Annotated in this window: 187 protein-coding genes, 3 tRNA genes and 3 rRNA genes (1 of these 193 cut by a window edge); 117 read left to right on the top strand and 76 right to left on the bottom strand. The window is 42.8% G+C overall.

All coding sequences use genetic code 11. The features are described from left to right. Positions 1-302 precede the first annotated feature (302 nt). From atpB to M0221_RS11720, 11 genes are all read left to right on the top strand, one after another. Positions 303-1,169, top strand: a complete 867-nt coding sequence (atpB, locus tag M0221_RS11770; RefSeq protein WP_011514638.1) for a F0F1 ATP synthase subunit A — start codon at positions 303-305, stop codon at positions 1,167-1,169. Positions 1,170-1,202: 33 nt separating this feature from the next. Next, positions 1,203-1,451: a F0F1 ATP synthase subunit C gene (atpE, locus tag M0221_RS11765; protein ID WP_010197960.1), complete on the top strand. Its 249-nt coding sequence runs from the start codon at positions 1,203-1,205 to the stop codon at positions 1,449-1,451. A 117-nt stretch (positions 1,452-1,568) separates the two neighbouring features. Next, on the top strand, positions 1,569-2,039 hold the full coding sequence (locus tag M0221_RS11760) for a F0F1 ATP synthase subunit B (protein WP_011514637.1): 471 nt from the start codon (positions 1,569-1,571) through the stop codon (positions 2,037-2,039). Between the two features lie 13 nt (positions 2,040-2,052). Beyond that, positions 2,053-2,676, top strand: coding sequence for a F0F1 ATP synthase subunit delta (locus tag M0221_RS11755; protein WP_020444434.1), 624 nt, complete (start codon positions 2,053-2,055; stop codon positions 2,674-2,676). 91 nt (positions 2,677-2,767) lie between these two features. Beyond that, the gene (gene atpA / locus M0221_RS11750; RefSeq protein WP_011514635.1) at positions 2,768-4,312 is read left to right on the top strand and encodes a F0F1 ATP synthase subunit alpha; all 1,545 of its coding nucleotides are present in this window, start codon (positions 2,768-2,770) and stop codon (positions 4,310-4,312) included. A 261-nt stretch (positions 4,313-4,573) separates the two neighbouring features. After that, on the top strand, positions 4,574-5,455 hold the full coding sequence (gene atpG / locus M0221_RS11745) for a F0F1 ATP synthase subunit gamma (protein ID WP_011514634.1): 882 nt from the start codon (positions 4,574-4,576) through the stop codon (positions 5,453-5,455). Between the two features lie 50 nt (positions 5,456-5,505). Next, a complete protein-coding gene (gene atpD, locus M0221_RS11740) occupies positions 5,506-6,939 on the top strand; it encodes a F0F1 ATP synthase subunit beta (RefSeq protein ID WP_011514633.1) in 1,434 nt (477 codons plus the stop codon). A gap of 104 nt (positions 6,940-7,043) precedes the next feature. Then, a complete protein-coding gene (locus tag M0221_RS11735; protein ID WP_149493092.1) occupies positions 7,044-7,460 on the top strand; it encodes a F0F1 ATP synthase subunit epsilon in 417 nt (138 codons plus the stop codon). A 530-nt stretch (positions 7,461-7,990) separates the two neighbouring features. After that, positions 7,991-8,707: a response regulator gene (locus M0221_RS11730; protein WP_011514631.1), complete on the top strand. Its 717-nt coding sequence runs from the start codon at positions 7,991-7,993 to the stop codon at positions 8,705-8,707. Between the two features lie 252 nt (positions 8,708-8,959). Next, a complete protein-coding gene (locus M0221_RS11725; protein WP_133104948.1) occupies positions 8,960-10,645 on the top strand; it encodes an ATP-binding protein in 1,686 nt (561 codons plus the stop codon). A gap of 177 nt (positions 10,646-10,822) precedes the next feature. Further along, positions 10,823-10,999 (top strand): hypothetical protein, encoded by a 177-nt coding sequence (locus tag M0221_RS11720; protein WP_181210644.1) that lies wholly within the window; start codon positions 10,823-10,825, stop codon positions 10,997-10,999. Positions 11,000-11,176: 177 nt separating this feature from the next. On the opposite strand, the gene M0221_RS11715 is transcribed toward M0221_RS11720, so the two are convergent. Then, positions 11,177-12,646: an ATP-binding protein gene (locus tag M0221_RS11715; protein WP_483283895.1), complete on the bottom strand. Its 1,470-nt coding sequence runs from the start codon at positions 12,644-12,646 to the stop codon at positions 11,177-11,179. 296 nt (positions 12,647-12,942) lie between these two features. On the opposite strand from M0221_RS11715, the gene rpsP reads away from it, so the two are divergent. From rpsP to rplS, 4 genes are all read left to right on the top strand, one after another. Continuing rightward, a complete protein-coding gene (gene rpsP, locus M0221_RS11710) occupies positions 12,943-13,212 on the top strand; it encodes a 30S ribosomal protein S16 (RefSeq protein ID WP_011281274.1) in 270 nt (89 codons plus the stop codon). Positions 13,213-13,391: 179 nt separating this feature from the next. After that, positions 13,392-13,925, top strand: coding sequence for a ribosome maturation factor RimM (rimM, locus tag M0221_RS11705; protein ID WP_483283894.1), 534 nt, complete (start codon positions 13,392-13,394; stop codon positions 13,923-13,925). Between the two features lie 102 nt (positions 13,926-14,027). Further along, a complete protein-coding gene (gene trmD, locus M0221_RS11700; protein WP_483283893.1) occupies positions 14,028-14,792 on the top strand; it encodes a tRNA (guanosine(37)-N1)-methyltransferase TrmD in 765 nt (254 codons plus the stop codon). Between the two features lie 181 nt (positions 14,793-14,973). Further along, entirely contained in the window at positions 14,974-15,402 is a 429-nt protein-coding gene (rplS, locus tag M0221_RS11695) for a 50S ribosomal protein L19 (RefSeq protein WP_011514626.1), read from the top strand. Positions 15,403-15,613: 211 nt separating this feature from the next. Here rplS and M0221_RS11690 read toward each other — a convergent pair whose 3' ends face one another. After that, the gene (locus M0221_RS11690) at positions 15,614-16,171 is read right to left on the bottom strand and encodes a DUF4442 domain-containing protein (RefSeq protein WP_201531892.1); all 558 of its coding nucleotides are present in this window, start codon (positions 16,169-16,171) and stop codon (positions 15,614-15,616) included. 452 nt (positions 16,172-16,623) lie between these two features. Here M0221_RS11690 and M0221_RS11685 point away from each other — a divergent pair, with 452 nt between their 5' ends. Together M0221_RS11685 and uvrC are read left to right on the top strand one after the other, a co-directional pair. Continuing rightward, positions 16,624-18,144, top strand: a complete 1,521-nt coding sequence (locus tag M0221_RS11685; RefSeq protein ID WP_483283892.1) for a DUF3360 family protein — start codon at positions 16,624-16,626, stop codon at positions 18,142-18,144. 148 nt (positions 18,145-18,292) lie between these two features. Next, entirely contained in the window at positions 18,293-20,137 is a 1,845-nt protein-coding gene (gene uvrC, locus M0221_RS11680) for an excinuclease ABC subunit UvrC (RefSeq protein WP_483284788.1), read from the top strand. Positions 20,138-20,609: 472 nt separating this feature from the next. Here the strand turns inward: uvrC and M0221_RS11675 are convergent, their stop codons facing one another. The 3 genes from M0221_RS11675 to lgt all read right to left on the bottom strand — a co-directional run bounded on the left by M0221_RS11675 (position 20,610) and on the right by lgt (position 23,059). After that, the gene (locus M0221_RS11675) at positions 20,610-21,176 is read right to left on the bottom strand and encodes a dihydrofolate reductase (protein WP_483283891.1); all 567 of its coding nucleotides are present in this window, start codon (positions 21,174-21,176) and stop codon (positions 20,610-20,612) included. Between the two features lie 55 nt (positions 21,177-21,231). Continuing rightward, the gene (locus M0221_RS11670) at positions 21,232-22,104 is read right to left on the bottom strand and encodes a thymidylate synthase (RefSeq protein WP_483283890.1); all 873 of its coding nucleotides are present in this window, start codon (positions 22,102-22,104) and stop codon (positions 21,232-21,234) included. Between the two features lie 70 nt (positions 22,105-22,174). After that, positions 22,175-23,059 (bottom strand): prolipoprotein diacylglyceryl transferase, encoded by an 885-nt coding sequence (lgt, locus tag M0221_RS11665; protein ID WP_011514620.1) that lies wholly within the window; start codon positions 23,057-23,059, stop codon positions 22,175-22,177. Between the two features lie 157 nt (positions 23,060-23,216). On the opposite strand from lgt, the gene M0221_RS11660 reads away from it, so the two are divergent. Beyond that, complete coding sequence (locus M0221_RS11660) at positions 23,217-24,890, top strand: DUF4139 domain-containing protein (RefSeq protein ID WP_483283889.1); 1,674 nt, start codon at positions 23,217-23,219, stop codon at positions 24,888-24,890. Positions 24,891-25,087: 197 nt separating this feature from the next. Then, positions 25,088-25,912: an NRDE family protein gene (locus M0221_RS11655; RefSeq protein ID WP_483283888.1), complete on the top strand. Its 825-nt coding sequence runs from the start codon at positions 25,088-25,090 to the stop codon at positions 25,910-25,912. Between the two features lie 99 nt (positions 25,913-26,011). Here M0221_RS11655 and M0221_RS11650 read toward each other — a convergent pair whose 3' ends face one another. Further along, positions 26,012-26,533, bottom strand: a complete 522-nt coding sequence (locus tag M0221_RS11650) for an RNA pyrophosphohydrolase (protein ID WP_011514617.1) — start codon at positions 26,531-26,533, stop codon at positions 26,012-26,014. Positions 26,534-27,022: 489 nt separating this feature from the next. Here M0221_RS11650 and M0221_RS11645 point away from each other — a divergent pair, with 489 nt between their 5' ends. Both M0221_RS11645 and M0221_RS11640 read left to right on the top strand, forming a co-directional pair. Continuing rightward, positions 27,023-27,436, top strand: coding sequence for an OsmC family protein (locus M0221_RS11645; protein WP_133104916.1), 414 nt, complete (start codon positions 27,023-27,025; stop codon positions 27,434-27,436). 14 nt (positions 27,437-27,450) lie between these two features. Further along, complete coding sequence (locus M0221_RS11640) at positions 27,451-27,876, top strand: MAPEG family protein (RefSeq protein ID WP_483283887.1); 426 nt, start codon at positions 27,451-27,453, stop codon at positions 27,874-27,876. A 49-nt stretch (positions 27,877-27,925) separates the two neighbouring features. On the opposite strand, the gene M0221_RS11635 is transcribed toward M0221_RS11640, so the two are convergent. The 6 genes from M0221_RS11635 to hisIE form a co-directional block, all read right to left on the bottom strand. Beyond that, positions 27,926-28,948 carry a tRNA dihydrouridine synthase gene (locus tag M0221_RS11635; protein WP_483283886.1) on the bottom strand — a complete coding sequence of 341 codons (1,023 nt, stop codon included), beginning with the start codon at positions 28,946-28,948 and terminating at the stop codon, positions 27,926-27,928. A gap of 104 nt (positions 28,949-29,052) precedes the next feature. After that, entirely contained in the window at positions 29,053-30,552 is a 1,500-nt protein-coding gene (locus M0221_RS11630) for a UvrD-helicase domain-containing protein (protein WP_483283885.1), read from the bottom strand. A 217-nt stretch (positions 30,553-30,769) separates the two neighbouring features. Next, on the bottom strand, positions 30,770-31,654 hold the full coding sequence (gene tatC, locus M0221_RS11625; protein WP_483283884.1) for a twin-arginine translocase subunit TatC: 885 nt from the start codon (positions 31,652-31,654) through the stop codon (positions 30,770-30,772). Beyond that, complete coding sequence (gene tatB, locus M0221_RS11620; protein ID WP_201531901.1) at positions 31,654-32,349, bottom strand: Sec-independent protein translocase protein TatB; 696 nt, start codon at positions 32,347-32,349, stop codon at positions 31,654-31,656. Before tatB ends, tatC begins: the two co-directional genes overlap by 1 nt. A gap of 26 nt (positions 32,350-32,375) precedes the next feature. After that, positions 32,376-32,618 (bottom strand): Sec-independent protein translocase subunit TatA, encoded by a 243-nt coding sequence (gene tatA / locus M0221_RS11615; RefSeq protein WP_011514610.1) that lies wholly within the window; start codon positions 32,616-32,618, stop codon positions 32,376-32,378. 189 nt (positions 32,619-32,807) lie between these two features. Continuing rightward, positions 32,808-33,653 (bottom strand): bifunctional phosphoribosyl-AMP cyclohydrolase/phosphoribosyl-ATP diphosphatase HisIE, encoded by an 846-nt coding sequence (hisIE, locus tag M0221_RS11610; protein WP_483283883.1) that lies wholly within the window; start codon positions 33,651-33,653, stop codon positions 32,808-32,810. A gap of 523 nt (positions 33,654-34,176) precedes the next feature. Between hisIE and rpmI the strand changes: the two genes are divergently transcribed. The 5 genes from rpmI (at position 34,177) to M0221_RS11585 (ending at position 39,334) form a co-directional block, all read left to right on the top strand. Next, positions 34,177-34,374, top strand: a complete 198-nt coding sequence (rpmI, locus tag M0221_RS11605) for a 50S ribosomal protein L35 (protein ID WP_011514608.1) — start codon at positions 34,177-34,179, stop codon at positions 34,372-34,374. A 150-nt stretch (positions 34,375-34,524) separates the two neighbouring features. Further along, positions 34,525-34,881, top strand: a complete 357-nt coding sequence (gene rplT / locus M0221_RS11600; protein ID WP_011281252.1) for a 50S ribosomal protein L20 — start codon at positions 34,525-34,527, stop codon at positions 34,879-34,881. 339 nt (positions 34,882-35,220) lie between these two features. Continuing rightward, positions 35,221-36,276 carry a phenylalanine--tRNA ligase subunit alpha gene (pheS, locus tag M0221_RS11595; protein ID WP_483283882.1) on the top strand — a complete coding sequence of 352 codons (1,056 nt, stop codon included), beginning with the start codon at positions 35,221-35,223 and terminating at the stop codon, positions 36,274-36,276. Between the two features lie 104 nt (positions 36,277-36,380). Beyond that, on the top strand, positions 36,381-38,786 hold the full coding sequence (gene pheT / locus M0221_RS11590) for a phenylalanine--tRNA ligase subunit beta (protein WP_483283881.1): 2,406 nt from the start codon (positions 36,381-36,383) through the stop codon (positions 38,784-38,786). Between the two features lie 248 nt (positions 38,787-39,034). Continuing rightward, positions 39,035-39,334 (top strand): integration host factor subunit alpha, encoded by a 300-nt coding sequence (locus M0221_RS11585; RefSeq protein ID WP_011514605.1) that lies wholly within the window; start codon positions 39,035-39,037, stop codon positions 39,332-39,334. Between the two features lie 178 nt (positions 39,335-39,512). On the opposite strand, the gene M0221_RS11580 is transcribed toward M0221_RS11585, so the two are convergent. Next, the gene (locus M0221_RS11580) at positions 39,513-39,869 is read right to left on the bottom strand and encodes a hypothetical protein (RefSeq protein WP_020444409.1); all 357 of its coding nucleotides are present in this window, start codon (positions 39,867-39,869) and stop codon (positions 39,513-39,515) included. 541 nt (positions 39,870-40,410) lie between these two features. Between M0221_RS11580 and ypfJ the strand changes: the two genes are divergently transcribed. Next, positions 40,411-41,295 carry a KPN_02809 family neutral zinc metallopeptidase gene (gene ypfJ, locus M0221_RS11575; RefSeq protein WP_011514603.1) on the top strand — a complete coding sequence of 295 codons (885 nt, stop codon included), beginning with the start codon at positions 40,411-40,413 and terminating at the stop codon, positions 41,293-41,295. 168 nt (positions 41,296-41,463) lie between these two features. Here ypfJ and M0221_RS11570 read toward each other — a convergent pair whose 3' ends face one another. From M0221_RS11570 to trxA, 3 genes are all read right to left on the bottom strand, one after another. Continuing rightward, entirely contained in the window at positions 41,464-41,703 is a 240-nt protein-coding gene (locus tag M0221_RS11570; RefSeq protein WP_011514602.1) for a hypothetical protein, read from the bottom strand. 341 nt (positions 41,704-42,044) lie between these two features. Beyond that, the gene (gene rho / locus M0221_RS11565) at positions 42,045-43,313 is read right to left on the bottom strand and encodes a transcription termination factor Rho (protein WP_020444407.1); all 1,269 of its coding nucleotides are present in this window, start codon (positions 43,311-43,313) and stop codon (positions 42,045-42,047) included. Between the two features lie 529 nt (positions 43,314-43,842). Further along, positions 43,843-44,169 (bottom strand): thioredoxin, encoded by a 327-nt coding sequence (gene trxA / locus M0221_RS11560; protein ID WP_020444406.1) that lies wholly within the window; start codon positions 44,167-44,169, stop codon positions 43,843-43,845. Positions 44,170-44,522: 353 nt separating this feature from the next. Between trxA and M0221_RS11555 the strand changes: the two genes are divergently transcribed. After that, positions 44,523-45,236, top strand: coding sequence for an RluA family pseudouridine synthase (locus M0221_RS11555; RefSeq protein WP_020444405.1), 714 nt, complete (start codon positions 44,523-44,525; stop codon positions 45,234-45,236). A gap of 135 nt (positions 45,237-45,371) precedes the next feature. Next, complete coding sequence (locus M0221_RS11550; RefSeq protein ID WP_483283880.1) at positions 45,372-46,994, top strand: flavin-containing monooxygenase; 1,623 nt, start codon at positions 45,372-45,374, stop codon at positions 46,992-46,994. A 19-nt stretch (positions 46,995-47,013) separates the two neighbouring features. Here M0221_RS11550 and M0221_RS11545 read toward each other — a convergent pair whose 3' ends face one another. The 3 genes from M0221_RS11545 to M0221_RS11535 form a co-directional block, all read right to left on the bottom strand. Continuing rightward, positions 47,014-47,952: a D-2-hydroxyacid dehydrogenase gene (locus M0221_RS11545; protein WP_483283879.1), complete on the bottom strand. Its 939-nt coding sequence runs from the start codon at positions 47,950-47,952 to the stop codon at positions 47,014-47,016. 185 nt (positions 47,953-48,137) lie between these two features. Beyond that, on the bottom strand, positions 48,138-49,106 hold the full coding sequence (locus M0221_RS11540; RefSeq protein WP_483283878.1) for a response regulator: 969 nt from the start codon (positions 49,104-49,106) through the stop codon (positions 48,138-48,140). An 84-nt stretch (positions 49,107-49,190) separates the two neighbouring features. Next, the gene (locus tag M0221_RS11535) at positions 49,191-51,503 is read right to left on the bottom strand and encodes a sensor histidine kinase (protein WP_201531909.1); all 2,313 of its coding nucleotides are present in this window, start codon (positions 51,501-51,503) and stop codon (positions 49,191-49,193) included. Between the two features lie 708 nt (positions 51,504-52,211). Between M0221_RS11535 and rapA the strand changes: the two genes are divergently transcribed. Beyond that, positions 52,212-55,100 (top strand): RNA polymerase-associated protein RapA, encoded by a 2,889-nt coding sequence (gene rapA / locus M0221_RS11530; RefSeq protein WP_483283877.1) that lies wholly within the window; start codon positions 52,212-52,214, stop codon positions 55,098-55,100. Positions 55,101-55,344: 244 nt separating this feature from the next. Beyond that, positions 55,345-56,247 (top strand): acyl-CoA thioesterase, encoded by a 903-nt coding sequence (locus M0221_RS11525; RefSeq protein WP_020444398.1) that lies wholly within the window; start codon positions 55,345-55,347, stop codon positions 56,245-56,247. Between the two features lie 113 nt (positions 56,248-56,360). Here M0221_RS11525 and mutY read toward each other — a convergent pair whose 3' ends face one another. From mutY to M0221_RS11505, 4 genes are all read right to left on the bottom strand, one after another. Continuing rightward, positions 56,361-57,608 (bottom strand): A/G-specific adenine glycosylase, encoded by a 1,248-nt coding sequence (gene mutY, locus M0221_RS11520; RefSeq protein ID WP_483283876.1) that lies wholly within the window; start codon positions 57,606-57,608, stop codon positions 56,361-56,363. A gap of 243 nt (positions 57,609-57,851) precedes the next feature. Then, a complete protein-coding gene (gene ylqF, locus M0221_RS11515; protein ID WP_181210664.1) occupies positions 57,852-58,808 on the bottom strand; it encodes a ribosome biogenesis GTPase YlqF in 957 nt (318 codons plus the stop codon). A 156-nt stretch (positions 58,809-58,964) separates the two neighbouring features. Next, positions 58,965-62,027 carry a DUF2339 domain-containing protein gene (locus tag M0221_RS11510; RefSeq protein ID WP_483283875.1) on the bottom strand — a complete coding sequence of 1,021 codons (3,063 nt, stop codon included), beginning with the start codon at positions 62,025-62,027 and terminating at the stop codon, positions 58,965-58,967. 215 nt (positions 62,028-62,242) lie between these two features. Next, positions 62,243-62,980, bottom strand: coding sequence for a dienelactone hydrolase family protein (locus tag M0221_RS11505; RefSeq protein ID WP_483283874.1), 738 nt, complete (start codon positions 62,978-62,980; stop codon positions 62,243-62,245). A gap of 160 nt (positions 62,981-63,140) precedes the next feature. Between M0221_RS11505 and M0221_RS11500 the strand changes: the two genes are divergently transcribed. Continuing rightward, complete coding sequence (locus M0221_RS11500; RefSeq protein WP_483283873.1) at positions 63,141-63,704, top strand: YcgN family cysteine cluster protein; 564 nt, start codon at positions 63,141-63,143, stop codon at positions 63,702-63,704. Positions 63,705-63,756: 52 nt separating this feature from the next. On the opposite strand, the gene M0221_RS11495 is transcribed toward M0221_RS11500, so the two are convergent. Next, entirely contained in the window at positions 63,757-65,100 is a 1,344-nt protein-coding gene (locus M0221_RS11495; RefSeq protein ID WP_483283872.1) for an Lnb N-terminal periplasmic domain-containing protein, read from the bottom strand. Between the two features lie 276 nt (positions 65,101-65,376). On the opposite strand from M0221_RS11495, the gene M0221_RS11490 reads away from it, so the two are divergent. From M0221_RS11490 to M0221_RS11470, 5 genes are all read left to right on the top strand, one after another. Continuing rightward, complete coding sequence (locus M0221_RS11490) at positions 65,377-66,276, top strand: HlyC/CorC family transporter (RefSeq protein WP_011514586.1); 900 nt, start codon at positions 65,377-65,379, stop codon at positions 66,274-66,276. Positions 66,277-66,583: 307 nt separating this feature from the next. After that, entirely contained in the window at positions 66,584-68,158 is a 1,575-nt protein-coding gene (gene lnt, locus M0221_RS11485) for an apolipoprotein N-acyltransferase (protein ID WP_483283871.1), read from the top strand. A 135-nt stretch (positions 68,159-68,293) separates the two neighbouring features. Continuing rightward, entirely contained in the window at positions 68,294-68,719 is a 426-nt protein-coding gene (locus tag M0221_RS11480; RefSeq protein WP_483283870.1) for a hypothetical protein, read from the top strand. 278 nt (positions 68,720-68,997) lie between these two features. Continuing rightward, the gene (locus tag M0221_RS11475; protein WP_483283869.1) at positions 68,998-70,560 is read left to right on the top strand and encodes a peptide MFS transporter; all 1,563 of its coding nucleotides are present in this window, start codon (positions 68,998-69,000) and stop codon (positions 70,558-70,560) included. A 361-nt stretch (positions 70,561-70,921) separates the two neighbouring features. Beyond that, entirely contained in the window at positions 70,922-72,739 is a 1,818-nt protein-coding gene (locus M0221_RS11470) for an aminopeptidase P family protein (protein ID WP_483283868.1), read from the top strand. 76 nt (positions 72,740-72,815) lie between these two features. Here M0221_RS11470 and M0221_RS11465 read toward each other — a convergent pair whose 3' ends face one another. The 3 genes from M0221_RS11465 to M0221_RS11455 form a co-directional block, all read right to left on the bottom strand. Beyond that, entirely contained in the window at positions 72,816-73,688 is an 873-nt protein-coding gene (locus M0221_RS11465) for a hypothetical protein (protein WP_483283867.1), read from the bottom strand. A 126-nt stretch (positions 73,689-73,814) separates the two neighbouring features. Next, positions 73,815-75,146, bottom strand: coding sequence for a beta-ketoacyl-ACP synthase II (fabF, locus tag M0221_RS11460; protein WP_483284787.1), 1,332 nt, complete (start codon positions 75,144-75,146; stop codon positions 73,815-73,817). Positions 75,147-75,314: 168 nt separating this feature from the next. Beyond that, positions 75,315-76,688, bottom strand: a complete 1,374-nt coding sequence (locus M0221_RS11455) for an anhydro-N-acetylmuramic acid kinase (protein WP_483283866.1) — start codon at positions 76,686-76,688, stop codon at positions 75,315-75,317. 119 nt (positions 76,689-76,807) lie between these two features. Here M0221_RS11455 and tyrS point away from each other — a divergent pair, with 119 nt between their 5' ends. Beyond that, positions 76,808-78,019, top strand: a complete 1,212-nt coding sequence (gene tyrS, locus M0221_RS11450) for a tyrosine--tRNA ligase (protein ID WP_483283865.1) — start codon at positions 76,808-76,810, stop codon at positions 78,017-78,019. A gap of 132 nt (positions 78,020-78,151) precedes the next feature. Continuing rightward, complete coding sequence (locus tag M0221_RS11445; RefSeq protein WP_263241357.1) at positions 78,152-78,379, top strand: DUF1653 domain-containing protein; 228 nt, start codon at positions 78,152-78,154, stop codon at positions 78,377-78,379. A 78-nt stretch (positions 78,380-78,457) separates the two neighbouring features. Here the strand turns inward: M0221_RS11445 and M0221_RS11440 are convergent, their stop codons facing one another. Further along, on the bottom strand, positions 78,458-79,294 hold the full coding sequence (locus tag M0221_RS11440; protein ID WP_263241358.1) for an alpha/beta fold hydrolase: 837 nt from the start codon (positions 79,292-79,294) through the stop codon (positions 78,458-78,460). Positions 79,295-79,478: 184 nt separating this feature from the next. Continuing rightward, the gene (locus M0221_RS11435; RefSeq protein WP_483283864.1) at positions 79,479-80,435 is read right to left on the bottom strand and encodes an alpha/beta fold hydrolase; all 957 of its coding nucleotides are present in this window, start codon (positions 80,433-80,435) and stop codon (positions 79,479-79,481) included. Positions 80,436-80,670: 235 nt separating this feature from the next. Between M0221_RS11435 and M0221_RS11430 the strand changes: the two genes are divergently transcribed. Further along, complete coding sequence (locus M0221_RS11430; protein WP_483283863.1) at positions 80,671-81,327, top strand: hypothetical protein; 657 nt, start codon at positions 80,671-80,673, stop codon at positions 81,325-81,327. Between the two features lie 24 nt (positions 81,328-81,351). Here the strand turns inward: M0221_RS11430 and M0221_RS11425 are convergent, their stop codons facing one another. Together M0221_RS11425 and upp are read right to left on the bottom strand one after the other, a co-directional pair. After that, positions 81,352-82,104, bottom strand: coding sequence for an SDR family NAD(P)-dependent oxidoreductase (locus M0221_RS11425; protein WP_020444378.1), 753 nt, complete (start codon positions 82,102-82,104; stop codon positions 81,352-81,354). Positions 82,105-82,184: 80 nt separating this feature from the next. After that, entirely contained in the window at positions 82,185-82,832 is a 648-nt protein-coding gene (upp, locus tag M0221_RS11420) for a uracil phosphoribosyltransferase (RefSeq protein WP_011281223.1), read from the bottom strand. Positions 82,833-83,224: 392 nt separating this feature from the next. Between upp and M0221_RS11415 the strand changes: the two genes are divergently transcribed. The 12 genes from M0221_RS11415 (at position 83,225) to M0221_RS11360 (ending at position 95,283) form a co-directional block, all read left to right on the top strand. After that, entirely contained in the window at positions 83,225-83,791 is a 567-nt protein-coding gene (locus tag M0221_RS11415; RefSeq protein ID WP_409033831.1) for a DNA glycosylase, read from the top strand. 754 nt (positions 83,792-84,545) lie between these two features. After that, positions 84,546-86,084: ribosomal RNA gene (locus M0221_RS11410) — 16S ribosomal RNA — on the top strand. 85 nt (positions 86,085-86,169) lie between these two features. Beyond that, a tRNA-Ile gene (locus M0221_RS11405) sits at positions 86,170-86,246 on the top strand. 6 nt (positions 86,247-86,252) lie between these two features. Next, positions 86,253-86,328 (top strand) — tRNA-Ala (locus M0221_RS11400). Positions 86,329-86,694: 366 nt separating this feature from the next. Then, positions 86,695-89,556 (top strand): 23S ribosomal RNA (locus tag M0221_RS11395). Positions 89,557-89,736: 180 nt separating this feature from the next. Continuing rightward, a 5S ribosomal RNA gene (gene rrf / locus M0221_RS11390) occupies positions 89,737-89,850 on the top strand. The 16S, 23S and 5S rRNA genes sit together here with 2 tRNA genes alongside, the layout of an rRNA operon. A 321-nt stretch (positions 89,851-90,171) precedes the next feature. Beyond that, on the top strand, positions 90,172-91,230 hold the full coding sequence (locus M0221_RS11385; protein WP_011514571.1) for a TRAP transporter substrate-binding protein: 1,059 nt from the start codon (positions 90,172-90,174) through the stop codon (positions 91,228-91,230). A 16-nt stretch (positions 91,231-91,246) separates the two neighbouring features. After that, the gene (locus M0221_RS11380) at positions 91,247-91,774 is read left to right on the top strand and encodes a TRAP transporter small permease (RefSeq protein WP_011514570.1); all 528 of its coding nucleotides are present in this window, start codon (positions 91,247-91,249) and stop codon (positions 91,772-91,774) included. Further along, entirely contained in the window at positions 91,771-93,060 is a 1,290-nt protein-coding gene (locus M0221_RS11375; protein ID WP_011514569.1) for a TRAP transporter large permease, read from the top strand. Before M0221_RS11380 ends, M0221_RS11375 begins: the two co-directional genes overlap by 4 nt. A gap of 144 nt (positions 93,061-93,204) precedes the next feature. Further along, positions 93,205-93,423: a dodecin family protein gene (locus tag M0221_RS11370; protein WP_041753268.1), complete on the top strand. Its 219-nt coding sequence runs from the start codon at positions 93,205-93,207 to the stop codon at positions 93,421-93,423. A 165-nt stretch (positions 93,424-93,588) separates the two neighbouring features. Beyond that, positions 93,589-94,641, top strand: coding sequence for a 5'-nucleotidase (locus M0221_RS11365; RefSeq protein ID WP_011514567.1), 1,053 nt, complete (start codon positions 93,589-93,591; stop codon positions 94,639-94,641). 36 nt (positions 94,642-94,677) lie between these two features. Continuing rightward, positions 94,678-95,283 (top strand): rhomboid family intramembrane serine protease, encoded by a 606-nt coding sequence (locus tag M0221_RS11360; protein ID WP_011514566.1) that lies wholly within the window; start codon positions 94,678-94,680, stop codon positions 95,281-95,283. Between the two features lie 90 nt (positions 95,284-95,373). Here M0221_RS11360 and M0221_RS11355 read toward each other — a convergent pair whose 3' ends face one another. The 3 genes from M0221_RS11355 to M0221_RS11345 all read right to left on the bottom strand — a co-directional run bounded on the left by M0221_RS11355 (position 95,374) and on the right by M0221_RS11345 (position 98,346). Next, on the bottom strand, positions 95,374-95,919 hold the full coding sequence (locus tag M0221_RS11355; RefSeq protein ID WP_011514565.1) for a hypothetical protein: 546 nt from the start codon (positions 95,917-95,919) through the stop codon (positions 95,374-95,376). Between the two features lie 293 nt (positions 95,920-96,212). Then, on the bottom strand, positions 96,213-98,081 hold the full coding sequence (locus M0221_RS11350; protein WP_011514564.1) for a sodium:solute symporter family protein: 1,869 nt from the start codon (positions 98,079-98,081) through the stop codon (positions 96,213-96,215). A gap of 4 nt (positions 98,082-98,085) precedes the next feature. After that, positions 98,086-98,346 carry a DUF4212 domain-containing protein gene (locus M0221_RS11345; RefSeq protein ID WP_011514563.1) on the bottom strand — a complete coding sequence of 87 codons (261 nt, stop codon included), beginning with the start codon at positions 98,344-98,346 and terminating at the stop codon, positions 98,086-98,088. A gap of 1,074 nt (positions 98,347-99,420) precedes the next feature. Here M0221_RS11345 and M0221_RS11340 point away from each other — a divergent pair. Then, positions 99,421-100,917 (top strand): alanine/glycine:cation symporter family protein, encoded by a 1,497-nt coding sequence (locus M0221_RS11340; RefSeq protein WP_011514562.1) that lies wholly within the window; start codon positions 99,421-99,423, stop codon positions 100,915-100,917. A gap of 119 nt (positions 100,918-101,036) precedes the next feature. Here M0221_RS11340 and M0221_RS11335 read toward each other — a convergent pair whose 3' ends face one another. Further along, positions 101,037-102,674 (bottom strand): electron transfer flavoprotein-ubiquinone oxidoreductase, encoded by a 1,638-nt coding sequence (locus M0221_RS11335; protein ID WP_483284786.1) that lies wholly within the window; start codon positions 102,672-102,674, stop codon positions 101,037-101,039. Between the two features lie 639 nt (positions 102,675-103,313). On the opposite strand from M0221_RS11335, the gene M0221_RS11330 reads away from it, so the two are divergent. From M0221_RS11330 to M0221_RS11315, 4 genes are all read left to right on the top strand, one after another. Beyond that, on the top strand, positions 103,314-104,069 hold the full coding sequence (locus M0221_RS11330; protein WP_011514560.1) for a DUF1285 domain-containing protein: 756 nt from the start codon (positions 103,314-103,316) through the stop codon (positions 104,067-104,069). 315 nt (positions 104,070-104,384) lie between these two features. Beyond that, entirely contained in the window at positions 104,385-105,386 is a 1,002-nt protein-coding gene (gene murI / locus M0221_RS11325; protein WP_011514559.1) for a glutamate racemase, read from the top strand. A 209-nt stretch (positions 105,387-105,595) separates the two neighbouring features. Next, positions 105,596-106,624 carry a DUF4062 domain-containing protein gene (locus tag M0221_RS11320; RefSeq protein ID WP_483283862.1) on the top strand — a complete coding sequence of 343 codons (1,029 nt, stop codon included), beginning with the start codon at positions 105,596-105,598 and terminating at the stop codon, positions 106,622-106,624. A 205-nt stretch (positions 106,625-106,829) separates the two neighbouring features. Further along, positions 106,830-107,129, top strand: a complete 300-nt coding sequence (locus M0221_RS11315) for a hypothetical protein (protein ID WP_483283861.1) — start codon at positions 106,830-106,832, stop codon at positions 107,127-107,129. A 129-nt stretch (positions 107,130-107,258) separates the two neighbouring features. Here M0221_RS11315 and M0221_RS11310 read toward each other — a convergent pair whose 3' ends face one another. The 4 genes from M0221_RS11310 to msrA form a co-directional block, all read right to left on the bottom strand. Then, the gene (locus M0221_RS11310) at positions 107,259-108,731 is read right to left on the bottom strand and encodes a lytic murein transglycosylase (protein ID WP_483283860.1); all 1,473 of its coding nucleotides are present in this window, start codon (positions 108,729-108,731) and stop codon (positions 107,259-107,261) included. Between the two features lie 268 nt (positions 108,732-108,999). Further along, positions 109,000-109,713, bottom strand: coding sequence for a DUF1499 domain-containing protein (locus M0221_RS11305; protein ID WP_483283859.1), 714 nt, complete (start codon positions 109,711-109,713; stop codon positions 109,000-109,002). A gap of 12 nt (positions 109,714-109,725) precedes the next feature. Further along, positions 109,726-110,385, bottom strand: coding sequence for a thiopurine S-methyltransferase (gene tmpT / locus M0221_RS11300; protein ID WP_483283858.1), 660 nt, complete (start codon positions 110,383-110,385; stop codon positions 109,726-109,728). 214 nt (positions 110,386-110,599) lie between these two features. Continuing rightward, positions 110,600-111,121 (bottom strand): peptide-methionine (S)-S-oxide reductase MsrA, encoded by a 522-nt coding sequence (gene msrA / locus M0221_RS11295; RefSeq protein WP_201531992.1) that lies wholly within the window; start codon positions 111,119-111,121, stop codon positions 110,600-110,602. A gap of 232 nt (positions 111,122-111,353) precedes the next feature. Between msrA and cmoA the strand changes: the two genes are divergently transcribed. Continuing rightward, the gene (gene cmoA / locus M0221_RS11290) at positions 111,354-112,142 is read left to right on the top strand and encodes a carboxy-S-adenosyl-L-methionine synthase CmoA (protein WP_483283857.1); all 789 of its coding nucleotides are present in this window, start codon (positions 111,354-111,356) and stop codon (positions 112,140-112,142) included. 50 nt (positions 112,143-112,192) lie between these two features. Then, positions 112,193-113,278 (top strand): tRNA 5-methoxyuridine(34)/uridine 5-oxyacetic acid(34) synthase CmoB, encoded by a 1,086-nt coding sequence (cmoB, locus tag M0221_RS11285; RefSeq protein WP_483283856.1) that lies wholly within the window; start codon positions 112,193-112,195, stop codon positions 113,276-113,278. A 29-nt stretch (positions 113,279-113,307) separates the two neighbouring features. Here the strand turns inward: cmoB and M0221_RS11280 are convergent, their stop codons facing one another. Further along, positions 113,308-113,526, bottom strand: a complete 219-nt coding sequence (locus M0221_RS11280; protein WP_020444359.1) for a DUF2788 domain-containing protein — start codon at positions 113,524-113,526, stop codon at positions 113,308-113,310. Positions 113,527-113,941: 415 nt separating this feature from the next. Between M0221_RS11280 and argS the strand changes: the two genes are divergently transcribed. The 3 genes from argS (at position 113,942) to M0221_RS11265 (ending at position 117,870) form a co-directional block, all read left to right on the top strand. After that, on the top strand, positions 113,942-115,771 hold the full coding sequence (gene argS, locus M0221_RS11275; protein ID WP_011514549.1) for an arginine--tRNA ligase: 1,830 nt from the start codon (positions 113,942-113,944) through the stop codon (positions 115,769-115,771). A gap of 66 nt (positions 115,772-115,837) precedes the next feature. After that, positions 115,838-116,629 carry an SPOR domain-containing protein gene (locus M0221_RS11270; RefSeq protein ID WP_483283855.1) on the top strand — a complete coding sequence of 264 codons (792 nt, stop codon included), beginning with the start codon at positions 115,838-115,840 and terminating at the stop codon, positions 116,627-116,629. 146 nt (positions 116,630-116,775) lie between these two features. Then, positions 116,776-117,870: a PTS sugar transporter subunit IIC gene (locus M0221_RS11265; protein ID WP_263241387.1), complete on the top strand. Its 1,095-nt coding sequence runs from the start codon at positions 116,776-116,778 to the stop codon at positions 117,868-117,870. 128 nt (positions 117,871-117,998) lie between these two features. On the opposite strand, the gene M0221_RS11260 is transcribed toward M0221_RS11265, so the two are convergent. The 5 genes from M0221_RS11260 to rdgB all read right to left on the bottom strand — a co-directional run bounded on the left by M0221_RS11260 (position 117,999) and on the right by rdgB (position 124,396). Continuing rightward, positions 117,999-118,982 (bottom strand): c-type cytochrome, encoded by a 984-nt coding sequence (locus M0221_RS11260; RefSeq protein ID WP_020444355.1) that lies wholly within the window; start codon positions 118,980-118,982, stop codon positions 117,999-118,001. Between the two features lie 451 nt (positions 118,983-119,433). Continuing rightward, the gene (clpX, locus tag M0221_RS11255; RefSeq protein ID WP_020444354.1) at positions 119,434-120,708 is read right to left on the bottom strand and encodes an ATP-dependent protease ATP-binding subunit ClpX; all 1,275 of its coding nucleotides are present in this window, start codon (positions 120,706-120,708) and stop codon (positions 119,434-119,436) included. A gap of 133 nt (positions 120,709-120,841) precedes the next feature. Continuing rightward, the gene (gene clpP, locus M0221_RS11250) at positions 120,842-121,489 is read right to left on the bottom strand and encodes an ATP-dependent Clp endopeptidase proteolytic subunit ClpP (RefSeq protein ID WP_187289150.1); all 648 of its coding nucleotides are present in this window, start codon (positions 121,487-121,489) and stop codon (positions 120,842-120,844) included. Positions 121,490-121,944: 455 nt separating this feature from the next. Continuing rightward, positions 121,945-123,288: a trigger factor gene (gene tig, locus M0221_RS11245; RefSeq protein ID WP_011514543.1), complete on the bottom strand. Its 1,344-nt coding sequence runs from the start codon at positions 123,286-123,288 to the stop codon at positions 121,945-121,947. A gap of 445 nt (positions 123,289-123,733) precedes the next feature. Beyond that, a complete protein-coding gene (rdgB, locus tag M0221_RS11240; protein ID WP_483283854.1) occupies positions 123,734-124,396 on the bottom strand; it encodes an RdgB/HAM1 family non-canonical purine NTP pyrophosphatase in 663 nt (220 codons plus the stop codon). A 457-nt stretch (positions 124,397-124,853) separates the two neighbouring features. Here rdgB and M0221_RS11235 point away from each other — a divergent pair, with 457 nt between their 5' ends. Then, positions 124,854-125,483 carry a superoxide dismutase gene (locus M0221_RS11235; RefSeq protein ID WP_133104851.1) on the top strand — a complete coding sequence of 210 codons (630 nt, stop codon included), beginning with the start codon at positions 124,854-124,856 and terminating at the stop codon, positions 125,481-125,483. A 108-nt stretch (positions 125,484-125,591) separates the two neighbouring features. On the opposite strand, the gene M0221_RS11230 is transcribed toward M0221_RS11235, so the two are convergent. The 4 genes from M0221_RS11230 to M0221_RS11215 form a co-directional block, all read right to left on the bottom strand. Continuing rightward, a complete protein-coding gene (locus M0221_RS11230) occupies positions 125,592-126,182 on the bottom strand; it encodes a hypothetical protein (RefSeq protein WP_483283853.1) in 591 nt (196 codons plus the stop codon). Between the two features lie 111 nt (positions 126,183-126,293). After that, positions 126,294-126,668, bottom strand: coding sequence for a hypothetical protein (locus M0221_RS11225; RefSeq protein ID WP_483283852.1), 375 nt, complete (start codon positions 126,666-126,668; stop codon positions 126,294-126,296). Positions 126,669-126,748: 80 nt separating this feature from the next. Continuing rightward, on the bottom strand, positions 126,749-127,567 hold the full coding sequence (locus M0221_RS11220) for a DUF72 domain-containing protein (protein WP_483283851.1): 819 nt from the start codon (positions 127,565-127,567) through the stop codon (positions 126,749-126,751). A 72-nt stretch (positions 127,568-127,639) separates the two neighbouring features. Next, positions 127,640-128,647, bottom strand: a complete 1,008-nt coding sequence (locus M0221_RS11215) for a polyprenyl synthetase family protein (RefSeq protein ID WP_041753261.1) — start codon at positions 128,645-128,647, stop codon at positions 127,640-127,642. 716 nt (positions 128,648-129,363) lie between these two features. Between M0221_RS11215 and fadB the strand changes: the two genes are divergently transcribed. From fadB to M0221_RS11195, 4 genes are all read left to right on the top strand, one after another. Further along, positions 129,364-131,523: a fatty acid oxidation complex subunit alpha FadB gene (gene fadB, locus M0221_RS11210; protein ID WP_483283850.1), complete on the top strand. Its 2,160-nt coding sequence runs from the start codon at positions 129,364-129,366 to the stop codon at positions 131,521-131,523. 230 nt (positions 131,524-131,753) lie between these two features. Continuing rightward, a complete protein-coding gene (fadA, locus tag M0221_RS11205; protein WP_439293079.1) occupies positions 131,754-132,926 on the top strand; it encodes an acetyl-CoA C-acyltransferase FadA in 1,173 nt (390 codons plus the stop codon). A 264-nt stretch (positions 132,927-133,190) separates the two neighbouring features. Next, positions 133,191-133,766, top strand: a complete 576-nt coding sequence (locus tag M0221_RS11200) for an isochorismatase family protein (RefSeq protein ID WP_011514535.1) — start codon at positions 133,191-133,193, stop codon at positions 133,764-133,766. A 215-nt stretch (positions 133,767-133,981) separates the two neighbouring features. Next, positions 133,982-134,611 (top strand): HD domain-containing protein, encoded by a 630-nt coding sequence (locus M0221_RS11195; RefSeq protein WP_483283849.1) that lies wholly within the window; start codon positions 133,982-133,984, stop codon positions 134,609-134,611. Between the two features lie 116 nt (positions 134,612-134,727). On the opposite strand, the gene phoU is transcribed toward M0221_RS11195, so the two are convergent. The 6 genes from phoU to asd form a co-directional block, all read right to left on the bottom strand. Beyond that, positions 134,728-135,459 (bottom strand): phosphate signaling complex protein PhoU, encoded by a 732-nt coding sequence (gene phoU, locus M0221_RS11190; protein WP_011514533.1) that lies wholly within the window; start codon positions 135,457-135,459, stop codon positions 134,728-134,730. Positions 135,460-135,544: 85 nt separating this feature from the next. Further along, entirely contained in the window at positions 135,545-136,480 is a 936-nt protein-coding gene (gene pstB / locus M0221_RS11185) for a phosphate ABC transporter ATP-binding protein PstB (protein ID WP_020444347.1), read from the bottom strand. 99 nt (positions 136,481-136,579) lie between these two features. After that, the gene (gene pstA / locus M0221_RS11180; RefSeq protein WP_339664130.1) at positions 136,580-137,494 is read right to left on the bottom strand and encodes a phosphate ABC transporter permease PstA; all 915 of its coding nucleotides are present in this window, start codon (positions 137,492-137,494) and stop codon (positions 136,580-136,582) included. 83 nt (positions 137,495-137,577) lie between these two features. Continuing rightward, positions 137,578-138,528, bottom strand: a complete 951-nt coding sequence (gene pstC / locus M0221_RS11175) for a phosphate ABC transporter permease subunit PstC (RefSeq protein WP_011514530.1) — start codon at positions 138,526-138,528, stop codon at positions 137,578-137,580. Positions 138,529-138,700: 172 nt separating this feature from the next. Then, positions 138,701-139,855 (bottom strand): phosphate ABC transporter substrate-binding protein PstS, encoded by a 1,155-nt coding sequence (gene pstS, locus M0221_RS11170; RefSeq protein ID WP_483283848.1) that lies wholly within the window; start codon positions 139,853-139,855, stop codon positions 138,701-138,703. A 299-nt stretch (positions 139,856-140,154) separates the two neighbouring features. Further along, positions 140,155-140,988 carry an archaetidylserine decarboxylase gene (asd, locus tag M0221_RS11165; protein WP_483283847.1) on the bottom strand — a complete coding sequence of 278 codons (834 nt, stop codon included), beginning with the start codon at positions 140,986-140,988 and terminating at the stop codon, positions 140,155-140,157. 186 nt (positions 140,989-141,174) lie between these two features. Between asd and dtd the strand changes: the two genes are divergently transcribed. From dtd to phoR, 3 genes are all read left to right on the top strand, one after another. Then, positions 141,175-141,630 carry a D-aminoacyl-tRNA deacylase gene (dtd, locus tag M0221_RS11160; protein WP_483283846.1) on the top strand — a complete coding sequence of 152 codons (456 nt, stop codon included), beginning with the start codon at positions 141,175-141,177 and terminating at the stop codon, positions 141,628-141,630. 158 nt (positions 141,631-141,788) lie between these two features. After that, positions 141,789-142,493 carry a phosphate regulon transcriptional regulator PhoB gene (gene phoB, locus M0221_RS11155; RefSeq protein ID WP_011514526.1) on the top strand — a complete coding sequence of 235 codons (705 nt, stop codon included), beginning with the start codon at positions 141,789-141,791 and terminating at the stop codon, positions 142,491-142,493. Between the two features lie 89 nt (positions 142,494-142,582). After that, positions 142,583-143,665 carry a phosphate regulon sensor histidine kinase PhoR gene (gene phoR / locus M0221_RS11150; protein WP_483283845.1) on the top strand — a complete coding sequence of 361 codons (1,083 nt, stop codon included), beginning with the start codon at positions 142,583-142,585 and terminating at the stop codon, positions 143,663-143,665. Between the two features lie 13 nt (positions 143,666-143,678). Here phoR and M0221_RS11145 read toward each other — a convergent pair whose 3' ends face one another. Beyond that, a complete protein-coding gene (locus M0221_RS11145) occupies positions 143,679-144,269 on the bottom strand; it encodes a M23 family metallopeptidase (RefSeq protein WP_483284785.1) in 591 nt (196 codons plus the stop codon). Between the two features lie 342 nt (positions 144,270-144,611). Between M0221_RS11145 and M0221_RS11140 the strand changes: the two genes are divergently transcribed. Continuing rightward, complete coding sequence (locus tag M0221_RS11140) at positions 144,612-145,340, top strand: 3'-5' exonuclease (RefSeq protein WP_483283844.1); 729 nt, start codon at positions 144,612-144,614, stop codon at positions 145,338-145,340. A 10-nt stretch (positions 145,341-145,350) separates the two neighbouring features. On the opposite strand, the gene M0221_RS11135 is transcribed toward M0221_RS11140, so the two are convergent. Then, positions 145,351-146,244, bottom strand: a complete 894-nt coding sequence (locus M0221_RS11135; RefSeq protein ID WP_483283843.1) for an alpha/beta hydrolase family protein — start codon at positions 146,242-146,244, stop codon at positions 145,351-145,353. Between the two features lie 343 nt (positions 146,245-146,587). On the opposite strand from M0221_RS11135, the gene M0221_RS11130 reads away from it, so the two are divergent. Next, positions 146,588-147,265 carry an LOG family protein gene (locus M0221_RS11130; protein ID WP_133104836.1) on the top strand — a complete coding sequence of 226 codons (678 nt, stop codon included), beginning with the start codon at positions 146,588-146,590 and terminating at the stop codon, positions 147,263-147,265. Positions 147,266-147,359: 94 nt separating this feature from the next. Here M0221_RS11130 and M0221_RS11125 read toward each other — a convergent pair whose 3' ends face one another. Further along, on the bottom strand, positions 147,360-148,952 hold the full coding sequence (locus tag M0221_RS11125; protein WP_483283842.1) for an FAD-dependent oxidoreductase: 1,593 nt from the start codon (positions 148,950-148,952) through the stop codon (positions 147,360-147,362). A 610-nt stretch (positions 148,953-149,562) separates the two neighbouring features. Here M0221_RS11125 and M0221_RS11120 point away from each other — a divergent pair. Further along, the gene (locus M0221_RS11120) at positions 149,563-149,997 is read left to right on the top strand and encodes a COG4315 family predicted lipoprotein (protein WP_020444339.1); all 435 of its coding nucleotides are present in this window, start codon (positions 149,563-149,565) and stop codon (positions 149,995-149,997) included. Positions 149,998-150,118: 121 nt separating this feature from the next. Here M0221_RS11120 and M0221_RS11115 read toward each other — a convergent pair whose 3' ends face one another. Continuing rightward, positions 150,119-150,742: a YceI family protein gene (locus M0221_RS11115; protein ID WP_483283841.1), complete on the bottom strand. Its 624-nt coding sequence runs from the start codon at positions 150,740-150,742 to the stop codon at positions 150,119-150,121. A gap of 438 nt (positions 150,743-151,180) precedes the next feature. On the opposite strand from M0221_RS11115, the gene M0221_RS11110 reads away from it, so the two are divergent. Further along, positions 151,181-151,462 (top strand): type B 50S ribosomal protein L31, encoded by a 282-nt coding sequence (locus M0221_RS11110; protein ID WP_011281173.1) that lies wholly within the window; start codon positions 151,181-151,183, stop codon positions 151,460-151,462. A gap of 118 nt (positions 151,463-151,580) precedes the next feature. Here the strand turns inward: M0221_RS11110 and M0221_RS11105 are convergent, their stop codons facing one another. The 4 genes from M0221_RS11105 to M0221_RS11090 all read right to left on the bottom strand — a co-directional run bounded on the left by M0221_RS11105 (position 151,581) and on the right by M0221_RS11090 (position 156,140). Next, a complete protein-coding gene (locus tag M0221_RS11105) occupies positions 151,581-152,423 on the bottom strand; it encodes an SGNH/GDSL hydrolase family protein (RefSeq protein WP_483283840.1) in 843 nt (280 codons plus the stop codon). Further along, positions 152,417-153,814: a nicotinate phosphoribosyltransferase gene (locus M0221_RS11100; protein WP_483283839.1), complete on the bottom strand. Its 1,398-nt coding sequence runs from the start codon at positions 153,812-153,814 to the stop codon at positions 152,417-152,419. The genes M0221_RS11105 and M0221_RS11100 overlap by 7 nt, the downstream gene beginning before the upstream one ends. Before the next feature lie 110 nt (positions 153,815-153,924). Next, positions 153,925-154,974: a bifunctional nicotinamide-nucleotide adenylyltransferase/Nudix hydroxylase gene (locus M0221_RS11095; protein WP_483283838.1), complete on the bottom strand. Its 1,050-nt coding sequence runs from the start codon at positions 154,972-154,974 to the stop codon at positions 153,925-153,927. A 206-nt stretch (positions 154,975-155,180) separates the two neighbouring features. After that, complete coding sequence (locus M0221_RS11090) at positions 155,181-156,140, bottom strand: alpha/beta fold hydrolase (RefSeq protein WP_483283837.1); 960 nt, start codon at positions 156,138-156,140, stop codon at positions 155,181-155,183. Between the two features lie 366 nt (positions 156,141-156,506). Between M0221_RS11090 and nfuA the strand changes: the two genes are divergently transcribed. Together nfuA and M0221_RS11080 are read left to right on the top strand one after the other, a co-directional pair. After that, a complete protein-coding gene (nfuA, locus tag M0221_RS11085) occupies positions 156,507-157,190 on the top strand; it encodes a Fe-S biogenesis protein NfuA (RefSeq protein ID WP_483284784.1) in 684 nt (227 codons plus the stop codon). Positions 157,191-157,415: 225 nt separating this feature from the next. Continuing rightward, positions 157,416-158,720 carry an O-acetylhomoserine aminocarboxypropyltransferase/cysteine synthase family protein gene (locus tag M0221_RS11080; RefSeq protein ID WP_133104829.1) on the top strand — a complete coding sequence of 435 codons (1,305 nt, stop codon included), beginning with the start codon at positions 157,416-157,418 and terminating at the stop codon, positions 158,718-158,720. Positions 158,721-158,835: 115 nt separating this feature from the next. Here M0221_RS11080 and M0221_RS11075 read toward each other — a convergent pair whose 3' ends face one another. Further along, positions 158,836-159,855, bottom strand: coding sequence for an adenosine kinase (locus tag M0221_RS11075; RefSeq protein WP_483283836.1), 1,020 nt, complete (start codon positions 159,853-159,855; stop codon positions 158,836-158,838). A gap of 58 nt (positions 159,856-159,913) precedes the next feature. Then, on the bottom strand, positions 159,914-160,873 hold the full coding sequence (gene rsmI / locus M0221_RS11070) for a 16S rRNA (cytidine(1402)-2'-O)-methyltransferase (RefSeq protein ID WP_483283835.1): 960 nt from the start codon (positions 160,871-160,873) through the stop codon (positions 159,914-159,916). A gap of 166 nt (positions 160,874-161,039) precedes the next feature. Here rsmI and M0221_RS11065 point away from each other — a divergent pair, with 166 nt between their 5' ends. The 8 genes from M0221_RS11065 to hisC all read left to right on the top strand — a co-directional run bounded on the left by M0221_RS11065 (position 161,040) and on the right by hisC (position 169,233). Next, a complete protein-coding gene (locus M0221_RS11065) occupies positions 161,040-161,558 on the top strand; it encodes a YraN family protein (RefSeq protein WP_201531961.1) in 519 nt (172 codons plus the stop codon). 226 nt (positions 161,559-161,784) lie between these two features. Next, positions 161,785-162,630, top strand: a complete 846-nt coding sequence (locus M0221_RS11060) for a BON domain-containing protein (RefSeq protein WP_483283834.1) — start codon at positions 161,785-161,787, stop codon at positions 162,628-162,630. Between the two features lie 245 nt (positions 162,631-162,875). Beyond that, complete coding sequence (locus tag M0221_RS11055; RefSeq protein ID WP_020444327.1) at positions 162,876-163,826, top strand: alpha/beta hydrolase; 951 nt, start codon at positions 162,876-162,878, stop codon at positions 163,824-163,826. 161 nt (positions 163,827-163,987) lie between these two features. After that, positions 163,988-164,239 carry a BolA family protein gene (locus M0221_RS11050; protein WP_011514505.1) on the top strand — a complete coding sequence of 84 codons (252 nt, stop codon included), beginning with the start codon at positions 163,988-163,990 and terminating at the stop codon, positions 164,237-164,239. A gap of 117 nt (positions 164,240-164,356) precedes the next feature. After that, positions 164,357-165,625, top strand: coding sequence for a UDP-N-acetylglucosamine 1-carboxyvinyltransferase (gene murA / locus M0221_RS11045; RefSeq protein WP_020444326.1), 1,269 nt, complete (start codon positions 164,357-164,359; stop codon positions 165,623-165,625). 138 nt (positions 165,626-165,763) lie between these two features. Next, a complete protein-coding gene (hisG, locus tag M0221_RS11040) occupies positions 165,764-166,459 on the top strand; it encodes an ATP phosphoribosyltransferase (RefSeq protein WP_201531960.1) in 696 nt (231 codons plus the stop codon). A 239-nt stretch (positions 166,460-166,698) separates the two neighbouring features. Beyond that, entirely contained in the window at positions 166,699-167,997 is a 1,299-nt protein-coding gene (hisD, locus tag M0221_RS11035) for a histidinol dehydrogenase (protein ID WP_483283833.1), read from the top strand. A gap of 102 nt (positions 167,998-168,099) precedes the next feature. Beyond that, positions 168,100-169,233, top strand: coding sequence for a histidinol-phosphate transaminase (hisC, locus tag M0221_RS11030; protein ID WP_483283832.1), 1,134 nt, complete (start codon positions 168,100-168,102; stop codon positions 169,231-169,233). Positions 169,234-169,347: 114 nt separating this feature from the next. On the opposite strand, the gene M0221_RS11025 is transcribed toward hisC, so the two are convergent. Further along, the gene (locus tag M0221_RS11025; protein ID WP_483283831.1) at positions 169,348-171,036 is read right to left on the bottom strand and encodes an anthranilate synthase component I family protein; all 1,689 of its coding nucleotides are present in this window, start codon (positions 171,034-171,036) and stop codon (positions 169,348-169,350) included. Between the two features lie 3 nt (positions 171,037-171,039). After that, the gene (locus M0221_RS11020) at positions 171,040-172,275 is read right to left on the bottom strand and encodes a beta-ketoacyl-ACP synthase II (RefSeq protein WP_263241430.1); all 1,236 of its coding nucleotides are present in this window, start codon (positions 172,273-172,275) and stop codon (positions 171,040-171,042) included. A 634-nt stretch (positions 172,276-172,909) separates the two neighbouring features. On the opposite strand from M0221_RS11020, the gene M0221_RS11015 reads away from it, so the two are divergent. The 15 genes from M0221_RS11015 to M0221_RS10945 all read left to right on the top strand — a co-directional run bounded on the left by M0221_RS11015 (position 172,910) and on the right by M0221_RS10945 (position 193,780). Then, complete coding sequence (locus tag M0221_RS11015; protein WP_263241431.1) at positions 172,910-174,175, top strand: EcsC family protein; 1,266 nt, start codon at positions 172,910-172,912, stop codon at positions 174,173-174,175. 440 nt (positions 174,176-174,615) lie between these two features. After that, the gene (gene rpsL / locus M0221_RS11010) at positions 174,616-174,990 is read left to right on the top strand and encodes a 30S ribosomal protein S12 (RefSeq protein WP_011281154.1); all 375 of its coding nucleotides are present in this window, start codon (positions 174,616-174,618) and stop codon (positions 174,988-174,990) included. Positions 174,991-175,198: 208 nt separating this feature from the next. Further along, positions 175,199-175,672, top strand: coding sequence for a 30S ribosomal protein S7 (gene rpsG / locus M0221_RS11005; RefSeq protein WP_011514497.1), 474 nt, complete (start codon positions 175,199-175,201; stop codon positions 175,670-175,672). A 388-nt stretch (positions 175,673-176,060) separates the two neighbouring features. After that, entirely contained in the window at positions 176,061-178,187 is a 2,127-nt protein-coding gene (fusA, locus tag M0221_RS11000; RefSeq protein ID WP_011514496.1) for an elongation factor G, read from the top strand. 220 nt (positions 178,188-178,407) lie between these two features. Further along, positions 178,408-179,598, top strand: coding sequence for an elongation factor Tu (gene tuf, locus M0221_RS10995; RefSeq protein WP_011512793.1), 1,191 nt, complete (start codon positions 178,408-178,410; stop codon positions 179,596-179,598). A 323-nt stretch (positions 179,599-179,921) separates the two neighbouring features. Continuing rightward, positions 179,922-179,997 (top strand) — tRNA-Trp (locus M0221_RS10990). Between the two features lie 51 nt (positions 179,998-180,048). Next, positions 180,049-180,537, top strand: coding sequence for a preprotein translocase subunit SecE (gene secE / locus M0221_RS10985; RefSeq protein ID WP_020444319.1), 489 nt, complete (start codon positions 180,049-180,051; stop codon positions 180,535-180,537). A gap of 71 nt (positions 180,538-180,608) precedes the next feature. Continuing rightward, complete coding sequence (gene nusG, locus M0221_RS10980; RefSeq protein ID WP_011514494.1) at positions 180,609-181,139, top strand: transcription termination/antitermination protein NusG; 531 nt, start codon at positions 180,609-180,611, stop codon at positions 181,137-181,139. Positions 181,140-181,230: 91 nt separating this feature from the next. Continuing rightward, the gene (rplK, locus tag M0221_RS10975; protein ID WP_010201717.1) at positions 181,231-181,662 is read left to right on the top strand and encodes a 50S ribosomal protein L11; all 432 of its coding nucleotides are present in this window, start codon (positions 181,231-181,233) and stop codon (positions 181,660-181,662) included. Then, positions 181,663-182,364 carry a 50S ribosomal protein L1 gene (gene rplA, locus M0221_RS10970; RefSeq protein WP_011514493.1) on the top strand — a complete coding sequence of 234 codons (702 nt, stop codon included), beginning with the start codon at positions 181,663-181,665 and terminating at the stop codon, positions 182,362-182,364. A 403-nt stretch (positions 182,365-182,767) separates the two neighbouring features. Beyond that, positions 182,768-183,295 carry a 50S ribosomal protein L10 gene (gene rplJ, locus M0221_RS10965; protein ID WP_011514492.1) on the top strand — a complete coding sequence of 176 codons (528 nt, stop codon included), beginning with the start codon at positions 182,768-182,770 and terminating at the stop codon, positions 183,293-183,295. 126 nt (positions 183,296-183,421) lie between these two features. Beyond that, positions 183,422-183,793, top strand: a complete 372-nt coding sequence (gene rplL, locus M0221_RS10960) for a 50S ribosomal protein L7/L12 (RefSeq protein ID WP_011514491.1) — start codon at positions 183,422-183,424, stop codon at positions 183,791-183,793. A gap of 752 nt (positions 183,794-184,545) precedes the next feature. After that, on the top strand, positions 184,546-188,664 hold the full coding sequence (gene rpoB / locus M0221_RS10955) for a DNA-directed RNA polymerase subunit beta (RefSeq protein ID WP_011514490.1): 4,119 nt from the start codon (positions 184,546-184,548) through the stop codon (positions 188,662-188,664). 151 nt (positions 188,665-188,815) lie between these two features. Beyond that, positions 188,816-193,036, top strand: a complete 4,221-nt coding sequence (gene rpoC, locus M0221_RS10950) for a DNA-directed RNA polymerase subunit beta' (RefSeq protein ID WP_041753252.1) — start codon at positions 188,816-188,818, stop codon at positions 193,034-193,036. A 219-nt stretch (positions 193,037-193,255) separates the two neighbouring features. Beyond that, positions 193,256-193,780, top strand: a complete 525-nt coding sequence (locus M0221_RS10945) for a DUF6586 family protein (protein WP_263241437.1) — start codon at positions 193,256-193,258, stop codon at positions 193,778-193,780. Between the two features lie 179 nt (positions 193,781-193,959). On the opposite strand, the gene M0221_RS10940 is transcribed toward M0221_RS10945, so the two are convergent. Then, complete coding sequence (locus M0221_RS10940) at positions 193,960-196,653, bottom strand: penicillin-binding protein 1A (RefSeq protein ID WP_483283830.1); 2,694 nt, start codon at positions 196,651-196,653, stop codon at positions 193,960-193,962. 195 nt (positions 196,654-196,848) lie between these two features. On the opposite strand from M0221_RS10940, the gene pilM reads away from it, so the two are divergent. The 11 genes from pilM to M0221_RS10885 all read left to right on the top strand — a co-directional run bounded on the left by pilM (position 196,849) and on the right by M0221_RS10885 (position 213,708). Beyond that, positions 196,849-197,904, top strand: a complete 1,056-nt coding sequence (gene pilM, locus M0221_RS10935) for a type IV pilus assembly protein PilM (RefSeq protein WP_483283829.1) — start codon at positions 196,849-196,851, stop codon at positions 197,902-197,904. Further along, positions 197,904-198,569, top strand: coding sequence for a PilN domain-containing protein (locus M0221_RS10930; RefSeq protein WP_133104811.1), 666 nt, complete (start codon positions 197,904-197,906; stop codon positions 198,567-198,569). Before pilM ends, M0221_RS10930 begins: the two co-directional genes overlap by 1 nt. Continuing rightward, positions 198,566-199,297 (top strand): type IV pilus inner membrane component PilO, encoded by a 732-nt coding sequence (locus tag M0221_RS10925; protein WP_483283828.1) that lies wholly within the window; start codon positions 198,566-198,568, stop codon positions 199,295-199,297. The genes M0221_RS10930 and M0221_RS10925 overlap by 4 nt, the downstream gene beginning before the upstream one ends. Beyond that, complete coding sequence (locus M0221_RS10920; protein WP_483283827.1) at positions 199,297-199,836, top strand: pilus assembly protein PilP; 540 nt, start codon at positions 199,297-199,299, stop codon at positions 199,834-199,836. The genes M0221_RS10925 and M0221_RS10920 overlap by 1 nt, the downstream gene beginning before the upstream one ends. Before the next feature lie 27 nt (positions 199,837-199,863). Then, entirely contained in the window at positions 199,864-202,242 is a 2,379-nt protein-coding gene (locus tag M0221_RS10915; RefSeq protein ID WP_483283826.1) for a type IV pilus secretin PilQ, read from the top strand. A gap of 164 nt (positions 202,243-202,406) precedes the next feature. Then, on the top strand, positions 202,407-202,967 hold the full coding sequence (gene aroK / locus M0221_RS10910) for a shikimate kinase AroK (protein WP_011514481.1): 561 nt from the start codon (positions 202,407-202,409) through the stop codon (positions 202,965-202,967). A gap of 81 nt (positions 202,968-203,048) precedes the next feature. Then, entirely contained in the window at positions 203,049-204,158 is a 1,110-nt protein-coding gene (gene aroB, locus M0221_RS10905; RefSeq protein ID WP_483283825.1) for a 3-dehydroquinate synthase, read from the top strand. Between the two features lie 173 nt (positions 204,159-204,331). After that, positions 204,332-205,468 (top strand): hypothetical protein, encoded by a 1,137-nt coding sequence (locus M0221_RS10900; protein WP_483283824.1) that lies wholly within the window; start codon positions 204,332-204,334, stop codon positions 205,466-205,468. Between the two features lie 790 nt (positions 205,469-206,258). Next, the gene (gene gltB, locus M0221_RS10895) at positions 206,259-210,722 is read left to right on the top strand and encodes a glutamate synthase large subunit (protein WP_483283823.1); all 4,464 of its coding nucleotides are present in this window, start codon (positions 206,259-206,261) and stop codon (positions 210,720-210,722) included. 197 nt (positions 210,723-210,919) lie between these two features. After that, positions 210,920-212,341 (top strand): glutamate synthase subunit beta, encoded by a 1,422-nt coding sequence (locus tag M0221_RS10890; RefSeq protein ID WP_011514477.1) that lies wholly within the window; start codon positions 210,920-210,922, stop codon positions 212,339-212,341. A gap of 155 nt (positions 212,342-212,496) precedes the next feature. Next, entirely contained in the window at positions 212,497-213,708 is a 1,212-nt protein-coding gene (locus M0221_RS10885; protein WP_483283822.1) for an FUSC family protein, read from the top strand. Between the two features lie 91 nt (positions 213,709-213,799). Here M0221_RS10885 and M0221_RS10880 read toward each other — a convergent pair whose 3' ends face one another. Continuing rightward, complete coding sequence (locus M0221_RS10880; RefSeq protein WP_483283821.1) at positions 213,800-214,924, bottom strand: ABC transporter substrate-binding protein; 1,125 nt, start codon at positions 214,922-214,924, stop codon at positions 213,800-213,802. 265 nt (positions 214,925-215,189) lie between these two features. Here M0221_RS10880 and M0221_RS10875 point away from each other — a divergent pair, with 265 nt between their 5' ends. Further along, positions 215,190-215,981: a 3-oxoacyl-ACP reductase gene (locus M0221_RS10875; protein WP_483283820.1), complete on the top strand. Its 792-nt coding sequence runs from the start codon at positions 215,190-215,192 to the stop codon at positions 215,979-215,981. Between the two features lie 51 nt (positions 215,982-216,032). Beyond that, positions 216,033-216,296: a hypothetical protein gene (locus M0221_RS10870; protein WP_263241456.1), complete on the top strand. Its 264-nt coding sequence runs from the start codon at positions 216,033-216,035 to the stop codon at positions 216,294-216,296. Between the two features lie 98 nt (positions 216,297-216,394). Here M0221_RS10870 and M0221_RS10865 read toward each other — a convergent pair whose 3' ends face one another. The 3 genes from M0221_RS10865 to parC form a co-directional block, all read right to left on the bottom strand. Further along, positions 216,395-217,192, bottom strand: coding sequence for a Cof-type HAD-IIB family hydrolase (locus M0221_RS10865; RefSeq protein ID WP_483283819.1), 798 nt, complete (start codon positions 217,190-217,192; stop codon positions 216,395-216,397). A gap of 147 nt (positions 217,193-217,339) precedes the next feature. Beyond that, positions 217,340-217,987, bottom strand: a complete 648-nt coding sequence (locus M0221_RS10860) for an SMI1/KNR4 family protein (protein ID WP_483283818.1) — start codon at positions 217,985-217,987, stop codon at positions 217,340-217,342. A 48-nt stretch (positions 217,988-218,035) separates the two neighbouring features. Next, positions 218,036-220,354, bottom strand: coding sequence for a DNA topoisomerase IV subunit A (parC, locus tag M0221_RS10855; RefSeq protein WP_483283817.1), 2,319 nt, complete (start codon positions 220,352-220,354; stop codon positions 218,036-218,038). A 705-nt stretch (positions 220,355-221,059) separates the two neighbouring features. On the opposite strand from parC, the gene M0221_RS10850 reads away from it, so the two are divergent. From M0221_RS10850 to M0221_RS10830, 5 genes are all read left to right on the top strand, one after another. Then, positions 221,060-222,787, top strand: coding sequence for an AMP-binding protein (locus tag M0221_RS10850; protein ID WP_483283816.1), 1,728 nt, complete (start codon positions 221,060-221,062; stop codon positions 222,785-222,787). A gap of 557 nt (positions 222,788-223,344) precedes the next feature. Continuing rightward, positions 223,345-225,129 (top strand): AMP-binding protein, encoded by a 1,785-nt coding sequence (locus M0221_RS10845; RefSeq protein WP_483283815.1) that lies wholly within the window; start codon positions 223,345-223,347, stop codon positions 225,127-225,129. A 236-nt stretch (positions 225,130-225,365) separates the two neighbouring features. Further along, positions 225,366-226,082, top strand: a complete 717-nt coding sequence (rph, locus tag M0221_RS10840) for a ribonuclease PH (protein ID WP_011514467.1) — start codon at positions 225,366-225,368, stop codon at positions 226,080-226,082. Positions 226,083-226,157: 75 nt separating this feature from the next. Then, positions 226,158-226,649: a hypothetical protein gene (locus tag M0221_RS10835; RefSeq protein WP_483283814.1), complete on the top strand. Its 492-nt coding sequence runs from the start codon at positions 226,158-226,160 to the stop codon at positions 226,647-226,649. A gap of 236 nt (positions 226,650-226,885) precedes the next feature. Further along, positions 226,886-227,710, top strand: coding sequence for a hypothetical protein (locus M0221_RS10830; RefSeq protein ID WP_483283813.1), 825 nt, complete (start codon positions 226,886-226,888; stop codon positions 227,708-227,710). Positions 227,711-227,814: 104 nt separating this feature from the next. Here the strand turns inward: M0221_RS10830 and hemJ are convergent, their stop codons facing one another. The 4 genes from hemJ to aciT form a co-directional block, all read right to left on the bottom strand. Next, positions 227,815-228,249: a protoporphyrinogen oxidase HemJ gene (hemJ, locus tag M0221_RS10825; RefSeq protein WP_483283812.1), complete on the bottom strand. Its 435-nt coding sequence runs from the start codon at positions 228,247-228,249 to the stop codon at positions 227,815-227,817. Between the two features lie 76 nt (positions 228,250-228,325). Then, the gene (gene bioB, locus M0221_RS10820; protein WP_483283811.1) at positions 228,326-229,453 is read right to left on the bottom strand and encodes a biotin synthase BioB; all 1,128 of its coding nucleotides are present in this window, start codon (positions 229,451-229,453) and stop codon (positions 228,326-228,328) included. Positions 229,454-229,662: 209 nt separating this feature from the next. Next, on the bottom strand, positions 229,663-230,169 hold the full coding sequence (locus tag M0221_RS10815; RefSeq protein ID WP_011514462.1) for a hypothetical protein: 507 nt from the start codon (positions 230,167-230,169) through the stop codon (positions 229,663-229,665). Between the two features lie 170 nt (positions 230,170-230,339). After that, positions 230,340-230,686, bottom strand: partial view of an AciT family ciprofloxacin tolerance protein gene (gene aciT / locus M0221_RS10810; RefSeq protein WP_020444294.1) — the 3' portion only. It continues 43 nt past the right edge of the window; the window shows 347 of its 390 coding nt (coding positions 44-390); its start codon lies beyond the right edge, outside the window; the stop codon is at positions 230,340-230,342.

The raw sequence follows: 230,686 nt of genomic DNA, 5'->3' as shown, positions 1-230,686 counted from the left end.
AGCGTTGACTGTCAAAACACAGTGATAATAAGTAAATATATACATAAGAATTTTGCGTACACATGTAAAGGGCTATTACTGAACTATCATAAGCCCTTTTTTGATAGCTAAAATTTATCTTACGCTATCAAATCAGCATGAGTCATAGAACTATGGGTTGGATGTTATTGGTTACATGAGCGTGTTAGCATGAGTCATTTGCTTGCTTTGTTGTAAGGCAGATAAACATACTAAAATCTCATCAGATGACAACCATATTTTTGGTAGTTGATTAAATCGTTGATTAATAAGAAGCTGACATTATGGCAGGCGAGCAAACAACAACAGAATATATCTCTCACCACTTAACGAACTGGACGTACGGCTATCTGCCGGGCGAAGGTTGGAAAGTTGCCTATAATGCTGAAGAAGCTAGTGCAATGGGCTTTAAAGCTATCCACCTTGATTCTATGCTTTGGTCAATTGGTCTAGGCATTGTTTTCTGCGCCATCTTTTGGATGGTCGCTAGGAAAGTCACTTCAGGCGTGCCGGGTAAAACTCAGGCTGCGGTTGAGATGATCGTTGAGTTCGTTGATAACAACGTTCGTGATTCGTATAGTGGTACCTCAAAGCTGATTGCGCCTCTGGCGTTGACTATCTTTGTATGGATATTCTTAATGAACTTGATGGATTTACTACCCGTCGACTTTATCCCTATGATTGCTGGCCAAATCGGCGCACTGATGGGACATGATCCACATCATGTGTACTTTAAGATTGTTCCAACCACGGATCCTAATATCACGCTTGGCATGTCTTTTTCTGTCTTTATATTGATTCTATTTTATAGTATCAAAGAAAAAGGTTTGGGCGGCTTTGTTGGCGAGCTAACACTGCATCCGTTTAGTGCCAAAAACCCTATCGTACAAATTATTTTAATACCCATCAACTTTATCTTAGAGTTTGTTACTTTGATAGCGAAACCTATCTCTTTAGGTTTACGACTATTCGGTAACATGTATGCTGGTGAGTTGATTTTCATACTGATTGCCTTAATGCCGTTTTGGATTCAATGGGCGTTATCAGTACCGTGGGCTATTTTCCACATCTTAATTATTACACTTCAAGCGTTCGTATTTATGATGCTGACGATAGTTTATATGTCACTTGCATCATCAACTGAACATTAATTAGACATTCAATAGGTAAATGAGGATACATCCATGGATCCAGTATTAGGTGGTTACACAGTTATCGCAGTAGCACTACTTATCGGTTTAGGTGCACTAGGTACAGGTATTGGTTTTGCTATTCTAGGTGGTAAATTCCTAGAAGGCGTTGCACGTCAGCCAGAACTTGGTTCACAGTTGCAAACTCGTATGTTCATCGTAGCAGGTCTTCTTGATGCTATTCCGATGATCGGTGTTGGTATTGCTATGCTATTGTTGTTCGCTAACCCTCTAGCAGGTTAATCAGAAAGCTCAGTTGTAAATGTTTGGTAGTCAAAGTTTGTATCTTAACCATAGCCAAAGTTTGGCTATCAAATATGATCAATGAAACTGATTTTTCATTAACAAAGAGGTGATCACGTGAATATCAATTCTACCCTCATCGGTCAAGCCATTGCTTTTGCAATCTTTGTGATGTTCTGCATGAAATTCGTGTGGCCACCACTTATCGGCGCAATTAATGACCGTCAGCGTAAAATTGCTGAAGGCTTAAATGCCGCAGAAAAAGCAAAAGCAGATTTGGCGACCGCGGAGCGAGATGTACAGCAGGAGCTTGATCTTGCAAAGACTAAAGCTGCTGCTCTGATCGAGCAAGCAAATAAAAGCGCCAATCAACTTGTTGAAGATGCAAAATCGCAAGCCCAAGTGGAAGGCGAGCGCATTCGTCAACAAGCGCAAGCCTCTATCGACCAAGAAATCAATCAAGCACGTGAATCATTACGTGCCCAAGTTGCTGAATTGGCGGTACTTGGTGCAGAAAAGATTTTGCAAGACAAAGTCGATGTGCAAAAACATGCCAGCATGTTAGACCAACTGGCGGCGAAGCTGTAATTGTGAGGATATAATGGCTGACTTATCAACCTTAGCACGACCGTACGCTAAAGCCGCGTTTGACTATGCCAATGAAAACGGGGCAGTAAATGAGTGGGAAGACTTCTTATTTGTTGCCGCCACCGTTGTCAATGACAAGTCGTTCAGTACTTGGCTAGACAATCCAGCTGTTTCTGCTGAGCATAAGTCAGCTGCTTTGGTCGATCTTTATGATACGCAAGTAGCTAGCGCTAATGATTCTGCTTTTAAGCAGTTGTTAGATGCAAATAAAGGGGTTCGCCCTGACAGCAACGCCAGCTATCCAAAAGTATCAGTAGCATTTAGTAACTTCGTTAAACAGTTATCAGAACAAGAGCGTCTGGCGCTGCTTCCTGAAGTTTATGAGCATTATCGCCGTCACAAGGCAGTAAGCTTAAAGCAGCTTGACGCTTATGTGACCTCTGCTTATCCATTAACCGATGATCAGCGTGATATGCTACAAGCACGTCTTGCTGCTTCGCTAAATGCTAGCGTAGTGATTCATGAATCGGTGGATGCCAGTCTTTTGGCAGGCGTTACGATCAAAGTCGGTGACAAAGTCATCGATGATTCGATGCGCGGCAAGTTACAACAGTTAAAAACACAGCTAACGGCCTAATGCCAATCATTAACGTAGCTTAAGTAAGCATGCGTGATATAAGAGCATTTACGTCAGTGGCGGGTTATCATAAATTAAAGGAAACAAGGCAATGCAACAATTGAATCCAGCGGAAATCAGTAACCTGATTAAGCAGCGCATTCAAGACCTTGATGCGGGTGCAACTGCAAAGAATGAAGGCACGATTGTCAAAGTATCTGACGGTATCGTGCAGATTCATGGTCTTGAAGATGCCATGTACGGCGAAATGATTGAGTTTGAAGGTGAAGTCTACGGAATGGCGCTCAACTTAGAGCGTGATTCTGTTGGCGCAGTAGTACTGGGTGACTTCCTAAAACTACAAGAAGGTCAAAAAGCCTATTGTACTGGTCGTATCCTTGAAGTTCCGGTAGGTCCTGAGTTGCTAGGCCGTGTTGTTGATGCTTTAGGTAACCCTATTGATGGCAAAGGTCCTATTAATGCCAAAATGACTGACAAAGTTGAGAAGATCGCCCCAGGCGTTATCGATCGTCAGTCAGTTGATCAGCCAGTAATGACAGGTTATAAGTCTGTTGATACCATGATTCCAATCGGTCGTGGTCAGCGTGAGCTTATCATTGGTGATCGTCAGACGGGTAAAACCGCGATGGCTATCGATGCGATCATTGCACAGAAATCATCTGGTATTAAATGTGTCTATGTTGCAATCGGTCAGAAACGTTCTACCATTGCCAACGTCGTACGTAAGCTTGAGCAAACTGGTGCCCTTGAATATACTACTGTTGTAGTAGCGTCAGCATCAGAGCCAGCAGCACTACAATATATCGCACCGTACTCAGGTTGTACGATGGGTGAATACTTCCGTGACCGCGGTGAAGATGCACTGATTGTATTTGATGACTTATCAAAGCAAGCAGTAGCGTATCGTCAAATCTCACTACTATTACGTCGTCCGCCAGGTCGTGAAGCGTATCCTGGTGATGTATTCTATTTACACTCACGCTTACTTGAGCGTGCATCACGCGTAAACGCGGCGTATGTAGAAAAATTCACCAATGGTGAAGTGGTTGGTAAAACAGGTTCTTTAACTGCGCTACCTATCATTGAAACCCAAGCAGGTGACGTATCTGCATTTGTACCGACTAACGTGATTTCAATCACTGATGGTCAGATTTTCTTAGAGTCAAGCCTATTCAACTCAGGTATCCGTCCGGCTGTGAACGCTGGTATTTCGGTATCACGTGTTGGTGGTGCGGCTCAGACTAAGATTATTAAGAAACTGTCTGGTGGTATCCGTACCGCACTGGCTCAGTATCGTGAACTTGCAGCATTCGCTCAGTTTGCATCAGATCTTGATGATGTGACTCGTGAACAGCTTGACCACGGTGAGCGTGTGACTGAATTGATGAAGCAAAAGCAATATCAGCCTATGTCAATCTCTGAGCAAGCCGCTGTTATCTATGCGTCAAACGAAGGTTTCTTAGCAGACGTACCAGTTGAAAAAATTGGTTCTTTTGAAGAAGCTTACTTACGCTACATGCATGATGAGCAAGCTGACTTAATGAAAGAGATTGATGACACTGCGAATTATAACGATGATATCGCAGGTCGTTTAAAATCGTCTTTAGAGACTTTTAAACAAAATCACAGTTATTAATTTAACGGGTTAAGCCAGTTTTGTTGTGGCTTTAGTGTTAGAGCTTATGGAGTGGCGCGTTGTCTGATAAGCTTTTTATTAAGACAGCAGCGCCACTTTAGTCACAACTCATGGTATATGGTTGCGTCATGCCACAAGATATTAAAACATTTAAACAATGATGCAATGCTAAATTGTACATTGTTAATGAGAATACCGTTTTATATTGAAATATTGTTGCATGCGCCAATGCTTTTTTAACCCTCTTATATTGGAATCATTATGGCAAACTTAAAAGAAATACGTGCCAAAGTCACCAGTATTCAAAGCACCCAGAAAATTACTCGCGCTATGCAAATGGTAGCCGCCAGTAAAATGCGCCGTGCCCAAGAGCGCATGGAAGTGGGTCGCCCGTATGCTGATAGTATGCGCCGGGTTATTTCGCATTTGGTGCATGCCTCATCCGATTATAAACATCCGTATATGGTAAGCCGTCCAGTCAATAGAGTTGGCTATATTGTCATCACATCTGACCGTGGTCTAGCGGGTGGTTTGAATATCAACTTATTCAAAGCCTTATCTAAGAATATCCAGAAATACCAAGAGCAGTCTGTACAAGCTGAATTTGCTGTCATTGGCGCTAAAGGTGTCAGCTTCTTTAAAAGCTTTGGTGGTAAAGTCACCTCAGCCGTAACTGATTATGGTGATAAACCTACTTTTGAGCAGATAAATGCGCCAGTTCAAGCAATGCTTGATGATTATACAAACGGTAAAATAGATCGCATTTACGTGGTTTATAATAAGTTTGTCAATGCAATGACCCAAAAGCCAACGGTCAATCAGTTGGTGCCTTTACCAGAGAGTGCGTTTGGTGAAGAAGAGAGCGGCATTCAGACTGAACTTAGTTGGGATTATATCTACGAGCCTGATATCAAAACATTGATTGATGAATTGCTTGGACGTTACATTGAGTCTATCGTCTATCAAGCGGTAATGGAAAACATTGCCTCTGAGCAGTCCTCACGTATGGTTGCGATGAAAGCGGCGACAGATAATGCTGGCGACCTAATTAACGATTTACAGTTGGTTTATAACAAGCTGCGTCAAGCGGCGATTACCCGAGAAATATCGGAAATCGTTGGCGGTGCTGCTGCTGTTTCATAATTGAAACCCTTTATAAAACCCAATATATACAGAATTTCCAGGAGAACGCAATGAGTAGCGGTCGTATTGTACAGATTATTGGCGCGGTTCTTGACGTTGAGTTCAACCGTAACGAAGTACCTAAGATTTTTGATGCTTTGCTAGTTGATGGCACCGAAACGACTTTAGAAGTACAGCAACAGCTGGGTGATGGCATCGTACGTACGATTGCTATGGGTTCTACTGAAGGACTCAAGCGTAACCTTCCAGTTACCAATACTGGTGGCCCAATTTCTGTGCCAGTTGGTATCGGTACGCTAGGTCGCATCATGGATGTTCTTGGTCGTCCTATCGATGAAGAAGGCCCAGTACAAGCAGATGAGCGTTGGTCAATTCACCGTGAAGCGCCAAGCTATGCAGAACAATCAAACAGTACTGAGCTGTTAGAAACTGGTATTAAAGTAATCGATTTACTTTGCCCGTTTGCTAAAGGTGGTAAAGTTGGTCTGTTTGGTGGTGCTGGTGTTGGTAAAACTGTCAACATGATGGAATTAATCAATAACATCGCGCTTAAGCATGAAGGTTTGTCAGTATTTGCGGGTGTTGGTGAGCGTACGCGTGAAGGTAACGATTTCTATCACGAAATGCAAGAAGCTGGCGTTGTAAACACTGAAGACTTTAGCAAATCTAAAGTTGCGATGGTATACGGTCAGATGAATGAGCCACCGGGTAACCGTCTACGTGTTGCACTGTCTGGTTTGACCATGGCTGAATACTTCCGTGATACGAAAGATCCTGCTACTGGCAAAGGTCGTGACGTATTGTTGTTTGTTGATAACATCTACCGTTATACACTAGCCGGTACTGAAGTATCAGCACTGCTAGGTCGTATGCCATCAGCGGTTGGTTATCAGCCAACACTTGCTGAAGAGATGGGTATGCTGCAAGAGCGTATTACTTCTACGCAATCAGGCTCTATTACTTCTGTACAAGCGGTATATGTCCCTGCAGATGATTTGACCGATCCATCACCAGCAACGACGTTTGCTCACTTGGATGCAACTGTGGTACTAAGCCGTGATATCGCTTCACAAGGTATCTACCCTGCAGTTGATCCACTAGATTCAACGTCACGTCAGCTTGATCCATTGGTTATCGGTGAAGAGCATTACAACGTTGCTCGTGGTGTTCAGGAAGTTCTACAGCGCTATAAAGAACTAAAAGACATCATCGCGATTTTGGGTATGGATGAGTTATCAGAAGAAGATAAACTGGTTGTTTATCGCGCTCGTAAAATTCAGCGCTTCTTATCACAGCCATTCCATGTCGCTGAAGTCTTCACTGGCGCACCTGGTAAATATGTACCACTACGCGATACCATTGCGAGCTTCAAAGCAATTATCGCAGGTGAGTATGACAGCTTACCAGAGCAAGCCTTCTATATGGCTGGCGGTATCGACGAAGTCGTTGCTAAAGCTGAAAAAATGAAGTCTTCTGCTGCGTAAGTAGTATTAGTATTCGCTAAAAAGTAGGTGTAATATAAACTTTATATCTACTATTTAGTAACGTGTTGCGTTTTTGATCGCGCTTTGATAGTAAGGAATTAAGTATGGCAACGTTACAATGTCGCGTCGTAAGTGCTCGTGAAGAGTTGTATTCAGGCGAAATTAGCATGTTAATAGCTAGTGGTACCGAAGGCGAGATTGGTATATTGCCAGGTCACACTCCGCTTATTACTTTGCTAAAGCCAGGTGCAATGCGCGTACAAACGCCAAATGGCGAAGAAGAAGTGATTTACGTCTCAGGTGGTGTACTAGAAGTACAGCCAAAAATGGTCACCGTACTTGCTGATACTGCCATGCGTGCGCACAATCTTGACGAAAGTAAAATCGTTGAAGCACGTAAGAAAGCGGAGCAAATGCTGGTCAACCAGTCTGATACCGTACAAACTAATGCTGCCTTGGCGTCATTGGCGGAATCTGTTGCCCAGCTACAGACCATCCGTAAGTACAAAAACCGTGCTTAATATTTTTTGTTTGTAAGAGTAAATATTTACTCTTGTAAGCAATAATAAAAAAACAGTCCTTTATGGGCTGTTTTTTTATGGCTGTTGGTTTTATTGGATAGTGATGGTTTTTAGCTTTTAGCCAAAAAGCTACTAGCAACAACGGCAATATATGGTTATATTAAGGGTTGGAAAATAGTTTGCTAACTTATAGAGTTGAGCTGTTTTATGCGCTTTACTTAGTGATCAGGCTTATGATTGAAAGCTTTACACATAGCGGAACGGTTATGAGTAAATAAAGTTATTTGACGCTTTTTGAATATGATAAACGGTATGATTTTTGCACGTAAAATAAAGTTTTAATGGTCGTAGTTTATAGATTTTGTTAACGACTATAAGCTATAGTATAAGAAGCTGCAGGATTAATAGTATACTGTGCTGCCAAGTTTGTAACAGCTATATAAACAGCAGTTGCACTATTTTGTAGTGCTATTCATTTTACTGCTCTTATTTTGACTACTTTTAAATGAGATGTATTAGAGGATATAACAATGACAACGAATGATGATGACAACACCCCCCGAATTTTGATTGTTGAGGACGATGAGCGTCTGGCCATGTTGACCCAAGATTATTTGGTCAAAAACGGTCTAGAAGTGGCGATTGAAACGGATGGTAATCGCGCCATTCGTCGTATTGTCAGTGAGCAGCCAGATTTGGTTGTACTTGATGTCATGCTTCCAGGTAGCGATGGCTTGACAGTCTGTCGTGAAGTACGTCCACATTACCAAAACCCTATCTTAATGCTGACGGCTCGTACTGAAGATATGGATCAAGTATTGGGTCTTGAGATGGGCGCCGATGATTATGTTGCTAAGCCTGCTCAGCCACGTGTTTTATTAGCGCGTATTCGTGCGTTATTGCGCCGTTCAGAAAACGCCCCGTCAGAAGATGTGCCACAGCGTCTAGAGTTTGGTGAATTGGTTATCGATAATGGTGGTCGTTCAGTGAATCTAGGTGATGAGTTAGTAGATTTCACCAGTGCAGAATATGATCTACTATGGTTGCTTGCTTCTAATGCTGGACGTATCTTGTCACGTGAAGATATCTTTGAGCGTCTACGTGGTATTGAGTATGATGGTCAAGATCGCTCTATTGACGTCCGTATCTCACGCATTCGTCCAAAAATCGGTGATGATCCAGAAAACCCAAAACGTATCAAAACCGTACGTAGTAAAGGCTATCTGTTCGTAAAAGAAGGCAACTAATCGCCGACTTTTGCTATAAGTCTTGATTGTTCCTCGTTATGCAATAAGAAACCAGCGTAAAGCTGGTTTTTTAGGGTTTAAATATTAAGTTTTTAACCTTAATTGCTGCGTTATGTGGTTTAATTAAGCAATAATTTTATGTACCAGTTTAATTATCATTAAATATATATCACAGCAAATATTATCCTATAGTGGTTATAATAGGTATTATTCTATTGATAACGCTTATTCATCAGGTTGGTCACGGCACGTATGTCATTAGTCTCTTCTCTTAAACACAGTATTTTTGTTCGTATTTATGCAGGGCTATTGATAGTCTGCTTGTGTGTGGCACTATTTGCCCAGCTATTGATGGATACCATCAATAAAGAGCGCGTCCAATCTTATCGTGAAAATATGGCGACAGGGGCGTTTCATATCGTGAGTGAGGGGTTGGCTCACCAAGAAAACGAGGCGCAACGTGATTATTGGTTGTCTGATGCCAGTAGTTTGTTTGGCTCAGAATTTAAGATTGTGTCTATCGATGAGGTGGATTTTAATGCCAGCGAGCTGCGCCGTTTTGAGAAAGAAAACACGGTCGTACGCTATATCAGTCAACTGACCACTGCCGATGTCTATTATCGCCTACCAGACAATCAAGGTGTTTTGACTGCGCGTATCTCACAAGTGACTGAACAGCAAGTCAGAGCTATCGCCGTATTTTTGCTAGATGATTTGTCCTATTATATTACTTTGTCTGATAAACGTGCACGTTTGGCACAGTTAGAAGAAAAGTTTTCATTCCCTTTAGCATTTAAAGCGGTAGCGGCGCTCGATTTGGATCCTGATCAGATGGCGCGCTTGCGCCGTGATGAGGTGGTTATCTTATTGCAAGATACCAATACCAGTAAAAGTAACTCATCTATCAAAGTCATTGTGCCGTCTGAAATTAGTGATATGGCAATTTTGATCGGTCCAGTACCTTTATTTAATTGGTTCCCATTAAACTTGATCGTCAGTATGATTTTGATCAGTATGTTTTTAATTAGTTTGGGTGTGTATGCACTGATTTTCCCGCTTGAGCGCAAGTTACAACTGATACAGGTCGGGGTAAATGAGGTCAGTAAAGGCAATCTTGAAAGTCAAGTACAGGTGATTGGTCAAGATGAAATCGCCCGTTTAGCTGCAACCTTTAATGCCATGACTTCTCATATTAAGCGTTTGATTGAGTCGCAGCGAGAGCTAACGCGAGCGGTGTCACATGAGCTACGTACGCCTGTTGCACGTATTCGCTTTGCTGTTGATATGCTGGCAGATACTGATGATGAAGACTCGCGTTTTATGCAACGTGACTTTATTGATGAAGATATCGAAGCGCTTAATGGCTTGATTGATGAAATTCTCACCTATGCGAAACTTGAAGAAGGCTCGCCCAAGTTGGATTTGGAACCAGTCAATCTTCGAGAACTGCTTGAGCAGATTGAGCGTGAAACCAATGCCTTGGGTAAACCGATTAAAATTGTCACTAAACTGCCAAATGCTAAAGTAGAAGCAATAGCAGATAGACGCTACTTACATCGCGTGATTCAGAATTTGGCTGGTAATGCTCTGCGTTATGCAGAGACTACGATTATCATTAGTGCTGGGGTCAAAAAGGGCAATGCCTTTGTCAGCGTTGAAGATGATGGTCACGGTATTCCAGAAGCAGATCGCGAAAAGGTCTTTATTCCATTCTCCCGCTTAGACGATAGTCGGACGCGTGCCTCAGGTGGCTACGGTTTGGGCTTGTCTATCGTATCACGCATTGCTTTTTGGTTTAATGGTCGTATGAAGGTTGATGAGAGCCGAGATCTTGGTGGCGCGCGGTTTGTGATGACATGGCCTATCAAGCCACTGACACAAATTCTAGCAGCCGATGAATTAACCCAAGATAAGAGTGAGCGTGAGTTTGATGCATAAGCATCGTTAATATACTTTTGAAATAAAACAGTGCTGTTAAGATAACTTTTATAAAGGTATAAAAATGCCTATCGAAATACTATTTCACTTGTAGCTATGTTATTTCTAACTGATCATAAATGACGCTAACAAGTTATTTATTGCTGTTATTTAGTCTTTAATGGAGGAGGGCAACGGATGCCGTATTTATTTGGGGGTTTGGTGGTATTAAATGCTGTGACACTAGGATATTATTTATTCTTACAGCAGCCGAGTACTACTCAGACGCTAAAGGTAGCGCAGGATGAGATTACCCAGCCTTTAGCGTTCACTAACAGTGCTGAGTATATTCCACCGGCTATCGGCAACAAGTAATAAGTTTTATAACCGTTGAAGTTTTTATATCTAAAGAAAAATAACAAAAAAAGCAACGATAGCCAGTCGTTGCTTTTTTAATATGATTGATTGGCACTATTATAATCAGTTCAATATAAAAGTGATTAAGCGAGAAAAATTCGTCCCAGTCTCGCCCCATAAAATCACGTATCTATTTTATTTAGTATCAACTTTCTCAATAAATGACTTTGTAGCGGGATTGACATCCAAAGGCTGCTCTCCGGCAACTTCTGAGATGAGAGGGATGCGAATACAGACTTGCAGACCACCATCTGGATGATTAATAGCCTCAACTGTTCCATGATGCAAGCGCGCGATACGATCAACAATCGCCAAGCCGAGTCCACTACCCTGAGTGGTACGCGCTGATTCGCCACGCTCAAACGGCTGCATGACACGCTCGAGTTGGTCTTCTGCCACCCCATCGCCGCAGTCTCGCACACATATAATCAATTGCTCTTTTGCTTCTTTATTGACTGTATTTTCGGTCACGACATCGCTGTATTCTATCACCTCTTTTTCTACAAAGGTTGGCATGACAACAGCAGACAGATAAATAGGCGGTTCACCATAACGCTTGGCATTATTCACCAGATTGATAATCAGACGCTTAATCGACATAGGACGTACGGGCACAAGCTTGCTGCATTCTGACTGATAAATAAACTCTAGTGGCGCAAATTGCACCATAATCTCATTAAATATGGTATCTAAATTGGTAAGGCGTACAGGCTCATCGGAGCCATCTTTCATAAATGAGATAAATTGCTCTAAAATAGCATCCATATCTTCGATATCGTAAATCAATCCTTCACGAAAAAAATCATCGGGCAGCATTTCAGCAGTTAAGCGCATACGAGTCAGCGGGGTACGCAAATCGTGTGAGATGCCGGCTAACATTATCGTGCGCTCTTTTTGCGCTTGGTTGAGAGTAGTAAACAGACGGTTAAAAGCCATATTTACTTGGCGAATCTCGGTAGGACCATGACGGGTCGGTAGCGTTGTTGCATGACCCAACTGAATATAGTTGGTAGCAGCACGTTGAAGATAACGTAGAGGACGATTTAATTGACGGGCTAATAAAATAATTGTCAACAGTGTCAAAATAGGTAGCCCAAACAAAAACAAGATCAATAAAGTAGGGCTGTACTGCGAATAATAGACCACAGGTTCGCGTATCCAAAAACTGCTATCACGACTGTCTTGTACCCAAAGCTGAGGGGTTGGTTTAAATTTAAAATATACTTCAACTGGTCGCCCCAATTGTGCGCTGATTTCTCGCTGTAACACATCCGTAAAAACACTGACAAAAGCTTTGTCCGCAACCTCTGGAAAGTCACTTGGGTTATCCACCACTACTACATGTGAGTGCTGATAAATCCACTGACGGACTTCAGGGTTGTCCCGCCAGTCTCGATTGGCGCTGTTCATCAGCCGAAGCTCGCTGGTCAAATAGCGCGCATGGCTTTTGAGCTCGGGTAAATATAGACTGCGCCAAAAAAACAAAATTGATACCCCGACGCTAATGATAACAATAAAAGCCACCATTAGAGTGGTTAGCAAACTATTAGAGTAAGAGCGGGGTAACCAGCTTTTATGAGGCAATGGTGGGTTTGGCGTGGTCATAGGAATCCAAATTATAATGAGGCAGTGACAGATGCTATTGCTAGGATAGCATAACCCATTAATAACGCTGCCAGCTTTCATCGACAACGCTGGCAATATCATCCGCTTAAGATAAAGGCATATGATAGAGGAGTATCCATCATATTAGCAGCGTGAATGATGAATCTTATTTACAGCCATAACGATTTAAGCTATTGTTAATAAATAATTAAATAAGCACAGTTTATGTTTTCAATAAAATAAGACTGTGGTATAATTATGCCCTTTTTGGTATACCTGCGAAAGAGAGAATTCACATGGTTGTTATTCGTTTAGCACGGGGCGGTGCCAAGAAACGCCCATTTTATCAAGTAGTTGTTGCTGATCAACGCCGCGCGCGTGACGGTCGCTATATTGAAAACATCGGCTTTTTTAACCCACTCGCTAAAGATTCTGAAGAAGCAGTGCGCTTGAACATGGAAGCGTATAATGCGTGGGTCGCAAAAGGTGCACAACCTTCTGATCGCGTTGCTTCATTAGCAAAAGCTTATAATAAGTCTGCTGCTCAAACTGAAGCTACTGCTTAAGTTTTGGCTGCAATAGACTGATAGTGCATTTATGCATCCATCAGTTGGCTTAAGAATACCTAGCGTAACTGGTCTAACCAGGGTACGCCATTAACTGTTTATCGCTTTTGACGACGTTTATCGTTTTTAATGGCTTTTTATTTATCATCGCTGTTTTTATCATTGTTAGGTTAGCCGTTATGTCGTCTGCTCCAAACGCTAGTGCCCTTATGAAAATTGGTCAGCTCAAAAAGCCTTATGGCATCAAAGGTTGGCTTTGGGTCTTTAGTGAAACAGACGATCGTACGGCGATATTTAATATCAAGCCTTGGTGGATGAAAACTGCTACCGGTATGAAACCTTTGACAGTAAAGGCTTGGCGTGAGCAAGGCACAGGAATTGTGGCTCAGTTTGAGCAGATTCCTGATCGCAATGTTGCTGAGACCATGAATGGGGTAACTCTTTGGGTCGAGCAAGACATCTTGCCAGAACCTGCTGAGGATGAATACTATTGGTCGGATTTGGTCAGCCTGCGCGTAATGAACGAGCAGGATGAATATCTAGGCGATATTACTGAGATGTTTGAAACTGGCGCCCACGCTATTATGCGGGTTGCGGCAACTTCAGACAGCTTGGATAAAGAAGAGCGTCTGATTCCATGGCACAAGCAAACTGTAGTGAAAGTCGATCTGACTGAAAAGACAGTGCTAGTGGCATGGCCAAGTGATTATTAATACAAGCTTTAGTGGTATAAGCTTTAACTTTATCACTTAAGATTGTTAATAGTAATACCGATTTATTTAGCCAATATTAGCCACTGCGCAAGTAGACATCTGATGTATTTTGCCGTTATTAGTATTTTTCCTGAAATGTTTGCCATGATTCGTGAGTTTGGAATCACAGGTCGGGCAGTCACTCAGAAGCAAGTAACGATTGAATGCATCAACCCGCGTGATTTTACCAGTGATAATTATCGCCGTATTGATGAACGTCCGTATGGTGGCGGTCCTGGCATGGTGATGATGGCTGAGCCATTATCCCAAGCGATTGAGGATGCGCGCCTACGAGCAAGTCAGCATGGCTGCCGTGTCGACAAAGTGCACTGTCCGGTGATTTATATGTCGCCACAAGGGCAGACGCTAAGTGAGAGTAGTGTGGTCGATATGACCGAGTATGACGGCATGATTATATTATGCGGTCGTTACGAAGGCATTGATGAGCGCTTACTGTCGCAGTATGTCGATAGGGAAATATCACTTGGTGATTACGTGCTGACCGGTGGTGAGCTACCGGCAATGGTGCTAATGGATAGTGTGATACGTCGTCTACCGGATATTATGGGTGATGATAAGTCAGCTGAGCAAGACTCGTTTGTTGATGGCTTGCTTGATTGTCCACATTATACTAAGCCGCATGAGTTTGCGGGTATGGCAGTGCCTGAAGTGTTACTTTCAGGTCACCATGCCAATATCGCGAAGTGGCGCTTTAGTCAGCAAGTCGAACGTACGCAAGCGCGTCGTCCAGACTTATGGCAGGCGTTTACGCCAACGGTAGAGCAAGCAAAGTGGTTAAAGGCATTAGCAAAAGCTGATAAAAAATAGCGGTTAAAAAGATAAGCAGTTAAGTAATAAAATTTTGAGCAATAACAAAACGAGTCATAGCATAATGGCCGTTTGTCATAACCTACTTACGTTGTGTCTTATTAAAAAGAGATATAATTAATTATTACAAACAGGTGATATGCGTCAAGCCTCTATTATCTAATGTGAGGAGATAACTCTCATGAGCAACAAGCATCCATTGGTTCAGGTCATCGAAAATGCTCAATTGATTGAGCGCCCAAGCTTTGCACCCGGCGATACCGTTGTGGTTCAAGTAAAAGTACGTGAAGGTGAGCGTGAGCGTTTACAGGCTTTTGAAGGCGTTGTAATTGCTAAGCGTAACCGCGGTTTAAACTCAGCGTTTACCGTACGTAAAATCTCAAGTGGCGTTGGTGTTGAGCGTGCATTCCAATTGCATTCACCAATCATCGATAGCATTGAAGTGAAACGCCGTGGCGCTGTTCGCCGTGCGAAACTATACTACTTACGTGAACGCTCTGGTAAATCAGCACGTATCCGCGAGAAGCTTGCTCCGCGTGCGCCTAAAGTTGTTAAGGCAAAAACTGATGCTCGCGTTCCTGATGCAGTTGAAACTGCACCTGGTATTTAAGCAAAAGTTTGCCATCTTTAGTGAGCTGTATGGTATACAGTTGACTAGAGTAAGGCGATAGTAGATACAAACCCTTATTCATAGGTTTATCATATAAATAAGCGGGTCATACCAAAAAAGACAAAACCCCAATCTGTGCGAATGCCAGATTGGGGTTTTTGTTTCTGTCGCTTTAAATCACAAACTTAAATTAAGGCCTTAAACGTTGCCTTTAATCATCGAGATTTTCAATACGGCTGTTTTGGTCTTTAGATTTGCTGTACTTACGCAAGCGTATGTATAGCGTCTTGGTGACGATAGCGATGGTCTTTTGCTGATCGTCCACGATATCTACTTGGTATTCACGAAATACGGGCTCACCGTCTTTTGCTAACGCTTGAATGGCTTTAATTTCACTGCTAGGGATTTTCATGCGGGCAGTGACTTTGCTATTGCCTGGCGCGATAAATTCAATATGTGAGCTTTTATCCCAAACGACGTAACTGCTGCCCAGTTGATGCATGAGCATGAGCATATAAAATGGATCAACCATTGAATATAAGCTGCCGCCAAACTGTGTCCCTACAATGTTCTTATTTAGACTATTTAATCCCATATTGACCACACATAAACCTTGGTCAAGGTTTATGTGCTCAATCTTGATGCCGGCACCGATATAAGGTGCATAAGTGTTGATACGTAGCTTGAGCAGATAAGGCGTGAGCAATGGCATAATATTTTTTTTAGCGTTACGTTTTAGCGTCTCAAGATTTTTGGGTAGTAAACTCATAAACTTATCCTAGGGTACTTCTTGATTTTTAGACTGCTATTATTCAATCGTTATGGGTAAAAAGGTATTTATCATAGTGAAAAATTTATAAAGGCGCTAGAGCTAAAGCGTAACTTCATTCACATCTTAGCGCTTTGTTTTTGTCTATGCGTGATTGTTGATGGTTTATGTACCATAACGCATTATTAATTATAAGAACCATCATCATAATGACTACAATCTACTATTTTATTAGCAACTAAGTAGTTAATAAGTTTGTATTTATTTTAAAAGGAAACTTTATGTTATTAATAGCTGCTATATTTATAGTATATTCGAATCGTTATACATTCGCGTTCTAAAGTCTCATGACATACAATGACTGCATTTTTTCTTCAGTGGCTTAACACTTATCGCCAGAGTAGTAAGTGAATAAGCAGTCACTAAAACGTCGGTCGACACAAGGAAATGTGATGAGTAACACGCAGCTTCCCCCTTTAGATGCCAATCCGCAGCAGCCAACCCCTTCTGATAATGATGTTCAAAGTAGTTATGTAGAATTACATAAGCCCTATTCAAGTTTTAAAAATCGTGATGCCTATCTCAATCATGAACTGCAAATCATGCAGCCGAAACGCTGGCGGCCTAATTTGCCGTTCCGTGATTATCGTTTTGAGTACGAAGATACCATTCCAGCAATGGCTGCGACCATTGGTAAAGTCGTGATGGTGGGCGCTATTGCGGCGACCTTTGCAGGGCCACTCGGTTTGGGTGATGCTTTTATCTTAGAAAACGTCCGTTATGAGTTATTGATTGTTTCGTTTTTTGTCATTTTATTCTCAGGATTTCTACTACCGACCGCCAACCTTGCGGGTACTCATGGGCCTTTAATTCCGCTTATTCCTATTGTTGTCGCAGCTGGTGGTCACCCGATGGCCTTTGGTCTGCTCATCGGTGCCTTTGGATTATTATTGGCAATCAGTAAAGGGGGCAGTTTACTAGCAAATTTGACCAGTAAAGGCGTGTGCGGTGGTTTGCTGCTCTACTTGGGCTTTATTGGTACGATATCACAAGTTAAAAACTTGTTTGCATGGGCAGAGGGCATTGGCATGGCGCATATTGCTTTTGTGGTGATTTTGCTGACGATTATCTTGTATGCTGTGTTAGAAAATTTTCAAAAGCGCTGGCTGGCTGTGCCGCTGAGCTGTTTGTTAGGTGGTGGCGTGGCGTTCGCTATGGGCGCACCTTTTGCCTTTAAAACCGCACCCGGTCTACCGCATATGAGCCCTATGTATTGGTGGGGCGAAAATACTGGTTGGATGTTAGGACTGCCGACGGTTGAGAGCTTTATCGTGGTATTACCTTTTGCGGTATTAGCAGTGGCGATGTGGTCGCCAGATTTTTTAGGTCATCAGGTCTTCCAGAAAATCAGCTATCCCAAACGTACTGAACGTGTACTGATGGATATTGATGATACGATGACCAGTGCATCGTTTCGTCAGGTCGTAGGTTCTGTGCTCGGTGGGGCGAACTTTGCGTCGTCATGGGGTACGTATATCGTACCTGCAGCAATTGCCAAACGTCCCATTCCAGCTGGTGCGATTTTGACAGGACTATTCTGCCTTATTGCAGGTGTTTGGGGTTATCCTATGGACTTGGCAATCTGGGAGCCGGTGATGTGTGTGGCGCTGATTGTTGGGGTATTCATTCCATTGCTTGAAGCTGGGATGGAAATGACGCGTGAGGGTAAAACTACTCAGTCTGCTGCTATTGTGGTTTTTGCGTCCGCACTAGTTAACCCTGCCTTCGGTTGGTCTATTACTTTGGTACTTGATAATTTAGGATTAATTGGCTCTAAAGAGCGTAGTGCCAGTCTGACCAAAATGAGCCGCTGGATTATTCCTGTCGTCACCTTTGTGATACTGACTGGAGTCATGGCTATCGTCGGTATGTTGCCAGGTATCCCAGCACTATTACCAAATTTCCGTCACTAGTCGCACTGTAGGGTTGTTTTTCTGCAAAAAGTCAGCCTTGGTGCTGGCTTTTTTTATGGTTGTTGCTAAGCTGATAAGGGTTATTGTAAAACCCATGCCATCGCCCCATAAACATCTGTATATCAGTATCTTGAGAGCAATAAATTCTATGGTCAATGTCTCAGAATCGAGTCCTATCGATGACAAGAAAGCCCGTCTTAAACATTTAATCCAGCGCCTGCCAAACTTGCCGGGAGTGTATAAAATGCTGGGTAAAAATGGTGATATTTTATATGTCGGCAAAGCTAAATCACTCAAGAGCCGTGTGAACAGCTATTTTGCGAAAACCATTGATCATCCTAAGACACGAGCACTGGTGGCACGGATACATAATATTGAAACCATCATTACCCGCAGTGAGACAGAAGCGCTGTTACTTGAGCAAAATCTGATTAAAGAATATCGTCCGCCTTATAACGTGCTACTGCGTGATGATAAGTCTTATCTTTATGTGTTTATTTCAGCAGATAAGCCCTATCCGAGATTGGCTTATGGTCGCGGTAAAGGCAATCACCAAAAGGGTCGCTTTTTCGGTCCTTTTCCTTCTGCGCATGCGGCCAAAGAAACACTGGTGCTCATGCAAAAAATGTTTCAAATGCGCCAATGTACCAATACCTTTTTTAAGCAACGTAAGCGTCCGTGTCTTGAATACCAAATTAAGCGTTGCCGTGCGCCATGTGTGGGCTTAGTATCGCCAGAAGAATATAGCGAGGACGTCAATAATACTATTCGTTTCTTAAAAGGTGACTCTAGTGATATCCATACTGCTTTGATTGAAAAAATGGAAGCTTCTGCTGAAGAGCTAGACTTTGAAAAGGCAGTTTTTTATCGCGATCAGCTGTCTATGCTGCGTGAAGTACAAGCCAAGCAAGCCGTTTATACAGTGCAGGGTGAGGCAGATGTGATTGCTATTGCCAGTCAAGCAGGCATGACCTGTGTCAACGTATTGACGGTACGCGGTGGGCGAGTGCTTGGCGGTAAGAACTATTTCCCTGATGTGGATAGCAGTGAGCCTCTTGCAGACAATTTATCAGCGTTTATTACCTCATTTTATTTTCAGGTGACAGATGATTTGCCAGCAGAGATTATATTGAGCGATGAATTACCAGATCAGCTAGCAGTGAGTGAGGCGTTGGCAACACACTTTGGTAGTAAGGTCGTTATCAAAACCAGCGTACGTGAGCACCGTGCTGAATGGTTAGACTTAGCAAAACTTAATACCAATAATGCACTAAAAACCAAACTTGGCGATTATTTAGAGTTACATGCACGCTTTGGGGCGTTAAAAGATGTTTTGACTGAAGTCACGGATCGTACCATTGACCGTATCGAGTGTTTTGATATCTCGCATACGATGGGCGAGGCGACGATTGGTAGCTGTGTGGTCTTTGATCAAGGTGGCTCGCGTCGTCGTGATTATCGTCAGTATGCTATCCATGACATTGTCGGTGGTGATGACTATGCAGCGATGAAGCAGGTGCTCACGCGGCGTTATAAGAAGCAGCCATTGCCGGATTTATTGCTTATCGATGGTGGTAAAGGGCAGCTCGGTATAGCCAAAGAAGTGCTGACTGAGTTGGGTATCCTTGGTGATACTTTGCTTATCAGTGTGGCAAAAGGTGAGGGGCGTAAGGCTGGACTTGAAGTTCTGCACTTTATTGACCATGAGCCGCTTGATTTGCCTATGGATAGTAAGGCGCTGCATTTATTGATGCATATCCGCGATGAAGCGCATCGTTTTGCGATTACAGCGCACCGTAAGAAGCGCGATAAGCGTCGTTCATCGTCGGTGCTAGAAGTGATTCCGGGGCTGGGTGAAAAGCGCCGTCGTGACTTGCTCAATCACTTTGGCGGCATGCAGCAATTGCTTGGCGCATCCCAACAAGAGCTGTCTGGAGTGCAAGGTATTGGTCCGGTATTAGCGAAAACCGTTTATAAGGTTTTGCATGAGTAGCTGTATATATTAAAAAAACGACAACAGAACCAAATCTGTTGTCGTTTTAACGTTAGTAATGTTTAGCAGATTGAAATATTTAATCGCTAAAAATTAAAACTTAACTGCTGGTTTGGATAGCTACGACAGTGTTCGCAAACGCGCTCCCAACGATTAAATCGATAGCGTAAATACCAACGAACATACACAGCTTTAGGATAACCGCATTGAATAGCCATTAGTGACCTCTATAATTATGATTAGGAATTCATAACCATGGAGACCAGACATAGACACTTATTAGCATTTGCTATAAAATATATAAACCCTACCAAGGTAAATAAACTTTATTTGTATGGTAACAAGGGAGCCTAGCTCCACAGTTGTCGTATTTAAAAGTTTTTTGAGCTCAGCAATTAATTTTGCTGAGCTTTTTTAATTTTCCATAATTGGTTTCTCCTTTTAAGTAGTACGTTATAAGAATTAAATGAGATTAGGCTTTTATTTTATAAGTCACAAATCTAAAATCTAATTCACTTTTTTCATCATGCATCTGCTCAGATTCTTCCGCAACTTCAAACTCACTTGGCAGCTCAGGATAAAAGGCATCGCCATCAACGATTTCAGTGTCAACGTGAGTCAGTTCGATACGGTCGGTGTACAGCAATGCATCGCTAAACACGCGCTCGCCACCAATTACCCAAATCGTATCAAGATGCGCACCATGCGCTAGGCTTGCTGCTTGGGTTAAGGCATCGTCTAAATTATGCATTACATAAGCTTTTTCACTACCTACCAAGCCCCTTTGCTCAGCATAATCTATCTGGCTACTAATAATAAAGCTCACACGTTTAGGTAACGGCTTGCTGCCCATTGACTCAAATGTCTTGCGACCCATAATCACGATACCCTGTATCGCACCGTCATTTGGTTTAGTCGTCATATTTTTAAAATGCTGCAAATCGGCTGAGATATGCCACGGTAGCTCATTGTCTTTACCAATACAGCGATTGCTACTGATAGCCGCGATTTGGGCAACTTCGGTGTTGGCATAACTCATAAATTATCCTTTGCTAATGTTTAAATATATTTAAATACAATCGAATAAACAGGCGCTATACCGCTACTTGTGCTTTAATCGCTGGATGAGACTCATACCCATCAACGCTTATATCATCATAATTAAAAGCAAAAATATCTTTTATATTAGGGTTAAGCGCTAATGTCGGCAGCGTATAAAGCGAGCGAGTTAGCTGCAGCTCCACTTGCTCACGGTGGTTTTGATAAATATGGCAATCGCCACCGGTCCAAATAAATTCACCAACTTCTAGATTACAAACTTGTGCCACCATATGGGTCAACATGGCATAGCTTGCGATATTAAAGGGTACGCCCAAAAATAAATCCGCTGAGCGCTGATAGAGTTGGCAGGAGAGTTTATTATCCGCAACAAAAAACTGGAATAACGTATGACAAGGTGGCAGCGCAACTTGATCTGCTTCACTCGGATTCCAGCCAGAGACAATCAAGCGCCGCGAGTTAGGATTAGTCTTTATTTGTTCAACCACTTGTACGATTTGATCGACACCGTCAGAGTTATACTGCCCATCTGCAGTTGTGGTTGCGCCATAATTACGCCATTGGTGACCATAAATAGGACCTAAATCGCCTGCAGGTCGATTAAAACGCGCAGTTTGCTCTGTAGTTGCCCATTCATTCCAAATGCGTACACCGTTTTGTTGCAAATAATCAACGTGGGTACTGCCACTTAAAAACCATAGGAGCTCATAAGTGATAGACTTAAGATGAACTTTTTTGGTGGTTAAAAGTGGAAAGCCATCGGCTAAATTAAAACGTAACTGCGCGCCAAAATGGCTAAGCGTACCAGTACCAGTACGATCACCTTTTTCCGTGCCTTCATTGAGAACAAGGCGTAGCAGGTCTAAATAGGCTTGCTCGTTTTTACTGATAGAGCTGTTCATGGTCATAAAATTACTCGTTGCGCTTTAAAGTGTCTCGTCAAAATCATGCTTAACAGGTGTCCGATAAACGTACAGTTTAATAAGCGGCTTGCTTACCCCAATCATAAATACCACGCTTATAAGCATAAATCAGCATAATCAAACCAGCGATAATCATCGGTGCGCTCAATAGCTGTCCTTTAGTCATCCAACCTAATAAAATAAATCCTTGGTCAACATCAGGCTGGCGGAAGAATTCGATGATAAATCGGCTGATACCATAACCTAGTAAGAACACAGCAGAGGCAGCCATACGTGGACGCGGCTTTGATGAATACCACCATAAGAAAATAAATAGCAGCAGACCTTCGGCAAAGGCTTCATATAGCTGCGATGGGTGACGCGGCAGCACATACTGACCATTAACCTCAATCATTAGCTCTTGCAATTGTGGATTACTCTGTAATTGCTCCATATCAAAGGCAGCGGCTTGCGGAAAATAAGTCAGCCAGTTATAGCCACCGTCTGAGACGCGTCCCCATAACTCGCCATTGATATAGTTACCGATGCGACCAAATAGTAAACCGGTTGGTACACAAGGCACGATAAAATCGAATACTTGGAAGGCTGTTTTTTTATATTTACGAGCAAAGAACCACATGCCTACCATGACACCAATAAAACCGCCGTGGAAAGACATACCGCCTTCCCAAACTTTTAATAGATAAGCCGGGTTTTGTAATAGCTCGCCAAATTGATAAAACAGCACATAGCCAATACGACCGCCCAAAATGACACCAAGCGCACCATAAAAGACCAAATCGGACACCATATCGGTGGTCCAATTGTCACGTTTGCTGCTGCGATACCAGGCCAGACCAAAAGCTGCAGCAAATGCTAGCAAATACATCAAGCCATACCAGTGTACTTCTACTGGACCCAAGGACAGCGCTACAGGATTATACTGAGGATGAATTATCATAAGGGCATCATCATTATTGGTAATTAAATGCTGTCTATAATAGCAAAATTCATCCCTTGCGAACACTATGATAAATGTATGGTTTATTGAATGAATAGCAAAGCGCTAAAAAAACCGATAAGATGAAAAAAAGCGCATCAATTTCTAAGGAATTATCATGTCTGCTACCGTATCATCACGATCATTTTTGCACGATAAACGGTTAACTACCGCAGTTGATGTGCAATCGCCAAACCTTCAGCGAAACAGATTGTCATTATCTTTATTGTGTATAGTCGCATCAATCTTCAGTTTTTTCGTGCCAATGACGGGGCAAGCGGCAACCAGTAGTATCGAGCAAATTACCATTTATCAAGGCTTAGCCAGTGTCACTCGTGCATTACCCATCAGTGGCACAGGTGAGCAGACGCTGGTTTTTTCCTGTCTTTCGCCTGCGATTGAACCTGACAGTATTAGTGTGCAAGCACTGGGCAATGTTAATATCGGTGAAGTCAGTATTCAAACCTTGAGTGGTGAGCAAGCAGCACAGTGCCAGTATCAAGGGGCAGCTAATGTACAGACTCAGCAGAATAATCTAGCGGATATCAGTGCCGAATTGGAAGCGGCACGCCTGACCAAAGCCTATTTGCAAAACCTAACCAAAGTCACGCAAATCACTACTGCTGGTACCCTTGCCAATAATGCACGCGACTTAGAAACGCAAGCCGCCAGTATTAACAAAAAAATAGTAGAGCTACAAAAACGAGAAGCTCGTGCTAAAGACGACTTAAATCAGCTGGTCGCTGACAGTACTTCTTCAGTACAAAGTAATGTCACCCAAGTCAGTGTACGTACCGCTAGCCGTTCTGCTAGTAGTGTTAAATTACATTATCAAGTACGCGGTGCCAGCTGGGAGCCGACTTATCAAGCGCGTTTAAATACCGATAATAAACAACTTAATATCACCGCCTCTGCCATCATCGCCCAACAAACAGGCGAGAATTGGAACAACGTGCCCGTTATTTTGAGTACTGTCAATCCCAATCAAACGACGACCAGCCAGCTACCAAGAGTTGAACGTTTGTCATTATATGAAGAAGAGCAAGCTAAGTTGAGCCGTTATGCACAACCAATGATGGAAGCTGCTCCAGTGGTTGTTGTTTCTGCCAGCGACAGTTATGGCGGTGCAGATGGTATGGCGCCGCTACCGAGTTTTACAGTTAGCAGCCAAAATAAAAACGGTATCACTGAATATCGCCTGCCGCAGCGCGTCAGTATTCCAAGTGATGGCAGACGCGTACGCACTATTATTGATGAACAATCCGGCATCAGTAAGCTGTGGCTACGGAGTACACCAAGCATCGAAGCTGCCGCTTACTGGTATGCGTCTGCGCCGTTTTTGACGCCAGCTTGGGCAGACGGTTCATTGCAACTGTATCGCGACGATAATTATGTTGGTCAGTCGCGCTATGATTATCAGAGTCTAAAAGAGCAGGGGATTGGTTTTGGTGTTGATCCGAGCTTGCTTGTGAAACGGCTGACTGATGAAGACAAAAAAGGCGATAAAGGCATATTTAATCGTCAACAAACTAAGACCGTCACTCAGGCGTATCAATTTACCAATCAGCACAATCGTAGTATGCGCATGCAAGTGTTAGGCGCAGAACCTTTGAGTAGCGATGACAGCATTAAAGTAACCGCGACGCATACACCAGCGATTAGCAAAAAAGATTGGAATGATAACAAAGGAATGGTAGCGTGGGAGTTCGATTTACCGAGTCAACAATCTCAAGTCGTGCAGTCAATCTATCAAATTAGCTATCCTGCGGATAAAAAATTAAGCACGAATTAATGTTAAATCAGAACCATATAATCGATTCAATTTAAAAAATACAATCCTGATGGGAATGCTGCTGGGATAAATTTTATGAAGCCTCTGGAGTGCGAAGCGCACAGCAAGCGAGGAAAATTTATCCCAGCATAACACTATTTTGAACGAGCCTATTTTATATTGAAATGACTATATACCAATCATATAAAAGGAATTCTATGTGTATTGTCGCCATTGCTTGGCAGTTATTTGATGAGCTGCCTTTGGTTTTATTGTCCAATCGCGATGAGTTTTTACAGCGTCCGACAGAGCCACTACATCAATGGGAAGATAAGCCTATTTTTGCAGGGCGTGATGCGCAAAGCGGCGGTACGTGGTTAGGAATTCACCAAGAGCAGCATGCTGACTTTTATAAGCAAAATGGTCGCTGGGCAGCAGTATTGAACTTTCGCGATGGTGTGCAGGCAAGTAATGATGAGCGCTCACGTGGTGAATTGGTCGCTGGTTTTTTGACCAGTTGCTTAAGCCCGATGGAATTTGCACGGAAAATCAGTCTGCAAGAATATGCTGGGTTTAATCTGATTATCGGCGATAGCAAACAAGCGGTTGTCGTTAACAACCGTGGTCATGCACCAACACCCTTATATGGAGGCTTGCACGTATTCTCTAATGGACAGCCAGAAGAGGGTTGGTTTAAGACAGAGCGTTTGCGCGGTAGATTACGTCAAGAAATATTGCCATTAATTAGCGAAGATAGTGATGCGAAATACTGGCAAGACGCTGCTTTTACGGTATTGTCCGATAATACTCAAGCACCAGAAGAAGAGTTACCAAATACTGGTATCGATATCAAAATAGAGCAAGCACTGTCTTCGATTTATATTGAAGGCGCCAATCTTACTGGCATTGCTAGTAAGGAGGCTGCCAATAATGCTGTGCCAAGCTACGGTACAAGGACACAAAGTATTTTAACGTTACGGCGAAATACTATTAAAGATTCAGGCATTCAAGCTGAAATCGTCAGCCGTGAATGTACTCATTAGCTTTTTATAAAAATCCAGTGAGAAAAAAATACCGTTAGTAATATTAAATATCACTAACGGTATTTGTTATTGTGCTAATTGCATTAAAAATTAGTGACTTTATTCCACCAACAAATGGTTGTTTTGTTCCGGAATAATAAGCCCTTGTTGAAGCGGTAGCTCGGGCACCAATTCTTGCAAGGCGCGACGATATACGCTGCGTTTGAAGTGAATCACTTGTCCAAGTGGATACCAGTAGCTGACCCATTGCCAGTTATCAAACTCTGGTTTTCCCTCATCAAAGCGGATGTGTTGGGTATTTGGCTCATCTAAGCGTAGCAAAAACCATTTCTGTTTTTGCCCAATACATAAAGGGTACTGTCCATGACGCACATAGCGTTTTGGCAGACGATAACGCAACCAATCTTGCGTAACCGCTAGCAAATCGACATGACGCGGATGTAGACCGACCTCTTCCCAGAGCTCGCGATACATCGCATCCATCGGCGTCTCCCCACGGTCGATACCGCCTTGAGGGAACTGCCAAGCGTTGTGACCAATACGTTTTGCCCACAGAACTTGCCCTTGTGTATTTGCCAAGATGATGCCGACATTGGCGCGAAAGCCGTCTGCATCTATCATGACGTAACCTTTTAAAATGTTTAAAAATAGCTTATTTCAACAAGGCACAGTGACAGCAATCATAATTATTATAGGGTGATTGCTATCGATACTTTGGCAAAATAAGATTCATTACCATCATTAAACCAAGAAAAGAGCAAAATGTGTAACAGTATTTTGCTATAAAATGTTTCACAGCTTTAATGATTTAAAATCAAGGAGTTATATAAAGATATTTAAGCAGACTTTTGTATATTTTTTGGCTAAGTTATTTTGTTGTCAAAGTTTTTGCTTTAGTGTCTTATCGTTATAAGTGCTTACTTAATAATATAAGTAATAATACGAGTTTTTGATTCATTAATGCGGGTTTTAGCTTATGCTACACTAGTCATATTTTGCTTATCTTAATCAACGATAAAGTATTAAATCGATAAAGTTATTCTTATATATTGAACCAATAATATCGAACAAATAAGAACCTATTATTAAATAAAACTAGGAATATTAAAAATGTCAGAATCTAAAGCAAGCGTTACATGGCAAGAGAACAAAGCCTTTATGGGTATATCGCCATCAGGGCATAATGTACAAATCGATGCTGATAAAGAAAAAGGCGCCAGTCCAATGGAGCTGATTCTACTAGGGCTTGGTGGTTGTGCTAGCTATGATGTGGTGGCGATTTTGCAGAAATCGCGTCAAAATGTGACTGACGTACGTTGTGAGCTGACTGCTCAACGTGCCGAAACCGTACCGGCTGTCTATACTGATATTCATATGCATTTTGTCGTGACCGGTCAAGATGTCAAAGAAAGCCAAGTAGAAAAAGCCATAAAACTGTCTGCAGAAAAATACTGCTCAGCCAGTCGTATGTTGGTACAAGGCGGGGTCAATGTGACGCATGATTTTGAAGTTATCGCAGGATAAAGGCGAGTATATTGATGAATTTATTCTTAGGGTTGGTCTCTGATACCGCATCGTCAGCCATTTGGGCAATGGTGGTAGCCAGTTTGCTGCCATTAACAATGGCATTGACTGCAAAAATGCTCGGCGGCTTTAGTTTGGCTGACAATTCCCATCCACGAGATTTTTCACAGGGTACGACGGGCGCTGCTGCACGTGCTAATGCCGCGCAGCAGAATAGCTATGAGACTTTACCGGTATTCTTAGCTGCAGTCTTAGCAGCGATGCTGTTTTTTGTGCCACAGCTGATTGTAAATACATTGGCTTGGCTATACGTACTGATTCGTATCGGTTTTTGCGTGGCTTACATCACTAATTTGGCGATGTTCCGCTCTATCCTTTGGGGTCTTTCTATTGCCTGCTGTCTCATGCTCTTTTATTTAGCTATTCGAGTCAGTGTATAGTAGCAGCTGATTGAAAATACTAATGCTTATAAGATAAAAGCAGCTAACGTTACTGTGCACTCATCTGTAGTGCGCTAATGATAGCTGCTTTATTTTTCTCTCTTTTAATACTGTCCCATAATATCTTCGCCTCGCTATAGCCTTTGGTGAGCATCGCTAACCATTGTTTATAACGACCGACCAATACAATATCGCTTTTTGCTGTGCCTTGCAGAAATTTAATCTGATGCGCAATCAGGTCTTGCCATAACAATATTGTTTCATTATTTAAAGTCTGACTATGTTCTCTATCAACCTGTGCAATTAAGTCGGGACGGGTAACTGCACCGCGACCCAACATCAAATGCTCTGTACCCGATTGCGTCATACAATTTTGTGCATGCTCTGCATTCCATATTTCGCCATTGGCAATGACGGGAATATCAAGCGCATTAAAACTTTGGATTTTGTCCCAATAGGCTGGCGGCTTATAGCCTTGGGTTTTGGTTCGTGCATGAACAGTTAGCCAATCAGCACCACTGTCGTTAATCGCGCCGCGAATATCATCCATGAGACTGGTATCGGTATAACCTAAACGAATTTTGGCTGAGACTGGAATGTCGGCAGGTACCGCTTGACGCACCGCGCTGATAATCTGATACATGGTTTCGGGTTCATCCAGTAATACCGAACCACCACGGTGGCTATTGACAGTCTTGGCAGGACAACCAAAGTTGATGTCAATCGCCGGCGCACCAAGCTCGGCAGCATAAGCAGCATTTTCTGCCATAAGTTGCGCTTCACTACCGAGCAACTGGATATGAATAGGCGTGCCAGAGGCAGTTTTAGCATCATGACGCAGTTCTGGAACGTATTTATAAAATACATGCGCTGGCAATACGTGCTGAGTCACACGGATAAATTCGCTAACCGACCAATCATAAGGGCGACCCAAGTCCGATGCAATTTGCGTGAGAATTTGACGCATTAATGGGTCGGTCAAGCCTTCCATTGGTGCAAGGAGGCGGACGGGATTGGCGAATAACTGACGGATGGTATTTTGACGTATTTGAAATTGCTGATTAGTATTCATGCTTGTTGTTCACTGCTACAAGGGTGCTATTAAAGGATTGCCATAAAGACAGGTAGGCTAGAGGTTTAGAGTGGCAAATACAAAGATTGATTAAGTTAGGAAGATTAAGTATTGCCAAAAATCACTTTTTTGCCTGTCTGTAAGCCTGATATCAAGTCTTTGATATTATGGATGTCCAAATTGCTCTGGGCACGTGTGCAAGCGACGTAGAGCAAACGCAACTCTTCAGGGCTTATTTTGACTGCATTGGTGGTGACATCATAATAGAAATCATCATCTAACTGTACCTTTCCCCATTCGAGCCCTTTCGCCTTATGGGCAGTGGAGATAACATAGTCGGCATTTTCGATACTGGTAAGACTATTGACAGCTTGGCTCAGGACATTGGTGCCATGATCATCGACCAATTTCACCAGTGTTTTTAGATCGCTGCCTTCATTGGTTTCAGAGTACTCTTGTACATCGCCCCAATTATAAAAGTATGCCAGTTCAGGCACGCCATAAGCAGACTTGCCATTTTTTAAGTTTTCGGCTGCCTGACAAAATTTAAGCATACGATCGGTATCAGCTTGTAGCGCCACGCGGTGACCGAGCTTGAGTCCAGTCAATAGTTGCGACATCGCAGCAGCATTGGTGCGACATAGAATGGCGTCTTTTTTACTGTGTACCATGCCTTTGTCAGTAGAGGATTGCTTATTAGGATTGCCTTTTAACGGGACATCTTCTTGTAAGGCTTTAAGTAAGGTATTAGCGATCTCAGCAATAGGTTCGCCAAAGCGAAAAGACTGCGTCAATAATGTTTGCGGTAAGGGTAGTTTTTTCATCGCATTGACTGCGCCGCGCCATTCATAAATCTGCTGATGAGCGTCACCCACATAAATGACCTGCCGTGGCTGCTGGGTCAAGATTCCCATCATCAATGGATCGGCATCTTGCGCTTCATCAAATAAGATAAAATCCGCTGGAATGCTTGGTTTTGATAATGCCCATAATTTAAGATAAATATCATGCCCGATACCAGCTGGATGGCGTGCATCAATTGACTGTAGCCAGCGTTGCTCAACGGCAGGGTAGAGCATTTCACGCAACTGTTCGGCATCTGACTCATCGAGCCAGCTTGGAAATTCAATATGCCTTGGTGCAGGGTAGCTGGCATGGGTGCTACAAAAATTGCTGACAGCATCACTGACAAAACGCGATAATCGGGCTGGGGTGAGCGTAATGTATTTATTTATACCATCCATTTGCCGACGTACTTGGACGGGCTGCAAACCCAAATCATCACCCAGACGTTTGGGTGAAAAACGCGGCAACGACAGCTTAGCAGTGATATCACGGGCGACATGCCGATAAGCAAGCGAATGAAAGGTGCGACATTCCACATGTGCTGGAAACTTTGAGCGAGCATCATTAGCAATCGTTTTGTTAAAAGCTAAATATAAGCCGCGGCCACGCAAACGCTCACCAATCAGTTTTAAGGTCGTCGTTTTACCAGCACCCGCATAAGCCACCACTTTAAATGACTTGTGATCCATTGCCATGTTGAGCGCGCTCAGTTGCTCATCAGTGGGATCGCTCATATAAGCTGGCATAGATGCGGACATAAAAAATTACCTAAAAGAGTAAAACGGATCAAAATGACGGGGGTAAAAAAAGCCACTGCATAGACAATGGCTGGCTCGTCATATGAAATTGCAAAATACTTGCAAGTGCACATGACAATAATAAAAAAACTGATAGGAAATAAAGGTAGAAATAAGCAAGTTATATTAACAGATTAGCGCGTTGGCTGTTTTTGGAATAAGTGTCTGATAAGTGATGTTATTCTTTATTTAACCCTGTATCGCTTGCTAAAGCAGGACTGTGCTCTTCTTTAATTAATATTTTCGCTAAAAATAATCCTAGCTCAAATAGTAACCACATCGGAATGGCGAGCATCAACATCGACACCCCATCAGGCGGTGTAACGACCGCAGCAACGGCGAAACAGCCGACAATAATATAACGGCGTTTATCTTCTAAGCTCTGAATGGAGACGACGCCAGTCAATATCAATAGCAAGGTGACGACTGGAATCTCAAAGGTTAAACCAAAGACCATAAAGAGTTTAAGTGCAAAACTTAAATAACTGTCGATATCTGTCATCGGCAAGACGTTCTGCGGCGCGAACATAATAAAGAACTTGAGAACCCCTTTAAGGACAATAAAATAAGAGAAAGCCACACCCGCATAAAATAAAAATATAGAGGACATCAAAACGGGAATCGCGATTTTTTTCTCTTTTTTATATAAACCGGGTGCGACAAACGACCAGATTTGATACAAAATGTAGGGCATTGCAAAGAATGCAGCGACAAAAACAGTCAGGCGTATCGGTGCCATAAAGTTGGAAGTGATATCCGTCGCGATCATCGTTGAGTTGGCAGGCAATTGGGCAACCAATGGGTCGGACAAAAAATCATACAGCTCGCGGGAAAATCCGACCAATGCTAAGAATATTACCAGTACGGCAACACATATCTTAATCAAATGACGACGCAGCTCAATCAAATGCTCGGTAATCGGCATATCGCCAAGTGAGCTTAGGATATCGCCAGAGTCGTCAGTATTGCTGTCGACATTATCATTAATGGTAGCTGTTGAGGTCTCGATATCTGAATCCGCAACTTTTTCTTGACGGCTTTTTTTACGTTTAAATAAGCCCACTAATTACTCTCCTGCTTATTAACAGAAGTCTGTTTGGGTAAAGGACTGTCTAGATGGCTGTTTAGTAAGATATCGGCTTTATAGTTTGGCAAGTAAGGCGGTTGCGGCAAACGACGCGCTTTATCATAAGCACCAAGACGAAACCACATGTTTTCCCACGGTCTAGTTGTGATGGTTTGAATCACTGGATTGGCGTTATCATTAAAATCAGTTTTTAGACTGTCGTTATCACCTTGTGCCGATGGCTGCTCAGAGCTTTCTGGTTTCTCAGCCTGTCTATTACTATCGTAGGCATAGTCAAAGGATTTTGGGCTCACTGGTCGATTATCATCATTCTCACTACTGGCTTGGCTACTTTGCCTGGGCTTAGCGTCATCGACTAGATCACGCGATGCCTTTAAATGCTGGTTTTTCGAGGATTCAAACTCTTGCATACTGCCGCGCATTTCTGCCATTTCACGGCGCATTTCTGCTTCAGTCTGGCGAATTTTGGCCAGCTCTTTTTGCATTTGCTGGCGCGTCTCAGCTAAGTCAAGTTCCGCTTCGATTTCAGATTGCAAAGTAGAAACCGTGCGGCGAATTTTGGCATACCATTGCCCAGCGGTACGCGCGGCTTGCGGTAGCTTTTCGGGGCCTAAGACAATCAAGGCAATCACCCCAAAAAGGAGTAGTTCAGAAAACCCAATATCAAACATAATGTTTCGATGTCACTGTCTAGATGCTATACATTATGCGTGTCATCAACCTTAGTGGTTGTTGGGCGCTCTTCAGTGTGTGCGTTGCCATCATGGTCGAGCACCACTTGCTTTTTGGCATGTTCAGTATTTTCATCTTTGACGGCTTCTTTAAAACCTTTGACCGCGCCGCCCAAATCTTTACCGGCATTTCTTAGTTTGGAGGTGCCAAATACGACAACCACCACCACCAATAAAATCAGCCAATGCGTAATGGAAAAACTGCCCATAATGCTATCCTTATGTCTTGGTTTTCAGTCTTTATAGGAATACGTTGAGTGTATAGAATATTGTGATCGTACACAAAAGCTATCGACCGCTTATGCGAAGTAACACGTCACTATATTATAACCTGCTGTTATGACAAAAAGGTGAAAGCAACAATAATCAAACAGGGTAATGGCTAATCTTATAAAACGCTATCGAGCCGCCTTTTCATCAATACCTGAGAGACCAAAGCGTCGACCTAGCTCATTTAATACTGCCTCTGATTCGATATCGAACCAAGCCAAACCTACTAAGGTATGGAACCAAACATCAGCGACTTCATAGATAAGCTCATGACGCGCTTCGTCATATTGGGTTTTATCCGTATTTTCATTGCAATTAGCAAAGTCTTTGGCAGCGATGATGCTCTCTGTACTTTCTTCACCAACTTTTTCTAAGATTTTATTGAGACCTTCGGCGTATAAGCTTGCTACATATGAGCTATCGGCATCCGCTTGTTTGCGTTCTGCTAATACTTTGTCAAGCTGCTGCAAGATGGAGCGAGTGATGGGGCTGTGGTCATTCTGATTGGTATCTGAATCGACTATATTTTCCGCCGCTTCATTAATTTCAGGCGTGGCTTGTGTTGCTGTATTTGAATGATAAATATCAGCAGGATCCTTTAATACTTTATCAACCGTTTGCCACTCAGGCGTTTGCCCTGATAAATCCAAACGCTGATAGAAGCAAGACTCGCGACCAGTATGGCAAGCGATACCGCCAGCCTGAGTGACACTAAGTACAATCACATCTGCATCACAGTCCAAGCGAATATCATGTACGGTCTGAGTATGACCCGATGACTCGCCCTTATGCCACAATTTGGCACGTGAGCGCGAAAAATAAACCGCTGTCTGCGTTTGTGCGGTTAATTGTAGGGATTCGGCATTCATCCACGCCATCATCAAAATACGCCCAGACTTATGATCTTGAGCAATTGCAGGAATCAAACCATCATCATTAAATTTTATGGCAGCCAGCCAAGCAGGTGAAGTCATAATCTTGTTGCCATCTTATAGGTAGAAAATAATAAAAAGTCGCTAAATAATAGTTATTCAGCCTATCTGTCATTTATGCGAGCGCTTTATCAACACGCAGTCTCTACTTAAACACAGCTTAAGCTGACATTCAATATGTTAAATCAGTAAATACAGCACAATTATACTCGAGCTGAATTTTGATACAGCAAGAATTGCAAATTAACAGTGTTTTTAATTCGCCTAGTTTGTTTTCAGCTAGCTATCGCTTGTGGCTGCTCAATTTTTGCTGCTAAGCGTGTGCTTTAAGTGGCTAATAACCAAGTTTTGGAAGACGAAAATAAGCAGCAAGGTATTTGTGATTAGAAAGAACAACATACGCTAAACAGCGTTAAAACTTTCCTTGGCAAAACAGCGCACGATCTGTTAAAATGTCGCCTCCCACCTCGAGGCAAATAGAGGTTTGGTGCCTGTTTTTACAGCCACTAATCATTATTGACTATTTGACGACCAGGTTCTAAAACAGAAAAAGAGGCAAATCATCATGAAAAATAAGATGAAAACCAGAAGCGGTGCAGCTAAACGCTTCAAAAAAACAGCGAACGGCTTTAAGCGTAAGCAAGCATTCAAAAGCCATATTTTGACCAAGAAATCACCTAAGCGTATTCGCCAGTTGCGTGGTCTTAAGTTGGTGCACAAGTCTGACGAAGCAGCAGTTCGTCGTATGTGCCCATACATTTAATAGGCTATCGTCATTCATCTTTAATTAAGCGCTGTTTAATGAATAGCTACTGAATTAAAAGTATATGACTTTGCAATTTGATAACGATGTCTATTATCTGATGACATCGTGATTCGTTTAATAATGATTAAAAATATCTTGGAGTAATTTATGGCCCGTGTAAAACGTGGTGTACAGGCGAATCGTCGTCACAAAAAAATCTTAAAGCGTGCAAAAGGCTACTACGGTGCCCGTTCACGTGTTTACCGCGTAGCGGTACAGGCAGTGACCAAAGCTGGTCAATATGCTTATCGTGACCGTCGCAACAAAAAACGTACTTTCCGTCGTCTTTGGATTGCACGTATCAATGCTGGTGCACGTTTAAACGGCTTAAGCTATAGCCGCTTTATCAATGGCATGAAAAAAGCTAACATTGCAATCGATCGTCGCGTACTTGCTGACATCGCTATGCATGATGCAGCGACTTTCACAGCGTTGGTCGAAAAAGCTAAAGCGGAACTGGCATAAATATTAACCTTCCTTTAGGTAGGCTGCTTTTTAAATCATTATTGATAAGTAGTTATCTACATGGATAGGAATAATATTGATTAATAGGTTGATATTAATAAAAGCTACCGCTGGTCGGTGGCTTTTTTTATATCACATTGTCTGACTGCCTACTTTTAGTACCAGAATCACATACGCTGTTATAGGATAGCGTTTATCATCGTCTAAATATTCAAGCCATTCATATCATTGAAATTATCGTCACATGAATGGGTAAATGGTTTGCAATATTTGGTCAAATCCCTACAATTACCTATCACTATTATTAATAGTCCGTTTAAATCAGGAAGAATGCGTCTTATGACTACCCCTGCTGCTACCACCGATTTGTCGGCGCTACCGACCTTGTCCACAGAGCTAAGCGAGCTTAATGAAGCTCAGCTGAATGAATTTGCCAGTGCCGCTGAAGCCTTGATTCTACAAGTAACCGATGTACGTGCGTTGCAAGATTTGCGGGTGCAATTGACCGGTAAAAAGAGTCCCTTAACTGGCTGGTCAAAGCAGATGGGTAAACTCAGCAGCGACGATAAAAAAATCTACGGCGGCTGGTTGCATCAAGTCCGTAGCCGTATTCAAGATGCGTTGACAGAGCAGCAGCAGCAGCTAGAATTGGCTGCACTAAATGCCAAGCTTGCAAGCGAGAGCATTGATATCACCTTGCCTGCTCGCGGTGGTCAAAAAGGTCATTTGCATCCCGTGACCATGATTACCCAACGTATGCAGCAGTATTTTATACAAGCGGGTTTCAACGTTGCTACTGGTCCTGAAGTTGAGAGCGATTACTATAACTTTGAAGCGCTCAATATTCCGTCGCATCATCCAGCACGTGCGATGCACGATACCTTCTATTTTGATGCGCATTACCTACTGCGTACGCATACCAGCCCCGTTCAAATTCGCACCATGGAAAAAAATGAGCCGCCGATTCGTATTATTTGTCCCGGTCGCGTCTATCGTAATGACTCGGACCAAACCCATTCGCCGATGTTCCATCAGCTAGAAGGTTTAATGGTTACCGAGTCGAGCACTTTTGCTGAGCTAAAAGGCTTGATTAGTGAGTTCTTGGAAGCGTTTTTTGCCAAAGAGCTGACCGTACGTTTCCGCCCGTCATTTTTCCCATTTACCGAGCCGTCAGCTGAAGTCGATATCCTCGATGATAATGGTAAATGGCTTGAGGTCATGGGCTGCGGTATGGTACATCCACAAGTGCTGACCAACTGCGGTATTGATGCCGAAAAATATACTGGCTTTGCTTTTGGGATGGGGATTGAGCGCTTTGCGATGTTATATTACGGCATCGATGATTTGCGCCTGTTTTTCCAAAACGACGTACGCTTCTTAAAGCAGTTTGGCTAGAGTGCTCTTTGTTTATATAAAAAGTGCTCCTTGTTAATATAACAAGTTAATGTGCCAACCTTTACTTCAAAATATTTATTATAAAATTCTGATTCGAGATACTTATGAAAATTAGCGAACAGTGGCTACGTCAATGGGTGAATCCCAATAATAACAGTGGGCAATTGGCTGAACAACTCACGATGGCAGGGCTAGAGATTGATGATCGCTTTGCAGTCGCTCGTGCCTTTAGTGGTGTGGTCGTTGGTGAAGTTATCAGCGTCGAGCAGCATCCAGACGCTGATAAGCTACGCGTCACACAGGTCAATATTGGTGCAGCTGAGCGGTTACAAATCGTTTGTGGCGCGCCTAATGTGACTATTGGTATGAAAGTGCCTGTTGCCACCGTTGGTGCCGTTTTGCCAAGTGATGACAAAAAAGGCTTCACAATTAAAAACGGTAACCTACGTGGTGTCGACTCTAACGGTATGCTTTGCGGTGCGTCTGAGATTGATTTAACCGACAGCATCGATGGTTTACTCGAATTGCCAGCTGATGCGCCAATCGGTATTGATATCCGTGAATATCTAGGCTTAGACAATCAAATATTGGATATCTCTATTACGCCAAATCGCGGTGATTGTTTGAGCGTACGTGGTATTGCGCGTGAGATATCCGTCATTAACGATTTGCCGTTACAAATGCCAAATATCCCTGATAATATCGATTTCACTCAAAACGAAGTGATGCCAGCTGTAACAGTCAGTGCTGTAGAAGCTTGTCCACGCTACCTTTTACAGTCGATAAGCAATATCGATCGTACTATCGACACCCCAAAGTGGATGCAAGATGCGCTGGTTCAGTCAGGACTACGCTCGCACAACTTTTTGGTTGATGTGACCAACTATGTCTTGATGGAATTGGGTCAGCCGCTACATGCTTTTGATGCCGATACTATCGAGGGCGATATCGTTGTGCGTTTGGCACAGTCTGAAGAAACGATTACTTTGTTGAATGAGCAAACTATTACCTTAACCGGTGATGAATTGGTCATTGCTGATGATAAAGGCGCACTTGCACTTGCCGGAATTATGGGCGGTCAACGCAGTAGTGTGACTGATAGCACCACCAATATTGTGTTAGAGAGCGCATTCTTTAATCCATTGGCTATCGCTGCACGCGCACGCCGTTTTGGTCTGCATACTGATGCCTCACAACGCTTTGAGCGTGGGGTAGACTTTGAATTGCCAGCGCTTGCTTTAGCGCGTGCTGTTGATTTGATTACCAGTGTAACGAATTCTCAAGCGGGGCAAATAATCACAGTCGAAAGTAGCAAGCATTTACCGGCTCGTGCACCTATTACACTGCCGATTACTAAAGTCCGTGATGTCATCGGTATTGAGATTGAGCCTGCAGTCATGGTACGTATCTTGACTCAATTAGGCTTTAAGGTAGAGCAGCAAGCAGATAGCCTGATTTGCATGCCGCCATCATATCGCTTTGATATGAGTATCCGCGAGGATTTGATCGAAGAGATTGCTCGTATCTATGGTTATGACAATATTCCAAGCATCTTGCCACACCTGCAAGTCAGCATGGATTATGACGATACCGCAGACTTGACACACGAGATGAAGCTGGCGCTAGTCGATAATGGCTATATGGAAGCCATTAGCTTTAGCTTTAGTGACGCAAAAATAGAAGCCTTGCTTGATGATAAAGCACTAGGAGAAGTGTTGGCACTGGCCAATCCTATCTCTAGTGACTTAGCCGTGATGCGCCGTACTTTGCTATCAAGCTTATTACCTTGCGTGCAGTACAATCTCAATCGTCAGCAGCCACGCGTTCGGTTCTTTGAGACGGGTCTTAGTTTTGTTGGTCAAAGCATTAGCGAGTTGGTACAAACACCAAGTATTGCATTAGTAGCAGTCGGAGATGTTTGGGACGAGCAAGCGTATCAAAACCGTGCGTTAGACTTTTATGATCTTAAGCATGATATTGAGCAGTTATTACCTGCGCAAGTGGATGGTGCGCGTATCCGCTATGAGCGTAGTGAACTAGCTTTCTTGCATCCAGGTCAAAGTGCCAAGCTTTATATCGATGATCAGTATGTTGGCTGGTTGGGGCAATTGCATCCTAATACCGCTAAACAGTTGGATCTGCCAGCTACGTGGGTTGCGCAGTTGTCATTGGCACCATTACTAACGCTTGCTCGTGAACAGCATGCCATTACTACTCCAAGTAAGTTCCCGCAAGTACGCCGCGATATTGCTATATTAGTAGACAGCGATATCAGCCTTCAAACCCTAGAGTCAACTATACGTAAGGCATCAGGTGCACTCTTGACTGATCTTTGGTTGTTTGATGTATACCAAGGCGAAAAAGTGCCAGCAGGTCAACGCTCATTAGCATTTGCCTTGATATGGCAAGATAAAACGCAAACCTTATCGGATGACGCTGTAAAAACGGCCACTGATAAAGTGGTACAAGCATTAACGGTTGAGCATTCAGCACAGCTACGTGACAGCTAACCTCTAATCGAAAAAGACAAATACTCTATAGCCTCAATATAAATGAGGCTATGGATTTTTGCTATTTATAAAAATTATTAACTGATAGAAGAATTTTATTCATAGAGTAAGTTAAGTGGTTATTAATAAAGGATTTTAATGCAGACTTTATTAAAAAGACGCACAAAAACCTTTATAATAGCTAACACTAATTCTCATACCGCTAAACCATGATATTCGACATCACGACATAGCATAGGAGTCGTACTGTGAGCACCTTAACCAAATCTGACATGATTGAGCATTTGATGAATCATCTAAACCTAACGCGCCAAGAAGGTCGCTGTTTGGTAGAGAATTTTTTTGACGAACTGTCAGAGAGTTTGATTGATGGCAAAGAGGTCAAGCTTTCAGGCTTTGGCAACTTTGAGCTTAAAGACAAAAATAGTCGCCCAGGACGCAACCCTAAGACAGGGGAGCCCGTCGCGGTATCAGCGCGCCGCGTTGTGACCTTTAAAACAGGACAAAAATTCCGTCAACAGGTCGATGAGCGCCTATTTGACCAATAATAGTAGTGAGTAAGATTAAAAGTGATGGTTCGCAGTTGTCTATTAAATCGACTGTTATAGCCATCATTTTTTTATGCGACATTGTTTTAGTTATATAAAACATAAATTGCAGGCATAAAAAAAGAGAGCATAGGCTCTCTTTTTTTTAGTACAGTATTTTTATTTATAAAAATAAAAATTACTGAGCTGGTTGCTCAACTACAACTTCGTCAGCTGCGTCTACAGCTGGAGTTTCGCTAGCTACGTCAACGCTAGTAGTAGTACCGTCTACAGGTACTTCAGCATCGATTTCGTCAGTAGCAGTAGCAAGTTGTGCATCAGCGATATCAGCTTCAGCGCCAGCAACAGCAGCTTCTGCTTCAGCAGGAACAGCTTCGCCAGCAGCAGCAGCTTCGTCTAATTGCTCAGAAGCATCAGTTACTTCTTCTTGAGCGTCAGATAAATCTTCAGCAGCGTTTTCTTTGTTGCTATCACAGGCAGTTAAGCCCATAGTTGCAGTCATGATACCAGCTAGAGCAAGTAATTTTAAGTTCATAAGGTTTTCTCCGGGATAATTAAATGAGCAGTAGCAGCAAAAAAGGTTGAACATCCGAGATGTCTCAGATATTCAACTAGTCTTAGTCACAGCTACTCAGCTTTCACGCATTCTATATGATTTCTTTCTGCATAGAAAGAGGTTGTACAATTAAGTTACAATAAAATTGTAAATAGGGTTTTATTTTACTTATTTTACATAATTATCCATACAAAAAGTCAAATTAATCGACGTATAATCAACGACATCTGTTTCTTGCAGATAAATTTCTTATGTCTGGTACTTTGTATCTGTTTGCGCTATTTATGACAGCATAATAAAAAAGATAGCGGATACATAAGTAATACTAAATGGTAGTCGTAATAACTGGCTGTAAATATAAAAAAGCGCTAAGTGTTTTAAAACAGGTTGTAGTCTGTGGCAGATTAAATTAGCAAAGGTTATCAAGATATGACATCAAAGGATTGAGCTAAAAACTATATAACATGAATCATGATCGATATGAGTGGCATAAGATATCGTATTTTTTGGGAGAAGGATTATGAAATGGCAAGGCAGACGTGGCAGTACTAATGTGCGTACTAGTAGTGGTGGCGGTAAGCTAATGGGCGGCGGTATCGGCGGTATCATTATTGCTGGTATTTTATGGCTAGTATTTGGAGTAAATCCTATGACCGCATTGCAGACAGGTCAAGAGGTCGCAGGCGGTGGTAATACCTCTACTGAACCAGCTACCAGTGACGATCGGGATACACAGTTTGTCAAAGTTGTCCTAGCGGACACTGAAGAGGTTTGGCATCAAATATTCAATGAGGGTGGTAGTACATATAAAGAGCCGTCACTGATTTTGTTTAATGGGCAAGTCAGTTCTGCTTGTGGCAGTGCCAGCTCAGCGACTGGTCCTTTTTATTGCCCAGGTGATCAAACGGTCTATTTAGATACGTCGTTTTTCGTAGAGATGCGTCAAAAGCTTGGTATCTCTGGTGATATTCAAAACTCAGGGGATAGTGACAATCAGAATAAAGCGGGCGATTTTGCCCAAGCCTATGTGATCTCCCATGAAGTAGGTCACCATGTACAGACTTTGCTTGGTATTACTCAGCAAGTAAATGAAGCCAGCCGTCAAGTGACTCGGGCACAAGCAAATAAATTGTCTGTCCTACAAGAGCTACAAGCTGATTGCTTTGCTGGTGTTTGGGCGCAGCGTAATCAAGAGCGCGTACAGTTTTTAGAAGCAGGTGATATCGACGAAGCTATCAATGCTGCTGGTCAGATTGGTGATGATCGCTTAGCACGTGCAGGAGGCGGGGCGGTAGTACCTGATAACTTCACTCATGGTACTAGCCAACAGCGTGTAGAGTGGTTTACGCGCGGTCTAGAGAGCGGTAATGTGCAAACTTGTGATACGTTTAGCGGTGCTTTATAGCACTGACTATTATAAAACCAGTTATATTGATTGGTATGATCAATAGTTAATATAGTAATCATTAGACACAAAAAAGCCTGCAATCAATTGCAGGCTTTTTTTGTCAGCTAGTTGGCTAGGTAATATCTTTCATAAAATATATGTGCCAAAAGAGCTGCTTAAAACTGATTATCTGGTTTGATCATAGATATAACCACCAGCGCCGCCAATAGCAGCACCAGCGATTGCACCACGAGCGATATCTTTGCTATCGCCTTTACTTTTGATCAGTGCGCCGGCAGCAGCGCCAGCAGTGGCAGCTTTAGCTGTATTACTTAGACCAGTGCTATATCCGTTAGTAGCACAGCCACCCATGATAAGAGCAGAGCTAGTTAGAGCCGTCATTGCGATAGTTTTAGCAAGTTTCATAATATCACCTATTAAATCGTCAAGTTTAAAATACTAAGTATACAGTATATATTTCAGTATGTTCTTAACCCTTATAGTAGCCCTTATATATAAATCTGGTCGTAGTAAAAACGCTAAGCTTTGCAAGTAAGCTGTAAATTATGTTGCCTCACTGTGTCATTGGTAGTGCCTTTGCTTAGGGTTATTGTATTTATCCTGATAGTAAGCTAACTGTTTTCGACGCGAATTATTCTTAATGAGAGGGCCAATAGTAATAAAAACAAAAAGACCGCCTTATAGGCAGCCTTTATGAGTAAAACGTCAATTATTTATATAACTTTATTGTCGTAAAAGATTTAAAATCAATTTTGTGATTTACGCTTCATTTGCTCAAAAAATTCATCATTGGTTTTGGCTTCTTTTAAGCGGTCCAATAAGAACTCAGTTGCTTGTACACCATCCATCGGCTGTAGCAATTTACGCAGGATCCAAACTTTACGAAGCTTATCTTCATCAAGCAGACGTTCTTCACGGCGAGTACCCGATTTTTTGATATTAATGGCAGGGAAGACACGCTTTTCTGCCAAATCACGCTCAAGGGTAATCTCTTGGTTACCAGTACCTTTGAATTCTTCAAAGATAACGCTGTCCATTTTACTACCAGTATCAATAAGGGCACTGGCGATAATGGTCAAGCTGCCGCCTTCTTCAATATTACGAGCAGCACCAAAGAAGCGTTTTGGGCGCTCTAACGCATTGGCATCCAAACCACCGGTCAACACTTTACCTGATGAAGGAATAACGGTGTTATAGGCGCGGGCAAGACGGGTAATCGAGTCAAGCAGAATGACCACGTCTTGCTTGTGCTCAACCAAGCGCTTGGCTTTTTCAATGACCATTTCAGCCACTTGTACATGGCGTTGTGGCGGCTCATCGAAAGTTGAGGCAACCACTTCACCGCGTACAGTACGTTCCATCTCGGTGACTTCTTCTGGACGCTCATCAATCAGCAGCACAATGAGGTAGCATTCAGGATTATTACGAGTGATCGATTGTGCTATTGACTGTAGCAGCATCGTTTTACCCGCTTTGGGCGGTGCCACAATAATAGAGCGCTGACCTTTACCAATCGGTGCAATCAGGTCGATAATACGACCAGTCAAATCTTCAGTCGTACCATTACCTAGCTCAAGTTTTAGCTGCTCAGTTGGAAATAATGGCGTTAAGTTTTCAAAGATAAGCTTATGACGTGAGCGGTCTGGCGTATCAAAGTTGATTTCACCGACTTTTAATAGTGCAAAATAACGCTCAGAGTCTTTTGGTGGACGAATCGTGCCTGCGATACTGTCACCAGTTTTTAGACTGAAACGGCGAATTTGGCTTGGGCTGACATAGATATCATCAGGACCTGCTAAATAAGAGCCTTCAGATGAGCGCAAAAAACCAAAACCGTCAGGGAGCACTTCAAGCACACCATCACCATAGATGGCCTCACCGTTACGGGCATGAGTTTTTAGAATGGCAAAGATAATGTCTTGTTTACGGCTACGTGCCATATTATCAAGACCCATCTCTTTAGCGATGGCCAGTAGCTCAGCGATTGATTTTTTCTTTAATTCAGTAAGATTCATAGATAGGTCGTTAGCAGTTGATAAGATGAGAGATGCCATTATTCACAAATCACGACAGTGATTAAAACAATGTTATTAGGGCGATAGAGGGTATATATACAGAGTTAAAATTTATGTAGTTTTGATTTTATGTGTCAGTTTATGAGCTTGTCGCAAGAGAGGCAGACAAGTTATAAAAGGTGAAGATAAAGAAATCTACATAAGAGTCTGCGTCAAAAACTCAATATCAGTCATTGTGTTTAGTCATTCGGTCAGTAGTGGTATTTAATAATGACGATGGTGTTTTTGTTGATAAACACGAGGAGAATAGCGACAAGATATTTAGGAGAGCCATTAGTGTTCTCTTATCAGCAGACTATACGGGCTTAAAGATAGTATTGTCAATAATTTTTGCCAAAAAAGTAAAGTAATCTAGCTTTTTGCTCATAAAATCAACAAAAAAGCCACTATCTGTATCAGATAATGGCTTTGATGTTTACGATGTTTTCAGCGCTTTTACTAAGAATGACCAAAGCAAGCATGCGTTAATTTATAGATGCTTATCTAGCACTTTTGCCAATTCAGCTTTTGGCTGTAAGCCCATGACTGAATCCACTTTTTCGCCACCTTTAAATACGAATAGAGTAGGAATGTTGCGGATACCAAAACGGCTTGCCGCTTGTGGGTTGTTATCAACGTCAACTTTAACGATTTTAACTTTACCTTGGTACTCAGTCGCTAAATCTTCTAAAATAGGTGCGATGGCTTTACAAGGACCACACCATGTTGCCCAAAAATCAACTAATACTGGCACGTCAGATTGTAAGACGTCTTGGTCAAAGTTGGCATCAGTGGTATTAACAATAAGGTCTGACATAATTTTTCTCTCTTGTTTTATTATATGTGTCACCATTTATCGATAAAACAATAAATGTCATACCAAAATGATGACCAGCTAACGAATGTTAAGAATGTGTATAAATCTGCCATTATATTAACATGTTTGCCTAAAGTTGACAGACGTAGACTGGTTAAATTGTTTAACAATTACGATTAGCACAATAAATCGACACATAAGGATACAGGGTTGGCTTTTATCTGTTACCTACTGTATTTATTTCTGCCTTTAACTGCTTGTTAAGATTACTTTCATTTTGATTCTATAACGGATTCTGATTTTTATATCCGAACTGATTAATATAAGTCCATTCATATAAGTAGCCCACATTTATGCCCTTTACAGATGAAAAAATCGATGCCCTTAATGCTGAAGAAAAAACCCGTTCGCCTGAGTTTTTTCAAACATTTGCAAAAAAAGTTACCGTCTATGAAGATGAAGATATCTGGGTAGTCGATAAGCCAGCAGGACTATTGAGTGTCGACGGTAAGAGCTTGAAAGTGAGCTTGCTAGCTCGCCTTGAACGTGCCAATCCTGCCGTCAAACTGATTCATCGCCTCGATATGGATACCTCTGGCCTGCTTATTTTCGCCAAAAATGCAGCGGCACAAACCAATATTAGTAAGCAGTTCATCGACCGACTACCGCAAAAAAGTTATCAAGCACGAGTGTTTGGTCAATGGGACAGCGTTGGCGCTACTGGCAAGATATCGGTACCAGTACGTTATGAGCCTGCAACCAAACCGCGTCATATCGTCGATCCTAACTGGTCAAAACATGCGCTGACTTTATATGAAGTATTGGCGCATGAAGAATGTGATGGTCAAATAGTAACTCGCGTCCTATTAAAACCAGTCACCGGTCGTAGTCATCAGCTGCGCGTCCATATGGTACATGTCGGACATGTGATGATTGGTGACCCGATTTATGCAGAAGGTATTGCATTGGATATTGCGCCAAGACTAAATCTACATGCGCAGCAACTGCGCCTAAAACATCCAACGCTTGGAGCGTGGATGGACTGGGAAAGTCCAACACCTTTTTAGTGTTTTTGAAATAAACTAAAATCTAGCATTGTTGCAAATTACTAGATAAAGTTACTAGGTAAAGTTGCTATGGAAAATTAGTAAGGCATTCTGCGCTCTGATATGTCAGCCAACTTGCAAAACAAGGATTGTATTATGCTTAATATGACTACTGCCAAGCAGGCGCTTAAAAAGCGCTTTAAAGCTAAACCTTATTCATCAGATGCTCCTGCAGATTATGAGGTACTGATTATTGGTGCGGGTATCGCAGGCATCAGCATGGCTTGCCATTTGCAGCAGCAGAGCTCGCAAAAAAGTCATCAAAGTCTTTTTGATAGTAAAAGCGTTAAGCAGAAAAAACGCCTCAAACTTAATAGCCAACGATTTTTAATCGTAGAAAAACGTGAGGATTTGGGCGGTACATGGGATTTGTTTACCTATCCCGGTATTCGTTCTGACTCGGATGCGCTGACTTTTGGCTATAGTTTCCGTCCGTGGCTGGATCATAAGATGCTTGCAAAAGGTGCAGATATTAAAAGCTATATTGCTGATACAGCACGCGAGTTTAAGGTGGTAGAGCATATTCGCTATCAGCATGAAGTACAGCAGTTATTATGGTCAAGCGACAGTCAGCAATGGACGGCGATGATTAAAAATCATGCTACCGGTGAAGTAATGAGCTTAACGGCAAACTTTGTCGTTGGAGCGACCGGTTATTATGACTATGAAACTGGTTATAGACCACATTTTAAAAATGAAGAAAATTTCAAAGGTGAAATAGTCCACCCGCAGCATTGGCAAGACACACAATACGACGATAAAAAGGTCGTCGTCATTGGTAGTGGCGCGACGGCGATGACACTGATACCGGCATTGGTCGATGAAAGTAGTAAACAATGTGCCCGTCATGTCACCATGCTGCAACGCTCACCGACATATGTTGCAAGCGTACCAGGCGATGATCATGCGCTTGACTGGCTATCAGGTAAATTCTCACCTTTATCAAAAGCACAGGCGTACACCTTGCTGCGTACGCGCAATGTGATGTTTCAACAAGGTGTTTATCGGGTGGCGATTTATGCGCCAAAGGTGATGAAAGCCCTATTAAACCATAAAGTCAGAGAAGAGCTTAAAGGTAGTGGCGTGGATGTTGCCCATTTTAATCCGGCTTATAATCCTTGGGAAGAGCGTTTGTGTGCGGTACCTGATAGCGATTTGTTTCAAGCTTTGCATAGCAAGCGCGCTGAAGTGGTAACCGATAGCATCAGCCAGTTTACCTCAACGGGTATTGCATTAGCATCAGGCAAGCATTTGGACGCAGATATCATCGTTACTGCGACGGGTCTAAAATTACAGATGCTAGGCGGTGCAGCTTTATATGTCGACGGGGAGCCGATCGATGTAGGCGCACGAATGACCTACAAAGCAGTGATGCTTGAGGGTGTACCAAATATGGCAATCATGTTTGGCTATACCAATGCGTCTTGGACATTGAAGATTGATTTGGCCTGTCAGTATGTGCTGCGCTTACTGAGTTATATGAATAAAGAAGGATACAAAACAGTATGTGCGCAGGCTAAGACTGAGCACGAACAAGTGAAAATGCAGGCAGATACGGTGCTTGGGGCACTATCGGCAGGGTATGTCAGCCGTGCCAAGGATGAGCTGCCAAAACAAGGTGATGGCTATCCTTGGCGGGTGAACAATAACTATGTCACCGATCGCATCATGCTCAAATACCGTAAAATCAAAGATGAGTGGCTACAGTTTAGTCGTTAGAATTTGCTAATTATTAATATTACTGAGCTTGATTGATAAAATCACTGACTTGTTTACTAAGCATCTGCCACAAGGTTTCTTGCGCGCTTTTGCTGCCCCACGCATTGTGCGGACTAAATATCACGCGTGGATGCTCGCCAAGAGCCAGTAAAGGATCATTGGCAGCTATGGGTTCTTGCTCAAAAACGTCGCTGCCATACCCTAAAATCTGCTCATTGTTAATGGCATCAGCAAGCGCTTGGCTATCCACAATACCACCACGAGCGACGTTGACAAGTAGAGGTTTTTTAGTCATTTTGGCCAAGGTGTCTGCATTGATAAGGTGCTGAGTTTTCTCATTTAACGGGCAATGTAAGCTAATCACATCAGCACAAGCGAGCACTTCGTCAAACGCTGTATAGTCATCATTACGTGGCATACGCCCTTGATGCTCCGCCCACAATACCGTCATGCCAAAAGCGCGCGCAATATCAGTGACGCGTTTGCCAATGGTACCAATGCCAATAATACCCAGCGTTTTATTTTCCAAATCTATAAGCGGGATATCAAGTAGGCAAAAATTACCATTATCTGCCCACGTGCCATCGATGACTTTATTGTGATAATGCAGACCGGCACGCATGGCATTTAGCATCAGCATAAAGGTATGCTCAGGCACGCTTTTCACCGCGTAACCGGCGACGTTATAGAGCGCTATATTATGCTCAGCACAAGCATCTTGGTCAACGTTATTCATACCCGTAGCGGTCAGTTGAATAAGTTTTAGCTTTGGTAACTGAGCAATCACTTCAGCATTGATTTGCACTTTATTAGTAAAAATAATATCGGCGTCTTTGCAGCGCTCAATAATCAGCGCTTGAGGCGTATCATCGTAAGTAATGTAATCAGTAACGCCAGCGGGTGCTGGCAAGTCGACGTTATCAGAAAAAGTGCCTTTATCTAAAAAAACTGCTTGCATGATGATTCCTTATCTCGTTGTTATCGTAAATGGGTTTTGTTTATTATCGGCTTAATGTAGCACGTTGCTGCATTTAGTCAAAAAACATGTCAAAAACCACAAAGCAAAAAACCTCTACTTCAAGCTGAAATAGAGGTTTTATTTATTGAGACACCAGTTTCTTGCGCTCACTTATTTTTTTGCGCTTATAAAGAAAAACGCTTACGCAATTTACCGATCAGACTACGCACACGACTGCTCAAGTCAATGCGCACATCGTTTTCAGGATCGTGCTCGACTTCATAACGTTTGACCAATTCAGGGCTGGCTTTTAGTTTTGCATGGTGCTGGAATGCACGATTGACACTAATTTCAAGGAGGCTTGCGCGCATTGGCTTCGGTAGGCAGCGATAGACCTGACCTTTATTAATCAAATCAATCAGCAGTCCTGCATCTTGGAATTCGGTCTGTACCAATACGACTAAATGCGGCGCATCTTGTTTTAAGGTAAAGATAATCGGCGCGATATTTTCGCCGCTGACATTGATGTCGGTAATACAAACACCGATATCTTCATTCGCTAAATAATCGTAAGCTTCCTCTAAACCTTGAGCGTGCAGCACTTTATAGTTATTAGAGAATTGCTTACGTATTTGCTCAATCAACTCATTGGTCTCATCAATGACCAATAAAGTCTGCTTATTGCCTGAACTATCGAACTGCTCGGCGTCTTCGTCTGGGTTATAAGTCAAAGCGATTTCAGTGGCGCGTCCGACGACAGCGAGCAGTTCTTCAGATTTACACGGCTTGGTTAAATAACGGTAAATTTCACCATCATTAATAGAGCCAATAATCGCGTTTAAATCAGCATAGCCGGTTAATAATATACGCATGGTAGAAGGTGATACGTCTTTTACTTCGCGCAAGATATCAACGCCAACCCGCTCAGGCATACGTTGGTCACTGACTGCAACGTGTACATGGTTGTTTTTGATATAGTCGATGTATTCAGCCGGGTCAGTGGTAATAAAAACGTCATGCGTTTTACGAAATAACAGTTTCATAGAACGTAAAATACGTTGTTCATCGTCAATGAACGCCAATTTCGGTTTCGCTTCAACCCCTAACTCAGCGGTACTGATGTTATTACTGGTGTCATTTTCTAATTCATTCATGATGGTATCCTTATGATGAATAACAGTGATATAGCTTTATATAATCATTAAAATAGCAATTAAAATAACAGCAGAACCTAGCGATTATGCCGCTAGGCTTTTTTCTGTCAGATCATTATTAATGGGTAGCGTTAAGGTAAAGGTTGTGCCAACGCCTACAGTCGATACGGCTTTAATGTCGCCATTATGCTGCTCCATAATCTGCTGACTGATTGCCATACCAAGACCAGTACCTTCGCCTGCGCCTTTAGTGGTAAAGAACGGCTCAAATATCTGACTGAGCACTTCTGAGCTCATGCCTTTACCGTTATCAATGACATCAACATAAACATTGCTGTCATCGGCGCGGGTACGTACTTCGATTTTGCCATCAGATTTTTCGCCCATGGCTTGCGCGGCGTTATTGAGCAGATTGACCAAGACTTGGTTAATCTGTGACGGTGAGCATTTAATTTCAGGTGTCGGCGCAAAATCAGTGACAATCTCTTGATGTCTGATAGAGTTACCCGCGATTTTCAGCGAGGCTTCGATACATTCGCGCACATCAATGGTCTTCACTTTTGACTCATCAAGACGGGCAAAGTTACGTAGGTTTAATACCATCTCAGTGATTTGCTCGACGCCAAATAGCGAGTCTTTAATCAGCTCTTTTAGCTCAGCGGACAAATCATCTTCTTGAATTTCATCGGAAGCACGGACGATATCTGCTAATAACTTATCAATTTTGCCATCGGAAGCCGCGTCAGTTTTAACGCCTTTTAAACCTTGTACCAGTTCAATCAGCTCTTCGTATTGCTCAGTCAACTGACCGATAATCTCGAGGTTATTCTGTACATAAGATAATGGCGTGTTTACTTCATGGGCAACACCAGCAACCATTTGCCCCAACGTTGCCATTTTTTCTGAACGGATCAATTGTAGCTGCGAGCTTTTCAGCTCTTTTAGTGTGTCTTGCAGCTCAGCAGTACGTTCTTCTACTTTAATCTCTAGCTGTTGGTTAATATTGGCAAGCTTACCTTCGTTAGATTGGATACGATCTAATAGGTCGTTAATAGAGCCGTTTACCAGTCCAATCTCGTTGCGACCTGTCTTGAATTTAACTGAGCTTAGCTTGTTGTACTGCTTGTTATTAATGATGTTTTCTGCCAAAGAAATTTTATCAGTGGTTTCTTTCAATGGCTTGAATGCTAAGAAAGTTAGCATAAAGTAGATAATACCAGCGGTGATAAGGAGCGCTAATGCAATCCAGTTAATCAAGTTTTCACTTAAATTGTCGGCAATGGCGTTAATCTCAGCATCAGGTTGGACAACGATAAGTTTCCAATAGGTTTCAGGAATCTCAAAGACATAGGCTTGACTGCCGTTATAAAAGTCATCATTGGTCAGCTCAAAGCTTTGTAGCAAGCGACTATCCATAGCATTTTGCTTGTTTTCACCGTTATTTAGGTAAGCAGCATAGTTGACCAAATAATAACCTTTGGAATCACCTGTTTCTGCTTTATCAATTGTATTCAATACTTGCTGAACTTGCGGTGACACGCTAGCTGCAACTTGCTCGATAATCTCGTTACGCTGAGCTTCCAAGAAGTTTAATACTGGATTCCAAGCAGGGTCAGAGTTGATAACTTGTTTGATATCAAGTGGTGTACCGGTTGCTTCATCAATATAGCTTAAGCGTTCAGGGTTAGATGAGGCGATTACCTTATCACTGTTATCTAATAATAAAATGTAGCCTGAACCAGAGCTCTCACTCAACTTGACGATGTTCTCTTGCAACTGGTTTAGGGTAAAGTTGACCGTACTGGCACCCCAAAACTGATTGTCACGCTCAATTGCGACACCGCAGCTCATGGCAAGCTCGCCTTTGGTTTGGCTGGCGCGAACATGGTTCCAGATACAGCTGTCAGGTTTGAGTAGTTTTAAGACGCTAAACCAATCTTCTTGATAATAAGGATTGGTTGGGTTTGGATCGCTTAGTACCGCTTGATAATCACCGTTTTGGCGTACCATCAAAAACGGATGGGTTGCAGTATTGGCACCAAGAGCGCCTTTTTCTGGCCAAATGCCGCCACTACCCAATAAGTTATAGTCGCGTTTATCGAATGCATTGGCGGTACTGACTTGCAAAATATTCTCTTGCGGTGGCAGCGTTTGCGCGCTTTGCTGTAACAGCAAGGCACTACGCATGACACGATTGATGTCGGCTGAGATACTATTAACCGCGGTATTACCACGTTCAGCGACCAGCTTTGCTGACTCAAGACGGATTTTATCATGGCCTTCTTTATCAACGACATAGACAACGACCGCAAGTACGACCGCAAAAGCAATGAACAAAATAGTGGTAACTTGGGTACTGACTTGATTAAAAAAGCCAACTTTTTTAGAGGCACTCATGACGGGATTTGTCCTTGGGAGTAGGGAGCACAAAAAGAATTGCCAATGGGATGGATTGGCTACAACGAAATATATGGTTAATTTTCATCAAAATAGCTTGTTAACACTAGTCATAAACGTCAACTGAAAATAGTGTTAACATAACTTAAAATTATGATAATAAACTTAACTTATAACTTAATGGACTATTACGGACAATAGCATACTCATAATCGCTGATAAAGCATCGATAACGGTTATGAGGTCTATGCTATTTTTTATATAAGTAGTAGTTAGCTAAAAGTCTAATGACTTAGTTAAATTGAATAGCTTTGGTATTAAGAGAGATGTTCTATTGCATTTTTTAACAATACAGTAACAATTTTACGATAACAATATTTTTTGTTTACTTGCGAGTCGTTATCTTATTGGTTTATAAGCCCAACTTATGCTTAGCCTTGACTTTATCTTGCAGAAATCTGCTCTTGAAAAGTGAACTTAACGCACTCATCTAAGCGCTAACGTTATATAATGATCTGTTTTATCGACGGATTTGGCTTACAAGCTGATGTGCCTGATATATCTCGTGACAATATACTGAATGACCGTATATTGAATAAACGTATATCCAATAATTATCAGTTCGTCTATGTGACTGATCCAGCAAGCATGGCTTGCATCGTAAACTACCTATTTTCTTATCATCTGAGTACAAAAAGACATCGCCCTATGACTATCTCTATCGCTTCATTGCACAGCACCGAATTCGCCGTTGGTCAACGCTATTTATCTGATACGGAGTCCGAGCTGGGCTTAGGTGTGGTCATCGATGTAGACGACCGATGTGTGCACATTTTATTTCCGCAAAGTGAAGAGACGCGCGTTTATGCAAAAAACTCTGCGCCGTTATCTCGTGTGGTGTTTAAAGTCGGCGATAGTATCTCTGATCAGGCAGGTAAGAGCTATACAGTAAATGCTGTTGAAGAAGTGATGGGCGTGCTCAAGTACAGTGTAAATGAGCACGAGAAAGCCATCATGGAAACCCGTCTGGCTGCTAATATCACTTTGGCGAAACCACTTGAGCGTCTGCTGGCAGGTCGTATTGAGCGCAGTGATTGGTACGATTTGCGTCAAGATATTTTGCGTATGCAGTCAGCGCTTGCAGGCCATCCGCTTAAAGGCTTGATGGGCGCGCGCGTCGATATCATTGAGCATCAGCTCTATATCGCTCATGAAGTTGGCAAACGTATCGCACCGCGTGTGTTGCTTGCTGATGAAGTTGGCTTGGGTAAAACCATTGAGGCAGGTTTGATTATTCATCAGCAGCTGCTGACTGGTAAAGCTGAGCGGGTATTGATTCTTGTACCAGACAGTCTGCAATACCAATGGATGATTGAGCTGCGCCGCCGCTTTAATCTCAACTTTGCCTTGTTCGATTTGGTGCGTACCGCAGCGATTAAAGAGCACGACCCTGAGCAAAATGTCTTTATGACTGAGCAATGTGTCATCGCTGGTATGGACTTACTCCTTGACCATCCTGACTTGTATGATCAGGCGATGGAAGCAGGGTTTGATTTATTGGTCGTCGATGAAGCGCACCATTTGCACTGGGATGAAGCGCAAGGCGGCAATGATAAGTACGACCTCATTGCAGATTTTGCTGAAGAGACGGCAGGAGTCATGCTATTGACAGCGACACCTGAGCAGCTTGGGGCGCAAAGTCACTTTGCCCGTTTGCGTCTATTAGACCCAGATCGCTTTGATGACTTGGATGAGTTTATCGATGGTCAAGATGCCTTTGCAGAAACGGCAGCCGTTGCCAGCCTATTAATAGAAGATAAACCTTTAAGTGATGGACAAATTTCCGCACTGAGCAGTTTACTGACGATTAGTATCGATGAATTAGCAACGATTAACGAAGACGAAAAACTCCGTACTTATGCCCTAAATGAATTGCTAGATCGCCATGGTACGGGACGTATTTTATTCCGTAATACCCGTGAGAGTGTGAAAGGTTTTTATGGTCGTAGTAGCCAGCCTTATCCACTGCCATTACCTGAAGCATGGGTCGACAGCTATCAAACCAATGGTAAATTGCGTGAACAGCTATGGGGCGAAGAAAATCAACCTGATGGTGGCTGGTTGGAAGACGACCCACGTGTGCCTTGGCTGATTGATATCTTAAAGGGTGAGCTTAAGCACAAAAAAGTACTGTTAATTGCCCGTAGTGGTGCGACCGTTGAGAGCTTGGAAGCAGTATTGCGTCTGCATGCAGGTATTAAGACTGCTATCTTTACCGAGCAGATGACCTTGCTTGAGCGTGACCAAGCCGCGGCGTTCTTTGCTGATAGTGAAGGCGCGCAGATATTATTATGCTCAGAGATTGGGTCGGAAGGTCGTAATTTTCAGTTTGCAAGCCAGCTGATATTATGGGATTTGCCTGCCAATCCAGATACCTTGGAGCAGCGTATCGGTCGTCTAGATCGTATTGGGCAGACGCAGCAAATCATGCTACATGTACCTTATGTGCAAGGTACCGCGCAAGAGCGTCTGTATCAGTGGTATAACAATGCGCTAAATATGTTCAATCAGATCTCACCAACAGCGCAGAGCGTACAAGAGCAGTATATTCAAGAACTAAAACCGATGCTTGAGGGTGCCGATAACGACGTCAATCGTGCAATATTGGCAGATATTATCGCAGAAGCAGCACAGACACGACTGGGACTTGAAACACAATTGCAAGCTGGTCGTGATCGTTTATTAGAATACAACTCATGCCGTCCGCGCGTTGCTGGACGTATCGCTGATGCCATGCGCGATTTTGATGGGCACAATCTATTGCCGCAGTTTATCGAGCGCTTTTTTGCCTCAGCCAATATCGAGCACAATATCCAACGCGATGGCTCGTGGGTGATTTCACCGATTGACAGCACTGAGATTAGTGATTATATCGATGGTCTGCCACTCGGTGATGAAGACGGTATGACGTTGACTTTTGAGCGTGAGCAAGCGCTGCAACGTGAGGATATTGCTTTTATTACTCATGAACATCCATTGATGCAGGCGATTTATGAGCTAGCAAGTACCAGCACCTTTGGTAATACCACGGTTGCAATGCTAAAAAGTGCTGCGGTACCACAGGGCATGGTGATGTTAGAAGTGAATTTCCGCGTTGAAGCCATTGCGCCAAAACTGCTTAACTTGCCTGCAACCTTGAGCACGCAAAATATCCGCGTCTTTATCAGTGAGCAGGGCAGCGATTTGTCAGCGCGTATCAGTGCCGATATGATCATGCCGCACATTGAGCGCCTAGATAAAAACCGTGCCCGCCAAGTGATTAAAGTACGCGGCGATGTCATCGAGCAGCGTTATTATGAAGCGGAAGATATTGCTCGTCAGCAGTTGGCTGAGATTGGTGAGCAAGCAAGTGCCCGCTTTAGCCAGCAGTGGTCGCGTGAGATCAAACGTCTTAAGCATCTACAAACTATCAATCCAAACGTACGTCCAGCAGAGATTGAGCGTTTAGAGCAGCTAAAATTACAAGGCGAGCAAGCATTGGCGGGCTTGTCATTGGTGCCAGATTCTATCCGTGTATTGGTGGCAGTAAAACCATAAATTTAATACAATAGTAAAAACGAGGTGTATTTAAGCATCTCGTTTTTATTTATGACTTTTTATCATGAGTTTTCGATAATCCATTTATTGCTCATCTAAAGATTTATCTTGTATATTACTGCTATTGATTTCATATTATTTAAATTAAAACGCCATATCGGCTCAAGCCATATCGTCTTGATATTCTTTGGCGCTTATATCTAGATGCTTGGCGTTATTGATAAAAATAAGGAAAGTAATCGTCATGTCTGATTATTCACAACTAATAGATGAGCTATTGGCTACCGTCGCGCTCATCGAAGTCAGCCCTGATGTATTTGAAGGTAAAAGCCATGACTATGTCGGTGCCCGTATCTTTGGTGGGCAAGTGCTCGCACAAGCGATCATGGCAGCAGCGCATACGCTTGATGAAGACAAGCCTTGTCACTCCTTGCATGGGTATTTTTTGCGCGGCGGTGATATCAACCAGCCGGTGATTTATCAAGTGCGCCGCTTACGTGATGGGCGTAGTTTGTCCGCGCGCGAAGTAACGGCGATTCAGTATAAGCAAGTACGTGGTAAGCCGCCGGTTGAGCAAGTGATATTTTCTATGATTGCCTCTTTTTCACCGATGGAAGAGGGCTTAGAGTATCAAGAAGATATGCCTGTCTATCCACCGCCTGAAGACTTACTTGCGGAGCAGGATCTAAAAGAAGACTATGTTGGTAAAGTCCCAGAGGCATTAAAATCTCGTTTTATGCGCCGTCGTCATATCGAGATTAAACCAGTGAAACCGCGTGACCCGATCCATCCGGAACCAATGAAACCTAAGCAAGCGAACTGGCTGCGTATCCGCGAGCTTGGCAATCAACCCGTCGCGATTCAGCAAGCATTATTGGCATTTTCCTCTGATTTTTATTTGGTTGGCACGGGGCTGATGTCACATGGTATTAGCTTTATGACCAGCGGCTTGCAAGCTGCTAGTATCGATCATTCAATGCATTTTCATCGTCACTTTGACTTGAACGATTGGCTGTTATACGACATGTGGAGTGATACGACATCCAATGCGATGGGGCTCAATCATGGTCAGTTTTGGCAAGATGGGAAGTTGGTCGCGACCGTACAACAAGAAGGCTTAATGCGTTTGCGAGTGCCGAAGTCTTAAGTTTTTATATTGCTATAAATAAAAAAAGCGACTTAGAATTATTCTGAGTCGCTTTTTTATGGCGTATACAATCGTTATTTTAAGCGGATTTTTTAGTGATTATATATGTAATCCTATTCTAAAATTTTCACCATCGCTCTTGGCAATCCTAACGTTGCTTGTGCATCATCAGCGTTTAACCAATTAATATTAATTTGTGCAGATTGCAAGGCTTCGGTTATCTCAGTCACCTGTTTATCGTTTAAAGTTACTGATTGCGGGGTTAAATACCAATGAAAATGGGTCAATGAATGTTTGATAGGCGAATCATCGAGTAATGTGTTGCTGATTGATTTTGTAACCAATTGATTCTTATCTAACCACTCATTAATAATTTGCTCAGCAGTAGTAAATTCTGTCTCGTATATTTTTTCATTACTAGCTACTTCTAAAAGCTGATTATCATTCGCTGCAATTGGTTCCTTATTTTTATTCTTGTCAGCATCCTTCACGGCAACTTTTCCGCTAATTTTTTCTATAAATGCTAGCGGCAAACTCCACAGTCCGCCCCAAATGCCATTATCAGGGCGCTGTAACCAAAGTATTTCGCCATTTTCGTTTTCAATAAGCAGTGCATTACTAAATTTACTCGGTTTAGGCTGTTTCTTCGCCTTGACTGGATAGTCCGTTTCACGACCTTGCGCATGCGCTAAGCAATCATCTTGTAGTGGACATAGTAGACAAGCAGGCTTACTACGCGTGCACAAAGTTGCACCCATATCCATCATCGCTTGCGCAAACAATCCTGATTGTTCTCTAGGCGTTAAACGCTCTGCCAATGCCCACAGCTCTTTAGTCGTCGCGGACTTAGTGATGTCACCATCAATTGCTGCCCAACGCGTCAAGACACGTTTAACGTTGCCATCGCAGATGACGCCATAACGATGCAAGCCCATTGACATAATCGCCCCAGCGGTCGAAGGACCAACACCTGATATCGCTTCCCAACCTGCCAAGGTTTGCGGAAAGTCGCCAGATTCGTCAATCACAGCGACCAATTGCTTCGCGCCTTTATGCAAATTACGTGCACGCGCATAGTAGCCAAGTCCCGCCCAATGCTCCGCGATGGTGTCCCATTCTGCTGCTGCTAAATCTTGCACTGTCGGAAAGGAGTCCATAAAACGGGCAAAGTAGGGCAGCACAGTGGTCACTTGTGTCTGCTGTAGCATGACTTCTGATAGCCAAACAATATAAGGGTTTGGCGTATCGGTCTGGTGCTGTTGCCAAGGTAAGTCGTGGCGACCGTTTTCGGCAAACCAATCTAGTAGGCGGGGTGCGAATGCGTCTAAAGAAGTTAATGAGTGAGAAAATTGAGTATGCAAGAGTATTCCTTGTAAATTTAACAGGGATATATAAAATTTGGGATTAAAGTTATTTATGGGGTGTAATACGATTGATACAAGACAACAGTAGGTGAGCTTAGTTGTGAGCATCATTGGATAAAATGGCAATTAACTGTATTGTTTGCCAAGTGAGATTGTGAGGATTTTCAGATAAGTTAAAGGTGAATTATAAAGATAAAACAGGTGCGCTAGGCGCACCCTACGAGCTATGTTAATTAGTATCTACTTCCGATTCTTCCGCGTTTTAAGGCGACGTAAGCGTTTCTCTTCTTCTTTAGCGACTCTTTTTTCTTCTGACGCGATACGTTGCTCAGCGACGACAACTTCTTCAGCCTCAGTCATAGCAGGCGTCTCCAAAGTGATACGCCCAATCTTACCGCTACGCAGCTCATTCACTAGGATTTCAGACATCCGGTACGTATCGACTTTATTGCCCGCGCGCACGCAGCCACGATTGCGACCAGCTATTTCAAAGAACTCCCAATCGGTCTTAGGCAGTTCTTCAATTTTATAGCGGGTTTTTAGCAGCTCAGGATAGGCGGTTAATAAATACTCAGCGGTATAACCGGCAACATCCGCAAAATCAAACGCCGTATCACGAATGCCGCCTGTCGCCGCCAAACGATAGCCAGAGTTTTCGTTTTCAACTTTTGGCCACAGCATGCCGGGCGTGTCATAAAGCATGATATCGTCATCAAGTTTAATCAATTGCTGAGACTTGGTGACCGCTGGCTCATCACCTGTTCTAGCCACGGCGCGCCCAGCCAAAGTGTTGATCAAAGTCGATTTACCGACGTTTGGAATGCCCATAATCATGGCTTTGATTTGGCGACCGGTACCAACTTTATTGGGGACGAGTTGTTTACAGATAGCAATGATACGTTTGACATCATTGGCTTTATCAGTATCGCAAGCAATGGCTTTAACACCATTTTGCTGCTCAAGATAGTCCATCCATGCTTGGGTCAGCTCAGGATCAGCAAGGTCAGCTTTATTTAAGATTTTGATGACCGGTTTTTCACCACGTAATGCAGCGACCATCGGGTTTTCGCTGCTATAAGGAATACGCGCATCAATCACTTCGATAACCACATCCATCTGCGGCATAATTTCTTTGATTTCATTGCGGGCTTTGTTCATATGCCCAGGGAACCACTGAATACTTACTCTCTTATCCATCTGCTTTCATAACCTTTTATAAAAAATGCTCAAAGTAAGACGATCGTCATTTACTTTTCATGGTGTTCAGTTTACTACATAAGCCGCGTACGGATGCTAAAAAGTAATAATGCTAACATTGCTTACGCTATAATTTCAATTTGCTCTAATAAGAAACTATGATTCGACCTGTTCTGCTGTTCCATCACGCGCTGGTGGCAACGGTGCCAAATAACCAATCAATAAAATCAAGCTACCCGCACCAAGGAAAGAAATCGCTCGCCAAATCGCTTCGGTCTGTGACAAATCAACTAAGACCAATTTTAAGACCACAATACCCAATAAACCAATGCCCATAAACCAAAGCGCGCGCTGGAGGTAACGACTGGCGATAATGGTGGCGACCAATGCCAGTAGCGTCCATAAAATCGTCAGACCCGTTTGCACTTGCTCACTATCCCATGCGCCGCCAGTATGGTAATCATATAATTCCGCTATCCACAGCGGTGTATTAATAAAAGCGTGCAGCGTTCTGACCAGCATACTAGAGAGTATCCAAAAGCTAATCAGCGCTAGTACGATCAACAACGTGTCACTCTTACGAATGGCGCTAAATAAATTTTGCGAGTGCGCGCCACGTTGACGCAATAAATAAATGCCCAATCCATAAAACAACACCAGCCACAACGTCACATCATACAAGTTAAGCAGGGGCAAATAGGGCAGTCCCCAAATCACGCCATCATAGGTGAAATTGGTGAAAATGACCCAGCACAGTGTTAATGGCACAAATATTTTGGCGCAACCTAATAGTGCACGTTGCCAGTCAAACCAATACATAGGGGGCGGTGAAGATGAATTTTTCGTCAGATTATTATTTTGCTGACGGTACGTCAACCAGAGCCCAGCTAGCATAAGCGCAACCGGCACAAGGATGGTCATCACGCCTTTTGAATCGGGCAATTCATAATGTACAGCCTCAGCCAAAATTATAATGCCAGTACCAAGCCAGCTTGCACTATCGTGACCTTTTAATTTTGCACCGTTATTGTTGTCGTTATTAGCATTGTTATGCCACGTCTTTAGCCATAATTGACCAAGAATCAGCCAGCCAATGAACAACGTTGTAAATATCGGCCAATAAAAGGCTGTCCATTGATAGTCAAATTCATATTGTTGTGGCAGTTGTAAGATCAGCATCGCATAAAATAACAGCAGCATACCATGGCTAAATTGTCTGATTTCTCGCCATGAACGATATTGATTGATAAAATGATAAATAATCATGGTAACGACACTTGCTAAGGCAATAAGCGTCGATGTTGCCAATTGCCAGTTGGCAAGCCATTGGTCAAAATCGAGGACTAACACATACAGCAGCCAACCCACCGCAGTGAGCGTTAACAGCCGTATCAAAGAAGGACGTTGCCAAATGATTTTAAACGCGATACTTTGGTTGTTGATACTTTCAAACCATTGCTGAGTTGCTGTCTCGCTAAGGCCTAACGCTTTGCCGTATTCGGACAGCGTATTATTGGCGTTAAGCTGATTTTCATAATCGTGGACAGATGGCATTGAGCCTTGCGTCGCTGTCATAGGCGATGAAATAGGTAATGAAATAGGTAATGAAATAGGCGAATTGCTGGCACGTAAGATAAAGACGCTGGCAATTGCACTGATGGCAGAAATGGTTAATGCGAGCGTTGGATAGTAATCAAGGGTAATGACAAAGGTATTTGATAACATACCAATGCTAATTAGCTGCAATACTAAACCCAATAATACTGACCATGCACGAAGAGAACGCCTGCCAAACCATACCAATGCTAATCCTTGAACCGACCAGCCGAAGGCAATCCATTCTGCATTTAATGCCAGCGGAATCACTAATGCCAAAAAGCCAAAGCCTAATGCCAGCATCCCTTCCATAATCAATGCATAACGCTGACTGCGCTGAATAAACGTCCAACCAAGCCCCAAATAAATTACTGCTAAAACTGCGCTAGTGAGGGTTAAAGCGTGATTGATATCGTACAGTAACGCTGAAAATAAACCAAATGCCATTAGCGGTACAGAGAACAGTAGCCCAATATCAATAGGAAACACATAGCTGGCATGCTGACTCTTAATATCAGCAGTCTGGTCGGTATCAGTAGCCATAACGGTAGTGGCGTCACTATTGTCATAAGAAATAGTATCATTGTAAGCAATGATTTGCTGTGCATAGCGAATGACGACGAATAGATACAGCAGTACATGTAGCGCGACGAGTAATACCAACGTCCAACGCTGATTATCAATAATTACCGCTAAATTTTCAGTCAATCCCCAGTAGTATGCCAAACCAAATGTGACGCTCGCGCCAAATAAATTGAGCACCTTCCATGGGCGATAATGGGCAATAATGGCAATGGTAATATTTAATAACAAGTAATAGCTAAAGAGTATCGTTAAGCTGCCAGTATCTTGACTGGTCAAAATCGGTGCAAAAAATCCACCGGATAATGCTAATAATGCCAAAGGAAAAGCGTTTTGGCGTACCGCTAAAGCGACCGTGACTGCTGATAATATGCCAAGCGCTATAAAGCTTGGCAGACTACCAATCACCTGATAGACACTATAGGCAAAAAATGTGGTCAAATAAGCAATGGCTAAGCCAGTACCTTGCAAGCTTATACCATACGCAAAGCGTTTTGCCGCCAGCTTTAAGCCTAATCCTGCCAGCCCTAATCCTATGATAATAATGACTGTTAGCTTGACGCCAATAGGCACTTGGATTAAGTCACTTAGTAAGCGCAGCAGTAGAACCACGCCGATTAGTAAAACCAATACTCCAACACGCACTACTAGGTTGCCACCTAAAAACCAGTTTTGAATCGAATAAAGAAGTGAGGTAACAATAGGAAATGAGTGCTCGTCAGGTTCTATCGGCGCATTAGCGGATTTATCGGTCAAAGGCTGACTATTGGAAACTGATGATTGTTTTGCAGATGTTGATACAAAGTTATTTGATAGAGGATTAGAGGATAAAGCACTAAGTGGTAACGGGGGCGGCATTGATTTTTCTGTTGATGACAATGCATTATCACTAGGTAATTCGATGTCAAATATACTTTTTACAGCAGCATCTTCTATAGCAGTGGTAGTATTCTTTTGCTGCTCAAGCTCGCTCTTTAGCTGCGCCATGTCTTGACGCAGTTGTGCCAATTGCTGATGTAGCCTAATATAAAGAGCAATCATAATTACTATTAAAGTAATTACAACCAGCCAACCTAAAGAACCCATCAAAAAATATAGCATCATTCCCACTCAATCTGTCTGTCCATTGAGTGATAATGACGCTATTTGATTGTAAGCACAAGAGTGACGCGGCCAACACGCCACAAATGAGCTTATTCAAAGAAATTTAAAGGGCTTAAATAAGCTTATTGAATGTCAAAGTAGTATAAAAGCTATTATGCCAAATTATCTTTCATAAACTCTAGCATATTGTCCCAGCTCTGTTTAGCCGCCGTCTCGTTGTAACCAAGATCTACTTCATTTTTCGCTGCACGCTCATCGGCATGTGGGTTGGTAAAGCCATGCTTAGCACCATCATAAACATCAATAGTGTAATCAACATTCGCCGCATCTAGCTCTGACTTAAGACCTTCTATCGCATCCATAGATACCATAGAGTCATCACGACCATGAGCAACCAATACTTTAGCAGTGAACTGCTCATCGGCAGGCTGCTTCGGTGATGGGTTGCCGTGGAAGGTAGCGACTGCTTTTAAGGGCATACCTTCGCGCGCCATATCAAGGACGATTTTGCCACCAAAGCAATAGCCAATTGCACCTAACTTATCGCTATCAACGGCTAGTTGATCACTAAAGTCATTGAGAATCAAACGGCAGCGCGCCATCAGCATCTCTTGATCGGCTAATACTTGCTCCATCCACATATTTGCTTGTGCAGCATCTGAGGTTAGCTTACCTTCACCATATACGTCCATAGCGACCGCGGCGTAGCCTGCTTTTGCTAAGCGTTCAGTGACATTCTTTGGATGCTCAACTACGCCCCACCACTCTGGTGCGACCAAAATACCAGCGACAGGATTATCATCTGTCGCATTTTCTGGTAATGCGACATAGCTAATCAATTGAATACCATTTTCAGTGGTACTGATTAATTCAAACGTCTTAATTGACATAGTATTGTCCTTTTTTAGGTAATGAAATTTACGTTATAAGTATCAGATATCTGTATTTTTTGAGTGATCTATTTGCTGACCTTTACTACCATAACGCCCAACTTAGTCAAAAACAGCTATAATACTGTAACGCTCTTTGTCAAAATGATACGGCAGTTTTATGACCCTAAACTTGTTAAATAACGATAAATCTCACTTAAGAGCTGCTACGGACACGCCTTTATTGTTTGAAGGTGGCTCGACTGAATCACTGCGCTCGCAGTTTTGGTCACGCTATACGCTAGCAGAATTAAACCCTAGCGAATGGGAAGCCTTGTGTGATGGTTGCGGCAGTTGCTGCTTGATTAAATATATTGATGAGGACGAGCAGGGTAATGTTGATGAAGATTTGGTAGAATATACTGATGTAACCTGCCAGCTAATGGACTGTGCGACTGGCTATTGCACGCATTATGCGACACGCCAAGAGCATGTGCCAGATTGCATTCAGCTGACGATTGAAAATCTACCGAATATGATGTGGCTACCGTCGCACTGTGCCTATAAACGCTTATATAAAGGGCAAAGCTTGCCAAATTGGCATTTATTATTGACTCAAGATACGGTGGCAACTCAGCAACAAATGCGCGCTGCCAATGTCGGCGTAGCAGGGCGCTGCGTGACTGAGATCGGTATGGATGATGAAGAGATGGAAACGCGCGTGGTAAATTGGGTAAAGCCTTAATAAGCTCTGATCTTTTTATTGTTGAAATCTTTAATCTCTTGTAGCAGTGATATCAATGTGAAGCTTGAGCGGCAGATTTAGCATTTGCTTCGGCAATATTTTGCGAATCAGCCAATGGCGGAATAGGAATGCTTTGTCGAATTTGTCGTGAAAATTCGCTGCCATGAATATCGCTGCTATTCTGAAATCCTTTAGCCTTTGGATTGATATGGGTGCGCTCATACCACGTATCCATCGACCAAGGTTGTCCTCTATTTTCGGGATTGGTATCTAGCATACCAGCATCATAAAGATAATTGGGCAACCAACCAGAGACCCAAATCCTGTAGTCCCATGGCAGACGATCATCACTGACCAGACGCGCCATATAAAAGATGATATTGGTACAGTTGCTGGTTAAAGTGTTGTACCACGCAGGCTTGGCATTGAGCTCATCAGCGGCTGTCAAATATGACTCAAACAATGCTTTGACTTCATGCTGCTGTAGATGGCTAATGGGGAATAAATAGACTTGTTCACCGCGTGCGTTAGTACGTGTGTAGATAATATCGCGCTCTTCAGCGGCAATCAGGCTCAATTCAAAACGTCTAAAAAATCCTGCCAATGCCGAAAACGATTCGCCATTCTCTTTACGAATCTCAAATGAAAAGGCAAGTGGTCGCTCATCTTCGAACCGAAAGCTTACCAAAGTATGAGCAATCAGTGGTCCCATCCAATACGAATTACTAACATCGATACCCGATAGTTTAGACATATCAATCGTGCGCGTCTCCCAGCGCTCTGTCGCTTCTGTGTCGGTATGCCAATCAAAATTTCGTACATTGGTGAGTGTAATCAGATTAGGATTGCTAGGATCGCGCCTATAACTGACTCTTTCAGAGACTTCTGGCATCCAGTCACGTGATTGCTCTGCTTCAATAGAGAAAAACCAGCCAAGACCGATTAGCCAAAATGCAATATAAGTGGCTATAAGGCTTTTAGCAACAGTCTTTGCAGAAATACGTTTACTATTCACTTTCCTTGTACCAGTGAGCCTGTTTATCAGTGTCTCAGCCATGCTTGTCCGCAAGCGAATAGCAAGCAGTGCTGCCAGTAGCCCAATGACAGTAATGGTTGTGAAACACGTGATAACTGATTGACCACCGAATTGATACCAAATCGCTAGCAATAGCCAAACCGCTGACAGTAACAGCGTTAGCGCAATAAAAAATTGCAGCAAATAATATCGCCACTTGGGTTTGGTCGACTTAGTTTTTAGTGGCTTACGATTTGATGGTTTATTCAATGTGCTATTTGCCTTGTCATTATTTAACTGATGATTGCCTAAGCCATTGTCTGAACGATGACCAGTTGAGTGCGACGAAAATAGGCGAGAAAAAAAGGCACGTAGCGACATAAGGTTTATTTTGCCTTTGTGTTGGCTTTTATTAAGAAAGAAACAGGCTTTGACCATAGCAAAAATTGCAACACACTGACAATACAATTTGAGTGAATTTGACGTTGAATGTCGCCAAGCCTTGCGATAAAGTAAACCTGATTAAGATGGATGATTTGTGCTTTAATATCCTCTTAATGATAAGCGGACTGTTTTATTTAGCCTTTTTATCCCCATCTATCATTTTTATGATTCTAATTGCCATTACATTAATTAAAGAGGTTAACTCACACCATCATGTCTGAAGATGCTCCAAGCCCGAGTAGTTGGTCGATGCGCGGCTTAAAACGCTGGCTATCGACCGCCCCCGAAACCCGAGATGAACTGATACGTTTGGTGCAAGACTCGCGCCAATTTCTAGAACCTGACACCGTGGATATGTTAGAAGGTGTGCTTGATTTGCCTGCAACACAAGTGCGTGAAATCATGACGCCGCGCCCGCAGGTGGTTGGGCTACACGAAAGCGCCAGCCTTGCTGAAGTCATGGACATCATCCTTGAAACCACCCATTCGCGCTATCCGGTTTTTGATAGCCAAGATGACGATGCGGTCATTGGTATTCTGTTGGCAAAAGATTTGATTCCTCTGTTGGTGCACATGGTGCGCGATGAAGAAGAGAAAATCAGTAGCAAGCGCTTAAGAGATTTGGTGCGTCAGCCACTCTATATCAGTGAAAGTGCACGCTCTGATACTTTGCTGCGCTCATTACAGCGTACCCAAGTTCATATGGCGATTGTCGTCGATGAATTTGGCAATTTTGGTGGCGTGGTCACGATGGAGGATTTGCTTGAGGAAATCGTCGGTGACATCGTCGATGAGCATGATGACTTCGATGAAGACAGTGACATTAATAATATCGTCGCTGACCCTGAAAAGCCCAATACTTGGCGTGTCCAAGCGTCTACCGTCATTGAAGATTGTAACGATGAGCTTGGCTGTCATTTTGATGATACTGATGTCGATACCATGGGTGGCTTGGTCATGCAGACCCTTGGTCATGTCGGAGATTTAGAAGGTGAGAGCGTGGTCATAGACGATTGGCAAATCACTATCACTGATGTCGAAGGGCGTTTTATTCAAAATCTTGAGCTGACCAAAATTAATCCTGAACAACAAATCTTGATTGGCAGCCATTAAACACTTTGTTGAATAAGTTGAGCCTATTGATTAGAGCTATTAAAGATACGCTTAATAAGGGTCATAACCATACAAAAAACACGATTGCGATCGTGTTTTTTGTTTTTTAGCATTTGTAATCACTCTTTGGTCGATAAATTGATCGATAAAACACGCAAATTTACCCATTATTTTGGACAGACTGGTATTATGAGCAAGTTTGATTTTTGACGGCTGTATTGAGCATAATATGCCTGTTTTTATATGAAACGTCGATTGAATCATCAATATTTGAAATTACTGAATAATAAAGTTTTGGATAACTGCTATGCGTCTGTCTACTGTTGATTTGCAAAAACGTCTAAACCCTGAGAAGCCAAAGGGCTTACCTCTGGTGCTGACGGTCTTGATTGCGTGGCTGGCAGGCGCAATATTTATCTTTGCACTCGCGCCTTATGGCTTTTGGCCAGTGGCTCTGGTCTCTCCGGCGATTTTATACGCTTTATTATTGCCACAGATGAGTGGTAAGCGAGCATTTTTCATTGGTCAGGCTTATGGCTCAGGGCTTTGGTGTGTGGGGGCGTTTTGGTTATATACGTCCATTCATGTGTATGGTGATACGCCAGTATGGCTTGCGCTGATTATGATTGCGCTAATGGGTCTGGGCATGGGGTTATTCCATGGCTTTTTGGCGCTGACTTTTAATCGGCTGGTTGGCAAGCAGCCGTTATCATTTGCCGCGCTATGGATATTGCAAGAGTGGATGAAGACTTGGTTGTTTACAGGCTTTCCGTGGCTGTTTGTCGGTTATGCGTTTACTGAGCAGTATTGGCTGTCGTCATTGGCACCAGTCGCTGGCGTGTTTGCTGTATCATTTGTGGCCGTATTATTAGCAGCCAGTATCGTGGAGCAATTTCGCCGTCGCGGTGGTTATCTGATTGCCACGTTTGCGCTATTAATCATTAGTACTTCTTTATGGCTCATCAATCCACAATGGACGAAGCCAAAGGGCACACCTGATTTGTCGGTGTCGTTAATTCAGGGCAATATCCCCCAAGACTTAAAGTGGCTGACTGAATACCAAGTAGAGACGCTAAAAATATATGCAACTTTGACCAGTACAGAATGGGAACGTGATATTGTCGTATGGCCGGAATCTTCTATTCCTATGTTTCAAGATGAAGCGGTTGGTTTTATCAATGAAATGGTAAAAATGGCAAAAGAAACCGATACCACATGGGTCACAGGTATTCCTTATCGAGATCAAGCAGACTTTGATCCAAAAATGGATAAGTACCCGCCGTTTTATAATAGTGTGATTGCGCTTGGTAGTGATGCGGAAGGGATGTATAAAAAGCAGCGTTTGGTCCCCTTTGGCGAATATATTCCTTTTGAGGGTATGCTAGATATCTTGCCAAATCTTGCTGGTAGCCAAGATATCATGAGCTATAGCCGCGGTAGTGATAACCAATCACCGCTGCGTGTACGTGGGCATAATCTGGGCGCGGCAGTATGTTATGAAGTTGCTTATCCTGATACCACGCGCAAAAATGCTATCGATACTGACTTTTTATTGACCATCTCAAACGATGCATGGTTTGGCACTTCAGCGGGTCCGCTGCAACATCTGCAAATGGTACAGATGCGCGCGCTAGAGAATGGACGCTGGTTTATGCGCGCGACCAATACGGGTGTGACTGCTATTATTGACCACAAAGGGCGTATCGTTAAACGTGCCCCGCAGTTTGAGCGTACTGTATTACGTGGCGATGTTCAGGCGCGAGTCGGTAATACCCCTTTTATGCGCTTTGGTAATTATCCTATTTTATTCATCATTGCGCTGCTGCTGTTATTAAGCTATCTTGGCAAACGATCGACGCCTCAAACACGTACGATTGATTAATTACACCTAAATATACGGTGGCTATCATATTTTTCGATAATAAAACCTTTAATTAGTTGAGGGTTTTAACAAATCGACATAAATTGCGATATAATAGCCCAATATTTTAAATATTTTGTGCAAGGTGGATAAGGTATGTCAGAACATATTGTCGAAAACAACCCTAAAAAAGAGCTATTGTTGACTTTAGGCGGTGTCGCCTTATTTTTAGGTATCGTCTTATTGATCGGTATTTCTGGTTTCTTGCGCCCAGCGGGAGAGCATATCACTGCTGAAACTATGTCAGCAGTTGAAGCAGAAGCACCTGCAACCGCAACTGAAGAGGCAGCAACTGCTACTGCCCCAGCAGCAGATAATACCGCAGTGGCGACTGCTACTCCCGCAGATGCGACAGTGGCCCCAGCAACTGACGCTGATAGTGCCGTTGTTAGTGCAGAAGCAGGTACAGCTACTGCTGAAGGTACAGTAAGTCAAGCGGCAGTTGCCGATGCTGATTTAACAGCAGAACCTGCTGATGGAGTAGCAGCGGAAACTACTGAAAAAGCGCCTGCTGCACAGTAATTTTGCTGTTTTAGAGTGATAGCATAAATATAGCGATGAGCAAGCTGTCTATAATTAAGTCTCTCAATGTAGCGTTCAGTCTCTACTCAGCACACCCATAAAAACCCCGTTCTCAATCATGGAGAGCGGGGTTTTTTTATGGTTGTTTGTGTAATTATTGACCAATTCTCTCTTTACTTGCTTCCGAGCAGGTGAAACAATATTGCGCCTATAAAACCACTGACTAAAAGAATTAGGAATTGGGGCATTATCTAAGTGGAATTTAAGGGAATAGATTTATGAATATAGAATCAAAATCAGAGGTGAGTGCTGCCGAATTGGCATCGCTAGAAAACGGCTTTATGGGACATCCTAAGCCGCTACGCCCGTTATTTTTCACTGAAATGTGGGAGCGTTTTTCTTATTATAGTATCCGTCCGCTACTCGTCTTGTTTATGGTAGCGACTGTCGGTAGTGGGGGTTTTGGCTTTGATGAAGTGACTGCCTCTGCCATTTATGGTATTTTTGCCGGTTCGTTGTATTTAGCAGCTGTACCGGGCGGTTGGCTAGCTGACAATTGGCTCGGTCAAGAGCGTGCGCTATGGTGGGGCAGTATTATTATTGCCTTGGGTCATTTGTGTATCGCGCTTTCTGCTATGTTCGGTATGACGCTGTTCTTTATGGGGCTCATCTGTATCGTCTTGGGTTCAGGCTTATTTAAAACTTGTATCTCAGTGATGGTTGGTGCCTTATATCCTAAGGGCGATTCGCGGCGCGATGGTGGATTTACTTTATTTTATATGGGTATCAATATTGGCGCGCTATTGGCAGCACTGATTGTGGGCGTATTTAAAGAAAAAGGGATGTGGCATATAGGTTTTGGCGTTGGTGGACTTGGTATGTTGGCTTCGCTAATCATTTACCGCTTTTCTGCTAAAAAGACGTTAAATCGTTATGCCAGTGCCAAAAACATCACCCCTGAATGGGAGCAAACGACAGGACTGTTTAAAAACGTCGGTCAGTGGGTTACAGGATTCTTAGCTTTGCTAGTTGCCATCGTGATTTTAGTATCCACTGGTATCATGCCATTTAACCCTGAAATGGTCGCAGAATATATGACTTATGTCATTGCTGCAGTGGTCATCTTATATTTTGCAATAATGGCTATTTCTCCAAGACTGGATAAAACAGATAAGCTGCGTTTGTTGATTTGCTTTATTTTGATCATTGGCTCGACGCTATTTTGGTCAAGTTTTGAGCAGCAACCAACGTCTTTTAACTTGTTCGCCGATCGCTATACAGATCTAAATGTTTTAGGGTTTGAAGTACCCAGTATCTGGTTTCAATCATTGAATCCGTTGTTTATCTTAATATTAGCGCCTATAGCTAGTATTTTATGGGTCAAGCTTGGCAATCGAGGTCTTGAGCCAAGTAGTATGACAAAGTTTGCGCTTGGTATGTTGCTTGCGGCTGCCGGTTTTGCCTTGATGATATTTGCATCAAAAAGCATCTTAACCGCTGATGGCGGCTTGGCATCACCTTTATGGTTGGTTGGTAGTCTATTACTACTGACGCTTGGTGAGTTGGCACTGAGCCCTGTTGGGTTGTCTGCTATGACGAAGCTTGCGCCAAAAGGTATGCAAGGGCAGATGATGGGACTGTTCTTTGCTTCTGTTGCACTTGGCAACTTAGTTGCGGCATTCTTTGGTGGTCATGTATCAGCAGATAAGATTGAAGGATTACCCGGATTGTTTACCACTATGACTGTCTTTTTGGTAGTAACGGCAGTTATCTTGCTATTATTGGCAAAACCTATCAATAATATGCTCAAACAAAGCGAGCATGAGGATCAAGCCAGCTAGATAACCAGTTATTGATTAGAGGAGTGGTCCAAGTCAGTGACTGATGATAAGACGTGTTACCATTATGGGTAGCACGTCTTATTTCTTAATTTGGTAAGATATTTACCTAAGGCGATTGAAAGCTGACTGTCTGCCCAAACATCTAAGGGTATTGTTTTTACTCTTACGCTTCATCAACCTTGTCTGATTACTATGCAAAATGACTTTGCCTAATATCATTTGCCTAATCTTTGTTATTTTTTAATTCACATGAAGAACCAAAGCAATTTCTCAAATAAGACGGCTATCCATAGTCGCCTCACGTTATTTTTTAAAAACTGTTTTAAACATTAATTTTTAAACACTCATAAGGAATTACCTAATGAATAAACAAGCCATTCATGATCGTATCGAGAGCTTACGTCAAGCCCTAGCAGCACAAGACCTTACTGCGATTATGGTCCCTTCTGCTGATCCGCATCTGTCTGAGTATTTACCAGAATATTGGCAGGTGAGGCTTTGGTTGTCAGGATTTACCGGTTCGGTCGGTACATTGGTCATTACCGCTGACTTTGCTGGTCTGTGGACCGACAGCCGCTACTGGGTACATGCAGCTGAGCAGTTGGATGGCACGGGTATTACTTTAGAGAAGCTAGCACCGGGTCAGCCAAACCATATCGATTGGCTCGCTGCGCATTTGGCGGAAGGTGATAGCGTGGCAGTCGATGGCAATGTACTGTCTATCGCTGAGCAAGATCGCTTGCTTGATGCCTTTGAAGCCAATGATATTACCTTAATTACTGAGCGTGATCTATTGACGGAAGTATGGACTGACCGTCCAGCATTGCCAGCAGCCAGTTTATATGTACATGATGCACAGTTTTTAGCGCAGTCTGCTATCGACAAACTTGCCGCCATCCGTGCGGGTATGGCAGAGGCAGGGGCGACGCATCATTTGCTCTCGAGCTTAGATGATATTGCTTGGCTGACCAACTTACGCGGCGCTGATGTTGATTATAATCCTGTGTTTTTGGCACATATGCTCATTAGCGAAAACGACGCGACATTGTTTATTGATAATAATAAAGTCAGTAGCGAGATAGCACAAAGCTTGAAAGATAGCGGTATCGCAATTGCTGATTATGAGGCAGTGCAAGACGCATTGGGTACGCTCACAGCCAATGACTTATTGCTATTAGACCCAAGTAAAGTGGCAGTGGGTACGCTATCTAAAATGGCCGATGGCGTAGGTTTTATTGAGCAAATGGCGCCAAGTACTTTGCTAAAATCGGTTAAATCTGACGCTGACATCGATCATGTACGTGAAGCGATGCGTCAAGATGGCGCAGCATTATGTGAGTTTTTTGCCACCTTTGAGCAGCGTTTAGCAGACGGTGAGCGTTTAAGCGAGCTGGATGTTGATAGTATGCTGATTGAGGTACGTAGTCAGCAGCCACATTATGTGTCGCCAAGTTTCCCGACTATCGCAGGTTTCAATGAAAATGGTGCTTTGCCGCATTACCGCGCAACACCAGAAAAATTCAGCTATTTAGAGGTAAATGAAGGCGAAGGCGGACTGCTACTGATTGATTCAGGTGCTCAATATCAAAACGGCACCACAGATATCACCCGGGTGGTTGGCATTGGTCAAGTAAGCACCGAACACAAACGCGACTTTACCACCGTACTTAAAGCACATGTTGCTTTAGCAAAAGCACATTTTCCTGATGGTATTGCCTCACCACTGATTGATGCGATTTGCCGTGCGCCACTATGGCAAGCTCAAATGGATTATGGTCACGGTACGGGTCATGGCGTTGGCTACTTCCTCAATGTCCATGAAGGTCCACAAGTTATTGCTTATAGCGCCAGTACGCCGAAAGAGCGTGCGATGAAGGAAGGTATGATATCTAGTAATGAGCCGGGTCTATACCGCGAAGGCAAATGGGGTATTCGTATCGAAAACTTGATGGTCAATAAACGTATTGCTCAGCCAGTAGAGACGGAATTTGGTAATTTCCTTAATTTTGAGACTGTTACTTACTGCCCAATTGATACGCGTTTGATTGAGCCATCATTATTAAGTCAAGTAGAGGTTGATTGGCTGAATGACTATCATCGCCAAGTATATGCAGAGCTAAAAAATCGCGTCGATGGCGCAGCACTTGACTGGCTAACGGAGCGTACGCAAGCCATATAAACATTGCTCATTTTTAAGCAAGCATAAAAAAGCCCCGTAAATATTTATGGGGCTTTTTTTTGTTCAGAGAATGCGTTTAGTTTTTTGGAGGATTACCGTTAGAAAGATTTTTGTCTTGCTCGCTTAAATGTTGAGTCATCTCAGCACGTAGCCAAGATTTTAGGTTTTCAGACATCAGCATCATCTGATCGCTCAAATAATCGTCAATCTGCATTTCAAGCTCATGAATTAAGTCTTTATGAGTGACGCTGAGTTTGGCATCTTTAACGGCTAAGCTGATCGCTAAACTGGCTTTATTGTTGATGGCGTTAATACTGTTATCATTTTTAATACTGCTGTCATTTTTGACGCTGTCATCATCAATTGCATTAGCATGTTCGCTAATGGTTTTACTATTAACAATATGTTTCTCATTATCAGACTCATCATTGATGATAGTATCAACTTTATCGTCGATTTCTGTTTCATCTGCATCAGCTGTCTCTAGTTTTATAGCTGTTTCTAAACGATTTTTATCATCAGCAAACAGTGTCTCTTTTTCTGCTTCTTTTTGAGTATTTTCAGCTTCTTTATGCTTATTTTTTTCTTCAAAAGCTTGTTCTTTTAACCTGCTTTCCTTTGTTAAGTGAGCTTCTTCTTGACGTTTGGTCTCTTCTGCTGCTTTGATTTTTTGTTCTTCTTCTAAACGCTGTTGTTCAGCACTTGCCTGTTCTGCCGCTTGTTTATCAGCGATTGCCTTGGCGATAGCTTGCTCAGCTTCGTGATTCTCATAGAGATCATCAAGGTGTGCATCTAGGTCATGGGTGCTAAAAACAAAAGTTTCAAATGGCGTTTCAGCTTTCAATAAATTCGTGATATCGGTGAGTTCTTGGATGATTGAGGCACGGATAGGCTCTGGTGCACACGTCCAGCGCTGATAAAACTGATGAGAAAATGAATAGCTTGACATGGTATCGTCCATAAATGTTGCAAAAATTACCCCTTATCATACGCAAGGATGATAAGGGGCTGCAAGTAGACAATCGTAGTAAATCTGCCACCAAGGTTAAAAGGCCTCACTCATAAGCTTAATGTTTTAATCATTGAGTGGCCAGCGGGCAAATATCAATGAACCATTGGTGCCACCAAAACCAAAGCTATTGGATACGGCATACTGCAAGTTCTCAACTTTGCGCGATTGGTTGGCAACATAATCCAGATTACAGTTATCCTCAACATTGTCCAAATTAATCGTTGGTGGTACTTGCTGATGTTGCAAAGCAAGAACAGTAAAGATGGCTTCAACGCCGCCCGCAGCGCCAAGTAGATGACCGGTCATTGATTTGGTGGAGCTGACCAAGATGCTATCTTTTACAGGGGCAAATACCGTTTCAATGGCGATAGATTCGGCGACATCACCAGCAGGTGTGCTAGTGCCATGAGCGTTGACATAGCCTACGACTGACGGCTCAATACCGGCATCGTTTAAAGCATTACGCATCGCTTGTGCTGCACCACTACCGTCTTCTGGCGGCGCAGTAATGTGACTGGCATCATCACTCATACCAAAGCCAACCAATTCAGCCAGTATCGTCGCACCGCGCGCTTTTGCGTGAGCAAGACTTTCTAGTACCATGACCCCTGCGCCATCACCAAGTACAAAACCATCGCGGTCTTTATCAAATGGGCGTGAAGCGCGAGTTGGCTCGTCATTGCGAGTTGAAAGGGCGTGCATGGCACCAAAACCTGAGATACCAAGTGGGCTTGAGCCTTTTTCACTACCGCCTGCTAGGATTACATCGGCGTCGCCATAAGCAATCAAGCGCGCTGCCAGACCAATTGCATGAGTCGCTGTAGTGCAAGCAGTGGACGTTGCAAGGTTTGGACCTTTTAAAGTATGTTTGATTGCCACCAGTCCTGCTGCCATATTGACGATAGAGCCTGGAATGATAAAGGGAGAGACTTTACTGGCACCTTTCTCACGTAAAGTATCACGGCTATTTTCGATGTTTTGAATACCGCCGATACCTGAGCCTATAATGACACCAAAGCGCTCTTGATCAACACCTTGTACCGGAGCGTCAGCAGCGCTTACTTCATTGATAAAACCTGCTTGCTGTAGCGCCATCGAGGAAGCAGCAACCGCATAATGCATAAAATCATCATAACGGCGTGCGTCTTTGGCGTTCATATATTGCTTTGGATCGAAGTCTTTGACCACGCCTGCGATTTGCGCACGATAACCAGATGCATCAAAATGACTAATAGCGGTGATGCCGCTTTCACCTTTGAGTAGTTTCGCCCACGAGCTTTCGACATCTAATCCCAATGGCGTGACCGCGCCCATACCTGTCACGACAACACGCATCTCATCAGTGCGTTCAAAATGTGGCGGCTTATGACGTTTTTTTGTCTGAGCGGTGGCAATAGGGTTATTAACAGTACTATTCGTAGCTTGGTCGATAAGTGAGTCGTTCGGTAAACTGCTGTGCTGGCTCATTCGCTATATCCTATACTGACAGATCCTAAGAGGAGTGTATTTCTAAAGCCATTATAAAACACATAGGTGTACGCATGTAAACTAAAATTTGACCGCTCAGGCAAAACATACTTGTCCCAATACCACGCCTTTACTTGCGCCTGTCACGGCGGGCAAGTTACCGGTTTCACCCATAAGTGTTTGTCTTGCTAACCAAGCAAAGGCAACGGCTTCTACCCAAGTTGGCTCAAGTCCCAAGCTGGCTGTCGTTTCTACTTTGCATCGTGGCAGATGTACTTGTAAGCGAGTCATTAAATAATTGTTTAACGCCCCGCCGCCGCAGACATAAACAGCATTATTACTACTAGCATTGATAAATAGATTGATTTGCGCACTGGCACTGATGGCGGTCAGCTCAGTAAGCGTTGCCTGTACATCGGCGGATGAGTAGCGAACATCAGCAGAAGCTTGGTCGAATTTTTGTAACTCATCTTGTAGCCATGCTAAGTTAAAATCTTCACGCCCCGTACTTTTTGGGTAGTTTTTCTTAAAAAATGGATGCTCTAATAGCTGATTCAGTAAAGGCTCAACGACTTGACCTGACTGTGCCCATGTACCGCCCGCATCATAATCCTTGTCCGTGTGCAATGTTGTCCACGCATCCAATAATAGATTGGCAGGACCGGTATCATAACCAACCACGCTATCAGATGGCTGATTTTCTGAGTGTTCATTAGAATCTACAAGGTTATTAGAAATCGCTGGCAAGACAGCGATATTAGCAATACCGCCTAAATTTAATAACACGCGCGTGCTATCAGGCACCGCAAACAATGCTTGATGAAAAGCTGGAACCAAAGGCGCACCTTGACCACCAACTGCCATATCACGGCGACGGAAATCACTGACGACGCTAATGCCCGTACGTTCAGCAATGATATTGGCATCGACCAATTGCAAGCTAAAGCCCATCTGAGGGCGATGGCGTACCGTTTGACCATGACAGCCAATCGCTAGTACAGATTCACTATCAGTATTTGATTGCTGCAATAACGTATTAACCACGTCGCTTGAAAATTCAGCATATTCTTTACTTGCCCAGCCAAACCAGTCTAATTCGCTATTTGGTTCATCATCGGATGGCGTTAATGCTTGAATACCATTAGGCTGACACAATGCTAATAGCACTTCACGCAGACGCGGTGGGAAATCTTGGCTATGAGTCGCTAACACGTGCATCGGTTGTTGGGTATTATCTTTATCACTGAATTGACAAAGAACCGCGTCCATACCATCTAAGCTAGTGCCCGACATCATACCTATATATAAGCCATCATCGAAGTTTTCAAACACCGTTTGTTCGAGCGCATCGGTCAAGGTGGCATAGTTTAAATCGTCCATATTATCTAGACGGCTATCAAAATCATCATCTAAACTCAGATTTGAAAAATTATTATGCTGACTATCAGCAAACGATGCAGGGTTGGTCATGGCAATTTACCTTAAAAAACGCTAGTATATCTGTCAAATTCTAACATTTTTTGATGGCTACGAGATTCTAAATAGCCCAAACGCTTTACCCTTTAAATAAAGACAATAAAGAGAGCATCATGACCACCCAAACTTACACCCTAGAAGAACAACTAGCGATAATCCAACGCGGTACACAAGAAATCCTATCTGAAGAGGATTTGGTTAAGAAGCTAAAACTCAATCGTCCGCTGCGTATCAAAGCAGGTTTTGATCCTACCGCGCCTGACCTACATTTGGGTCATACCGTGCTGATTAATAAGCTGAAGCATTTTCAAGATTTGGGTCATGAGATTTATTTTCTAATCGGCGACTATACCGCCAAGATTGGTGATCCTTCTGGCAAAAACAGCACGCGTCCGCCATTGACCGATGAGCAAATCAAAGTCAATGCTCAAACGTATGCTGAGCAAGTATTTAAGATTTTGGATAAAGAAAAAACCAGGATTGTCTTTAACTCTGAATGGTTTAAAGACATGTCAGCAGGCGATATGATCCAGCTTTCTAGCCAGTTGACCGTCTCACGTATGCTTGAGCGCGATGATTTCTCTAAACGCTACGCAGCGCAAACCCCAATTGCCATCCATGAGTTTTTATACCCATTGGTGCAAGGTTATGATTCTATCGCACTAAAAGCCGACGTCGAGCTTGGCGGTACTGACCAAACCTTTAATATCCTAATGGGACGCACCCTGCAAGGTCGTTATGGTCAAGAGCCGCAAGTTTGTATCACGGTGCCAATCTTAGAAGGGCTAGACGGCGTTAATAAAATGTCGAAGTCACTTGGCAACTATGTCGGCATTTATGATGCTCCGGGTACCATGTATCAAAAACTGCTGTCGATGCCAGATACCTTAATCCGTCGCTACTTTGAGTTTTTAAGCTTTAAGCCGATGGAAGAAGTCGACGCGTTGATGGCAGAGATGGAAAACGGTCGCAATCCACAAGAAATCAAACGCATTCTTGCTGAAGAATTGATTGAGCGTTTCCATGATGCTGACGCTGCTGCCAATGCACACAAGTCAGCGGGTAACGTGCTTGCTGATGGCGAATTGCCAGTCGATTTACCAGAAGTGACCTTAGATTTAGAAGGGCAGGACGCATTATTTATCACGCAGATATTAAACCAAGCAGAGCTTGCCAAAAATAGCTCATCGGCTAAAGACATGATTAAACGCGGCGCGGTGAAAGTAGATGGCGAAGTCGTCGACGCGGGCTTTAGCTTAACCTCAGGTCAGACGGTTGTTATCCAAGCAGGCAAAAAGGCTTATGCGAAAGTGACAGTAGCTTAATAATTTATTGAGACAAGCTATTGATAATAAGAATAAGGTCGACATGATGGTCGACCTTATCTATTTTTGCGATATAAGTATAATGAGAAAGTATTTGATTCGTGCATTTATAATAGAAATTAGGGTGCAATCATGACAAAACCTATCCCCCAAGGTATCTACCGCCATTACAAGGGCAGCCTTTACCAAGTTTTGCATACCGCGCAGCATTCAGAAACGGAAGAGTTGCTGGTGGTTTATCGCTGTCTCTACGGTGAGTATGGCGTTTGGGTAAGACCGTTAGCGATGTTTTCTGAAACTGTCACGGTAGATGGTAAGCAATTACCTAGGTTTGAGCTTATAAAAGAATTGGCTGATTAAACCTAAGAATTTTCTGATAACTTATAATCAAAAAAAGCGACCATTCAAGGTCGCTTTCTTGTTTATATACAAAATTCATTAGCTGTTTAAAAAAGCAATTAAAGCTTCATTAAATTCTTTAGCATGCGTCACATTGATACCGTGCGGGCCGCCTTCAACGATATGAAGTTGACTATCTGCAATCATTTCGTGCGAACGCTGACCACTGACCTCTAACGGTACGATTTGATCTGCATCGCCATGAATGACCAAAGTTGGTACATCAAATGCTTTTAGGTCATCACGGAAATCGGTATAGCTAAAAGCTTTGACACAATCATAGCTAGCTTTGGCGGAGGCAAATGCAGCAATATCACGGTTATATAAGCGTAATGGTTTACTAACTAATAATGTGCCATCTTTTGGGGTAAAAAACTGCTTAGTAAAATCATTTAGGAAGGCAATACGGTCACCGCTGACACCATCTAAGAATTGCTGAATATCTTGCTTTTCTAGACCACCTTCAGGATTGTCATCTGTTTTATATAAATAAGGCGGCACAGCAGAGGCTAACACTGCTTTACTGACACGTTCAGAACCATATTTCCCAAGATAACGCGCCACTTCGCCGCCGCCCATAGAGAAGCCGACGATAGTAGCATTTGTTAAATCTAGCTCATCCATCAAGGCTTTTAAATCTTGTGCCAAAGTATCGTAATCATAACCATTCCATGGCTGGGAGGATTTCCCGAAACCACGTCTATCATACGTAATCACTTGATAACCAGCCTCAACCAGCGCAGGAAGTTGTGACTCCCATGCCCGTCCGCTTAATGGCCAACCATGAATTAACACGACAGGTTTGCCGGTACCTTGGATTTCGTAATACAGTTCGACAGGTTGCTCGTTTTGTGTTGCAACTTTTACATATGGCATGTTCAGATCCTTTTTATATTATTATAAAGTTTTTATAATGACGCACTTTTTTGATTTGGTTTTTTGGTTAATGAAGGCGAACGTCAGCTTTTTAGTATAAAAGTAGGTTTGAGTAATTACTATGACGTGTTGTAAAGTTATAGTGTCGATTATAGAGTTTTTAAGTGACATCGTAATGTTATGCTTAAGTTTCCAAAAAACTCTTTAACACTTTATAAAACCCAACAGGTTCATCCATCGGTACTGCATGACCTGAGCGCGGCAACACGACCTCAGTTGCATTGGGTAGCATCTGGGTGACTTTTTGCTGCCACTTAGCATCGTAAAGTTTAGAGCGACCACCGATGAGGTTAACCACTGGAATAGTTACCTTTTCTATCGCGCCGCGAAAGTCATAGGGTAAGGTCAAATAGGCTTGTAAGCAGCGCATTTTATGATGCCAAATACTGTGGTCATAAAGCGCAAGTTTAGGGTCATTTTTATAGGTCATCACCTGTATAAAAGCTTTTGAGCGCGTGCGATTGACGGATAACAGAGAAAATAGCCGTTCGACATCCGTTGCACGGCGTTTCAGGGCAAAAGGCAGATGGGTAAAGCTTTTGATGTCAGCATAAGGCAAAGTCTTATCAATCACCTCATGAAAGATATCGAATACTTCTTGCTGGCGCGTGCCAAACAAGCCACCTTGCCAATCAGGTTGATTATGAATAGCAGGACTTTGGTCAATATTTAAATAGCGGCTGACTCTTTCGCTGCCATAACGCTCAAAATACGCCCACATCACTTGCGCGCCCATCGAAATAGCGGCAACTGGCAAGGATTCTATATTGCGTGCTAAGCAAATTTGCTCAATGACGACACTAATATCATCTGCATACTGACGCACAAAATCAAACTGGGTCAGCTTGATATCTTTTGCCGCCCCAAACCCTCGCAGATGCGGTAGATAAAACGCATACTTACCAACTAAAGGTAAAATAAACGGCAAAAACTCACGTGCATCCATGCCATAAGCATGTAGCAGCAGCACGGGTTTGCCATTGCCTATGACAGATACGGGTAGTAATGTACCGTCAGTCAAAGCGATATCAATCGTTTTCAACTGATAGTTAGCAGGCAAGTTAATTAAATTTTTCTTCATAAGGCAGTATACCTTGTTTTCATTAAGCAATTTTATAAAGTCGATTTAGCCAAAATGTATCGTAGCAAAAGTCTTTATCTCATTTCTAAAAGACTGCTATATTAAAATAGGTAACTGACCATAACATAAAAGCTGTTTAGGGTTAAAAGCAGTTAAGCGGTAAAAGTAGCGACTTGTCATAGACTGTGATCAATCGAATCAAACGTCAGCAAGTAAAATATAAGGATATTAAGGTATGAACAAGTCAAATTTGCCATTGCTTGATAGCAGCCTATATCCACAAATCTGGCAGCAGCAGAACTTTGCTAGTCCACAGACATTATTGATGGAGATGTTAACAGCAGATATCACACTAGACGCCGATGCTTTCACCAAGCAATTGCTAGCCAATGATATTTATCAAGACTGGATTAATAGCAGCGTGTTTGGACGTTATTTACATCGTAATTTTACGGCGTTTTCTCAGCAAACAGAAGACAGTTTCAATATTGATATGCCTTCGCTGTTTCGTCAGGAACTAATGCGTCACGCGCAGTATTTACCATTAGAGCAGGTATTGTTTTTTGCAGGGGATTTACCAAAAAGTGTACGTCAGACAAAGGTGTTAATTACAACTATTAATCCTGTTACCGCCATCATTAATGCTCAGAAGCTAAGTGAAAAAGCTACCATCAATAATTCAACCACGATTATCAATCAGATAGTGATTAAAGGTAAGCAAGTCTTAGGATTTCCGATACGGCACAATAAACGCACTAGCGAGCGCTTGCGTAATGAAGTACTGATTTTGGATTTTCAAGAGTTGCGCTTGGTCAATGAAGAGAATGTCAGTAGCAAAAAAAGAAGCAACATAGATGCGACTATATTGCTTCGGTCTTATGAATTACGTTAATAGGCCAAACAGTCAGCTAAAATTTTAAGAGTCTTGCTTAGCAATCGTTAGTCCGTTATAAGTTTGCGCGACAGGCATGACTTCCAAGCGATTGACATTAATATGGGCAGGCGATTCAATCAACCATAATAAAATATCGCCGATATCATCGCCGGTCATGGTTTTAAAGCCGTCGTAAACCTGAGCAGCTTTATCGTCATCGCCGTGGTAACGCACGTTTGAAAACTCAGTTCCGGCAACATTACCGGGCTCAAGGTTGGTCACGCGCACTTGCGTACCGATTAAATCCGCACGCAAATTTAAGCTAAACTGTTTGACAAAGGCTTTGGTCGCGCCATAGACGTTACCACCAAAATAAGGCCAACTTCCGGCAATTGAGCCGACATTAATGATATAACCGCTATCGCATGCGACCATGGCTGGCAAGACCGCGTGAGTCAGCGCCATCAACCCTTTAATATTGGTATCGGTCATACGCATCCAATCATCAAGACTAGCCTTGTGCGCAGGCTCTGTACCAAGCGCCAGTCCAGCGTTATTTACCAAGACATCGATTTGTTTAAAATCAGCAGGCAAATCTGCAATGATTTGCGGGATAGACGCTGTATCACTCACATCCATGACCACAGGTAAAAACGCCTCGCCCAAAGTTTCTGCTAAAGCATTGAGTTTGTCTAAGCGTCTGGCACAGCCAATCACGCGATGACCTTTGGCAATCAAACGCTCAGCCAGCGCTTTACCGAAACCCGCGCTTGCCCCTGTAATCAATACGTTCATCTTATATCCTTATCATTGATGTTTTGTACATATGTCATGTTTTTTGAGACGACAGTTTGTCTTAGTTTATCTGCTTTGGCTTACTTATTAAATAATTGCTTACCAAAGATTTTATCACCAGCATCGCCCAGACCCGGAATGATATAACCGTGCTCATCCAAATGACTATCTAATGCAGCAGTATAAATGGTCACGTCAGGATGTGCTTCATTGACTACACGGACCCCTTCAGGTGCCGCAACTAACACTAATGCTTTAATATTAGTACAGCCATTTTTCTTAAGCATTTCGATAGTTGCAACCATCGAGCCGCCAGTGGCTAACATTGGGTCAATGATAAGGGCTGGACGTTTGTCCATGTGGCTAACAAACTTTTCAAAGAACGGCACTGGTTGTAAGGTTTCTTCATCGCGCTGTAAACCAACGACAGAGATTTTTGCCGTAGGAATCAAATCGAGCACCCCATCAAGCATACCAATACCCGCGCGTAAAATCGGTACGATAGTTGCCGTCTTACCGATGATCTGCTCACCAATGATTTCACCACACCAGCCTTCCATCGGAAAGGTTTCAATTTCAAAATCGCGGCTTGCTTCATATGCCATCAAGCGCGCAAGCTCTTTGGTTAATGTACGAAACTTATAAGTACTACAGTCTTTTTCTCGCATAAGGCTGAGTTTATGACGGACTAACGGGTGATCGATAACAGTGATTTTTAAGTCGCTCATAAGTATTCTCTTGGTTTTTTGGTCTGATGCTTGATTAGTATAAAAGCTACAAACACTTACTGCACTTCAACCCTATATTTAGCCTATCAATAGTAAGCTTAATCCTTTAATAAAAAGTAAGCCAAAGGCATTTACAACAAGATCGGTTTTATTTAAGCCGACTATGTTTGACTATATAGCGCTATAACAAATGAAGTAGTGTTTAGGCTTGCTATGATAGCAAAAAAACCGCTTTTCTGATGAAGAATCTTATGACCAAAACCTCACCGAATAATCCTATCCATCCACAAAAAGCTGCTAACGACTTTGTGTGGACACAGAAATTAAAGACCGATAGCGCAAATATCGAAACCCATCCTTTTGGTCCTGTCCTACCACCTGATGCCACCGTCATGATGATGGGCAGTTTTCCGCCCACTGCCGATAAATGGGCAATGAGGTTCCATTATCCCAATTTTCAAAATGACATGTGGCGCATTTATGGACGCGTATTTTTTGATGATGCGGATTATTTTAGAGTAGGGGACGAAAAACGATTTGATCCTGAACGTATTCGAGCCTTTATGTTTGACCGTGGTATAGCCTCTTGTCCCACGGTAGTACAAGCGATTCGTGAAACAGGCAATGCGTCTGATAAAGACCTTACGGTCGTGACCACCGTCGATCTAGACACAATTTTGCCGCAAGTACCGAAAGTACAGGCGCTATTCACGACTGGTGGTAAGGCAACAGAGGTCTTACTGAACTTATTAGCTGAACCACCTGCCAAATCAAAGCATCCTAAGACCAATCAAAGTATGGACTATCCTTATAAGTGGGAGGATAAAGATAATAAAAAATCTGATGTTAATAGTTTAACCTTATATAGACTGCCTTCTACTTCGCGCGCCTATCCTTTAGCATTAGATAAAAAAGTCTCTGCTTATAAAGACTTCTTCAAAAAGATAGGTAAGCTATAAAAGTGTTATATATAGAAGAAGCTATGAGGCTATATATAAGCACTAACTAAGGACAAGAATTGATTTTGGTAAAGGTAAAAGTACTTTCAACCCTAACTGACTGATAAATGGATGGTATTGATGATAAGGATAGATAATCGCCAAAATATCGGGCAAACCCCCTTGACCCTCTATAAAAAGCGAGTATACTGCCACCCAGTCGGAGAGGAAGGCGGGTTGGAGTGGTTTACCGCTTAGACAATTTAGCCAACCGAAAAAATTACTTTTAAGTTAACTCAAATTAAAATAATTTACTTCTTGACTTACTAATTAAAGCGTCTATAATACGCACCTCATTAAGACGAACCGGAAGCAGCTACTGTGTGATTACACAATAACTAACCAGTTAACTTAAAGAAACAAATTAAGAAAAGAAGTTGACAGACTATTAAAACATGATATGATGGTCAGCTCGCTAAATAGGATAAGCCAGATTGGTTTAGCATATTTAGTCAGAATACTCTTACTGGACGACAGTAGAGACATTATTTAAAAGCATAACTAAAGAACAACTTGTGTGGATTTTTGCTGATTCAGAATGCTAAAAAATAAAGTTGGTCGACTATCTTTTCGATAGGATTCTAACTATAAAAATTATCATTTAAGACAGTAAAAAAACTCAAAGTTAATTCATTACGAACATAATTTTTAGCGATTTTGCCAGATTAGATGAGCCAAGTTTAGAAGCTTCTTTAAAGAGCTTCATAGCAAGATTAAACTGAAGAGTTTGATCATGGCTCAGATTGAACGCTGGCGGCAGGCTTAACACATGCAAGTCGAGCGGAAACGATGATAGCTTGCTATCAGGCGTCGAGCGGCGGACGGGTGAGTAATACTTAGGAATCTACCTAGTAGTGGGGGATAGCACGGGGAAACTCGTATTAATACCGCATACGACCTACGGGAGAAAGGGGGCAGTTTACTGCTCTCGCTATTAGATGAGCCTAAGTCGGATTAGCTAGATGGTGGGGTAAAGGCCTACCATGGCGACGATCTGTAGCTGGTCTGAGAGGATGATCAGCCACACCGGGACTGAGACACGGCCCGGACTCCTACGGGAGGCAGCAGTGGGGAATATTGGACAATGGGGGAAACCCTGATCCAGCCATGCCGCGTGTGTGAAGAAGGCCTTTTGGTTGTAAAGCACTTTAAGCAGTGAAGAAGACTCCGTGGTTAATACCCACGGACGATGACATTAGCTGCAGAATAAGCACCGGCTAACTCTGTGCCAGCAGCCGCGGTAATACAGAGGGTGCAAGCGTTAATCGGAATTACTGGGCGTAAAGGGAGCGTAGGTGGCTCGATAAGTCAGATGTGAAATCCCCGGGCTCAACCTGGGAACTGCATCTGATACTGTTGAGCTAGAGTATGTGAGAGGAAGGTAGAATTCCAGGTGTAGCGGTGAAATGCGTAGAGATCTGGAGGAATACCGATGGCGAAGGCAGCCTTCTGGCATAATACTGACACTGAGGCTCGAAAGCGTGGGTAGCAAACAGGATTAGATACCCTGGTAGTCCACGCCGTAAACGATGTCTACTAGTCGTTGGGTCCCTTGAGGACTTAGTGACGCAGCTAACGCAATAAGTAGACCGCCTGGGGAGTACGGCCGCAAGGTTAAAACTCAAATGAATTGACGGGGGCCCGCACAAGCGGTGGAGCATGTGGTTTAATTCGATGCAACGCGAAGAACCTTACCTGGTCTTGACATATCTAGAATCCTGCAGAGATGCGGGAGTGCCTTCGGGAATTAGAATACAGGTGCTGCATGGCTGTCGTCAGCTCGTGTCGTGAGATGTTGGGTTAAGTCCCGCAACGAGCGCAACCCTTGTCCTTAGTTACCAGCGGGTTAAGCCGGGAACTCTAAGGATACTGCCAGTGACAAACTGGAGGAAGGCGGGGACGACGTCAAGTCATCATGGCCCTTACGACCAGGGCTACACACGTGCTACAATGGTAGGTACAGAGGGCAGCTACACAGCGATGTGATGCGAATCTCAAAAAGCCTATCGTAGTCCAGATTGGAGTCTGCAACTCGACTCCATGAAGTAGGAATCGCTAGTAATCGCGGATCAGAATGCCGCGGTGAATACGTTCCCGGGCCTTGTACACACCGCCCGTCACACCATGGGAGTTGATTGCACCAGAAGTGGATAGCTTAACCTTCGGGGGAGCGTTCACCACGGTGTGGTTGATGACTGGGGTGAAGTCGTAACAAGGTAGCCGTAGGGGAACCTGCGGCTGGATCACCTCCTTATAGATGGCATTCGGTCAGCAAGAATTCACAACAAGTTGTTCTTTAGTTTAAGCTAGTTTATTAGCTAGAGGTATATGCCTCGCACAGGCCTGTAGCTCAGCTGGTTAGAGCACCGTGTTGATAACGCGGGGGTCGGCAGTTCAAGTCTGCCCAGGCCTACCATTATTAGGGGCCATAGCTCAGTTGGTAGAGCGCCTGCCTTGCACGCAGGAGGTCAACGGTTCGACTCCGTTTGGCTCCACCACATAATAAACTATTCTTTAGATGCTAATAAATAAATAGGTATCAAATAGAAACAAGTGATTCGTCTTAACAAAGGCAAGATTACTTCTTTCTGTTTTATACAGAATCTGTGACTCGACGAGAGCACAGAGACTATTTAAAAACATAGATATGAGTCTGGGTTAGGAACACGTGTTCACGCGTTGTTTCTAACCTTAATAACTCACTACTTAACGACATCAGTTGTTATCCCAGTAGTGAGTTATTAAAAAAGTAAAGAGAACTGAATCAAGCGTATAAAATTAGGTGATATCGTTATCATAATTAGACTTATATAACACTTAGAAATCTAACTCTATTTATAGAGAAAGACTACTTGGGGTTGTATGGTCAAGTAATGAAGCGCACATGGTGGATGCCTTGGCAGTCAGAGGCGATGAAAGACGTGACAGCCTGCGATAAGCTTCGGGGAGGCGGCAATATCCTGTGATCCGGAGATTTCTGAATGGGGAAACCCACCTACCATAAGGTAGGTATCTTGTACTTGTACAAGAGGCAAACGAGGGGAAGTGAAACATCTCAGTACCCTTAGGAAAAGACATCAAATGAGATTCCCCAAGTAGCGGCGAGCGAACGGGGAGAAGCCGATTAATGCTAATGTAGAAGAACAGCGTGGGAAAGCTGACCGTAGTAGGTGATAGTCCTGTATTCGAAACATTAGCGTTAACATATTAAGTAGGGCGGGACACGAGAAATCCTGTTTGAAGATGGGGGGACCATCCTCCAAGGCTAAATACTCCTGACTGACCGATAGTGAACCAGTACCGTGAGGGAAAGGCGAAAAGAACCCCTGTGAGGGGAGTGAAATAGAACCTGAAACCGTGTGCGTACAAGCAGTGGGAGCCTTAATTTATTAGGGTGACCGCGTACCTTTTGTATAATGGGTCAGCGACTTATGTTCTGTAGCAAGGTTAACCGTTTAGGGGAGCCGTAGGGAAACCGAGTCTTAATAGGGCGTTTAGTTGCAGGGCATAGACCCGAAACCGAGTGATCTATCCATGAGCAGGTTGAAAGTGCCGTAACAGGCACCGGAGGACCGAACCCACTATCGTTGAAAAGCTAGGGGATGACTTGTGGATAGGGGTGAAAGGCTAATCAAACTCGGTGATAGCTGGTTCTCCCCGAAAGCTATTTAGGTAGCGCCTCGGACGAACACCATTGGGGGTAGAGCACTGTTTCGGCTAGGGGGTCATACCGACTTACCAAACCGATGCAAACTCCGAATACCGATGAGTGATATCCGGGAGACACACAGTGGGTGCTAACGTCCATTGTGGAGAGGGAAACAACCCAGACCGCCAGCTAAGGCCCCAAATTCCTAGTTAAGTGGGAAACGAGGTGGGAAGGCATAGACAGCTAGGAGGTTGGCTTAGAAGCAGCCATCCTTTAAAGAAAGCGTAATAGCTCACTAGTCGAGTCGGCCCGCGCGGAAGATGTAACGGGGCTCAAACTAGGAGCCGAAGCTGCGGATTTGAATTTGTTTTCAAGTGGTAGGGGAGCGTTGTGTAAGCCTGTGAAGGTGTGTCGTAAGGCATGCTGGAGGTATCACAAGAGCGAATGCTGACGTGAGTAACGATAATGCGAGTGAAAAGCTCGCACGCCGGAAGATCAAGGGTTCCAGTCCAACGTTAATCGGGGCTGGGTGAGTCGACCCCTAAGGCGAGGCCGAAAGGCGTAGTCGATGGGAAATCGGTTAATATTCCGATACTTGTTTATAATGCGATGGAGGGACGGAGTAGGTTATGTCAGCCTGGCGTTGGTTGTCCAGGTGAAAGGATGTAGGCAGACAGTTTAGGCAAATCCGGACTGTCACTATGCTGAGATCTGATAGCAAGCTGTACTTGTACAGCGAAGTGGCAAATACCATGCTTCCAGGAAAAGCTTCTAAGCAATAGTTATAAACGAATCGTACCCTAAACCGACACAGGTGATCAGGTAGAGAATACCAAGGCGCTTGAGAGAACTCTGCTGAAGGAACTAGGCAAAATGGTACCGTAACTTCGGGAGAAGGTACGCTGCCGATGGTGATAGGACTTGCTCCTTGAGCTGTTGGCAGTCGCAGATACCAGGCTGCTGCAACTGTTTATTAAAAACACAGCACTCTGCAAACACGAAAGTGGACGTATAGGGTGTGATGTCTGCCCGGTGCTGGAAGGTTAATTGATGGGGTTAGCGTAAGCGAAGCTCTTGATCGAAGCCCCAGTAAACGGCGGCCGTAACTATAACGGTCCTAAGGTAGCGAAATTCCTTGTCGGGTAAGTTCCGACCTGCACGAATGACATAATGATGGCAGCGCTGTCTCCAGCAGAGACTCAGTGAAATCGAAATCGCAGTGAAGATGCTGTGTACCCGCGGCTAGACGGAAAGACCCCGTGAACCTTTACTACAGCTTTACATTGAACTTTGACCTGACTTGTGCAGGATAGGTGGGAGGCTTTGAAGCAGACACGCTAGTGTTTGTGGAGCCAATCTTGAAATACCACCCTGGTCATGTTGGGGTTCTAACTCAGGTATAACAATACCGAGGACAATGTATGGTGGGTAGTTTGACTGGGGCGGTCTCCTCCTAAAGAGTAACGGAGGAGTACGAAGGTGCGCTCAGACCGGTCGGAAATCGGTCGTAGAGTATAAAGGCAAAAGCGCGCTTAACTGCGAGACCCACAAGTCGAGCAGGTACGAAAGTAGGTCTTAGTGATCCGGTGGTTCTGTATGGAAGGGCCATCGCTCAACGGATAAAAGGTACTCTGGGGATAACAGGCTGATACCGCCCAAGAGTTCATATCGACGGCGGTGTTTGGCACCTCGATGTCGGCTCATCTCATCCTAGGGCTGAAGCAGGTCCTAAGGGTATGGCTGTTCGCCATTTAAAGAGGTACGCGAGCTGGGTTTAGAACGTCGTGAGACAGTTCGGTCCCTATCTACCGTGGGCGTTGGAAATTTGAGAGGATCTGCTCCTAGTACGAGAGGACCAGAGTGGACGAACCTCTGGTGTTCGGGTTGTCACGCCAGTGGCATTGCCCGGTAGCTACGTTCGGATGGGATAATCGCTGAAAGCATCTAAGCGAGAAGCCCACCTCAAGATTAGATTTCCCTAAAGAGCCGTTGAAGACTACGACGTTGATAGGCAGGGTGTGGAAGTGCAGCGATGCATGTAGCTAACCTGTACTAATTGCTCGTTTGGCTTGACCATACAACACCCAAGTGGTTTGTATGAAAGCTCTAATTAATCTATCTTGTATAGCCTAGGCTATAGAATATATAATTTCGATATCACCTTTAACCTTGATTCAGTTAGGTTACAAGTTGGTCGACCAATAGATAATATCTTGACGTCAAAACAATAATAACAGACTCATATCTAACCCCCTTTGCTGACGACAATAGCACGATGGAACCACCTGATCCCTTCCCGAACTCAGAAGTGAAACATCGTCGCGCCAATGGTAGTGTGGTTCGCCCATGTGAGAGTAGGTCATCGTCAGCTCTCTATTCCTAGATAAACCCCCAACGTTAATTCGTTGGGGGTTTTCTTTCGTGTAACGTTTGGAAATAAGAGGATTTATTTGTAGCTGAAAGGCTCAAATAAGCTTTTTCTGTTATGAAAATCGCTATACCTTATATTCAATATATTACTTGTTACTCATTTAAAATGATTTGACTTATATCGTTATAGCTGCTAATTTTAAAGAGTATTTCAACTTTAGTTAATTAAAAGCATTTATAGAGTCTATACGGAAATTGACCTTATAATTAACTTATTAGTAAATACTCATACCCTATCCATGGTTATCAAAAGGAATTGATAATGAAGTTAGCTCCTCTTTTTTCAATAGGTGCATTAGCAGCTATTAGCCTTCTAGGTTGTTCTAATCAAGCTTCTGATAGTACTGATGCTTCTGCAGCAACTTCTCAAGAAACAACCACATTGCGCTTTTCTCATTTTTGGCCAGCAACCTCATCTATCAGTACAGAGGTCTTTGAACCTTGGGCTAAGCAAATAGAAGCAGATTCTAATGGTCGTTTAAAAGTAGAGTTATATCCTTCAGCTGGTCTTGCTAAAGCAGACGTTACTTATGAATCTGCTGCCAAAGGCACGATAGATATTGGCTCACAAGCACACGGCTATACCAATGGTCGCTTTCCTTTAACTCAGATTACTGAGCTTCCTGGTTTATCAAACTCAGCGACTCAGATGGGTTGTATGCTCCAAACTCTATATGAAGATGGTACTTTAGCTGGTGAATATGAAGATACGCATATGTTGTTTATGTATGGTGCTGGACCGGGTGCGTTGCATACAACGAACAAATTAATTCGCACACCTGAAGATATGAAGGGTATGCGTATTCGCCGTCCTTCTGCCGTCGCTGGCGACATTATTGAAAGTGCGGGTGCCTCACCAGTCGGTTTGCCTGCCAATGACATGTATACCTCTTTACAACGCGGCGTCGTTGATGGTTTAAGTTTTCCATGGGAAGCTGTTACCGCCTTTAAAATTGACGAAATTACCAAATACCATACCAATATTCCTTTTTATAGTTCAGCGCTTATGGTGACTATGAATAAAGATAAATATGAGAGTTTACCGGATGATTTGAAAAAGGTACTGGATAAAAATTCAGGTATGGCGCTTGCCAATAAGGTTGGTGAAGTATTTGATAAACATGATGATATGGCAATAGAAGCAGCTAGGAAAAAAGGTGATGAAATCGTTGAAATCCCTGATCCATTAAATGATCCTAACTGGAAAGGACCGCTTGAGAAAGGCACCAATAAATATCTTGCTGATGTTAAAGCGCTAGGTCTAGATGCAGAGGGCGTTTATGCTAAAGCAAAAGCCGCCAGTGCAGCCTGTAAGGTCTAACCTAAAGGAGTTTCGCATGGTATTTTTAGTTAAACTGAGCATCCTCATTTCAAGGTTATGTCAATTCATTGGTGGTATCAGTCTCATTATCATTGTACTGACCACCATGCTAGATGTTATTGCCCGCTATGTATTCAAGCTCACCGGTGGTGAGTTTGGATTTACGGTCAAAGGCAGTGTTGAGATTGTCTCTTACTTTATGCTCTTTGCTTTACTTGGTGCTTTTGCTGCTTTTGTTGAACGCTCACAAATTATTGTCGATGTATTCACACAAAAGATGTCAAAAGCCGTTAAAGGTTACATGATGGGCACCTTTATGATGGGGTTCTTTATCATTGGTATCGTGTTCGCATGGGGTCTCTATGAAAGCGCTTTTGATGCAATAGAGTACGGAAAAGTCACCCAAGACCTTCGAATATCTATGATGCCCATTTACGCTATTAGTGCCTTCTTAAGCGTTTTACTTGCCATTCGCTCATTGATCGAATCCATCAACATCTTTAAAACAGGCGAGTTCTTTGACGCTGAGGAGACAGGCGCATGAGTCCAGAAATTATTGGTGCCATTGGTTTGTTATGTATGATTGCGATGGTCATGCTGCGTGTTCCTGTTGCGCTTGCGATGCTTGGTGTTGGTTTGGTTGGCTTTGGTGCCGTGACAGCACCGATTGGTGCGGTGCAGATGCTCAAAGACTTACCCGTTGATGTTTTAGCGAAATATGATTTTAGTGCTATTCCATTGTTCATACTTATGGGTGTCTTTGCTTCTCATTCTGGTATGGCAGGGAAGTTATTTGATGCTACTCGAACTATCTTTGGTGGCGTTAGGGGTAGTCTAGGTATTGCTGGTATTGGTTCATCGGGTATCTTTGCATCCATTTCAGGGTCATCATTGGCGACAGCGTCTACCATGACCAAAGTAGCATTGCCACAAATGGAGAAGTACGGTTATCAGCCAGGCTTTGCCTGCGGTATTTTAGCCGCTGGTGGTACTTTGGGAATCATGATTCCGCCCAGTATTGCACTGCTGGTTTATGCCATCCTAACCCAGCAGTCAGTTGGTGATATGTTTATCGCTGGCTTCTTACCGGGTATGCTCGGCATGGTGATGTACTCAATCACTGTTATGATCATGGTACGCTGGAAGCCACATTTAGCACAACGTGGGGAGCCTACTTCTTGGAAACAAAAGCTAATCTCTTTGACAGGTCTTATTCCCTTTAGCTTTATCTTCATCGTGATTATCGCGGGTATTTTCTTTGGGCTATTTACCCCAACAGAAGGCGCTGCAGTTGGGGCGTTTGTCTCTTGGGCTTATGCTTTTGCCAAAGGCATGCGAATGATGGGGCTTAAGCAATCATTAATTGAGACGCTTGCCCTCTCTGCGGTGGTCTTCTTTATGTTACTTGGTGCTGAAGCACTCGGCTACTTTATCTCAGTATCGCGCTTGTCTTATAGTTTGGCGACGTGGATTGGTACATTGGCAGTTAGCCCAATGATAGTATTGATCTGCATTTTGATTATGTACTTTCTGTTAGGCTTGTTCATGGATGCCCTAGCGATGCTGGTGATTACGATTCCGGTAGTGTTCCCAATCATTGTTGCGTTAGGTTATGATCCGGTTTGGTTTGGTATTATTGCAGTATTAACCGTAGAGCTCGGACTCATTACACCGCCTATGGGTATGAATATCTTTGTGATTAAGGCAATGGCACCACATATTAAGCTGTCCGATATGTTCAAGGGGGTGATGCCTTTTATTGTCTCTGACTTGATTCGCTTAGTCATTTTGGTCGCGTTCCCAGCGATATCTTTAGTGCTACTAAGTTAATTCCTACATAAAATAACACTGGAGCATTGTTGCGTACTATGTATAACGCTAGAATAATTGAGAGACATCGTTTTGAAGTAGCATCTCTACGATAAGCTTGTCTTAAAACACTCATTTTAGAATCACATGGATGCGAGAAATACTATGACTATTGCTAAGAATATCGAGATCAGTAGTACCTCTGAAAGCAGTTTTGAAGATGCTATTCAACAAGGTATTGAGCGGATTTCTAAGACCGTCAACAATGTTGAAGGCGCTTGGATAAAAGAGCAAAAAGTAGGGGTTACTGATGGAAAAATCAGTAAATATCATGTCATTATGATTGTAAGCTTTGTTATTAATGATGGTACTGATATTAGCTAAGTGTTGATTGAAACCTAAAAAAGACTGCGATTGCAGTCTTTTTTTTGTCATAAAAAAAAATATTGAGGATTGTTGTGATTAGCAGGAGTAGCCACACGGCTTGCCTAAATATGTAGTAAAATAAAACGCTACCATTTTGAATATTTAGAATAGAAGTAAACATTTATGGCTGTCGATTTTAGTAACACGCTCATAGTCGCGATTTCTGCAACCGCTTTATTTGATTTGTCAGAGTCTGAGAATCATCTCATATCGCTTTTACAGCAGCGTCCCCACGATGCCGTTAAAGAGTTCCGCAACTATATGACTGAGCGTGAAAATGAACCGTTGACTATTGGCGCAGGTTATCCGCTGATTAAAGCACTATTGAATTTAAATCATTATTGTCATGATTGTGATAATAAGAATGACGGTGTCAATGCACCCTTGGTAGAAGTGGTCATTGTCTCAAAAAGTAGCCCTGATACAGGTATTCAAGTCCTAAATGCAATACGTGAACATGGGTTAACCATTTCGCGCTCAGCATTTATATCTGGCAGCCCTATTGCACCTTATATCAAAGATTTTAATGTAGATTTGTTTTTGACGACCAATCTTGAAGATGCGCAGCAGGTTGCAGATGCTGATATCTGTGCTTGTGCGATATTAGATGCCACGCCAGTCAATACTTATGAGTTGGATACCAAGCAGTTGCGTATTGCCTTCGATGGTGATGCAGTGTTATTTGATGATTCAGGCGAGCTGCTTTATAAGCAAAAAGGGTTGCAAGCGTTTCATGACCGTGAAGCCAAAATGCGCGATTTACCGATAGAAAAAGGCCCTTATGCAGAGTTATTGATTAAGCTGTCCAAAATGCAAGAGCGTCTGCCAGCAAGCCTGCATTCTTGTCCGATGAAAATAGCCTTGGTGACGGCTCGCAATGCCCCAGCTGACTTACGAGCGATAAAAACATTGCGTAATTGGGGCGTAGATATTGATATGGCGTTTTTTTTGGGAGGGCTTGAAAAGACTTCAGTACTTAAAACATTTGCGCCGCATATTTTCTTTGATGATTCAGTTAAGCATATCGATGCGGCTCGTAGCTTTGTACCAACGGCGCTCGTGCCTTATCATTCAACCTCACTATTACACGCCAGTAGTATATTAACTGCCAATAAAGATGCGTCATCGCTATCTTTTAAACCCGTAGAAACGACGATTTTATCTACCAGTCATTAACATGCGTTTAACAAGATAAAAAGGATAAAACAGTAGATGAAGTGGCAGCAATTGGCAACGCTTGTAATCGTACGCATTAAGCAAGTATTTGGTCTATATGCTTTTGTACTGATACCAATGTGGGTGATGTTTTTTCTTAATGACACCGTATTTTTTGGTCTATGGAATATTTTCGGTATCGTACCAAGAACATTGGATATTGGCAGTATGATAGGGGTATTTGCCTCATGGACGATGCATAGTAATTTCTCACATCTAGTGGGAAATTCGCTGACACTGATGCAGATTTTGTTCTTATTTGGTTTATTTGAGAATAACGCTTATCGTACTATTCTTAAGCTTATCATCGCCTCAGGTATAATGACTTGGATAATAGCTTCGCCACTGACGATTCATATCGGCGCTTCAGGGCTGTGTTTTGCGATGCTTGGGTTTATGATAGGTGGGGCAGTGTTCGCTAGGCGTTGGGGCTATTTACTTGCCTGTATTGTGATGGGTACGGGTTATTGGCTGACTATCAAACAAGGTTTGATACCGCAGCAAGGTATCTCATTTGCGGCGCATTTTGGTGGTCTATGCGCCGGATTGTTGTTGGGTGCCAATTCTAAACATGCTTATACGAAAGTGAATAATCGTTATTAGCCTTATTTTTCGGCAAATATATTTAGACAGACTGTTCAATAATTCATAAAGATAACGATAAGTCAGCTAACAGTGGCTTCAATGATTGAGTTATTTTTTATTAATACAAACATTGATATATAGCGGATCATTTTTTTCTAATGGACGCCAAGCAGTCGTTTGTTTCACATGCTCATCGATACTCATCTTACTGTCTTTTTCTTGTAATACATAGTCTGCACGAGCAGGGGCGGCACAGTCGATCACTTGCGGTACTTGCTGTACACTTCTACGTCTCTCAAACAAATACAGATTGACCAAGTAAACCTCTGGGTTATCAGCGTTAGCACGAGCGTGTCCGCTATCAGCCGCTATAAAGCGTAACGTCTGTGGTTTAACGTACGACCACGGACGAAACCACGTACCTTCTTCAACTTTTTTGACGACATGAACGCCTTCAGGAAGCTGTGCAAGCTGTTGACCAAACCAGCTATATTCTTGACTTATTTGGAAGCCAAAAATACCTATCGCACCAAATAATGGAATAAGCCATCTTGGCGCTTTCTTACCTGCAAGTTTGCTGAGGTGAGTGATAACTAGTGCTATCCCAGCTAGACCAAACCCAGCCGCTATGGTTGCGATAAACTCAAAAAGCATAAGACTTTTCCTTAACGCAATCAGCGCATTTCATATCAATTATTAAAAATAAAATCATGTGTACAGCCTTTTTAAGCACATTTATTATGGCGCTTATGCTTAACTTTCTCATTATTTTTACTTTTAAGAGGGGTTAATAAAATTATCATGATTGGACGAATAGTATGTAAAAAATATCCCATGATCAGATTGGGATAAAAAAATCACTCACAAGCAGCTGCTGCCTGTGAGTGATATGTTATTGTAAAAAATCATACGTCATTTGCACTTCATTTGCTAGCTTGTATCGAAGCTTAGTGATCTACTGCAGCACCAGCGCCACGTGGAGAACGTACACTTTCAACCAATTCTTGAATGTGTGCTGGTGGTGGCGCAGTCGCATAAGACACTGCGAATGCTACGATAAAGTTAAGCAAGGCACCAATCACACCAAATGATAATGGTGAGATACCAAACAACCAGTACTCTTCAGTATCAGGGAAGTTTGCTGTACCTGTAACGAAGAACCAGCCTTTAAAGATGAAGATATAAACTAAGATACTAATTAGACCTGTGAGCATACCAGCGATGGCGCCAAGGTTGTTAATACGTTTAGAGAAAATACCCATCATCAATGCAGGGAAAAGTGAGGCACCAGCAATACCAAAGGCCAATGCAACGACCTGTGCAGCAAATCCTGGTGGATTAATACCTAAGTAGGTAGCAACCACAAGCGCAACAGCCATCGTGATACGTGCGACTTTTAGCTCGCCTGCATCAGTGATATTTGGATTAAGGTTCCGTTTAATCAAATCATGACTGATCGCTGATGAGATGGCGAGTAGTAGACCAGCTGCTGTAGATAGCGCTGCTGCCAAACCACCTGCGGCGATAAGACCAATAACCCAACCTGGTAGCTGTGCGATTTCTGGGTTAGCCAATACTAAGATGTCAGCGTTGACATCAAGCTCGTTACCTGCCCAACCTCTATCAACAAACACACCATCACGCTCTAAAGCATGTTCAGCTTTTGCTTTTTCAACAGTAGTCGTTGCAGCAGCAACATCGCCGCCATCAGTAGTAGCGGCAGCCAATGCTAGCTCTGCTGCACCAAGTCCACTATCACTATACAACTGGATACGACCGTCGTTATTTAGATCGTTATACTTAATAAGACCGGTTTCTTCCCATGTTCTCATCCAATCTGGACGTTGATCATATTCGATAGCAGGAGCGTCAACACCTTGTGGATAAACAGTATTGATTAGATTTAGACGCGCCATTGCACCTACTGCTGGGGCAGTGAAGTATAGGAGCGCGATAAATACCAACGTCCAACCAGCTGTCCAACGCGCATCCGCAACTTTAGGAACCGTGAAAAAGCGAATAATAACGTGAGGTAGACCCGCGGTACCAATCATCAGTGATAAAGTAAATAGCACCATATTTAGCTTGTTCGGTACGTCAGCGGTATAAGCGGTAAAGCCTAAATCGACGACGATTTGGTCAAGCTTGGTTAGGATAGGAATGCCTGATTCAACATGGTTTGAGAACAAACCAAGACCTGGAATTGGGTTACCCGTCAACTCAAGTGAGATAAAGACGGCAGGAATCGTATAGGCAATCATAAGAACCACATACTGCGCAACCTGCGTGTAGGTAATCCCTTTCATACCACCAAGTACGGCGTAAAAGAATACAACAACAGCCGCAATAATCAGACCAGTGGTACTGTCAACTTCTAAGAAGCGTGAGAATGCCACACCAGCACCGGTCATCTGACCGATAACATAAGTGGTTGATGCAATAATCAAACAGACGACTGCGATCATAGCAGCGGTTTTAGAATAAAAACGGTCACCGATAAAATCAGGAACCGTGAATTTACCGAATTTACGTAGGTAAGGTGCTAGGAGCATGGCGAGTAGAACATAACCACCCGTCCAACCCATTAAATAAGTTGATGCTGCATAACCGCCAGTGGCGATAATACCAGCCATCGAGATAAATGACGCTGCACTCATCCAGTCAGCGGCGGTTGCCATACCGTTAACAACAGGATGTACACCGCCGCCAGCAACATAAAACTCACTGGTCGAACCTGCACGTGCCCACCAAGCGATACCGAAGTATAAAGCGAAGGACAGACCTACAAAAATGATATTAATCGTAAATTGACTCATAGGGCTATTCCTCGTCTACGCCATATTGTTTATCTAGTTTATTCATGCGCCATGCATAGAAAAAGATGAGGGCGATAAATACGATAAGAGCACCTTGTTGTGCAAACCAAAAGCTTATATCAGTACCACCTATTCTAATACCTGACAATAATGGACGTAGCAAGATGCCAAAACCATAAGAGACTAAAGCCCAAATGACGAGGCTGACTTTAATGAGACGGAGATTGGCGCGCCAATAACCTGATGAATCGTTGTGGTTCTCCATAGGACAACTCCTTTTGCCTAACATAAAAACAAGGTCACTGATCTGAGTCTGACAAGTCCCTGTGCTTTAGTGTTTATCTTATTGTGAAAACAGTGTCTTACAACCATAAAAACGGTAGATGAAAGACTAAAGCAGAGCGATCAATCAAGATAAGTAACCCAACATTATTAAAATATGAACCAACTTTTCCAGTGTAAACGATACAGACACCGAGGATAAATTACTCGATATGACTGTTATAAAAGTTAAAGGATAAGAGTCGAGGTTAGTTGCTCAAAATCTAATCATTCAACAATAGATATTGAGACAGTCGATTAAATTTATTATATGGAAATAATGATGTGTAAAGAGGGAGGGGTCGGTATTCGCTGACAATCCTCTGTCTTATTATTATCATCTTCCCGATGACATTATTTTAATAATTAGAAATACATTCATGCCGATAAGTATTGCAAGCAGCTTTTATAAACTTATTAGGAATATATACAATATTGACTTATTTAACAATAAATAAATTTTATTTACTTTATGTAACTAAATATGTGTCTTGTAGAAACTATAACTAACTTATGTTAGTAGAAGCCAATAGATATCATAACTCTGAGACAATAGTATACTAAGACCTTAGTTGTATTAAGGATTTGTTATGTTCATTAGATTAATTGATAAAACCAAAAAATGGCATTTATTTTAAAAATAACGGTTATATAAATAACTATTTTTATTATGAATAAGTATGACATCAATATAATTTCAATATCATAACTATTGATTAGGTATAAAATTTTTTCATAAACTATAAATAATAATTATTATTTTATTCCTATTAGCTTATTACTAAGCAAAAGTTTATAAATAATCAATAATTAAAAAAAAGCATAAAAACAGCTAAATTGTCTATAGTCAGTTAAAATACCTGCCATATGATATACGTGATTTCCTTGTCATTTTATTGCTCAAATAGGTAATGATGATCAATAAGCAAAGAGAGAACGAAACATCATAAAAAGCCATTAGTTACATCAATTTATAACATATGCTAAAAGTATAGAATGTTAGTGAAGGGGATATAGTATGAACGAAGGCGTAGCAGGTTGGTTTAATAGCATCGTAAACTATGGTGTGAGTATCATTTGGGGTAATAATGATTGGTTGATTGCCAGCAATCCATGGTATGGACTGCTGATGTTCGTCTTAATTGGTGCAGGTCTATATTTTACCGTGGCGACCCGCTTTATCCAGTTTCGTCATTTCGGTCATATGTGGCAGTTATTACGAGTATCAAATCAAGGGCGTAAAGATGGTGGTATTAGCTCATTTGAAGCACTGATGACATCACTTGCTGCGCGAGTAGGGACGGGGAATCTAGCAGGGGTGGCAATTGCCATCTATTTGGGTGGACCGGGTGCTGTATTTTGGATGTGGATGACAGCGATTGTGGGTATGTCGACCAGCTTTATCGAGTCAACCCTTGCGCAAGCATACAAAGTACCGCATAACGATAATGTTTATCGCGGTGGACCGGCTTACTATATCGAAAAGGGTTTGGGTAAACGCTGGCTTGCCGTATTTTTCTCGCTATGTTTGCTGGTCGCTTTTGGCTTGGCGTTCAATGGTGTGCAATCCAATACCATTGCACAGGCGACTAATGAGGCGTTTGGTATTCCAACTTGGATGACCGGCTTGATATTAGTAGTGCTAGTCGCACCAGTAGTATTTGGTGGATTACGCTCTGTTGCCCGTATTGCTGGCAAAGTTGTACCAGTGATGGCGATTCTTTATATTCTGCTGGCACTCTATGTCATCTTGACCAATTTTAGCGAATTTCCAGCGGCAATTGCTTTGATTGTAAAGTCAGCATTTGGCTTTGAACAAGCAGCAGGCGGTGTGATTGGTTATGGTATTGCGCAAGCGATGATTAATGGTATTAAGCGTGGTCTGTTTTCGAACGAAGCAGGTATGGGTTCAGCACCTAATGCTGCAGCGACTGCAAAAAGCCATCCTGATCATCCGGCAGTGCAAGGTTTTATGCAAATGTTGGGTGTGTTTTTGGACACATTAGTTATCTGTACAGCGACAGCTTCAATTATTATTCTCTCTGGCGTGGTTGATCCTAGTGTTGAGCAAGAAGGTATTCAATTAACACAGCTAGCATTGTCGCAATATGTAGGTGATATGGGTGTAATTTTCGTCGCGATTGCCATCTTCTTTTTCTCATTCACCTCTATCATTGCAAACTATAGCTATGGTGAATCGAATCTTGAATTTATCTCTGGTGAGAAAAATGCCAAAGTGATGATTATGATATTCCGCTTTATGGTCTTGGGCATGGTATTTATCGGTGCTGTCGCCAGCCTGCCAGCTATTTGGAACTTTGCCGATTTATCCATGGGTCTGATGGCATTGGTCAACTTAGTGGCTATTATCATCTTGTCGCCAGTAGCGCTTAGAATATTACGTGACTATGAGCGTCAGATTAAAGAGGGCAAAACTGCTGATCAAATCAAGTTTAATCCTGATGATTTTGTGAAATTAAAAGATGAAGCCAATCGTGATGCGTGGACAGATTAAGCTGAAATCCTAGATATAAGCGATTAAATCTACTTATAACAAAAAATCGCCCTTCTGAGGGCGATTTTTTTGCAGCTTATTTTAAATAATAACCATCTAAACAATATATAAATAACAATCTACATGTTTGGATAGTTAGGACCGCCGCCGCCTTCTGGCGTTACCCACGTGATGTTCTGTGAAGGGTCTTTAATATCACAAGTTTTGCAATGGACACAGTTTTGCGCATTGATGACAAATTTAGCACCTTCCGCGTCTTTTACAATCTCATAAACACCAGCTGGGCAGTATAAACGCGCTGGCTCAGAATAAAGTGGTAAGTTGATAGTGACAGGCACTGTTGGATCAGTTAACTTTAAATGTACTGGTTGATCTTCAGTATGGTTGGTATTTGAGATAAATACTGACGATAATTTATCAAATACCAATTTGCCGTCCGGTTTTGCATAGGTTGGCTGATAGGCATGAGCCGCACGCTCAAGCTGATCATAATCTTTTTTATTGTCATGAATGGTCAAAGGCATTTTGCCGCCCATCAGATTTTGCTCTAAAAAGGTAAACGCGCCGCCCATCCATTGACCCATACGGTGCATAGCAGGAGCAAAGTTACGTGCTTCATAGTTGTCTTTATACAACCAAGACTCTTCAAACATCGTAGTATAAGCCAGCACTTCATCATGTTGACGACCTTCTTGCAAGGCTTCGAAAATTGCCTCAGCCGCTAGCATCCCTGACTTCATTGAAGTATGGGTACCTTTGATTTTGGCAGGATTTAAGAAACCTGCGTCATCACCAGCTAATACACCACCTGGGAAGGTGAATTTTGGCAAGGAGTTTAAACCGCCTTTAGTTAACGAGCGTGCGCCGTAAGATATACGTTTACCGCCTTCTAGAACATTACGAATAAGCGGATGTAGTTTTAGACGCTGCATCTCATCAAATGGTGACATATATGGATTAGAATAGGAGAGATCAATAACAAGACCAAAGCTTACTTGATTGTTTTCAGCGAAATACAACCACCAGCCTCCAGTTGAACCCGTATCAGTTAAAGGCCAACCTGAACCATGCATGACCACACCTTCTTCATGCTTAGCAGGATCAATATCCCATAGCTCTTTTAGACCAATACCATAGTGTTGAGGGTCACAGTCTTTATCAAGATTAAAACGACTGATCAAGCGCTTGCCTAAGTGACCACGGCTACCTTCGGTAAATATAGTATATTTAGCAAGCAGCTCATAACCTGGCTCAAAGCTATGTTTCGCTTCGCCACTGGCAGCCACACCCATGTCGCCTGTCAATACGCCTTTAACTGAACCATCATCATTATATAAGATTTCATCAGCGGGGAAGCCTGGGAACATCATGACTTCTAGCTCTTCAGCTTGTTGAGCCAACCAACGAACGACGTTGCCTAATGAGACAATATAGTTGCCTTGGTTATGCATGCTGGCAGGAATGACCGAATCCATTAATTTGATAGATTTGGTCGCTGAACCCAGCATATAGACGCGATCTTCAATTGCAGGAACGTTTAGCGGTGCGCCTTTTTCTTTCCAATCTGGAATCAACTCATCCAAAGCGCGTGTTTCCATGACCGCACCAGAGAGAGTATGAGCGCCAAATTCCGAGCCTTTTTCGACCACACAAACCATGAACTCATCGTTACCTGCTGCGATGGCAAGCTGGCGTAGACGGATGGCAGCTGAAAGTCCGGCAGGTCCACCACCAACGATAATGACATCAAATTCCATTGACTCACGTTCTACTTCAGGCTCTGCTGCAACAGGTTCTGGCGCTTTGTCGACAACGACCGTTTCAGCAACTGGCTCAACGGCTTGCGTATCTACAATAACGGGCGTTTCTTCAGCGAGCACTTCTGGTGTCACCACTGTTGGCTCTGAATTTGCTGTGTCTGTCACGATTGGCGTGTCGATATTTACAGTATCACCATCAATAACTGGCGATTGATTGTCTTGCTCTTGCATACCTACTCCTAAACTTGTAGTGGCTTATCTCAGGGCATCATTAGCTTAACAATTGAATAATAAGGCTTGTGGCGCTAACTTTACTCAGACATATGGCTGCCCGATAAAAAGGGTCTTTACGGTATCAGTTGACGACGTTACGATGAAAGTGTTTTTAAAAACCTTCAAAACATAACGTAAAATGTGTCGTTAGTACAACGCCCACCAGACTAGTTCAAATAAAAAATCGTTACTTATTATAAAAGAAAAGTCCCACAAACACGATACGCATTTCACAACATCAGTGTTAAGGTAAGATTAAGACGGTGGGGGTACAATGACGATATTGTCTTATCATACCCGAAACTAAAATTTATAGTAATAACAGATTTGCCAAACTTTGATTACTACGTGAAGGATTGTACGATGACAGATAATAATAAAGATATCGATGCCACGACTGTAAAAGATGCTGAAACCTCTAATGACAAGCTGTCTGAGCTAAATACTATAGACAATTTGAGCCAATATTTAAAGTCTGTGGCAGGGACACGTGAAGGACGTGCCATACCGCCACTAGAAAGTTGGCATCCTGAACAAATTGATGATATGGACTTGGTCATCAAAGCCAATGGCGAGTGGTGGCATGAAGGCGGACACATGACCCGAGAGTCATTAGTCAGTCTGTTTGCCACTATCTTATGGAAAGAAGAAAAAGAAGGCGTGACTGAGTATTTTCTAAAGACGCCCGTACAGAAATTGCGTATCCAAGTGGAAGATGCGCCATTACTAATCAATGATGTCGGTATCGTCAACGAAGACACTAATAGTTGGCTTGAATTTACCACGACAACGGGTGATGTCGTACGCTTAGATGATGAGCATCCTATTTTTTTACGTCCTTATGACTCTGTTAATGTAGAGGGTAATGAAAATAGAAATGATCACTCTAATGATATGGATGCTGTTCATAATAGTCACGGAGAGGAAAACCAACAATTAACATCTGAGGTACAAATGCGTCCTTATATGCTGGTTCGAAATGGATTGACGGCACTTATTGGTCGCAATGTATTTTATCATCTAACCGAGATTGGCGAATTGACAGAGCAAGATGATAAAACCACGCTAACCCTGCAAAGTGGGGGTCATGCTTATACATTGACGATGACATCTATTTAACGGTCAATAATGAGCTATAATTAGGCAGTGATTGCTATTGATCTTGAGCAAATCTTGTTATCTATCTTATAGCCCTTTTTATTTATGGGTCTATAGTGAATTCAGTATTAAAGCGATACAGTAGGACTGGGATGAATTTTACGCAGCCTCTGTAGGCGTAGGCACAGCACGCCAGAAAAATTTATACCAGTACTGCGTTGAAACATAACGTATCTGTTTTATTTGGAATTGACTATATTATCGAAAGTAATATTGGTTAAATTTATTAGTAGGGTCGGTATGACAGTATTTTTATCAAAATGGCGGTGAAATAATATGAAAGTTGCCGCAAGTGCTGTTACTAACACAGTTAATACTTACTTAATAATTTCTGATAATAACACTGCTGAAGAAGCGATGGTCGATAGTCTGATATACAATCATAATAAAGGGACAAAGGCAGATCCAGACCGTAGCGCGCCTATTGGCTTATTTGATTCCGGTATTGGTGGCTTGTCTGTTTATCTCCATTTAGCCCAGCAACTGCCCAATGAACGTTATATTTACTATGCTGATACCCTGAATGTGCCCTATGGCAATCGAGATAGTGATGATATTAAAACATTCACATTGACGGCAGTAGAGTGGCTATATCAGCAAGGCTGCAAGCTTATTGTCATTGCGTGTAATAGTGCTTCAGCCTATGCGTTGCAGACAGCAAGGTGCCATTATCCGCAGCTACCCATCGTGGGTTTGGTACCAGCATTGAAACCTGCGGTATTGGCCAGTAAAAGTGGTCATGTGGCGGTACTAGCAACCAAAGCGACTCTAAACGGTAAACTCCTAAACGATGTCATTGCTACGATAGCCAGTCCAAGTGCAACCAGAGTGACCAAATATTTTGACCCGCAACTTGTGCCTTGGGTAGAATCAGGTATGCCGGAAAACAGTGAAACGGCGCAAAATCTTCGTCAGCAATTGCAAGTGTTCGCAAAGGATGGGGTAGACCAGCTGGTATTAGGCTGTACACATTATCCATTCTTTAAAGATTTTGTGATGCAAGCAATTGAATCGCAAAGACTATCAATGCAAGTGGTTGATTCAGGTCAAGCAATTGCAGAGCGCGTTAAGCAATTGTTGATCGCCAATAATTTGTCAGCATTGCCTATAGATGGATTAGATAGAAATGGTGTTTTAGATGCCAGTTTGAGTGACAATCAGATTAAGCCACCGTTGATATTTTATGCGACCAAATACGATAAGCATATGGATTTGCTGCTATCACGCTTACTTGGCGAGCAAACGCATTTACAATACCATCCTCATTTTGAGTATTAGCCTTAGGGGCTCCTAGGATTAATTTCGATACAGCTGTTATAATCCCGTAGTATATTAATGGAATTGGAAATAAAGTAAACGTATTCTAGCAATATTATGCTAGGCTTGTATTTACCAAACAGAATATTTTAATTGCTTGTTATTATAATTTTTCTGAGAACTCTGAGAACGTATCTTTTTCGACCAGCTAATAGAGATTAGAGGTGATCGTGCCAAACCGTCGCTACCATATTCATATTGTATGCGCTGATAACGACCAGTTATTGGTATTGGATAGTATTGCGATATTTTTTCAAGGCCGTGCCTTTTTAACCTATGATGCTTCCAGTAGATTACCCAAAGCTTCGTTATATGGGCGTCAGTGTATTGATGCTTGTGATTATGCTTTGATGGTCATTGGCGATAGCTACGGTACGACGCAAAATAACGGTGTTAGTCAAATGCATTTGAGCTATCTCAATGCTAAAGCGAAGCTCAAACCTTTACTGATACTAATAAAGAAACACCATAACGGTGCCAATATCAGTAGACAGTTGCAAGAATTTACCAGTGCAGTAACGTCAAAAACGGATAAGATTTATTATTACGAGACAGAAAACGACATCGAGCAATTGCTTATCCAAGCCTATTACAAAATGGTTGCTAGCCATAATATAGCTGCGGGATGGATCAGGGTTGATGAAGAGGCGATGAAGACTAACAAACCTTCAGTATCTGAGACTCTAGCGGCTACTTTAACAAACAATAGAGTGACAGGGCAAGAGACTACTGTCGTCCCTAGTCAGAGTATGGACGATAATGTCAGTAAGCCAATCGTATTGACAGAGACCTTTGAGATTCACTATAAAGCCCAAGCTTATGAGGGTGGTAATTTAACCGATGTGACAAGACCAATGGTATTGGCATGGCAAGACGTATTAATCACTCTGATAAAAATGCCAGCTACTTTTTCAAGCTATGGTCTACAAAGTGGTATCAACCGCTTAATCGCTGCGCGAGCTGAGATCGATATCAAGCGCGAGATGCCAAATGTCCATGCTGTAGCACGTTGTCAAATCTCTCAAGATGATCTCAATCATCTACAGCGGCAATTGGTTGCTGCTAATTGGATACAGCTAACTACCTATGGAACACGGGTCACACAGGAGCTTTGGAAGCTGACTTTTTATGCAAAAAGTTTACTTGATGCAAAAAAGCCATCGATAGAAAATCCTGCTATATCAATCGCCACTAGCTAAATTATCGCCTTCGCTATTATCAGTCATTATCGTTGCTACCAATCTTAGAACCTCATACAAATCATGATTGACTAACACGTTTCTTGCTAATGGCTACGTTTTGTAATACAAAGTATACGTGGTACTCGTTGTGAATCCCTTTGATACTCGTAATAATGATCAAGATGAACACATAATAATACTGAGCAATTAAGGAGAACAAATAATGAGTAATGCTAAAAATGACGCGTTAAAAAGTGAGTTGGATAGCTTAGAGCAAACCATGCATGAGGCAAGTCAGTTTCATACGTTAGAAGAGCAAGTAGCAGATATGAAGCGCCGCGGTATCGATCCGACCAAAGTCTATAAGGAATTGGATAGAAAGGAAGAGGATGCAGATTGGGGTAATGCCACGTGGAAAGAAAATGGCAAATGGGAGCCTAAGACGCCAGCAGATTTAGATGATAAAGCTCGTGAAAATTGGGATGGTGACAATGGTAAACCGAATCCACCACCTATCGTTTAATGTCTAAAAATTAGATATATCATGTAAACTGTGACAAGTCATAAAGAGTGTCAGAACTGACATGATCAAAAAGCCACGCTAATTAGCGTGGCTTTTTATTTTTATTAATACTTAAAAGACATTACGTAATCAAGAGCCTTCATCAATACGTACCAGTTTTATAGTACCATCAGCACCCGTTACACGGCGATATCGCGTTGTGCTTGAGTTTGATGGGCTGATCGCTGTACGCTGCGAGTAGCTATTAGGTGTGGTATTTTGCTGTTGAATCAATTGTCCCATACGATCAGCAGACGCGGGGTTTAAAGGACGACTGTTTGTTGGCTGGTTATATGGATTGCCGTATTGCAAAGTATTAGGCGCCGTATTACCAACGATGGCACGATAGAATTTCTGCCCTGCACGTCCATCAGCTGGAAAAATGCCACGACTAGACTGGTACTGCTGGATAGCAGTACGAGTATTATCACCGATAATGCCATCGACGGCGCCGATATCATATCCTGCATTTAATAATGCTTGCTGAATCGCTCTGGATTCTTGGCGACCTATACCAGGATCGTCAGTTGGCCATGCCGTGATAAAGTCAGTTTTACTGCTACTCTCGCGAGTAATCAAATCTGATAAATGGGCAATCGCCAGTGCATAGCTTTCTGAGGCATTATAAGAATAGAATGTATCAAAGTTTTTACCGACTAAGAATGCAGGGCCGTCAGGACCTGCTGGTAATAATAATCCAGCACTACTCAAGTCAGAAGGCAGTGGGCTGCCATTAGCAAGGGTTAAACCTTGATTACGCCAGTGGCTCATTGATTTTTTATCTTTACGGTTAGACGCTGCCCAAAATCCACTTGGCAGTTTTACCTCATAACCCCATGCTTCGCCTGAACGGTAGCCACGTTTATCTAAGAAGTTTGCCGTAGAGGCAAGGGCATCGGGGACGCTATTGACCAAGTCGCGGCGACCATCGCCATCGAAATCGACTGCCAACTCTAAAAATGTACTTGGCATAAACTGCGTCTGACCAAACGCGCCTGCCCATGAGCCAGTCATGTCGCTTGGCGCAATATCACCGTTTTGGACGATTTTTAGTGCATTGGCATATTCGCCTTGGAAATAGCTTTGGCGGCGATCAAAGCAAGATAGGGTCGCTAAAGATTCAAACAAAGGTTTTTTGCCCAATGTCTGCCCAAAGTTAGACTCTACGCCCCAAACGCCTAATACGTGCTCGGCTTTAACGCCATAGCGCGATTCAATTTTACGTAACGTATCCGCCCATTGACGCTTGGCACGGATACCATCTTCTACGCGTTCGGTATCAACAAGTGATGACAAATAATCCCAAACGTCTTTTTGAAATTCAGGTTGATAGTTTAGCGATTGAATAACACTAGGGTCAGGCTCACTGGGACGATAGTTATTAAAGGTATAGCTATCAACATCACGAAATTTGCTAGAGTTTTTTAGACCATCTAGACACTGCTGAAACTGAGCATTAGACAAGTTTGGGGCGTCTGGCTTGGCAGCTTGAGCGGTGCTGGCAAGACTTAAGCCAATCGCTGCCGTCAATAAAGATAAGGTGGATAAGTGATTCAAGCGCATAAAAATATCCTATAAGCGTCGAAGTAGCTGTTAAAAAAAACAGTTACTAGAAATTAGTTATTAGAAAGTAAAATAAAGCGATTAAAAGTCGATTTTACTTAGAGTAACCAATCTCAATAGTAAAGAAAAGGTATCGTAGCACTCGGTTACTATAAGCTGACGTTGGCGTGAGGTTAGGATAGGGTTTTAGAAAAATATAGCATTACATAATTTTAGGAAAGTCTTTGGTTTTAATGTGGGTGATTAATTTTACAGGTGTTTTACAAAGCTATTTCGCTAATATGATATCCAACTCCTCAATAAAATCATGAATACGTGCTGCGTTTTTACCCAAATCGCTACCGCCAACTCGCGATTTACTACGGATATCAACCAGACGCTCGCTACCATTATCATTGATACGTACAACGACATCATCTTTAAAACCAAACCACGCTGTAGTATCTGTTGCTTCAACAATACCTTTATTAGCATCGATATTGACAAGCTCCCAACCTAAATTTTTAGCAACTTGTTCGGCAGCGTTCACCAATTCAGCTTTTGATTGTGAATAGACTAGCGTTTTTAGTTCCGGATAGCCTTGACGTTGTTGCTCGGCAGTTGCTTCACCAGCATAAGCGATTGGATTGGGTGCGTCAGCGCGTAGCGGAGCAATAGCGACAAACTCAGGTGGGTTGATTAAGTCAGTTGAAATATCATGAATAGGCGCTACGCTTTTGCTCTTACTCAGCATACTAAGTGGTAATCCGAGAGCAACGGCCGATAACGCAATGGTGACTACCACATTGGCAAGCGTTAGTGTATTTCGCTTAAATATAACTTGTAATATGAGCAACACAAGCGCTGTAACAGCAGTCAATATGCCATATTTAAATCCTGTAAACACCGTACCTAATTCAATGATGTCACACTTATAAAGAGGTCCTGTCAATACGACTAATAAGAAAGCAATGAGACTTACGAAACTCACTAAAAATTTCATTAGATTTCTCGCTTATGGTTTATTTAACAACCAAACATGCTCTGTCACCGCCATCTCAGGCGCGGCGTTCAAAGTCGATGATTCGCCCTCGAGTTCTTGAATTTGATAGTGAGCGCTATGGTACTGCTGGATTTGCTCATGACTGATTGAAAAGGGCGGTCCTGCTCGCTCATTTTGGTCGTAATTGAGTGTCAGTAATAACTGAGGAGCGTTTTGACTGAGGTCGATGACTTGCTGGCTATATTGCGGGCGCAACTCTGCTGGCATCGCAATTAATGCTGCTCGATCGTAGACCGCATCAACGCGACCAACATCATTAGTACGTAGCATAAATATATCTGCAACCCATAACGCTATTGTTTGTCCTGATAACTGCCCTTGATAGCATTTAATATTTGAATTTTTATCATGCACTTTTATCGTGTAAGAAATATTATTTTCAGCAAAAAATTCCTGTACGGCTGACTCAACCAATTCCACGCCGACCATATCAAAACCTTGATTGGCTAGCCAAATCATATCAATAGATTTGCCACATAAAGGGATGAATATACGGCTTCCGGTGGCCATCTTTAAATCTGAAAAGTATTTAATCAATAAAGGATTCACCTTAGGCTGATTAAAGCCGATGCGTTTTTCCTTCCAGCGAGCCTGCCAAAATTCTGGATTCATTGCTTTAGCCTTCAGTTATAAGAATTTCTATTATCAGTTATTTTTTACAGTCGATGCATTATCATAACTTGTCGCATAATATTGTCAAAGTCATTAACTCCAATAAAATTATCAGAAATTAAAAAAGCCAAATACTTATATTATAAGCATTTGGCTTTTACGAGATTAAAAGCTGGGCATTGAATTCGAAAACTCTGTAATCAGAAGATAATATTTAGCTCACCATATATTGACTGAATTCTTTACGCAGTTTGGCAAGTTTTGGTGGTATGGCAAAGTTGCAATAAGCTTGTCCTGGGTTGCGATTAAAAAAGTCTTGATGTGTCTCTTCTGCTTGATAAAATTCGACCGCAGGATGTACTTCGGTCACCACATTTATACCCATGTCACGCAGCTTGTTAATGGTACGATCGATGGTCGGTTTTTGCGTTTCATCAGTGTAGAACACGACGCTACGATATTGGCTACCTACATCATTACCCTGACGATCCATTGTGGTGGGATCATGAGTCGCAAAGAAGACATCAAGTATCACTTCTAATGGGACAATCGATTCGTCAAATTCGACTTTAATCACTTCAACGTGACCAGTATCCCCACCGCAGACTGCTTCATAATTGGCTGATACCGCATCGCCGCCCATATAACCTGATATTACAGACTGTACGCCTTTTACGGATAAAAATACTGATTCGGTGCACCAAAAACAGCCACCGCCTAATATAATGGTTTGCATAATTTTTCCTATTCTTATCATTATAAAATATGAGCCAAGCATGTTTTGCAAATCTATTTTGCTTGGCGATATACATTTAGCTTAACAGTGCAGTTGCCTGCGATAAGTAACAAATAGTAATGTTATAATGGGCTTTTGCTACGCTAAGAAGCTCGTTATTATCAGCTGCTTCTTATTGATAGTGTCGGTCAAGATGATTACACACGTTAAAGTTTAGTTTAATTACCAAAGAATGAGTCACATTATGAGCCAATCTCAGCCTACCACTGTTAAACATGACACCTTATTCACCACGCCACTAGATAAGGCGGCGCGCTTTTCATTTGATGAGCAAGTGGTGGCTTGTTTTCCGGACATGATTCGTCGCAGTGTTCCAGGTTATGGTCAGGTATTGGCAATGCTACCTATATTTGCCCGTCGTCATTGTAAATATCGCCAACAGAGTGATAGTGGGCAGCGTGTGAGCCGTATTTATGATTTGGGTTGTTCACTGGGTGCTGCAAGTATGACCTTGGCTGGCGAGTTTGAGCCGCAAGATTTGCAAATTAAAGCGATTGATATTTCACCTGCGATGACCACTGAAGCGACTACTTTACTGAATGATAATTATCCTGAGCATGACATAGAGGTCATCACTGCGGATATTCGCGATATTGAGCTTGAGCCATGTGATATGGTGATTTTGAATTTAACCTTACAGTTTTTGCCCGCTGCCGATAGAGTGGCGGTACTCGAGAAAATTTATGTAGCACTTAGCGAAGGCGGTATATTGGTATTGACCGAAAAGACTCATGCTTTTGATGAGCAGTATGATGCGTGGTTGGTTGAACGTTATTACGATTTTAAACGCGCCAATGGCTATAGCGAGATGGAAATCAGCGGCAAACGAAATGCACTAGAAAACGTCCTTATTACGGATACTTTAGATGAGCATCACGCACGATTGAGTGATGTTGGCTTTCAGCGTCATCTCACGTGGTTTCAATTTTTAAACTTTGTCTCTATTGTGGCGTTTAAATAATTCTTATTTTTAACACAGTTGTTTTTTGATCAATACGGTAACCTGCTTTTATGCTTAACGACACTATTGCCCACGCCGAACGTGAACTGTATTTAACCCTGCTAGAACTAGCGCAACAACAGCCAAGTGCTTATGAATGGCTTACGCGCTTGCCAACATGGTTAAATGATATCAAGGACAAAGCCAATTATGCGCATGCGCCTGCCTATCAAGCATCGGTTGCGCGTTTACCAAATATAACTGTCAATCATGTCGATCTAAACAGTGATGTCTTGACGATTGAGGCAAATCTTAGTGAGTCTCAGCGCAAACAAACAATGGCATTATTAAAGCAGCTCATGCCGTGGCGCAAAGGGCCTTTTCAAATTGGTGGTCAGATCAGTAGTCGTCAAACTGTTGATACTCAAGATGACAGCGATACCAATGCGCCAATATTGATTGATACCGAATGGCACAGTGATTGGAAATGGCAACGAGTCGCACCGCATTTGAGTCCTTTAAAAGGTCGCCGCGTCTTAGATGTTGGTGGTGGTTCTGGTTATCATGGTTGGCGTATGGCAGGAGCAGGCGCCGATACGGTCATCATTATTGATCCGTCGTGCTTGTTTTACCATCAGTTTATGGCGATTCGGCATTTTGTAGATAGCGCCGATGCTCATACTCATGGTACAGAGCGTTATCGAACTCATTATATTCCAGTGCCGCTTGAAGCACTACCGGATAATAGCCAGCTGTTTGATACCGTGTTTAGCATGGGTGTGCTCTATCATCGCCAATCGCCGTTTGAGCACTTGCAACAGCTTAAAGGGCAGTTGGTCAAAGGCGGTGAGCTGGTACTTGAAACTTTGGTAATAGAAGGCGATGCCAATACGGTACTGGTACCGCATGACCGCTATGCTCAAATGAATAATGTGTACTTTTTACCTTCGGTTGCCGCATTAATAGGCTGGTTAGAGAAAGCTGGTTTTAGTGAGGTGCGCTGCGTCGATGTGGCAGTCACCTCGACGGAAGAACAGCGTAAAACGGAATGGATGACCTATCATTCGTTAGCAGATTTTTTAGATCCTAATGATTCTAGCAAAACTCTTGAAGGCTATCCTGCGCCGATGCGTGCTACTCTAATTGCCAAAAAATAATTGGCAAAGCAGTAAATCTTCAATGCTTTTTAGATAAACCACCGTGTAAATGCCATTTCTAACAATATTTTTAAGATAAAACCGATAAAACCAGCACCAAGTGCCAAAAACATCCAGAATGTACCAGCGCGACCAGCACCAGACTGTTTTGATAAGTCCCAAATGATAAAGAATAAAAAGGCAATAAAAATGGGCAATAAGATGTAAAGCCCCCAACTGGTAACGGTACTGGCAGCAATGGCAAACATAATTTTATCCTATATATAAAGTCATAAAGTACCACGTTCTCTGTTCGTTATTTTATTGCTTATTAATGAAATATTTACAAATAGTTGAATAAATATTTAAGCGTCACGATATCTAGAGAAAGTAGCCAATAAATGGCGTTATTATAACGTGGAATAGGCTAGGTATGAATGTTTCATCAACCTTGGGAAACAGGAACGCTACAATAACTCTGACCTATGAGCCATCTGCCAATTATAATAACCCTTAAACGTCAAATAAACCCTAGCACCTTGCTGTAAATAGCATTTTATCGCTATTTTTGGTCCAAATAGTGCAATAGTAGGTAAAGGTTGTTATATTTGCAGGTTACTTATCTTTTTATCATATTTGATATACCACCACTTTTATTGTTTATTTATCCGAGTTTATAGTCCTATGTCACAAGCCCAAATCGATACGCTTACCTCACTGTTTGACAGTGCGATTGCAGTCCTAAAAAATGACGGCGAATTACCAGCTGATTGGCAAAATAATAGCCAAATTACGCGTACTAAGGATACCAGCCATGGTGATTTTGCCAGCAATATTGCCCTGACTGCTGCCAAAGCTGCCAAAGCCAATCCGCGTCAAGTGGCTGAAAAAATCGTTAATGCATTGCCTGAGAATCAAGATATCCGCCAAATAGAAATCGCGGGTCCAGGGTTTATCAATGTGTTTTTGAATACTGAAGCCAAGTTTGCAGTGTTAGATGATATCTTCAATTTGCAAAATGGCTTTGGCTTAAGCAAGCAGTTTGACGGACAAAAAATACAGGTCGAATTTGTCTCTGCTAACCCAACTTCTAGCTTACACGTTGGTCACGGTCGCGGCGCTGCATTTGGTATGAGCGTATCAAACTTGCTTGAGGCGATTGGCTATGATGTCACGCGTGAGTACTATGTCAATGATGCCGGTCGCCAGATGGATATCTTAGCGACCAGTACTTATTTGCGCTATCTAGAAACCAATGGTGAGACTGTCACCTTCCCCGTCAACGGCTATCAAGGCGACTATGTCAGTGATATTGCTCAGACATTAAAGACGCAGCATGCTGATACTTACGTACATCGTTTCGCAGATATTGCCGAGAACGTGCCAGAAGATGCGCAGTTCGAAATAAATGCCGATGGCGAAAAAGTACTGCTATCAGGTGATAAAGAAGCCCATATCGATGGTCTAATTGCCAATAGTAAAGCTTTACTTGGTAATGGTTATGAGCTGTTTCTAAATGCAGCATTAAGCAGTATTTTGGCTGATATCAAAGACGATCTAAATGACTTCGGTGTGAGTTATGAATGCTGGTTTAGCGAAAGATCAATTGATAGCGAGATTGAGCCAGTCTTACAGATTTTAGAAGACAAAGGCTATCTCTACGAAAAAGACGGCAATATCTGGTTTAAATCGACGGATTTTGGCGATGAAAAAGACCGTGTCGTACGCCGCGCTAATGGGCAAAGCACCTACTTTGCCTCTGATATCGCCTATCATAAAAATAAATTCGATCGCGGTTTTGACAAAGTCGTGAACGTTTGGGGTGCAGACCACCATGGCTATGTACCGCGCGTAAAAGCGGCTTTATTGGCGCTTGGTATCGATGCCGACCGTTTAGATGTGGTATTAGTGCAGTTTGTCGCATTATGGCGCGGTGATGAAAAAGTACAAATGTCATCACGCTCTGGCAAATTTGTGACCTTACGTGAGCTACGTCACGAAGTTGGCAACGATGCAGCGCGTTTTTATTACGTCGCGCGTAAGCCTGAAGTACATGTTGATTTTGACCTAGAGCTTGCCAAATCGCAAAGTAAAGACAACTTGGTTTATTACATTCAATATGCACATGCCCGCGTTTGCCGTGTGTTAGAAAAACTAGAAACCAGTGGTTTAAGTGTGGATGATGCGATAGGTGCGGCGCAGCAAGAATTACTTGTTGCACCAAGTGAAGAGGAGTTGATTAAGCTGCTTGCCGCTTATCCTGCTACCTTGATGCGCTCAGCGACAGGTTATGAGCCGCACATCTTGACTAATTACCTTAAAGAGTTGGCAGCGTTATTCCATGGTTGGTACGATAGCAATCGTATTTTGCCTGTGAGCCTGACTTCAGGTGAGACACCAAGCGCCGATGAAATGGCGATGATGCAAGCTCGTTTACGTTTATCTAAAGCAGTACGCCAAGTTATCAGTAACGGGCTTGGTCTATTAGGGCTGTCTGCACCGTCTAGCATGTAATAAAGCTAGCAACTGATAGTAATAATTCAATAATGACAGATAGATTCAGTAGGGAGAATGCGATCCATGTTAGCCAAAAAACCAAGAGGTGCCACTGAAAAGCGCAAAACAAGTAGTGCGTCAGGCTTATTATGGATGTTCGTTGGCGCAGTGTTGACACTGATGATTGGGGTATTCTTATATCTGTCACCATGGTTTAATTTTAGTCCCGCTGATACGGCTGGAGATCCTAATAAGCAAATACAGCAACGAGTGGATCCTGATGCTGACAATGGTGATTATGAATTCTATGATATTTTACCCAATCAAGAAATGGCAACCGTCCCTGATGAAGAATTTGACAAGACCGACAATGACCAGCTGGGTGAAATCATAGATTTTGAACCGGATGTGATTGTCAATCAAACTGACAGTAATGTGCCTAGTGCTAATGATGATACGGGTAATATTTCTGAAGGTACAACCAGTGCGCCAAATGCTGGCGCAGCTACTGGTAATGATGATATCGTTATTATTGAAGAAGATGCGACCTACGATGGTACGCAAGCGACAAGCAATCCGGGTACTAATGCAAACAAACCCAATGCTGGCAATGCAAGTATTCAAGCTGCTAAGCCTGCTGCTACGTATATCCTACAAATTAACAGTTTTGGTGATGCTGATGAAGCCGACCGTCGCCGTGCGCAAGTACTGATGGCAGGTGTCGATGCGAAAGTCGTCAAAAACACGACTGGTAATGGCTTGCCTATCTATCAGGTGATTTCACGCCCGATGAATAGTCGTCAAGCCGTTGCTACTGCTCAGCAGCGCCTGCAAAATAACGGAATTGATTCTATTATCGTTGAACAACGTCGTTAGTTTTAGATTGATTTGATTGTTTAGAAAAAAAGCGTCACAGTGGCGCTTTTTTTATACGTTTTTTTTTGCTAATAGCGGCGTATTTTTTCTAAGCTTAACCCACTATATTGAAATTTTTTATTGCCACACTAACCGAGAGTATCGCTATGACGGTATCTAATTCAGCAGTAACCACGCAAAGTCCTTTTAAAGCATTTTTTCAAAAATACTTTATTGATGCATTTACTGGTATGGCTTTGGGGCTTTTTGTCACCTTAATAGCGGGTCTTATCATCTCGCAAATCGGTGGCTGGCTAAATCTTCCAACACTGATTGCCGTCGGAAAATTGGCATCTGTGTTAATGGGCGCGGGCATCGGTGTCGGCATTGCTTATTATCTAAAAGCGCCAACTTTGGTAATGCTTAGCTGCTTGGTCGCTGGTATGTTGGGCGCTCACTCTGAAGCATTAATGGCAGGTAATCTATTTATTGCTCAAGAAGCAGGTCCGGCAACCTTTGCTGCGCTACCGGGTAATCCAATCGGTGCATATTTGGCGTCAGTTTTTGCCTATCGCGCTGGTACATGGGTTGCAGGCAAGACCAAGCTCGATATTCTACTGGTACCTTTACTGGTCTGCGCGGTGGCATTAGCGGTATGTGCGCTGCTCAATCCTCCTGTTGTTGCTGCGGTCAATGCCATTGGTCAAGGGATTCAAGCGGCAACCACATTACAACCGTTATTAATGGGAATCGTGATTGCTGTCGTCGTTGGCATATTGCTAACGATGCCGACATCGAGTGCGGCGATTTGTATTGCTATTGGACTTGGCGGAGTTGCAGGTGGGGCGGCAGTGGTAGGCTGCGCGGCACATATGATTGGCTTTGCCGTCGCCAGTTTTAAGGACAACGGCATAAGTGGGGTTGTGTCTCAGGGTTTAGGCACTAGTATGCTACAAATCCCTAATGTGCTCAGAAAACCCATTATTTTATTACCGGCTGTTATAGCAAGTGCTATCGTTGGTCCGATAGCGACCGTCGGCTTTGAGCTAGCATGTACGGCTACAGGCGCAGGTATGGGAACTGCAGGACTGGTTGGCGTATTTGGCGTGATTGAAGCGTCAAAAGATATTATGAGTACTGGTCAATTATGGACGGCGATTATTTTATTGATGTTTATATTGCCTGCTGTGATTGCTGGCGTTGTGGCTTATATGATGCGTCGATTTGGTTGGTTGGTCGATGGTGATATGAAACTGCCTTAACATTCATTAAAAAATAAAAAGCATTCCTTAAAAAGTAAGATTTAAGGAAGAACTCAGGAAAATCAAAAAGCCCAGTTATCTAAAGTAGCTGGGCTTTTCATTCTTCTAGCATTTATAACATTTTTAAATTAGCGACGTACATCTTTAGGGGCGTCGCCTTTTGGCCAATCTTTGTCTTTATTGGCTTTTACCGGACGTGGCAAGTGAGTAAAGTAAGCAGCAATATCGACGGCTTCTTGGTCAGTTAACGTATTGCCTTGACCAAAGGGCATTTTGCCTTTGATAAATGCCGCAGCCGTATAGGTACGTGCCATACCAGCACCATCATTGAAGGACTTTTCACCAGCGACAGCAGGATAAACGTAGGTGCCATCGTCGTTATACTGACCTTCACCAGTGGCACCATGACAAACGCTACACTTCTCTGCAAATAGCTTTTTGCCATTATCAGTGTTTGGCTCGAGGTTTTTATCCACTTTGACAAAACCGCGACCTTCAGGCGATACGCCAAATGGCATGTCTTGTGACAACCAGCTCATGTAAGCCACCATCGCGTTCATATCATCTGAACCAAGATCAAGTGCCTTACCGTTCATCGAACGCTCAAAACAGCCGTTAATACGTTCTTGTATCGTATTGACACGCCCTGCGCGCGTACGATAGATAGGATAGACACTGGGCATATTGTTCCAAGGCGCAGCATAAGCCTCTGAACCATTGCCAAGGTGACAGCTGGTACAGTTCAGCTGATTACCAACGTTATTTGGCATCTCTTTATAAGTGTGATTGGCAATTTGTAAGCCGCGACGCACAGCGGCACCAAACTCATCATCTGGAATCGTAGATTCATCTGGCATCTTAATAGTAGGCTTGCCACTTGCCGTATCAGTGCCACCTGCGGTCGCAGTTATGTCATTGGCAGCTGGCATGTTACTTTTGATCGCTTCAGCGCGTGCTTCGAGATCTTTTACTCGTGCCAATGCTGCCGCTTCTTCGACACGGTCAACGGCTTTGGTTTCAGTGTGATCGCTACAACCAGTAATACCGACAGCACTAATGGCAAACACAGTGGCTATCAAAACGGAGCGCTTAGGATATGGGAGCGTTTTCATAGGAATATCCTTATTTTAAAAAGTAATATAGAAATTTAAATTTATATGCTAGTTTAGATGCCATAATGGTAGAACCAACTCGATATTTTGTGTCAGTAAAAGGCTAAGAGCAGCAAAAACAAGGATAATCTTTAGAACAGCATAAAAATAACACGTAATATCGAGTCTTTGAGGCAATCTTAGTTGCTCAGCAGCCTAACTCTAGCGCTTGAAATATAACAAAGAATGAAGCAGTAGGTTGCTAGTAACATTAGTGTATCAAATACAAATACGTAAAGTGTTTTAAAATTGAAAACAGAAGCCATAACATTAGTGTTTCGTTGCTTCTTTTAAACTGAAGTCCTGGTATGTAGCATAAAAAAGCGCTCAAACATAGATCATGTTTGAGCGCTTTTTTTAAATTTTAGCTAACTGCTCGCTAATTCAAACGAGTGATGTAGCAAGTTAACAGTTAAGCAATTTCAGGCGTCTTGCCTTCGTTAATCACTTGCTCATCAACGAGTACGGTCTTAGCATCCTTCATAGAAGGCAGCTCATACATCGTTTCTAACAGAGCATTTTCAACGATAGAGCGCAGTCCACGAGCACCGGTTTTGCGTGCCATCGCTTTTTTAGCAATCGCATCAAGCGCTTCTTTGGTAAACGTAATGTCAGCGCCTTCCATATCAAACAGATACTTATACTGCTTAACCAAGGCGTTCTTAGGTTCCGTCAAAATCTGAACCAATGCATCTTCATCTAGCTCTGTAAGCGCAGCAAGTACTGGAAGACGACCGATAAGCTCCGGAATAAGTCCAAACTTGATCAAATCTTCAGGCTCTACTTGTTGCAGTAGTTCTGAGCTACGACGACTATCATCTTTTGAGCTGACATCAGCATTGAAGCCAATGCCTGTCTTTTCAGTACGCTGCTGAATGACTTTATCAAGACCGGCAAACGCACCGCCAACGATAATCAAAATATTGCTGGTATCTACTTGGATCAACTCTTGCTGCGGATGCTTACGACCACCGTGTGGTGGAATAGCCGCGACCGTACCTTCGATAAGTTTTAGCAATGCTTGCTGTACGCCTTCACCCGATACATCACGCGTGATAGAAGGGTTATCACCTTTTTTGCTGATTTTATCAATCTCATCAATATAGATGATGCCTTGCTCCGCTTTACTAACATCATAATCTGATGCTTGTAATAGCTTTTGTACGATGTTTTCAACGTCTTCACCGACATAACCGGCTTCGGTCAAAGTCGTGGCATCCGCCATCGCAAAAGGAACATCAAGTAGACGTGCGAGCGTTTGCGCAAGTAAAGTCTTACCAGAACCTGTTGGACCAATCAGCAAAATATTACTCTTTGCCAATTCTACCATTGCATCATCAGCACCAATTTTAGCTTTTTTGCTATCATTGGCTAAAGTTTGGCTAACTTTTAGACGCTTATAATGGTTATAAACGGCAACAGCCAAGGCTTTCTTAGCAGCATCCTGACCGATGACGTATTCATCAAGCTTGGCGCGCAATTCTTTTGGTGTTGGTAGTTTTTTATTGACCCAAGAGGTATCAATATCGCTATCGTCATCACCATGTTCGTCACTGTCGGCGATAAGGTCTGTACATAGCTCAATACATTCATTACAGATATTGGCATCGTCAGCGGCAATCAGCTGCTTCACTTCACTTTTTTCTTTGCCGCAAAACGAGCACTGCGGGGTGTTATCTTCTGCCATATACAGGCACTCCTAAAATTTTATACTTATAAATATTCTGATGTGTGTATCAACGTTTAAGTGTCTAATATAGAGCACTTAAGCATAAGCAGCGCTACTAGCTACATCGATACAGCTGCTCATAGACTGGCTATTATAAAGAAGCAGGACGACGTTCTAATACTTCATCGATCAGACCATATTCTTTGGCTTCTTTAGCATCTAACCAATAATCACGCTCGACGTCTTTTTCAATTTTGTCTACTGGCTGACCCGTACGCTCAGCCAAAATCTCGTTTAAGCGCGCACGAGTTTTTAGGATTTCACGTGCATTGATTTCGATATCTGTTGCTTGACCTTGTGCGCCGCCTGAAGGTTGATGAATCATGACGCGAGCATTGGCTAAGGCATAGCGTTTGCCTTTTTCACCAGCAGCTAGCAAGAATGAGCCCATGCTATACGCACCGCCCATACAGATAGTTGATACTTCAGGTTTGATAAAGTTCATCGTATCAAAAATGGCCAAACCAGCACTGACCGAGCCGCCTGGTGAGTTGATATATAAATGAATGTCTTTATCAGGGTTTTCGGCTTCCAAAAATAGCAGCTGCGCCACAATAAGATTGGCCATATGGTCTTCAACTTGACCGGTCAAAAAGATAACGCGCTCACGTAGTAGACGCGAGAAAATATCAAACGAGCGTTCGCCGCGAGCTGATTGCTCAACTACCATAGGAACTAATGCTGCTTGGGTTGCGCTTTGATTATACTGTGCGCTCTGGGCAGTAGTGTGTGCGCTCATCAGCATATCAAAATGCGGGTTGGCAGTGATGCGATCATAATCTGTCATAAAAATATCCTGTTTATAAAGATAGAAGATAAAAAGTAGAAAATCGTTAAATTTTTATTGGTGTTTATCATTGTAAACATTGTCGGTTTATAATAAAACCTATTACGCTAAATGAGACGGGTATCGCATCAATAGTTGATAAATAGCGGTAATAAAGGCTATTAGCTTAAAATAATTGAGCCAATGGTAACTTTTTTATCAGAGTAATAGTAACTTTTTAATGTGACAAATGATAAATGACTTCCTATTAATAGGGCGTTTGTGCGTACTTATCAAGGGTGCTGTCTATAATCTATCCATAAAGATAGCATATAAGCCACCAATAAAAATGCCCTAACAAATTTGTCAGGGCATTTTTAGAGCAATCTTAGCAGTCAGTACCAGTTAATGGCAAAGATTTAGCTAGATTACATTGCTTGCTGCTGTTGTTGCTGAGCAGCTAATAGGTCTTGGTAGCTAACTTCTTTGTCAGTTACTTTACCTTGCTCGATTAGATAATCAACCACTTGGTCTTCTAATACAACAGACTCAATGTTCGCGCGCTGTTGCTTATCAGTGGTGTAGTACTCGATTACCTCACTTGGATCTTCGTAGTTTTCAGCCGCTTCTTTGATGAACGTCTCAACGCGAGCTTGGTCAACTTCTAAGCCTTTGGTATCGATAACGCGAGCAACGATGATGCCAAGACGTGCCGCACGTAGTGCTTGCTCTTCAAATAACTCATTTGGTAGCATATCTTTATCGAAGCTATCCGCGTTTGCACCGAACTGCTGAGAAAAACGTTGCATCATCATGTTGCGTTGACGCTCGATTTCTTGCTCTAGCATAGCATTAGGTACGTCAAACTCGTTCTTTTCTAACAAAGCATCAAACGTTGCTTGCTTGACTTGGCTACGAGCAGCATTTTTGATTTCGCGTTCCATGTTTTTGCGAACGTCGTCTTTTAACTTCTCAACGCCGCCTTCTTTAACACCGAATAGCTCAAGGAACGCATCGTCAATTTCTGGTAGCTTAGATTTTTCAACCAATTTTACATTGATTTTGAACTGAGCTTCTTTACCCGCTAAGTTTTCAGCTTGATAATCTTCTGGGAAAGTCACGTCGATGGTTTTTTCTTCGCCAGCTTTCATGCCTTTGATGCCTGCTTCAAAGCCAGGAATCATCTGATTGCTACCGATAACCAATTTGAAGTCTTCAGCAGATCCGCCTTCGAACTTCTCGCCATCGATAGAGCCTTCAAAGTCAAAAGTGACTTGATTGCCTTTGTCCGCTTTACCTTTTTTCTCAACGAATTCTTCACGTTGTTTTTGTAGGTTTTCAATCATGGTGTCAACATCAGCTTCATCAACTTTGGCTGTATGACGCTCAACTTCGATCTCATTGATACCTTGTACATCAACTTCTGGGAAGATTTCAACAGTGGCTTGATAAACCAAGAAATCGTCTTCAAGTTTTACGTCGTCGATATTCGGCATGCCAACGGCGCGGATGTCTTCAGATTTGATCGCTTCAAAAACGGTATCACGAATAACGTCGTTGATCACTTCTTGTTGAATGCCAGCGCCGTATTGTGAACGGATATGTGACATAGGCACGTTACCTTTACGGAAACCGTCAATCTTGGCAGTTTTCGCTACTTGGCGAATACGGCCTTCAACTTTGTTTTGAATCTTTTCAACGGGTACTTTAACCGTTAACTGAGTTTCTTTGTTAGATAGCTTGTTGGTTGTGACTTGTAAATCTGTAGCCATGATCATTACACCTTTAGGATTAAATAATAGACAACCATGCCTCAAAATACGGGCGTTTACGACTGGTTGCCGTTGGAATAAATAGGGGATAGTGATAGCAAGTCATTCTCAAATCAATGCCTTTAGCAATCGCTGCTGGCTCTGAAAAACGACATATTTAATCTTAGTCGATACTATCAAATATCAATAATAAACCGTCAATAGGTCGCATAATAACGCTTTTTGGCGAATAATACAGACAATTAACGGCTTTCAACAAAATTTTAAAAGTAGAACAGTATAATCTATCTGTTTATTAAAGTAAAAATTATCTGTTTTGTCGTTTACGTGGTATCAATTTACTATATCAGTGATCTTATTTAAAGTACGTCTTGTATGTCTGCGCCTGATTGACTGGTTGAGGATTAAATGGCATCAAATTGGATAACTACAAGAGATAAGCGTCTTATAAGGGCAATTGCACCAGTAACTGCTTGATCGCCTGACCGCGATGGCTGATGCTATTTTTATCCGCAGCGCTGAGGCTTGCCGCCGTCGCCTGCAGCTCTGGTAACCAGAACAATGGATCATAACCAAAGCCACCATCACCATGTGGCAACTCTAAAATCTCACCGTGCCATAAACCTTGCGCGATAATCGGTAGCGAGTCATCAGCATGACGCACCATCGCTAGTACGCAAACGAACATGCCCTTAATAGCAGTATCAGGCTGCGCTGCGCGAATAGGCTGCAAGTCAGCGATAAGCTTTTCATTATTCTTACTATCGTTACCATGCTCGCCGGCATAGCGCGCAGAATAAATACCGGGTGCATTACCCAATACTGGCACACAAAGTCCAGAATCGTCGGCAATCGCAGGCAATCCACTAATACGGCTGGCATGACGGGCTTTTATAATGGCATTTTCGATGAAACTCAAGCCATCTTCAATTGCATCGTCGATATTGAGCTGACCTTGAGGGACAATCGTCACATCCAAATCTGCTTCCGCAAATAGTCTTGTGAACTCAGCAAGCTTGCCTTTATTATTGCTGGCAAGTACCCATTGCTTGTGAGATGTAGATTGGGTCAAGGGTCGCGATGTGTGTAGTGTATTGATAGCACTCATAGAGAATATTCCATCGTGTCGTTAGATCTAAACAAAAAATAGTGATTTATATTAAGGTACTATTTTTATAATTTTTTTGTTTGCTGTTCGCAAGCAATACTGATTGCGCTTTGCATAACATTTGGTAACTGATATTTGTCGCCACTATTGCTATAATAGCTGCCAAGCTACAGTGAATTATATCTTATAGCTTGTGAATATTTGGTTAATAAAGGCTGACAAAGTCAAGTGTTTGGCTTTTGAGCCAAGAGCAAGAAAAAAATAATAGTTAATTTTGGATTCATAATAATACGTGATACTGTGTTCAGCAATACAATGTATTAATCGATAAAATTCATTTTAAACAATAAACTCAGCCAATTTAGCCAGCTATTTTATAGGGTTTTTTGCGTGTTAAAAATAGCGTAAAATTCAGTTTCCATAAAATAACAGCTAAAACAGCAAGGATAAAATAACTATGTCAAAGATTACTTTACCAGACCTACCATATGCAAAAGATGCTTTAGAGCCGCACATCAGTGCTGAAACTTTAGAGTTCCATCATGATAAGCATCACAATGCATACGTGACTAAGCTTAACGAGTTGCTACCAGGTTCTGGTCTAGAAGACAAAACGTTGTCAGAAATCATCGTAGCAACCGCTAAAGATGACAGCAAGCAAGGTATGTTTAACCAAGCAGCCCAAGTATGGAACCACACGTTCTATTGGAACTGCATGACGCCAACTAACGGCGGCGGCGAACCTACTGGCGATCTAAAAGCTAAAATCGAAGAAGACTTCGGTAGCTATGACAAGTTCCGTGAAGAGTTCAAAAATGCAGCATTGACTCAATTTGGTTCAGGTTGGGCGTGGCTAGTCGCTGATAAAGTCGGTGGCAAATTGTCTATCGCCAAAACAGCTAACGCTGATACACCACTTGCACATGACCAAATCGCGGTATTGACTTGTGATGTATGGGAACATGCGTACTACATCGATTATCGTAACCGTCGTCCTGATTATGTCGACACGTTCCTAGACAAGCTAGTGAACTGGGACTACGCAAACGCAAAATATAAAGGTCAAGATGCTGGTGTTGAAGAGTAAGTCGCTTTTTTTAAGTGCCTTTTCAATAACTAGATTGTCTCGACTTTATAAGTAGAAAAAAGGATGCCGTTGGGTGTCCTTTTTTTGTGGGTTGAAACTCTACTAAAACTATTGCTTATCTACTGTTTCAAACACTAGATTCCTATATTGTTCAGTAAATGTCAGCAAAGAAAAAGTATTATTAAAGCGCTTGTTTCTACTTATTTCTGGTTCAATTTCGTCCCATGTATTAATAATAATTCGCATGTATTCTTTGCCTCCAGTTTTATTAATAGTCCCAGCGTGAAGAAATTCTCCCCATTTTTCCGGCACTATTAAGTGTTTTCTCGACCAAAATAGACCAACAGTGGTAGCAATTTGGTCACATAAGTGAACTAATTCAGAACGACTAATGTTAATTCCTATTTTAGATTGGAGACTTGGCAAACTAAATATTTCCCATATTTGAGGTAGAATATGTTCCAATCTTACAACAGGAGGTGGGTGAGTACCTTCAGGTTTTGGGTTAATAGATAATGATTCAGTACCATGAATTTTATAAATAGCACAAGAGAGAGCACAGACGAATGTTCCTACGGAATCCTCTAAATCATTTCCTTTAAAATGTCTTATTAGTTCTGTTATACAAGTACAGACAGCTTCAAAATCCGCAGCCATCTCTGTTGTATGACTTATAGCAGCAGCTTCTCCCTCCAGCATTTTTGAGTTATTAATATTGCATTCATGTATTAGGTAATTATCACTTTCAAGTACTTGACTGCGAATATGTCCATGTTCCTGATTAAGATGTGCTAATTCATGGAAAAAAACCTAAGTTAATGAACTTATGAAAATATTTTTTCTATAGTCTGCTTTTGCGAAATTTGAAGGTAATATTTCTTTATATTCAGGGTCGTCCTTAAAGAGTTCATCAAAAATAGCTTTATCACACTCACTTTCGACATAATCACAATACTCTTCAATATCGCGAAATAATTGACGTACTAATTCAAAGTGCATATTTATACGATGAACAGGAGGCTGATTGACTCCCGAAATTGACTGTGCCGAAGCATTAAAGTTACCATCTCTTACCCAATTAACTGACAGAGTTCCGCTAATATTAGAATACAAGCTTTCGTTTAAATCTCTAGTTATAGATGAAATAATATCCATAGCTAAATTATTTATTGCAATATCGTCCATTTTATAAACCCTACTCGTCTAATCTAAATTAAATTAACACTAAGTCTATTTTTCGTAGTTAATAGTGAAGATGATGATAGCTACAACACTTCAAACCCAAACTTACCCAACGCTTCCCTTAACATCGCAATATTATAATAAGCGTGCGCGTTGACCGTATTTTGGAAGAAAACATATAACGTATCAAAATGCTGACGCTGATTGGCAATTGCTTGCGCCCAATCCTGCATTTCCGCCTCGCTATAACGATAATCATGACGGTCAGCCGCACTCATCGCATCCCACCAGTTTAGATTATTGCCATGCATACGCAGGTAGCCCGTACGCTGAGTGAATATCAGCCGTGATGGCGGTAAACCGCTAACTTTGGGGTAGTCAACGCTACACCAAATTAAGCCTTGTTTGACAAAACTATTGACTACTTGAGGGGTGTGCCAGCCGTTATGACGAAACTCAATAGCGAGTGGGTAGTCCTTAAACCAACTGACAAGGTTTGCGAGATATAGACGATGCTCGCGAGTACGATCAAAACCATGTGGGAATTGCAGTAGTAATGGCGCGAGCGCATTGGCTTCAATAAGTGGTTTGAGGGCAGTAAGGAAAGCTTGCGCGTGATCACTAGTGCCTTTACGCGCATGAGTAAAGTCTTGATGCAGCTTGACGGCGAACTTCAATTCACTGTCTGCTTGCACATAGGCTTTATCGACCATACCAGCAAAGGCTTTTTGTCCAATGGGTGCATAAAAAGTACTATTAATCTCAACTGCGCCATATTGCTTGGCGTATTCACGTAAGAAGTCCGTTTTTTTGGTACCCGTTGGATAAAGCGTACCGAGCAAATCGGTATCGCTATAACCGCCAGTACCGAGGTAAATACGCGGAGTAGGGGCACTATCCATGTTGATCACCCTTTGCTGTTTTCAATGATTAAAAGATTGGGCTTGTTGTTTCTAAGCTTATTCCTTATTTAGCTATTTCTTACGTGCCCAAAGCCATTCGATAAGTGCCATCAGCGCATCAGTGTCTGAGCTGTCATCAAGTTCACGAGAAATGGCTGCACGCCCGTCATCAAATAGTGATTGCGCATAGCTTGTCGCATTATTGACACCCATCAATTTTACATAGGTAGATTTGTCTAACTTTTCATCACTGCCAGCAGGTTTGCCAAGCGTATCGGTACTGGTGGTGACGTCTAAAATATCGTCTTGTACCTGAAAGGCTAGACCTATATGCTGCGCACACTCTTGTAGAGCCATGCGCTGCGGAGCCGTCGCGCCAGCACAGATACCGCCCATCAGCATAGCCGCTTCAATCAGCGCACCAGTTTTATCACGGTGGATAGCTTCTAAATCGTTTTGTGAAATACCAGTAGTGGCTTCGGCATTAAGGTCAAGCATTTGACCCGATACCATGCGCCGTGCACGCGGGGCAAAGATAGCAAATAACTGACTTGCGATAGCTGAATCAAAAGGCGCAAAGGTTGGCAGATCCGCCGTCAATACTTCAAAGGCTAGCGTCTGTAATACGTCACCTGCGAGCAGGGCGGTCGATTCTTCAAAGACGATATGAGCGGTTGGTTGACCACGGCGCAGCTCGTCATCGTCCATACATGGCAAGTCATCATGCACCAGCGAATAAGTATGCAGCAGCTCCACCGCCAACGCTGCACGGCGGCACATATCATAATCTGAGTCGTTTTCTAACAAAGATGCCAAGGCATTGTCTTTATCGGCGATTGTGTCATTATGGCTATAAGTGCTGGAAAAAGCGCTGGCAACCAGTAGTGGACGTACCAATTTCCCTGTACCTGTCATTACATAGCGGCAAGCGTCAAGCAGCGGGCTTGGCAGCTCAGCGTAATCAAATAACACTTCGATATCTTTGGCTAATTGCGCGCGCACCTCATGGTGAAACTGCTCTGTGCTATTAAAAGGGATAAAGCTAATAGGAACAACGCTCGACGTAGAAGAAACAGACATAACCCAACCTTCTATCAGGTGAATAATAAAAATATCGTTAGTGTAACATGATAGATTATATTCCTTATGCCACATACATAATCCCTAATGTATTTTTTAAAGTTGTATATTAAAAATAGAAGGTTTGAGATCAAAAACAGAAAGCTTAATATGAAAAGCGGCATGAAATAATGCAACAAGCCCTCGTTACGCATTGGCGATTTAACTTAGTGGTTAAATATGTTTTGATAAGAGGCTGCATTTAAAGGTTAATCACCACGGTCTGATTCCAGTATACAAACAATCACTTAAGGCAGATTGCTAGTCAGGTAAAGGGCTGCTGTGGATTTAAGAGTGACTTGCGAGTATGGTATTAGCTTGTGACAGTCGGGGGCATAATCCCCTACACTAATTGGCGTGAAATTGGTCTAGCGATTGATAACTGAGGTTTTACACTATTTATCAATCGAAAAACGACTATAAAATCAAATCTCAGTCAATAGCTATAATAGTAGTAATATAATATAAGTACATAGCTATAAAGGTACAAGCATAAGCGCTAGATAATAAAGATATCTTCACCGTTTAATTTGGCTCACCATTATCACAATGACGTCATTATTGTTGATTAGGATGAAAGGGCAGGTTAACGGTGCTATTACCCATTTTTCTAACAATAACTGGCTATTTATTTTAATTTTAAAACGTAGCTTTCGTTATATAGCAAGGAGTTCCAAATGGTATACCAAGGAAATCGCATTACGGTGACAATGCTAGAGGATGGCATCGCCAACATGCAATACAACGCCGAAAATGAGAGCGTGAACAAGTTTGACACTGAGACCAATAAGCAGTTTGCTGAAGTTGTTAATGCGTTAGAAAAAGCAGATGACATTAAAGGCTTAATCGTCACGTCAAGCAAAGGCGTCTTTATCGCTGGGGCGGACATCACAGAGTTTGTGGCTTCTTTTAAGCAATCAGAAGAAGAAATCAAAGATTGGGTTATTAATATCAATGACGCCTTTAATCGCTTTGAAGATTTGCCTTTCCCGAAAGTAGCTGCTATCAATGGCGCAGCGCTTGGCGGTGGTTGTGAGATGACCTTAGTTTGCGAATACCGCGTCATGAGCGACAAAGCTATCATCGGTTTACCAGAAACTCAATTGGGTATCTTCCCAGGCTTTGGTGGTACGGTTCGTAGTACGCGTGTCATTGGTATTGATAATGCGCTTGAACTTATTGCGACTGGCACACCAAAGAAAGCACTCGATGCACTAAAACTAGGCTTGGTTGATGCGACTGTTGCTGCTGATGACTTGCAAGATGCTGCCATTGATTTGGTCAAAAAATGTATCTCAGGTGAGCTTGATTGGCAAGCGAAACGAGAAGAAAAGCTCGTTCCTGTTAAGCTAAATCAGCTTGAACAAGCGATGGCATTTAACAGCGCAAAAGGTATGATCTTTGCCAAAGCCAATCCTAAGCAATATCCTGCGCCAGCATTAGCTATCGCTGCTATCGAAAAACACGTTAACTTACCACGTGACAAAGCGATTGAAGTAGAAGCGGCAGGTTTTGCAAAAGCGGCGAAAACCCCACAAGCAGAAAGCTTGGTTGGTTTGTTCTTAAGCGACCAATTGGTTAAAAAGTTAGCCAAACAGCACAGCAAAAAAGCACATGACATCAACGAAGCCGCTGTATTGGGCGCTGGTATCATGGGCGGCGGTATCGCTTATCAAGCAGCCAGCAAAGGCTTGCCAATCATCATGAAAGACATCAAGTCTGAGCAATTAGACCTTGGTATGGGTGAAGCCAGCAAATTACTTGGTAAAATGGTCGATCGCGGCAAAATGACCCCAGCAAAAATGGGTGAAACCTTAAGCCGTATCCGTCCAACGCTTAATTATGGTGACTTTGCTGAGACTGACATCGTTATTGAAGCGGTCGTAGAAAATCCAAATGTGAAGCGTGCGGTACTAAAAGAAGTAGAAGGTCTAGTAAAAGACGATTGTATCCTAGCGTCAAACACCTCAACGATTTCTATTACTTTCTTGGCTGAAGCCCTTGAGCGTCCAGAGAACTTCGTCGGTATGCACTTCTTTAACCCAGTAAACCGTATGCCGCTAGTAGAAGTTATTCGCGGTGAGAAGTCATCTGAAGAAGCGATTTCAACGACCGTTGCTTTGGCCACAAAAATGGGCAAAGTGCCTGTCGTCGTGAATGACTGCCCAGGCTTCCTTGTGAACCGCGTATTGTTCCCATACTTTGGTGCCTTTGATTTGCTGCTTAAGCAAGGCGCTGATTTCGTCCATGTTGATAAAGTCATGGAAAAATTCGGCTGGCCGATGGGTCCTGCTTACCTAATCGACGTCGTTGGTCTAGATACGGGTGTACATGGCGCAGAAGTCATGGCAGAAGGCTTCCCTGACCGTATGAAGCCTGATTATAAAGGTGCGATTGAGCTTTTATATGAAAACAAACGCTTAGGTCAGAAAAACGGTGTTGGTTTCTATAAGTACGAAATGGACAAACGCGGCAAGCCAAAGAAAGTTGCTGACGAAGCCACTTATGAGCTACTCAAAACCACGACAGATAGCGACAAGCAAACCTTTGACGATCAAGCGATTATCGACCGCACCATGCTGGCTTTCTGTAATGAGACTGTCCGCTGCCTAGAAGACAATATCGTTAGCACGCCATCTGAAGCTGATATGGCGATGATTATGGGCGTTGGTTTCCCGCCATTCCGCGGTGGTCCTTGCCGTTATGTCGACCAAATGGGTCTAGATAACTACTTGGCATTGTGTGAAAAATACGCCCATCTTGGCAAAGCCTATGAAGCGCCGCAAAAGATTCGCGACATGGCAGCCGCAGGCGAGACCTTTTACGCCACAGCGTAATAGGCAGTCACTACTAGGATGAAGTGCCGTACGTTTGCTATTTAGGCTAAGAGCAATTGAGACATGAATCGTCTCCAATAGTGAACGTACGATTATAGTGAGTTTCATTTAATGCTAGTACGAGGAAATCGAGTGCAAATGTACGTATTGTACTTTAAGCGAGATTGACGAGGTAATAGCACTAAAGTGGACTGACTACACTGACAATAAAAATTGAAAAGGAAGATAGTATGACAATTTTAAGTCCAAAAGACGTGGTCATCGTAGATGGCGTACGCTCAGCGATGGGTAAAACCAAAAACGGTATGTTCCGTCACGTTCGCGCTGATAGCATGTCTGCTGAATTGGTACGTGCATTGGTTGAACGTAACGATTTCGATCCACGCGACGTTGAAGACATCATCTGGGGTTGTGTCAACCAAACGCTAGAGCAAGGTCTAAACATCGGTCGTAACATCGGTCTGCTGGCTGGTATTCCAAAGACTGCTGGCGGTCAAACCGTTAACCGTCTATGTGGTTCTTCTATGCAGGCGCTACACACTGCTGCTGCCCAAATCATGACCAACCAAGGTGATGTGTTCATCATCGGTGGTGTAGAGCACATGGGTCACGTCGGCATGATGCATGGTGTTGATCTTAACCCTGAAGCATCAAAGCATTATGCAAAAGCTTCAAACATGATGGGCTTGACCGCTGAAATGCTGGGTCGTATGAACAACATCACCCGTGAAGAGCAAGATGCCTTTGGTCTTGAGTCTCATCGCCGTGCATGGGCTGCGACCACTGAAGGTCGTTTTGACAATGAAATCATCGGTATCGAAGGTCATGATGCTGCTGGTCGCTTGCAACTATGTACCGTCGATGAAGTGATTCGCCCTGATGCTACGATGGAGCAAATGCAAAATCTACGTCCAGCCTTTGATCCTAAAGGTGGTACGGTGACTGCTGCAACGTCATCTGCATTATCTGACGGTGCATCTGCAATGCTAGTGATGAGCGCCCAAAAAGCCAAAGAGCTAGGTCTTAAGCCGCGTGCTCGTATTCGCAGCATGGCTGTGGCTGGTTGTGATGCCGCTATCATGGGTTATGGTCCTGTACCTGCTACGCAAAAAGCACTTAAGCGTGCTGGCATGAGCATCGATGATATGCAAACCATTGAGCTAAACGAAGCATTCGCAGCGCAAGGCTTATCAGTACTAAAAGCCTTGAACTTGACGGACAAGCAAGACATCGTCAACATCAACGGTGGCGCGATTGCGCTGGGTCATCCACTAGGGTGTTCTGGTGCTCGTATCACGGTTACCTTGCTAAACGCGATGGAGCAATCAGATACTGAAATCGGTCTAGCGACGATGTGTATCGGTCTTGGTCAAGGTATTGCGACTATCATTGAGCGTGTTTAAGCCTATAGTATTGCAATAATTTTAAAATAGTTAAGCGCTCTAATATGAACCCCTAGTTATCATAACTGGGGGTTTTTGTATTTATGAATCATAGTGGTTTACTTAGAATAAAAAGGTCATAAGTTGTTACTATCACTTATCTCCATTGACGCATTCGCTAAACTGTGACTAAATAAGAGAGTAATTAATCATTATAATTTTAAGTCTGATATTCATTCTAAATCAGTTTAGAGCCGTCAGCTTCAGCCGTACAAGGAGTGTACTATGTCCACCATGATTACTGATCGTACCTACCGTATTGACCGTGAAAATACCCAAGCGATGATAATCGACGTCCAAGAACGTCTGACTCCGCATATCTATGATCATGAAAATATTCTCAAAAAAATAACGACTTTGATTAAAGGTCTGCAAGCGCTTGACGTTCCCATTATGCTTAATGAGCAATATAAAAAGGGCTTAGGCGAGACATTGCCTGAAATTTGTGAGTTATTAGAAGGCGATAATGCCAAAGGTTTTGAAAAAGTCACCTTTAGTGCCTGCGACAATGACGATTCATGGAATCATCTTGCGCAGCAGAATCGAAGCATCATTTTATTATTCGGCGTAGAAGCACATGTCTGCGTGCTACAAACCGCGCTTGATTTGCTAGATAACGGTATGCAGCCGGTTATTATTGGTGATGCCGTCGGTTCGCGTTTTCCGTATGATAAAAAGCAAGCAATTCGCCGTATTCGCCGTGCTGGCGGGGTGATTACCACGGTTGAAACCATTCTGTTTGAGCTTTGCCGCAGTAGCAAAGACCCTGCTTTTAAAACCATTAGTAACTTGATTAAATAGTCTTTTTACTCGATTTAAAATAAAATAGCGCTTACTAACATAAGCGCTATTTTATTTTTATGGTAACGCTAATTAACGCTAATTAACGCTAATTAACGCTAATTAACGATAGGTTAGCGTCTTCTTTTATAGTGTTTATAAAATGTATAATAATTGCTTATGCGTAAAGGTAGAATGAAGCGCTATACATTAGTAGAAAAATTAAGAGAATATTTATGTCATCAGCTAATTCCATGTCATTCACTAACCCAACGCTTGCCTCAAACATTGATATAGATCATGTCACTCATTATCTGTTAGAGCTTGATGCTCTTAAACGGGTAAATCGCCGCAGTTACGTGACGGGTACGACTCGTCTAGAAAACTCTGCCGAACATTCTTGGCATCTCGCTATGGCATGTTGGTCAATCGCTGAATTGTTTGAACTTGATGTCAATCATGAAAAGTTACTAAAGCTGGCGCTAGTACATGACTTAGGCGAGATTGATGCCGGTGATACTTTTTTATACGCTGATACACGCACTGATGCGCATCTTGAAGAACGCGCTGGCATTGCGCGCTTACAAGCTGAACGTGGTAATGGCATTAAAGATTTAAATGAGATTTGGGAAGAGCAGGAAACTGGCAGTAGCAAAGAAACCCAGCTGCTGAAAGTGGTTGATCGCTTGTTGCCGTTTTTGCTTAATTTAAATACCAACGGAAAAACGTGGCTTGAGTCTAGTGTTACGCGCTCGCAAGTAGCTGGCGCGCATGCCTTTATTAAAGACAGCTTTCCGAGTATTTATGAGTGGCAGGCACGGCAGATTGAATTTGCCACCGCGCAGGGCTGGTTGATTGATGGTTAAATTTATAGCAGTATCGCATTACTAAAAGCGTGTATTTTTTATTTTGAACGGACTATGTTTTAAACGGACCATCGTGTGCGATAAAGAAAATGCTATTTAAAATGCTATTTAAAATGTTATTTATTACTACCAGCATCCGTGGTTTGCTGGACGATTTTTTCCACTTGCATAAAATTTGTATGCCGCACATCTTTGCCGCTGGTGCAAAAAATAACCAGCTCAGCAATGTTTTTAGCATGATCGCCCACACGTTCTAGGGCGCGCAATACCCAAAGTATATTCATCACTCTGGACACGTGGCGGCTGTCTTCCATAATATAGGTCAGCAAGGCTCGAGTGGCAGATTGATACTCTTCATTAACCGCCACATCACTTTGCAATACCGAAAATGCCTGCTGAGGATTCATATGCGAGAAGGCGTCAATCGCATCAAGTAGCATCACGTGCACCTTATTGGATAAATGCTGAACCTCTGAATATCCTCTTGGAGAAGCGCCGTCTTTAATTAATTTGCAGGCCATACGAGCGATTTTTTCGGCTTCATCACCCACCCGTTCAAAGTCAACAATACCTTTGCTAACCGCCATCACTAAACGCAAGTCATTTGCTGCAGGTTGGCGCTTGGTGACTAACAAAATAATTTGCTCATCGATTTTAATATCTAGCTGATTAATCAGCTGGTCGTCTGCAATCACTTTTTTCGCGGTCGCTTCATCTGCAGCTATCAAAGCGCGGGTTGCAACCATGACTTGCTCTGCTGCCATGTAACCCATTTGCATAAACAGCTCAATCACATCATGTAAGTCATTATCAAAACCCTTTGATAAATGTTTTTGCGTTATTAGCATGGCGGCTTCCTTACTCTTATAGATTTAAATAGGGGTACAAGCATAAAATAGATACTAAAAAATTAGTCTGTCAATACAAACTGTTTTAACCATAGCGACCAGTAATATAGTCTTCAGTCGCCTTTTGAGCGGGGTTGGTAAATATCTGATCCGTCTCACCCATCTCTACCATATCACCCAGATACATATAGGCGGTATAGTCAGAGACGCGCGCCGCTTGCTGCATATTGTGGGTAACGATAGCAATCGTATAGTCGTTTTTTAAATCGGTAATGAGCTCTTCAATCGCGCCTGTCGAGATAGGGTCGAGCGCTGAGGTTGGCTCATCTAGGAGCAGTACTTCAGGTTTTGTCGCCACACCGCGAGCGATACAAAGACGTTGTTGTTGACCACCGGATAACGACAATCCTGATGCACGAAGTTTGTCTTTTACCTCAAGCCATAAAGCCGCCTTTTTGAGTGCCCATTCGACACGATTATCCATCTCAGCTTTGCTTAGCTTCTCGTAGAGGCGTACGCCAAATGCCACGTTGTCATAGATGGACATTGGAAATGGCGTCGGTTTTTGAAAGACCATGCCGACTTGTGCGCGTAGCAAGTTCACATCGATGTCTTTGCCCAAGATATTTTTGCCATCGAGGTTGATATTACCTTCTGCACGCATACCGGGATATAGATCATACATACGATTAAACGTACGTAATAGTGTGGATTTACCGCAACCTGAAGGCCCGATAAAGGCAGTCACTTTTTTGTCTGGAATATCAATATTAATATTTTTTAGCGCTTGAAAGTCACCATAATAGAAATTGAGATCTCGAATACTCATCTTGGCAGGCGGCATATGCTGAGGGATATCTGCTACTGTTTGCTGAGTCAAAAAGGCACTGTCAGGCTGCTGCCCTTGATGCTTCTGACTTCCTTGATCTATATTAGAGAATGATTGACCAAATAAACCACGTTGGCTGACGTTTTGCTTATTCTCTTGCTTAACCGCTTTTCTTTCTAGTAAGTCTGTCATCATCATATCCAATTATTTTAGAATGTTGTCAATATAGGTGCTGAACATAAGTACTAAACGTGCGCTATAAATTGGCTGCTTAGTCAATTCTTAAATCAGCTATCTTGTATGATCTTTACCGCCAATAAAGCGCGCGAGAATATTGACTATCAGTACTGTCATGGTAATCAGTAATGCTGCCGCCCATGCCAATGCATGCCAGTTGTCATAAGGGCTCATCGCAAACTGATAAATAGTGTTCGGTAAGTTTGCCATCGGTTGGCTCATATCGGTACTAAAATACTGATTGTTTAACGCAGTAAATAGTAACGGCGCGGTCTCGCCAGTGATACGGGCAAATGCCAATAGCACCCCTGTAGTCAGACCTGCTTTAGCCGCTTTAAGCGTGACCGTGCTGATCAGCTTCCACTTTGGCGTACCGAGTGCATAGGCCGCTTCACGTAAAGTATTTGGTACCAGATTGAGCATATTCTCAGTGGTGCGCACGACAATTGGAATCACAATCAAAGCAAGCGCAACTGCACCAGCCCAGCCGGAGAAGCTTTGACCTTTCACCATCAATGCATAAACAAAAAGACCAATCACGATAGAGGGCGCTGACAGCAAGATATCGTTTAAAAAGCGAGTAACTTTACCCAACAAGCTGCCTTGTGAGAACTCCGCTAAATAGATGCCCGCCATCATTCCAACCGGCGTACCAATCGCGAGACCTAACAAGGCGATCATCAATGAACCAATAATAGCATTACGTAAACCGCCGTCGCCCATAGGCGGTGGTGTATCTGCCATAAATACCGGCATCTCGATTAACCCTTGAAAACCCTCAACAAAAAGCGTCAGCAAAATCCATGTCAGCCAGAACAAACCAAAAGCGATGGCTGAGATGGCAAAACCAAGCCCCAATCTATTGATCAGGCGACGCTTATGATATAAACGCTTGTTGTAGCGGTCTTCAAAGCGTGAAGTCGGCTGGCTGGTTTGGTCGTTATCAGTCGTGACAGTCGCTAAAGTCATTAGGCGTTTGTCCTTTGTTGGTCGAAGGATTGGGTTAAGTGGTTGATTAACATGCTTGCTTTATAACAGGATATTGGCGCTACTTAGTGACCGGCTTTTTGGTCGATACGCATCAGCATTAGCTTAGAGATGGACAAGACAATAAAGGTAATAACAAATAGGATTAAACCCAAATGTAGTAGGGATGCCAAATGCAATTCACTTGATGCTTCGGCAAATTCATTGGCGAGCGCAGAGGTAATCGTCACCCCAGAGGTAAACAGACTTGGGCTGATATTAAAGGCATTACCGATTAAGAAAGTCACAGCCATCGTCTCGCCTAATGCGCGTCCAAGCCCTAAAATCACACCACCGACCACGCCAGCTTTAGTATAGGGTAAGATGATTTTGAACATCACTTCCCACGTCGTCGCACCCATGCCATACGCAGATTCTTTTAATAAATCAGGCACCACAGAAAAAACATCCCGCATGGTGGCGGCAATAAAAGGAATAATCATAATTGCCAGTACCAAGGAGGCGGTAAACATGCCAAGCCCCATCGGTGCACCAGTGAATACTTGCCCGATAATAGGCAGAGGACCAATGTTTTCAATCAACCATGGCTGAATGTGTTCGCTAAAATACGGTGCAAAGACAAACAAACCCCACATGCCATAAATAATAGAAGGAATACCTGCCAACAGCTCAATAGCGATACCCAATGGCTTTTTTAAGAAGTTAGGACACAGTTCGGTCAAAAAGATAGCAATACCAAAGCTCACTGGCACAGCAATAGCGATTGCAATAAGGGAGGTAACAATCGTACCGTAAATAGGTGCAAGTGCCCCATATTGATCGTTCACTGTATCCCAGTTATTGCTGGTATAAAATCCCAGTCCAAATTCAGTGATACTGGGCCAAGCGCCCACGATTAATGAGAGCAGGATGCCACCAAGTGACAATAGCACCAAGATTGCAAATGCTTTGGTCGCATTGACAAAGATAGCATCGTAACGTTTTTGTTTAGCCAGTTGGGACCTTAAATCATTCATAAGTGTCTCAGCGTTGAATAGAATCAAGTCAAAATAGTAAAAGAGGTTTTATCACAACAAACTTAAAAAAATCTTTAAATTTTCTGTGATAAAACCTCTCAAACCCCTACCGGAGAATAGTGGTTTGAGAGGTTGGCTCGACAGTGATTATGCAATCACTAGGATAAACAGGTTACTGTGCAGGCTTATAGACAGGTTGGCCGTCGCTGCCTTTGACCTCACTCCATTTTGCTTTAAATAAGGCAACTGCAGTATCAGAGAACGGTACGTAATCAAGCGCCATAGCGTCGTCATCACCTTGCTCATAAGCCCAGTCAAAGAACTTCAGTACACCAGCGACTTGTTTGGCATCTTGTGGCTGCTTATGTACTAAGATAAAAGTGGCTGCGGCGATTGGCCAAGCTTGCGCTGTTTCAGAGTTGGTAATGACTTTATAAAAGCCTTCTTGCTGTGACCAATCGATGTCACCTGCTGCTGCAAAGGTTTTGGCAGAAGGTTGTACGACATTGCCCGCAGCATTTTTCAGGGCGACGTGTGCCATACCGTTTTGCTTAGCGTAAGCATATTCAACATAGCCGATAGAGTTTTTCATACGCGTGACATAGCTCGACACACCTTCATTACCTTTACCACCCGCACCGGTAGCCGACGTTGGCCATTTGACGGTCTTATCGACGCCTACACTGTCATTCCAGTCGCTTGACACTTTGGCTAGATAATCAGTGAAGTTAAACGTTGTACCAGAACCATCTGAGCGAAACACCGTGGTAATGGCAGCATCTGGTAATTTAAGTTCAGGATTCATAGCCGCGATTGCAGGGTCGTTCCATTTGCTGATTTTACCCAGATAAATATCAGCAAGCATTTTGCCATCGAGCTTTAACTGACCGGGCTCAATACCATCGATATTAACAATAGGTACCACGCCACCGATGACGCTTGGGAACTGTATCAGACCGGCTTCGTTCAACTCTTCTGGTGTCATCGGCGCATCAGATGCCCCAAAATCTACGGTCTTAGCAACGATTTGCTTGATACCACCCGATGAGCCAATAGACTGATAGTTCACTTGACCACCTGTGGCTTTATTGTAGGCATCTGACCACTTAGCATAGATAGGCTGTGGAAAAGAAGCACCAGCACCGGTAATACTCATCGATGCACTTTCAGCTGAGCTAGCACTAGCGTCGCTACTTACAGCAGTGTTTGATGGTGCTACTGTGGCTGCTTCGTCGGTTTTATCGCTCTCGTTGTTGCTAGTCGTTTGGTTACAAGCGGCTAATGTCAAAGTGCTAGCGATTGCTACTGCCATGAATGAATAACGCATTATTTCTCCTAAAATTAATCAATTTTGAGTATCAAGCATTTATAAATAACAATGACAATGGTTTTCTGGGGTTGGCTGAAATGATGCTCTGCGGTTAATAAGGAGATTGTGCCAAATAAATATGACAGTTTGATGACATAAAGCCTTGCTATCACAAAAAACGACTGAAAAAAGACAGTGTTAAAAAACATAAGAAAGGAGCAGGCACAAAAAAAGCATAGGCAGTATTCTAATTACTGTCTATGCTCATTTTTTTCAATATTACTTATTACACATGTTTTTTACTTAGATAAATGGTGTTAGATTTTAGCGCTACCTAACAATTGCCCCATTTGAACGATTGAGCCATGCTGCATGGTATCTTGCCAATCCGTTTTTGCTGCTTTTGGCAGTACTACAATTGCGGTTGAACCTAAATAAAAACGACCAAGCTCGTCACCTTTTTTAAAGCTCATATCATGGTCTACTTCTTGAATATCATCGGTACGGCTAATTTTACCCGTCGCGACCGTTTCAATCCCAGCGACAATCATTGCACCGACCATCACTACCGCCGCTTTGCCATAGGCAGTATCAAACAGACAGACGAGGCGCTCGTTACGAGCAAACAAATCCGGTACATTAGCAGCCGTGGTATTATTGACCGAAAATAGTGTACCAGGTACATAGCGGGTTTTGGTTAATATACCGTCAAATGGCATATGCACACGGTGATAGTTGCTTGGAGCAAGATAGACCGTAGCAAAACTACCATCCGCAAAATAATCGCCATCTGCGCTATCAGCTAAGAGCTGACCGATATCATAGTCACGACCTTTGGCTTGCAGTAGCTTATGGTCATGAATCTGCCCAAGCTGCGAAATCATGCCATCCGCAGGACTGACAATACCATTGATACTGGCATCGATAATACGGGCATTGTCTTGGAGCTCACGAGTAAAGAAATCATTAAAGCTCTCATAAGCGTTTAGGCTTTGACGCTCATATTCATCTAAGCTAACATCATACGCTTTGGCAAAACTGCGGATAAACGTACGCTTAACCCAAGGGTGGCGGCTGGCAGCTAAGCGCCCTGCGACTTTACTGATTTTTTGCTGCGGGACAAATTGCTGTAAGGTAGTAAATACATTCATAATAGATGACCAAAGTAGGGATTAAAAATAGTTATTAAAATAAAAAGTTGTATTAAAAAATCATAGATAGGCAGTTTTATAGCTAGATTTATTTATAAACATAATCATAAGTACCTGCACAGATAATTGTATTTTATCATGGTCCGCAGCAGACTGTATGACCATAATCGTTAAAGGAAGTAAGCAATGAGATCTCTTATTCAGCGAGTCAAATATGCCAGTGTCAGCGTTGATGGGCAGGAGGTTGGTGCTATTGAGCAAGGTGTGCTGGCATATATCGGCTTGGGACACGATGATAACCTACAAAGTGCGCAGCGGATGATTGATAAAATCCTCACCTATCGTATTTTTGACAATGATGATGATCCAGCCAAATACGGTAAACTCGATAAAAATATCCAGCAAGTCGGTGGTGGGCTATTATTGATCTCACAATTTACTCTGATGGCAAAGACGGATAAAGGTCGCCGCCCTGACTTTGGTAGCGCAATGGCACCTGATAGGGCTCAAGCTTTATTTGCACAATTGGTTGATTACGCAAAGACGCAGTATTTAACGGTTGCAACGGGTCAGTTTGGCGCTGATATGCAAGTATTGAGTGTCAATGATGGACCATTAAACTTTTTATTAGAAGTGCATTAAGTCATTAGCATGGCTACTAAGTATTATAAATTTAAGAGTAAATGTCATTAAGCTGTCATAATTAAACCCTTTAATAAAGAAACGCTTATTTGCGTTTGTTACTGCTTTTATAAACTCTATTTTGTCCTCTAACATTAAGAATATATTAAGAATACATTATGTCTAAAGAGCAAATTTTGATTGTTGAAGATGAAGACGCCATTCGTGAGATGGTCGTCATGACCCTAGAGATGGCAGGCTTTGATAGTTTGCAGGCAGCGGATGTGTCAGAGGCGCACCAACAAGTGGTCGATCATCGTCCAGCGCTGATTTTATTGGACTGGATGTTACCCGGTGATAAAAGTGGTATCGATTTTTGCCGTATGCTAAAAAGCGATACGCTGCTCGCCGAGATACCGGTTATTATGTTGACCGCCAAAAGTGAAGAAGACAGTAAAGTGCATGGTCTTGACGCAGGCGCTGATGATTATATGACCAAGCCTTTCTCGACCCGTGAGCTTATCTCAAGAATCAAAGCGGTATTGCGACGTAGTAACGCGCTAAGCGGCGACAAACCTATCAATATAGGCAGGCTAACTTTAGATGCCAAAAGCCAACGCTTTATGGTGGGTGATGACATTATCGATATGGGTCCGACAGAATATCGCTTATTGGCGTTTTTTATGAGCCATCCTGAGCGCGCTTATACCCGTGCCCAGCTGCTCGATCAAGTATGGGGCGGTAACGTCTACATCGAAGATAGAACCATTGATGTTCACGTAAAGCGTTTGCGCACATTACTACGTCCACATGATTGTGATACATTGATACAAACGGTACGCGGTACAGGTTATCGATTTTCTAGCCGTATCGAAAAAGGTTAATCGCTAGCAATATGAATATTGTATAGTGTCGCCTTTTATCGGGAGCGGCCAATAGTAGAAAAATTATAAAAAATAATGGATAAATAAAAATGCCTATCCAAGATAATGAGCAAGGTGCCACAAATCAACTTAAAAAAATCAGAAGTGCTTTACGAGCATTACGTGATGCCGTGATTTTGCTCAATGACGATGATGGACTTGAATGGTGGAACCAAGCGGCGCAGGATTTATTATTGTTGCAATCCTCAGATAAAGGCAGGCGTATTTTTGACTTCATTCAAGTTCCTGAATTTATTAAGTATTATCAGGAGGCAACGACGCTTAATGCTGATGCTGATGCTGATGCTGACGCCGACGAGAGTGTGCATATCGTCTCTTGGCAAGACCCAAATCGTTATCTAAAGTGTGAGCTGACGCCATTTGGCGATGAAAAACTACTGATCATTTATGATGTGACCCGTTTGCAGCATTTAGAAGCGATGCGCCGCGACTTTGTGGCCAATGTCTCGCATGAGCTACGTACACCATTGACGGTCTTGATGGGATATCTGGAGAATTTCTCTGATCAGCCAGATATGCCTGCGAATTGGCGACGCGGTTTTGAGCTGATGACTCAGCAAACGGCACGCATGAATAGGGTGGTCAATGACTTATTGCTACTGTCTCGCATCGAAATCGAAGAAACCCATGCGTTTAATGATATCGATATGACCAAGCTGCTCACTCATGTCTATGATGATGCGCAGGCGTATAATCAAGAATATAAGCATACGATTCACTTGCATATTGATACCTATGATGGACTATATGGCTCAGAAATGTACCTAAATAGCGCACTGTCCAATCTAGTGATTAACGCGATTAAATACACACCAAAAGGTGGCAATATCTCTATTAGTTGGACTAAGACTGCTGAGGGCTGCAGATTTGCTGTTGAAGATAATGGTATCGGTATAGCGCCGCAGCATCTTGCCCGTTTAACTGAGCGTTTTTATCGCGTTGACAGCGGGCGCAGCCGAGCAACAGGTGGGACGGGGCTTGGACTGGCGATTGTAAAACATGTCTTATATCAGCACGAAGCGAGCTTGCAAATTGAGTCTGTAGAAGGCATTGGTTCGACATTTAGTGCCGTGTTTCCAAATAACCATGTACGATCTGCCGCAATGAATTAATGCTTAATACACTTTAATCCTTTTGCAAAAGTGGATAAGGGTTTACCGCACTACCATTAATATAAATCCCATAATGAACATGCGGCGGTGTGCCTTTAGCATTGCCGCTATCACCCACGTAACCAATGGTATCACCAGCATTTACCCAGTCATTGGGAGAAATGTCAGCATAGTCTTCCAAATGCGCATAATAGTGTCCTGCGCCGCCTGGTCCCACTATCATAACGACGCGACCTCCTAACGCATTTTCGCCTACCTTACTGATGATACCTTGGGTCGTCGCTTGTATCGGCGTGCCGCGCGCCGCAAAAATATCAATCCCTTCATGTGAGCGACCTTGACTACGAGCAGCGCCCCATGTATCAGTCAGATGCTGCTTGGGTAGCGGATTTGGCAGGCTATTCTCTGTTGGTAGCGGGTGTTGCAATAGGCTAAGCTGCTGCCATTTTGCTATGAAAAATGATTGAGTTTGTTGGCTGATACTCGGTAATAATCTGTCAAATACGAATAATAGCATCAGCAATACTACGGCCTTGATAAGTACGCTAATTGCACGGCTGATAAACGTAGGATTTGGTTGTTCGTGATTGCCATCTGGTCGCATCGACATCTCTTTGTCTTATTATTGCTTTCACTAATATTATATAGATAATACCTTTGGCTCTTCGTATAGCATTGTTATATTTGACTTTTATCCCCATAAATGAAAAGCTACTGAATCTAATTGCATCTATTATGTAGTTGGTCCTGAATAAAAGAAGTACAAATGATTATCAATCACTACTGGGGTTAATTTTTCTTGCTTGCTGTGCCTACGCAGACAGAGGCTGCGAATAATTAACCCCAGTAGTGTTTTGCTCCTTCAAAAGTAGATTAATTATAACGCTCCTTTTAAACGAGCAAAACTGCCTGTCATTTATGTCCAACTTGCTATGGTTAAATTTTTATGGCTGCTGCTTTTAACATGGTCGATACTGCGCTGATTATCGATACCGAAACCGATCAAGGTCGTGATCCACGACCTATCCAAGTGGCAACGATTAACGTAGCTACGGGCTTTGAGTGGATGAAATACTTTAATAGTGGTCGCTCAATATCGCCAGTTGTGATTAGAGTCCATGGCATTACCGATGACGATGTAGCTGGGCTTGAGCGTTTTGAGCTTGAGCAGTTTGAATTGCCTGGGTACCTTATCGGTCATAATGTACGCTTTGACTGGCGGGTGATTGGTAGTCCTTCCGCTAAGCTAATTTGTACCGTTAGGCTGGCGCGCGCCGCGTTTCCAGAATGGAGCGCTTATGGTCAGTCCAAATGTATTGAGCAGTTATTGGGCAAGGGTGAGGCTAGTAGGATGACGATTGCCGCTCATGATGCGCTCGGTGATGCTCGTATGTGTTATGTGCTGTATCAGGCTTGCTGCGAGCGCTTAGCGATTGCACCAACTGATTTTGCAGCAGCGCATGCTATTGCCAATAAAGCCAATCCAGTTAGTAAAATGCCCTTTGGTAAATATAAAGGTATGCCTATTAAAGACGTCCCTATTAGCTATATTAAATGGATGCTTGGTAACATCCATAATATGCAGCCGTCGCTTTATTCTGCATTGACCAAACGCATCAAGGCAGAAGCGGCAGCAAACGCAAAAGAATCAATAGACGAATCCGTAATTAAATAGGCTCTGAAGTCTATTGATTATGTAACCAATCAACTGCCATTTGCCATAGCTTAGGCGCTTTAGCATTGGTTCTGCTGCTAAAATAACGCATATGACCGATGCTACTAACACCAAAATCTTTGGGATCTAAAAAGCGTTTTTCTGCTGGCATTTTGGTAAAAACGCGAATCATATCATCCATATTTTTGCTATTGGCAATCTCATCATCACTAAACCCTAGCCATAATGCTGGCATATCGATCTCATCATAAAAATGCGTGTGTATACTTTTCCCAAAAGCAGTCTTGATATAACCTGCGCCATTACACCACTCACGCCATTGACGAGCGACGCCGCGCGGCAGCGGCTCGCCCATGCCGATTTTATCCGATGGCGTATAGCCTAACGTCAAATTAGTGAGAGGAATAAATGCCTCCATAAAACCTATGGCCTTAAGCTTATAAGGCATGTCCATGTTTTTGATGCGACCCGATGAGCAGGCGACATTAAATACTGAAGCAATAGACTGGGAATTTGGCATCAAACCAATGAGCTGACCGCCAGCGCTATGACCAATCAAATGATAAGTGGCATCGGTAAATTCATCTTGCAAGGCTTCAAGGACGGCTGGCATGTCGTGGCGACCCCAGCTGATTAGAGATGCGTCACATTTTGCCAAGTCAGTTGAGAGTGACTCACCGATACCTTCATTATCGAATGTCAGTATGCCAAAGCCATGCTCGGCTAAGTGAGTGGCAAAATTGTGATAAAACTGACGTTTGATACCTGTTGCTGGTGCTATCATGACGGCTTTTTTTACAGGCGTTTTGGGACGATAGACAGTCGCTGCCAATGCCTGATTGCGATCGGTCATAATGCTTAATGAATAAGCCTCTGTTTGAGTAATAGTAGGGCTGTTTTCCATGGTTGAACCTTATTATATTGTTATCGTTTTTATAAATGAGCTTTGCTAGTAAATATAGAGTGTTAATTTGCAATAAGCTGCCAATGTGTAGCCTTAAAAATGTAGTAATTGCGTAGTGATAAATGGTTGTGACCGCGTGATAGCATTGCTTATGTTAAAATAAATTTCAGTAGGGAAGGCGCTCAAATATGACTTCTAAGTTCTATCCCAATTTACCTTGCATGATATGATCCATTAAGACTGGACTGAATAACTATCTTGACTATTCAACATGCACGGATAAAAATGCTTTAACAAACAAGTTCTTAATAAAAACAATTGATATAAAAGTTAAGGAAGCTATATGCAAATGAAAATTAACAATGACACGTATGAAGTGATTACCAGTCAAGATATTACTAATATCGAAAAAGCCGTGGATAAATCAGCGTTAACTATGCCGCTAGTTGCGGTCTATTGTGGGTCGCGTTTGGGTAATGATGTCATATATGAGCAAGCCGCACGAGAGCTTGGTGTGGCATTAGCAGACAATGGCATGGGTTTAGTATACGGTGGCGCGAGTATCGGGCTGATGGGCGCAGTGGCTGATGAAGTGATTCGAGGTGGTGCAGAAGCAGTCGGTGTGATCCCAACCTTTATGCTCAAACACGAAATTGCTCATGAGCAGCTGACCCGTTTACATCTTACAGATACTATGCACACGCGTAAAACAGTGATGGCAGAATATGCTGATGCCTTTATTACTTTACCGGGTGGACTTGGTACTTTAGAGGAAATCATGGAAATCGCCACATGGCGCCAGCTATATCAACACGAAAAGCCAATGATTATTCTGAATATTAATGGTTTTTATGATCGTATGATTGAGCATTTAAAATATACCACTGAGCAAGGCTTTATGAAGCAAGAAGATCTTGAGCGCTTGGTAGTATGTAACACGATTGGTGATGCTATTGATTTACTGCAGACGATGGTCAAAATAGATGCTGCTGTCAATACAGAAAAGATGGCAGGCAACTAAAGGCAGATATATAAGCAAATATGAAAAAAGGGAGAGAATGGCTAAAAAAAGCAATTCTTTCCCTTTTTTTGTCCGTTAATTAAAAACGTCTTTCTTAAGTTCTATAATTATCTGAACTATTATTAATATTTAAATTCTTTAACGCTTTCTCGCGAATACCACGATTGACGCCTGCCATTGCCTGCGGAAAGCCACGCTCTTTTGCCAAATCACGGGCGACTGTCTCAATAGCCAGACTGTCGTTGTGCGCCAGATACGCCCACTCATGAGCATAGCGATTACGGTTCACGGGCGTATCAAGTTCAATCAAACCAAGCTTACTCAATTCATCAACGATTTGATCTGCCGCAATTAGAGTTGAAGATGCTTTGACGTTTTCAGCACGGGCATAGCGAATATTAGAGTATAAGCTCACATCAGCGACCCGGAGTGTATCATCCTCACCAGGAATTTGCTGCCCACCGTATAAAGCATTGCCAACAGTACGGGCACTATGGAAGGTCGGTACAAATTCTGCCACATAATCGATCGCTTGTTGGCTACGCGCTTGTAGTGGTGCTTTGTCCCAACCATCTTCGATATAGTGCACATATTGCGGCGGCAATTTTGGTTGGGCGCTATCTTTACTTGAAGCCACCAAGCCATCATTAAACAGCGTGATAAAATTACTCATGCCATGTATCTGAAAATAACCACCCGGATAAGGGGTTAATTGCGCCATCCCTTCAGGTGTACCGCGATTACCATAGACAATAATCTCTGGTATCTGTCCACCGGTATCTTCCCAATGAGTAATATAAGAGGATTTAAACTCTACCATACGCGTGACTTTGACACCGACCATATCATCAATCACCCCTGTACGAAAACCACAGGCATTGACGAGGTAATCAACTTCGATGGACTCGATTTTGCTATTAGATTGCGCTTCAGGATCTAAACCAGCACCTTGCTGATAATCAATACGCCATTTGGTCACATGATGATCAGCGTTTGAGCAGTTTTCACAATCAACTGGCATGACCTGCTTTACTTGAGTATCAGTAAAGACATGCGCATGCTCATAACCATCTAATGCCAATTGCGCCGATGCTGCCAAGCGAAAAATATTCCAGCCATATTCTTGTACCACAATCAGCGGAAATTTAACTTTATTTAAATCTAAATACTTAGCAACCGGTATCATCCATTCATCAACGGTAGTTGGCACAGTCACTTGCTCACGCTCAGACAATGCAATCAGTTGTTCATGACTGTAGAGCTGATAATAATCTTCCGGTTCACCCAGTACTTTGTTATTGGCATCTTGAGCAATCATCTCACGATAGGCATCGGTCAATATCTCAAGCCGCGGTAGCAAGTCTTCCGGCATGCCGTCATCACGAGTCGGCACCGCAAATACCGTTGGGCGTACATCAATGGTATAAGGATAAAGACGTAAAATATCGATGCACTGTTTGAGAAGGGCGACGCAGTCCTCGTCAGGGATTTCGCGGTAGAGATTGCCACCTGCATGCAAATGGCACATAGGCGGACCATCAATCAGCGATTTGTTTTTTTCGAACACATAAGTTTCAAGCCCTAACGCTACCAATCGAATGGCAATGGTTGCCCCCGCCGTACCACCACCGAGGATACCGACACGTTGAGTAGCAATTACTTGATTATTCATAAGAGAGTGAGTCATTGTCGAGGTTATATCCTTAATAGCATTTGCATCAAGTGGTACTTAAATCAGTATTTAACGGGGTACTTGGCATAGGCATGAGGTGGCTTATGGATATTGATATGTGTGCAGAGGCAGTCAAGTTCAACAGTGATCATAAATCTCAATGGTCACATTCGCCATTGTGTAGTCATGCTTAATTTCTATAGCGCTATTCTACAAAAAACGTTGGGGAATAGAACGGCAAATTGGTAAGTGCATACATGATTTTTGTCAACGTTTAACCCAAAATTCTATTGGGCATAAACTTACTCAATCAAGATAATATTTTTAATTCAATTTAAAAGTGTCATCCTATTATTACCATAGGGACGAGCAGATTGAATTCCTCTTAAAACCGCTAATTACTGATGGTATTAAGTATTTTTGTTTGGCGAAATTGTAATGTTTATGGGCTTTTGTAAATTTATATGAGGACAAGAATAACAGCTATAAATCCTATGCTATATTTAAAATCTCAATAATGGGTTTAAGATATTTGCTTGCAATTTATTATGGCTTAAATCCTAGAGTGATAAGAACGATCTAATAACAATTAACAATCTATGATGACAATGACAAGGAAGTTATTATGAAACATATTTTAGTTTTATCCGCTCTTAGTGGTGTGTTGGCTCTTAGCGGTTGTTCAACGCTAAACAATATGGTCGGTAATGACGACTCTGGTATGCATGACGTGCAAGCAACCAATAAAAATACTGCGCCTGTCATGAGTAAAAACGGCATGTTGGTTGATTCTCGTAACCATATGACTTTGTATACTTTTGATAAAGATTCGATGAATAGATCAGAGTGTGGTAGCGCTTGTATGCTAGTTTGGCCGGCATTTATGGCACCTAGCAATGCCAAAGCCTCAGGGCAGTTTGCTGCCTTCCAACGTGAAGACGGCAAGTATCAATGGGCCATGAACGGCAAGCCGCTGTATTTCTATGCCAATGACACCAATGTTGGGGATAAAGATGGCGACAATAAACTTGGTGTTTGGCATATCGTTAGAACCAAGTAAGGTCTGAATATAAAGACTAAGTTTTACCATAAAAAAGCAGCCATCATTGTGGCTGCTTTTTATTACGATATTTTTAACTGCAAACTTACTTCATAAAAGCATAACATTGATATGTATAAAGCTATTTTGCTTTATTCTTCGTAGCCGCTTTTTTCTCAATCAGCTCACCGTCTATTTGAATGGGTACTTCAGTCGTAATACCACTTGCAAAAGCGGTCATGCCGTAAGCAGCTCGGTCAATAATACCGGTTGCACGAAAACCAATAACTGGCTCTTTGGTCATTGGGCTATTGGCTATTTTATTCAAAGTCACATCTAGGGTCAGTGGCTTGGTTTGACCCAGTAGAGTGAAGTCACCTGTGACTGTGGCTTGTTGTGGATTTTTAAAGGTGATGTTAGTCGATTTAAAAGTCATGGTTGGATGTTTTGCCACATTAAAAAACTCATCTTTTTTTAAGTGAGCATCGCGAGCATCCCAATTGGTATCGATACTGTCAGTAACAATAGTGAAATTCATATTGGCTTTATTAGGTGCTTTAATATTGTAATTGACCATGCCTTTGACATCATTAAAGTGACCCATGGTGGTCGAAAACCCTAAGTGATTGACTGAAAATCCGACACGCGTATGTGCATCATCTAGCTGCCATTGAGTTGGCAGCGCCGCACTTGCCAGTGTTGTCATAGCAATTGCTGAGCCAAATAGAACAGCTTTTATACTGTTTTTCGCTATTGTATTTTTCATTGTCTTATCCTTATTAAATGTTAGTATTCAATCAATATTGATAATTAAATCACCAATACTAATTGAATATTATTCTTAAATTAATCTTAATATATTAATAGTTATTGATTATATTATCTAATGAATAATTATACGCAGCTTGTCTATCTGCCTCAATACTATCGATGTTGCAGTGACAAATTAGCACTGATAACCCTAACAACTTCTGCTTGCATCAAACCCCAAAAACCGGTAAAATCGCGGTTTGATTTTCCCGCTGGGGAAAGGCTAAGTGAGCAGAGGAATGGTGTTGGGTGCTGGAATAAGCCAGTGACGCAGCTGCCATACTTATCAATGTTCTTAGTGCCTCAGTTACGTATGTCATCGTTTGCTGAACGCATCGTTAAAAATGCTGTTTTGCAAAGTCGTTATACATACATCGGACATAGAGAGTTTATTATGCGTAAAGATATCCATCCTAATTACCAAGAAGTTTTATTCCACGACACTAACGCTGACGTGTTCTTCTTGACTCGTTCAACTGTTAAAACCAAAACCACTCGTGAATACGAAGGTTCAGAATATCCATACTACCCACTTGATATCTCAAGTGCGTCGCATCCATTCTATACTGGTGAGCAACGTAAAACTTCTACTGAAGGTCGTGTTGCAAGCTTCAACAAACGTTTTGGTGCGTTTGGTGGCCGTAAGAAAGCTGCTGATACTGACGCTGCAGAATAATTCACACGTATTGTGTGATATTATTTTGAGCATGTGTTCTCTCAAGCATGCATAGTGATGGTATTAAGAATAAAAAAAACCGCTGACTATTCAGCGGTTTTTTTGTGCTAGCTTTTGGCTAATGGGTTGATGAATCGAGCAACTCTACAATCAGCTCCGACAATTGCTGTGCCCAATAGCCATACATCAGGCTACTTGGATGAAAGCCATCGCTCGCAAACATTACCTTGATATCGATCGGCATACCGTTAGAGTGCTCAGCGATCATGCGTGGGAAATCCGTTGCCATATAAGTGACGTTATCATGAGCCATACAGGTTTGCTGCAATATTCCATCAAGAATAGACGCTTTTGCGCCAACAAAGTTATTTAGTGGAGCAGGTATTGCTGGCATTTGTGCCATAGGGGGTAGACTTAAAAAAACCAACTCGCGCACGCCAAACTTACGCTGAGCGATGGCAATAATATCTTTGACTTGCTGTTGCCACTTGTCTACAGCAACACTCGATGTCGTATCATTGACCCCAACACTTAGTATCATCACATCGATAGGCTTGTTTGGTGCTGGCATAATATATAGCCTGCGTAGAATATCAAAACTGGTGTGCCCCGTTGTCGCTTGTAATGACCAGTTCAATACCGCAAACTGCTCATTAATAGTGGGCTGCTGCTGCAAGATTGGAATGAGCTTACCAACGAGCGCCTCTTGCTGCGTTTCACTACCGACTCCAGCCGCTGCTGAATCACCAACGATCATGATATGTAGTTCGGGTTTATTCTGAGCGGCTGACTCGTTACTGGCATGATCCAGTTGCACAGACCCATGTCTTTCTCCATTTGGCTCAGGCAAACGGACCGTATCTCGTTTGATTTTTCGACCTTGATAAAGGTATACAGGAGCAAATAAAACATCTTTTGCAGCAGCGGCTATTTTATTCTGTATTTTGCTAGTAGCTACCATCCTGCACGCTCTCTAATAATAGTTAGACTCTCGTCTATAAGTAATTTTCCATCAACATAAATATCACGCAGTAGGTTATCGCTCTCAGCAGTAAGCTCATCAGCCTTAATCGTTTTTAGCTGTCCATTACTGTGTTTGATTAATGCCAAACGCCCTTTTTTCGAGCGCTTTGAACGACTGGTGATCGGGTCTTTACAGATATCTTTCCATATACCATTGATAGAAATGGCACTGGCTTTCATTGCCCAGCTCATGGTATCGCGATTGACTTGTTGTAGCAGTCCACCACCCATACCGAAAGTCACGTTATCAGCGCTAAAGCCTGCTTTCATGACCACATCGATAATCTTACTCAAGCTTTGTGGACTGATGCCATCACCTTGGATAACACGCACATAATCGGGCAAGACTTTGTAGCCTTTACTGTTGACTGTCGTACCAAACTTTACTGCCAGACGCTCCAAGGCTTCACGCACGACTTTGGCCGGGTCGCCACTGTCTGGTCTGATAACTAAGGTACCGCCCATATTTTTGACATCGTCTTTTAGGCTGCCGCCCCAAATATTGTCAATGGCATTCCATAAGTCATAGCTGTCAGAGACCACAGAAAAGCTTTTACCTGCCCCGCCAAACTGTTCAATCATATTGGCAAAGGCGGCAGTTTCACCGTCGCGTCCCCATGCCGTCATCGTGCTATGCTCAGCGGCAGGGATAGAAAATGCTGGCATGTCTTTATCCATCTGATACCACCGGCTGGCAGCCACCAAAGCCGTCATCGAATCGGTACCGGCAAAATTGACTAAATGTGCAAGACTACCGAGGGCGACAGACTCTTGGCTAGATGCCCCGCGCGAGCCGAAATCATGCAAACGAAAGGTTAGTGACTCTGTATTGTCCGAAGATTTCTCTAGTGCTTGACGAATGATGTTTTTACAATAGTGCGAGACACTAGCGACCGTTGATGGATACCAAATTGCGCGCAGTAGCGCCGTTTCGATATAGCTTGGTAGCCAATAAAACTCAGGGTCGGTATTTATGATTTGGCAGACGACATTGGATACAGGCACGATACTACCTTCAGGTATGGCTTCGATACGTAGTGGTAAATAACCACCATGTTTATCAACCAAGCGTTCCCAGCCAGCACGGTTAAAGGTTAAGCCATGTGCTTGAATGACCATTTCGGCTTCATCGATGTCTTGATGAGTGATTGGCGTGCTTAGATATTCTTTGATAAACGCTTGTAGCCCAAAAAACACCACATCGTAGTCGCCTTTACGTGCCTCAATATAGCTCGATAGATATTCACTACCGCTTGGATATTGCACCCAATGTGAAGTTTTGTAGCTGTCGCTATTTAGGATTAAATTATTTAAATTACTGGTGTACATCACAGAACTCCTCTGCTTTGAGATGCCGCAACGATGGCGGCGCGAAGCCTTTACCGTCTATCGGTTTAGGAAATTATTAATAAAGGATCGCATAGCCGTCTGATAAAATACTATAAGCCGACCATTTTGGTGATAATGGCATAATGATCTTCAAACATCATTTTGGCATCAAGCTCGGCGAGCGGTAACCAAAACGCTGTGGTTGCGTCATCGCCGCCTTTTACTTTTGGCAGGCCTTTTGGGTCATTTTTGAGCTGAAAATAAAATGCTTGAGTAATCGTACGCCCACGCGCTGAGCGGTAAGGATCGTCAAAAGTATGCTGACTATGACAAGAGCCACGCAATACGGGCTCAGGGACTTTGAAGCGAGTCTCCTCACGGAGCTCACGGATACAGGCGTCAAATAGTGTCTCTTTTGGATTTAAAAATCCACCCGGCAGTGCCCACAATCCTTGCCCTGGCATACTACGGCGCTCAACCAGCAAGATATGTCCTGACTGTACGACTAAGGCATCGGCAGTCATGAAGGTTGGCGGATAAGGAGCAGACTCCCATTGTCTTTTATACTTATCAACAAAATCGGCTTCATCGTGCAGTTGTTGATATTCGCTTGTTTTCTTGAATTCATCCAATACGTTGCGCGTTGACTCAGGGGTACGCTCAGGCGTCGGCGTAGCACCCATTAAGTAGCTGTCACGTATAGGCGTGGCGGATAAGTTATGATAATTGGGTACGGAGACAGATGCCCAGTTAGGGAACAAAGATAAATAATACGATGAGCTGTCTTTTGAGTGACCAATCAGACCGATATCAGTCTGCAAGTCACCAGTGACGGATTTGACGCCAGCTTGTACATATTGTAGCCAACGCGTGTCATTGTAGAGTGCATCATCGAGTCCAACGCAGTGGATACGCCCCGCTTCCTCTGCTGAATAAGCGCCCTTAATCATAGCCGCGCGCTCAGCAACACTAAATGGATTTCGCAAACTACGTGGCAGATTAGCAGAACCGATGAGCATAATCACATTGTCAGCCCGCTTGAGTGCCTCATCAATAACTGCTTTATGACCACAATGAAAGGGCTGAAAACGCCCGATAAACACCAAATAGCGATAGTGTGTATTGTTTTTATTTGAAGTTTGCTCTGATGCTTCACTCATAAACGCCCAGCTCCTGCCGTACTGCTATCAATTATTAATGGGGATTTTTTAATTATTGGTTATTAACTAGGATTCAAAATATTATCAATTCAAAATAATTTAAAGACATCAATACTGACACAGGCTGCAACTGGCTGGCAAGTGTAAAGATGTTTAAGGCTGTATCTATATTATTGAGCAATCAAGCTAGAGGTAAATATATAAAGTTAGTCGCTATGCTTGTCAATCCACGCCGCAACTGTTGGCCAAACCTCTTTGGCAGCATGGCGGCTATTTAAAATGCGGCTATGCGTATAGTCGTCTAAATTGCCATTGCTGAGCGAGTACTCACAAAAGATATTCGCATGATTGTTAAAATCATTAAACAGTGCGCGACAACCCAAAGTGGGGGAGATAAACTGGTCACCTTTGGCGCTAATAGCATATATGGGTATGGTAATCTTTGGCATATGCTGTCGGTAATCAAAAGGCCCAGGATCAGCAAGTATATATGGCGTCCTGTTCTTATTCACATTGCTTTTATTCATATCGCCTTGCTTGATAAAACTACTGTGAAAGTTTTGCTGTAAGTTCCAGTCGTACCACTGCTTCATTGTATGGTAGCTTTCATTGACAGGACCCAGTTTGAGTTTTTGCGCAGGAATATAGCCCGATAAGCGATTGAGATATTTGGCGATAAATATTTTGACACGGTTAATAGGGTGCAAGGCGGCGCCATAGGCTTGGCAGGCAAATAGGCTGATACTGTTTATTTTACCGATATAGTTTGGGTTTTGAATGAGAAACATGGTTAAGCCGATACCGCCGCCGCTATGAGTGACGCAGTGCAGATTATCGAGGTCTAATTGATGATATAAATAATCAAACGTCGCAGCAAAATCATAAGTGGCAATGGTTTCAAAGTTAAATTTATCTTTTGATGCTGAGCTTGCACCATGACCGCGCCATTCCATGATATAACAGTGATGTCCGAGTATTGCTAAGTATTCAGCGATTCTTAAGCAGGTTTTTTTGTCTGAAAATGTACCATGAGTTAAAAAGATATTTTGGGCTCTATAAGTAGAGTTGTTAGATAAATATTGCTGTTTTTCACTAGAAAATATATGCCAAATAGCAATTTGTACATTATCTTTTGTGCTCACAAATTTTAGATTTTCAGTCAACATACAGGGCTCTCTTAAGACTTAAGTTTTCTGAGCAAATTTCTTTAGCTGCTCTCATTGCTTGTAACAGCTTTTAACTACACTGAATGCATCATAGACTTGATAAGTCAGCTTACTGTCTTTATATACAATGAAGATACGGTCAGCTCACTATAAGTGAGGATCATTACAGATAGCCACTGCTAATTCACACCGCTGCAGTCGGAATAGTCGACTAAGTGCGCTATAATGAGCCGTATAAATAGATAGCTGTCATGGTCAAAGCAACAAGCGATAAGCATGATAGTCACTGACACATATTCCCTTGCATTGACGACACAAGAAGCGGGTACACAGCACGCTGGTGTCATAACACAGATAGGACGCATTATGAGTGAACATAACCCAACGGATACTCAAGTAGAACCTGCTACCGATTACGAGTCAGCGCTTGATACTGAGCAAACCGAAGCTAAAAGCAATATTACCATCACGGAAGCGGCGCAAGGTTACTTAGCGGATTTGTTATCGAAGCAAGACACCGATGGTATTGGCGTACGTATTTTTGTTGAACATCCGGGTACACCACGTGCTGAGTGCTGTATGGCTTATAACCAGCCAGGCGAAGAGGATAGTGCTGACCTGAAATTCAGCTACGATAATTTCTCTGCTTTTATTGAAGCGGCATCAGTACCTTATTTAGAAGATGCGGTGATTGACTATAATAAAGACCGTTTTGGTGGTCAGTTGACCTTCCGTGCACCAAACTCCAAAGTGCCAAAAGTGGGCGCTGATGCCAGTGTGGAAGAGCGTATCAACTATGTGTTGCAGTCTGAGATCAATCCAAGCCTAGCGGCGCATGGTGGTGATGTGCAATTGCTTGAATTGATTGATGAAGAAGGCGTTGGCTTGACTGCCGTATTGAAATTTGGTGGTGGTTGCCAAGGCTGTTCAGCAGTTGATATGACTTTGCGTCAAGGTGTTGAAGTGCAACTAAAACAGCAAATACCAGAGCTTACTCAAGTGATTGATGAGACCGATCATACTCGTACTGAAAACGCGTATTATAAATAAGAATGCTTTGATTAATAAAACCTAATCGGTGATTATAAGTACGAATAGGATGCTTGTTTTTTATTGCTTATGAATTTTTGTCATTAAGCGATGGATAATTTGCTATTCTTTTCATAAAGAAGTTGAGTTATGATTAACTCAGCTTTTTTTATGCCTATCGTTTAGCGATAGCTATTTTAATCAACAAGTATTTTTTGATAGCGAATAAATATATAGGAGCACAACATGAGTGACGGACAACCAGCTAAGCAAAATAATCAACGCCTTGAAACCTTGGCGATTCATGCCGGATATACTGTAGAACCGACTACCAAAGCAGTCGCCGTACCCATTTATCATACCAGCTCATATGCCTTTGATAATACTCAGCATGGTGCAGACTTGTTTGATTTAAAAGTTGCTGGCAACATTTATACCCGTATCATGAACCCGACCAATGCGGTACTAGAAGAGCGCGTTGCTGCGCTTGAGGGCGGTATCGGCGCGCTTGCTGTGGCTTCTGGTATGGCTGCCATCACTTATGCGATTCAAACCATTTGTGAAGCAGGCGACAATATCGTTGCGGTATCGACACTATATGGTGGTACTTATAATTTATTCGCTCATGCATTACCACGCCAAGGTATCGAGGTGCGCTTTTTTGACCATAAAAATCCTGCCGCGATACGTGATTTAATCGATGATAAGACTAAAATGGTCTTTGCGGAAAGTATTGGTAATCCACTCGGCAATATTATTGATATCCAAGCACTCAGTGATATCGCGCATGAATATGGCGTGCCAGTGGTGATTGATAGCACCGTTGCGACACCTGCATTATGTCGTCCATTTGAGTTTGGTGCGGATATTGTCATTCATTCATTGACCAAATATATGAGCGGTACCGGAACCTCGATTGGTGGCGCTATTGTCGATAGTGGTACTTTCCCTTGGGGCGATTATCCTGAACGTTTTCCGTTATTAAATACCCCAGATGCTAGCTATCATGGCGTAAACTTCGTCAAAGACGTTGGCGCTGCGGCATTTATCGCCCGTGCTCGTGTGGCACCGCTGCGAAATACTGGCGCAGCGTTAAGCCCGCTCAATGCCTTTAGTATTTTGCAAGGTTTACAGACGCTAGGTTTACGTATGGAGCGTCATGTTCAAAACGCACAAGCGGTTGCAGAGTATCTACGTGATCATGATAAAGTTGCTTGGGTAAAATATGCTGGTCTGCCTGACCATCCTGAGCATGAACTTGCCAAAAAATACATGAAAGGGACGCCATCTGCTATTTTGACTTTTGGGGTGAAAGGTGGTCTTGAAGCAGGCGCGCGCTTTATCGATGCACTGCAACTGATTACACGCTTGGTGAATATCGGTGATGCTAAATCACTAGCTTGTCATCCAGCAACGACCACCCATCGCCAGCTCAATGAGCAAGAGCTCGAAAAGGCAGGCGTCAGCATTGATATGGTTCGTTTATCAATTGGTATTGAGCATATCGAAGATATCAAAGCCGATTTAGAGCAAGCATTGGCTGCGGCTTAATTAAATAATAGTTTATAAAGCAGAAAGTCCATATCAAATCGATATGGGCTTCTTTTATTCTCTAAACTATATTTTCTAAGCTATCTAAACACTGCTAAGTATTAGGCTTCATTTTTTAAGCAGTCAGTACACGTTTGGCAATATTCTGATAATCTTCTGACGCTAAACGTGGACCGAGCTGTTGAATCACTTGCGCGGCAACTGCGCTGGCAAGACGACCACATTCTGGCAAACTATATTGCTGTGACAAAGCATATAGAAATGCGCCCGCATAGTTATCACCGGCACCATTGGTATCGATGACACTATCGACTGCTGGCGTAGGGATATCATGAATTTCAATGTCGGACTCATCATTTGGCTGATGTGCAATCACCGCACCATTAGCACCGTCAGTGACTACTACAATTTGACAGTATTCAAGTAGCGCACGCGCCGCTGACTTGTATTCTTTTTCATCTGTAAATAAACGTGCCTCTTCACTATTGCAGAATATCACCGCAACTTTATTGCCGAGCATATTTAGCAAACCTTCTTTAGCGAATTTCACAACGGCTGGATCAGCAAAGCTAACGGCAATCTTGGCACCGTTTACAGTCGCTTGCTGACGCAATTGATCCATCGCTGGCTGAATACCTGCAGACATAGCAAGGTAGCCTTCCAAATACAACCACTCAGCTTGAGTTAACGCGTCAAAGTCAACGTTATCAGCGGTTATATCGCTTGAAGTACCTAGGAACGTCTGCATAGTACGCTCGCCATCTTCAGTTACTGCAACCACACATGAGCCGGTTACACCGCCTATATGAATGGACTGAGGTGAGGTGACAACACCTGCTTCATGTAAGTCTTTTAAATAAAATTCACCTTGCTTATCGTCGCCCACGCGGCAGGCATAAAAAGGTTTACCGCCCAAACTTGAAAACGCATACATGGCATTGGCAGCTGAACCGCCACCCGCTTGTTTTGATGGTTCTATTTCTGCCAGCTTAAAATATGCCAATAATTGCTGTTGTTCTTCAATACCTGCCAGCGTCATATTACCTTTAGTCAGGTCAGTTTCTTCTAGTGCAGCATCTGATAACAGATATTCGTGGTCAACCAAGGCATTACCTATCGCCATCACATCGTACATTGCTTATCTCTCCTCAAAGAATTTATAACTGCGTCTATTCGGTTGGAATGTCTAAAAATTATTGTGCTTGTAGCTCAAGTAAGCGCTGATAGAGCGCATTCTTTTTAACACCGGTAATATCAGCACCTAAAGCGGCAGCTTTTTTAACTGACAAATCCTCTAGTAGCCGTTGCAGTAATTTATCATGAATACTGATGTCATCATCGTCTTGCGCAACATTGGCTCCAGCGACCACCACCACTATTTCGCCGCGCTGCTGATTGTCATCCGCTTTAACAAATTCAATCAATTCGCCAAGCGTACTTTTATTTACGGTCTCAAAGGTTTTGGTCAATTCACGGCAAAACGTTACTTCGCGCTCAGCACCAAATACAGTCGCCATATCTTCTAAACTGGCAATAATACGGTGCGGCGCTTCGTAAAATATTAAGGTTTCAGTGCGAGAGTGCAATGCTGCCAGCTGCTTTTGACGACCATGTGTTTTTGCTGGTAGAAAACCAATAAAGCTAAAGCGGTCTGAGGGCAATCCTGCAACAGACAGTGCGGCAATAGCAGCAGAGGCGCCAATAATAGGGGATACACGAACGCCAGCAGCATGTGCTGCTTGTACCAATTGATAACCTGGGTCACTAATAAGTGGCGTGCCAGCATCACTAATCAACGCAACAGAATGACCTTGCTCAATCATTTCAATAATTTTGGGTGTTTGAATGGCGCTATTGTGCTCATGATAAGCCCAAAGCTTATTATGACCTTTTTGTTTAGCCGTGCTATCAGAGTCGTTCTCGCCATCATTCTTATTATTGTGTACTGTTACCTCTTCAGTATCATCATCCTTACTGCCTTTGGTGTTAATGCCAAAGTGTGACAACAGCTTACCTGAGGTGCGCGTATCTTCACAGGCAATGATAGCGACTTGCTTTAAGACGTCAATGGCATGCGGTGTCATGTCGCTCAGATTGCCAATCGGCGTGGCAACGATATATAGACAAGCTGGCATCGCGGTAGGGCTAGACATGAAAACCTCGGGTCATTAAGATAATAAATAAAGGGATATGGCGCACTGACTGATAAAACCGGCTAACAACATTCAACATTAAAGGCAAAACTGCCTTATCAAATAAAGTTTAAGCACAGCCTAAAAAACCACACCAGTATCTGCACGCGAAAGTGGTTAGTTTAGCATGATGTGCTATGATAATTCTGAAATGTTGAGCAGACTGATAGACGTCATGGCAAATGATAAACCTTTAATGCTAACCTCTCCAAAACAGCGCCAAGGTAGTTATTTTGAGCAGCAAGCGTGTGAGTTTTTGCAAGAGCGAGGGTTGATTTTGGTTGCGCAAAACTGGCAGCAGCCTAAAGTTGGCGAGCTTGATTTAGTGATGTTAGAAAAAGGACAAGCATGGTCTACACTGGTATTTGTGGAAGTACGGCAAAGACAGCAATCACATTTTGGTGATGCGGCACTCAGCGTCACAGCAGCCAAGCAACGTAAAATTATCAAAGCAGCGCGTCATTTTTTACAGCAAAACCCTCAATATCATAAATATGAATGCCGGTTTGATGTGATTGCTTATAATACAATGAATAAAAAAAATAAAAATGAAGCCAATATCATGTTAGACAATCAACCAAATCAACGGTTAAAAATTAATCAGCCTGAATGGCTGCAAGGCGCATTTATCGCGTCAGCTTGGTAATAAAACTTGTTCATGATTTATTTAAGCGTGGCTAATTTTATAATGTCAAAGCAAATTAAATGAAGTTGTCGTTACCAAAAGCCTAACTGTAAGCAGTAAAAATTCAGTAGAGTAGCGGCACTAAAATAATTTTATTAAATCAGGTTTTTGTCATATTTGTTAAAATTACAACCATTGACTGTTGCTATTATTTATTATGAATACTCATGTACTAAAGAGGTAAATCATGACACAGATGAATCTGCGCACTGCTATTTTTGGCTCACCGCGCCGTAACGCGATAGGCATTATATTAATATCGAGCATTGTCACGACTGGCTGTACCACCAATTATTTGACCAATAGTACAGAAGGTACTTATGGCGTGCCCATGACTGAGCGCACTATTCCGCAGCGTCTTCTTGATCGTAGTATTGAGCATACCGTCAAGATTAACGTTTATGGTTTGCAGGAAAATTTGCAGCAAACCAGTCGCATGAGTATTGATAGCTTTAATAGTATTGTATTACTGACCGGTGAAGTGCCGACTGAAACAATTAAGGCAGAAGTCAGTAAAGTCGTAGGCTCTATGCCAGATGTTCGTCAAGTCTACAATGAGTTGACAGTTGGTGCTTCAAAAGGCTATAGCCAAACTGTCCATGACGGTTATATCACTTCAAAGCTGATGGCAAAAACAGCCGCTGCTGATGGGGTGAAAGCGTCACAAATTAGAGCAGTGACCAATAATGGCGTGGTTTATATCATGGGTCGTATGACACCGACGCAGCAAAGCCACCTGATTGATATTGCCAATAGCACGGTTGGTGTTACAGAATTGGTACTACTGACTACTGTCGTCGATGATCGAGGCGTAAAGCTGGGTAACGATGACATCATGTATGAGGCCAATGCTGCAAATTCAGCCCATCCAACTAGAGTTGCAGTCGTGAATAACAGAGCAATATCTAATACTAGTGGTTCTGCCGCAGCAGATGCGACTATCAGTGCCACACCTATTATAGTGACCGAAGATGGCTCACCAGTTACCGAGCCTTCATCCAGCCCTTACATTGACCTGTATCAAAACCCATAGATCGAAGTGAATTAGATAAGTGATTAATCTTGATAAGATATTGTTATCTAATGCTAGTTTTATCTTAAAGTAGCCCAAATATCACTCACAAGAACACTAAATACCCATAACAGTAGAAGCACGATAAATTCCCTGTTATTCCGTAAAATATGTACAGTCAAAAAATATTAATCGCAAATATAGTTAATGCAGTGTAGGTAAGATTATAAATCTACAACTGACTGACATATAACAGGAATACTGCTATGAAGGCTTTAAATAATGATGTACAGCGACCTAAGGTAGGTATGTCCAAACTCGTACGTGTAGGGGTTACTACTGCGTTGGCAGTGGGCAGTATTGCGCTGGCGACGCAGCAAGCACAAGCGTTATCAGCGCTTGCTATCGTTAACGGTATTACTTCAAATGGCGGCATTGGGGTTAGTAAAGACATTCTGTATGGTGACGAGCCATTACAAGATTTGGATATTTACTATCCAAAACCTTTAGCGCAGGCTATGAAAACGAATACCACCATCAAACAAGATTATCCGATGGTGGTATTCGTCCATGGCGGCTCTTGGGAGAGTGGTAGTAAGGAAGAATATGCTTTTGTCGGGCAGAGTTTGGCGCAAGCAGGTTATGTGACTGCAGTGATTAATTATCGTAAAGCCCCTGAGCATGTCTATCCTGATTATGTCGAAGATACGGCGCAAGCGATTGCGTGGAGCTATAAAAATGCCAAGCGTTTCCATGCCAATCCAGAGCGTTTTGCAGTCGTTGGTCATTCTGCCGGAGCGTTTAACGCTGTTGCTGCGGTCGCCAATGAGGATTTTTTAAAGCCTTATGGTATTAAGCCAAAAGATATCACTGCAGTGATTGGTATTGCAGGTCCTTATAGTTATGACTTTCGTAAATTTAGTAGCGTCACTGCTTTTGCTGCCGACGCGACACCTGATGAGGTAATGCCAGATCGTCAGATCAAAGGGCAGCAGCCGCCGTATTTATTATTGACTGCTGAAAAAGACAAAGTTGTCTATGCAACCAATACCATCAAAATGACACAGGCGTTAAAAGCGGCAGGTGTTACCGTGCAGACAAGTGAAATTGCCGGTGCCAGTCATGCCACCAGTATTGGCGCGATGGCACCACCTCTACGCTGGGTCAATGATGTACGCGCACAAGTATTAAGTTATTTGGATAAAACACTTAAATAAGGGTTGCAATTAATAAGTCCGACATGGGTATTGATTCTATTTTAGGCTAATAATGGTTAAGCATCGTTGTGTAAGACAGTGCTGTAAGATGGTCAAACTCTTGTTATAATGTCGTCACTTTACCTCTATACCCTATCTAAAACCTTAAGGCAGAATATTCTATGAGCATGAACGCTGACGATTTGATTGCATTTTTACAAACGCATTTTCCAGATGCCTTTATTCAAGCTGCTAATCAAGGAACTAAATTTGATGTGCGTGTGGTTGATGCCAGTTTTGAGGGTAAACGCGCCGTTCAACGTCAGCAAGCCGTTTATGCTTTGGTCAATGATAAAATCGCCAGTGGTGATATTCATGCGCTCAATATTCAAGCGTTAACGCCTGCTGAATGGGATGTTCAATCGCAAGGCTAGAGTAGGTTAAAGCTTTTTATTTACGACTGGATTGTTTATTACGAGCAAGTATTTTTGTCATTGATAATTGATTCGGTTTCTCATTGTTTTTATACTTATCGTTAGGTTGTCACCTTTATGGATCAATTTTTAATCACTGGTAGTAGTCGTATCGCAGGGGAAGTCACCATTTCAGGCGCTAAAAATGCCGCGTTGCCGTTGCTTGCGGCTATGATATTGGCTGAGACGCCGACGACATTGCACAATGTGCCATCGCTACAAGATGTGCGCACTTTGATTGAGTTGATCGGTGGCATGGGTATCAAAATCCAAAAGCAGGGTGATACCGTCACTTGCGATACCAAGAGTATCGATAATTTTTATGCGCCTTATGATTTGGTTAAAACCATGCGCGCTTCAATCTTAGTATTGGGTCCATTATTGGCACGTTTTGGTGAGGCAGAAGTATCCTTGCCGGGTGGTTGTGCGATTGGTTCGCGCCCCGTTGATCAGCATCTTAAAGCCTTTGAAGCAATGGGTGCTAGTATTACAGTGGAAAACGGCTATGTAATTGCGCAAGCACCAAAGGGCGGTAAGCTGTTAGGTTGTAAGTTCTCATTTGACATGGTGACGGTAGGCGGTACTGAAAACGTCATCATGGCAGCAGCACTTGCTAAAGGCACGACTGTTTTGGGCAACTGTGCGCTTGAGCCAGAAGTGGTTGATTTGGCTAATATGCTGGTCGCAATGGGTGCTAAAATCAGTGGTATTGGTACAGCAACCATGACGATTGAAGGCGTTGAGCGCTTGCATGGTTGTGAGTACTCGGTCGTGCCAGATCGTATCGAAACAGGCTCTTACCTTGCAGGTGCTTTGATGACACGCGGTGATGTATTGACTAAGAATACTTCTGCGCTACTATTAACACCTGTGCTAGAAAAGTTTGAAGACATGGGTGCAATTATCACTACGGGTGATGATTGGATTCGCGCACAAATGAAAGGTCGACCAAAAGCGGTCGATATTCGTACCCAGCCGCATCCAGGTTTTCCAACGGATATGCAGGCACAGGTGATGGCGATTGCTTGTTTGGCTGATGGCACCAGTACCTTTATCGAAAATATCTTTGAGAACCGTTATATGCACGTCCCTGAGCTTAATCGTTTGGGTGCCTCTATCCAAGTAGACGGTCATACGGCTGTGGTAAAAGGGGTTGAATGCTTTACAGCCGCGCCTGTGATGGCGACTGATTTGCGTGCTTCGATGTCATTGGTAATGGCAGCCGCAACAGCAGAAGGCGAGAGCTTAATTGACCGCATTTACCATATCGACCGTGGCTATGAGCACGTTGAAGACAAATTGCGTGCGCTTGGTGTCAATATCGAGCGTATTAACAGCAACGATTAATATGGCTTGCTAAAAGTTATAACGCTAGTATTAACACTGGCGTTATAATCAAAATAAATTTTAAGCCTAGTGTAATATTAAAAATGCCCTTTGACGGCGACAACTTTCAGCACCATCAGCACACGGACCAGCGTCACTATGACTGAAGTAACCAACAGCTTACCAACCAGTGGTTTATTAAACGAAGTAAATGATGAGTTTTCAGGCTTAACACTGGCATTATCCAAGGGTCGTATCTTAGAAGAGACGATGCCACTTTTGCGTGCCGCTGGCGTTGAATTATTGGAAGATCCTGAAGCCTCACGCAAGCTTATTTTTCCAACCTCAAATCCCAATGTCCGAGTATTAATTTTACGCGCAAGCGATGTGCCAACGTATGTTGAACACGGTGCAGCGGACTTTGGTGTGGCAGGTAAAGATGTGTTGCTTGAGCATGGCGCCAATCATGTTTATGAATTATTAGATCTGAAGATTGCTCAGTGTAAGCTCATGACCGCTGGCGTAAAAGATGCCCCATTACCAAACCGTCGCCTACGTATTGCCACCAAATACGTGAATGTTGCTCGTGCTTATTTTGCAAGTCAAGGACAGCAAGTTGATGTGATCAAGCTGTACGGCTCGATGGAACTTGCGCCCTTGGTTGGTTTAGGTGATTTGATAGTCGACGTGGTTGATACGGGCAATACCTTACGTGCCAATGGCCTCGAAGCGCGCGATCATATCTGTGATGTCTCCTCCCGTCTTATCGTCAACCAAGTCAGTTATAAGCGCAAGTTTTCATTGCTTGAGCCGATATTAGATAGTTTTAAAAACAGTATCAGCAGTACTTCATAAATCAGTACATGATAAAAGCTTATCGTAGATTGATAATATCAAGCATGGTTATACAAAATTCCAAACCAGTTTAGCGCTCTAAGGAGAACATAGCGTGCTAAACTGGTTTTATTGTATTTGCATGTCAGCTAATAAAAGCACCGTATAGTCTGAATGTGATTACTATAAATAAGCTGGCATCTAAGCCCTCATATTATCCTTTTTACCGCCGTATTCATGCTCAAATATAGGACAAAGCCATGCGCCAATTAAGTACGCAAGACGCCGATTTTGACAGTCAGTTGATAGAACTGCTTGCTTTTGAAACCGTTAATGATGCCGATTTACTCAAAACGGTAGATGACATTATTAGTAAAGTGCGTCATGGCGGGGATAGTGTGGTGCTAGAATTGACGCAGCAGTTTGATCAACATCCAGCAACGACGATGAAGGCTTTAGAATTATCCAAAGAGGCACTTGCTGAAGCATTTGCCAATCTTGATGATGTCGTGAAAAGCGCTCTGACCACAGCAGCGACGCGCGTGCAGAGCTTTCATGAGCGCCAAGTACAAGAGTCATGGCAGTATGAAGATGAATTCGGCAATCGTTTAGGTCAAAAGGTCACGCCGCTTGATCGTGTCGGTATTTATGTGCCGGGCGGTCTGGCATCTTATCCTTCTTCAGTATTAATGAACGCTATCCCTGCCAAAGTTGCTGGTGTCAAAGAAGTCATTATGGTTGTGCCAGCGCCAAAAGGTGTTCTTAATCCCTTGGTATTAGCGGCGGCGCATTTGGCACAAGTTGATCGCGTTTTTACTATTGGTGGTGCACAAGCGGTAGCGGCATTGGCATATGGTACTGAAACGATTCCGGCAGTAGATAAAATCACTGGACCAGGCAATAAATATGTTGCAGCCGCCAAACGCGCGGTATTTGGTCAAGTCGGTATCGATATGATTGCCGGACCTTCTGAGGTACTGGTTTATGCAGAAGGCACGGCGAAAGACCGTGCTGATTGGTTAGCGATGGATTTATTATCACAGGCAGAGCATGACCGTATTGCCCAAGCGATTTTTGTGACCACAAGTGAAAAACAGCTTAAAGAAGTCGCCATTGAGATTGAAAAAGCCTTGGCTGAATTACCCAAGGCAGATATTGCTCGTGATTCGCTAAAAAATCGTGGCGCGCTTATCTTGGTTAAAGACCGTGCAGAAGGCATGGCAGTGATCAATCGCGTTGCGCCTGAGCATTTGGAGCTGTCTGTTGATAATCCAGACGCGTTGCTTGGTAGTATTCGTCATGCAGGTGCTATCTTTATGGGACGTCATACGCCAGAGGCAATCGGTGACTACTGTGCAGGACCGAATCATGTGCTACCGACATCGGGTACAGCACGCTTTTCGTCACCGCTTGGCGTCTATGATTTCCAAAAGAAATCATCCATTATTTATTGTAGTGAAGCGGGCAGTAAGCCTTTGGCTGAGACGGCAGATATTTTAGCGCAGCATGAGGACTTAGAAGCCCATGCGCGTTCAGCCCGTTATCGTTACCAGTCCTAATTTTCTCAAAAACAATGATTGGAATAACAGGTCTTCGGATAACAACTTTTAGAATAACAGTTTTAGAAATAACCATTTCTGTGATTAATAGTAGGATAACTTATGAGTGAATCAAAGATAGATAACAGACTTTGGTCATCTAAAGCGCGTAATTTATCGCCGTATGTTCCTGGCGAGCAGCCCCAGCATGACGACTTGTGCAAGTTGAACACCAATGAAAATCCATTTCCACCTTCACCAAAAGTAGGTGAGGCGATTATTGAAGTCTTAGCGCAGCAAGCGGATGATTTGCGCTTGTATCCTGCACCTGAGTCTGAGGAATTGCGCGGCGCATTGGCCACGCTTTATGATCTTGATATCAATCAAGTGTTCGTTGGTAATGGCTCAGATGAAGTATTGGCACTGGTATTTGCCAGCTTCTTCTTAAAAGAGCGCCCAATTTTGGCGCCTGATATTAGCTATAGCTTTTATCCCGTTTATGCCAATACCTTTGGTATAGAGCTTGTGCAAATCCCATTAGAAGCAGATTTTAGTATCAGTCCTGATGCCTATCGTCGACCTTGCAGTGGTATCATTATTGCCAATCCAAATGCGCCAACTGGTTTATTATTGTCGCTTGCTGATATCCGTAAGCTTGCAGGCGAGCACTCAAACTCAGTGATTGTGATTGATGAGGCGTATATTGATTTTGCTCAGCTAGAAGAGAGTAGTCCAGACGTAGAAGTATCAGCAGTTAGCCTTATTGATGAATTTGATAACTTGCTAGTTACCCAGACCTTTTCAAAATCGCGTTCGCTTGCTGGACTGCGTGTCGGTATGGCATTTGGTAATGCCTCGTTGATTGAAGCATTAACGCGTATGAAAAACAGCTTTAATAGCTATCCACTTGATAAGTTGGCACAAGCTGGTGCAACAGCTAGCGTCTTAGATGTTGAATACTTTGAGAAAACCCGCCAGCAGGTCATTGATTTGCGTACATCGTTGACGGTTGAGTTGACGGCCTTAGGTTATGACGTACTGCCATCACATGCCAACTTTGTCTTTGCGCGTCCTCATGATGGTGCTGCCAGTCAAATAGCAGAAGTATTACGCGAGCAAGGTATCATTGTTCGTCATTTTGATAAGCCGCGTATTAATGAGTATTTGCGCATTACGATTGGCACCGCTGCCCAGAACGAGCGTTTAATTGATGCGTTAAAATCGCTACAAGCTGTAGCGGATGTCGAGGCAAATTAATACCTAGCTCAACTATAGTACTAAAACAATATTTCATAAGTAATAAAAAGAGCCTGCTAACATGATGTTAGCAGGCTCTTTTGCGCCGCTTTAAGCTGTTTTTCAATATAAAGCTCAATGGTTAGCTGTATTAACAAGGACAGATAATAGGTTGCCGACTTTATCTAGGCACTCCTGATATTCAGCATCGCAGTCAGAGGCAACGGTAATACCTCCGCCTGCCCATAAACTGACTTGTTTAGTGTTGTCTGTTGTGCTGGTTATTTGTAGTGTGCGAATCAGTACATTCCACTGACCGCTACCATCAAAGTTCATATAGCCCATAGTGCCACAATAAGCACTACGTGGTGCCCCTTCCAATTCTGCAATAATCTCCACCGCCCGTTTCTTTGGCGTGCCAGTAATTGATCCTGCAGGCAAACTGCCAAATAAGACGCTTAACGGATGAGTATCTGTCTTGAGCTCGGCGGTAATGGTGCTGACCATATGATGTACATTACTAAAGCTCTCAATCGCAAATAGCTGTGGCACTTTTACGCTACCGATTTTGGCGTATTTACCCAAGTCATTGCGTAACAAATCCACAATCATAACGTTTTCTGCACGGTCTTTTTCGCTGTTGATTAACTGCTGCTTGTAGTCATTATCTTGTTCGATTGTTAAGCCGCGCGGCATGGTTCCTTTGATTGGCTTGGTACGTATATGATGCTTGCCAGTCTCAATATCTTTGCTAAAGGTAAAAAATAATTCAGGCGAACAGCTTAATAATTCAAACTGATGGTTTGATGTATTTACTTTACCTTCATGATTATAGCTATCAATGGCTATATATCCTGCAAAAGGCGCTTGGGTATTAGCGTGCAAAGCAGGTAAATAGTCAATGAGGCTTGTGACTGAATTATCTTCATAAGCGCTTAAATAGCCACTCCATGCTTGGGTTAAATTAATCTGATAACAATCGCCTTGTTGCAAATAATTTTGCGTTTGATGGAACGCCTGCTGATAGTGTCGTTTGCTCCATTGAGCTTCTAGTAATAAAGGCGGCGTTTTACAGGAGTATTTTTCAGTGACATTCTCATTCGATAGTTGATTATCCAAACTATCTAAATAAGATGTCAGCACTCTGATTAGTGCATTTGTATCCTGCTGGACTGAGCTGCTGTCAGAGTTATTATTGTTATCATTTTTTACCTTTAGCTGCCAACTGCTTTGACTGTCTGAATCAGCGGTTAGGTAAATATCATAATGCCCCAATAACGCGCACGGCTGTGCTGCCATCTCAATATTGGCAGTTGGACTTAATTCATGAGCGCCAATGTCATAACTGATAAAACCTATCAAGCCATGCTGATAATTCGGCGACTGATTATCCTGACTTATTAAGAGTGAGCTAGCACTGTTATTTTCATGAGCCTGACTATAAGCAATTAATTCCTCTTGCCAGTCGCTATAACTCATATAGCTTGTAATAGCACTATCACTGGAATTACTATAAAGGTGAACATGCCCACGCCGTGTTTTCTCGACTTTATAAAGGCTTGCCTGTTTAGTAGCATGCAGCGTGTCATTAGTCACAGGATAAACGCACCAGCTCGTCTTTGGTAATAAGCCAATCACAGGTCGCCCATCATTATTGAGCCAAACCAATTGCCAGTTTGCTTTGCTATTTTGTTCTAACAAATGTCGTTGCAGGTGCGGCATTAATTCGGCAGCAGATAAGTCACCAAAACGCCAGCTAGTTTTGCTAGCTGGCGGTAGGGCAGAATCTGTCTGCACAGTGGTATGAGTATCTATTACAACCATAGTTTAAGCGTCAAACTTTTTGATGATTAGTGTTGCATTGGTACCGCCAAAGCCGAAGCTATTGCTCATAAGAGTTTCAAGCTCAACATCGCGTTTTTCAGTGACGATATCAAAGCCTTCGGCAGCCGGATCTAATTCTGTAATATTGATACTTGGTGCAATAAAGCTGTCTTGTAACATCAGTAAGCAATAAATCAGCTCTTGTGCACCAACAGCACCTAAGCTATGACCTGTCATAGACTTAGTCGAGCTAATGGCAGGCACTTTACTGATATCGTTATCAAATACTTTGGCAATAGCTTTAAGCTCAGTGATGTCACCAAGTGGCGTACTAGTACCATGGCTATTGATATAATCCACGCTTTCTAAACCCGCTTCAGCAAGTGCTAGCTTCATGCAGCGTACTGCGCCTTCACCGCTTGGCGCAACCATTTCTGCGCCATCAGAGCTGGCACCATAACCAACAATTTCAGCCAAGATATTGGCACCACGTGCTTGGGCATGCTCAAGACTTTCAACGACTACCATCGCGCCACCTGCCGCGATAACAAAACCGTCACGGTCTTTATCATAAGCTCTTGAGGCAAGCTCTGGAGTACCGTTGTATTGAGTGCTGACTGCACCCATGGCATCAAACATACAAGACTGAGTCCAATGTTCTGCTTCACTACCACCAGCGAGTATCACATCTGCTTTACCCAATTGAATAAGCTCGGCAGCATGACCGATACAATGCGTTGACGTGGCACAAGCCGAGGTTAATGAGTATGAGATACCTTGGATTTTTAGACCAGTAGCGAGCGCCGCCGATACTGAGCTGCCCATTGTTTTTGGTACAGCCATCGCACCAACGCCGCGTAACCCTTTTTCTCGCATGGCGTCTATTGCATTGGCGATATTTTCTGTTGACGCGCCGCCTGAGCTGGCGACTACGCCCACACGCGGATTGTTATTGATGGTTTCTAAAGAGAGTCCAGCGTGCTTAATGGCACTTAACGCACTGACATAAGCATATAGGCTTGCGTCACTAAAAAACCGTTTTAGTTTGCGGTCAATAGCTGAGGTATCAAGCTGTGAGTGATCAATACTGCCGCTGACGTGTGATTTGAACTCGTGCTCAGCATAAGATTCGTTGAATGTGATGCCAGAGCGTCCTTGTTTAAGAGCCTCTGTGACAGTAGCCAAATCATGTCCGATACAAGATACAATCCCTGCTCCAGTGATAACAACGCGGCGCATACAATATTCCTTATTAGTAACGATTTTTTTGATAATTACTTTTAATCATCGTTTTAAAATATCTACTTCTACCATATCACTTCATCTCTATCTGTTTTTGATAACAAAGGTGTTGTTATACCAAGGCATTTAAGTGCTAACAGCGGACGCTAACGTTATCATGGATTCATAGAGAGTTGAGAGAAATAGAATGCAGGTAAATAATGGTACAAGTGTACTTTGAATTATGGCATATGATACCGTATCGAGGTGGCAAAATGTTTGAGTAAATGCAAAATAATAATAAAATAGGGCTTATCAGCAACAATGGTTATTCTATAGTTTTATGCAGTTTGTTATTAAGAAGCAAACAATAAGGGCGATGCATGCCATGGTACAAGCTTCTTTAATATGAGCTGATGTAATAGATATACTATGATGGTTAAGTTGTTATCGATAAATGACACTTTTAGATACAAAAGGGCTGATAGCGATAACATTGTTCGCACTGACACTCACAGTAGGGGTTCGCTAGAATGGCAAACAGCGTATTATTATAAAAAGGGTGTTAGAGCAGCATTTTAACAATAGTAATTTAACACTTAGTACTTTAACCATATTACTTTATAACAAACATCATATTAAGGATATCAAGATGGGAAAGCGTAGCACTTTATCGAAAGGTATTAGTACGGTTGGCTCTTTTACGCGTGGCAATCTAGAGCGTATGGGTGCCATGATTGATAGCGCGAATGCAAAAACTGGCAAACCGCGTCAATTTAAAGCGGTGAACTTAGGCGATGAAGATTACCAACAAGATTTGTTCCGTGAGCAAACGTTAAAAGCCACTCAGCAGTTATTGGGCACACGCTTTGCTGCTTATGGTAAATATGCCAAAAAAGTGGTACCGAACAGCTTTTTTGAATCGACCGTTGATGGCGCTTTTGCTCAAATTGCTAAGCTTGCCGACAACTGGAGTCAAATTGATTTACCGAATCAGCATCGCTTTGCCAATATTGTGAGCTTAGACGACGAGCAGCGTTACGCGTTAGCGACCGATATCGCCAATCAAAACCGTGCATTAGCGACGCTTGGCGGTGTTACAGGTTTGGCAGGTTTGCCGGGCTTGCTTGCGGATACGTTATGGTTATTGTTGGTTTCTCTACGCACGGTTTATCAATTGGGCGCTGTTTATAATAAGCCGTTAACTGGTAAGCAAGGCGTCAAAATGGCCTATGAGTTACTTGCCAATGCAGATCTCAGCAAAATGCAAGAGAAGCAAGCATTGCTAGCAGGTATTGGTATTGGTAAAGGTTTACTGGATAGCGCCCAAAGCAGCGGTTTACACAATGAGCTCAAAAACTTAGGCTTGCAGAATAAAAAAGTTAATTTTTACGCAGAGCAAGTGGACAGTATTGCTAGTCAGGTCGGTGTTGATTTGGATCAAATTAACTTAACATGGATACGCCGATTCCTACCAGCCACTGCCGTTATCGTTGGTATGCGCTATAACAGTCAGCTGATTGATGAGGTCATTGGCGTTGCTCAAGCAACTTTTGCGCCAGAAGCTAAGCTTGCCAATCGCGCTATTACTGATGACAGTAGCAGCGAAGTAAAGGTTAGTAAGGCAACGGGCAGCACTGAGCAGAAAGAAGACAAAGCTCAAGATGCCGCACCACTAGAGAAGGAATCTAAAGAAAAAGAATCAAAAGATGCAGCATCAAAAAACATAAAGTCAGACGCTAATGCTGCAAAAGAGGATGAAAAAGATACTCAGAAAAAAGCTGACGATAAAGAAAACGATGTTGATACTACAGCTGACGAAAAGAAAGTCGACAGCACTAAGAATGATAAGCAGAATAGTGCAGTTAAATCTTCTGACAGCAAAACAAAAAAAGCCGCTGCTAAGTCGAGTAAATAATAAGCTATTAAGGTTTATTTATTATTTCGTTTTAGAATACTGAAGCTCTACGTAATTGCTATTTATCTTTAATGTTGGCGATATCGGCTTACTTCTATTGAAAATTAAACCGATATCGCCATATAGCTCAGGTAAACGACTGTTTTTTATCTCTAAATATCTTATCTAAATGATGTAAGCATCTACTTTTGATACCGTATTTAGTTAGCTGTTTTTTCGGTTATGCCGTTAAAAACAGATAAAGTGGTATAGTAGTAGACCGAATACATATCTATCCGCTGCTGTAAAGTCCAACTGCTCATAAGTGGTTGAAATAGCAGCAACAAGTCTTTATAATACACTGTCCTAAAAATGGGTGTGCCAAAATCTGTCGTTAAAGTCAGATCGATGGTGCGTTTCCCTATTTTTTTGTTTTTTACCAAACGGGAGAAGGATGCCTCATGGCAACAACTAACCAATTGATTCGTAAAGGTCGCAAAACCATCAAGGAAAAGTCAAAAGTTCCTGCGTTGGAAGCGTGCCCACAACGCCGTGGTGTATGTACTCGCGTATATACTACTACCCCTAAAAAACCTAACTCAGCCATGCGTAAAGTATGTCGTGTACGCTTGACTTCAGGTTATGAAGTATCAAGCTACATTGGCGGCGAAGGTCATAACCTACAAGAGCACAGTGTTGTTCTTATCCGTGGTGGTCGTGTAAAAGATCTACCAGGTGTACGTTATCACACTGTTCGCGGTGCACTAGATTGCGCAGGCGTTAAAGACCGTAAGCAAGGTCGTTCTAAATATGGTGCTAAGAAACCTAAAGTTTAATAACTAACCGTTATTAAATGAGTTTCTTTGTATCAAACATTAACTGTGCATGGGTCTGATGTGAGTAATTTTTGACCAAATGAGTCATTAACCTTTATCACACACCGCCATGCAGTAAGGCTGACTGACAACTCGATATAACGCCATCCAATATTAATTGGTGCGAGATTGTGAATGTCAGACACTCCTGAAGAAAAGGATATTTATTATGCCAAGACGTCGCGTCGTTGCTACCCGTGAGATCCTACCGGATCCTAAGTTTGGTAGCCAAACTGTTGCAAAATTCATCAACCATGTCATGAGTCATGGTAAAAAATCTACTGCTGAGCGTATCGTTTACGGTGCACTTGAGACAGTAAGCCAAAAGCGTAACATCGAAGATCCAGTTTCTTTCTTTGAAGAAGTATTGGAAAATGTTCGCCCAATGGTCGAAGTAAAAGCTCGCCGTGTTGGTGGTGCAACCTACCAAGTGCCAATGGAAGTACGCCCCTCCCGTCGTACCGCCTTGGCTATGCGTTGGTTAGCTGAAGCTGCTGCAAAGCGTTCTGAAAAATCAATGGCTTTGCGTTTAGCTGGCGAATTGAATGATGCTGCTGATGGCAAAGGTAATGCTATGAAGAAGCGTGACGAAGTTCACCGCATGGCAGATGCTAACAAAGCATTCTCTCATTACCGTTTCTAAGCTACTCTTAATTAAGCTGTTCTTTTAAATATAGCTTTTTAAAAGTAGTTTTGGATGACTGGTGTATGCCAGTCATCTAGATATAATTTATTTATTCTATTGATTGTCGCCATTGTTAATAAATGATTTGCTTGTAATTATTGAAAGATAATAACAGACACACTCATTTTAGATGGCGGACATCTGTCAAGATGCTGTTCTGAAAAGGGATGCTATTCTGTAAAGAAAGTCTCCTGAGTTTGATGCCGCACTATTCTTAGTAGTTACTCTTTTTTGCCCGTATTAGGTTCAATGATTAGTAATATTGCAGGGCTGAATGGCTTTGTCATAGAGTAGAGGTAGAGACACAACACATTAATATATACACGAATTTCCCTAGGAAAACACTATGGCTCGTAAAACTCCCCTAAAGCGCTATCGCAATATTGGTATCTCTGCGCACATTGATGCTGGTAAAACGACCACTACTGAACGTGTTTTGTTCTATACCGGTGTTAGCCACAAGATTGGTGAAGTACATGATGGCGCAGCCACTATGGACTGGATGGAGCAAGAACAAGAGCGTGGTATTACTATCACCTCAGCGGCGACAACTTGTTTTTGGTCAGGTATGGCAAAACAGTTTGACGAACACCGTATCAATATCATTGACACCCCAGGTCACGTTGACTTCACGATTGAAGTTGAACGTTCTATGCGTGTTCTTGATGGCGCTTGCATGGTTTACTGTGCAGTAGGCGGCGTTCAGCCACAGTCTGAAACCGTATGGCGTCAGGCAAACAAATATAAAGTTCCACGTCTTGCATTCATTAACAAAATGGATCGCGTTGGCGCTGATTTCTACCGCGTAGTAGAACAGATCAAAACTCGTCTAGGCGGCAAGCCAGTACCATTGGTTATCCCAATTGGTAAAGAAGACGACTTTGAAGGCGTTGTAGATCTAGTAACGATGAAAGCCATCTATTGGGACGAAGCGTCTCAAGGTATGGAATATGATGAGCGTGAAATCCCAGCAGAATTACAAGAAAAAGCGGAAGAATATCGTGAGTATCTAGTAGAAAGCGCTGCTGAAGCGACTGAAGAATTGATGAATGAGTATCTTGAGAACGGTGAATTAACTGTTGATCAAATTAACTCTGCTATTCGCCAGTTGACTATTGATAACGAAATCATTCCACTTCTTTGTGGTACTGCCTTTAAAAACAAAGGTGTACAGAAGATGTTAGACGCTGTTATTCAGTATCTTCCTGCACCAATGGATGTACCTGCTATTAAAGGTATCCTTGATGACAAAGATGAATCTGAAGGCACTCGTGAAGCGTCAGACGAAGCACCGTTCTCAGCTTTAGCATTCAAAATCATGAATGACAAGTTCGTTGGCAACTTAACCTTCGTTCGTGTTTATTCAGGTGTTCTAAAGCAAGGTAGCAGCGTTTATAACCCAGTTAAAATGAAACGTGAGCGTGTTGGCCGTATCGTACAGATGATGGCAAACTCTCAAGAAGAGTTGCAAGAAATCCGTACTGGTGATATCGCAGCCTTGGTTGGCATGAAAGATGTAACCACTGGTGATACGTTGTGTGATGAGCAAAATGTTATTACGCTTGAGCGTATGGAATTCCCAGATCCAGTTATCAGTCTAGCGGTTGAACCTAAAACCAAAGCTGACCAAGAAAAAATGTCAATCGCTTTAGGTCGTTTGGCGAAAGAAGATCCATCGTTCCGTGTACATACTGACGAAGAATCTGGTCAGACTATCATCAGTGGTATGGGTGAGCTGCATCTTGAGATTCTTGTTGACCGTATGAAGCGTGAGTTTGGTGTTGAAGCTAACATCGGCGCACCTCAGGTTGCTTATCGCGAAACGATTCGTAACACGGTTGAGCAAGAAGGTAAATTCGTACGTCAAACTGGTGGTCGTGGTAAATTTGGTCATGTTTGGTTACGTCTTGAGCCTATGGATCCAGCTGGCGACGTTCTTTATGAATTTAAAGAAGAAGTTGTTGGTGGTACGGTACCAAAAGAATTCCACGGTGCGGTTGATAAAGGTATTCAAGAGCGCATGAAAAATGGCGTACTTGCAGGTTACCCAATCGTTGGCGTGAAAGCGACCTTGTATGATGGTTCTTACCATGATGTTGACTCGGATGAGTTATCATTTAAAATGGCTGGTTCTATCGCATTCCGTAAAGGCTTCATGGCTGCAAACCCAACGCTACTTGAGCCAGTAATGAAAGTAGAAGTTGAAACACCTGAAGACTATATGGGCGATATCATGGGCGATCTTAACCGTCGTCGTGGTATGGTTCAAGGTATGGAAGACTTACCTGGCGGCACTAAGCAGATTCGTGCTGAAGTACCATTAGCGGAAATGTTTGGCTATGCCACACAAATGCGTTCAATGTCACAGGGCCGTGCAACTTACTCTATGGAATTCCAAAAGTACGCTGAAATTCCAAAATCAGTTGCAGAAGCTATCATCTCTAAATTCAACAATAAAGATGATGACGAATAAGCAAAAATCTATCGATAATGGCAATATAGGACATATCTTTATATTGTCAGTAGATAATCGAGCAATAATTGGTTAAAAGACTTGTTATTGCTCGTGATTTTCTTATAATATCTGCACATTAGTATGTGCACCCTTTTAACAGTTATCTTAATGTGGTCAGTATTCACTTAATTACTTTATATAAATTAAGCAGTTGACCCTAAAAAAAGAGGAAATACCCATGGCAAAGGCCAAGTTTGAACGTCTAAAACCACATGTTAACGTCGGTACCATCGGACACGTTGACCACGGTAAAACCACCCTTACCGCTGCTATCGCAACCGTAGCTGCAATCACTTCAGGTGGCGAAGCCAAAGACTACGCGTCTATTGACTCAGCACCAGAAGAAAAAGCACGTGGCATCACCATCAACACCTCACACGTAGAATATGACACCCCATCACGTCATTACGCTCACGTTGATTGCCCAGGTCACGCCGATTATGTTAAAAACATGATCACCGGTGCGGCTCAGATGGACGGCGCAATCCTAGTTGTATCAGCAACTGACGGCCCTATGCCACAAACCCGTGAGCACATCCTGCTTTCACGTCAGGTTGGCGTACCGTACATCGTCGTATTCATGAACAAATGCGACGTTGTTGATGACGAAGAATTGCTTGAACTCGTAGAAATGGAAGTTCGTGAATTATTAAGCGACTATGACTTCCCAGGTGATGACACCCCAATCATCCACGGTTCTGCGACTGAAGCCCTAAAAGGCTCACAAGAAAAATATGGTCAACCAGCCGTTGTAGAACTATTAAACGTTCTTGACACCTACATCCCAGAGCCAGAGCGTGACATCGACAAAGCATTCCTAATGCCAATCGAAGACGTATTCTCAATCTCAGGTCGTGGTACTGTTGTAACTGGCCGTGTTGAATCTGGTATCGTACGCGTTGGCGACGAAATCGAAATCGTCGGTATCCGTGACACGCAAAAAACCACCTGTACTGGTGTAGAGATGTTCCGTAAACTGCTTGACGAAGGTCGTGCAGGCGAAAACTGTGGCGTACTATTACGTGGTACTAAGCGTGAAGACGTACAACGTGGCCAAGTACTAGCTAAGCCAGGTTCAATCACTCCTCACACCAAGTTTGACGCTGAAGTATATGTATTGTCAAAAGAAGAGGGTGGTCGTCACACACCATTCCTAAACGGCTATCGTCCACAGTTCTACTTCCGTACCACTGACGTAACTGGCGCAATCCAATTACAAGACGGTACTGAAATGGTTATGCCTGGTGATAACGTTGAGATGGGCGTAGAGCTTATCCACCCAATCGCTATGGACAAAGGTCTTCGCTTTGCAATTCGTGAAGGCGGCCGTACTGTAGGCGCTGGTGTTGTTGCTAACGTATTGAACTAATACTTAATGCTGTCAGAGTAATCTGATCGTTGTTAATAATTAGTCAAAAGCCATCCTCGAAAGAGGGTGGCTTTTTTGTGGGTATGGTTTGCTAAATCACAGAAGTGCTAATCAATTTAGTATTTATAAAAATAAGGTCTGTATGTTTAAAAATTTAAAGCAATAAATCTATCTCAGATTTTGACTTCTATTTTTGATTTTAAACAGAATTTTCTGACTTTTATTAATTAAAGTAATGATTCATTGTATTAAGTAAATAAAATATCGTCTTAAAACTTGCATTCTTAGTAAAACCTTGTATAATTATCAGCCTTAACACCCCTAGGCGATTGGCTCAATTGGTAGAGCATCGGTCTCCAAAACCGAGGGTTGTAGGTTCGAGTCCTACATCGCCTGCCATCTTCTTATCACATCTTTGTTATACCCCACCATCTCCGAAGTGAGTTCTTTATGAGCAATAATCAAGATAACCTCGAGACTAAGTTATCTGATGCCAAGGCAGTTGCTGGTGGAATGCTGTCCAAAGATAAGCATATTTCAGCGGGTAATCAAACGACTGCTGTTGAGATTGCTAAGACGGGTTCAGTAAAAGATGTGATTTTGTGGTTACTAGCCGCAGTTGTTTTAATTGGTGCAACGTTAGTTAATCAATATCTGCCCGGCTATTGGCAACCTGCTAATGACCTTTGGGTACGTATTGGTATTATCGTTGCGCTTTTTGTATTTGCACTGTTATGTCTTGCAATGACGAATCAGGGCCGTGCATTTAAAACTTTATTGAAAGACGCTGCTGTAGAACTACGCCGCGTTACTTGGCCTGGCAAAGACGAAACTTTCCAATATACATGGCAAACGATTGTCATGATTGCGGTTGTTGGTTTATTAGTTTGGCTATTAGATAACTTTTTTAATTGGTTCGTTGGCATATTTATTGGTTAATGGCGCGTATTAGCGACTGTTTAGCCAAGATTTATGGATAACGACTTACTTATAATGATCAGGAGCGTGATATGCGTTGGTATATTGTCCAAGCATTTTCAGGATATGAAAAGCAAGTACAGCGTTCATTAACTGATCGTATTAATCGTAGTGAATTCGCTGAATTTTTCGGCGATGTATTGGTACCTACTGAAGAAGTCGTCGAAATGAAAGACGGCAAAAAACGTAAAAGCGAGCGTAAGTTCTTTCCGGGTTATGTATTGATCCAGATGGATATGAACGACAATACTTGGCACATCGTTAAAGATTGCCCACGTATTATGGGCTTCGTTGGCGGTACGCCAGAGACGCCTGCGCCGATTACGGAAGTAGAAGCTGATCGTATTCTAAACCGTTTGAATCAGACTGAAACTGACCCGCGTCCTAAGACTCTATTTGAGCCGGGCGAAGAGTTGTTAGTTATCGATGGTCCATTCACTGACTTTAAAGGGTTGGTTGAAAAAGTGGATTACGAAAAGTCTAAATTACATTTAACCGTAAACGTATTTAATCGACCGACTCAGGTTGAGCTTGAGTTTAGTAAAGTTGAGAAGCTAGATTAAATCAGCAAAAGAGTTCATCAACCGGGGAGCTGTTAGTCAATAAGGTTTATACCACATTGATTTGGCGCTATTACCCATTTAGGAGAGTATCATGGCTAAGAAGATTGATGGTTACATCAAACTGCAAGTGCCTGCAGGCAAAGCAAATCCTTCACCACCGATTGGTCCAGCATTGGGTCAAAAAGGCGTGAACATTATGGCGTTCTGTAAAGAATTTAACGCTGCGACCTCAAACCAAGAGCCGGGTTTACCGATTCCTACTGAGATCACTGTATATAGCGATAAGTCTTTTACCTTCATCATGAAGTCACCACCAGCTGCTTACCTTTTGCGTAAGGCTGCTGGTATTGCTAAAGGTTCTGGTACACCTAATACCGCTAAAGTCGGTAAAGTTGACCGTGCTCAGTTAGAAGATATCGTTAAGACTAAAGATGCAGATTTAACTGCTGCTGATCTTGATGCTGCTGTTCGTACCATCGCTGGTACTGCACGTTCAATGGGTATTACCGTGGAGGGTGTGTAAATGAGTAAACTTACTAAGCGTCAAAAAGAAATCAATAGCCGTATTGAGCACGAAAAACAATACACGATTGAAGAAGCGGTTCAAATCCTAAACGATTTGCCAGCTCTTAAATTTAAAGAGTCTATTGATATCGCTGTAAACTTGGGCGTTGACCCACGTAAATCTGATCAAGTTGTACGTGGCGCAACTAACCTACCTGCGGGTACTGGTAAAACCAAACGCGTTGCTGTATTTGCTCAAGGTGCTGCTGCTGAAGCCGCCAAAGAAGCTGGTGCTGACATCGTTGGTTTTGAAGACCTAGCAGAATCAATCAAAGCCGGTAACATGGACTTTGACGTGGTTATCGCTGCTCCTGATGCAATGCGTGTTGTTGGTCAATTAGGTACTATCTTAGGCCCACGTGGTCTAATGCCTAACCCTAAAGTCGGTACGGTTACGCCTAACGTTGCTGAAGCCGTTCTTAACGCTAAAGCTGGTCAAGCACAGTATCGTGTAGACAAAGCAGGTATTATTCACACGACTATCGGTCAAGTTGGTTTTACTGCTGAGCAAGTAATCCAGAATGCTGAAGCACTCATTTCAGATTTGAGACGTGCTAAGCCTGCTACTTCTAAAGGTACTTTCATTAAGAAAATTACCTTGTCTAGCACCATGGGTCCTGGTCTAAGTATCGATCCAGTTCCATACCGCACAGCGAAATAATTAAGTATGATCTGTTATTCAACGATTTTGAATAATGGGACAAAATATTTTAAAGAATTAGGTCAGCGTAGCAAACGCTATGCTGTCTAAGACCGTAGGTAGACAGCGGTTTGGTAAAATGGATTATGACTCTTGTAGATCAAAATTCATTACATTGAGCTGCTGTTGTTAATCGATGACAGATGAAAATCTTAATTGTCCTACGCAGACGGTGGCCCACCCAGTTGTTGATAAGAGCCGATAGGGCAACCTATCACTTGATGTCATTCTGATAACGGTGCCGTAATCAGTCGTTATGAGCACATTTGTTTTTAATAAATATACTCGTAACGTGTCGTATCAAGTCAATCTTAGTTTGTGATTTAGATTACAGGATGATTGATTAGATTAAAGGAGTCAACTTATGGCATTAACGCTAGAGCAAAAACAACAAGTTGTGGCTGAAGTGTCTGAAGTTGCTGCTAATGCTTACTCAGCAGTAGCTGCCGAATATCATGGTATTGGTGTTGCAAAGCTTACTAAGCTACGCGAACAAGCCCGTGAAAAAGGCGTCGTTTTAAAAGTGGTAAAAAATACCCTAGCAAAACGTGCGTTTGAAGGCACTAAATTTGAGAGCATGTCAGACCGTATGACTGGTCCATTACTTTTGGCTTTCTCTATGGAAGATTTGGGATCTGCCGCTCGAGTCATTTTTGACTTCAGCAAAGATCACAAAGCTTTAGAGACCAAATTGGTATCAGTTGGTGGTGTTGTTTATGGTCCAGAAGAGCTAGAGCGCGTATCGAAGCTACCAACTCGCGACGAAGCAATCTCTATCTTGATGGCTACTATGAATGCACCAGTGACCAAGCTTGTCCAGACTATGAACGCAGTTCCTGGCAAGTTCGTTCGCACTGTTGCAGCAATCAAAGACGCAAAAGAAGCTGCTTAATTGCTTGTTTTAACGTAACTTTGACATCGCCGATTGCACTTTATTGCCAACAATATTTGAAAATTTGGCAAGCAATCCAAGCGATTTTAAAATCAATTAATTTTTATCAGATAACGGAGAGTTCTCATGGCACTATCTAAAGATGACGTGTTAAACGCAATCGCTGAAATGTCAGTAATGGATATCGTTGAATTAATCAGCGCTATGGAAGAAAAATTCGGCGTAACAGCTGCTGTTGCTGCTGCACCTGCTGCTGCTGGCCCTGCTGCTGCTGCTGCTGAAGAAAAAGACGAGTTTGACGTAGTTCTTGCCAGCTTTGGCGAGAAGAAAGTTGGCGTAATTAAAGCCGTACGTGAAGCTACTGGTCTTGGCCTGAAAGAAGCGAAAGATTTGGTTGAAAGCGCTCCAGCTCCAATCAAAGAAGGCGTTAACAAAGCTGAAGCTGAAGAGTTGAAAAAGAAACTTGAAGAAGCTGGTGCAACTGTTGAACTAAAATAGTTTAACGGCAGTACGAAAAAAAGCTGGTAATGCCTTGCATTATCAGCTTTTTTTTACTATAATTCGTAGCTTGACCTTTTGTGTCTGCCAACAGTCGTAAGCAACAACACGGTGGATACCCATCAAAAGGACAGACGATATACATGCAAGCACACTTAGTAGTTATTGAAATCAGATAATGTGGCTAAACGTCAATAGATGTTTGGCATTTTTTTGTGTCTGCACGTTTTCTATTAACATTATCACTTATATTGACTCTGAATATTATTATTTATAAGCATTATAATTGTCCTATTTATTACTAATTAAAAACTATTGAATAAGCTTTCTAGCGTGATTTTACTGTCAGTATATAGGCTCGTAGACGGTATACATCAGCGACGATATTGATTTTGGCAGTAGCCAGTTTGGATGTTAAATCGTTTATACACAATGTTAGTCGCATTTATATTTAGATAAAGCAACTGTCACTTAAGCTTTAAAAGTGACATATTGGCAACACTTTAAGATTGAAGTTTTCGCTCTGAGCAGTCATATAGGCTGACTTAAATGACGATAGCAAGATCGTATTTAGAGTGCAAAGCAAGCACTGATTGTTAAGATAGTAATTGATACAACGCCCTAAAAAGATTAACTATGCTTTAAAAAGAACACCTGTTTTATATTATCGTTTACGTCGCTTAGTTTGCATAGTATTTATGCACGCCAGCCGCGATTTTAATTTGTTTCCACGTTTACTGTAAGGACTCTCGATGGCATATTCTTATACTGAAAAAAAGCGTATTCGCAAAAGTTTTGCTGAATTGCCTACTGTGATGGACATTCCCTATTTGTTGTCTATCCAAGTAGATTCTTATGAGCAATTTTTGCAAGAGCATAAAAAGCCAAAAGCTCGTGAGAATACTGGCTTGCAAGCTGCATACTCTTCTATTTTCCCAATTGAGAGTCACTCTGGTAACGCAGAGCTACAATTCGTTGAATACTATTTAGGTACGCCTGAATTTGATGAGCGTGAGTGTATCTTACGTGGTTCGACATTTGCTGCGCCTATGCGTGTCAAAATTCGCTTAATCATCAAAGACAAAGACAGCAAAGATAAAGACAGCAAAGCGGCTATTAAAGATATCCGTGAGCAAAGCGTCTATATGGGCGAGATGCCACTTATGACTGCTAACGGTACCTTTATTATTAACGGTACTGAGCGTGTAATCGTATCTCAGCTACATCGTTCACCTGGTGTGTTCTTTGACCATGATAAAGGTAAGTCGCACTCAAGTGGTAAGGTGCTTTATAACGCGCGTATCATTCCTTACCGTGGTTCATGGTTAGATTTTGAGTTCGATGCTAAAGACTTGGTTTTTGCTCGTATTGACCGTCGTCGTAAGTTATTGGCGTCTATTATTTTACGCGCTTTAGGCTTAAGCACTTCTGAGATCTTAGATTTATTCTTTGATAAAGTGCGAGTTTATAAAGGCGAAGAGCAGTTCGAGATTGATCTAGTTGCTGATCGCTTACGTGGCGAGATGGCACAGTTCGACATCGTGACTCCTGCAGGTGACGTGGTGGTTGAGCAGGGCAAACGTATTAATGCTCGCCGTATCCGTCAGCTTGAAGAAGCCGGTATGACGAAAATCTCGATTCCTGATGAATACTTATATGAGCGCATTTTAGCCGAAGACATCATCGTTAATGATGAAGTTATTGCTCGTGCTAACACGCTGATTGACCATGAATTATTGGTTAAATTAAGTGCGTTTGAAGCCAGTGAATCTATCAAAGAATTTAGTATTCTGTTTACCAACGATATCGACCAAGGTAGTTATATTGCTGATACGCTACGCGCTGATAGTACGTCAAGCCGTGAAGAAGCTTTGATTGAAATTTATAAAGTCATGCGCCCAGGTGAGCCACCAACGGTTGAAACTGCTGAGAAACTTTTTGACAGCATGTTCTTTAACGCGGATCGTTATGACTTATCGAATGTCGGTCGTATGAAGTTTAACCGTCGTTTAGGTCTTGATTTTGTAGATACCGATGACGCTGATATCCAGCGTGAACGTAGCGTATTGACCAATGCCGATATCGTTAACGTTCTAAAAGAGCTTATCGAGATTCGTAATGGTCGCGGTGAAGTCGATGATATTGACCATTTAGGTAACCGTCGCATTCGTTCAGTAGGCGAGATGGCAGAAAACCAATTCCGTGTTGGTCTAGTACGTGTTGAACGTGCCGTCAAAGAGCGTTTAAGCTCAGCAGAATCTGATAACTTATCGCCACAAGATTTGATTAACTCAAAACCTGTTGCTGCTGCGGTCAAAGAATTCTTTGGCTCAAGCCAGTTATCGCAGTTTATGGATCAGAATAATCCATTGTCTGAAGTCACGCATAAACGCCGTGTGTCTGCATTAGGACCCGGTGGTCTGACCCGTGAGCGTGCAGGCTTTGAAGTACGTGACGTACATGATACCCATTATGGTCGCGTATGTCCGATTGAGACTCCTGAAGGTCCAAACATTGGTTTGATTAACTCATTAGCAACTTTTGCTAAAACCAACAGCTTTGGCTTTTTGGAAACACCTTATCGCCGTGTAGTAGATGGTAAAGTAACGGACGTTATTGAATATCTGTCAGCGATTGAAGAAGTCGGTACGGTCATTGCACAGGCTGATTCACCAGTAACTGCCGATGGCGCGTTATCTGATGAAATGGTTAGTGTCCGTAGCTATGGTGAATTCGTCCGTATGCCGCCAGAAAAAGTGACGCATATGGATGTGTCGCCAAGTCAGGTTGTATCGGTAGCCGCTGGTCTGATTCCATTCCTAGAGCATGATGATGCTAACCGTGCCTTGATGGGCTCAAACATGCAGCGTCAGGCAGTCCCTACGCTACGTGCTGATAAGCCATTAGTAGGTACCGGTATGGAGCGTCACGTTGCTCGTGACTCTGGCGTTTGTGTTATTGCTAAGCGCGGCGGTGTGATCGAAGACGTTGATGCCTCACGTGTTGTGGTTCGTGTAAATGAAGATGAGATGATTGCTGGTGAAGCCGGTATTGATATCTATAACTTAGTTAAATATACGCGTTCTAACCAAAACACTTGTATCAACCAACGTATTATCGTTAACCAAGGCGATGCTATTGCTGTAGGTGATATCTTGGCCGATGGTCCTTCAACGGATCTTGGTGAGTTGGCATTGGGTCAGAACATCCGCATCGCATTTATGCCGTGGAATGGTTATAACTTCGAAGATTCAATCTTACTGTCTGAAAAAGTAGTTAAAGAAGATCGTTTCACTACTATTCATATCCAAGAATTGACTTGTGTGGCACGTGATACCAAGCTTGGAACCGAAGAGATTACTGCGGATATTCCAAACGTTGGCGAAGCAGCTCTATCAAGTCTCGATGAAGCTGGTATCGTTTATATCGGTGCTGAAGTTGATGCTGGTGATATCTTAGTTGGTAAAGTGACGCCAAAAGGTGAAACGCAACTAACGCCAGAAGAGAAACTCCTGCGGGCTATCTTTGGTGAAAAAGCGGCTGATGTTAAAGACACGTCGCTACGTGTACCAACATCAAGCAAAGGCACGGTTATTGACGTTCAAGTCTTTACTCGTGACGGCGTTGAAAAAGATGCACGTGCAAGAGCAATTGAAAAATCACAGCTTGATAGCTATCGTAAAGATTTAAAAGAAGAGCTACGTATCTTTGAAGAAGCGGCCCGTGGTCGTATTGGTAACTTATTAGATGGTCAAAAAGTCAGTGGTGGTTCTGGTCTAAAAGCCGGTACAGTGATGGCATTGGCTGATATGAAAGATATGAGCCTTGAGACTTTGCTTGATATTCAGCCTGTTGAAGAAGAAATCTCTGAGCGTCTAACGCAAATCGCTGAGTATTTGGTTGATAAGCAAAAAGACATCGATGTGAAGTTTGCTGAGAAAAAACGCAAACTAACCGCTGGTGATGACTTACAACATGGCGTACAAAAAATCGTTAAGGTATATCTAGCGGTTAAGCGTCGTATTCAGCCAGGTGATAAAATGGCTGGTCGTCATGGTAACAAAGGTGTTGTCTCGCGCATTATGCCAGTCGAAGATATGCCTTATGATGAAAATGGTAATACCGTCGACATCGTCTTGAACCCGCTTGGTGTACCATCTCGTATGAACATCGGTCAGGTCCTAGAAACGCATTTGGGTATGGCGGCAAAAGGCTTGGGCGAGAAGATCGATGGTATGCTTAAATCGCAAGCAGCGATCAAAGACTTACGTGACTTCTTAGACAAAATCTATAACCAAGTCGGCGGTGAGCAAGTTGATCTTGATAGCTTGAGTGATGATGACATCATGGCGCTAGCAGACAACTTGCGTGCTGGTGTTCCAATGGGCACAGCAGTGTTTGACGGCGCAAGAGAAAGCCAAGTTAAAGATCTGTTAGAGCTTGCTGGTATGGATCGCGATGGTCAACAGACGTTGTATGATGGTCGTACTGGTCAGAAGTTTGACCGTAAAGTAACGGTCGGTTATATGTATATGCTTAAACTTAACCATTTGGTCGATGACAAAATGCATGCGCGTTCAACAGGTTCTTACTCACTAGTGACGCAGCAGCCACTCGGCGGTAAAGCTCAGTTTGGTGGTCAGCGCTTCGGTGAGATGGAAGTCTGGGCACTAGAGGCTTACGGCGCGACATATACGCTACAAGAGATGCTGACTGTGAAGTCGGATGACGTTGAAGGCCGTACGCGTATGTACAAAAACATCGTCGATGGTGAGCAATATATGGATCCAGGTATGCCTGAATCGTTTAACGTATTGACCAAAGAAATCAAATCACTGGGTATCAATATTGAGTTAAAACAAAGCAACTAAATCCGTTGTTTAACTTAGTTGTCAACTAAAGGCAGTATGCTCATTGCTGCTGCTTTTAGTAATTTGTCTCAACCCTATTCATTGCCTTCATTCATCGTGGCCGCGCTCATAATACGCTGTCAGATGATTATAAAGATAACGGAGAAGCAACTTGAAAGATTTACTCGATATCATGCAAAGCCCTACCAGCAATGGTAACCATGAGTTTGATAGCATCCAAATTACCTTGGCATCGCCTGACGTTATTAAGTCATGGTCGCATGGTGAAGTAAAAAAACCTGAAACCATTAACTATCGTACGTTCAAACCTGAACGTGATGGTCTTTTTTGTGCCAAAATTTTTGGTCCAGTAAAAGATTTTGAATGTTTATGTGGTAAATATAAGCGTCGTAAGTTCCAAGGCGTTATCTGTGAAAAATGTGGCGTTGAAGTCACGACCGCTAAAGTTCGTCGTGACCGCATGGGTCATATCGATTTAGCGAGCCCTGTTGCGCATATTTGGTTCTTAAAATCATTGCCAAGCCGTATCGGTCTATTGCTAGATATGACACTCCGTGATATCGAACGCGTTTTGTATTTTGAAAGCTACATCGTGACTGAGCCAGGTCTGACCTCTTTAGAGAAGTATCAGCTGCTTGATGACGAAGATTATTATAAAGCCCTTGAAGAATTTGGCGATGAATTCACTGCCAAAATGGGTGCTGAAGCGGTTCAAGACCTTTTAAAAGATATCGACTTAGATTTAGAGATTGATGAGCTGCGTGAAGCGATTCCGCAAACGGGTTCTGAAACCAAGCTTAAAAAGATGTCTAAGCGTCTTAAATTATTAGAAGCATTCCGTGATTCTAATAACAAGCCTGAGTGGATGGTAATGAATATCTTGCCAGTACTACCACCAGATTTGCGTCCGCTAGTACCACTAGAAGGCGGTCGTTTTGCAACATCAGATTTGAACGATTTATATCGCCGCGTTATTAACCGTAATAACCGTTTAAAGCGCCTGCTTGAGTTAAGTGCTCCTGATATCATCGTACGTAACGAAAAACGTATGTTGCAAGAATCAGTAGATGCCTTGCTTGATAACGGTCGCCGCGGTCGAGCTATTACTGGTAGTAATAAGCGTCCATTGAAATCTTTGGCCGATATGATCAAAGGTAAGCAAGGTCGTTTCCGTCAAAACTTACTAGGTAAACGTGTTGATTATTCTGGTCGTTCGGTGATCGTTGTTGGTCCAACCCTACGTCTACATCAGTGTGGTCTACCAAAGAAAATGGCACTTGAATTGTTCAAGCCATTTACTTACAACAAACTATTGTCTCATGGTTTGGCGACGACGATTAAAGCTGCCAAAAAGATGGTAGAGCGTGAAGAGCCACAAGTTTGGGATATGCTGGCCATGGTTATCCGTGAGCATCCAGTACTTCTTAACCGTGCACCAACGCTTCACCGTTTGGGTCTACAAGCGTTCGAACCAGTACTAATTGAAGGTAAAGCGATTCAGCTCCATCCTCTAGTTTGTACCGCATTCAACGCCGATTTTGATGGTGACCAAATGGCCGTTCACGTGCCATTGACACTAGAAGCTCAGCTTGAATCTCGTGCGCTGATGATGTCGACCAACAACATCTTGTCTCCTGCGAACGGTGAGCCAATCATCGTACCATCACAGGATGTTGTATTGGGATTGTATTACATCAGCCGCTCGTCAGTAAATGCCAAAGGCGAGGGCATGATTTTTGCTACCGTTAATGAAGCATTGCGTGCGATTGGTTCAAACGATTTACATGTTAACGCCAAGATTAAAGTTCGTGTCACTGAAACGCATATTGATGATGATGGCAATCGTACTAAAGAGACGAGTATCAAAGATACCGTTGCTGGTCGCTTGTTAATCTGGAACATCATGCCTGTTGGTATGTCGTTTGACGAATGTAATGAAGAGATGACTAAGAAGAATATCTCTAAACTGATCAACTCTTGCTACCGTAAAGTGGGCGTAAAAGAAAGTGTTATGTTTGCTGACCAATTGATGTATCTTGGTTTTGCACAAGCGACACTATCTGGTGTGTCTATCGGTATCGATGACATGGTTATTCCACCACTGAAAAAGCAAATCATCGAAGTCGCTGAAGCTGAAGTGCGTGAAATTGAAGACCAATTTGAGCAAGGCTTTGTAACGGCTGGTGAGCGTTATAATAAAGTGGTCGATATTTGGTCACGTACCAATGACAAAGTCGCTAAAGCGATGATGGACAACTTAGCGACTGATAAAATTATCAACGCTAAAGGTGAAGAAGAAGAGCAGAAGTCATTTAACTCTATCTTTATCATGTCAGATTCTGGTGCTCGTGGTAGTGCCGCCCAGATTCGTCAGCTTGCTGGTATGCGTGGTTTGATGGCTAAGCCAGATGGCTCAATCATTGAAACACCAATTAAAGCGAATTTCCGTGAAGGTTTGACCGTACTTCAGTACTTTATCTCAACGCATGGTGCGCGTAAAGGTCTTGCGGATACGGCATTGAAAACAGCTAACTCAGGTTACTTGACGCGTCGTTTGGTTGATGTAGCCCAAGATTTGGTTATTACCAGTGATGACTGTGGTACTGAGCAAGGTTTGCTCATGAAGCCACATATCCAAGGTGGTGAAATCATTGAGAAGTTGGGCGAGCTAGTACTAGGTCGTGTAACGGCACGTGATGTCACTTATAACGATAATGCTGAAAAAATCTTGATTCCAGCGGGTACGTTGATCGATGAGCATTGGGTTAAAGTACTAGATAACAATGCAATCGATGATATTTGGGTACGTTCAGTGATTACTTGTAATATCGAACATGGCGTTTGTTCACAGTGCTATGGTCGTGACCTTGCTCGTGGTCATAAAGTGAATATCGGCGAGTCTGTTGGTGTTATGGCGGCGCAGTCTATCGGTGAGCCTGGTACTCAGTTGACCATGCGTACTTTCCACGTTGGTGGAGCGGCAAGTTCTGCTTCTGTGGACAACAGCATTTCAGTTCGTAGTGCTGGTCAAGCGCATTTTGAAAACATGAAGACTGTACAGCATACTGATGGTCATTTGGTTATCGTATCGCGTTCAGCTGAAATCGCCTTGACTGATGAGCTTGGTCGTGAGCGTGAGCGCTATAAAGTACCTTATGGTTCAAGCGTTCTTGTAAAAAATGAAGACCAAGTTGAAGGCGGTCAAACCATCGCTAAGTGGGATCCGCACACGCATCCTATTATTACAGAATTCGCGGGTACCGCACGTTTCAGTGAAATCACTGATGGCTTAACGGCTACCGTAAAAGTTGATGACGCGACTGGTATGAGCTCGTTTGAGATTCTAGCAACTCGAGATCGTTCAAGCTCAGCAAAAGACTTACGTCCGGCGATTATCTTGAACACAGACGAAGGTAAAGAAGTCGTTTACTTCTTACCTGCTGAAACCATCATTCGCGTCAGCGACGGTGAGAAAGTTGCAGCCGGTTCGATTCTAGGTCGTGTACCACAAGCGTCTTCAGGTACCAAAGATATTACCGGTGGTCTGCCACGTGTAGCTGATTTATTCGAAGCACGTCGTCCAAAAGATCACGCTATCATGGCTGAAATGACGGGTGTTGTTAGCTTTGGTAAAGAAACCAAAGGTAAAAATCGCTTCATTATTACTAATGAAGATGGCGAGATTCATGAAGAGCTGATCCCGAAATGGCGTCAGATTAACGTCTTCGAAAACGAGACGGTAGCTCGTGGTGAGGTTATTGCTGATGGTCCACAGAATCCGCATGATATCTTACGTCTGAAAGGACAAACCGCGCTTGCTGACTATATCGTTAACGAAGTACAGGATGTTTATCGTCTGCAGGGCGTAAAAATCAATGACAAGCACATCGAAGTTATTATTCGTCAGATGTTGCGTAAAGTTGAGATTACCGATGGCGGCGATTCAAACCACTTTAAAGGTGATCAAGTAGAATATGCTGATATCAAAGCATTGAATGCCAAGCTAGAAGCGGAAGACAAATTTCCAGTTCAGTTTGAACGTCAATTACTTGGTATTACCAAAGCAAGTTTGGCAACCGAAAGCTTTATCTCAGCCGCATCGTTCCAGGAAACGACTCGTGTCCTAACGGCTGCTGCGGTCACTGGTAAAGTGGATGAGTTACGTGGTCTGAAAGAAAACGTAGTCGTTGGTCGCTTGATTCCAGCTGGTACTGGTCTTGCTTATCATAAAGCTCGTAAAGAAAAAGCAGAGCAAAAACTGCAAGATAAAGACTTAAATGCGGCGTTTGATATGTCAGCAACGACTGATGCGACAGACTTTGCAAGCTTCGATGAAGCCTTTGCTCAAGAGTTGAATCAAGGTAATCATTAAATTAGATAGCGTCTAGTTATTTGAATAAATAAAAAAGCTAGCCTAAGTTGCTGGCTTTTTTTGCTTTAAAATTCCATCACAACAAGTTTTTTCTTGGGAAATGATGAGATAAAATAGTACACTGCATAACTTAAATAGTTAGAGATTTTGGCTCTAGTATTCATAAGTATTCGTAATTTCCGATTATTTTTAGCAGTACTCACTAAAAAGGATAAGCGCATGGCAGATAAAACTCGCGTTGCCAAATATCAAGCTGACCGTACCAATCAAAAGCTATATTTTTGCCGCCTTGCCTGTCAAGCCGCTGCAGACACGACTGACAAGCAGTTATATCAAGCACATTGTGAGACCGCTATTTTTCATCTATACGGTACGTTTTTAGCTTTTTTACAAGAGCTTGGTCACTTTTATAATATAACGCTGACGACGCCGACGTTGCTAGATATCGAAGAAGCACTGATCGAGCGTACGCAAGTATCACCTGAAGTGCAGCGTCTAAAGCAGTTACAGCAGCAAGGATTTCTGGCTGATATAGAACATGCCTATCAGCGTTGTCTATATGCCGTGATATCTGAGCATTCGGTGGATAAAGCGGCTGATGACAAAAAACAAGTGCCTGATTTGATTGTCAATGTAGTGACACTGTCCAATCAATGGTTGCCAGATGATGCGACCATACGTGAATGGCGTCAGCAGTTTTTGGAGCTGATTGATCAGCTACGTGCTGGTATGGTGGAGTTTTAGTTCTTATGGCTTAGATTATATTTTCAAAGCTTCGTTATGAGTACTTAATGATTAGCTGCTACCTTTAAGCTGAGTAGGGCATAAAATTAAATGCAATTGAAATATGCCCTATAAAAAAGGCTGGCTCAGTGTTTACTGAACCAGCCTTTTTTAAATGTATCAATATAGAAAGCAGTCTATTACTCAGGCATCGCTGGCATACGTTCTACAGGCTTGACTACTAATGGTTTTGGTTTCTGCGCTGGGCTATTAGTAATACCATTATTAGCAGGTTTAACAGCGGTCGTAACTGCCGGCGTTTCAACAGGTTTTGGAGCAGGTGGCTGGCGCTTCTGAATAGATGTCTTTACTGGTTTTTCCGATTTGCCTGTATCAGTATCTTCGCCATCAAGTTCAGTGACCCCTTCATCCATCATCTCTATAATGTTTTGCTTTTGTTTCTTGGATTTGGCACGGTTGTTAATAGAGACCCATTGGCTAGGCGTGTCGTTAAGTTGGGCTTTCATAAAATCCATCCAAACGGGTAGGGCTGCCACACCACCATATTCGCGACGACCCATGGTTGATGGTTGGTCAAATCCCATCCAGACGACGGTTGCATTGGTAGGATGGAAGCCTGCAAACCAAGCATCTTTCGCTTCATTGGTGGTTCCTGTCTTGCCGCCAATATCATCACGTCCCAAAGATCTTGCTTTAAACGCTGTACCACGCTGTATTACATCACGTAAGATATCTGCCATCTCATAAGCGACTTTAGGCTTTAAAATACGCGGAGCTTGTTCAGCGCGTACGTACTGTACAACAGGTGCTTTTAGGCGATCTGATTCTGGGCTGGCATCATAAATACTCAAATCAATCTTGTTACTGTCTTTAGTAGGGGTGCTACTCTTGTCAGCCTCTATATCAGTTTCTGTATTTTTACTTGCCGGCGATTCTTTAGCGTCGCCTGTTTTATCGTCTTCAGCTACTTTTTTACTATCCTCTATTTTTGCATCATATTCTTCAGTTAGTTTTTTATTGACATTGTCGAGCTGCTCATTGAAACATAGGGCACAAGCTTGCTGAGGATTGGCTTGAAATAAAAGTTTATTATTATAATTATAAATTTGTTCAATAAAATAAGGTTGAATGCGATGCCCGCCATTGGCAAAGGTGGCGTAAGCGGTTGCCATTTGTAATGGGGTTGCTTGACCTGTACCCAACGCTAAAGACAAAGTAGTTGGCAGCTTTTCTTTATCAAGACCAAATTCATCTAATAAGTTGCGAGCGTCAGAGATGCCAATTGCTTGCAGCAAGCGAATAGATACTAAGTTACGTGATAAATAAAGTCCGCGGCTTAACGTGATATCACCTAAGAAGCGACCATCAGAGTTTTTTGGTTTCCAGTCACCTACTTGAAGCGGGCGATCCGAAACTATACTATCTGGACGATAACCTTTTTCTAATGCTGCTGTATATACAAGGGGTTTAATGGTGGAACCCGGTTGACGCCAGCCCTGCAGAGCACGGTTAAATTTACTATGGTTAAAATCAAAGCCACCGACCAAGGCACGAACGCCACCGGTATCAGGATTCAGAGAAACCAAACTACCTTGTATCTCAGGTATTTGACCAAGCTGCCAGCCACCACTAGCAGTCGGTATCAGGCGAATAATATCGTTCTTACTCACTATTTGGCTGGCATTGCTTGGAAAATAACCAATGCGATCAGCAGAGATGTATTTACGTGCCCAGCGCATACCAGACCAATTAACGGTCACGCTTTCTCCTGAAAGCATGGTTGCCTCAAAACTACTGGTATTCACTTTAGTGACTTTGGCAGGCGACATATTGCTATAGCGACTGAAATTCTTTAGCGGTTCATCATTTGCTTCGGCGCCACGCCAGCCATGGCGATGCTCGTAATCAACCAAGCCAGATAAAATTGCCTTTTCTGCATCTATTTGCGCTTGACTATCAACCGTCAAGCGTACACGCCAGCCGCCATGCATAACTTGCTCACCATAACGATCAACCAGAGCTGCGCGCGTCATTTCGGCCAAATACGGCATATTAACATCCAGCTTTTCTTGATAAAGCTTAATACCAATGGGCGCATTAATGGCTTCGTCATATTGGGTTTTGTCGATGTAACCCAATTCATGCATGCGACCAATAATCCAGTTACGGCGCGTGAGCGCACGGCTTGGATTGGCAACAGGATTGTATTTAGAGGGCGCTTTCGGCAAACCTGCAAGCATTGCCATCTCAGCAATGGTGAGATTTTCTAACGATTTACTATAATATTTTTTGGCAGCCGCACGAATACCGTAAGCGCCTTCACCTAAGTAAATTTTATTGACATAAAGGGTAAGAATATCGTTTTTACTCAGCTCGTCTTCAATCTTACGGGCTAAAAATAATTCCGTTAGTTTGCGATTTAACGTGCGATCTGAGCTTAGAAAATAGTTTTTGGCGACCTGCATGGTGATGGTCGAGCCACCTGTTTGGCTTTCATCATCCGTTACCACTTCGGTGACCGCGCGCCCTAATCCTTTAATACTAATACCGCTGTGCTGAAAAAATGAAGAATCTTCTGCTGCCAAAAAAGCATGGGTCAAGTCTTCCGGTATCTCTTCAAAGGTAATAGGCAATGATAAACGGTTGCCATATTGCCCAATCAATTTGTCATCACTACTATATATCTGTAATGGCATCTCTAAAGTTGCCGTTTTAATCTCTTGTGTGCTTGGCAACGTTGGCGATAAATACATCGCCATACCATAGAAGCCAATAGGAACGGCAAGCGCTAATACAACCGCCAACGCTAGACAGGCAATGAAAAGCCCCACCAAAAAGTGAATGAGACGAACGGTGGCATTTTTTTTGGTCATAGTCAGACTTATCGATTAAGGTTTGCAACAGATAAAAAACATTATACCTTGAACAAAATAGCCAAGTAATAATAAATGTGTAAGTTAGCCTCTACAGGACATTTAAATGCTTGAATCTATCTGTTAAGTAAAGTATTGTACTAAATTATTACAAATAACTATCAGATTGTACACTTAATATAAGGTATAGAGTTTGTGAGGCTATTTACTTCTAAGAGTCGACATTTGATTGGCGTGGATATTTGTACCACCTCAGTGAAGTTGGTTGACATACAGCGCCAACAAGGCGTTTTTCACCTAAGATCTTATGGTACTGAAATATTACCTGAAGGCGTAGTCATCGACAAACTCATTGTAGACACGGAAGTGGTAGGCAATACTATAGCAGGCTTAGCAAGGCGTTGCCAAGCGGCGGGTAGTAGTGCAGCCACAGCAGTCTCAGGGTCAGCGGTGATTACTAAAATCATCGATATGGATATGGTGCTAAGTGACGTTGAGCGTGAAGCCCAAATTCGTTTGGATGCTGACCAATACATACCTTATCCGCTAGAAGACGTCAATTTGGACTTTGAAGTATTGGGTCCCTCTCATATTAATGAGGACATGGTGCAAGTACTGCTTGCCGCCTCTCGTTCAGAAAACGTTGACCAAAGAGTTGATGCCTTAACCTTTGGTGGTCTGCAAACCAAGGTAATGGATATTGAGTCGCATGCCATTGAGCGTGCTTTTGGCTTGATGGCAGACAGTCTGCCAAACTTGCCAGATTTGGTGGCGCTGGTTGATATCGGACACAATCAAACAACATTGTATGTCGCCAAAAATGGCGAGTTTATCTATAGTCGTGAGCAGTTATTTGGAGGCAGTCAGCTGACAGAAGCCATCCAAAACCGCTATGGCTTGTCTGCTGAAGAAGCTTCTATTAGTAAGCGCGAGCGTGCTCTACCTGATGATTACTATACCGATGTCTTAACACCATTTATAGAAAATACCATCCAACAAATCACTCGCTCTTTACAGTTTTATTTCTCCTCAAGTCAATATAGTAGTATCGATCATGTGGTTCTTGCTGGTGGCAGTAGCTCTATTGCGGGTCTTGCTGGTATGGCGCAGCAGCGATTGGGCGTGCCTGTGAGTATTGCAAATCCGTTCATTAATATGACTATTGCGCCGCATATCGATCATGAGCAACTGGCGATTGATGCACCCAGCTTAATGGCCGCTTGCGGTCTGGCGTTAAGGAGCTTTGACTAATGGCTCGTATTAACCTACTGCCCTGGCGAGAAGAAGAGCGTGCCCGCCGCAATAAAGAGTTTATCACCTTGGTGGTGGCAGTGACACTGTTGTCTCTGCTTGCAGCATTTGCGACGTGGAGTTATTTTAATAACGAACTTGCTGAACAATTAGATGCCAATGCACTGATTGAACAAGAAAACGCTCGCTTGGATAAAGCGTTGGTCGAGATTGATAGCTTAGAGCAGCGCCGTGAAGATATCATCTCACGTATGCAAGTTATTCAAGACTTGCAAGGTCGACGTCCTGTACCTGTACGTCTATGGGATGATCTTGCTAAAGCCATTCCGCCAGCGCTTTATTTGAATAATCTAAAGCGTGAAGGGGATGTATTAACATTGACAGGTCTTGCTGACAATCCAAACGTGGTATCAAGCTTGATCCGCAATCTTGATAGCAGTAAGTGGATGGGCGATTCAGCCGTAAGTAATATTCAGCAAAACATCACCGCTTATCAAGCAGCCCCTGTTTTAGAAAATACGGTCACTACGCCAGGTGAACAACCGCGTCCTATTTATCCTGAAGACAGCTATGTGCAGTTTGTAATCACGACTAAAGTACAGTCTGAAACGGCCGTTCCTGTAGAAGGTGCTGATGGCGCTATTGTACCTGGAGGTGAGTTATGAAACTGACCCGTAAAAAAACCCGCATTAAAATCAAAAAGACGGTGATAAGACAAAGAAAACAGTTTGATTTAAATGAGTTTCGCCGCAGTTTTGAGTCATTGGATTCTGAAAACTATGGCAGTTGGCCGCTCCCTGTTAAAGTCACCGTCATTGGTTTTATTATTGCTTTGATTGCTGCTTTGTCATGGGCATTACCAATCAGCAGTAAAATCGATGAAATTACAGCAGCAGAAAGCCAACAACAAACCTTGCTCGATAGCTACCGCGAAAAAGAATCGCGCGCGCGCCATCTGCAAGCTTATCAAGCTCAAGTGATTCAAATGGAAGCGGAGTTTAATACTTTGCTTGACCAGCTACCAAAAGATACCCGTGTATCAGAATTGGTTGAGGGTATCAATATGACGGGCGTGGGCAGTAACATACGTTTTCAGGATATCTCTGTTGAGCCTGAAATTGAAAATGAATTCTTTATTGAGCAGCCTATTCGTATTGCAGCGTTGGGTGACTACCATCAATTTGGTAGCTTTATCAGTGGTTTGGCAGCTTTACCAAGGATTATCACCATGCACGACTTCGAAGTCAGTAATCCGCAGCCAACCTTGGATGTTTTACCCGAGCTAAATTTGGTATTGCAAACCAAAACCTATCGCTCAAAAGAAGCGCTCCCTGAAGGTGATGCAGCGGCGGCTGAAGTTTTACCCACCGATGCTGCTGCAGGAGGCAACTAATGACTAGCCACAAACTGCCTAAGTTAAGGTTATTGCTGTTAAGCGCTACTGTTTTATCTCTAACGGGTTGTACGGATCGTATCGGTTTAGCAGAACAGGCAATGGCTGATATCCGTAACCAGCCTGCGCAGCCGATTGAGCCTCCTCCTCAGGCCGAGCTGGTAGAAGATTTTGTCTATAGCGCCAGTGCGCAGCGTAGTCCATTTTTGCCACCGAGTTTAGTGAACGTACAAGGTCCGACCACCTTTATTGATGGGGTACGCCCTGATATAACCCGAGTCAAAGAACCGCTTGAACAGTACGAGCTGACACAACTGATTTTTCGCGGTGTGGTTATCTCGCCTGAAGGTCAACAGTATGCTTTAGTACAGCGTCCTGATGGCTCAGTTGCTAGTGTTAGAGTGGGTAATTATCTTGGATTGAATGACGGTCGTATTGTTGAAATCACACCGACTCAGATTAACTTGATTGAAATTGTGCCAGACAGCCGTGCTGGGTTTGTTGAAAAACCCCAGTCACTGGTGTCCCCTATAAGCTAAGTCGGCAGATTTTTTGAGGAATAAATAATGACAGTACGCAATAACAAGGTAATGACGATGAGCAACCGCGTATCTTCTACTTTTGCCATCTCTGCATTGGCAATGAGTATGATAGCTGTAAGTAGCATTGCCCATGCCGAGCAGCGCATCAACAATGTCTCTGTGGTGCAGACTGCGCCAGCCGTAACGCAAATGCGTTTAGGGTTTTCAGGTGCGCCAGTATTACCAGCCGCTTATCAGCTCGACAATCCTAGCCGTTTGGTGCTGGATTTTGAACAGGTGCAAAACGGTCTTGCTAGTCGCTTTAAAGAATATAATATCGGTATGGTCAATGAGGTCACCACCTTAAACAGTGACAATACCACCCGTCTTATCGTTGGGCTAAAAAAGACGGGCAACTATACCACCGCGATTGATGGCAATGAATTATTGCTGACGATTACGGACCCTAATCGTCCAGTGATTGCTCCGGTGGTCACGAAAGTCATTACCAACGACCCTGTACAAGATGTCCTAAATGGCAATTCGGCTATTACTACCACGGCTGTGGTTACGCCCATTGTTGAAACCAGTAGCGTTGCTGTCGCGCCTATTAGAACCACGGTCACAAAAAACCAAGTACCTGCTGACACCATGGTCGTACGTGTCAACCCTTTATTAAGCCCACAACTTGCCTCTGCACAAGTCAGTAAGCAGTATAGTTATGATGGTTTAAGCGCTGTGAATTTTTCAGCAGGGAATGATGGCGGTGGTAGCGTTAGTATCTCACTTGCCAATGAAGCGATTCCTGTAGACGTTCAGCGTCAAGGTAATAAGTTAGTTGTGCGTTTGACAGGCAGTACCGTACCTAGAAATCTGCTACGCCGCTTGAATGTTAATGGTGGTTTGGTAGACAGTATTGATACTAAAAACCAAGGTCAAAATGGTGTTATTACCATCAATATGAAAGACGATTTTGAATATCAAGCCTATCAATCAGGCAGTCAGCTAAATATTGGTATCAGACGACCTGAGCTGCTACGTGAGCCGACGCTTGAAGAAAAAGTCTATACTGGTGCAGCGCTATCTATGGAGTTTCAAGATGTTGAGATTCGTAGTGTCCTAGATATCTTAGCGCAGTTTACAGAGATGAATATCGTTGCTAGTGATTCGGTCGCCGGTAATATTACCTTGCGCCTTATCAACGTACCTTGGGATCAAGCACTTGATATCATTCTTAAAAGTAAAAATTTGGGCAAACGTGAAAACGGTAACGTAATTTTGGTTGCGCCTTCAACTGAGCTTGCTGAACAAGAAGCACGTGAGCTTGAAGCCCAGCAAGCGGTTGAGTCTTATGCACCGTTACGTACTGAATATATCCGTCTAAGCTACGCAAAAGCGGCAGATGTCCTAACCCTGATCTCTCAAGGTAGTGGTGGAGCCTCTGGCGGTAGCAATACTGGCAGCGCCAATGCTAATACTAACGATAGCAATAGCTTGCTCTCTAATCGTGGGACGGTAACAGTCGATGAGCGTACCAATACTTTGATTGTTAAAGATGTGGCAGCCAGCATTGAAAATATCCATAAGCTGATTGGTAAAATCGACATTCCTGTCCGTCAGGTCATGATTGAAGCGCGTATCGTTAGCGCGACTGATAGCTTTAGTAAAGAGATTGGAGTGCGTTGGGGTATCTTGTCAAATGGCGCTGCCAATAATCGGAACTTGTTGGTCGGTGGCAGTAACCAAACTTTATGGGACTTAAAAGATTTTGATGTGCAGACCACGACTATTAATGGTCAGACCGTTTCTTATCCTAAATACGATATTACTCGTCCTGACAATCTAAACGTTGACTTAGGCGTTGATAATCCAGCAGGTCGTATTGCCTTTGGTTTGCTAGGTATTTCTGATTTCATGCTCGATCTCGAATTGTCAGCCATGCAAGCAGACAACCGCGGTGAAGTGATTTCTACGCCAAAGATTTTGACCTCTGATAAGCAAACGGCAAAAGTATCTTCTGGTACGCAGATTCCTTATCAAGAAGCATCAGCAAGTGGTGCGACTACTACTAGCTTTAAAGAAGCTGCTTTAAGTTTGGAAGCCACGCCAAATATTACTCCAGATGGTAAGATTGGTTTGCAGCTGCTAATCACCAATGGCACACCGACCATTATTAACAATCAGGTTGCCATCGCTGAAGACTCGATTTCTACCAACGTTATTGTTGAAGATGGTCAAACCATTGTATTGGGCGGCGTCTTTAAAAACCGTACTAATAATGGCGTCGATAAAGTACCTTTCTTAGGTGATTTGCCTTATATCGGTCGAGCCTTCCGTAAAGACGTGCGCAGCAATACCAAAGAAGAGCTGCTGATATTTATCACGCCGAAACTGATCAATGATGGTATTAGTCGCTTAGATTAGTCAGATTTTAGTAGGTTTTGAGCCATAAAAAGCAAGCCTTAGTGCTTGCTTTTTTAATGGTTGGTTTTTAGGCTGGCAAGGATTTTACTAACAATAATCACAGCTCATTACTAGCCAGAATATCAATGACGTTGTATCATACCTAATTTAGCTGAGTGAGTACTATGGTTGAGGAATTACCGTCGGTATTTTTGGTAGGGCCGATGGGAGCAGGGAAGACCACAATCGGCAGATTACTGGCAAAGCAGCTCGGGCGCTCGTTTGTAGACAGCGATTGGTATATCGAATCGCAGACCGGTGCCGATATCGCTTGGATATTTGCCAAAGAAGGTGAAGCGGGCTTTCGAGAACGGGAAACGCGTGCAATCGATGAGCTAACACAGCAACCGCAAATTGTTTTAGCGACTGGCGGCGGTGCTGTGATGGCAGCTGAAAATCGTGAGTATTTAAAGCAGCGCGGTATCGTTATTTATCTCAACGCGCCTGTCGATGTACAAATGGCTCGTACTGCGAAAGACAAATCGCGTCCTTTATTACAACAGCCAAACCCCAGAAAAATACTGCAAGGTTTATATAGCGCGCGTGATCCATTGTACAGGGAAGTAGCGCATATCATTATGCCAACAGGACATACGTATCCACGGCACATGGTCAATCAATTATTACAGCAGCTTAACTCATTTTGTATTTCTACGTCTGTCGATTCAGAGCCTGAAAAAGACTGATGTCAAAAAATGACTAGTATGACCAATATTATCGAATACCTATTTAGTTAAATTTTACTCGTAAGAATTAAGGAGATTTTCATGGCAACGCCACTGTTTCATGCTGACTTGACAGTACATACGCAAAGTCATGACTATCCAATCGTCATTACTGAAAACGCAATAGCAGAAAATAGCAGTATGGCTAGACAAATTGTCCCTTATGTTACGGGTCACCAGGTATTGATTGTTACCAATGACACTATTGCGCCGATTTATCTGCAGGCCTTACAGAAGCCGTTAGAAACCCAATTTACCGTGCAGGTGTGCGTGCTGCCAGATGGCGAACAATATAAGAACCAGTCGAGTATCAATCAGATTTATGATGTGTTGATGGCAGTGCATTTTAATCGTGATGTTACTCTGATTGCGCTTGGTGGTGGTGTCATTGGTGATATGACGGGATTTGCAGCGGCAAGCTTTATGCGCGGCGTCAATTTTATTCAGATACCAACCACCTTGCTATCTCAAGTGGATTCAAGTGTCGGCGGCAAAACCGGTATCAATCATCCGCAAGGCAAAAACATGATTGGCGCATTCTGGCAGCCGCAAATGGTATTGGCAGATATGAGCACACTCAAAACCCTGCCAGCGCGCGAGCTGTCAGCAGGGCTTGCTGAAGTTATTAAATATGCGCTGATTATGGATGCCGAGTTCTTGACTTGGCTTGAGCACAATCTGCCTGCAATGATGGCTTTAGATCTAGCGGTACTGGGTGAAGCGGTCAAGCGCTGCTGCCAGTACAAAGCTGATGTTGTCGCCCAAGATGAAAGAGAATCAGGTGTACGTGCTTTATTAAATTTTGGTCATACGTTTGGTCATGTGATTGAAACTCATGAAGGTTACGGTAGTTGGCTACATGGTGAGGCAGTCGCTGCGGGCATGGTACAAGCGGCTGAGCTGTCGCAAAAAATCGGCTGGTTAACGAGCGATGAGGTTGCTCGTGTTAAGCGCATATTGTCATTAGCCAATTTACCGATCACGCCGCCGCCTATTGAAGTTCAGATTGCTTTAGACTTAATGGGGCATGATAAAAAAGTGAAACACGGACAAATCCGCCTTATTTTGTTAAAATCATTGGGTGAAGCAGTATTAACCAATGATTTTGACCCGCATCTGCTCACCGACGTGCTAGCCACGCATGCACCGTAAGCTATAAAAGAACATATATTATAAATGACTATAAGCAGTTAATTTTTCAATATAGAAATAGCACGGTACTAAAAGCGATTCTCGTTTATTTTGAAGTGAGTATAGAGCGCTTGGTTTTATCTGTATAATTTTTACGACCCTATCCTAAGCATATCTTTACCAAGGACACCTCCATGGCAGCATCTAGCTCGACGACTCGCACCGCGAGTCAATCCTATCGCCGTCAAGCGCTGATTTGGCTGATAGCGACTCTGATGTTGGGTGTGACCACCGCTTTGGTATGGATGTTTAGCCAAACGCCAGCGATGGGCGCCAAGATAGAAAATGCGCCCATAGCAGCGCCGAAAACACTGAGTGCGGAGCTTGAGCAGCCATTGAAAATTGAATCGCTGCATGAGCTTGATACTGACGTACAACCGATAAGTTTTGATGAAACGGTTCGTGATTTGCGCAGCTACCCTGATGAATTTAAAGATAAGCGTTATCTGCTTGCCAACAAAGGCAAGTGGACAGTACAGGTCATGAATGTCGCTGAAAATGAGGTGATTGTCAGTTATCTAGAAGGACGTGAAGACCGTAGCAAATTTACATATTTCCGCTACCTTGATGAAAACGAGCAAGTCCGTTATATGCTGACTTATGGCTTGATGGGTAGTCCACAAGAAGCAGTTGGTGCGGCTAAGCTGATAGATTTTAAGCTGCCTGCCAATGTGCGAGTATTGCCTGAAGAGATTAATCGCTACGTCAGCATCATTGATAATTATGAGCGCCCTGATCCTGTAAAAGATTTGAGTACAAAACGCACCCGTGCCGTCAATCTGAGACCAACCAAGCGTGAAGTGCCGCTACGTCAAAAAACACCTACGGTAAATAACAGTGAGCAAGCCGCAAGCAATGCGACCAACCGTACTCCTCAAGAATCGACCAATAGCAGTGCGACTGAAAGCATTCGTCAGTCCGTTGATACCTCTGATACCTTGACAGTTAATGAGGAGCGTATTTTCGGTATAGAAGAGCAATCTCCTACTACCTCAGCCCCTAAAAGTACTGATAATAACCGTAAGCCTGAGCAAGAAAGCAAAAAGCCTGTTGTATCTGGTGCTGATACTAATTCAGCGAAAAAACCACCAGTGGTTGCCACGCCTAAGGCGCCGAATAACACTGCCAATCCCAACAGTACAAATTCGGATAATAAAAATTCAAATGCAAGCTCGGCGAATAAAAATGCCAATAATAGCTCTAACAATGCGGCAGCGCCAAAAGCCAAAAACGACAGTATAAAAGAGCTTATCGAAGAAAAGAAAGACTAATTTTAAGTAAGCATATACGTTAAAAAGCCCACTGAAAAATACAGTGGGCTTTTTTATGAATCATTTACTTATGGGTTATGATATCTTATATAACCAATAGCAATATAAACACTTACAAAATCTGACGGATGAATCGGCAGAAAAGACTAGATTTTTTGTCGATCATTCACTAATATAAGGATGGGTGACGTTCTGTATAGTTATCGTAAATAGTCATTTGTTAGCTTCTAATTTTATTAGATCTAGGATAAATGATTAACAGAAAACATCATATCTCAAGCGCTGCTACTTGTTAGCTGGTTACTAGTTATCCGCTACGATCAGCATATCGCAAGTGGCGCAACTTCTCTTACTATCATCCTTATTAGGATTGTTAAGGCGCTTGAATATAGGCGTCTTATATTCACATTTGATGGATAAACTGCGTTTTTTCAGCTATTTACTAGTTTGGTCATTGAAGATTATAAGATTCATATTGGAACCTATAACCAACATAAGATCGACAAGTAGTCACGTTGAAGTGCTTAATATTTTGATTTGCGACGATTGACATTGAATACTTTCACCAAGTTATCCTATCAGTCCGCGTTAAATTGATGGCTCAAATGTTGCTAGCATACAGGGTACTTTGATAATTGTTTTTATCATACCCAGCGCACTGGCAATAATTTTTCTGCTCGCGCTTTGTTAATCCGGATGTGTAAATATAATCCAGCCCGTTCTGCTTGCGGAAAACGGTTTGTGCATCACATTGGTTGCATAAACTTCCGCTTACTTAAAAGGACCAGCTATGTCAATGATTTCCTCCCATACGCATTTGGCCTCGCCAGATGACTTTTCTGACAATTGCGGTTTTGGTTTGATTGCTCATATTGAGGGTCAGGCCAGTCATGACTTGGTAAAAACAGCCATTCACAGCCTAAGTTGTATGACCCATCGTGGCGGCGTGGCAGCTGATGGCAAAACCGGCGATGGTTGTGGTTTATTATTAGCGACGCCCGTTGCCTTTTTTAGAGACATTGCAGCAGAGCAACAGTTTGAGATAACGGATAACTTCGCGGTTGGTATGGTATTCGTCAATCCAGATACGGCAACGGCTCAGCATAGCCTACAAGTATTAAATGAAGAGATTACCGCACAAGGCTTAGAAGTAGCCGGCTGGCGCGATGTACCACTTGATTTAAGCATTGTCGGTGAAATTGGGCGTCAGACATTACCAGATTTTAAGCAAGTATTTGTCAATGCGCCGGATGGTTTAGCGGCAGATGATTTTAATCGCAAGCTGTTTGTGGCGCGTAAAAAATCTGAGCAACGCTTGGTTGATGATGAGCTGTTTTATGTCTGCTCATTGAGCTGTCAGACTATTATTTATAAAGGTTTGGTGATGCCATCAGACTTGCCAGCTTTCTTCTTAGATTTACAAGATGCGCGTTTGGCGTCGCATATTGTGGTATTCCATCAACGTTTTTCAACCAATACGCTACCGCGCTGGCCACTAGCCCAGCCTTTCCGCTATCTGGCGCATAATGGTGAGCTAAATACCATCTCCGGCAACCGCAGCTGGTCTGAGGCGCGTACGCCAAAATTAAAATCAGATAAACTACCCAATTTGAATGAGTTAACGCCATTGGTCAATAGCACTGGCTCAGATTCATCTAGCTTAGATAACATGCTAGAAGTACTGATGTCAGGCGGTATGAGCTTGTTTCATTCAATGTCGATACTGGTACCACCTGCTTGGCAGAATGTCGATAGCATGGATATGGATCTGCGAGCGTTTTATGAGTTTTACTCACAGCATATGGAAGCATGGGACGGTCCTGCAGGGCTTGTGATTCAAGATGGTCGCTATGCGGTCTGTATGCTTGATCGGAACGGTTTACGTCCATCGCGCTGGGTGACGACGAAGAATGGTTATATTACAGTCGCCTCAGAAGTAGGGGTTTGGGATTATAAGCCAAAAGACGTGCTCGCTAAAGGTCGTGTTGGACCGGGTCAAATGCTGGTCATTGATACTCAAACCGGTCAAATAATGGATACCAAAGCCATTGCGACCTTGCTTAAAAAGGCGCATCCGTATCGTAAATGGTTACGTGACGAGGCGACCCATATCCGTGATGATGAGCGCTTAGAAGAAGAGATAGCTGCACAGGCATGTCGCGGTGAGCCGTTAAAAGCATTGCAAAAAATGTATCACATCACCAATGAAGAGCGTACAGAAATCATCCGCCCTAACGCTGAAAATGCGCAAGAGCCAGTTGGTTCGATGGGTGATGATACGCCAATGGCGGTACTGTCACAGCAGATTCGTCATGTCGGTGATTTCTTCCGCCAGCAGTTTGCACAGGTGACCAATCCACCGATTGATCCACTACGTGAATCTATTGTAATGTCGCTACAGACCTGCCTTGGCGCTGAAACCAATGTGTTTGCGCCATCAGCCCGCGACGCGCATCGTATTATCTTGTCATCGCCGGTGCTCTCAGCAAGTAAGATGCAGCAACTTGAAACTGTGAATGATCCTGCTTTTAAGATGGCACGTATCGACTTAAATTATGACCGTACATTAGAACTTTCCACTGCCATTATCTCTATCTGCGAGCAAGTTGCCAGTAGCATTCGTGCTGGTCATACCTTGATTGTCTTATCTGATAAAGACATTGCGGTAGATAAAGTCCCTGCCAATGCCATAATGGTCACAGGGGCGGTGCATCATTATCTGATTGCACAAGGTATACGTACCGATGCCAATTTAATTATTGAAACCGGTCTGGCACGTGATTCACATCAAGTCGCGGTATTAATTGGCTTTGGCGCGACCTGCGTTTATCCTTATCTAGCTTATGACGTGATTGATGATTTGGTTGCGACTGGCGAGCTGCTTGGTGATCCGATTCAGGCACGGGTAAATTTCCGTAAAGGCTTAGATAAAGGTCTGCTAAAGATTTTATCAAAAATGGGTATCTCTACCATTGTATCTTATCGCGGTGCGCAGTTATTTGAGGCGGTAGGTCTTTCTGAAGAAGTGGTTAATCTGTGCTTTAAAGGCGTGCAAAGTCGTATTAAAGGCGCAACCTTTGCTGATTTGGCAGCAGATCAAGCGCAGCTTGCGGCAAATGCCTTTAAGCGTCGCGCCCCACTTGATCAAGGCGGCTTATTAAAATTTGTCTTTAATAAAGAGTATCATGCCTTTAATCCTGATGTGATTAATAGCCTACATTTGGCGGTACGAACTGGTAATTATGACAATTACCGTCAATATGCAGAAATTGTCAATAGCCGTCCGGTCGCTACTTTACGTGATTTACTACAGCTTAAAACGGACAATCCACTTGACGTTGATGAGGTTGAAGATATCTCAGCCATTTTGTCGCGTTTTGACTCTGCTGGTATGTCGCTGGGCGCGCTGTCGCCAGAAGCGCATGAAGCCATCGCTATCGCTATGAATACTATTGGTGGTCGCTCAAATTCAGGTGAGGGCGGTGAAGACCCTGTACGTTATGGGACACTGCGTAACTCAAAAATTAAACAAGTTGCCTCTGGTCGTTTTGGGGTAACGCCCGCCTATTTGCGTTCAGCAGAAGTCATGCAGATCAAGGTTGCTCAAGGGGCAAAACCTGGTGAAGGTGGTCAGCTGCCAGGCGGTAAAGTCAATGCGTTAATCGCGCGCCTGCGTTATTCGGTGCCGGGTGTGACGTTGATTTCACCGCCGCCGCATCATGATATTTACTCGATTGAAGATTTGGCGCAGCTTATTTTTGATCTTAAGCAAGTCAATCCAGATGCGTTGGTGTCAGTTAAGTTGGTTTCGCGTCCGGGTGTTGGCACGATTGCAACAGGTGTGGCGAAAGCCTATGCTGACTTGATTACTATCTCAGGTTATGACGGCGGTACGGCAGCATCACCTCTGTCGTCTATCCATCATGCTGGCTCGCCTTGGGAGCTAGGTCTTGCTGAAACTCATCAATCATTACGCGTTAATGGCTTGCGTCATAAAGTCCGTATTCAAACCGACGGCGGTCTAAAGACAGGACTTGATGTGGTCAAAGCCGCCATTCTTGGTGCTGAGAGCTTTGGTTTTGGCACCACGCCGATGATAGCTGTCGGTTGCAAATACCTACGTATTTGCCATTTAAACAACTGCCCAACGGGCGTTGCCACTCAAAAAGCCCAGCTACGCGATGATCACTTCATCGGTGAAGCTGAAATGCTGATTAACTTCTTTAAATTTGTCGCAACTGAAACCCGTGAATGGCTTGCAAAGCTTGGCGTGCGCACGATGGAAGAGTTGGTTGGACGTACTGACTTGCTTGATATATTAGAAGGCAATACTGCTAAGCAACAGCATCTTGATTTATCGCCTCTATTATTTAGTCATCCTGCCAGTAGCGGCAAAGCGCAGACTTGTCAAGTTGAGCGCAATGAGCCATTTGATAAAGGCTTGCTTGCTGAGCAGATGATTAGTGATATGCTGCTGAATATTCGTCAAGGCAATGGTGGCGACTATAGTTATTACGTTGGTAACTGTGATCGCTCGATTGGTGCGCGTATCTCAGGCGAGATTGCAGAGTTATGGGGCAATCTTGGCATGAGTGACAAACCTATTAAGCTGCATTTGACCGGAACAGCAGGACAAAGTCTAGGTGTTTGGAATGCTGGTGGCTTGCATATTGAACTTGAAGGCGATGCCAATGATTATGTTGGTAAAGGCATGGCAGGCGGTGAGATTGTGATTTATCCACCAAAAGACTCAAGCTTTGTGACGCAAGATACTGCTATTGTAGGTAATACCTGCTTGTATGGTGCAACAGGTGGCAAGCTATATGCTGCTGGTACGGCAGGGGAGCGTTTTGGCGTTCGTAACTCAGGTGCTCATGCTGTTATCGAAGGCACAGGCGACCATTGCTGCGAGTATATGACGGGCGGTATCATCACCATACTTGGACGTACTGGTCTTAACTTTGGCGCAGGCATGACAGGTGGATTTGCTTATGTACTCGATCTGGAAGGTGATTTCTTTGATCGCTGCAACCATGAGTTGATTGATTTAAATCGTATCTCAAGCGAGCAGATGGAAAGCCATCGTATCTACTTACAGCAGGTCATCGAAAGGCATGTCGATAAAACGGGTAGCGCATGGGGGCAGACCATATTAGCGGACTTCGAGCATTATGCGCGTAAGTTCTACTTGGTTAAGCCAAAAGCAGCAAACGTTGCAACTTTGCTTAAAACCACGACCGCTGATCCGCAATAATTGATCTGATTTATTGATAGCGTTGTGTACCATAATATATAGATATTAGAGGTGCACGACGTTATTCTAAAAATGAATTTATAGATGTTTTGAGCAGGTAAATGACAGCCTATATAAGTAAATTTGCCTCATTGAGGCTGCCTATATCGACTGTCGTTAACCACTATAAAAGACCCCTATATAAAAGAGACAATACCATGGCAAAACGCTTAGAAAATAGTTTTCAGTTTTTAGATGTGCCACGGCTTGAGCCGATCAAAAAAGACATCGCCACGCGTTCAACAGAGTTTGTTGAAATTTATCAGCCGTTTGAAAGTGAATCAGTCGCTCAGCAATCGCATCGCTGTTTAGAATGTGGCAATCCGTATTGTGAGTGGAAATGCCCCGTACATAATTACATTCCTAATTGGTTAAAACTAGCCGCTGAGGGTCAAATTTTCCAAGCTGCAGAATTGTGTCATCAAACCAATACTTTGCCTGAAGTCTGTGGACGTGTGTGCCCGCAAGACCGCTTATGTGAAGGCTCTTGCACACTCAATGACGGCTTTGGTGCCGTGACGATTGGCAATGTCGAGAAGTATATCAATGACACCGCTTTTGCCCTCGGCTGGCGTCCTGATATGTCTAAGGTTATTTGGACAGACAAGAAGGTTGCCATCATTGGAGCAGGACCTGCAGGTCTTGGCTGCGCAGATATCTTGGTCAGAAATGGCGTCAAACCCGTTATCTTTGATAAACGTCCAGAGATTGGTGGTTTATTAACTTTCGGTATTCCAGAGTTCAAAATGGAAAAAGACGTCATGCGTAATCGCCGTGTCATCTTTGAAGGCATGGGCATGGAATTCCGCCTCGAGACAGAAATTGGTACCGATGTCAGTATTGATGAGCTGCTCGGTGAGTATGATGCTGTATTTATGGGTATGGGTACTTATACCTATATGCGTGGTGGCTTTGCTGGTGAAGAATTGGAGGGTGTGTATGACGCTCTGGATTACCTGATTGCCAACGTCAATCGCTGTAATGATTGGGAAAAAGACTCAGGCGAGTATATCGACCTAAAAGGCAAAAAAGTCGTGGTGTTGGGTGGTGGCGATACCGCAATGGACTGTAATCGTACCAGTATTCGTCAAGGTGCTGAGCAAGTATTCTGTGCTTATCGCCGTGATGAGGAAAATATGCCAGGCTCACGTCGTGAAGTGGTCAATGCACGCGAGGAGGGGGTTGAGTTCTTATTTAACCGCCAACCGACTGAAATAATTGGCTTAAACGGTAAGGTCAATGCGGTAAAAGTAGTAACGACGCATCTGGGCGCACCAGACGAAAACGGTCGTCAATATCCTGAGCCAATTGCCAACTCAGAAGAGATTATACCCTGTGATGCAGTGATTATGGCATTTGGTTTCCGTCCAAGCCCTGCGGATTGGTTTGACGCGCAGCAAATTTCTATGGACAAATCTGGTCGAGTATTGGCAGCGGAAAAACAAACCTTTAAGTTCCAAACCAATAATCCTAAGATCTTTGCCGGCGGCGATATGGTACGTGGCTCTGATTTGGTAGTCACTGCCATTTGGGAAGGTCGTGAAGCGGCTGAAGGGATTTTAGATTATTTAGAAGTGTAGTAATTAGACTGATTGACACCCAAATGCTCACTTAACTTTGCCTTTTTCTGGTGATGTGCGAGCTTGTTTTGACACTTAACGTCTTTTATCTTTTAATAGGTAAAAGGCGTTATTTTTATGCTTTTTTTAATTTTAATTCTCATTAATGATAAGAGATGTGCTGCGTGAAGCCGACTTTTTTACAACGATTTACCGCTCCTGTGATAGAGCCATACGCTCGCTATCAGCATGCTGATGTGCTGCATGCTATACGTTTGGGCGTGGCAGTTATACTCGCTTTATTAGTCAATAAAGTCACCAATTTTCCACATGGAGAATGGACGACTATCACTGTTTTTATTATTCTAGGATTGCTACAGTATCAAGGTGCAATCTATACTAAGGCTAAAGAGCGAGTACTTGGTACTTTATTAGGTATTGGTGCTGCGCTCGGTATTGTATGGTTTAGTCAAGGTGTAGGGACATGGTTGTGGGTAGATTATGTCATCATTGGACTGATGAGTGGTATTATTGGCTATCTGGCGATTAGGAATCTTGGCTACACAGGGTTATTGACTGGTATAACCATGTTGATGATTGTCTCAGATCTGGGTCAAAGCACTATCGGTCAAGATGGTATCTACCGTGCCCTTAATATTTTACTTGGTACAGGGCTTGCAGTTGCAGCGACATTGATTTTGCCATTGAAGTCCACATTGATGTGGCGATTCTTACTGGCTAGTAACCTCGATGCTTGTAGTAATCTTTATGCTAGGGTAGGCAATCATATCGATACTGCTGAAGAATTGATTGATGGTGATGTTCAGTACGTCAATCCAACAGTCTTTGCCGTACCTGTTAACAAAGCCTTAGTGATAGAGCTACAGCAGATCAATAAAAGACTCTTAGCGGTACGCCCCCATTTGGCAGCAACAACGAGCGAGTCTGGTATCGATAAAGAGACAATTGAGAGTATTCAACGTACCCACCGAAATATTATTGGTACGATTGATCTGCTGCTAACGGCAGCACCGCGCTTAGCCAGTATCGAGATCGATGAGGATAATCATATCCTGCTCATACATTATCAGCACGAATTAACCCAAGTGATGCAACATATGGCAGCAGTGTTGCGTAGCCCAAGTGATGAGGTGTTTCGTCCCATTACGCGTATTACCTTATCAGAATATCCAAGCGTAGAAAATTTAGGCTTTGAATGGCAGGGCTACTTTTGGTTGACACAAACTTTACAAGTGCAATTACAGCAGCTCAGTGACTTATTACAAGAGACTAAGCCGCAGTGGTTTGCGGCTTCTGGTCTGCGCTACCAGCGCCGTGAACAACGACGTATAGAGGAGCATGGTGGTGAAACAGATTTGCATTTATAAATAAAAAACGCTGACTCTATAAAGTCAGCGTTTTTTTACGATCATAATTATTAAAAACAGCTATCAAAAATCGGCCATTAATAAACAATGATTAACGACCAGTTTTTAGCTTATCCCAATACTGTTGATACACCTGCAATGCTTCATCACCGACATCTTCTTGGAATTCAGCTTTTGCCAATACGTCTTTACTAGGGTAGATGGTTGGATTATTTTTGACGTCATCTGGCATCATTTCACGTGCCGCACTATTAGGCGACGCATAACCTATCTCTTCACTAACAATTTTGGAATTCTCAGGACGCAGCAGATAGTCTATGAACTTGTGGGCTGCATCGACTTGTGTGGCGTTTTTAGGAATGACAAAATTGTCCATCCATAATATCGCACCTTCGGTTGGGTATTTATACACCAAGCTAGTGAGACCTTCACTATTAGCGATGACTGCTTCTCCATTCCACGTCATACCGACGCTGGTTTCACCTTCCATATATGGCATACGTGAAGCATCTGAGTTAAAGGTTTTTACATTCGGCATCAAGGTCGTAAGTTTCTCATAAGCGGCTTTAATTTCGTCAGGATTTCTACTGTTGCCAGAGTAGCCTAAGGTTAATAGCGCCATGCCAAACACTTCGCGCATATCATTCATCAGCATCACTTGACCTTTATACTCAGGACGCCATAAGTCATTCCAACTCTTGACCGTGGCTGGATCAACCGTCTCGCCATTGATAGCAAGACCGGTGCTACCCCACATATAAGGAATCGAGTATTTGTTTTCTGGGTCAACCTTGGTATTGGTAAAAGAAGTATCAAGGTTTTTAAAATTGCTCAATTTAGACTTATCAAGCTCTTGTAGCAGACCTTCTTTTGCCATTTTTTCGACATAATACGTCGATGGAATCGCCAAGTCGTATTGGCTAGAATCATCAAGCAGCTTTAGCTTGGCATACATGGCTTCATTAGAGTCAAAGGTGGTGTAATTGACTTTGATACCGGTCTCTTCAGTAAAGCCGTCAAGTATTTCTTGCGGCATATACTCTGACCAGTTATAAAGGTTCAACGTGACATCGCTGGTAGTAGAACTATCGACAGGCGCGTTATCAGATTTGCTACAGCTGGTAATAGAGAGCCCGATGGCGGCACAGAGCAATGCCTTAGGCAGTATTTTGATAGAGGCGCGAGTAGACCAATTGGATGAAGATAAATGGGACAAAATGTCTCTCCTAAATTAGGGCAAAAGGTGAAAAGCGGGCGCATGATCCGTCATAAAATTAATTCATTATACGGTTATGATCATGGTAAGTCGAAATTTACAGGGCAGTGATTTAACTGAGTTCAGCACTAGCCAATGCTAGGAGTACTGCTCATGAAATGATAGCAATCAATCATGCTATGATAAGCGTGACTTGGTATTTAGCCAGAGCTCTTTAAGTATAGTCATACTCTAACCATAACATAATAATAAAGGATAAAACATCATGGCTCAAACCGTTATTCCGGCACTTCTTACTGATAAAGTTGCTATCATCACAGGCGCCAGTCGTGGTCTCGGCGCTCAAATCGCCATGCAGATGGCAGCAGCAGGCGCGAGCGTTTGCGTGAATTATTTGCATAGTAAAGAGGCGGCTGAAAAAGTGGTTGCTGATATCGAAGCAGAAGGCGGGCGTGCTTTTACTTATCAAGGGGATGTAACCGATTTAGCACAAATGCAAGCAATGGCAGCAGAAGTTATAGAACGTTTTGGACGTATTGATATATTGGTTAACAATGCCTTGCCGAGCTATCAGTTTAACCCGAGTGCTGATTACACCAGTATCGAGACTGTGAAATGGGCACATTTTTCTCAGCAAATTGACGGCATTGTCCAAGGTGCCGTCAATACAGTACAAGCGGTATTACCGCAAATGAAAACTCAGCAGATGGGTAAGATTATCAATATTTCAACCAACTTGGTTTACAATCCGGTGGTCACTTATTATGACTATACCACTGCAAAATCTGCATTGATTGGTCTGACACGTAATCTAGCAGCGGAGCTTGGGCAACATGGTATTCGTGTGAACTTACTAGCAGGTGGACTATTAAAAACGACTGACGCTAGTAAATTAACCACTGAAGAAGTGTTTGATTATATCGCCACGACGACGCCACTTCGTCAAGCGACCTCAGTTGCCGACTTTGCAAATTCAGTACTATTGATGGCTTCTGACTTAAGCTCAGCTATTACTGGTCAATCTATTGCCGTTGATGGCGGTTTAACGATGCCTTAATAATGGCATTATTTACTAAATAAATTGACTTGATTGTACAAGAGAGACGAGATGACGAATCGTAAAATCGCTGGCATTATTACTGCTATTATAGGACTGTGTGCCATCATCGCTTTTTTCAATGATGGTATGAACACGCCCTTGTTAAGCTGGCCATTGGAAGCTTATCTTGGCGTGGCATTCACTATTGGCTGGTTGACCAATTTACCCACTTTTTTGGCTTATTTAATCGCTGCATTGATCTTTGTTTTGATCGCTCTCGCACTTTATAAACTAGGTAGTTGGCTTTATGGATTAGTATTTAAACGCAGTTAAATGTAGTGATAGATCAGATGAATGGTTCAACCTGCCTATTTGCAGACCATTCATCTGCTTGACTAAACTGATAAATGACCCTATTCAAGCCCACACTGTCACGATGCTATATGCAAATGATCGAGTACCGCTTGTATTCCATATTCTTCAATTGTCCCAGTGACAAAATCCGCACGCGCGATCAGTTCAGGCTTTGCATCGCCCATTGCCACCGCATAGCCGACCAAATCAAACATCTCTAAATCATTTAGCCCATCACCAAATGCCATACAATCCTTTGCATCAATATCGTAATGCAGGCATAAATCGATGATACCGCGTGCTTTAGATGCCTCGATTGGTAATATATCTGCGCCAATATGATGCCAATGTACCAGTTTCAAATCATCTTGGGCAAAGTCAACTTCCTGCATTTTCTCTTCTTGAGTGTTAAAGAATACCGAGCATTGATAAACCGTATTTGCCTTATGATAATCTGGGTCAAGGATAGAATTAGGCGTTATCGCATTGTATTCACGCAGGCGCGCGTTTTCATGTGACCATGCAATATGCGTTGCGGAGTCAAATTTGTGAATGAGTTCACTTTTTTGGCATAGCATTACAATCTTGTTGGTCTGCGTATCGGTTAAAGGATAATGACTAATCATGCCATCTTTATTAAAACTATATTGTCCATTCATACAGATAATGGCATCCAATACATCAGCCTCAAGCAAGGCTAATATATCAGCAGGCAATATGGCTTTGGAACGTCCGGTTGAAATCACCAGTTTAATGTCAGTTTGGGCAAGCGCTTCAAGCGTTGCTTGATTGTGCGCGGCGATAATACCGTTACGGCTTAAGGTATCATCGATATCAAAAAATATGATTTTTGGGGTGGGGGTTTTATTATTCATAGTGGCTTTCAAAGTCCTATTATATTAAAGATTAGCATCGCTACTGATTTGAAACGTATTAACTATAAGGAAGTAGCAGGGTTGTAATAAAATGAATTCATGTAGTTTTGCTAATGTTATGGAGCTATCCATCATATGCTATCACTTCTACCCAGGATAAATTTTTGCTAAAGCATCTAAAAAATGTCCGCTCTTGGGAGTAAGCATATTCAAACTTCTACCTCCATCATCTTCAACATTTATATTGAAATTACCATCACTTAGTTCTTCTATTAGCCAAAATAGAAAATCACTAATACTTTCGTTGGCTACTATTTTTCTATTTTCATCGCGACCAAAGTTTATTACTTGCCCAACTATGCCAAGTTTATCTGGATCTAAATCTATTCCTAAAAAATTTCCACCATAGTCGTAGGCAAATGGAATCCAAAATTGATTATTACTAGCTTTTTTGACAAAACCATCGGGAGTTGATTTCATCCATTCACTCATTGAATTAATTACATCTTTTCCTATCTCTTTTATTATCTGTTTTATTATCTGTTTTTCTAACTCAATATGACTAATAATTCCTTTGATAGACATAAACTCTAAGCCATACCAAAGTCCAGTAGGCGCATTACCCATTTGTCCATTATGCCATTGATATAACGAAATAAAATCTTCTGGTAAGCTCCTACCAATTGTTTTCTCTAATAATTGAATTTCTTCCATAGTAGCAGGTGGATTCAAATCTTTCACAACCTCAGGTAAATGCTTTTCGAGCCAGTTCTCAAATATGGTTAAGTCTTCCATGATAAGTCCTTAATTAAGATTCATTCTTTAGTAGTTATATCACTCTAACTACCCAACAACCTCTACACTCGTCACATTCTGAAAGCCCCTTGGTAGCTGACCACCACGACTGCCACGTTTAGCAGTATAGTTTGCTAAGTCCATTGGCTTTAAGGTTACATGACGCTTGCCAGCAGTAATGATTAAGCTGTCTCGTTTACTGAGTGGCGTGATGGTAAGTACTTCTTCATCACCTTTTAGAGTAATCATCTTATTGCCCTTACCGCGAGCTTGTTCCGGTAAGTCATCAAGCGCAAAGATTAATAAATAGCCAGCATTGGTGACCACAGCGATATGATCGAGAGTAGAGCTATTTTCGCTAGCAGGGATGCCATTATTCTCAGAGCTTACAATCACCTCAGTTTGAGCATCAATACGGGCGATAGGTAATAAACGACTATCAGCAGCTAGGTTAATGATATTTTTACCGGCTTTTTGATTGCTATCTAGATTACCAATGGTGTTAATAAAACCATAGCCTTGCGAGCTGGCTAAAATAATACGCTGGTCATTGTCGCCAGTAAGCAATTGCTCAAAAGTCGCCCCTGCTGGCGGTTTTAAGACGCTGGTCAGCGGATCACCTTGACCACGAGCAGAAGCGAGGCTATGCGCATCGATACTATAGCTGCGTCCGGTACTATCGAGCACGTAGATCTTCTCATTAGATTTAGCGCGAACGTGGGCTTGGTAGCTGTCACCTGAGCGATAAGCCATGCCAGCAGCATCGACGTCATGACCTTTAGCCGCGCGTATCCAGCCGGCTTTCGATAGGATAGCGGTGACAGGCTCGCTTGGTACGAGGTCAGATTCTTTGAGCGCTTGCGCTTCTTCGCGTTCTGCCAATTGCGATACGCGCTCGTTGCCATGTTCTTTCATGTCAGCGGTGAGCTCATCAATCATCAAATTGGTCAGGCTATCTGGATTGTCCAAGTATTCTTGAATGATAGCGCGTTCAGCCGCCAGCTCATCTTGCTCTCGGCGTAGCTCAATCTCCTCTAACTTTGCCAACTGACGCAGACGAATATCCAAGATAGCATTGGCTTGTATCTCAGTCAGGTCATAATCTTGCATTAATGATAATTTTGGGTCGTCTTCTTCACGAATGATGCGAATAACTTCATCGATATTCAGATACGCAATCAGCAAACCTGCAAGGATATGCAAGCGTTTATCAATTTTATCAAGGCGATATTGCAAGCGGCGCGTGACCACAGAGCGGCGACAGACGAGCCATTCTTCAAGGATTTCCTTAAGGTTTTTAACCTGCGGCTTACCATTTAAGCCAATCATATTCATATTGACGCGGTAATTGCTTTCAAGGTCGGTACTGGCAAACAGATGGCTCATTACTCGCTGCACGTCGACGCGGGTAGATTTTAGCTCAAGCACGATACGGCAGGCATTTTCGTGGTCTGATTCATCATGAATATCAACAATCCAAGGCAGCTTCTTATCGGTCATCAGCTTGGCGATTTGCTCTTGAATTTTATTGCCTGAGACTTGGTAAGGAAGGGCATTGATGATAACAAGGTTTTTCTCTTTCGGATCAATATGGAAGGTCGCACGCATTTTATAGCTGCCACGTCCAGTCTCATACATCGCTTGTAAATCTTTTTTACTGGTAATGATCTCAGCAGGCGTTGGCAAATCAGGTGCTGGTATCGATTGGGTGAGCTGCTTAACCGATAGCTCAGGATTTTTTAGCAAGCGAATAGCCGCGCGTACCACCTCATTCAGGTTATGCGGTGGAATATCCGTTGCCATACCGACGGCGATACCAGTTGTTCCATTTAATAGAATATTGGGCAGGCGGGCAGGCAGGGTGGTTGGCTCCAACATCGTACCATCGAAGTTATCTTGCCAATCAACCGTACCTTGACCAAGTTCCGCGAGCAAGGTATTGGCATAAGCAGACATTTTGGCTTCGGTATAACGCATGGCGGCAAATGATTTCGGATCATCTGGGCTACCCCAGTTACCTTGACCAGTGATCAGCGGATACCGATAGCTGAAAGGCTGTGCCATCAGTACCATCGCTTCATAACAAGCGCTGTCGCCATGCGGATGATATTTACCCAATACGTCACCGACTGTACGCGCAGATTTTTTCGCCTTCGCTGTCGATTTTAGCCCAAGCTCGCTCATGGCATAAACAATACGGCGCTGGACAGGCTTTAGACCATCAGCAATATTTGGCAGCGCCCGATCCATGATGACGTACATGGCATAATTAAGATAGGCTTGCTCAGCGAACTCTGCCACTGAGCGCGTATCCATGGGTTCATTTGCAAGGATTGGGTCAATCGTGTGATCGATAACATCGGACATAAAATAGGGTTCACTTATCAGTTTTAATAGGCATAAAAAATCGGTGCAATCGTGCAAATAGGATAGTGCTATCCTAAAGGATATTGATGCAATTAAAAAGCCACTACTTAGTATAAACGACAGTGCATGACGTGCTTAAGCTAATGGTCTTATTAAGCATGATGATCCTATAACGTTTTGGTCGATAGTTTTTAGAATATAAGATGAGTGTCGTTCATGTTACTGTTTTTATTCTCTTACTTATCACATTAACGTTTTCATCCATATAGCCTTAATAATGCTCATAATCATAAAATCGATACAGGCAAGCAGTGTACAGGCTAAGCGCTTATCGTTTTGCTCAATGTCACTTCCACATTTTAATGGATTCTATCTACGAATAGACGATAAATACTTATCAACAAAAAGTGGGTTATTTGCTCGGAATCCTAATTAACTCACTGATATAAATGTAAATATTGACCGTCAAGTTACTTTACGAACTCAAGTAGCATTTTTTTGTATTGAGTAGTTTGTATAAAGTGTGTATGTTAAACAATAAAGGGCTATTTACCGCTAAATTGTTGACTCATCACAATATCTTTGCACCGCCAGCCTTGCTTGCCATCACTGTGGTGAGCTTGCACACCGATTTTTTGTACGTTTATCACATTGTGATAATTATGGGTTTACAGTAGCGCATTATTTATTAGGAGAAGTAAGATTATGGAAAATCAAGGTAACCAGATCCGTCGTAACGATAAAGTATGGGTAAAAACTTATGAAAAGCTTGGTATTCAATATGATATTGATATGCCCGCCGCTAATACTTCTTTAATCGATATATTTGAACGGAATTTTGTTAAACATGCTGGTAAAACAGCGTTTGTGTGTATGGACGTCAAGCTTTCCTACGAAGATTTAGATCGCTATAGTAAACAAATTGCTGCCTACTTGCAGTCACTTGGGCTGAAAAAAGGCGATAAAGTCGGCGTTATGATGCCAAATATTTTGCAGCTACCAGTTGCAGTATTGGGTGTGCTGCGTGCGGGTATGACCTTGGTCAACGTCAATCCGCTTTATACCTCAAAAGAGCTTGAGCATCAGCTAACAGACTCTGATACCAAAGCATTATTTATTTTAGAGAACTTTGCCAAAACCTATGAAGAGATTGGTAAAGACTTGGTTGACCATGTCGTTGTAACCTCGATGGGCGACTTGATGAGCCCGTTGAAAGGCTTTATTGTCAATATGGTCGTGCGCCATGTGAAAAAACTGGTACCTGATTATAATCTTAAAAGCAGCACCAACTTTAAAACGGCACTGAATCGCTTTCCGGCGAAAAATTATAAACGTCCAGATAATATCTGCCTTGATGATATTGCTGTTCTGCAATATACCGGTGGTACCACAGGTGTGGCCAAAGGCGCGATGCTTACCCATGGCAACTTAGTTGCCAACCTGATTCAGTGTGATACCTATCTTGGTGACGCTTTCGATAAATTTGACGGTATGGCTGAGCAACCCGTTATCATGACGGCATTGCCGCTGTATCATATCTTCTCATTTACCGTTTGTGGCATGTTCGGCTTATATCGCGGCTGTATCGGTCTACTGGTACCGAATCCACGTGATGGTGCAAGCTTAATCAAGGCTTATAAAGATTACCCACCTGCATTTTTCCCAGCAGTTAATACGCTGTTTAATGCATTGGCGAACAGTGAGGTATTTAAAGCCTTAGATCATAGCAAGCTTGAGATGTCTATGGGCGGCGGCATGGCGGTTCTAAAAGATACTGCTGAGAAATGGCAAAAAATTACTGGTAACGTGATTGTACAAGGTTATGGTCTGTCAGAGACTTCTCCGGTTGCGTCTGCAAACCCACAAGGTAATGGCGAATTCTCAGGCAATATCGGTCTGCCGATGCCAGCGACTGACATGGCTATCTTGGATGAAGAAGGCAATGAAGTAGATCTTGGTGAGCGCGGTGAGATTTGTGTTCGTGGTCCGCAAGTGATGAAAGGCTACTGGAAACGTGATGATGCTACGGCTGAAGTCATGACGTCTGACGGTTATTTCCGTACCGGTGATATCGGTGTAATGGACGAAGAAGGCTACTTTAAAATTGTTGATCGTAAGAAAAACATGATTTTGGTCTCAGGCTTTAACGTGTATCCAAACGAAGTAGAAGATGTGATGTCAGCCCATCCAAAGATTCTGGAATGTGGTGTCATCGGTGTCGAAGACGAAAAGAGTGGCGAAGTACCGAAGATTTATGTGGTGCGTAGTGATGACAGCTTGACGAAAGAAGAAGTGCTTGCATATAGCAAAGAAAACCTAACCGGTTATAAGCGTCCGCGTTACGTTGAGTTCATCGATGAGTTACCAAAATCGAACGTTGGTAAGATTTTACATAAAGATCTACGCGTACTTGAAGAAAAGAACCGCGGTTAGAATATTTACCATCAAGTTCAAAGCGCTTTTTATCTGCTTTCATCTTTATCTGTTAGTAAGAAGCAGGGATGAAAACCGCTTAATAGTTGATGTGGCAGTTAGTAGAAATAGCCAGTAAAAATAGCTATGATATATTGTTGTAAAAGATGGTTATCAATGATGATAAGGTCGCTTATATAGGGCCTTATCATTTTTTTGTTTTCCTATTATGATTTGGTGGTATTCATAGAGAATTCTCCATAAAGCTGATATAGTCCGTATCGATATTTTTTGCACTTAACGATAAAAGTGTGGATTTTTTAGCCCAGAGCTTTCACAGAATGATCACTATAAAGCACTGTAGCTGTGTTAGCTTTAACGGTTTTATAGTAAATAATAGAGTGGAGTGTGAAGGTGATAATTTTGATTTAAAAGATTTGTGAATGATAAGATCTGTTTGCTTATGAGCGAAAAGACTTCTTATTCACAAGTTTTTGATTTTGCAAATGAGTGACTAACGACCACGGTGATTTAATTAGACATATTCTATATTTTAACGGCCACATTTAAGGAAAATTATGACTGATAATATCAATAAAGAGATGACAGACCATAAAGCTGCGAACAATACTCAATCAAAGGCTGGAACGAACACGTTTCCTACTATGCCGACGATAGCGAGTGACAGTCCATGGTTAAGTGCTTATGAGCGCTATGGCATTAATGCTACCATTGAGATGCCAGATGACAGTACCTCTTTACTTGATGTGTTCGAGCGTAATTTCAGCCGTTATGGACAGAAAACTGCCTATATCTGCATGGGTGCTTCTATTACCTTTAAGCAATTGGATTTATACAGTCGTCAAATTGCCAGTTATTTACAGTCATTAGGGCTCGTAAAGGGTGATAAAGTCGGTGTCATGATGCCCAATATCTTGCAGTATCCTGTGGTGGCTTTGGGTATCATTCGCGCAGGTATGGTGCTGGTCAATGTCAATCCTTTGTATACCAGCCGCGAGTTATCGCATCAGTTGCATGACAGTGGCACCAAAGCATTATTTATCGTCGAAAACTTTGCAAAAACTTATCAAGATGCGCAAGATAAGGGTCAAGTGAAGCATGTGATCGTCTGTAAAATTGGCGATATGTTAGGCACGATCAAAGGACCCGTGGTCAATCTGGTCGCCCGCCATGTCAAAAAAATGATTCCCGCGTATCGTTTGCCAGAGAGCACGAGCTTTAAGCAGGCATTAAGTGCCGTATCAGCTAGCAAATATCAGCGTCCTGATTTGAACTTAAGCGATGTGGCATTATTGCAATATACCGGTGGTACAACTGGGGTAGCTAAGGGTGCGATGCTGTCTCATGGTAACTTAATCGCCAATATGTTACAGATTAGCGCGCTCATGGATAGCGCTTTTGAAGAGGATATAGACGCTACTGATGTGCTTTTGACTGCGCTACCGCTATACCATGTGTTCTCGTTTATGGTTTGCGGGATGTATAGTATGTACCAAGGTTGTGCTGGTTTGCTGATTCCAAATCCGCGTGATCTTGATGGTTTGATTAAAGAGATGGGAAAATATAAACCGGCCTTTATCCCTGCAGTAAATACTTTGTTTAACGGCTTGGTACATAAAGAAAGTTTTGCAGATTTGGATTTCTCTAGTTTAAAAGCCTCTATCGGTGGCGGTATGTCGGTACTACCAAGCGTGGCAAAAGAGTGGCATAAGATCACTGGTCTGCCTATCGTTGAAGGCTATGGCTTGTCTGAAACCTCACCAGTAGTTGCCTTTAACCCAATGACCATTGCTGAATTTACCGGGAAGATTGGTATCCCTGCCCCTAGTACCGATGTCATTTTGATTGACGATGATGAAAACATGGTGGCTATCGGTGAGCGTGGTGAAATCTGTGTCAAAGGTCCACAAGTCATGATTGGCTATCAAAACCGCCCTGAAGAAACGGCTGAAAGCTTTACTGCCAGTGGTCATCTTAAAACAGGCGATATCGGCATTATGGACGAAAAAGGCTTTATCAAAATTGTTGACCGCAAAAAAGACATGATTTTGGTTTCTGGTTTTAATGTCTATCCAAATGAAATCGAAGAAGCCATGAGCGAGCATCCAGGGATAGTAGAGTGCGGCGCGATCGGGATTCCAAATGATGATCGCGGCGAAGACCCAAAGCTGTATGTGGTCAAAAAAGGTAATGTGACCGAGCAAGAGCTGCTTGATTTTGGCAAAAAACAACTGACCGGCTATAAGCGTCCACGTCATATTCAATTCGTTGACGAATTACCAAAATCAAACGTGGGCAAAATCCTGCGTAAAGAATTGCGTAAGATGGAAGGTCTAGAATAACTTTTACAGCTATTTTTAATCAAGACAGCGGTGCGATAGCTTGTGTGAATCTTGCTATTGCACCGTTGTCACGTTAGGATAACCTAACATTTAGCCCTGCTAGAGCATTCAGCTGTCATTTATTTTAATATATAAATTTGCTGGAAATACTGATTGGCTAACCACATAACCATAAATTTAAATCTAAACCTCTTATTTTATAACACTGCTTTTACAACTTCGTACTAGGGAATTTTATGCGTATTGACAACCGTGAGCTTAATCAACTTCGCTCAATCAGCTTTGAGCGCCATTACACTAAGCATGCTGAAGGGTCAGTATTGGTCAGTTTTGGCGACACCAAAGTACTGTGCACTGCAAGTGTAGAGTCTGGCGTACCGCGTTGGCTCAAAGGTAAAGGCAAAGGCTGGATCACGGCTGAATATGGCATGTTACCACGCGCGACCAATACTCGTAATCAACGTGAAGCGGCTCGCGGTAAGCAATCAGGTCGTACTCAAGAAATTCAGCGTTTAATCGGCCGTAGTTTACGCGCCATGATTGATTTGAGTAAGCTTGGTGAAAATACCATTTACCTAGATTGTGATGTCTTACAAGCGGATGGTGGTACTCGTACTGCTAGTGTGACCGGTGCCGCGATTGCCCTTATCGATGCCTTAGAGAGCATTCAAAAAACTAAGAAACTAAAAGCGGATCCATTGATTGGTTTGGTTGCTGCCGTTTCTGTTGGTATGAAAGATGGTAAAGCGTACTTGGATTTAAACTACGAAGAAGATGCCAGCTGTGATACGGATTTGAACGTGGTGATGACCCAAAAAGGCGAGTTCATTGAGCTACAAGGGACGGCGGAAGAAAAGCCATTTACTCGTGCTCAAGCTGACGATATGCTTATTCTAGCCGAAAAAGGTATCGCTGAGCTGATTGCTATGCAAAAAACCGCCTTAGGTTGGTAGTCATATAAGACCGCAATACGGCTTACTATTGATATTTTTATAATACTTTCACTGCTTTTCTATAGGTAAACGTGCATGCTTAAGCTGACTGATGACGGCGCCAAAATTACCTTACAAGGACAGCCCCAAGCATTAGACAATGGGCTGTTTTGGTTTGGTGCGGCGTTATTGGTAGGTGCAGTATGCGTCGCGCTGGCGATGAGTTTGTTGCCGGTACGATGGTCAATTGGTGCGCTTGCACTGCTAATTATCGGTAGCTTCTTTTTTAATCGGCAGCGCCAACAGCATAAAAAAGCGACAGCAGGTAATATTAGTAGCGGCATCTTATGGGTGCGTGCTGGTGAGCTGGTACATGACAACCAAGGCAAACGTATGCCTATTCAGCTAACTGACAGCGATATGATAAGTCTAGTAGGCGAGCAATTAGAGATTACTGATGGCGATTCTAAACGTAAATATTGTATTAGTGGCTTTGATAATATCCAAGAAGCCACTGCTACCAAAGCCATTCTACAAGGTCAAACACTGACCAAACGTCATGTTAATATCAAAATGAGCAGCGATTAAGACCTTTATTATTAAAGTTTTTTTAATGTTAAAATTTTTTAACCCGCTCATCTTGCCTCGTTTGTGCATCGCTTATCCTTATATTTATACCTTTTATCGTTTATTTAAGCGTGATAAGGCTTGCAGAATCCTGTCCAAATGGTTTATAAGTAAGATTGAAAAAATCTCATCATACTTATAATGAATACGGTTATCGCTACTATGGTTATTGATACTATATTGACAAGGAGCTAGTCATGTCGCGTTTGCCCATTTGGTCAATCACAACGTCGTGCAGTGCATTATTACTTACTCTGGGTGCAGTCGGTCAAGTTCACGCCGATAGTATGAGCAGCTTGATTGCTCAAAAATCTTCTCTAACTGATTATAGCGCCCGCTATACACCATCGTACCCCGCTGTCCCTGCTGCTAAAATCAGTACGCGATCCACTATCCAACGTGCTGGTACTTCTAATAGTTATCGTTCGGATACAAGTAATACACAACCAAGTTATTCTAATAGTAGCTATGCTAATAAAACCTACTCTAACCAAAATGATTATGTTAGCAATAACCAAACTAATTATCGCTATCCTGAAGTACAACGCCAAGCATCAACAGTTCTGCCCGCATTTTTATCAGGCAACTATGATAATGTCGATAGCGAGTATCTACCGTTACTCAGCAATGCCGAAACGCAAAGTAGTCTGGCTGCCCGTGAAGTCATCAGCACTGCCCGTAAAATGGCGCTGAACGAGCGTACGATTATTCAAGGCGGCTGCTGGGATTATCTGAATGCAGTATTTAAACGAGCAGGGGTGACGCGCGATACTATCCATAAAGGTACCTATGGTCAAGGTCCTTATGCCAATAGTGGTGAAATCGAAGTTGGTGACTGGCTCTACTATATCAATCATGGTTATAACGGTGTCGAGCACAGCGGATTGTTTGTCGGCTGGGTTGATGAGCAAGCAAAGCAAGCGCTGATATTAAGCTATGCTGGTGAAAGCCGCCGCGAGCCTGCGCGCTATCGTGTTTATGATTTGAGCAATGTCTATCAAATTATGCGCCCAAACGTTTAATATAGACCTTCTTAATCTAGTTTATTCAAACATAAAAAAGCGTCCCTCACTTGATGAAGTGAGGGACGCTTTTTTATTAAGCATTGCCTATACTAGAGCAAATTTTAGAACGGTTTAACCACCACTAGAATCACAATAATGACTAAAGCAAATACGGGTACTTCATTAAACCAGCGCCAAAATACATGCGACTTATATTGCGGGTTATCGACCAGCTTTTTACGATAAAAACCACAGGCACCATGATAAGCGGACAATAGAATAACTAAGAATATCTTTACGTGTAGCCAGCCTTGGGTTTTATAGACGTCCCAACCCAAAAACACCATCCATAACCCAAAAGCCCACGTCGCTATCATAGCTGGCGTCATGATGCCGCGATAGAGCTTGCGCTCCATGATAGTAAAGCGCTCTTGACTGATCTTGTCATCGCTCATTGCATGATAGACAAATAGGCGCGGCAAGTAGAAAATCGCTGCAAACCAGCACACCACGGATATAATGTGTGCCGCTTTAATCCAATTAAAATAATCTGTCATGCTGAAGTCTCTTTGGTTATTTTAAGCAATGATAAACGCGGGCAAGCTTAGCGCAGATTATCTGATAATGGTAGCGTTAAGCCAAAACAACTTGTGATTGATGACCGCTCATGGCGTCCATGACGGGCACTTGCTTTGGTGCACGAGGGGCGGCAAACTGCTTGGTTAAGCCAAGCTCGCGCATGAGTCTATCATCGCCTGATTGACTGGCGTTGCCGGTTGTCAGCAGTTTGTCACCATAAAAGAATGAGTTGGCACCTGCCATAAATGCTAATGCTTGCTCAGCGTCAGATAAGCTTTCGCGACCAGCAGATAAACGTACATAGCTACTTGGACAGCAAATACGTGTCACAGCAATGGTACGAATCCACTCAAGCACTGACAATTGACCTTCTGCCAAGACCTTATCACCGATTGGCGTGCCTTGAATCGGCACCAATAAGTTGACTGGAATAGACTCTGGTGCTTTAGGCATTTTTAGTAGCTCGTGCACCCAGTCAATGCGGTCGTCACGGCTCTCACCCATACCGACGATATTGCCGCTACAGACGTTGATACCTGAATTGCGTACGTTTGTAATGGTATCTAGACGCTCATCGTAGCTGCGCGTACTGACTACTTGCTCATAGTAGCTTCTAGACGTATCCAAATTATGATTATAGTAATCCAGTCCTGCATCTGCCAGTTGCGCGGCCTGGTCAGTATCTAGCATACCTAGAGTCATACAGGTCTCAAGCCCTAAGGCTTTGACTTCTTTGACCAGCTCGACCACATAAGGCATGTCTTTGGCACTAGGGTGCTTCCATGCTGCGCCCATACAAAATCGTGATGAACCAGTAGCTTTTGCGCGTTTGGCAGCGGCAATCACCTTGTCCACCTCTATGCGCTTCTCAGCGACCAGCTTGGTTTTATCGCGGTGGTGACCGGATTGTGAGCAGTAGCCACAATCTTCAGGGCAGTTGCCAGTCTTGATAGACAACAAGGTGCTGATTTGTACTTCATTGGCATTGAAGTTCTGACGATGTATGGTTTGCGCTTGTAATAATAAATCCATCAACGGTAAATCGAACAATTGGGCAATCTGCTCGCGACTGTATTTGCCGGCAGTGGCTTGTGGGGCATCGGTCGGTAGTGATGCTAAAAAATCGTTGTCATTGCTATCAGTGTTGTTATTTGGCTCTGTGATATTAAGCAGTGCTGACATAATATAAATCCTTTTATAAAGATATTAAGCATGGTCATAGAAGATAAACATCGGATGTCGCTCATCTGTTTTAATTTTTTAGTAGTACGATCTACAATAAAAAAGGTTGCGCTATAGTATAGCGCAACCTTTTTAGAAAATCAGAAACTAGCGAAGCAGTCATTCAGCTATCAGTAACAGCTAGCTAGCTATCGCTTCTGATTATTCGATTATTTACCCAACTTGTGCTTAGCAACGCCGACCCAATGGTTGGCAAGTTTTTGTGCTTTATAAGCATATGGCTTGGCTTTTTGGATATAAGGTTTACATTCTTCTGGAATGGCTGGCACGATATGCTTAGCAAGTTTATTGAACCACATCATTAGGCTGTAATCGCCTTCGATGCTTAAGTTGCCTTCTTGTACGGCAGTCATAAAGGCAGGAAGGCTGCCTTTAGTTAAAAGCTTAACGCCTGTCATAGAGTCTTTAAAATTGATAGTCAGGTCAGCTTCTTTAGCATGACCACTATGTTGGCTAAATTCACCATTATCAAAGCTATAATAACGTGCCACATCTGCTTCAGTGCTAGCAAGCTCAATGATAACCTTGCGATCTGCAAGTATTTTTTTAACATCTTCATTATCGCTATCAGCTAGCATAGACAAACGATAACCAATCACAGCTAATAAAACATCTAATGGATCAGACTTAATATCTAAAACCGGTACAGTAAACATAGACAAACTCCTAAAAAATGAGACGCAAATAATGCGTACTTTATAACAATTTTTGTGACAAATATATAAGTAGATTATAAACGATTGCTAGGTGTCAATTCTTTAGGAGTTACGTAGAGAGCCTTAAGTATCTTGTAACATTCGATGACAGCAATATAATAGGGCAGTGCTTAATGAAAGCGTGGCTGATAGTCGTCGTCATAGACGGGTGTATGCTCTATATAGCGCGCTGCTTGCAGCTCACGCTCTTGTATCATGCTGCGACTGACATCCTCATAACGTAACGCTCGATATAAGACCCATGCGCCCAAAGGCAGCCAACTGATACCCATAGCAATTACATAATTGTGCCATTCTGACCATAAGAACCAATGTGTCACTAAACTATGAATCATTTCTACGGCTAACCAGTATCCCATGCCGCCAAACAAATACCAAAGCAACCAGCGCTGTGATGACACAGCAATAGCAACAACTGCGATTAAAAATAAACCATAGCCCAATATGGCACTTGTAC

This window comes from Psychrobacter sp. ANT206 (assembly GCF_056880555.1).
Note: the sequence above shows the minus strand (reverse complement) of the source record. Positions and strands in the feature narration are given on the sequence as shown.

Excerpts from the sequence above, each read along its gene's own strand:
- nusG (WP_011514494.1), top strand. The coding sequence starts at position 180,609 with ATGCGTTGGTATATTGTCCAAGCATTTTCAGGATATGAAAAGCAAGTA.
- M0221_RS11060 (WP_483283834.1), top strand. The coding sequence starts at position 161,785 with ATGACACAGATGAATCTGCGCACTGCTATTTTTGGCTCACCGCGCCGT.
- M0221_RS11465 (WP_483283867.1), bottom strand. The coding sequence starts at position 73,688 with ATGTCAAGCTATTCATTTTCTCATCAGTTTTATCAGCGCTGGACGTGT.
- atpG (WP_011514634.1), top strand. The coding sequence starts at position 4,574 with ATGGCAAACTTAAAAGAAATACGTGCCAAAGTCACCAGTATTCAAAGC.
- M0221_RS10945 (WP_263241437.1), top strand. The coding sequence starts at position 193,256 with ATGGCAGATAAAACTCGCGTTGCCAAATATCAAGCTGACCGTACCAAT.
- tatA (WP_011514610.1), bottom strand. The coding sequence starts at position 32,618 with ATGGGCAGTTTTTCCATTACGCATTGGCTGATTTTATTGGTGGTGGTG.
- M0221_RS11360 (WP_011514566.1), top strand. The coding sequence starts at position 94,678 with ATGAAGTGGCAGCAATTGGCAACGCTTGTAATCGTACGCATTAAGCAA.
- M0221_RS11650 (WP_011514617.1), bottom strand. The coding sequence starts at position 26,533 with ATGATAGATGCAGACGGCTTTCGCGCCAATGTCGGCATCATCTTGGCA.
- M0221_RS11435 (WP_483283864.1), bottom strand. The coding sequence starts at position 80,435 with ATGAAGAAAAATTTAATTAACTTGCCTGCTAACTATCAGTTGAAAACG.
- M0221_RS11540 (WP_483283878.1), bottom strand. The coding sequence starts at position 49,106 with ATGAATGAATTAGAAAATGACACCAGTAATAACATCAGTACCGCTGAG.
- M0221_RS11330 (WP_011514560.1), top strand. The coding sequence starts at position 103,314 with ATGACAGATAATAATAAAGATATCGATGCCACGACTGTAAAAGATGCT.
- M0221_RS11020 (WP_263241430.1), bottom strand. The coding sequence starts at position 172,275 with ATGCGCCGCGTTGTTATCACTGGAGCAGGGATTGTATCTTGTATCGGA.
- hisC (WP_483283832.1), top strand. The coding sequence starts at position 168,100 with ATGAGTGAATCAAAGATAGATAACAGACTTTGGTCATCTAAAGCGCGT.
- M0221_RS11260 (WP_020444355.1), bottom strand. The coding sequence starts at position 118,982 with ATGAAAACGCTCCCATATCCTAAGCGCTCCGTTTTGATAGCCACTGTG.
- M0221_RS10930 (WP_133104811.1), top strand. The coding sequence starts at position 197,904 with ATGGCTCGTATTAACCTACTGCCCTGGCGAGAAGAAGAGCGTGCCCGC.
- M0221_RS11310 (WP_483283860.1), bottom strand. The coding sequence starts at position 108,731 with ATGCGCTTGAATCACTTATCCACCTTATCTTTATTGACGGCAGCGATT.
- rpoB (WP_011514490.1), top strand. The coding sequence starts at position 184,546 with ATGGCATATTCTTATACTGAAAAAAAGCGTATTCGCAAAAGTTTTGCT.
- M0221_RS10875 (WP_483283820.1), top strand. The coding sequence starts at position 215,190 with ATGGCTCAAACCGTTATTCCGGCACTTCTTACTGATAAAGTTGCTATC.
- rsmI (WP_483283835.1), bottom strand. The coding sequence starts at position 160,873 with ATGTCTAGCCCTACCGCGATGCCAGCTTGTCTATATATCGTTGCCACG.
- uvrC (WP_483284788.1), top strand. The coding sequence starts at position 18,293 with ATGGTCAATGTCTCAGAATCGAGTCCTATCGATGACAAGAAAGCCCGT.
- rapA (WP_483283877.1), top strand. The coding sequence starts at position 52,212 with ATGACTATCTCTATCGCTTCATTGCACAGCACCGAATTCGCCGTTGGT.
- M0221_RS11130 (WP_133104836.1), top strand. The coding sequence starts at position 146,588 with ATGCAAATGAAAATTAACAATGACACGTATGAAGTGATTACCAGTCAA.
- M0221_RS10885 (WP_483283822.1), top strand. The coding sequence starts at position 212,497 with ATGTGCTGCGTGAAGCCGACTTTTTTACAACGATTTACCGCTCCTGTG.
- M0221_RS10900 (WP_483283824.1), top strand. The coding sequence starts at position 204,332 with ATGGCAGCATCTAGCTCGACGACTCGCACCGCGAGTCAATCCTATCGC.
- atpD (WP_011514633.1), top strand. The coding sequence starts at position 5,506 with ATGAGTAGCGGTCGTATTGTACAGATTATTGGCGCGGTTCTTGACGTT.
- M0221_RS11640 (WP_483283887.1), top strand. The coding sequence starts at position 27,451 with ATGAATTTATTCTTAGGGTTGGTCTCTGATACCGCATCGTCAGCCATT.
- bioB (WP_483283811.1), bottom strand. The coding sequence starts at position 229,453 with ATGTCAGCACTGCTTAATATCACAGAGCCAAATAACAACACTGATAGC.
- msrA (WP_201531992.1), bottom strand. The coding sequence starts at position 111,121 with ATGCAAACCATTATATTAGGCGGTGGCTGTTTTTGGTGCACCGAATCA.
- M0221_RS11340 (WP_011514562.1), top strand. The coding sequence starts at position 99,421 with ATGAACGAAGGCGTAGCAGGTTGGTTTAATAGCATCGTAAACTATGGT.
- M0221_RS11335 (WP_483284786.1), bottom strand. The coding sequence starts at position 102,674 with ATGGAATTTGATGTCATTATCGTTGGTGGTGGACCTGCCGGACTTTCA.
- hemJ (WP_483283812.1), bottom strand. The coding sequence starts at position 228,249 with ATGACAGATTATTTTAATTGGATTAAAGCGGCACACATTATATCCGTG.
- dtd (WP_483283846.1), top strand. The coding sequence starts at position 141,175 with ATGAGATCTCTTATTCAGCGAGTCAAATATGCCAGTGTCAGCGTTGAT.
- M0221_RS10890 (WP_011514477.1), top strand. The coding sequence starts at position 210,920 with ATGGCAAAACGCTTAGAAAATAGTTTTCAGTTTTTAGATGTGCCACGG.
- M0221_RS11105 (WP_483283840.1), bottom strand. The coding sequence starts at position 152,423 with ATGGTAGCTACTAGCAAAATACAGAATAAAATAGCCGCTGCTGCAAAA.
- M0221_RS11315 (WP_483283861.1), top strand. The coding sequence starts at position 106,830 with ATGAGTAATGCTAAAAATGACGCGTTAAAAAGTGAGTTGGATAGCTTA.
- pstB (WP_020444347.1), bottom strand. The coding sequence starts at position 136,480 with ATGACAGACTTACTAGAAAGAAAAGCGGTTAAGCAAGAGAATAAGCAA.
- secE (WP_020444319.1), top strand. The coding sequence starts at position 180,049 with ATGAGCAATAATCAAGATAACCTCGAGACTAAGTTATCTGATGCCAAG.
- rpmI (WP_011514608.1), top strand. The coding sequence starts at position 34,177 with ATGAAAAATAAGATGAAAACCAGAAGCGGTGCAGCTAAACGCTTCAAA.
- hisIE (WP_483283883.1), bottom strand. The coding sequence starts at position 33,653 with ATGACTTCACCTGCTTGGCTGGCTGCCATAAAATTTAATGATGATGGT.
- M0221_RS10845 (WP_483283815.1), top strand. The coding sequence starts at position 223,345 with ATGACTGATAATATCAATAAAGAGATGACAGACCATAAAGCTGCGAAC.
- pstA (WP_339664130.1), bottom strand. The coding sequence starts at position 137,494 with ATGACTTTAGCGACTGTCACGACTGATAACGACCAAACCAGCCAGCCG.
- M0221_RS11475 (WP_483283869.1), top strand. The coding sequence starts at position 68,998 with ATGAATATAGAATCAAAATCAGAGGTGAGTGCTGCCGAATTGGCATCG.
- M0221_RS11715 (WP_483283895.1), bottom strand. The coding sequence starts at position 12,646 with ATGACCACGCCAAACCCACCATTGCCTCATAAAAGCTGGTTACCCCGC.
- M0221_RS11545 (WP_483283879.1), bottom strand. The coding sequence starts at position 47,952 with ATGCAAGCAGTTTTTTTAGATAAAGGCACTTTTTCTGATAACGTCGAC.
- cmoB (WP_483283856.1), top strand. The coding sequence starts at position 112,193 with ATGCTTAACGACACTATTGCCCACGCCGAACGTGAACTGTATTTAACC.
- M0221_RS11655 (WP_483283888.1), top strand. The coding sequence starts at position 25,088 with ATGTGTATTGTCGCCATTGCTTGGCAGTTATTTGATGAGCTGCCTTTG.
- pheS (WP_483283882.1), top strand. The coding sequence starts at position 35,221 with ATGACTACCCCTGCTGCTACCACCGATTTGTCGGCGCTACCGACCTTG.
- fusA (WP_011514496.1), top strand. The coding sequence starts at position 176,061 with ATGGCTCGTAAAACTCCCCTAAAGCGCTATCGCAATATTGGTATCTCT.
- rplT (WP_011281252.1), top strand. The coding sequence starts at position 34,525 with ATGGCCCGTGTAAAACGTGGTGTACAGGCGAATCGTCGTCACAAAAAA.
- M0221_RS11110 (WP_011281173.1), top strand. The coding sequence starts at position 151,181 with ATGCGTAAAGATATCCATCCTAATTACCAAGAAGTTTTATTCCACGAC.
- atpB (WP_011514638.1), top strand. The coding sequence starts at position 303 with ATGGCAGGCGAGCAAACAACAACAGAATATATCTCTCACCACTTAACG.
- M0221_RS11380 (WP_011514570.1), top strand. The coding sequence starts at position 91,247 with ATGGTATTTTTAGTTAAACTGAGCATCCTCATTTCAAGGTTATGTCAA.
- M0221_RS11125 (WP_483283842.1), bottom strand. The coding sequence starts at position 148,952 with ATGACTCACTCTCTTATGAATAATCAAGTAATTGCTACTCAACGTGTC.
- M0221_RS11375 (WP_011514569.1), top strand. The coding sequence starts at position 91,771 with ATGAGTCCAGAAATTATTGGTGCCATTGGTTTGTTATGTATGATTGCG.
- M0221_RS11345 (WP_011514563.1), bottom strand. The coding sequence starts at position 98,346 with ATGGAGAACCACAACGATTCATCAGGTTATTGGCGCGCCAATCTCCGT.
- M0221_RS11200 (WP_011514535.1), top strand. The coding sequence starts at position 133,191 with ATGTCCACCATGATTACTGATCGTACCTACCGTATTGACCGTGAAAAT.
- rplJ (WP_011514492.1), top strand. The coding sequence starts at position 182,768 with ATGGCATTAACGCTAGAGCAAAAACAACAAGTTGTGGCTGAAGTGTCT.
- M0221_RS11445 (WP_263241357.1), top strand. The coding sequence starts at position 78,152 with ATGACAAAACCTATCCCCCAAGGTATCTACCGCCATTACAAGGGCAGC.
- M0221_RS11555 (WP_020444405.1), top strand. The coding sequence starts at position 44,523 with ATGCCCTTTACAGATGAAAAAATCGATGCCCTTAATGCTGAAGAAAAA.
- M0221_RS11220 (WP_483283851.1), bottom strand. The coding sequence starts at position 127,567 with ATGGATAGTGCCCCTACTCCGCGTATTTACCTCGGTACTGGCGGTTAT.
- ypfJ (WP_011514603.1), top strand. The coding sequence starts at position 40,411 with ATGAAATGGCAAGGCAGACGTGGCAGTACTAATGTGCGTACTAGTAGT.
- M0221_RS11385 (WP_011514571.1), top strand. The coding sequence starts at position 90,172 with ATGAAGTTAGCTCCTCTTTTTTCAATAGGTGCATTAGCAGCTATTAGC.
- fadA (WP_439293079.1), top strand. The coding sequence starts at position 131,754 with ATGACAATTTTAAGTCCAAAAGACGTGGTCATCGTAGATGGCGTACGC.
- M0221_RS11090 (WP_483283837.1), bottom strand. The coding sequence starts at position 156,140 with ATGTTGACTGAAAATCTAAAATTTGTGAGCACAAAAGATAATGTACAA.
- M0221_RS11660 (WP_483283889.1), top strand. The coding sequence starts at position 23,217 with ATGTCTGCTACCGTATCATCACGATCATTTTTGCACGATAAACGGTTA.
- M0221_RS11195 (WP_483283849.1), top strand. The coding sequence starts at position 133,982 with ATGTCATCAGCTAATTCCATGTCATTCACTAACCCAACGCTTGCCTCA.
- M0221_RS10860 (WP_483283818.1), bottom strand. The coding sequence starts at position 217,987 with ATGGAAGACTTAACCATATTTGAGAACTGGCTCGAAAAGCATTTACCT.
- M0221_RS11305 (WP_483283859.1), bottom strand. The coding sequence starts at position 109,713 with ATGAAATTTTTAGTGAGTTTCGTAAGTCTCATTGCTTTCTTATTAGTC.
- clpP (WP_187289150.1), bottom strand. The coding sequence starts at position 121,489 with ATGAGCGCACACACTACTGCCCAGAGCGCACAGTATAATCAAAGCGCA.
- parC (WP_483283817.1), bottom strand. The coding sequence starts at position 220,354 with ATGTCCGATGTTATCGATCACACGATTGACCCAATCCTTGCAAATGAA.
- M0221_RS10830 (WP_483283813.1), top strand. The coding sequence starts at position 226,886 with ATGTCGCGTTTGCCCATTTGGTCAATCACAACGTCGTGCAGTGCATTA.
- trmD (WP_483283893.1), top strand. The coding sequence starts at position 14,028 with ATGTATTTTGCCGTTATTAGTATTTTTCCTGAAATGTTTGCCATGATT.
- M0221_RS11065 (WP_201531961.1), top strand. The coding sequence starts at position 161,040 with ATGATGTGCTATGATAATTCTGAAATGTTGAGCAGACTGATAGACGTC.
- M0221_RS11490 (WP_011514586.1), top strand. The coding sequence starts at position 65,377 with ATGTCTGAAGATGCTCCAAGCCCGAGTAGTTGGTCGATGCGCGGCTTA.
- M0221_RS11495 (WP_483283872.1), bottom strand. The coding sequence starts at position 65,100 with ATGTCGCTACGTGCCTTTTTTTCTCGCCTATTTTCGTCGCACTCAACT.
- M0221_RS11690 (WP_201531892.1), bottom strand. The coding sequence starts at position 16,171 with ATGAGTTTACTACCCAAAAATCTTGAGACGCTAAAACGTAACGCTAAA.
- M0221_RS11280 (WP_020444359.1), bottom strand. The coding sequence starts at position 113,526 with ATGTTTGCCATTGCTGCCAGTACCGTTACCAGTTGGGGGCTTTACATC.
- M0221_RS10870 (WP_263241456.1), top strand. The coding sequence starts at position 216,033 with ATGACGAATCGTAAAATCGCTGGCATTATTACTGCTATTATAGGACTG.
- M0221_RS11685 (WP_483283892.1), top strand. The coding sequence starts at position 16,624 with ATGAGTAACACGCAGCTTCCCCCTTTAGATGCCAATCCGCAGCAGCCA.
- M0221_RS11215 (WP_041753261.1), bottom strand. The coding sequence starts at position 128,647 with ATGTCTGTTTCTTCTACGTCGAGCGTTGTTCCTATTAGCTTTATCCCT.
- M0221_RS11230 (WP_483283853.1), bottom strand. The coding sequence starts at position 126,182 with ATGCTGGAGGGAGAAGCTGCTGCTATAAGTCATACAACAGAGATGGCT.
- M0221_RS11755 (WP_020444434.1), top strand. The coding sequence starts at position 2,053 with ATGGCTGACTTATCAACCTTAGCACGACCGTACGCTAAAGCCGCGTTT.
- phoR (WP_483283845.1), top strand. The coding sequence starts at position 142,583 with ATGCCTATCCAAGATAATGAGCAAGGTGCCACAAATCAACTTAAAAAA.
- M0221_RS11670 (WP_483283890.1), bottom strand. The coding sequence starts at position 22,104 with ATGACCATGAACAGCTCTATCAGTAAAAACGAGCAAGCCTATTTAGAC.
- M0221_RS11095 (WP_483283838.1), bottom strand. The coding sequence starts at position 154,974 with ATGAGTGAAGCATCAGAGCAAACTTCAAATAAAAACAATACACACTAT.
- atpE (WP_010197960.1), top strand. The coding sequence starts at position 1,203 with ATGGATCCAGTATTAGGTGGTTACACAGTTATCGCAGTAGCACTACTT.
- rplK (WP_010201717.1), top strand. The coding sequence starts at position 181,231 with ATGGCTAAGAAGATTGATGGTTACATCAAACTGCAAGTGCCTGCAGGC.
- M0221_RS11370 (WP_041753268.1), top strand. The coding sequence starts at position 93,205 with ATGACTATTGCTAAGAATATCGAGATCAGTAGTACCTCTGAAAGCAGT.
- phoB (WP_011514526.1), top strand. The coding sequence starts at position 141,789 with ATGTCTAAAGAGCAAATTTTGATTGTTGAAGATGAAGACGCCATTCGT.
- lnt (WP_483283871.1), top strand. The coding sequence starts at position 66,584 with ATGCGTCTGTCTACTGTTGATTTGCAAAAACGTCTAAACCCTGAGAAG.
- M0221_RS11135 (WP_483283843.1), bottom strand. The coding sequence starts at position 146,244 with ATGGAAAACAGCCCTACTATTACTCAAACAGAGGCTTATTCATTAAGC.
- M0221_RS11355 (WP_011514565.1), bottom strand. The coding sequence starts at position 95,919 with ATGCTTTTTGAGTTTATCGCAACCATAGCGGCTGGGTTTGGTCTAGCT.
- asd (WP_483283847.1), bottom strand. The coding sequence starts at position 140,988 with ATGAATGTATTTACTACCTTACAGCAATTTGTCCCGCAGCAAAAAATC.
- M0221_RS11730 (WP_011514631.1), top strand. The coding sequence starts at position 7,991 with ATGACAACGAATGATGATGACAACACCCCCCGAATTTTGATTGTTGAG.
- trxA (WP_020444406.1), bottom strand. The coding sequence starts at position 44,169 with ATGTCAGACCTTATTGTTAATACCACTGATGCCAACTTTGACCAAGAC.
- M0221_RS11630 (WP_483283885.1), bottom strand. The coding sequence starts at position 30,552 with ATGTCCGCATCTATGCCAGCTTATATGAGCGATCCCACTGATGAGCAA.
- argS (WP_011514549.1), top strand. The coding sequence starts at position 113,942 with ATGTCACAAGCCCAAATCGATACGCTTACCTCACTGTTTGACAGTGCG.
- murA (WP_020444326.1), top strand. The coding sequence starts at position 164,357 with ATGGATCAATTTTTAATCACTGGTAGTAGTCGTATCGCAGGGGAAGTC.
- M0221_RS11425 (WP_020444378.1), bottom strand. The coding sequence starts at position 82,104 with ATGAACGTATTGATTACAGGGGCAAGCGCGGGTTTCGGTAAAGCGCTG.
- M0221_RS11675 (WP_483283891.1), bottom strand. The coding sequence starts at position 21,176 with ATGAGTTATGCCAACACCGAAGTTGCCCAAATCGCGGCTATCAGTAGC.
- M0221_RS11635 (WP_483283886.1), bottom strand. The coding sequence starts at position 28,948 with ATGAATACTAATCAGCAATTTCAAATACGTCAAAATACCATCCGTCAG.
- M0221_RS11050 (WP_011514505.1), top strand. The coding sequence starts at position 163,988 with ATGAGCATGAACGCTGACGATTTGATTGCATTTTTACAAACGCATTTT.
- M0221_RS11480 (WP_483283870.1), top strand. The coding sequence starts at position 68,294 with ATGTCAGAACATATTGTCGAAAACAACCCTAAAAAAGAGCTATTGTTG.
- M0221_RS10835 (WP_483283814.1), top strand. The coding sequence starts at position 226,158 with ATGCTTAAGCTGACTGATGACGGCGCCAAAATTACCTTACAAGGACAG.
- tyrS (WP_483283865.1), top strand. The coding sequence starts at position 76,808 with ATGACCACCCAAACTTACACCCTAGAAGAACAACTAGCGATAATCCAA.
- M0221_RS11140 (WP_483283844.1), top strand. The coding sequence starts at position 144,612 with ATGGCTGCTGCTTTTAACATGGTCGATACTGCGCTGATTATCGATACC.
- rho (WP_020444407.1), bottom strand. The coding sequence starts at position 43,313 with ATGAATCTTACTGAATTAAAGAAAAAATCAATCGCTGAGCTACTGGCC.
- rimM (WP_483283894.1), top strand. The coding sequence starts at position 13,392 with ATGTCGTCTGCTCCAAACGCTAGTGCCCTTATGAAAATTGGTCAGCTC.
- M0221_RS11080 (WP_133104829.1), top strand. The coding sequence starts at position 157,416 with ATGAGTGACGGACAACCAGCTAAGCAAAATAATCAACGCCTTGAAACC.
- M0221_RS11015 (WP_263241431.1), top strand. The coding sequence starts at position 172,910 with ATGGGAAAGCGTAGCACTTTATCGAAAGGTATTAGTACGGTTGGCTCT.
- atpA (WP_011514635.1), top strand. The coding sequence starts at position 2,768 with ATGCAACAATTGAATCCAGCGGAAATCAGTAACCTGATTAAGCAGCGC.
- M0221_RS11415 (WP_409033831.1), top strand. The coding sequence starts at position 83,225 with ATGATGATGGGCAGTTTTCCGCCCACTGCCGATAAATGGGCAATGAGG.
- M0221_RS11055 (WP_020444327.1), top strand. The coding sequence starts at position 162,876 with ATGAAGGCTTTAAATAATGATGTACAGCGACCTAAGGTAGGTATGTCC.
- tmpT (WP_483283858.1), bottom strand. The coding sequence starts at position 110,385 with ATGAATCCAGAATTTTGGCAGGCTCGCTGGAAGGAAAAACGCATCGGC.
- M0221_RS11025 (WP_483283831.1), bottom strand. The coding sequence starts at position 171,036 with ATGGTTGTAATAGATACTCATACCACTGTGCAGACAGATTCTGCCCTA.
- murI (WP_011514559.1), top strand. The coding sequence starts at position 104,385 with ATGAAAGTTGCCGCAAGTGCTGTTACTAACACAGTTAATACTTACTTA.
- phoU (WP_011514533.1), bottom strand. The coding sequence starts at position 135,459 with ATGCTAATAACGCAAAAACATTTATCAAAGGGTTTTGATAATGACTTA.
- M0221_RS11720 (WP_181210644.1), top strand. The coding sequence starts at position 10,823 with ATGCCGTATTTATTTGGGGGTTTGGTGGTATTAAATGCTGTGACACTA.
- M0221_RS11430 (WP_483283863.1), top strand. The coding sequence starts at position 80,671 with ATGAACAAGTCAAATTTGCCATTGCTTGATAGCAGCCTATATCCACAA.
- M0221_RS11535 (WP_201531909.1), bottom strand. The coding sequence starts at position 51,503 with ATGAGTGCCTCTAAAAAAGTTGGCTTTTTTAATCAAGTCAGTACCCAA.
- M0221_RS11525 (WP_020444398.1), top strand. The coding sequence starts at position 55,345 with ATGTCTGATTATTCACAACTAATAGATGAGCTATTGGCTACCGTCGCG.
- tig (WP_011514543.1), bottom strand. The coding sequence starts at position 123,288 with ATGGCTACAGATTTACAAGTCACAACCAACAAGCTATCTAACAAAGAA.
- M0221_RS10920 (WP_483283827.1), top strand. The coding sequence starts at position 199,297 with ATGACTAGCCACAAACTGCCTAAGTTAAGGTTATTGCTGTTAAGCGCT.
- M0221_RS11725 (WP_133104948.1), top strand. The coding sequence starts at position 8,960 with ATGTCATTAGTCTCTTCTCTTAAACACAGTATTTTTGTTCGTATTTAT.
- hisD (WP_483283833.1), top strand. The coding sequence starts at position 166,699 with ATGCGCCAATTAAGTACGCAAGACGCCGATTTTGACAGTCAGTTGATA.
- M0221_RS11455 (WP_483283866.1), bottom strand. The coding sequence starts at position 76,688 with ATGACCAACCCTGCATCGTTTGCTGATAGTCAGCATAATAATTTTTCA.
- pheT (WP_483283881.1), top strand. The coding sequence starts at position 36,381 with ATGAAAATTAGCGAACAGTGGCTACGTCAATGGGTGAATCCCAATAAT.
- M0221_RS11580 (WP_020444409.1), bottom strand. The coding sequence starts at position 39,869 with ATGAACTTAAAATTACTTGCTCTAGCTGGTATCATGACTGCAACTATG.
- M0221_RS11145 (WP_483284785.1), bottom strand. The coding sequence starts at position 144,269 with ATGCGACCAGATGGCAATCACGAACAACCAAATCCTACGTTTATCAGC.
- upp (WP_011281223.1), bottom strand. The coding sequence starts at position 82,832 with ATGAGCGACTTAAAAATCACTGTTATCGATCACCCGTTAGTCCGTCAT.
- M0221_RS11500 (WP_483283873.1), top strand. The coding sequence starts at position 63,141 with ATGACCCTAAACTTGTTAAATAACGATAAATCTCACTTAAGAGCTGCT.
- clpX (WP_020444354.1), bottom strand. The coding sequence starts at position 120,708 with ATGGCAGAAGATAACACCCCGCAGTGCTCGTTTTGCGGCAAAGAAAAA.
- rph (WP_011514467.1), top strand. The coding sequence starts at position 225,366 with ATGCGTATTGACAACCGTGAGCTTAATCAACTTCGCTCAATCAGCTTT.
- rpsG (WP_011514497.1), top strand. The coding sequence starts at position 175,199 with ATGCCAAGACGTCGCGTCGTTGCTACCCGTGAGATCCTACCGGATCCT.
- M0221_RS10915 (WP_483283826.1), top strand. The coding sequence starts at position 199,864 with ATGACAGTACGCAATAACAAGGTAATGACGATGAGCAACCGCGTATCT.
- pstS (WP_483283848.1), bottom strand. The coding sequence starts at position 139,855 with ATGCGTTATTCATTCATGGCAGTAGCAATCGCTAGCACTTTGACATTA.
- M0221_RS11075 (WP_483283836.1), bottom strand. The coding sequence starts at position 159,855 with ATGTACGATGTGATGGCGATAGGTAATGCCTTGGTTGACCACGAATAT.
- rpsP (WP_011281274.1), top strand. The coding sequence starts at position 12,943 with ATGGTTGTTATTCGTTTAGCACGGGGCGGTGCCAAGAAACGCCCATTT.
- M0221_RS11550 (WP_483283880.1), top strand. The coding sequence starts at position 45,372 with ATGCTTAATATGACTACTGCCAAGCAGGCGCTTAAAAAGCGCTTTAAA.
- M0221_RS11350 (WP_011514564.1), bottom strand. The coding sequence starts at position 98,081 with ATGAGTCAATTTACGATTAATATCATTTTTGTAGGTCTGTCCTTCGCT.
- M0221_RS11570 (WP_011514602.1), bottom strand. The coding sequence starts at position 41,703 with ATGAAACTTGCTAAAACTATCGCAATGACGGCTCTAACTAGCTCTGCT.
- M0221_RS11100 (WP_483283839.1), bottom strand. The coding sequence starts at position 153,814 with ATGTACACCAGTAATTTAAATAATTTAATCCTAAATAGCGACAGCTAC.
- gltB (WP_483283823.1), top strand. The coding sequence starts at position 206,259 with ATGTCAATGATTTCCTCCCATACGCATTTGGCCTCGCCAGATGACTTT.
- M0221_RS11120 (WP_020444339.1), top strand. The coding sequence starts at position 149,563 with ATGAAACATATTTTAGTTTTATCCGCTCTTAGTGGTGTGTTGGCTCTT.
- M0221_RS11265 (WP_263241387.1), top strand. The coding sequence starts at position 116,776 with ATGACGGTATCTAATTCAGCAGTAACCACGCAAAGTCCTTTTAAAGCA.
- aroB (WP_483283825.1), top strand. The coding sequence starts at position 203,049 with ATGGCAACGCCACTGTTTCATGCTGACTTGACAGTACATACGCAAAGT.
- fadB (WP_483283850.1), top strand. The coding sequence starts at position 129,364 with ATGGTATACCAAGGAAATCGCATTACGGTGACAATGCTAGAGGATGGC.
- M0221_RS11735 (WP_149493092.1), top strand. The coding sequence starts at position 7,044 with ATGGCAACGTTACAATGTCGCGTCGTAAGTGCTCGTGAAGAGTTGTAT.
- M0221_RS11270 (WP_483283855.1), top strand. The coding sequence starts at position 115,838 with ATGTTAGCCAAAAAACCAAGAGGTGCCACTGAAAAGCGCAAAACAAGT.
- rdgB (WP_483283854.1), bottom strand. The coding sequence starts at position 124,396 with ATGAGTGCTATCAATACACTACACACATCGCGACCCTTGACCCAATCT.
- M0221_RS11365 (WP_011514567.1), top strand. The coding sequence starts at position 93,589 with ATGGCTGTCGATTTTAGTAACACGCTCATAGTCGCGATTTCTGCAACC.
- hisG (WP_201531960.1), top strand. The coding sequence starts at position 165,764 with ATGACTGAAGTAACCAACAGCTTACCAACCAGTGGTTTATTAAACGAA.
- M0221_RS11115 (WP_483283841.1), bottom strand. The coding sequence starts at position 150,742 with ATGAAAAATACAATAGCGAAAAACAGTATAAAAGCTGTTCTATTTGGC.
- M0221_RS10815 (WP_011514462.1), bottom strand. The coding sequence starts at position 230,169 with ATGTTTACTGTACCGGTTTTAGATATTAAGTCTGATCCATTAGATGTT.
- rplS (WP_011514626.1), top strand. The coding sequence starts at position 14,974 with ATGAGCAACAAGCATCCATTGGTTCAGGTCATCGAAAATGCTCAATTG.
- rplL (WP_011514491.1), top strand. The coding sequence starts at position 183,422 with ATGGCACTATCTAAAGATGACGTGTTAAACGCAATCGCTGAAATGTCA.
- tatB (WP_201531901.1), bottom strand. The coding sequence starts at position 32,349 with ATGTTTGATATTGGGTTTTCTGAACTACTCCTTTTTGGGGTGATTGCC.
- M0221_RS11470 (WP_483283868.1), top strand. The coding sequence starts at position 70,922 with ATGAATAAACAAGCCATTCATGATCGTATCGAGAGCTTACGTCAAGCC.
- M0221_RS11225 (WP_483283852.1), bottom strand. The coding sequence starts at position 126,668 with ATGGACGATATTGCAATAAATAATTTAGCTATGGATATTATTTCATCT.
- M0221_RS10865 (WP_483283819.1), bottom strand. The coding sequence starts at position 217,192 with ATGAATAATAAAACCCCCACCCCAAAAATCATATTTTTTGATATCGAT.
- rpsL (WP_011281154.1), top strand. The coding sequence starts at position 174,616 with ATGGCAACAACTAACCAATTGATTCGTAAAGGTCGCAAAACCATCAAG.
- rplA (WP_011514493.1), top strand. The coding sequence starts at position 181,663 with ATGAGTAAACTTACTAAGCGTCAAAAAGAAATCAATAGCCGTATTGAG.
- lgt (WP_011514620.1), bottom strand. The coding sequence starts at position 23,059 with ATGATAATTCATCCTCAGTATAATCCTGTAGCGCTGTCCTTGGGTCCA.
- pstC (WP_011514530.1), bottom strand. The coding sequence starts at position 138,528 with ATGAATGATTTAAGGTCCCAACTGGCTAAACAAAAACGTTACGATGCT.
- M0221_RS10940 (WP_483283830.1), bottom strand. The coding sequence starts at position 196,653 with ATGACCAAAAAAAATGCCACCGTTCGTCTCATTCACTTTTTGGTGGGG.
- M0221_RS10850 (WP_483283816.1), top strand. The coding sequence starts at position 221,060 with ATGGAAAATCAAGGTAACCAGATCCGTCGTAACGATAAAGTATGGGTA.
- M0221_RS11645 (WP_133104916.1), top strand. The coding sequence starts at position 27,023 with ATGTCAGAATCTAAAGCAAGCGTTACATGGCAAGAGAACAAAGCCTTT.
- ylqF (WP_181210664.1), bottom strand. The coding sequence starts at position 58,808 with ATGGATAAGAGAGTAAGTATTCAGTGGTTCCCTGGGCATATGAACAAA.
- aroK (WP_011514481.1), top strand. The coding sequence starts at position 202,407 with ATGGTTGAGGAATTACCGTCGGTATTTTTGGTAGGGCCGATGGGAGCA.
- M0221_RS11510 (WP_483283875.1), bottom strand. The coding sequence starts at position 62,027 with ATGATTGCTCTTTATATTAGGCTACATCAGCAATTGGCACAACTGCGT.
- cmoA (WP_483283857.1), top strand. The coding sequence starts at position 111,354 with ATGAGTCACATTATGAGCCAATCTCAGCCTACCACTGTTAAACATGAC.
- M0221_RS11235 (WP_133104851.1), top strand. The coding sequence starts at position 124,854 with ATGTCAAAGATTACTTTACCAGACCTACCATATGCAAAAGATGCTTTA.
- M0221_RS11505 (WP_483283874.1), bottom strand. The coding sequence starts at position 62,980 with ATGTCAATTAAGACGTTTGAATTAATCAGTACCACTGAAAATGGTATT.
- tuf (WP_011512793.1), top strand. The coding sequence starts at position 178,408 with ATGGCAAAGGCCAAGTTTGAACGTCTAAAACCACATGTTAACGTCGGT.
- M0221_RS10925 (WP_483283828.1), top strand. The coding sequence starts at position 198,566 with ATGAAACTGACCCGTAAAAAAACCCGCATTAAAATCAAAAAGACGGTG.
- nfuA (WP_483284784.1), top strand. The coding sequence starts at position 156,507 with ATGAGTGAACATAACCCAACGGATACTCAAGTAGAACCTGCTACCGAT.
- M0221_RS11440 (WP_263241358.1), bottom strand. The coding sequence starts at position 79,294 with ATGCCATATGTAAAAGTTGCAACACAAAACGAGCAACCTGTCGAACTG.